The organism is Micromonospora haikouensis (assembly GCF_900091595.1).
Lineage (GTDB): Bacteria > Actinomycetota > Actinomycetes > Mycobacteriales > Micromonosporaceae > Micromonospora > Micromonospora haikouensis.
Map to the genome: position 1 here is coordinate 203,876 of NZ_FMCW01000001.1, position 199,980 is coordinate 403,855.

General features: G+C 74.4%; 160 protein-coding genes, 3 tRNA genes and 2 pseudogenes (1 of these 165 running past the window's edge). 107 read left to right on the forward strand and 58 right to left on the reverse strand.

What is annotated here, in order from left to right; all coding sequences use genetic code 11:
* The 10 genes from mnmA to GA0070558_RS00905 form a co-directional block, all read left to right on the forward strand.
* Window positions 1–352: the final stretch of a tRNA 2-thiouridine(34) synthase MnmA gene (gene mnmA, locus GA0070558_RS00855; RefSeq protein WP_091274406.1), read on the forward strand. 722 nt of this gene lie to the left of the window's left edge; the window shows 352 of its 1,074 coding nt (coding positions 723–1,074); the start codon falls outside the window, past its left edge; it ends in the stop codon at window positions 350–352.
* A gap of 112 nt (window positions 353–464) precedes the next feature.
* Entirely contained in the window at window positions 465–1,469 is a 1,005-nt protein-coding gene (locus tag GA0070558_RS00860) for a uroporphyrinogen decarboxylase/cobalamine-independent methonine synthase family protein (RefSeq protein WP_077936554.1), read from the forward strand.
* Between the two features lie 36 nt (window positions 1,470–1,505).
* Entirely contained in the window at window positions 1,506–1,874 is a 369-nt protein-coding gene (locus tag GA0070558_RS00865; RefSeq protein ID WP_176734049.1) for a VOC family protein, read from the forward strand.
* A 59-nt stretch (window positions 1,875–1,933) separates the two neighbouring features.
* Entirely contained in the window at window positions 1,934–2,947 is a 1,014-nt protein-coding gene (locus tag GA0070558_RS00870) for an ADP-ribosylglycohydrolase family protein (protein ID WP_091274408.1), read from the forward strand.
* 836 nt (window positions 2,948–3,783) lie between these two features.
* Window positions 3,784–5,919, forward strand: a complete 2,136-nt coding sequence (gene ligA / locus GA0070558_RS00880; protein ID WP_091274777.1) for an NAD-dependent DNA ligase LigA — start codon at window positions 3,784–3,786, stop codon at window positions 5,917–5,919.
* Between the two features lie 191 nt (window positions 5,920–6,110).
* Complete coding sequence (locus GA0070558_RS00885) at window positions 6,111–8,546, forward strand: putative bifunctional diguanylate cyclase/phosphodiesterase (protein ID WP_091274414.1); 2,436 nt, start codon at window positions 6,111–6,113, stop codon at window positions 8,544–8,546.
* 148 nt (window positions 8,547–8,694) lie between these two features.
* A complete protein-coding gene (gene gatC / locus GA0070558_RS00890) occupies window positions 8,695–9,000 on the forward strand; it encodes an Asp-tRNA(Asn)/Glu-tRNA(Gln) amidotransferase subunit GatC (RefSeq protein ID WP_007075103.1) in 306 nt (101 codons plus the stop codon).
* Entirely contained in the window at window positions 8,997–10,472 is a 1,476-nt protein-coding gene (gatA, locus tag GA0070558_RS00895) for an Asp-tRNA(Asn)/Glu-tRNA(Gln) amidotransferase subunit GatA (RefSeq protein ID WP_091274417.1), read from the forward strand. Before gatC ends, gatA begins: the two co-directional genes overlap by 4 nt.
* A 13-nt stretch (window positions 10,473–10,485) precedes the next feature.
* Window positions 10,486–11,982 carry an Asp-tRNA(Asn)/Glu-tRNA(Gln) amidotransferase subunit GatB gene (gene gatB / locus GA0070558_RS00900; protein ID WP_091274420.1) on the forward strand — a complete coding sequence of 499 codons (1,497 nt, stop codon included), beginning with the start codon at window positions 10,486–10,488 and terminating at the stop codon, window positions 11,980–11,982.
* A gap of 134 nt (window positions 11,983–12,116) precedes the next feature.
* Window positions 12,117–14,474, forward strand: coding sequence for a thiamine pyrophosphate-binding protein (locus GA0070558_RS00905; RefSeq protein WP_091274783.1), 2,358 nt, complete (start codon window positions 12,117–12,119; stop codon window positions 14,472–14,474).
* Between the two features lie 540 nt (window positions 14,475–15,014).
* On the opposite strand, the gene GA0070558_RS00910 is transcribed toward GA0070558_RS00905, so the two are convergent.
* Window positions 15,015–16,541: a metallophosphoesterase gene (locus GA0070558_RS00910; RefSeq protein WP_091274423.1), complete on the reverse strand. Its 1,527-nt coding sequence runs from the start codon at window positions 16,539–16,541 to the stop codon at window positions 15,015–15,017.
* A 71-nt stretch (window positions 16,542–16,612) separates the two neighbouring features.
* Window positions 16,613–17,794 carry a PQQ-dependent sugar dehydrogenase gene (locus tag GA0070558_RS00915; RefSeq protein WP_256091695.1) on the reverse strand — a complete coding sequence of 394 codons (1,182 nt, stop codon included), beginning with the start codon at window positions 17,792–17,794 and terminating at the stop codon, window positions 16,613–16,615.
* Window positions 17,795–17,849: 55 nt separating this feature from the next.
* On the opposite strand from GA0070558_RS00915, the gene GA0070558_RS00920 reads away from it, so the two are divergent.
* Window positions 17,850–18,776 (forward strand): 2-hydroxyacid dehydrogenase, encoded by a 927-nt coding sequence (locus tag GA0070558_RS00920; RefSeq protein WP_091274429.1) that lies wholly within the window; start codon window positions 17,850–17,852, stop codon window positions 18,774–18,776.
* A 23-nt stretch (window positions 18,777–18,799) separates the two neighbouring features.
* Here GA0070558_RS00920 and GA0070558_RS00925 read toward each other — a convergent pair whose 3' ends face one another.
* The gene (locus GA0070558_RS00925; RefSeq protein ID WP_077936563.1) at window positions 18,800–19,174 is read right to left on the reverse strand and encodes a PH domain-containing protein; all 375 of its coding nucleotides are present in this window, start codon (window positions 19,172–19,174) and stop codon (window positions 18,800–18,802) included.
* A gap of 289 nt (window positions 19,175–19,463) precedes the next feature.
* On the opposite strand from GA0070558_RS00925, the gene GA0070558_RS00930 reads away from it, so the two are divergent.
* On the forward strand, window positions 19,464–22,115 hold the full coding sequence (locus GA0070558_RS00930; RefSeq protein WP_439709550.1) for a putative bifunctional diguanylate cyclase/phosphodiesterase: 2,652 nt from the start codon (window positions 19,464–19,466) through the stop codon (window positions 22,113–22,115).
* Window positions 22,116–22,148: 33 nt separating this feature from the next.
* On the opposite strand, the gene GA0070558_RS00935 is transcribed toward GA0070558_RS00930, so the two are convergent.
* Complete coding sequence (locus tag GA0070558_RS00935; RefSeq protein WP_043962251.1) at window positions 22,149–23,168, reverse strand: LacI family DNA-binding transcriptional regulator; 1,020 nt, start codon at window positions 23,166–23,168, stop codon at window positions 22,149–22,151.
* A 294-nt stretch (window positions 23,169–23,462) separates the two neighbouring features.
* On the opposite strand from GA0070558_RS00935, the gene GA0070558_RS00940 reads away from it, so the two are divergent.
* The 7 genes from GA0070558_RS00940 to GA0070558_RS00970 all read left to right on the forward strand — a co-directional run bounded on the left by GA0070558_RS00940 (window position 23,463) and on the right by GA0070558_RS00970 (window position 33,656).
* Window positions 23,463–24,746 (forward strand): ABC transporter substrate-binding protein, encoded by a 1,284-nt coding sequence (locus GA0070558_RS00940; protein ID WP_091274433.1) that lies wholly within the window; start codon window positions 23,463–23,465, stop codon window positions 24,744–24,746.
* 147 nt (window positions 24,747–24,893) lie between these two features.
* Window positions 24,894–25,901, forward strand: a complete 1,008-nt coding sequence (locus tag GA0070558_RS00945; protein WP_091274435.1) for a carbohydrate ABC transporter permease — start codon at window positions 24,894–24,896, stop codon at window positions 25,899–25,901.
* A gap of 65 nt (window positions 25,902–25,966) precedes the next feature.
* Window positions 25,967–26,809, forward strand: a complete 843-nt coding sequence (locus GA0070558_RS00950; RefSeq protein ID WP_256091697.1) for a carbohydrate ABC transporter permease — start codon at window positions 25,967–25,969, stop codon at window positions 26,807–26,809.
* On the forward strand, window positions 26,806–29,262 hold the full coding sequence (locus GA0070558_RS00955) for a glycoside hydrolase family 2 protein (protein ID WP_091274442.1): 2,457 nt from the start codon (window positions 26,806–26,808) through the stop codon (window positions 29,260–29,262). Before GA0070558_RS00950 ends, GA0070558_RS00955 begins: the two co-directional genes overlap by 4 nt.
* Before the next feature lie 153 nt (window positions 29,263–29,415).
* On the forward strand, window positions 29,416–31,476 hold the full coding sequence (locus tag GA0070558_RS00960) for an FAD-dependent oxidoreductase (RefSeq protein ID WP_091274445.1): 2,061 nt from the start codon (window positions 29,416–29,418) through the stop codon (window positions 31,474–31,476).
* A 90-nt stretch (window positions 31,477–31,566) separates the two neighbouring features.
* Entirely contained in the window at window positions 31,567–31,962 is a 396-nt protein-coding gene (locus GA0070558_RS00965; protein ID WP_091274448.1) for an ArsR/SmtB family transcription factor, read from the forward strand.
* Complete coding sequence (locus GA0070558_RS00970) at window positions 31,959–33,656, forward strand: SulP family inorganic anion transporter (protein WP_091274452.1); 1,698 nt, start codon at window positions 31,959–31,961, stop codon at window positions 33,654–33,656. Before GA0070558_RS00965 ends, GA0070558_RS00970 begins: the two co-directional genes overlap by 4 nt.
* Window positions 33,657–34,219: 563 nt before the next feature.
* Here the strand turns inward: GA0070558_RS00970 and ilvD are convergent.
* Window positions 34,220–36,067, reverse strand: coding sequence for a dihydroxy-acid dehydratase (ilvD, locus tag GA0070558_RS00975; RefSeq protein ID WP_091274455.1), 1,848 nt, complete (start codon window positions 36,065–36,067; stop codon window positions 34,220–34,222).
* Window positions 36,068–36,196: 129 nt separating this feature from the next.
* Here ilvD and GA0070558_RS00980 point away from each other — a divergent pair, with 129 nt between their 5' ends.
* From GA0070558_RS00980 to serA, 5 genes are all read left to right on the forward strand, one after another.
* Complete coding sequence (locus GA0070558_RS00980) at window positions 36,197–38,626, forward strand: putative bifunctional diguanylate cyclase/phosphodiesterase (protein ID WP_439709554.1); 2,430 nt, start codon at window positions 36,197–36,199, stop codon at window positions 38,624–38,626.
* 193 nt (window positions 38,627–38,819) lie between these two features.
* Window positions 38,820–40,700, forward strand: a complete 1,881-nt coding sequence (locus GA0070558_RS00985; protein WP_043962262.1) for an acetolactate synthase large subunit — start codon at window positions 38,820–38,822, stop codon at window positions 40,698–40,700.
* A 2-nt stretch (window positions 40,701–40,702) separates the two neighbouring features.
* On the forward strand, window positions 40,703–41,218 hold the full coding sequence (ilvN, locus tag GA0070558_RS00990) for an acetolactate synthase small subunit (RefSeq protein WP_043962263.1): 516 nt from the start codon (window positions 40,703–40,705) through the stop codon (window positions 41,216–41,218).
* Window positions 41,219–41,286: 68 nt separating this feature from the next.
* A complete protein-coding gene (gene ilvC, locus GA0070558_RS00995) occupies window positions 41,287–42,300 on the forward strand; it encodes a ketol-acid reductoisomerase (RefSeq protein WP_043962264.1) in 1,014 nt (337 codons plus the stop codon).
* A 266-nt stretch (window positions 42,301–42,566) separates the two neighbouring features.
* Entirely contained in the window at window positions 42,567–44,165 is a 1,599-nt protein-coding gene (gene serA, locus GA0070558_RS01000) for a phosphoglycerate dehydrogenase (RefSeq protein ID WP_043962265.1), read from the forward strand.
* 135 nt (window positions 44,166–44,300) lie between these two features.
* On the opposite strand, the gene GA0070558_RS01005 is transcribed toward serA, so the two are convergent.
* Together GA0070558_RS01005 and GA0070558_RS01010 are read right to left on the reverse strand one after the other, a co-directional pair.
* Window positions 44,301–44,657: a hypothetical protein gene (locus GA0070558_RS01005; RefSeq protein WP_176734050.1), complete on the reverse strand. Its 357-nt coding sequence runs from the start codon at window positions 44,655–44,657 to the stop codon at window positions 44,301–44,303.
* Between the two features lie 348 nt (window positions 44,658–45,005).
* Window positions 45,006–45,881: an FAD:protein FMN transferase gene (locus GA0070558_RS01010; protein WP_091274462.1), complete on the reverse strand. Its 876-nt coding sequence runs from the start codon at window positions 45,879–45,881 to the stop codon at window positions 45,006–45,008.
* Window positions 45,882–46,108: 227 nt separating this feature from the next.
* Between GA0070558_RS01010 and GA0070558_RS01015 the strand changes: the two genes are divergently transcribed.
* Together GA0070558_RS01015 and GA0070558_RS01020 are read left to right on the forward strand one after the other, a co-directional pair.
* On the forward strand, window positions 46,109–47,140 hold the full coding sequence (locus GA0070558_RS01015) for a 3-isopropylmalate dehydrogenase (protein WP_077936575.1): 1,032 nt from the start codon (window positions 46,109–46,111) through the stop codon (window positions 47,138–47,140).
* Window positions 47,141–47,313: 173 nt separating this feature from the next.
* Window positions 47,314–48,408: a branched-chain amino acid aminotransferase gene (locus GA0070558_RS01020; protein WP_091274465.1), complete on the forward strand. Its 1,095-nt coding sequence runs from the start codon at window positions 47,314–47,316 to the stop codon at window positions 48,406–48,408.
* A 152-nt stretch (window positions 48,409–48,560) separates the two neighbouring features.
* Here GA0070558_RS01020 and GA0070558_RS01025 read toward each other — a convergent pair whose 3' ends face one another.
* The 4 genes from GA0070558_RS01025 to GA0070558_RS01040 form a co-directional block, all read right to left on the reverse strand.
* Window positions 48,561–49,301, reverse strand: coding sequence for a tyrosine-protein phosphatase (locus GA0070558_RS01025; RefSeq protein ID WP_091274790.1), 741 nt, complete (start codon window positions 49,299–49,301; stop codon window positions 48,561–48,563).
* A 97-nt stretch (window positions 49,302–49,398) separates the two neighbouring features.
* Window positions 49,399–49,857, reverse strand: a complete 459-nt coding sequence (locus tag GA0070558_RS01030; RefSeq protein WP_091274469.1) for a hypothetical protein — start codon at window positions 49,855–49,857, stop codon at window positions 49,399–49,401.
* Between the two features lie 181 nt (window positions 49,858–50,038).
* Window positions 50,039–50,569, reverse strand: a complete 531-nt coding sequence (ahpD, locus tag GA0070558_RS01035) for an alkylhydroperoxidase, AhpD family (protein WP_091274470.1) — start codon at window positions 50,567–50,569, stop codon at window positions 50,039–50,041.
* Window positions 50,570–50,571: 2 nt separating this feature from the next.
* Window positions 50,572–51,132 (reverse strand): peroxiredoxin, encoded by a 561-nt coding sequence (locus tag GA0070558_RS01040; RefSeq protein ID WP_077936579.1) that lies wholly within the window; start codon window positions 51,130–51,132, stop codon window positions 50,572–50,574.
* 372 nt (window positions 51,133–51,504) lie between these two features.
* Here GA0070558_RS01040 and cimA point away from each other — a divergent pair, with 372 nt between their 5' ends.
* Window positions 51,505–53,088 carry a citramalate synthase gene (gene cimA, locus GA0070558_RS01045; protein ID WP_077936582.1) on the forward strand — a complete coding sequence of 528 codons (1,584 nt, stop codon included), beginning with the start codon at window positions 51,505–51,507 and terminating at the stop codon, window positions 53,086–53,088.
* A 6-nt stretch (window positions 53,089–53,094) separates the two neighbouring features.
* On the opposite strand, the gene GA0070558_RS01050 is transcribed toward cimA, so the two are convergent.
* Complete coding sequence (locus GA0070558_RS01050; protein WP_091274792.1) at window positions 53,095–54,042, reverse strand: endonuclease/exonuclease/phosphatase family protein; 948 nt, start codon at window positions 54,040–54,042, stop codon at window positions 53,095–53,097.
* A gap of 399 nt (window positions 54,043–54,441) precedes the next feature.
* On the opposite strand from GA0070558_RS01050, the gene GA0070558_RS01055 reads away from it, so the two are divergent.
* The 8 genes from GA0070558_RS01055 (at window position 54,442) to GA0070558_RS01085 (ending at window position 61,223) form a co-directional block, all read left to right on the forward strand.
* Window positions 54,442–54,972 carry a hypothetical protein gene (locus tag GA0070558_RS01055; RefSeq protein WP_091274473.1) on the forward strand — a complete coding sequence of 177 codons (531 nt, stop codon included), beginning with the start codon at window positions 54,442–54,444 and terminating at the stop codon, window positions 54,970–54,972.
* Window positions 54,973–55,139: 167 nt separating this feature from the next.
* A complete protein-coding gene (locus GA0070558_RS01060) occupies window positions 55,140–56,189 on the forward strand; it encodes an AAA family ATPase (protein ID WP_091274476.1) in 1,050 nt (349 codons plus the stop codon).
* A 65-nt stretch (window positions 56,190–56,254) separates the two neighbouring features.
* Window positions 56,255–57,271: a DUF58 domain-containing protein gene (locus GA0070558_RS01065; RefSeq protein WP_091274481.1), complete on the forward strand. Its 1,017-nt coding sequence runs from the start codon at window positions 56,255–56,257 to the stop codon at window positions 57,269–57,271.
* The gene (locus GA0070558_RS01070) at window positions 57,268–58,227 is read left to right on the forward strand and encodes a VWA domain-containing protein (RefSeq protein WP_091274484.1); all 960 of its coding nucleotides are present in this window, start codon (window positions 57,268–57,270) and stop codon (window positions 58,225–58,227) included. Before GA0070558_RS01065 ends, GA0070558_RS01070 begins: the two co-directional genes overlap by 4 nt.
* A 71-nt stretch (window positions 58,228–58,298) precedes the next feature.
* Complete coding sequence (locus GA0070558_RS01075) at window positions 58,299–59,162, forward strand: S1C family serine protease (RefSeq protein ID WP_091274487.1); 864 nt, start codon at window positions 58,299–58,301, stop codon at window positions 59,160–59,162.
* A 96-nt stretch (window positions 59,163–59,258) separates the two neighbouring features.
* Window positions 59,259–59,396, forward strand: coding sequence for a hypothetical protein (locus GA0070558_RS33220; RefSeq protein WP_176734051.1), 138 nt, complete (start codon window positions 59,259–59,261; stop codon window positions 59,394–59,396).
* An 82-nt stretch (window positions 59,397–59,478) separates the two neighbouring features.
* Window positions 59,479–59,904, forward strand: coding sequence for an alternative ribosome rescue aminoacyl-tRNA hydrolase ArfB (gene arfB, locus GA0070558_RS01080; RefSeq protein WP_043962281.1), 426 nt, complete (start codon window positions 59,479–59,481; stop codon window positions 59,902–59,904).
* A gap of 173 nt (window positions 59,905–60,077) precedes the next feature.
* Entirely contained in the window at window positions 60,078–61,223 is a 1,146-nt protein-coding gene (locus tag GA0070558_RS01085) for a cellulose binding domain-containing protein (RefSeq protein ID WP_091274490.1), read from the forward strand.
* A 211-nt stretch (window positions 61,224–61,434) separates the two neighbouring features.
* Here the strand turns inward: GA0070558_RS01085 and GA0070558_RS01090 are convergent, their stop codons facing one another.
* From GA0070558_RS01090 to GA0070558_RS01100, 3 genes are all read right to left on the reverse strand, one after another.
* Window positions 61,435–62,151, reverse strand: a complete 717-nt coding sequence (locus GA0070558_RS01090; protein WP_091274494.1) for an O-methyltransferase — start codon at window positions 62,149–62,151, stop codon at window positions 61,435–61,437.
* An 86-nt stretch (window positions 62,152–62,237) separates the two neighbouring features.
* On the reverse strand, window positions 62,238–63,104 hold the full coding sequence (locus GA0070558_RS01095; RefSeq protein WP_091274498.1) for a 3-methyladenine DNA glycosylase: 867 nt from the start codon (window positions 63,102–63,104) through the stop codon (window positions 62,238–62,240).
* 46 nt (window positions 63,105–63,150) lie between these two features.
* On the reverse strand, window positions 63,151–64,608 hold the full coding sequence (locus tag GA0070558_RS01100; RefSeq protein ID WP_091274501.1) for a hypothetical protein: 1,458 nt from the start codon (window positions 64,606–64,608) through the stop codon (window positions 63,151–63,153).
* Window positions 64,609–64,773: 165 nt separating this feature from the next.
* Between GA0070558_RS01100 and GA0070558_RS01105 the strand changes: the two genes are divergently transcribed.
* From GA0070558_RS01105 to GA0070558_RS01120, 4 genes are all read left to right on the forward strand, one after another.
* The gene (locus GA0070558_RS01105; protein WP_077936592.1) at window positions 64,774–65,577 is read left to right on the forward strand and encodes a fumarylacetoacetate hydrolase family protein; all 804 of its coding nucleotides are present in this window, start codon (window positions 64,774–64,776) and stop codon (window positions 65,575–65,577) included.
* Between the two features lie 126 nt (window positions 65,578–65,703).
* Window positions 65,704–65,775, forward strand: a tRNA-Gln gene (locus tag GA0070558_RS01110).
* Window positions 65,776–65,908: 133 nt separating this feature from the next.
* Window positions 65,909–65,981, forward strand: a tRNA-Glu gene (locus GA0070558_RS01115).
* 324 nt (window positions 65,982–66,305) lie between these two features.
* Window positions 66,306–66,378 (forward strand) — tRNA-Glu (locus GA0070558_RS01120).
* A gap of 170 nt (window positions 66,379–66,548) precedes the next feature.
* On the opposite strand, the gene GA0070558_RS01125 is transcribed toward GA0070558_RS01120, so the two are convergent.
* Complete coding sequence (locus GA0070558_RS01125) at window positions 66,549–67,235, reverse strand: IclR family transcriptional regulator (RefSeq protein WP_013284529.1); 687 nt, start codon at window positions 67,233–67,235, stop codon at window positions 66,549–66,551.
* 49 nt (window positions 67,236–67,284) lie between these two features.
* On the opposite strand from GA0070558_RS01125, the gene leuC reads away from it, so the two are divergent.
* From leuC to GA0070558_RS01145, 4 genes are all read left to right on the forward strand, one after another.
* Window positions 67,285–68,727: a 3-isopropylmalate dehydratase large subunit gene (leuC, locus tag GA0070558_RS01130; protein WP_091274506.1), complete on the forward strand. Its 1,443-nt coding sequence runs from the start codon at window positions 67,285–67,287 to the stop codon at window positions 68,725–68,727.
* Between the two features lie 16 nt (window positions 68,728–68,743).
* Window positions 68,744–69,331: a 3-isopropylmalate dehydratase small subunit gene (gene leuD / locus GA0070558_RS01135; RefSeq protein ID WP_091274509.1), complete on the forward strand. Its 588-nt coding sequence runs from the start codon at window positions 68,744–68,746 to the stop codon at window positions 69,329–69,331.
* A gap of 172 nt (window positions 69,332–69,503) precedes the next feature.
* Window positions 69,504–70,226 (forward strand): HU family DNA-binding protein, encoded by a 723-nt coding sequence (locus GA0070558_RS01140; protein WP_176734052.1) that lies wholly within the window; start codon window positions 69,504–69,506, stop codon window positions 70,224–70,226.
* 210 nt (window positions 70,227–70,436) lie between these two features.
* Window positions 70,437–72,461: an endonuclease/exonuclease/phosphatase family protein gene (locus GA0070558_RS01145; protein WP_091274522.1), complete on the forward strand. Its 2,025-nt coding sequence runs from the start codon at window positions 70,437–70,439 to the stop codon at window positions 72,459–72,461.
* A 121-nt stretch (window positions 72,462–72,582) separates the two neighbouring features.
* Here the strand turns inward: GA0070558_RS01145 and GA0070558_RS01150 are convergent, their stop codons facing one another.
* The 4 genes from GA0070558_RS01150 to cofC are packed head-to-tail and all read right to left on the reverse strand — an operon-like array spanning window position 72,583 to window position 76,872.
* A complete protein-coding gene (locus GA0070558_RS01150) occupies window positions 72,583–73,461 on the reverse strand; it encodes an NUDIX hydrolase (protein ID WP_077936597.1) in 879 nt (292 codons plus the stop codon).
* 15 nt (window positions 73,462–73,476) lie between these two features.
* The gene (locus tag GA0070558_RS01155; RefSeq protein WP_091274525.1) at window positions 73,477–75,957 is read right to left on the reverse strand and encodes an RNA degradosome polyphosphate kinase; all 2,481 of its coding nucleotides are present in this window, start codon (window positions 75,955–75,957) and stop codon (window positions 73,477–73,479) included.
* A 53-nt stretch (window positions 75,958–76,010) separates the two neighbouring features.
* Complete coding sequence (locus tag GA0070558_RS01160) at window positions 76,011–76,208, reverse strand: cold-shock protein (RefSeq protein WP_091274528.1); 198 nt, start codon at window positions 76,206–76,208, stop codon at window positions 76,011–76,013.
* 31 nt (window positions 76,209–76,239) lie between these two features.
* Window positions 76,240–76,872: a 2-phospho-L-lactate guanylyltransferase gene (gene cofC / locus GA0070558_RS01165; protein WP_091274531.1), complete on the reverse strand. Its 633-nt coding sequence runs from the start codon at window positions 76,870–76,872 to the stop codon at window positions 76,240–76,242.
* A gap of 123 nt (window positions 76,873–76,995) precedes the next feature.
* Here cofC and GA0070558_RS01170 point away from each other — a divergent pair, with 123 nt between their 5' ends.
* From GA0070558_RS01170 to GA0070558_RS01185, 4 genes are read left to right on the forward strand one after another with little or no spacing between them, the layout of a single operon-like run.
* Window positions 76,996–77,742, forward strand: coding sequence for a lysophospholipid acyltransferase family protein (locus tag GA0070558_RS01170; protein ID WP_091274533.1), 747 nt, complete (start codon window positions 76,996–76,998; stop codon window positions 77,740–77,742).
* Complete coding sequence (locus tag GA0070558_RS01175) at window positions 77,739–78,746, forward strand: NAD(P)H-dependent glycerol-3-phosphate dehydrogenase (protein WP_077936620.1); 1,008 nt, start codon at window positions 77,739–77,741, stop codon at window positions 78,744–78,746. The genes GA0070558_RS01170 and GA0070558_RS01175 overlap by 4 nt, the downstream gene beginning before the upstream one ends.
* Window positions 78,747–78,801: 55 nt before the next feature.
* Window positions 78,802–79,929 carry a cystathionine gamma-lyase gene (locus GA0070558_RS01180; protein WP_077936621.1) on the forward strand — a complete coding sequence of 376 codons (1,128 nt, stop codon included), beginning with the start codon at window positions 78,802–78,804 and terminating at the stop codon, window positions 79,927–79,929.
* 52 nt (window positions 79,930–79,981) lie between these two features.
* Window positions 79,982–80,734: a putative protein N(5)-glutamine methyltransferase gene (locus GA0070558_RS01185; protein ID WP_091274536.1), complete on the forward strand. Its 753-nt coding sequence runs from the start codon at window positions 79,982–79,984 to the stop codon at window positions 80,732–80,734.
* Between the two features lie 168 nt (window positions 80,735–80,902).
* Here GA0070558_RS01185 and GA0070558_RS01190 read toward each other — a convergent pair whose 3' ends face one another.
* Both GA0070558_RS01190 and GA0070558_RS01195 read right to left on the reverse strand, forming a co-directional pair.
* Window positions 80,903–81,115, reverse strand: a complete 213-nt coding sequence (locus GA0070558_RS01190; protein ID WP_043962297.1) for a DUF397 domain-containing protein — start codon at window positions 81,113–81,115, stop codon at window positions 80,903–80,905.
* Between the two features lie 3 nt (window positions 81,116–81,118).
* Window positions 81,119–81,964 carry a helix-turn-helix domain-containing protein gene (locus tag GA0070558_RS01195; RefSeq protein WP_043962299.1) on the reverse strand — a complete coding sequence of 282 codons (846 nt, stop codon included), beginning with the start codon at window positions 81,962–81,964 and terminating at the stop codon, window positions 81,119–81,121.
* 228 nt (window positions 81,965–82,192) lie between these two features.
* On the opposite strand from GA0070558_RS01195, the gene GA0070558_RS01200 reads away from it, so the two are divergent.
* The 3 genes from GA0070558_RS01200 to GA0070558_RS01210 all read left to right on the forward strand — a co-directional run bounded on the left by GA0070558_RS01200 (window position 82,193) and on the right by GA0070558_RS01210 (window position 83,909).
* On the forward strand, window positions 82,193–82,396 hold the full coding sequence (locus GA0070558_RS01200; RefSeq protein WP_043962300.1) for a hypothetical protein: 204 nt from the start codon (window positions 82,193–82,195) through the stop codon (window positions 82,394–82,396).
* A complete protein-coding gene (locus GA0070558_RS01205) occupies window positions 82,393–82,608 on the forward strand; it encodes a hypothetical protein (protein ID WP_043962301.1) in 216 nt (71 codons plus the stop codon). The genes GA0070558_RS01200 and GA0070558_RS01205 overlap by 4 nt, the downstream gene beginning before the upstream one ends.
* A gap of 203 nt (window positions 82,609–82,811) precedes the next feature.
* On the forward strand, window positions 82,812–83,909 hold the full coding sequence (locus tag GA0070558_RS01210) for a D-alanine--D-alanine ligase family protein (protein ID WP_077936601.1): 1,098 nt from the start codon (window positions 82,812–82,814) through the stop codon (window positions 83,907–83,909).
* Window positions 83,910–84,009: 100 nt separating this feature from the next.
* Here GA0070558_RS01210 and GA0070558_RS01215 read toward each other — a convergent pair whose 3' ends face one another.
* Both GA0070558_RS01215 and GA0070558_RS01220 read right to left on the reverse strand, forming a co-directional pair.
* Window positions 84,010–84,636 carry a DUF3515 family protein gene (locus GA0070558_RS01215; RefSeq protein WP_091274796.1) on the reverse strand — a complete coding sequence of 209 codons (627 nt, stop codon included), beginning with the start codon at window positions 84,634–84,636 and terminating at the stop codon, window positions 84,010–84,012.
* A gap of 9 nt (window positions 84,637–84,645) precedes the next feature.
* Window positions 84,646–84,879 carry an Lrp/AsnC ligand binding domain-containing protein gene (locus GA0070558_RS01220; RefSeq protein WP_043962303.1) on the reverse strand — a complete coding sequence of 78 codons (234 nt, stop codon included), beginning with the start codon at window positions 84,877–84,879 and terminating at the stop codon, window positions 84,646–84,648.
* 248 nt (window positions 84,880–85,127) lie between these two features.
* On the opposite strand from GA0070558_RS01220, the gene GA0070558_RS01225 reads away from it, so the two are divergent.
* Both GA0070558_RS01225 and GA0070558_RS01230 read left to right on the forward strand, forming a co-directional pair.
* Window positions 85,128–86,066, forward strand: coding sequence for a thiamine-phosphate kinase (locus GA0070558_RS01225; protein WP_091274539.1), 939 nt, complete (start codon window positions 85,128–85,130; stop codon window positions 86,064–86,066).
* Window positions 86,067–86,096: 30 nt separating this feature from the next.
* Window positions 86,097–86,564, forward strand: coding sequence for a GNAT family N-acetyltransferase (locus GA0070558_RS01230; protein ID WP_091274542.1), 468 nt, complete (start codon window positions 86,097–86,099; stop codon window positions 86,562–86,564).
* 110 nt (window positions 86,565–86,674) lie between these two features.
* On the opposite strand, the gene GA0070558_RS01235 is transcribed toward GA0070558_RS01230, so the two are convergent.
* Window positions 86,675–87,964: an ATP-grasp domain-containing protein gene (locus GA0070558_RS01235; RefSeq protein ID WP_091274545.1), complete on the reverse strand. Its 1,290-nt coding sequence runs from the start codon at window positions 87,962–87,964 to the stop codon at window positions 86,675–86,677.
* Window positions 87,965–88,056: 92 nt separating this feature from the next.
* Window positions 88,057–88,248, reverse strand: coding sequence for a 50S ribosomal protein L28 (rpmB, locus tag GA0070558_RS01240; RefSeq protein WP_007075181.1), 192 nt, complete (start codon window positions 88,246–88,248; stop codon window positions 88,057–88,059).
* A gap of 221 nt (window positions 88,249–88,469) precedes the next feature.
* Between rpmB and GA0070558_RS01245 the strand changes: the two genes are divergently transcribed.
* A complete protein-coding gene (locus GA0070558_RS01245; protein WP_091274548.1) occupies window positions 88,470–90,119 on the forward strand; it encodes a DAK2 domain-containing protein in 1,650 nt (549 codons plus the stop codon).
* Window positions 90,116–92,341, forward strand: a complete 2,226-nt coding sequence (gene recG / locus GA0070558_RS01250; RefSeq protein WP_091274550.1) for an ATP-dependent DNA helicase RecG — start codon at window positions 90,116–90,118, stop codon at window positions 92,339–92,341. The genes GA0070558_RS01245 and recG overlap by 4 nt, the downstream gene beginning before the upstream one ends.
* A gap of 225 nt (window positions 92,342–92,566) precedes the next feature.
* Here recG and GA0070558_RS01255 read toward each other — a convergent pair whose 3' ends face one another.
* The gene (locus GA0070558_RS01255) at window positions 92,567–93,847 is read right to left on the reverse strand and encodes a hypothetical protein (protein ID WP_091274553.1); all 1,281 of its coding nucleotides are present in this window, start codon (window positions 93,845–93,847) and stop codon (window positions 92,567–92,569) included.
* A gap of 311 nt (window positions 93,848–94,158) precedes the next feature.
* Between GA0070558_RS01255 and rsmD the strand changes: the two genes are divergently transcribed.
* The 8 genes and pseudogenes from rsmD (at window position 94,159) to mutM (ending at window position 99,871) form a co-directional block, all read left to right on the forward strand.
* Window positions 94,159–94,722 carry a 16S rRNA (guanine(966)-N(2))-methyltransferase RsmD gene (gene rsmD / locus GA0070558_RS01260; RefSeq protein WP_043962311.1) on the forward strand — a complete coding sequence of 188 codons (564 nt, stop codon included), beginning with the start codon at window positions 94,159–94,161 and terminating at the stop codon, window positions 94,720–94,722.
* Window positions 94,719–95,207 (forward strand): pantetheine-phosphate adenylyltransferase, encoded by a 489-nt coding sequence (coaD, locus tag GA0070558_RS01265; RefSeq protein WP_043962312.1) that lies wholly within the window; start codon window positions 94,719–94,721, stop codon window positions 95,205–95,207. Before rsmD ends, coaD begins: the two co-directional genes overlap by 4 nt.
* Before the next feature lie 270 nt (window positions 95,208–95,477).
* Window positions 95,478–95,975: an SPFH domain-containing protein gene (locus tag GA0070558_RS01270; RefSeq protein WP_043962313.1), complete on the forward strand. Its 498-nt coding sequence runs from the start codon at window positions 95,478–95,480 to the stop codon at window positions 95,973–95,975.
* 109 nt (window positions 95,976–96,084) lie between these two features.
* Window positions 96,085–96,648: a YceD family protein gene (locus GA0070558_RS01275; protein WP_043962314.1), complete on the forward strand. Its 564-nt coding sequence runs from the start codon at window positions 96,085–96,087 to the stop codon at window positions 96,646–96,648.
* Window positions 96,649–96,653: 5 nt separating this feature from the next.
* Window positions 96,654–96,827, forward strand: a complete 174-nt coding sequence (rpmF, locus tag GA0070558_RS01280; RefSeq protein ID WP_043962315.1) for a 50S ribosomal protein L32 — start codon at window positions 96,654–96,656, stop codon at window positions 96,825–96,827.
* Window positions 96,828–96,941: 114 nt separating this feature from the next.
* On the forward strand, window positions 96,942–97,967 hold the full coding sequence (locus tag GA0070558_RS01285) for a phosphate acyltransferase PlsX (protein ID WP_091274798.1): 1,026 nt from the start codon (window positions 96,942–96,944) through the stop codon (window positions 97,965–97,967).
* Window positions 97,968–98,064: 97 nt separating this feature from the next.
* Window positions 98,065–98,790 (forward strand): annotated as a pseudogene (gene rnc, locus GA0070558_RS01290) (ribonuclease III); the annotation flags it as partial.
* A 223-nt stretch (window positions 98,791–99,013) separates the two neighbouring features.
* Window positions 99,014–99,871: a bifunctional DNA-formamidopyrimidine glycosylase/DNA-(apurinic or apyrimidinic site) lyase gene (gene mutM, locus GA0070558_RS01295; RefSeq protein ID WP_077936611.1), complete on the forward strand. Its 858-nt coding sequence runs from the start codon at window positions 99,014–99,016 to the stop codon at window positions 99,869–99,871.
* A 5-nt stretch (window positions 99,872–99,876) separates the two neighbouring features.
* Here the strand turns inward: mutM and GA0070558_RS01300 are convergent, their stop codons facing one another.
* Together GA0070558_RS01300 and GA0070558_RS01305 are read right to left on the reverse strand one after the other, a co-directional pair.
* Window positions 99,877–100,755 (reverse strand): endo alpha-1,4 polygalactosaminidase, encoded by an 879-nt coding sequence (locus GA0070558_RS01300; protein ID WP_091274560.1) that lies wholly within the window; start codon window positions 100,753–100,755, stop codon window positions 99,877–99,879.
* Between the two features lie 203 nt (window positions 100,756–100,958).
* Window positions 100,959–102,161 (reverse strand): CAP domain-containing protein, encoded by a 1,203-nt coding sequence (locus GA0070558_RS01305; RefSeq protein WP_091274562.1) that lies wholly within the window; start codon window positions 102,159–102,161, stop codon window positions 100,959–100,961.
* A gap of 356 nt (window positions 102,162–102,517) precedes the next feature.
* Here GA0070558_RS01305 and GA0070558_RS01310 point away from each other — a divergent pair, with 356 nt between their 5' ends.
* The 3 genes from GA0070558_RS01310 to GA0070558_RS01320 all read left to right on the forward strand — a co-directional run bounded on the left by GA0070558_RS01310 (window position 102,518) and on the right by GA0070558_RS01320 (window position 107,314).
* Window positions 102,518–102,712, forward strand: a complete 195-nt coding sequence (locus GA0070558_RS01310; RefSeq protein ID WP_036374707.1) for a hypothetical protein — start codon at window positions 102,518–102,520, stop codon at window positions 102,710–102,712.
* Between the two features lie 313 nt (window positions 102,713–103,025).
* Window positions 103,026–106,694 carry a chromosome segregation protein SMC gene (smc, locus tag GA0070558_RS01315; protein ID WP_256091689.1) on the forward strand — a complete coding sequence of 1,223 codons (3,669 nt, stop codon included), beginning with the start codon at window positions 103,026–103,028 and terminating at the stop codon, window positions 106,692–106,694.
* Window positions 106,694–107,314, forward strand: a complete 621-nt coding sequence (locus GA0070558_RS01320) for an HAD family hydrolase (RefSeq protein ID WP_091274564.1) — start codon at window positions 106,694–106,696, stop codon at window positions 107,312–107,314. The genes smc and GA0070558_RS01320 overlap by 1 nt, the downstream gene beginning before the upstream one ends.
* 65 nt (window positions 107,315–107,379) lie before the next feature.
* Here GA0070558_RS01320 and GA0070558_RS01325 read toward each other — a convergent pair whose 3' ends face one another.
* The 3 genes from GA0070558_RS01325 to GA0070558_RS01335 form a co-directional block, all read right to left on the reverse strand.
* Window positions 107,380–107,901 (reverse strand): DinB family protein, encoded by a 522-nt coding sequence (locus GA0070558_RS01325; protein ID WP_091274567.1) that lies wholly within the window; start codon window positions 107,899–107,901, stop codon window positions 107,380–107,382.
* Between the two features lie 126 nt (window positions 107,902–108,027).
* Window positions 108,028–108,468 (reverse strand): MarR family winged helix-turn-helix transcriptional regulator, encoded by a 441-nt coding sequence (locus tag GA0070558_RS01330; protein ID WP_052503669.1) that lies wholly within the window; start codon window positions 108,466–108,468, stop codon window positions 108,028–108,030.
* A 26-nt stretch (window positions 108,469–108,494) separates the two neighbouring features.
* Entirely contained in the window at window positions 108,495–110,213 is a 1,719-nt protein-coding gene (locus GA0070558_RS01335) for an alkaline phosphatase D family protein (protein WP_091274570.1), read from the reverse strand.
* 149 nt (window positions 110,214–110,362) lie between these two features.
* Between GA0070558_RS01335 and ftsY the strand changes: the two genes are divergently transcribed.
* The 8 genes from ftsY to GA0070558_RS01375 all read left to right on the forward strand — a co-directional run bounded on the left by ftsY (window position 110,363) and on the right by GA0070558_RS01375 (window position 120,227).
* Window positions 110,363–111,550 (forward strand): signal recognition particle-docking protein FtsY, encoded by a 1,188-nt coding sequence (gene ftsY, locus GA0070558_RS01340; RefSeq protein WP_091274573.1) that lies wholly within the window; start codon window positions 110,363–110,365, stop codon window positions 111,548–111,550.
* Window positions 111,551–111,557: 7 nt separating this feature from the next.
* Complete coding sequence (locus GA0070558_RS01345; protein ID WP_176734053.1) at window positions 111,558–112,421, forward strand: phosphotransferase; 864 nt, start codon at window positions 111,558–111,560, stop codon at window positions 112,419–112,421.
* A 182-nt stretch (window positions 112,422–112,603) separates the two neighbouring features.
* On the forward strand, window positions 112,604–114,013 hold the full coding sequence (locus GA0070558_RS01350; protein ID WP_043962325.1) for an ammonium transporter: 1,410 nt from the start codon (window positions 112,604–112,606) through the stop codon (window positions 114,011–114,013).
* 25 nt (window positions 114,014–114,038) lie between these two features.
* Window positions 114,039–114,377, forward strand: coding sequence for a P-II family nitrogen regulator (locus GA0070558_RS01355; protein ID WP_176734061.1), 339 nt, complete (start codon window positions 114,039–114,041; stop codon window positions 114,375–114,377).
* A gap of 14 nt (window positions 114,378–114,391) precedes the next feature.
* The gene (locus GA0070558_RS01360; RefSeq protein WP_091274576.1) at window positions 114,392–116,713 is read left to right on the forward strand and encodes a [protein-PII] uridylyltransferase; all 2,322 of its coding nucleotides are present in this window, start codon (window positions 114,392–114,394) and stop codon (window positions 116,711–116,713) included.
* 181 nt (window positions 116,714–116,894) lie between these two features.
* Window positions 116,895–118,481: a signal recognition particle protein gene (gene ffh / locus GA0070558_RS01365; RefSeq protein ID WP_091274580.1), complete on the forward strand. Its 1,587-nt coding sequence runs from the start codon at window positions 116,895–116,897 to the stop codon at window positions 118,479–118,481.
* A 69-nt stretch (window positions 118,482–118,550) separates the two neighbouring features.
* A complete protein-coding gene (locus tag GA0070558_RS01370; protein WP_077936624.1) occupies window positions 118,551–119,129 on the forward strand; it encodes a Uma2 family endonuclease in 579 nt (192 codons plus the stop codon).
* Between the two features lie 18 nt (window positions 119,130–119,147).
* Window positions 119,148–120,227, forward strand: a complete 1,080-nt coding sequence (locus GA0070558_RS01375; RefSeq protein ID WP_091274583.1) for an amidohydrolase family protein — start codon at window positions 119,148–119,150, stop codon at window positions 120,225–120,227.
* Window positions 120,228–120,306: 79 nt separating this feature from the next.
* On the opposite strand, the gene GA0070558_RS01380 is transcribed toward GA0070558_RS01375, so the two are convergent.
* The gene (locus GA0070558_RS01380; protein ID WP_091274586.1) at window positions 120,307–120,897 is read right to left on the reverse strand and encodes a TetR/AcrR family transcriptional regulator; all 591 of its coding nucleotides are present in this window, start codon (window positions 120,895–120,897) and stop codon (window positions 120,307–120,309) included.
* Window positions 120,898–121,315: 418 nt separating this feature from the next.
* Here GA0070558_RS01380 and proS point away from each other — a divergent pair, with 418 nt between their 5' ends.
* Together proS and GA0070558_RS01390 are read left to right on the forward strand one after the other, a co-directional pair.
* The gene (gene proS, locus GA0070558_RS01385) at window positions 121,316–122,722 is read left to right on the forward strand and encodes a proline--tRNA ligase (RefSeq protein WP_091274589.1); all 1,407 of its coding nucleotides are present in this window, start codon (window positions 121,316–121,318) and stop codon (window positions 122,720–122,722) included.
* 285 nt (window positions 122,723–123,007) lie between these two features.
* Complete coding sequence (locus GA0070558_RS01390) at window positions 123,008–124,582, forward strand: chloride channel protein (protein ID WP_091274593.1); 1,575 nt, start codon at window positions 123,008–123,010, stop codon at window positions 124,580–124,582.
* Window positions 124,583–124,627: 45 nt separating this feature from the next.
* Here the strand turns inward: GA0070558_RS01390 and fxsT are convergent, their stop codons facing one another.
* The 6 genes from fxsT to GA0070558_RS01420 form a co-directional block, all read right to left on the reverse strand.
* Entirely contained in the window at window positions 124,628–127,618 is a 2,991-nt protein-coding gene (gene fxsT / locus GA0070558_RS01395; RefSeq protein WP_091274596.1) for an FxSxx-COOH system tetratricopeptide repeat protein, read from the reverse strand.
* Window positions 127,615–128,949, reverse strand: coding sequence for an FxsB family cyclophane-forming radical SAM/SPASM peptide maturase (locus tag GA0070558_RS01400; protein ID WP_091274600.1), 1,335 nt, complete (start codon window positions 128,947–128,949; stop codon window positions 127,615–127,617). The genes fxsT and GA0070558_RS01400 overlap by 4 nt, the downstream gene beginning before the upstream one ends.
* Window positions 128,946–129,182 (reverse strand): hypothetical protein, encoded by a 237-nt coding sequence (locus GA0070558_RS01405; protein WP_077936630.1) that lies wholly within the window; start codon window positions 129,180–129,182, stop codon window positions 128,946–128,948. The genes GA0070558_RS01400 and GA0070558_RS01405 overlap by 4 nt, the downstream gene beginning before the upstream one ends.
* Before the next feature lie 155 nt (window positions 129,183–129,337).
* Complete coding sequence (locus GA0070558_RS01410; protein WP_091274603.1) at window positions 129,338–132,727, reverse strand: tetratricopeptide repeat protein; 3,390 nt, start codon at window positions 132,725–132,727, stop codon at window positions 129,338–129,340.
* Window positions 132,727–133,737 carry an AAA family ATPase gene (locus GA0070558_RS01415; RefSeq protein WP_091274604.1) on the reverse strand — a complete coding sequence of 337 codons (1,011 nt, stop codon included), beginning with the start codon at window positions 133,735–133,737 and terminating at the stop codon, window positions 132,727–132,729. The genes GA0070558_RS01410 and GA0070558_RS01415 overlap by 1 nt, the downstream gene beginning before the upstream one ends.
* 35 nt (window positions 133,738–133,772) lie before the next feature.
* Window positions 133,773–135,692, reverse strand: coding sequence for a VMAP-C domain-containing protein (locus GA0070558_RS01420; RefSeq protein ID WP_176734054.1), 1,920 nt, complete (start codon window positions 135,690–135,692; stop codon window positions 133,773–133,775).
* A gap of 286 nt (window positions 135,693–135,978) precedes the next feature.
* Between GA0070558_RS01420 and GA0070558_RS01425 the strand changes: the two genes are divergently transcribed.
* The 12 genes and pseudogenes from GA0070558_RS01425 (at window position 135,979) to GA0070558_RS01480 (ending at window position 143,906) form a co-directional block, all read left to right on the forward strand.
* Window positions 135,979–136,626: a ribonuclease FAU-1 family protein gene (locus tag GA0070558_RS01425; protein ID WP_077936634.1), complete on the forward strand. Its 648-nt coding sequence runs from the start codon at window positions 135,979–135,981 to the stop codon at window positions 136,624–136,626.
* Between the two features lie 253 nt (window positions 136,627–136,879).
* Window positions 136,880–137,341 (forward strand): 30S ribosomal protein S16, encoded by a 462-nt coding sequence (rpsP, locus tag GA0070558_RS01430; RefSeq protein ID WP_043962341.1) that lies wholly within the window; start codon window positions 136,880–136,882, stop codon window positions 137,339–137,341.
* 1 nt (window position 137,342) lies between these two features.
* Window positions 137,343–137,576 carry an RNA-binding protein gene (locus GA0070558_RS01435; RefSeq protein WP_036374728.1) on the forward strand — a complete coding sequence of 78 codons (234 nt, stop codon included), beginning with the start codon at window positions 137,343–137,345 and terminating at the stop codon, window positions 137,574–137,576.
* Window positions 137,576–138,133, forward strand: coding sequence for a ribosome maturation factor RimM (gene rimM, locus GA0070558_RS01440; RefSeq protein WP_091274610.1), 558 nt, complete (start codon window positions 137,576–137,578; stop codon window positions 138,131–138,133). Before GA0070558_RS01435 ends, rimM begins: the two co-directional genes overlap by 1 nt.
* A 19-nt stretch (window positions 138,134–138,152) precedes the next feature.
* The gene (gene trmD / locus GA0070558_RS01445) at window positions 138,153–138,941 is read left to right on the forward strand and encodes a tRNA (guanosine(37)-N1)-methyltransferase TrmD (protein WP_043962344.1); all 789 of its coding nucleotides are present in this window, start codon (window positions 138,153–138,155) and stop codon (window positions 138,939–138,941) included.
* 139 nt (window positions 138,942–139,080) lie between these two features.
* The gene (gene rplS / locus GA0070558_RS01450) at window positions 139,081–139,437 is read left to right on the forward strand and encodes a 50S ribosomal protein L19 (RefSeq protein WP_043962345.1); all 357 of its coding nucleotides are present in this window, start codon (window positions 139,081–139,083) and stop codon (window positions 139,435–139,437) included.
* Window positions 139,438–139,630: 193 nt separating this feature from the next.
* Window positions 139,631–140,502, forward strand: a pseudogene (lepB, locus tag GA0070558_RS01455) (signal peptidase I).
* A 9-nt stretch (window positions 140,503–140,511) separates the two neighbouring features.
* On the forward strand, window positions 140,512–141,147 hold the full coding sequence (gene lepB / locus GA0070558_RS01460; protein WP_043962347.1) for a signal peptidase I: 636 nt from the start codon (window positions 140,512–140,514) through the stop codon (window positions 141,145–141,147).
* Window positions 141,148–141,218: 71 nt separating this feature from the next.
* On the forward strand, window positions 141,219–141,761 hold the full coding sequence (locus tag GA0070558_RS01465; RefSeq protein ID WP_091274800.1) for an NUDIX hydrolase: 543 nt from the start codon (window positions 141,219–141,221) through the stop codon (window positions 141,759–141,761).
* Window positions 141,755–142,567 (forward strand): ribonuclease HII, encoded by an 813-nt coding sequence (locus GA0070558_RS01470; RefSeq protein WP_091274622.1) that lies wholly within the window; start codon window positions 141,755–141,757, stop codon window positions 142,565–142,567. Before GA0070558_RS01465 ends, GA0070558_RS01470 begins: the two co-directional genes overlap by 7 nt.
* Complete coding sequence (locus tag GA0070558_RS01475) at window positions 142,564–142,887, forward strand: DUF2469 domain-containing protein (protein WP_007075222.1); 324 nt, start codon at window positions 142,564–142,566, stop codon at window positions 142,885–142,887. Before GA0070558_RS01470 ends, GA0070558_RS01475 begins: the two co-directional genes overlap by 4 nt.
* A 299-nt stretch (window positions 142,888–143,186) precedes the next feature.
* Window positions 143,187–143,906 (forward strand): murein hydrolase activator EnvC family protein, encoded by a 720-nt coding sequence (locus GA0070558_RS01480; RefSeq protein WP_256091690.1) that lies wholly within the window; start codon window positions 143,187–143,189, stop codon window positions 143,904–143,906.
* Between the two features lie 172 nt (window positions 143,907–144,078).
* Here the strand turns inward: GA0070558_RS01480 and GA0070558_RS01485 are convergent, their stop codons facing one another.
* The 5 genes from GA0070558_RS01485 to GA0070558_RS01505 all read right to left on the reverse strand — a co-directional run bounded on the left by GA0070558_RS01485 (window position 144,079) and on the right by GA0070558_RS01505 (window position 149,617).
* Window positions 144,079–145,260 (reverse strand): aminotransferase class V-fold PLP-dependent enzyme, encoded by a 1,182-nt coding sequence (locus tag GA0070558_RS01485; RefSeq protein WP_091274625.1) that lies wholly within the window; start codon window positions 145,258–145,260, stop codon window positions 144,079–144,081.
* A gap of 96 nt (window positions 145,261–145,356) precedes the next feature.
* Window positions 145,357–146,340: a tyrosine recombinase XerC gene (locus GA0070558_RS01490; RefSeq protein WP_091274803.1), complete on the reverse strand. Its 984-nt coding sequence runs from the start codon at window positions 146,338–146,340 to the stop codon at window positions 145,357–145,359.
* A 196-nt stretch (window positions 146,341–146,536) separates the two neighbouring features.
* The gene (locus GA0070558_RS01495) at window positions 146,537–147,727 is read right to left on the reverse strand and encodes a DNA-processing protein DprA (RefSeq protein WP_091274629.1); all 1,191 of its coding nucleotides are present in this window, start codon (window positions 147,725–147,727) and stop codon (window positions 146,537–146,539) included.
* Window positions 147,724–149,244 carry a YifB family Mg chelatase-like AAA ATPase gene (locus tag GA0070558_RS01500; protein ID WP_077936641.1) on the reverse strand — a complete coding sequence of 507 codons (1,521 nt, stop codon included), beginning with the start codon at window positions 149,242–149,244 and terminating at the stop codon, window positions 147,724–147,726. The genes GA0070558_RS01495 and GA0070558_RS01500 overlap by 4 nt, the downstream gene beginning before the upstream one ends.
* Window positions 149,245–149,257: 13 nt before the next feature.
* Window positions 149,258–149,617, reverse strand: a complete 360-nt coding sequence (locus tag GA0070558_RS01505; RefSeq protein ID WP_043962354.1) for a YraN family protein — start codon at window positions 149,615–149,617, stop codon at window positions 149,258–149,260.
* Window positions 149,618–149,825: 208 nt separating this feature from the next.
* Here GA0070558_RS01505 and GA0070558_RS34025 point away from each other — a divergent pair, with 208 nt between their 5' ends.
* The 8 genes from GA0070558_RS34025 to GA0070558_RS01545 all read left to right on the forward strand — a co-directional run bounded on the left by GA0070558_RS34025 (window position 149,826) and on the right by GA0070558_RS01545 (window position 159,045).
* Window positions 149,826–151,166, forward strand: a complete 1,341-nt coding sequence (locus GA0070558_RS34025) for a hypothetical protein (protein WP_256091692.1) — start codon at window positions 149,826–149,828, stop codon at window positions 151,164–151,166.
* 250 nt (window positions 151,167–151,416) lie between these two features.
* Window positions 151,417–152,280 carry a 30S ribosomal protein S2 gene (rpsB, locus tag GA0070558_RS01515; RefSeq protein WP_077936643.1) on the forward strand — a complete coding sequence of 288 codons (864 nt, stop codon included), beginning with the start codon at window positions 151,417–151,419 and terminating at the stop codon, window positions 152,278–152,280.
* 153 nt (window positions 152,281–152,433) lie between these two features.
* Window positions 152,434–153,261 (forward strand): translation elongation factor Ts, encoded by an 828-nt coding sequence (tsf, locus tag GA0070558_RS01520; protein ID WP_077936644.1) that lies wholly within the window; start codon window positions 152,434–152,436, stop codon window positions 153,259–153,261.
* A 194-nt stretch (window positions 153,262–153,455) separates the two neighbouring features.
* The gene (gene pyrH / locus GA0070558_RS01525; protein ID WP_077936645.1) at window positions 153,456–154,223 is read left to right on the forward strand and encodes a UMP kinase; all 768 of its coding nucleotides are present in this window, start codon (window positions 153,456–153,458) and stop codon (window positions 154,221–154,223) included.
* A gap of 81 nt (window positions 154,224–154,304) precedes the next feature.
* Window positions 154,305–154,862 (forward strand): ribosome recycling factor, encoded by a 558-nt coding sequence (frr, locus tag GA0070558_RS01530; RefSeq protein ID WP_043962359.1) that lies wholly within the window; start codon window positions 154,305–154,307, stop codon window positions 154,860–154,862.
* Between the two features lie 349 nt (window positions 154,863–155,211).
* Complete coding sequence (locus GA0070558_RS01535; protein WP_091274632.1) at window positions 155,212–156,531, forward strand: phosphatidate cytidylyltransferase; 1,320 nt, start codon at window positions 155,212–155,214, stop codon at window positions 156,529–156,531.
* A 104-nt stretch (window positions 156,532–156,635) separates the two neighbouring features.
* A complete protein-coding gene (gene rlmN, locus GA0070558_RS01540) occupies window positions 156,636–157,787 on the forward strand; it encodes a dual-specificity RNA methyltransferase RlmN (RefSeq protein WP_091274637.1) in 1,152 nt (383 codons plus the stop codon).
* A 31-nt stretch (window positions 157,788–157,818) separates the two neighbouring features.
* On the forward strand, window positions 157,819–159,045 hold the full coding sequence (locus GA0070558_RS01545) for a DivIVA domain-containing protein (protein ID WP_091274641.1): 1,227 nt from the start codon (window positions 157,819–157,821) through the stop codon (window positions 159,043–159,045).
* Between the two features lie 106 nt (window positions 159,046–159,151).
* Here the strand turns inward: GA0070558_RS01545 and GA0070558_RS01550 are convergent, their stop codons facing one another.
* Complete coding sequence (locus GA0070558_RS01550; RefSeq protein WP_096761598.1) at window positions 159,152–159,373, reverse strand: DUF2631 domain-containing protein; 222 nt, start codon at window positions 159,371–159,373, stop codon at window positions 159,152–159,154.
* A gap of 252 nt (window positions 159,374–159,625) precedes the next feature.
* Between GA0070558_RS01550 and GA0070558_RS01555 the strand changes: the two genes are divergently transcribed.
* Window positions 159,626–161,188 (forward strand): Rieske 2Fe-2S domain-containing protein, encoded by a 1,563-nt coding sequence (locus GA0070558_RS01555; RefSeq protein ID WP_077936649.1) that lies wholly within the window; start codon window positions 159,626–159,628, stop codon window positions 161,186–161,188.
* A gap of 161 nt (window positions 161,189–161,349) precedes the next feature.
* A complete protein-coding gene (locus tag GA0070558_RS01560; RefSeq protein WP_077936662.1) occupies window positions 161,350–161,988 on the forward strand; it encodes a TMEM175 family protein in 639 nt (212 codons plus the stop codon).
* 64 nt (window positions 161,989–162,052) lie between these two features.
* On the opposite strand, the gene GA0070558_RS01565 is transcribed toward GA0070558_RS01560, so the two are convergent.
* From GA0070558_RS01565 to GA0070558_RS01585, 6 genes are all read right to left on the reverse strand, one after another.
* Entirely contained in the window at window positions 162,053–163,045 is a 993-nt protein-coding gene (locus tag GA0070558_RS01565) for a hypothetical protein (RefSeq protein ID WP_091274645.1), read from the reverse strand.
* Between the two features lie 13 nt (window positions 163,046–163,058).
* Window positions 163,059–164,624, reverse strand: coding sequence for an AAA family ATPase (locus GA0070558_RS01570; protein WP_091274650.1), 1,566 nt, complete (start codon window positions 164,622–164,624; stop codon window positions 163,059–163,061).
* Between the two features lie 10 nt (window positions 164,625–164,634).
* Window positions 164,635–165,198 (reverse strand): hypothetical protein, encoded by a 564-nt coding sequence (locus tag GA0070558_RS01575; RefSeq protein ID WP_091274653.1) that lies wholly within the window; start codon window positions 165,196–165,198, stop codon window positions 164,635–164,637.
* Window positions 165,195–165,359: a hypothetical protein gene (locus GA0070558_RS33225; RefSeq protein WP_176734055.1), complete on the reverse strand. Its 165-nt coding sequence runs from the start codon at window positions 165,357–165,359 to the stop codon at window positions 165,195–165,197. Before GA0070558_RS33225 ends, GA0070558_RS01575 begins: the two co-directional genes overlap by 4 nt.
* Window position 165,360: 1 nt before the next feature.
* Window positions 165,361–167,136, reverse strand: coding sequence for a hypothetical protein (locus GA0070558_RS01580; RefSeq protein WP_091274656.1), 1,776 nt, complete (start codon window positions 167,134–167,136; stop codon window positions 165,361–165,363).
* Window positions 167,137–167,394: 258 nt separating this feature from the next.
* Complete coding sequence (locus tag GA0070558_RS01585; RefSeq protein WP_218106943.1) at window positions 167,395–168,132, reverse strand: Crp/Fnr family transcriptional regulator; 738 nt, start codon at window positions 168,130–168,132, stop codon at window positions 167,395–167,397.
* 483 nt (window positions 168,133–168,615) lie between these two features.
* Between GA0070558_RS01585 and GA0070558_RS01590 the strand changes: the two genes are divergently transcribed.
* The 3 genes from GA0070558_RS01590 to GA0070558_RS01600 are packed head-to-tail and all read left to right on the forward strand — an operon-like array spanning window position 168,616 to window position 175,882.
* On the forward strand, window positions 168,616–169,938 hold the full coding sequence (locus GA0070558_RS01590) for a hypothetical protein (RefSeq protein WP_141722151.1): 1,323 nt from the start codon (window positions 168,616–168,618) through the stop codon (window positions 169,936–169,938).
* Entirely contained in the window at window positions 169,935–171,917 is a 1,983-nt protein-coding gene (locus GA0070558_RS01595; protein ID WP_091274662.1) for a caspase family protein, read from the forward strand. The genes GA0070558_RS01590 and GA0070558_RS01595 overlap by 4 nt, the downstream gene beginning before the upstream one ends.
* Window positions 171,914–175,882: a CHAT domain-containing protein gene (locus GA0070558_RS01600; protein WP_091274665.1), complete on the forward strand. Its 3,969-nt coding sequence runs from the start codon at window positions 171,914–171,916 to the stop codon at window positions 175,880–175,882. Before GA0070558_RS01595 ends, GA0070558_RS01600 begins: the two co-directional genes overlap by 4 nt.
* Window positions 175,883–175,927: 45 nt before the next feature.
* Here GA0070558_RS01600 and GA0070558_RS01605 read toward each other — a convergent pair whose 3' ends face one another.
* Together GA0070558_RS01605 and GA0070558_RS01610 are read right to left on the reverse strand one after the other, a co-directional pair.
* On the reverse strand, window positions 175,928–177,553 hold the full coding sequence (locus tag GA0070558_RS01605) for a phytoene desaturase family protein (RefSeq protein ID WP_091274668.1): 1,626 nt from the start codon (window positions 177,551–177,553) through the stop codon (window positions 175,928–175,930).
* 11 nt (window positions 177,554–177,564) lie between these two features.
* On the reverse strand, window positions 177,565–178,323 hold the full coding sequence (locus tag GA0070558_RS01610; protein WP_091274671.1) for a TetR/AcrR family transcriptional regulator: 759 nt from the start codon (window positions 178,321–178,323) through the stop codon (window positions 177,565–177,567).
* 110 nt (window positions 178,324–178,433) lie between these two features.
* Between GA0070558_RS01610 and GA0070558_RS01615 the strand changes: the two genes are divergently transcribed.
* The 3 genes from GA0070558_RS01615 (at window position 178,434) to GA0070558_RS01625 (ending at window position 183,537) form a co-directional block, all read left to right on the forward strand.
* Entirely contained in the window at window positions 178,434–180,674 is a 2,241-nt protein-coding gene (locus tag GA0070558_RS01615; protein ID WP_091274673.1) for an MMPL family transporter, read from the forward strand.
* 66 nt (window positions 180,675–180,740) lie between these two features.
* Window positions 180,741–181,925, forward strand: a complete 1,185-nt coding sequence (locus GA0070558_RS01620; RefSeq protein WP_091274676.1) for an alkaline phosphatase PhoX — start codon at window positions 180,741–180,743, stop codon at window positions 181,923–181,925.
* A gap of 370 nt (window positions 181,926–182,295) precedes the next feature.
* Window positions 182,296–183,537 carry an IS701 family transposase gene (locus GA0070558_RS01625; RefSeq protein ID WP_176734056.1) on the forward strand — a complete coding sequence of 414 codons (1,242 nt, stop codon included), beginning with the start codon at window positions 182,296–182,298 and terminating at the stop codon, window positions 183,535–183,537.
* Between the two features lie 190 nt (window positions 183,538–183,727).
* Here the strand turns inward: GA0070558_RS01625 and GA0070558_RS01630 are convergent, their stop codons facing one another.
* The gene (locus GA0070558_RS01630; RefSeq protein ID WP_091274682.1) at window positions 183,728–186,913 is read right to left on the reverse strand and encodes a DNRLRE domain-containing protein; all 3,186 of its coding nucleotides are present in this window, start codon (window positions 186,911–186,913) and stop codon (window positions 183,728–183,730) included.
* Between the two features lie 454 nt (window positions 186,914–187,367).
* Between GA0070558_RS01630 and GA0070558_RS01635 the strand changes: the two genes are divergently transcribed.
* Window positions 187,368–195,125, forward strand: a complete 7,758-nt coding sequence (locus GA0070558_RS01635) for a ricin-type beta-trefoil lectin domain protein (protein WP_091274686.1) — start codon at window positions 187,368–187,370, stop codon at window positions 195,123–195,125.
* A gap of 526 nt (window positions 195,126–195,651) precedes the next feature.
* On the opposite strand, the gene GA0070558_RS01640 is transcribed toward GA0070558_RS01635, so the two are convergent.
* Window positions 195,652–195,921 (reverse strand): hypothetical protein, encoded by a 270-nt coding sequence (locus GA0070558_RS01640; protein ID WP_091274689.1) that lies wholly within the window; start codon window positions 195,919–195,921, stop codon window positions 195,652–195,654.
* A gap of 503 nt (window positions 195,922–196,424) precedes the next feature.
* On the opposite strand from GA0070558_RS01640, the gene GA0070558_RS01645 reads away from it, so the two are divergent.
* A complete protein-coding gene (locus tag GA0070558_RS01645; protein ID WP_091274693.1) occupies window positions 196,425–197,306 on the forward strand; it encodes a helix-turn-helix domain-containing protein in 882 nt (293 codons plus the stop codon).
* Window positions 197,307–197,310: 4 nt separating this feature from the next.
* A complete protein-coding gene (locus GA0070558_RS01650; RefSeq protein ID WP_091274805.1) occupies window positions 197,311–197,490 on the forward strand; it encodes a DUF397 domain-containing protein in 180 nt (59 codons plus the stop codon).
* A 40-nt stretch (window positions 197,491–197,530) separates the two neighbouring features.
* Here GA0070558_RS01650 and GA0070558_RS01655 read toward each other — a convergent pair whose 3' ends face one another.
* Window positions 197,531–198,370 carry a YhjD/YihY/BrkB family envelope integrity protein gene (locus GA0070558_RS01655; RefSeq protein ID WP_091274696.1) on the reverse strand — a complete coding sequence of 280 codons (840 nt, stop codon included), beginning with the start codon at window positions 198,368–198,370 and terminating at the stop codon, window positions 197,531–197,533.
* Between the two features lie 51 nt (window positions 198,371–198,421).
* Between GA0070558_RS01655 and GA0070558_RS01660 the strand changes: the two genes are divergently transcribed.
* Entirely contained in the window at window positions 198,422–198,808 is a 387-nt protein-coding gene (locus tag GA0070558_RS01660) for a GNAT family N-acetyltransferase (RefSeq protein ID WP_091274700.1), read from the forward strand.
* A 7-nt stretch (window positions 198,809–198,815) separates the two neighbouring features.
* On the opposite strand, the gene GA0070558_RS32680 is transcribed toward GA0070558_RS01660, so the two are convergent.
* Window positions 198,816–199,670, reverse strand: coding sequence for a type IIL restriction-modification enzyme MmeI (locus GA0070558_RS32680; protein WP_369523363.1), 855 nt, complete (start codon window positions 199,668–199,670; stop codon window positions 198,816–198,818).
* A partial coding sequence (locus GA0070558_RS01670) for a transposase family protein (protein ID WP_141722153.1) occupies window positions 199,667–199,980 on the reverse strand: 314 nt, incomplete at its 5' end. The genes GA0070558_RS32680 and GA0070558_RS01670, both read right to left, overlap by 4 nt.

Consider the following 199,980-nt stretch of genomic DNA (forward strand, 5'->3'; position numbering starts at 1 on the left):
CCTGCACCTGGACCGGCCCGCCCCCGACGGCCGTCCCCGCTACGTGCTCTCCATCACCCCGAAGACCAACACCGTCACGGTGGGGCCGGCCGAGGCGCTGGAGGTCTCCACGGTGCGCGCCGACCGTCCCGTGTGGACCGGCGGCGAGCGCCCCGACGGGCCGATCGAGTGCGAGGTGCAGCTGCGCGCCCACGGCGACGTGGTGCCCGCCACGGTCGAGCTGACCGGCGACACGCTGCGCGCCGAGCTGCGCCGCCCGGTGCGCGGGGTCGCCGCCGGCCAGGCCGTCGTCGCGTACCGGCCCGACCCGGCCGGCGACGTGGTGCTCGGCTCGGCCACCATCGCCGGCTGACGCGCCGCCCGGCTCGACCAGCGCCGCGTGCGCAGCCCAGCGCCGCGTGCGCGGTGCCCGGCTGTGCGACCATCGCCGCGTGCCGCCGGCCGCCGACCGGTACCCTTCGCCCGTGACAGCTAGCGCGTGGCCCTGGCCCCTCGGCGCGGCGACCGGCATCGGTTCGTTGCCCGGCACCGACATCGCCGAGGCGCAGCGGATCGTCCTCGGGGAGCTGCCCGCCCTGCCCCACCTGCCCGAGCTGCCGGCGCGCGGCCCCGGGGCGGACCTGATCGGCCGCACCGGCGGCCTGCTGGTCGAGCTGCCCGTCGAGCTGTACGCGGCCCACTGGCGGGTCGCCCCCCGCCCGGGGCGGGAGCTGCGCCGGGCCCGGGACCTCATGGAACGCGACCTCGACCAGCTCGCCGAGCAGGCCGAGGAGTACGCCGGCCCGGTCAAGGTGCAGGCCGCCGGCCCGTACACCCTGGCCGCCGGCATCGACCTGCCGATCGGCGGCCGGATGCTGCGCGACCCCGGCGCGGTGCGGGACCTCACCGGTTCCCTCGCCGAGGGGCTGCGCGCCCACCTCGCGGCGGTCGCCCGCCGGCTGCCCCGGGCCTCGGTGCTGCTCCAGCTCGACGAGCCGTCCCTGCCGGCCGTGCTGGCCGGGCGGGTGCCCACCGAGAGCGGCTTCGGCACGTACCGGTCGGTGCCGCAGCCCGACGCGGCGGACCTGCTGCGCACGGTGGTCGAGGCCGTCGGCGTGCCGGTCGTGGTGCACTGCTGCGCGCCGGACGTCCCGCTGGAGCTGATCCGCTCGGCCGGCGCGGCCGGGGTCGCCCTGGACCTCGCCCTGGTGAAGGATCTGGACCCGCTCGGCGAGGCCATCGACGCCGGGCTCGGGCTGCTGGCCGGCGCCGCACCGGCCACCCCGCCGCCCGGCGGTCGCGCGCCGACCTCCGCCCAGGTCGCCGATCGGGTACGCCAGCTCTGGGACCGCCTCGGCTTCCCGCGCCGCCGGCTGCCCGAGCAGGTGGTGGTCACCCCCGCCTGCGGCCTCGCCGGGGCCACGCCGCAGCACGTGCGGGCGGTGCTCGCGGCGTGCCGGGACGCGGGCCGGCGACTCGCCGAGGACTGAGGTTTCCTGTCGCACCCCGCGGGCAGGATGACGCACATGATCGGACAACTGCGCAGCACCGTGATCGACTGCCCCGATCCGCGTGCCCTCGCGGCGTTCTACGCCGAGCTGACGGGCCTGCCGCTGGCGGAGGGTGACTCCGACGGCGACGAGTGGGTGGTCCTCGGCGGCCCGGTGGGGCAGCACCCCCGGCTGGCCTTCCAGAAGGCCCCCGACCTGCGCCCGCCGACCTGGCCCGACCCGGAGCGGCCACAGCAGCTCCACCTCGACGTCACCGTCACCGACATCGAGGCGGCCGAGCGGGCGGTGCTGGCGCTGGGCGCGCGCCGGCTCGACGGCGAGGGGGAGGGGTTCCGGGTCTACGCCGACCCGGCCGGTCACCCGTTCTGCCTCTGCTGGGACTGACCCGGGACCGACCGGCCCGTCTGTGTCCCGTCGCATGGCGGGGATCGCCGGGGCGCGGCATGATCACACGGGTGATCGACTCCTCGCTCCGGCGGGCCTCCGGCTCGCTGCTCGGCCTGGCCTACGGTGACGCGCTGGGCCGCCCGACCGAGTTCCTGACCGTCGCCGAGATTCACCGCCGCTACGGCCCGTCCGGCCCCCGCGAGCTGGAGGGCGACCCCGCGCTGGTCACCGACGACACCCAGATGGCGCTTGCGGTGGCCTGGGCGCTGCACGACGCGCCCGCGCTCACCCCGGCGGCGGTTGAGCCGCTGCTTCGCGAGCGCTTCCTGGCCTGGGCGGTCAGCCCCGACAACAACCGCGCGCCGGGCATGACCTGCCTGCGGGCCTGCGCCGAGCTGTCCCGGGGGGTGCGCTGGCAGGAGGCGACCGTGGCCGGCTCGAAGGGCTGCGGGGCCAACATGCGGGTCACCCCGGTCGGGCTGCTCGCCGTCGACCTGGACACCCTGGCCGGTCTCGCCCAGCTCCAGGCGGGCCTGACCCACGGCCACCCGACCGGGCTGGCCGCCAGCGAACTGACGGCGTACGCGGTCCGCCTGCTGCGCGACGGCGCCGCGTTGGCCGAGCTGCCGGCGCTGCTCACCGACCGGGCCCGGGAGCAGCGCCGGGTCTACCGGTCGGACTGGCTCGGCGACCTGTGGCAGCGTCCCGGCGTCGACTCGCCGCAGGAGTTCATCGCCCGCGGCTGGGACGAGTGCCTGGGCGCACTGGGCCGTCTGACCACCACCCTGACCCGCCCCGACGACGGCGGCGACCCGTGCCGGCGTACCGGCGAGGGGTGGGTGGCCGAGGAGGCCCTGGCGACCGCGCTGCTCTGCGCGCTGTGGCACGCCGACGACCCGGTCGGCGCGCTGGCCCGCGGCGCGACCACCGCTGGCGACTCCGACTCCATCGCGGCCCTGGCCGGCGCGTTCGTCGGCGCGGCGCACGGCCTGCCGGCCTGGCCGACCGACTGGGCCACCCGCATCGAGTACGCCGACCAACTCGCCGCCCTCGCCGCCGGACTCGACTGACTGCTCCCCGGCCGACTGCCTTTCTCTTCGCCCCCGACTGCTCTCTTCCCCCGCCTGCCTCTCGACCCACCCCCCGAGCCGGCGGCGGGTCGAGGGCGGATGACTGCTGCCGGGACATAGGGAGCTGAGTCGAATACGACATCAGCGCCCTGCGAGGCAGCCCGACCACGGGCGGCGACATGCTCGGCGGTGCGCCAGCGGCCCGGCAGCGGTGGGGCGGTTCGGCGGCGAGGCGGTAGGGCGGTAAGGCGGTGGGGCAATGTGGCGGCCTGAACGCGCTGCTCGCGTTGTCCCGACCGATCCTCGTTGAGGCGGGTCGGGCGCAGGCTGGAGGCCGCAGGTCGACCCGCATACGCGATGCCGACTCGTTGCCGGCCGGAGCGCCTCGGACATCGTGCGGCGTTCCCGGGGAGACGCAGCGACAGGGCAGGCTGTGTGCCGAAGCCAGCGATGATCGTCTGCTGATCATGGAGACGGGCGTCGGCGTGTCGCCTCCAAAATCAGCAGACGATCATCGCGGGGTGGGGGTGGCCTGGTGGTGGGGGGCCTGGGCGGTGGGTGGCTCGCGGCGGGGCCTGGCGGCGGGTGGACCGGCGGCGGGTGGCTCGGTGGCGGGTGGACCGGCGGCGGGTGGCTCGGTGGCGGGTGGCCTGGCGGTGGGTGGGCCGGTGGCGGGGTGATGTCGTTGGTGACTCAGCTCCCTAGGCACCGCAACTGCCCACGTTCCCTCGCGTGACGTCGGCTGCTCCGCCCAGGCCGCGGATTGTCCCACCGTCCCGATACGGTGCGGGGGTAGCGTGAACAGGGAGGTCGACACGGTGTCCGAAGCCGGCAGCATGTCCGAGGAAGCCGTTCCACAGCAGGTGAGCCCGGCGCAGGAGGCGGCGGCGGGCCCCGAGCCGACCCCCGAGGCGCGGGAGCGGCACGCCACCCTCAGCCAGGAGCTGACCGAACACCAGTACCGCTACTACGTGCTGGACGCCCCCACCATCTCCGACGCCGACTTCGACCGGCAGTTGCGCGAGCTGGAGGCCCTGGAGGCCGAGTTCCCCGCCCTGCGCACCCCCGACTCGCCGACCCAGCGGGTCGGCGGCACCTTCTCCACCGACTTCACGCCGGTCACCCACGCCGAGCGGATGCTCTCGCTCGACAACGCGTTCGCCGACGAGGAGTTGGCGGCCTGGGCCGAGCGGGTGGAGCGGGACGCGGGCGGCCCGGTGCCCTACCTCTGCGAGCTCAAGGTCGACGGGCTGGCGATCAACCTCACCTACGAGAAGGGCCGGCTGGTGCGGGCCGCCACCCGGGGCGACGGGCGCACCGGCGAGGACGTCACGGCCAACGTCCGCAGCATCCGCGACGTGCCGGCGCGGCTGACGCCGTCCGACGACTTCCCCGACGTGCCCGAGTTCGTCGAGGTGCGCGGCGAGATCTACTTCCCGATCGCCGGCTTCGCCGACCTCAACGCGAGTCTCGTCGAGCAGGGCAAGGCGCCCTTCGCCAACCCGCGCAACGCCGCCGCGGGCAGCCTGCGGCAGAAGGACCCCCGGATCACGGCCTCCCGGCCGCTGCGGCTGGTGGTGCACGGCATCGGCGCCCGGCGCGGCTACACGCCGACGGCGCAGTCCGAGTCGTACGCGGCGCTGCGCTCGTGGGGGCTGCCCACCAGCGACCGCTGGCGGGTCGTGCCCGACCTGGCCGGCGTCGCCGAGTTCATCGCGTACTACGCCGAGCACCGGCACGACGTCGAGCACGAGATCGACGGGGTCGTGGTCAAGGTGGACCCGGTCTCCATCCAGGGCCGGCTCGGCTCGACCAGCCGGGCCCCGCGCTGGGCGATCGCCTTCAAATACCCGCCGGAGGAGGTCAACACCAAGCTCCTCGACATCGAGGTGGAGGTCGGGCGCACCGGCCGGGTGACCCCGCGAGCCCTGCTCGAGCCGGTCCTGGTGGCCGGTTCCACTGTCGCCTACGCCACTCTGCACAACGCCCGTGAGGTGGAGCGCAAGGGGGTGCTGATCGGCGACACGGTGGTGATCCGCAAGGCCGGCGACGTGATCCCCGAGGTGCTCGGCCCGGTGGTCGACCTGCGCCCCGCCGACGCCAAGCGGTTCGAGATGCCAGCGGACTGCCCTTCCTGCGGCACCGCCCTGCGCCCGGAGAAGGAGGCGGACGTCGACATCCGCTGCCCCAACAGCCGCAGCTGCCCCGCGCAGCTGCGCGAGCGGGTCTTCCACCTCGCGGGCCGGGGCGCGTTCGACATCGAGGTGCTCGGCTACAAGGGCGCGGCGGCGCTGCTCGACGCGCAGGTCATCACCGACGAGGGAGACCTGTTCGGGCTCGACGCCGAGCAGTTGGCCCGGTCGCCGTTCTTCGTCAACAAGGACGGCAGCCTCGGCAGCAACGCCGCCAAGCTCCTCGACAACCTCGCCGTGGCCCGGGAACGCGACCTGTGGCGGGTGCTGGTCGGGCTCTCCATCCGGCACGTCGGCCCGACCGCCGCCCAGGCCCTCGCCCGGCACTTCCGGTCGATGGCGGCGATCCAGGCCGCCAGCGAGGAGGAGCTCTCCTCGGTCGACGGCGTCGGCCCGACGATCGCGGCCAGCATCGTCGAGTGGTTCACCGTCGACTGGCACCGCGAGGTGGTCCGCAAGTGGGCCGAGGCGGGCGTACGGATGGCGGAGGAGGCCGGCGACGAGGGGCCGCGCCCGCTGGAGGGGCTCACGGTCGTGGTGACCGGCACCCTGAGCGGGTTCTCCCGCGACCAGGCCGCCGAGGCGATCCAGGTGCGGGGCGGCAAGGTCACCGGCTCGGTCTCCAAGAAGACCGGATTCGTGGTGGTGGGCGACAACCCGGGGTCCAAGGCCGACAAGGCGGCCACCCTGAAGGTGCCGGTGCTCGACGAGGACGGCTTCCGGGTCCTGCTCGATCAGGGCCCGGACGCGGCCCGGGAGGTGGCCCGGGTCGGCGAGTGACCCGAGCGGGAGCGTGGCGGGCCCGCGACGGGCGACCGCCGGTGCACCTTGACCGCACCTGGCCGCGTATACCAAGTTAGTTACGACTAGGACCGATTCGCGGCTGTCATCTCTGAAAAGCGGCACCCAGGGCGTTTCATGGTGGTCACGGCGGGCACAGGGCCCGCCGCGACCGCTGCCCGGGAGGTGCGATGGAGGCCGTCGATCCGCGAAACTCCGTCCCGCCGGGACGGGTGACGCCCTTCTTCGGTTTCGTCGCCGCCGTCGCCGCGCTGGCGGTGCTGCTTTCTGTCGGGCCGCTGGCCGCGCTGGCGGGCCGGCTCGCCGAGCTGCCGACGGCGTTCTGGACGATGGCGGCGCTCGCCGTCGTCTGCGACGCGCGGCCGTTCGTGCCGCCCGGGCGGCGGCAGTCGTCGGCGGTCTTCCCGTCCACCTGCTTCACCTTCGCCATCCTGCTCGGCTGGGGGCTGGGCCCCGCCGTCGCCGTGCAGACCGTGGCGGTGGTCGTCTCCGGCTGGCGGATGGGGCACGCCGCGTGGCGCTCCGGCTTCAACGCCGCCCAGTACGCCTGCGCCCTCGCCGCCGCCTCGGCGGTCACCGCCCTGGGGCCGGGGAGCATCTTCGCCGGCGGGCGGCTGCGCTCGGTCGACGTGCTGGCGGTGGGCGCGGCGACCGCCGTCTGGTTCGCGGTCAACTACGGCCTGGTCAGCACCGCCATCCGGCTGCGCTTCGCGGACCGCTGGTGGCCCGGCGTGCGGTCCGGCCTGGGGTACGAGCTGATCTCCACCGGGTCGCTGCTGCTGCTCGCCCCGGTGCTGGTGGCCGCCGCCCGGGCCAGCGCCGCGCTGATCCCGCTGGTGCTGGTGCCGCTGTTCGCGGTGTACCGGATGGCCCGGCTCGCCGCCGAGCAGGAGCACCTCGGAGCGCTCGACCCGCTCACCGGCCTGCCCAACCGCAAGGCGCTGCTGGCCGAGGTCGCCGAGCAGGTCCACCTGCACGCCGAGCGCTCCGCGCGCAACGAACCGGACGCCCAGCTCGCGCTGCTGCTGATCGACCTGGACCGGTTCAAGAACGTCAACGACGCGCTCGGCCACGCCGTCGGCGACCGCCTGCTGATCGAGGTCAGCGCCCGCCTGGCCGGCGCGGTGGGGGAGCGGGACCTGCTCGCCCGCCTCGGCGGCGACGAGTTCGCCATCGTCAGCACCGGGCTCACCGGCGTGGACGCCGCCCGCGCCACGGCCGAGCGGCTGGTCGCCGCGCTCGCCGAGCCGGTGTCGCTGGACGGGCTGCCGCTGGACGTCGGCGGCTCCATCGGCATCGCCATGTATCCCGAACACGGCGAGGACTTCGCCACGCTGATGCGCCACGCCGACGTCGCCATGTACGACGCCAAGCACCGCAACGACACCATCGCCGTCTACGCCGCCGAGTCCGACCACAACTCGGCCGAGCGGCTGGGGCTCCTGGCCGACCTGCGGCGCGTACTCGAGGCGGGGCCGGTCGGGTCGGCGGAGCGCGACGCGCCGGTCGGTGCGCGCGGCGGCGACGGGGCCGCGCTGCCGGCGGCCCTCCCCGCGGCGGCGGGCGGGCCGGTCGACGCGGGACGGCCGGCACCCGCCGGGCCGGGCCGGTGGCGGGCCCGCCGGCACCGGCAACGCGCGGAGCCGGACCACCCCGACGACCTGATCAACCGGATCGTCACCGCCGCCGACCCGATCCGCCGGCGGGCCGCCGAGCCCGACGCCGAGCCCGACGCCGAGCCCGACGCCGAGCCCGACGCCGAGCCGGGCGGGGCGGACGCCGTGGTGCCGGCGCCGCAGGCCGGGCCGGCGCGCGGCGACGCCGACGGCGCCGGCCGGATCACGATGTACTACCAGCCGCAGGTCGCCATCGCCACCGGCGAGGTCGTGGGCGTCGAGGCGCTGCTGCGCTGGCGGCACCCGCGCCGAGGCATGGTCGACCCGGAGGAGCTGATCCGGGTCGCCGAGCAGAGCGCCGTGATGCGGCTGCTCACCCGCCGCGTCGTCGACGACGTGGTGGAGCAGCTCGCGAAGTGGTCGGCGGCCGGGATCACCCTGCGGGCCGCGCTCAACGTCAGCGTCCGGGACCTGCACACCGGCGAGATCGCCGACCAGATCGCCGACCGGCTGGCCCGCTACGGCGTCCGGCCCGACCGGCTGCAACTGGAGATCACCGAGGGCGCGCTGATGGCCGACCCCCGCCGGGTGCTGGCGACCATCTCGCGGCTGCACGCCATCGGGGTGGCCATCGCGCTGGACGACTTCGGCACCGGCTACTCCAGCATGCAGCACCTGCGCCGGCTGCCGCTGTCGGAGGTCAAGGTGGACCGGTCGTTCGTGCTGGGGATGGCCGACGACGCCGACGACGCCGCGATCGTCCGGTCGATGATCGAGCTGGCCGGGGCGCTCGGGCTGCGGGTCGTCGCGGAGGGCGTGGAGGACGAGCGGACCTGGCGGCTGCTGCACGCCGCCGGCTGCGACGTGGCGCAGGGCTGGTTCTACGCCCGGCCCATGCCCGCCGGGGAGCTGACCGACTGGCTGGCCCGCTACCGGCCGCTGCGGCCGGCGGCCCGCGAGGCGGAGAGCCGGCCCCCGCAGGCCCGCTGACCCCGCCGCCGCGCCGGCCGCAGGGGGAGTCGGGGACGCCCGGCCGGTGCCGGGCAATAGACTCGCTGCGGTCACCGCGCGTCATCGTCGTTCCCGGCGCGCGGCAAGCCACCGCCAGATGCAGCAGGACAGCCAGAAGGGGGCACTGATGGCCGCCATCTCCCGCGAGGAGGTCGCGCACCTGGCGCGACTGTCGCGGCTCGCCGTCACGGAGGAGGAGCTGGACACCTTCGCCGGCCAGCTCGACACGATCCTCCAGGCGGTCGCCCAGGTCGGCGAGGTCGCCGCGGCGGACATCCCGCCGACGTCCCACTCCGTGCCGTTGACCAACGTGCTGCGCGAGGACGTGGTGGTGCCCGGCCTGACCCCGGCCGAGGCCCTGTCGGGCGCGCCCGACGCCGAGGAGCAGCGGTTCCGCGTCCCGCGGATCCTGGACGAGGATGTGGCGTCATGACCGACCTGACCAAGCTGACCGCCGTCGAGATCGCCGGCCTCGTCGCCGGCGGCCAGACCTCGGCCGTCGAGGTGACCCAGGCCCACCTGGACCGCATCGCCGCCGTCGACGACCGGGTGAACGCCTTCCTGCACGTCGACGCCGACGGCGCGCTCGCCGCCGCCCGCGCCGTCGACGAGCGCCGGGCCGCCGGTGAGGAACTCGGCCCCCTCGCGGGCGTGCCGGTCGCCGTCAAGGACGTGCTCACCACCAAGGGCGTGCCGACCACCGTCGGGTCGAAGATCCTGGAAGGCTGGCGCCCGCCGTACGACGCGACGATCGTGCAGCGGCTGCGCGCCGCCGGCACGGTGATGCTCGGCAAGACCAACATGGACGAGTTCGCGATGGGCTCCTCCACGGAATACTCGGCGTACGGGCCGACCCGCAACCCGTGGGACACCGACCGCATCCCCGGCGGCTCCGGTGGCGGCAGCGCCGCCGCGCTCGCCGCGTACGAGGCGCCCCTGGCCATCGGCTCGGACACCGGCGGCTCGATCCGCCAGCCGGGCGCGGTCACCGGCACCGTCGGCGCGAAGCCGACCTACGGTGGCACCTCCCGCTACGGCCTGGTGGCGTTCTCCTCCTCGCTGGACACCCCCGGCCCGTGCGCGCGTACGGTGCTCGACGCGGCGCTGCTGCACGCGGCCATCGGCGGCCACGACCCGCGCGACTCCACCTCCATCCCGCAGCCGGTGCCCGACGTGGTGGCCGCCGCCCGGCTCGGCGCGACCGGCGACCTGACCGGCGTGAAGCTGGGCGTGGTCACCGAGTTCTCCGGCGAGGGCGCGGAGCCGGGCGTCGCGGCGGCGTTCCGCGACTCCGTCGACGCCCTGGCCAAGCTCGGCGCGGAGATCGTCGAGGTGTCCTGCCCCCACTTCACGTACGCGCTGCCGGCGTACTACCTGATCGCCCCGAGCGAGTGCTCCTCGAACCTGGCCCGCTTCGACGGCGTCCGGTTCGGGCTGCGGGAGGGCGACGACGGCAACCGGTCCCTCGAAGAGGTCATGTCGCTGACCCGGGACGCCGGCTTCGGCCCCGAGGTCAAGCGCCGGATCATGCTCGGCACGTACGCGCTCTCCTCGGGCTACTACGACGCCTACTACGGGCAGGCGCAGAAGGTCCGCACCCTGATCACCCGCGACTTCACCGCCGCGTTCGAGCGGGTCGACGCGCTGATCTCGCCGACCACCCCGTTCGTGGCGTTCCCGATCGGCGCGCGCACCTCCGACCCGTACCAGATGTACCTGGCCGACCTCTACACGATCCCGACCAACCTGTACGGCGGGCCGGGCATCTCGGTGCCGTGTGGCCTCTCCGACGGGCTGCCGGTCGGCCTGCAGGTCATGGCCCCGACGATGGCCGACGACCGGATGTACCGGGTCGCCGCCGCGCTGGAGTCCGCGGTCGGCACGTTCACCCCACCGGCACTGTGAGGCAGGAGCACCGATGAGCACCACGACCTTGCCCGCGTACGACGACGTCGTCGCCCGCTACGAGCCGGTGATCGGCCTGGAGACCCACGTCGAGCTGGGCACGAACACCAAGATGTTCTGCGGCTGCCCGACGGACTTCGGCGGCGAGCCCAACACCCGGGTCTGCCCGGTCTGCCTGGGCCTGCCCGGGTCGCTGCCGGTGGCCAACAAGGCGGCCATCGAGGCGACGATCCGGATCGGCCTCGCGCTCAACTGCTCGATCGCCTCGTGGTGCCGGTTCGCCCGGAAGAACTACTTCTACCCGGACATGCCGAAGAACTTCCAGATCAGCCAGTACGACGAGCCGCTCTGCGTCGACGGCTACCTCGACGTCGAGGTGGGCGGCGAGCTGGTCCGCATCGGCATCGAGCGGGTGCACCTGGAGGAGGACACCGGCAAGACCCTGCACGTGGGCGGGGCCACCGGCCGCATCCACGGCGCGACGGAGTCGCTGGTCGACTACAACCGGGCCGGCATCCCGCTGGTGGAGATCGTCACCAGGCCGGTCCCCGGGACCGGGGCGCTGGCCCCCGAGGTGGCCCGCGCGTACGTCACCGAGCTGCGTGACGTGATCCGTTCGCTGGGCGTCTCCGACGTGCGGATGGAGGAGGGGTCGCTGCGCTGCGACGTCAACACCTCCCTCAACCTGCCCGGCCAGGAGTGGGGCACCCGCACCGAGACCAAGAACGTCAACTCGCTGCGCTCGGTGGAGCGGGCGGTCCGGTCGGAGATGCTGCGGCAGGCGTCGGTGCTCGACGCGGGCGGCCGGATCACCCAGGAGACGCGGCACTTCCACGAGGACACCGGCGACACCACCCCGGGCCGGTCGAAGGAGACCGCGACGGACTACCGCTACTTCCCGGAGCCGGACCTGGTGCCGCTCGCCCCGGACGCCGCCTGGGTGGCCGAGCTGAAGGCGGCCCTGCCGGAGCTGCCCCGGCTGCACCGCCGCCGCCTCCAGGAGCAGTGGGGCCTGTCCGACGCCGACATGCAGTCGGTGCTCAACGCGGGCGCGGTCGAGCTGATCGAGGCGACCGTCGCCGCCGGGGCCACCCCCGCCGCCGCCCGCAAGTGGTGGCTGGGCGAGCTGTCCCGCCGGGCCAACGAGACGGGCGTGGAGCTGGCCGACGTCGGGGCCACCCCGGTGCAGGTCGCCGAGCTGCAGGGCCTCGTCGACGCCGGCAAGCTCAACGACAAGCTTGCCCGCAGCGTCCTGGAGGGCGTGGTGGCCGGCGAGGGCTCGCCGACGGAGATCATGACCGCCCGGGGCCTGGAGGTCGTCTCCGACACCGGCGCGCTGACCGCCGCCGTGGACGAGGCGATCGCCGCCAACCCGGACATCGCCGAGAAGATCCGCAGCGGCAAGGTCGCGGCGGCGGGCGCGCTGGTCGGCGCGGTCATGAAGACCACCCGCGGCCAGGCCGACGCGAAGACGGTCCGCGAGCTGATTCTCTCCCGCCTCGGCGCCTGAGATGTAAGGAGGGGGCCCTTGTTAACGCTTTCTGTATAGGAAGGGCCCCCTCCTAACACCCGCACCCCCACACCCCCACCCACACCCCCACCCCCTCGCGAGGCGTCAACGGCGACGCCCGGATGGAGCACCCCGTGAACCAGCACGACCTCGACGTCCTCGACGAGATCCAGCGCCGGGTGCTCTGGCTCGCCACCCGCATCGTCGACGCGGCCAACCACGACCGGGACACCGGCGACGGGGTGAAGGTCGGCGGGCACCAGGCGTCCAGCGCGTCGCTGGTCACGGCCATGACCGCGCTGTGGTTCGCGCACCTCGACGCCGCCGACCGGGTCGCGGTGAAGCCGCACGCCTCGCCGGTGTTCCACGCGATCCAATACCTGCTCGGCAACCTCGACCGGTCCTACCTGACGCGGCTGCGCGCCCGGGGCGGCCTCCAGTCGTACCCGTCGCGCACGAAGGACCCCGACGGCGTCGACTTCTCCACCGGCTCCGTCGGCCTCGGCGCCGCCGCGCCGCTGTTCGCCGCCGTCACCCGCCGGTACGTCGACGCGCACTTCGGCGCGCGCCCCCGCTCCCGGTTCGTGGCGCTGATCGGCGACGCCGAGCTGGACGAGGGCAACATCTGGGAGGCCGTCGCCGACCCCGCCACCACGGGCCTGGGCAACGTGATGTGGCTGGTCGACTTCAACCGGCAGTCCCTCGACCGGGTCGTGCCCGGGGTGCGGATCAACCAGTGGCGCGGCCAGTTCGAGGCCGCCGGCTGGCACGTCGTCGAGGTCAAGTACGGCCGCCGGCTCGCGCAGGCGTACGCGCGGCCGGGCGGGGAGGCGCTGCGCGACTGGATCGACGCGATGCCCAACGAGCAGTACCAGTCGCTGTTCGGGCTGGCCGGGCCGGCGCTGCGGGAGCGGTTCTGCGACGGCGCGCCGGCCGGCATCGCCGAGCTGATCGCCGACGTCACCGACGACGAACTGGCCCCGCTGGTCACCGACCTGGGCGGGCACGACCTGCAGGCGATGCTCGACGCGTACGCCCAGTGCGACGCGGTCACCGACCGGCCCAGCGTCGTCTTCGCGTACACCGTGAAGGGTTGGGGGTTGCCCATCGCCGGCAATCCCCGCAACCATTCGGCGCTGCTCACCACCGCGCAGGTCGACGCGCTGCGCGCGGCCCACGGCCTGACCCCCGCGACCGAGTGGGACCGCCTCGACCCGGCGTCGCCGGCCGGCATCCGGGCCGGCGCGCGCCGGGAGGCGCTGTCCCGACCGCCGGCCGGGCGGGCGCTGCCGGTCGCCGTTCCGGAAACCACGAGGGTACGCGCGAACCGGCCCGTCTCCACCCAGGAGGTCTTCGGTCGGGTGCTGGTGGAGCTGGCCCGCGACGAGGGCGTCGCCCCCTACCTGGTGACCACCGCGCCCGACGTGGCCACCTCGACGAACCTCGCCGGGTTCATCAACAAGACGGGGGTGTTCGCCCCGACCGAGCAGCGGTCCTGGACGGAGGACCGGATGCTGCGCTGGACCGAGAGCCCCGCTGGGCAGCACATCGAGCTGGGCATCTCGGAGATGAACCTGTTCCTGCTGCTCGGCCAGCTCGGCCTGTCGTGGGACCTGTCGGGGCAGCCGCTGCTGCCGATCGGCACCGTCTACGACCCGTTCGTGCTGCGCGGCCTCGACGCGTTCCTCTACGGCACCTACTCGGGTTCCCGGTTCGTGGTCGCCGGCACCCCGTCGGGCATCACCCTGGCCCCCGAGGGCGGCGCGCACCAGTCCACGATCACCGCATCGGTGGGGCTGGAGCTGCCCGGGGTGACGTTCGTCGAGCCCGCGTACGCGGCGACCCTCGACTGGCTGCTCTGCGACGCCCTCGGGCAGATCGCCGCCGGGGGCACGCCGGCCAGCACGGCCGCGCCGGTCGAGGACGGGGCGTACTACTTCCGGCTCAGCACCCGCCCGATCGACCAGGCGCCCTTCGAGGCGGCGCGGGCGCGGCTCGGCGACGCGGTGCTGCGCCGGCAGGCGGTCGCCGGGGCGTACCGGCTGGTCGACGCGCACGCGGCGCACCCGGAGCTGGCCGACGCGCCGGTGGTGCAGCTCGCCGCCTCCGGCGCGGTGCTGCCGGAGGTGCTGGCCGCCGCCGCCGAGCTGGCCGAGGAGGGCGTGGCCGCGCACGTGGTGGACGTGACCAGCCTGGACCGCCTCTACCGGGCGTGGCAGCGCACCCTGCGCCAAGGGGTGCGGACGGCCACCGTGCCGAGCGTGCCGGGGGCGCTGCGGTCGGCGTTCGTCGACCGGGTGCCGGTGGTGACGGTGCACGACGCGGCCTCGCACGCGATGGCCTGGCTCGGCTCGGCCGTCGGCGCCCCGGCGGTGCCGCTCGGCGTGGACGAGTTCGGCCAGTCGGGCAGTGTCCGCGAGCTGTACGAGCTGCACGACCTGCTGCCCGGGAGCATCGTCAACGCGGCCCTGGCCGCCCTCTCGCTGCGCTGACCCCCGCCCCGCCCTCCGCTGGCTACCGTCGCCGCGCCCGCTGCCGCCCGCTGCCCCGCGCCGATCCCGCCGGCCGCGCCGGTCCTACCCCTAACGGGCTGCGGTTCGTTGCGCTCCGTGGTCAGTGCCGCTCTGTAGCTTTCCGTGACCTTCTCCGTCGGCCTCGCCTCACCTTGCCCTCCCTTTGCTCTGCACCCATCGACGCAACGCTGCCGCTGATCTGCGGAAACGGTTGACACTCCCCGATCGACCTTTGGTGGGGTGATTGCCGAGGGTGACTGTTGCGTCGATGGGTGCAGAGCAAAGGAGGCGACGGGGTGGGTTGACAGGCGCTGCTCGGTGACACACCGTCACGGTTGACCGTGGCTTCGTAGGTCCGCGGCAGGTCCGCGGCCCGCAGGCCGGGGGCCGGCCTGTGCTGCCCCGTACCGGCCGGGCCCGTGCTGCCCCGTACCGACGGCCCGCGCGGGCGCTCGGGCGGCAAGGGCAGCGGAGCGGCGGGGGTGAGTGGGGGCGAGCGGGGTGGGCGGGGCGGCCGGGTCAGCGGGTCGGGGTCGGGGTGACCGGCACCTGGTCGCCGGCCTTCGGGTTCTGCACCACGTGCCGTTCCAGGTTGACCTGCGCCTGGCCGGTGCCGCCGACGGTGATGTCGTCGTACGCCTGGAGCAGTTTCTCCTTGTCGAAGTAGAGCACCGTCATCGACAGCGGGGTGGGCTTCTCGCCCTCCAGGCCGCGCAGCCCCGCGCCGCCGGTGGACCCCTCCACCATCAGCTGCGTCGGCATCTGGCCCGGCGCCTGCGGCAGCTTGGAGACCTGCCGGGCGTGGGTGTGCCCGGCGAGCACCAGGGGACAGGTGCCCGACAGCGGCCCCGCCGACGCCGGGTCGTGCACCAGCGCGATGTTCACCGGCCTGGGCGAGTTGCGGACCGTGGTGGCGAGCTGTTCACCGGCCCCGATCACCTGGTCGGCCACCTCGCTGGTGAGGCCGCTGCCGGCCGGGGAGGTCTCCTTGTCGGGGGTGAACCGGGGGTCGCCGATGCCGGCGATGGTCAGCCCGGCGACGGTGGTGGTCGAGTTGTTCAGCACGATCGCGTTGGGCTGCTGGGCCACCGCCGCGGCCGTCTTGCCCGAGTCGTGGTTGCCCCGGATGTAGACGTACGGCTTCTTGAGCAGCCCGATCGAGCCGACGAACGACGCCTCCGGCTCGCTGCCCCAGTCGGTGATGTCGCCGGTGTCGATCACCACGTCGATGCCGAACTGCTCCACGACCGTGCGGATGAGCTGCCACCCGGTCGGGTTGAGGTGCATGTCGGAGACGTGCAGGACCCGGGTGGTGCCGGGGGCCGGCTCGTACACCGGCAGGGCGGAGACGGTGGTGTAGAGCTGGCTGACGTTGCCGACGAGGCGCTGGAGCTGCTCGGCGTACTTGGTGTAGTCGTTGGCGATCCGGCGGGCGTCACCGACGATCGCGGGGGCGTTGACCAGCAGCCCCTCGTACCGGGGCTCCTCGATCGCCTGCGGGCGGATGGTGGACGCGGCGAGGCCGAGGCTGCCGGCGGTGACCAGCAGCGACAGTCCGCCCGCCCAGGCGGTGCGCCGGGTGTCGCGGAACACCAGCCCGGCGAGGATGAGGGTGACCAGCACGGCCGCGCCGACGGTGCGTAGCCCGAGGCGCAGCACCCCGTTGCGGACGTCGGTGACGGCGGACTGGCTGGCCCGGCTGATGCTCGCCGGGTCGTCGATCAGCGCCTCGGTGCGCCGCTGGTCGAGGGCCCCGAGGCCGACGGTGAGGTGGGTGGGCCCGTCGTGGCTGTCGAGCTGGAGCGCGCCCAGCGGCGGGATGTCGACGGTGGTGCCGCCCTCCAGCGATGGGGTGAGGCTCAGCTCCGCGCGGAACGGCCCGATGTCGGTGTGCACCCGCCCGCCGGCGAGGGTGCCGATGACCGCCCCGGCCAGGGAGATCACCAGGACGGCGAGGACCACCCCCAGCCGCCGGAGACGGCCGCGCCCGGCCGTGCGGGGCGCGGCTTCGCCGGCGCTGCGCTCTTCGTTCTCCTGCCCGTCCATGCTGAGATTCTGACCTGCCCAGTGAAGGATCTTGGCAAACCCGGGATTCCGGCCCTGCTGGCGGCGGCGGGTCAGCTGCGGCCCGCGCCGCCGTCGGTGAAGACGAGACGCAGGATCCGGTCGTCCTCGGGGGCCGGCTGGCCCCGCCCGTCGTGGTTGGAGGTGGTGACCCAGACCGACCCGTCGGGGGCGGCGACCGCGCCGCGCAGCCGGCCGTACCGGCGGGTGAGCAGCTCCCGGGGCTGGCCGAGCACCGTGCCGGTGTCGGTCAGCTCGACCAGCCACAGCCGCTGCCCGCGCAGGCAGGCGGTGACCAGCAGCCGGTCGGTCGCCGCGAGGCCCGAGCAGGAGGCGTCGGTGGTGCGCCACTGCACCAGCGGGTCGGCGTACCGCCGGTCGTCGGCCTGGCCCTCGACCTGGGGCCAGCCGTAGTTGCCGCCCTTGGTGATCTGGTTGATCTCGTCCCAGGTGTTCTGGCCGAACTCGACGGCGTACATCCGCTTGCCGGCGTCCCAGGCCAGGCCCTGCACGTTGCGGTGGCCCAGGGACCAGACGGGGGAGCCGGCGAACGGGTTGCCCGGGGCCGGCTTGCCGGCGGTGGTGATCCGCAGGATCTTGCCGCCCAGGTTCTTCTGGTCCTGTGCGGCCTCCCGGTTGCCGGCGTCGCCCGTGCTCGCGTAGAGGAAGCCGTCCGGGCCGAACGCGAGCCCGCCGCCGTTGTGGATGCCGGCCTTGGGGATGCCGGTCAGGATCGGGGTGGGCGCACCGTCCAGGTCCAGCTTGACGATCCGGTTGTCGTTCTCGGCGGTGTGGTAGACGAAGATCGTCTGGTCGGTCGCGTAGTCGGGGGAGACCGCGATCCCCATGAGCCCGCCCTCGCCGCCGGGCACCACGCCGGGCACCGTCCGCACCGCCGTGACCGTCAGCCCGTCGCGCAAGGAACCGGGGCCGACCTGGAGGATCCGGCCGCTGTCCCGCTCGGTGACCAGCGCGCCGCCGTCGGGCAGGAACGCCATGCCCCACGGCACCCGCAGCCCCTTGGCCAGCACCGTGGTGACCACCTGCGGGCCGGCCCCGGCGGGCGCGGAGACCGACGGGGTGGGCAGGTTGGGCGGCTCGCCGGCCGGGTCCGGCTCCGGCTCGCCGAAGCTGCACCCGGCGGCGGCCAGCAGCAGCGCCGCGCTGGACGCCGCGACGGCCGCCCGCAGCGGGCTCTTTCGGGGGTACGGGGCTCCGGTGCTCACCCGGCCCAGCCTAGCCGCCCCGGCCGCGCCGCGACGGGGCCCGCACCGGCTATCGTCGGCGTTCGTGAAGGTATGGATCCCGCACCCCGCCGGCCGCGCCCTCCTCGGCGAGTTGCCGCCCGGGGTCACCGTCGAGGTGGCCGAGCACCCGTCGCGGCTGCCCTCCGAGGTGGCCGGCGTCCGGTTCTGGGTGCCGCCGTTCCTCTCCGGCGTGGACGCCACCGCCCTGCTCGGGAGGTTGCCCGACCTGCGGGTGGTGCAGCTCCTCTCGGCCGGCGCGGACGCCTGGGCGGGCCGGGTGCCGCCCGGGGTGACGCTCTGCGACGCGCGCGGCGTGCACGACGTCGGCACGGCCGAGTGGGTGGCCGCCGCGATCCTGTCCCAGGTGCGCGGCTTCCCCGCCTTCGCCCTCGCCCAGTCCCGCCGCGAGTGGGCGTACGACCGGCTCTGCCCGACCGACGAGCTGGCCGGCAAGCGGGTGCTGATCGTCGGCGCGGGCTCGATCGGCGCGGCGGTGCGGGCCCGGCTCGCCCCGTTCGGGGTGACGTTCACCCTGGTCGCCCGCACGCCGCGTCCCGCCGAGGGGGTGCACGGGGTCGACGAGCTGCCGGCGTTGCTGCCCGAGGCCGACGTGGTGGTGGTGCTGGTGCCGCTGACCGACGCGACGCGCGGCCTGGTCGACGAGAAGTTCCTCGCCGCGATGCCCGACGGCGCGCTGCTGGTCAACGCCGCGCGCGGCCCGGTGGCCCGCACCGACGCGCTGGTCGCCGAGCTGGCGACCGGGCGGCTGCGGGCCGCGCTGGACGTCACCGACCCGGAGCCGCTGCCCGCCGACCACCCCCTGTGGGAGCTGCCGAACGTGCTGCTGACCCCGCACGTCGCCGGCTCGGTGCGCGGGCTGCTGCCCCGGGCGTACCGGCTGGTGGCCGAGCAGGTCCGGCGCTTCGCCGCGGGGGAGCCGCTGGTGAACGCGGTGTCGGACGGCTACTGACCGGCCGGCCCACGGCGGTGGGGTCAGGCGGCCGGGCCGGGCAGGTTCTGGCCGGTGGCCGCGACGAGCCGGGGCAGTTCGCTGCCGCGCACCCCGGGCAGCACGAGCAGCTCGCCGTCGTCGAGCCGGGCGACCGCCCGGCCCCGGGCGTCGGCGCCCAGCTCGACGACCCGGTCCCAGGCGACCCGGCGCTGCCCGGCCAGCGCCCGCAGGCGCAGCTCCCGGGCGTCGGCCTCGGTGCCGGCCCGCCAGGCCCAGACCCCGATCGCCAGCGGGACGAGCAGCACGGGCACGAAATACCACCCGGCGCTGGCCAGCGGCAGGGCCCCGATGAAGGCGATCACCGCCGCGACCAGGATCGCCTGGTTGTGGCGGAAGCGGACGGTCTCGGTACGCACCCGGAGATGATCCCACCCGGCCGGTGCGACCCGCCGGCCGGGCGGCGGACCACCGGCGGGGGGCAGTGACCCGAATCACGCCCACCCGGTCCGCCGCGTCCGCGTCCGGCGGTGACGATGAATCGTTCTCCCGTGTTGGGCGCGTTCACCCGCCGCGCCATGCCATGCCGCTGGCGGGCCCGTCCACCGGGCGGCACCGCCCCTCATCCCGGCCCGGCGACCGCAACCGCCGTGCCGGGACGCACCGCCGTACCGCATCCGCCCGTGCCCCCTCACGAAGGCGACCGCCGTGCCCGTCGCGTACCCCTCAGGTGTTGCCCGCCTGCGCCCCGCCGACCTGCTGGTGCTGGCGGCGGTGGCGCTGCTCGTCCTCGCCGGGCTGGCCGGCGCGGTCCCGCCGCTGGCCGTGGTGGCGCTCGCCGGGGCCGCCGGCAGCGCCCTCGCCGGGGCCCGGCTGTCCCGGCTGGTCGTCCCGGCCCGGGGCGGTGACCCCGCCGGGGACGACGTCGCGCGACCCGGCCCGTGGCGTGGCCCGCGGGTGCGGCCCGCCGCCGGGCTGCTCCACGCGGCGGTGCTCTCCGTCGGGCTGACCGTCGCGGTGCTGCCGCTGGTCGCCGCCGGACTGCGCGTCGCCGTCGGCGCGGCGGGGCTCGGCCTCGCCGCCGTGCTGCACACCGTCGGGTTGCTCCTGCTGCCCGGCCGCACCCGGCTGGCGGCGCGCGCCCGGGTGCGCCACGCGACGGACATCGTCAGCCTGGGCCTGAGCCTGCACTTCGCCGCCTGGGTGCTGATGCCGACGGAGCAGGCCCCGCTCGCCGCCCGGATCGCGGTGGCGTCCGGCGGGTTCGGCTTCGCGGCGGTCGGCGTGGCGGCCCTGGCCGACTGGCGACGCCGCCCGGGCGCGGCGGTCTGCCTCCTGGGCACCGGGGCCGCCCAGTTCGGCCTGCTCGCGCTGATCGTGCTGCTGGCCTACGGCGCGCCGGACCGCGCGGCCCTGGCGACCGTGCCGCCGCTGGTGGCCGGCGTGCTGCTCACCGCGGCCGGGGTCCGGCGGGTGGCCGCCGGCGACCCGAGGCGGGCGGGGGGCCCGCCGCCGGTCTGGCCCCGGGTCAGCGCGCCCGCGGGCATCGCCACCCTGGCCGCCGCCGGGCACCTGGCCGCGTACGGCCCGTTCAGCACCGGCATGGTCCTGCTCGGCCTCTCGGTGATCCCCCCGCTGGTCGTCCGGGAGCTGATCTCCGCAGCCGACAACCGCCGGTACGCCGGCCGGCTCGCCGCCCAGGAGGCGCACTTCCGCGCGCTGGTCTCCGGCGGCAACGACCTGATCCTGCTGTTGGACGACGCGCTGCGGGTGCGTTGGCAGTCCCCAGCGGCGGCCCGGCTCTTCGCCCTCACCGACGCCGACGTGCTCGGCCGGCACTTCGCCGACCTGCTGCACCCGGACGACGCGGGGCGGATCGCGCGGCTGCTCGACGGGGTGCTCGCCGACGACCGGCCGAGGCTGCTGCCGGCGCGGATGCGCGACGGGCGCGGGGCGTGGCGGGAGACCGAGTCGACGGTGAGCGACCAGCGCGGCGTGCCCGAGGTCCGCGCGCTCGTGCTGCACGTGCGCGACGTCGGCGAGCGTCGCCGGTTGGAACGCGCGGTGCACCAGCTGGCCGCGACCGACCAGCTCACCGGGCTGGCCAACCGGCGGGAGCTGCTGTGCGAGCTGCGCGCCCGCCGGGGCGGGTCGGGGGCGCTGCTGGTGGTCGACCTGCACGGCCTGGGCGCGGTCAACGACGGTCGCGGGCACGCGTTCGGCGACACGGTCGTCGTCGAGGTGGCCCGCCGGCTGCGGGCGGTGGCCGGCCCGGAGGACCTGGTGGCCCGGCTGGTGGGCGACGAGTTCGCGGTGCTCACCGACGTGGGCCCCGTGCTCGCGTACGGGCTGGGCACCCGGCTGCTGGCGGCGTTGGCGGAGCCGTACCGGATGGCGGGCGACGAGGAGGTCCGGTTGCAGGCGAACGTCGGCCTGGCCGAGGTCGGCGGCGCGGGGCCCGACGACGTGCTGCGCCAGGCGGACCTGGCCCGCCGCCGGGCCGCCCAGCTCGGGCGGGACCGCATCGAGTGGTACGACGCGTACCTGGAGGAGCAGCTGGTGCGCCGGCTCGACCTGGAGCGGGAGCTGCCCGGCGCGGTGGCCCGGGGCGAGCTGGACCTGGTCTACCAGCCGGTGCTGGGGCTGGCCGACCGGCTGCCGGTGGGCACGGAGGCGCTGCTGCGCTGGCGCAGCCCGGTGCTGGGCACGGTGCTGCCGGCCGAGCTGCTGCCGGTCGCCGAGGACCTGGACCTGATCGGCGAGGTGGGCCGCTGGGTGCTGGACCGGGCGTGCCGTCAGCTCGCCGACTGGTCGGCCGGCGACCGGCGGCTGTGGATGTCGGTGAACGTCACCCCGGGGGAGCTGACCGCGCCGGACTTCCTGCCCCGCACGGCGGCGGTGCTGGCCACGCACGGGGTGCCGGCGGACCGGCTGGTGGTCGAGGTGGCCGAGCCCCGCGTCGGCCCGGAGCTGCCGGCGGTGGTGGCCCGGCTCGCCGGGCTGCGGTCGCTCGGCGTCCGCACGGCCCTGGACGGGTTCCGGGCCGAGCACGCCTCGCTGGCCCAGCTCCGCCGGCTCCCGGTCGACCTGTTGAAGCTGGCCCCGGCGGCGTCGTCCGCGCACCGACCCGACGCGGCCGGTGCGGGCGGGCCGGTGCGGCCGCCGCTGGCCGACGTGGTGGTCGGCCTCGGCCAACGCCTCGGCCTGGAGGTCGTCGCGGCGGAGCTGGAGACCCCGGCGCAGGTGGACGCGGCGGCGCGGGCCGGCTGCCGGTACGGGCAGGGTCACGCGCTGGCCCGCCCGGCGACCGCCGAGCGGGTGGAGGCGTACTTCGAGGAGTTCCCGTCGGCGTCCCGGTGACCGCTTAACCGGTTCAGTCGACCCTGGCCCCGCTCACCGTGCCCGGGGTGGTGCCGTGCTGCCCCGGGGGGTGAGGTGCGCCGTCTCGCCCTGCACGCCGCTGACCGGCTCGCCCGCGATCACCTGGAGCAGCTGCCGGGCGGCGTGCGCGCCGTACGCGGGGATGTCCCGGCCCAGCGCCGTCAGCGGCGGGTGCACGAGCTGGCACAGGGGCGAGTCGTCCCAGGCGACGATGGACAGGTCGCCGGGGACCGTCAGGCCCATCTCCTGGGCCACGGACAGGCCCGCCACCGCCATCACGTCGTTGTCGTAGATGACGGCGGTGGGGCGGTGCGGGGAGCTGAGCAGCCGCCGGGTGGCCCGGGCCCCCTCCTCGCCGGTGTAGTCCGACCAGACCGTGACCGACTCGTCGAGCCCGAGCCGGGCGCACACCTCGGTGAAGGCGTCGCTGCGGACCTCGGTGTGCAACAGCGAGGGCAGGCCGCCGACCCGGGCGATGCGGCGGTGCCCCAGGGCGACCAGGTATTCCACGGTCTCGACCAGCGCCGTGGCGTCGTCGGACCAGACGTGGGCCAGCCCGCCGGTGTGCCCGGGGCCGCCGATCACCACGGCCGGCAGTTGCAGCTCCTCCAGCGCCGGCACCCGCCGGTCGTCGGTGCGCAGGTCGCAGACGAAGACCCCGTCGACGCGGCGCTCGGCCCACCAGCGGCGGTAGACCGCGATCTCGGCGTCGGGGTCGGCGACCACCTGGAGGGTCAGCGCGTACGAGCGGGCGGACAGCTCGGCCTCGACGCCGCTGATCAGCTCCATGAAGAACGGCTCGATGCCGAGTATCCGGGCCGGGCGGCACAGGGCGAGGCCCACGGCGTTGGCGCTGGCACCGGAGAGTGCCCGGGCGGCGCTGCTCGGGCTGAATCCGATCTCCGCGGCGATGGCCAGGATGCGCTGGCGGGTCGCCTCGGAGACGCCGGGCTGCCCGTTCAGCGCGTACGAGACCGCGCCCTTGGAGACCCCGGCCCGCCGCGCGACGTCGGCGATGGTCGGCCGCTTCACCGGCGTGTTCCTCCACTTGCTCGGCCCGCCCCGGGGCGGGTGCACGGTGCCGGGGTGGCCGGCGGCCCTCACGCTACTGCAACCGGGTGGGGCCGGCGGTCGGGGCCGGGCGCGTCGCCCCGGGGCTGCGCTTGCGCGGTTAAGCCTGCGCAGGACACCGAAAGGTTACGGAACAGGCACTCAGTTAACCGGCCGTTGACACTGGTGGGGTCGGCCCGTACGGTGGCGTCACTTATCCGGTTCAGTCAACGTCTCTCGATGTCGGGAGCGTTTCCATCTTGCTCGGAGGAAGACATGAGACGGTCCTGGAGCCACTGGGCCCGCGCGGTCGCCGTGGGGGCGGTCGGCCTGACCATGGTGGCCGCGTGCAGCGGCAGGAGCACCACCGGCGGTGACGACGCGGGTAGCGGCACGGTCACCCTGAAGATCAATTTCTGGGGCGACTTCGGGCTCCAGGACCTCAAGACCAAGTACGAGGCCGAGCACCCCAACGTCAAGATCCAGCTCAACTCGGGCGAGTACAACGCCCAGCACGAGGACCTGCAGAAGAAGCTGGTCGCCGGCTCGGGCGCGGCGGACATCGCCGCCATCGACGAGGGCTACGCCGTGCAGTTCCGCGGCCAGTCCGACAAGTTCGTCAACCTGCTCGACAAGGGCGCCGGGTCGCTCGAGAGCAAGTACCTGCCGTGGAAGTGGAAGCAGACGCTCTCCGCCGACGGCAAGACCCAGATCGGCCTCGGCACCGATGTCGGCGGCCTGGCCATGTGCTACCGCACCGACCTGTTCGCCGCCGCCGGGCTGCCCACCGACCGCGACCAGGTCTCCGCGCTGTGGCCCACCTGGGACAAGTTCATCGAGGTCGGCCAGCAGTACACCGGCAAGACCAAGAAGAAGTTCATCGACTCGGGCACGAACCTGTTCAACCCGATCCTCGGCCAGCAGCAGGTCGGCTTCTACACCGAGCAGGAGCAGCTCCAGATGGACGGCGGCCCGAAGGTCGCCTTCGACTACACCGTCAAGGCGCTCCAGGCCGACATCTCCGCCAAGCTCGTCAGCTTCCAGGCCGACTGGGACAAGGGCTTCACCAGCGGCGCGTTCGCCGTCCTCGCCTGCCCGGCGTGGATGCTCGGGCACATCAAGGAGACCGCCCCCGGCACCGAGGGCAAGTGGGACATCGCGGCCGTGCCCGGCGGCGGCGGCAACTGGGGCGGCTCGTTCCTGACCATCCCCAAGCAGAGCAAGAACGTCGACGAGGCGTACAAGCTGCTGGAGTGGCTGGTGCAGCCGGAGCAGCAGATCGAGATCTTCAAGAAGGTCGGCAACCTGCCGTCGCAGCCGGCCCTCTACGCCGACCCGGCGATCGCCGAGTTCAAGAACCCGTTCTTCAACGACGCCCCGGTCGGGCAGATCTTCCCGAAGATGGCGCAGGGCCTCACCCCGCAGTACCAGGGCAAGAAGAACGGCCCGACGCGGGTGAACGTGGAGAACGTCATCCGGCGGGTGGAGAACGGGACACTGAAGCCGGACGCCGCCTGGGCCGAGGCGGTCAAGGAGGCCGAGAAGGCCAGCAAGTCCTGACGCCCCGGCGACCGGTGGCGGGGCGGCCCGGCCCCGCCACCGGTCGCCGCCCCGGCCTCCGCGTCGCCCCCGGCGCGGGGGCCGGGCAACGCCCTCCCCGACACCCCCGGCACCCCCGCACAGTCCGACCGGCCCTGGAGCGTCCCCATGTCCACCACCCGCGCCGCGCCACCGTCCCCCCGCTCCGCGCCCGAGCGCGGCACCGGCGGATCCGGGGCCGACGAGCGGCGGCTCACCTGGCGCAACCGGCTGTACCGCTTCGACATGCGCTACATGCCGTACCTGATGATCGCGCCGTTCTTCCTGCTGTTCGCCGTCTTCGGCCTGTTCCCGCTGCTGTTCAACGGCGTGGTGTCGCTGCGCAACTACGAGCTGGACGACCCGACGCTGCCGTACTGGGCCGGGTTCGACAACTTCGCCCGGCTCGCCGGCGACGAGGACTTCTGGAACGCCCTCTACAACACCTTCGGCATCTTCCTGCTCTCCTCGCTGCCGCAACTGCTGCTCGCCCTGGTGCTCGCCTCGCTGCTCAACCGCAGGCTGCGCGCCCAGACCTGGTGGCGGGTCGGCATCCTGCTGCCGTACGTCACGCCGATCGTCGCCTCCACGATGGTGTTCAGCGTCTTCTTCTCCCGCGACTTCGGCATGGCCAACTGGCTGCTCGGCCCGTTCGGCGGGGGCGACGCCCCGATCGACTGGCGGGCCGACAAGCTGCACTCCTGGATCGCCGTCGCCACCATGGTCAACTGGAAGTGGATCGGCTACAACGCGCTGCTCTACCTCGCGGCGATGCAGTCCATCCCGCGCGACGTCTACGAGGCGGCGGCCATCGACGGCGCGGGCCCGTGGAAGCAGCTCTGGCGGATCACCGTGCCGATGATCCAGCCGGTCGTCGTGTTCACCGTCGTGCTCTCCACCATCGGCGGCCTCCAGCTGTTCACCGAGCCGATGCTGTTCGACCTCAACGCGCAGGCGGCCACCGGCGGCCCGAACGGCGAGTGGCAGACCATCGCCCAGCTCATCTACAAGGTGGGCTGGAAGGACCTGAACCTCGGCTACGCCGCCGCGATGTCCTGGGCCCTGTTCCTGATCATCCTCGTCGTCGCCGGCATCAACACCTGGCTGACGAGCCGCCTGTCCGGAGGGCGCAAATGAGTGTCGACACCGCGCCGCGGCCCGTGGAGCAGGCCCCCGCGCCCCGGGGCCGCCGGGCCCGGCTGATGGGCCGCGCCCCGCAGGACACCCCGGCGGGCCTCGGGACGTACCTGCTGCTGGCCGTGACGATCCTGTTCTCGGTCTTCCCGCTGTACTGGATGTTCGTCATCGCCACCAGCGACGACGAGGCCCTCGCGAAGATCCCCCCGGCGGTCGTGCCCGGCAACCAGTTCCTGGTCAACCTGGAGGAGGTCTTCTCCCTCCAGGACGTCTTCTTCGCCGCCGGCCTGATCAACAGCTTCATCGTCTCCACCGTGGTCACCGCCTCGGTGCTGTTCTTCTGCTCGCTGGCCGGGTTCGCGTTCGCCAAGCTGCGCTTCAAGGGCAGCGGCTGGCTGATGCTGTTCGTGGTGCTCACCCTCACCGTGCCCAACCAGCTCGGCATCGTGGCGCTCTACATCGTGATGGGCAAGCTCGGCTGGAACGGCACCCTGCTCGCCGTCATCGCGCCCGGCCTGGTCACCGCGTTCGGCGTGTTCTACATGCGGCAGTTCATCGTCAACTCCGTCCCCGACGAGCTGGTCGAGTCGGCGCGGGTGGACGGCGCGACCACCATGCGGATCTACTGGAGCATGGTGCTGCCGGCGATCCGGCCCGCCCTCGCGGTGCTCGGCCTGCTCACGTTCGTGGCCACCTGGAACGACTTCCAGTGGCCGCTGATCACGCTCAGCGGCACCGACTTCCCCACCTCGATGGTGGCCATCTCCGACCTGGCCAGCGGCAACTACGTGATCTACCGGCGGGTGCTGGCCGGCGCGTTCGTCGCCACGATCCCCCTGCTGGTCATGCTGTTCGTCGGCGGGCGTCAGATCGTCCGCGGAATCATGGAAGGCGCGGTGAAGTCGTGATCCGGCAATCGTTGCACGAGGGTTGGCTGCTGCGGGCCGTCGCCGGCGGCCAGGTGCCGCCGCAGGTGGCCGGCCGGTCGGTCCCGGCGACCGTGCCCGGCTGTGTGCACACCGACCTGCTCGCCGCCGGCCTGATCCCCGACCCGTACCTCGACGACAACGAGACGGCGCTGGCGTGGATCGGGCGCACCGACTGGGTCTACGAGACCACGTTCGACGCGCCGGCCGGCGACGCCGACCGGGTCGACCTGGTCTGCGCCGGCCTCGACACGGTCGCCACGCTCGCCGTCAACGGCGTCGAGGTCGGCCGCGCCGAGAACATGCACCGGGGCTACCGGTTCGCCGTGGCGGACGCGCTGCGGCCGGGGGCCAACACGCTGACCGTCCGGTTCGACTCGCCGTACCGCTACGCCGAGGCGCACCGGGACCGGCTCGGCGACCGGCCCAACGCGTACCCCGAGCCCTTCAACTTCATCCGCAAGACGGCCTGCAACTTCGGTTGGGACTGGGGGCCGACGGTCGTCACCGCCGGCATCTGGCAGGACATCGGCCTGCACGCCTGGTCCACGGCCCGGCTCGCGACGGTCCGGCCGCTGGTCACCGTCGCCGACGGCGTCGGCCGGGTCGAGGTGGTCGTCGAGGTCGAGCGCGCCGCCACCGCCGGGCAGGCCGCCACCGGCGGGCCGGTCACCGTCCGGGCGACGGTGGCCGGGTCCGCCGCCGAGGCCGTCGTCGCGGCGGGGGAGCGCACGGCCGTGCTGACCGTCGAGGTCCGCGACCCCGCGCTGTGGTGGCCCCGGGGGTACGGGGACCAGCCGCTGCACCCCCTCGACGTGAGGCTGCACGCCGCCGACGGCCGGGAGCTGGACGCCTGGTCCCGCCGGATCGGCTTCCGCACGGTGCGCCTGGACACCGCGCCCGACGCGCACGGCTCCGCGTTCACCCTGGTCGTCAACGACGTGCCGGTGTTCGCCCGGGGGGTCAACTGGATCCCCGACGACGCGTTCCCCGACCGGGTCACCCGGGCGCGGCTGGCGCACCGCTTCGACCAGGCCGTCGGGGCGAACATCAACCTGCTGCGCGTCTGGGGCGGCGGCCGGTACGAGTCGGAGGACTTCTACGAGCTGGCCGACTCCCTCGGGCTGCTGGTGCAGCAGGACTTCCTGTTCGCCTGCGCCGCGTACCCGGAGGAGGAGCCGTTCCGCTCCGAGGTGGAGGCCGAGGCGCGCGAACAGGTCACCCGGCTGGCCGCCCACCCGTCGCTGGTGCTGTGGACGGGCAACAACGAGAACATCTGGGCCTGGCACGACTGGGGCTGGCAGGAGCGCCTCGCCGGGCGCACCTGGGGCCGGGGCTACTACCTGGAGCTGCTGCCGGCGATCGTCGCCGAGCTGGACCCGACCCGCCCGTACTGGCCGGGCAGCCCCTGGTCGGGCACCGAGGACGTCCACCCCAACGACCCGGCGCGCGGCAGCATGCACATCTGGGACGTGTGGAACACCGACGACTACACCAAGTACCGCGAGTACGTGCCCCGGTTCGTCGCCGAGTTCGGCTACCAGGCGCCCCCGGCGTACGCGACGCTGCGCCGGGCCATCTCCGACGACCCGCTCGCCCCCGACTCGCCCGGGATGGCCCACCACCAGAAGGCCATCGACGGCGACGCGAAGCTGCAGCGGGGCCTGGACGCGCACCTGCCCCCGCCGGCCGACTTCGCCGAGTGGCACTACTTCACGCAGCTCAACCAGGCCCGCGCCATCCAGCTCGGGGTGGAGCACTTCCGCTCGCACCGGCCGGTGTGCATGGGCACCATCGTGTGGCAGCTCAACGACTGCTGGCCCGTCACCTCCTGGGCGGCCGTCGACGGCGACGGCCGGCGCAAACCCCTGTGGCACGCGCTGCGCCGCGCGTACGCCGACCGGCTGCTCACCGTCCAGCCCCGCGACGGCGGGCTGGCGCTGGTGGCCGTCAACGAGACCGGGCAGCCGTGGCGGGCCCCCGCCACCGTCACCCGGGTCACGGCGGACGGCGAGCCGAGGGCGAAGTCGGCGTACGACCTCGACGTGCCCGCGTACGCGACGGTGGAGCTGGCGCTGCCGGCGGACCTGGCCCGGCCGGAGCAGGCCCGGCGGGAGCTGCTGGTCGCCGAGGCCGACGGCGACGCCGGGCGGGCGTTCTGGTTCTTCGCCGAGGACCGCGACGCCGACTGGCCCGTGGCGGAATACGACGCCACGGTCGAGGAGGTCGACGGCGGGCAGCGGGTACGCGTCACCGCCCGCACGTTCCTGCGCGACCTGACCCTGTTCCCGGACCGGCTCGACCCGGCCGCCGAGGTCGACGAGGCCCTGGTGACGCTGCTGCCGGGGGAGTCGGCGACGTTCACGGTGCGGGCCCCGCGCCCGCTCGATGCGGCCGCCCTCACCACCCGCCCCGTCCTGCGCACGGTGAATTGAAAGGAGGGGCCCCTTGTTAACGCTTTCTGTATAGGAAGGGGCCCCTCCAAACACCCCGCAGGCGCTTGACAGCGGCCGATCGCATGCACGAGAGTCGATGCGTTCCCGAGGTGCGGCGGCGCGCGCCTTCCCCTTTCCCGAAGGGCCTGCGCGATGCCGCTCTCGTTCGACCGCCGCCACCTGCTGCGCCTCGGCGGCGCCACCCTCCTCGTCGCCGCCCCCGCCACCGGGCTCGGCCCGCCCGCCCAGGCCGCCGCCGGACCCGGCCTGCCCGCCGCCGGCCTGCCCGCCCTCGCCGCCGCCACGGTCACCGCCGACCTGGTCGTCTACGGCGCGACGTCGGCCGGGATCATGGCCGCCGTGCAGATGCGCCGGCTGGGGCGCACCGCGCTGATCGTGGAGCCGGGCGGCCACGTCGGCGGGCTGACCACCGGCGGCCTCGGCTACACCGACAGCGGCACCAGCGCCGCCATCGGCGGCCTCGCCGGGGAGTTCTACCGCCGGGTCCACGCGAAGTACGCCGGCGCGGCCGTCACCCCCACCTCGCCGATGCGGCTGGTCTTCGAGCCGCACGTCGCCGCCGCCGTCTTCGCCGACCTGCTCGCCGAGCACGCGATCCCGGTCCACCTCGACGCCCGGCTCACCGCCGTGACCCGCGCCGGCGACCGGCTCACCGGCCTGGCCACCGACAACGGGCAGCTCTTCGCGGGCGGCATGTTCGTCGACGCCACGTACGAGGGCGACCTCATGGCGGCGGCCGGGGTGTCGTACACGGTGGGCCGGGAGGCCAACTCGGTGTACGGCGAGACGATCAACGGGGTGCAGCTGCGCGGGGCGCACCAGTTCACCCTGCCCGTCGACCCGTACGTGGTGCCGGGCAACGCCGCGAGCGGCCTGCTCCCCGGCATCTCCGCCGCCCCCGTCGCGCCCAACGGCACCGGCGACGACCGGATCCAGGCGTACAACTTCCGGATGTGCCTCACCCGGGCCGCCGACCGGATCCCGTTCCCGAAGCCGGCCGGCTACGACCCGGCCGACTACGAGCTGCTGCTGCGCTACGTGCAGGCCGGCTATACCGGCCCGTTCTTCACCACCCAGAGCGTCGGCGGCGGCAAGACCGACTCCAACAACACCGGGGCGTTCTCCACCGACTTCATCGGGGCCAGCCACGCGTACCCGACGGCCACCTGGGCGCAGCGGCAGACGATGGTGGCCGAGCACCGGGCGTACCAGCAGGGCCTGCTGTGGTTCCTGGCCAACGACCCCCGGCTGCCGGCGTCGGTCCGGGCCGACACCGCCGCCTGGGGCCTGGCCGCCGACGAGTTCACCGCCACCGGCGGCTGGCCACCCCAGCTGTACGTCCGCGAGGCGCGGCGGATGCTCGCCGACTACGTGATGACGGAGCGGGACTGCCGGGGCGCGGTGCGGGTCGCCGACTCGGTCGGCCTGGCCAGCTACACGATGGACTCGCACAACTGCCAGCGGGTGGTGGTGAACGGGGTGGTGAAGAACGAGGGCGACGTGCAGGTGGGGGTGCCGGGGCCGTACCCGGTCAGCTACCGGTCGATCGTGCCCGCGCAGGGGCAGTGCGCCAACCTGTTCGTCCCGGTCTGCCTGGCGGCCAGCCACATCGCGTACGGCTCGATCCGGATGGAGCCGGTGTTCATGATCCTCGCCCAGTCCGCCGCGACGGCGGCGAAGCTGGCCCTGGACGCGGGCGTGCCGGCGCAGCGGGTCGACGTCGGCGCCCTCCAGGCCCGGCTGCGCGCCGACGGGCAGATCCTCACCTGGCCGCCCGTCACCGAGGGCGAGATCGTGGTCGACAACCGTTCGGCCGGGGTGACCCGGGGCGGGGTCTGGGTGGGCAGCACCCAGGTCGGCGGCTACTACGGCACCGACTACGAGCACGACGGCAACACCGGCAAGGGCGTCAACCGGCTGCGGTTCACCCCGGCGCTGCCGGCCGCCGGCACGTGGACGGTCCAGCTGCGCTGGACGGCCGACGCGAACCGGGCGAGCAACGTCCCGGTGGACGTGGCGCACGCCGGGGGTGTGACCACCCGCACGGTGGACCAGCGCGGCTCGGGCGGGCAGTGGGTGTCGCTCGGGGCGTACGAGTTCGCGGCGGGCTCGGCGGGCAGCGTGCTGATCCGCACGGAGGCCACCGACGGGTACGTGGTGGCCGACGCGGCCCGGTTCGTCCCGGCGGCCTGACCGGGTCGCGGGGTGTCCCGGCTCACGACTTGAAGACTTCTGCAAGTGGTAAAGTCTTCACGTATGGGTCGTCGAGCCGGGAGTCCCCAGGTGTCCGTGCCGCTGTACCAGGCCAAGGCCGAGCTGTTCCGCACCCTCGGGCACCCCGTGCGCATCCGCGTGCTCGAACTGCTCCAGGACGGGCCGAAGCCCGTCCGCGACCTGCTCGCCGTCATCGACGTCGAGGCGTCCAACCTCTCCCAGCAGCTCGCCGTGCTGCGCCGCGCCGGCATGGTCGCCTCCCACCGCGACGGCCCCCTGGTCATGTACTCCCTCAGCACCCCCGACGTGGCCGACCTGCTGGCCGCCGGGCGGCGCATCCTCGGCGCGGTCCTCACCGACCGCGACGCCCTCCTCGACGAGCTGCGCGCCGACGCCGTGCCGACTGCCGGCCCGGCTCCGGCCGCCAGCGGGGAGACCGGCTCGCGGCCCGGTGCGGGCCGGTGAGCGCCGCCACAGCCGCGACAGCCGCCACTGCCGCGACCGCCGCCGTCCGCGACCGCGTCCTCGGCCTGCTGCCTGGCCGCGCCGACTGGCACGCCGTACGCCGCTCGCCCCGCCGCGACCTGCTCGCCGGCCTCACCGTCGCGATCGTCGCCCTGCCGCTGGCCCTCGCCTTCGGCGTCACCTCCGGGCTCGGCGCGCAGGCGGGGCTGGTCACCGCCGTCGTCGCCGGTGCCGTGGCCGCGGTCTTCGGCGGCTCCAACCTCCAGGTCTCCGGCCCCACCGGCGCGATGACCGTGGTGCTGGTGCCCGTGGTGCAGCAGTTCGGCCCGACCGGGGTGCTGATGGTCGGCGCGATGGCCGGCCTCGTGCTGATCGCCCTCGCGCTGGCCCGCCTCGGCCGGTACGTCCGCTACCTGCCCACCCCCGTCATCGAGGGCTTCACCGCCGGCATCGCCGTGGTCATCGCCCTGCAACAGGTGCCCGCCGCGCTCGGTGTCACCGACGCGCACGGCGACCGGGTGTGGGCGGTGGCCGCCGACGCGGTCGCCCGGTTCGTCGTACACCCCCGGCCGGTGGCCCTCGCGGTGGCCCTCGGCGTCGCGGCGCTGATGCTGCTCGGCGGCCGCTGGCGGCCCGGCGTGCCGTTCTCCCTGCTCGGGGTCGCCGCCGCGACGATCCTCGCGGAGGCCGCGCCGGTCGACCTGGTCCGCATCGGCGCGCTGCCGCAGGGGCTGCCCGCGCCGTCGCTGGGCTTCCTCGACCCCGGCGCCGTCGGCGTGCTGCTGCCCTCCGCGCTCGCCGTCGCCGCCCTCGCCGCGCTGGAGAGCCTGCTGTCGGCCACCGTCGCCGACGGGATGACCGTCGGCGAGCGGCACGACCCCGACAAGGAGCTGTTCGGGCAGGGGCTGGCCAACCTCGCGTCCCCGCTGTTCGGCGGCATCCCCGCCACCGCCGCCATCGCCCGCACCGCCGTGAACGTGCGCGCCGGGGCGTCGTCGAAGCTGGCCGCGCTGACCCACGCCGTCGCGCTCGCCGCGATCGTGCTCGCCGCCGCGCCGCTCGTCGGCCGCATCCCCCTCGCGGCGCTCGCCGGGGTGCTGCTCGCCACCACCGTACGGATGGTCGAGGCCGCCTCGCTCCTGGCGCTGGCGCGCGCCACCCGGGGCGACGCGCTGGTGCTCGTGCTCACCTTCGCCGTCACCGTGATCTGGGACCTGGTGACCGCCGTGGCCGTCGGCATCGCCGTCGCGATCGTCATCGCGCTGCGCGCGGTGGCCCGCAGCGCCAGGCTGGAACAGGTGCCCCTCGACCGGGGCGAGCACAGCGCCGAGGAGCACGCGCTGCTCGACGAGCACATCGTGGCGTACCGGCTGGACGGGCCGCTGTTCTTCGCCGCCGCGCACACCTTCCTGCTCCAGCTCTCCGACGTCGCCGACGTGCGAGTGGTCATCCTGCGGATGTCCCGGGTGTCGGCCCTGGACGCCACCGGGGCGCACGTGCTGGGCGACGCGATCCGGCGGCTGCGCGGCCGGGGGATCACCGTGCTGCTCTCCGGCATCACCCCCGGCCACGACCAGGTGCTCGCCACGCTGGGGGTGGCCGACGAGCTGCGCCGCGACGGCCTGGTCTTCCCGGACACCCCGGCGGCCATCGCGTACGCCCGCGGCCTGCTCCGGGGCGCGCCCACCGCCTGAGCGCCGCGCCGCCTGAGCGGCGCGTCATGTCGGGGAGGTGGCGGTATCCCGCGTCCAGGACACCCCCATTTTCCCGACATGATGTTGATCAGCCCTCGGGTAGTCGACGAACTGCACTGCCACGCCAGGCCCACGCCGGTCGCCGCCACCGTGGTCACCGCCGCGAGCGTGGCCACCGCCAACGACCTCGCCACCTGTCACCCAGGCGCGCGGCGAACCCTCCGCCGCACGAGCAGAGTCCTGAATCAGCCCCTGCCGTCACGATCCGTCGGGCGCGCTCCAGGGCGCTCGGCGAATCGAGTTGGGCGCGGAGCCCGAGCATGCGCAACGCCGTGATGAGCGGCAATGCCGCCGCGACCGTCGTCGTCGAGGCCGGCCAGCGGCCGGACGGTCGCTTCCACAAGTGTGGATCGTGGACAGTTGCCGTTCGCTGCGTGCGGGAACTGTCCACGATCGGCCACGGCCGACGTGCCGCAGGCACCCGGGCCTGGCCGGGCGGGGAACGCCGGGTGGTGAGAAGGGGCCCCTTCTATACGCCAGGCGTTAACAAGGGGCCCTTCCTTCTACTCCGGGACGCGGCGGTAGGCGCCGTCGCTGGCCGACGTGGCCATCGACGCGTACGCGCGCAGCGCCGCCGACACCGGGCGCTGCCGGTCGGTCGGCGTGTACGGCTTGGGGCGCTTCTCCTGTGCGATGCGCCGCGCCTCCAGCACGTCGTCGGGCACGTTCAGCTCGATGGACCGGCCCGGGATGTCGATGACGATCTCGTCGCCGGGCTCGACCAGGGCGATCAGGCCGCCGGAGGCCGCCTCGGGGGAGACGTGCCCGATGGACAGCCCGGAGGTGCCGCCGGAGAACCGGCCGTCGGTGAGCAGCGCGCAGGAGCGGCCCAGCCCCCGCCCCTTGAGGAACGAGGTCGGGTAGAGCATCTCCTGCATGCCGGGGCCGCCCTTCGGGCCCTCGTAGCGGATCACCACCACGTCGCCGGCGACGATCTCCTTGGCCAGGATCGCCGTGACGGCGTCGTCCTGCGACTCGTAGACCTTGGCCGGGCCGCGGAAGGTCAGGCACTCCTCGGGCACGCCGGCGGTCTTCACCACGCACCCGTCCGGGGCGAGGTTGCCGTGCAGGATGGCCAGCCCGCCGTCGGCGCTGTACGCGTGCTCGCGGTCCCGCACGCAGCCGCTGGCCGCGTCGGTGTCCAGCGTCGACCAGCGGTTGGTGGTGGAGAACGGCTCGGTGGTGCGCACCCCGCCGGGGGCGGCGTGGAACAGCTCGATCGCCTCCGGGGTGGCGGAGCCGCCGCGCACGTCCCAGTCGGCGAGCCACCGGGCGAGGGTGGGGGAGTGCACGGAGTGCACGTCGCGGTGCAGCAGCCCGGCGCGGTCCAGCTCGCCGAGGATGGCGGGGATGCCGCCGGCGCGGTGCACGTCCTCCATGTGGTAGTTCGGGGAGTTCGGCGCGACCTTGGCCAGGCAGGGCACCCGGCGGGAGACGGCGTCGATGTCGGCGACGGAGAAGTCCAGCTCGGCCTCTCTCGCGGCGGCGAGCAGGTGCAGGATCGTGTTGGTGGACCCGCCCATGGCCACGTCGAGGGCGACGGCGTTCTCGAACGCGGCCCGGCTGGCGATCTGCCGGGGCAGAACGGAGGCGTCGTCGCCGTCGTACCACCGCTTGGCGATCTCCACGACGGTGCGCCCGGCCTCGACGAACAGCGACCGGCGGGCGGCGTGGGTGGCCAGCGTCGAGCCGTTGCCGGGCAGGGCCAGGCCGATGGCCTCGGTGAGGCAGTTCATCGAGTTGGCGGTGAACATGCCGGAGCAGGAGCCGCACGTCGGGCAGGCGGACCGCTCGATCTCGCCGAGTTGGTCGTCGGTGACCGCCTCGTTGGACGAGGCGATCATCGCGTCGATCAGGTCGATCTTGGAGTGGACGATCCCCTCGATCGCCACCGTCTTGCCGGCCTCCATGGGGCCGCCGGAGACGAAGACGGTGGGGATGTCGAGCCGCAGCGCGGCCAGCAGCATGCCCGGCGTGATCTTGTCGCAGTTGGAGATGCAGACCAGGGCGTCGGCGCAGTGCGCGTTGACCATGTATTCGACGGCGTCGGCGATCAGCTCGCGGCTGGGCAGCGAGTAGAGCATGCCGCCGTGGCCCATGGCGATGCCGTCGTCCACGGCGATGGTGTTGAACTCGCGGCCTACCCCGCCGGCCTCCGCGACCGCGTCGGCGACGAGGCCGCCGAGGTCCTTGAGGTGTACGTGGCCGGGGACGAACTGGGTGAAACTGTTGGCGATGGCGACGATCGGCTTGCCGAAGTCGTCGTCGGTCATCCCGGTGGCCCGCCAGAGGGCCCGGGCGCCGGCCATCGTCCGACCGTGGGTGGAGGTCCTCGACCGCAGCTCAGGCATGGGTACCAGTCTTGCACCGCCGGAGGGGCAACCGCCGGGGCGCGGCCCCGTGTCCCAACAGATGCACACCCGGCCCCCCATGGGCAGCGGGCATCCGGCACAGTTGGGAGCGTGCACTTCCCCCCGGGCATGATCGCCGTCGTGGTGCTGAGCGGCCTCGTCGCCGCCGGCGCGACCGCCCTGTTGGTCGTCTCCGCCCGGCGGGGCGGCCGCCGGTGCGGGCGGGCCGCCGGGCTGGTCGCCGTGGCGGGGGGCTTCGCGGTGGCCGGCCTCGCGGTCGGGCTGGCCGTGGCGCTGACCGGCGAACACCTGGCCCACCGGCAGGGGCAGCGCACCGGCTGGGCCACGCTGGTCTCCGCCGGGGTCGCGGCGAGCGCGCTCGCCTTCGGCGCGGGCCTGCTGCGGCTGCCCGGCGCGGGGGCGACCCGCGCGGCGACGGCCCGCCTCATCCTCGACAGCGTGACGATGGCCACCGCGCTCTGGTTCGTGGGCTGGGTGCTCTTCTCCGAGCCGACCCGGCTGCTCGGCGCCGCCACCCCGATGGCCTGCGCGCCGATCCTGCTGGCCACCGTCAGCGTCGCGCTCACCGCCGGGCTCACCCTGATCGTGCTCCTGCGCGCCGCCCGGCCCCGCCGCCGGTTGGCCCTGCTCGGCACCGGGATCACGGCGGTGACCTCCGGCGGGCTCGGCATCGCCGGCGGGCTCTGCCAGGCCGTGCCGGGCATGGTGCTGGCCGGCGCCGCGCTGCTGGCGGCGGGGCTGTTGACCGCCGCGCTGGTCGTGCGCCGGGCCGACCCGCCGGGGCAGCTCGACGTCGACCTGATCGGCTCCGACGGCGCGTACGCCTTCGTCCCGATGGGCGCGATGGCCGCCTCCGCGATGTACCACCTGATCCAGGGCGGCCGGTTCGACGCGCTGGGCATCGTCGCCGGCAGCCTGGAGGGCTTCGCCCTGGTGGCCCGGCAATACCTGGCCCTGCACGACGTGCGCCGCTACGCGGGCCGGCTTGCCGAGCGGGAGGCGCACTTCCGCGAGCTGGCGCACACCGACCCGCTGACCGGCCTGGCCAACCGGCGGGGGCTGCTGCGCGCCCTGCACCAGGCCACCGGTTCCGGCGACCCGTGCGTGCTGCTCGGGCTGGACCTGGACGGCTTCAAGAACGTCAACGACATGCGCGGGCACGACGTGGGCGACGAGGTGCTGGCGGAGGTGGGCCGGCGGCTGCGCGGCAACCTGCGCCCCGACGACCTGGCCGCCCGGCTCGGCGGGGACGAGTTCGCGGTGCTCGTGCCGGGCCGCCCGGTCGAGGCGGGGCGGATCGCCGAGCGGCTGCTGGGGGTGCTCGGCGACCCGTACGACCAGCCGGGCGGGCCGGTCTTCCTGTCGGTGAGCATCGGGGTGGCCGGGCTGCCCGACGAGCCGGACACGGAGCTGCTGCTGCGCCACGCCGACCTGGCCCTGCGCTATGCCAAGCAACGCGGCAAGAACCGGATCGAGCACTACGACGGCGCGTACGACAAGCTGCTGCGCCGCCGCACGACGCTGGAGCACGAGCTGCGTGGGGCGATCGAGCGCGACGAGCTGCGGCTGGTCTTCCAGCCGGTGGCGTCGCTGCCGTCGGTGCGCCCGGTGGGGGCGGAGGCGCTGCTGCGCTGGCACCACCCGGAGCTGGGCCACGTGCGCCCGGACGAGTTCATCCCGCTGGCCGAGGAGTGCGGGATGATCGCCAAGCTCGGCGCGTGGGTGCTGCACCAGGCGTGCTACCAGCTCTCCCGTTGGCTGGCCGACGGGCACGACGTCTGGGTGTCGGTGAACGTCTCGCCCCGGGAGCTGCACGCCCCGGAGTACGTGGTCCAGGTCGCCGACGCGCTGCGCGCCCACCACGTGCCGCCGCAGCGGCTGGTGCTGGAGGTCACCGAGCACGCCGTCGCCACCGACCTCGACGAGCTGATCCGGCGGCTGACCGCGCTGCGGCGCACCGGCGTCCGGATCGCCCTCGACGACTTCGGCGCGGGATATTCGTCACTCGGCCAGCTGCGCCGGCTGCCGATCGACATCCTCAAGATCGATCACGGGCTGGTGGCCGAGCACGAGCCGGTCCGTCCGGCCGGCGCGGACGGGCCGCCCTTCGCCCCGATGGTGGACATCGTGATGCGCCTGGGGCACCAGCTCGGGCTGGAGGTGATCGCCGAGGGGGTGACCAATCCCACCGAGTTGGCCGCCGTGGTCGCCGCCGGCTGCCGGTTCGGCCAGGGCGCGCTCTTCGGTTGGGGGGTGCCGGCCGAGCACCTGGAGGCGATGCTGGAGGCCGCGACGTCGCCCGGGGCCCGCCGGTCCCCGGCCCCGGTGTCGGCACCGGCGGCCCCGCCGGCCCCGGTGCGGCCGGCGCGCCTGCCCGCGCAGCGCGCCGACTGGGACGGGCCCGCCCCGCGGGCCGACTGGGACGGGTCCGCGCAGCTCGCGGGGGGTGCGGGCGGCGCGTCGGGGCAGGACGCGCCGACGTCCGTTAACCAAAATGTGGGATCAGTTGACTCATCGCGTGAGATGCGGCAGGCTTGACCGCATGTCGTCGAACCGGTCTCCGCGAGTACTTACCTGAGCGCACTCTCCGTCGTCGAGAGTGCGCTGGCCCCGTGCATGTCTGCACGAGGGCCGTTTTTATTGCCATCGGACCCATCGCATCGGTGCGGGCACCCGCCCGCGTCGCACGCTTGCAGAGCACCAGCCACTCCAGCCGAAGGCCTGAACCGCAATGACGAGACCCACGCCAGAGACACTCGCCCACTCCGCCCGCCGGGCCCGCGCCGGCGCCGAGCCCGCGACCGACGCCGCGGCGACCGGCCGCGCCGCCGCCGTCCCGGCCGCCCCGGCCGTACGGCAGCCCGAGCCGGTCCAGCTCTCCGGGGCCGGTTCCCTCGTGCGGTCCCTGGAGGCGCTCGGCGTCGACGTCGTGTTCGGCATCCCGGGCGGGGCGATCCTGCCGGCGTACGACCCGCTCTACGACTCCACGGTGCGGCACATCCTGGTCCGGCACGAGCAGGGCGCCGGCCACGCCGCCACCGGCTACGCCCAGGCCACCGGCCGGGTCGGCGTCTGCATGGCCACCTCCGGCCCGGGCGCGACGAACCTGGTCACCCCGATCGCCGACGCGTACATGGACTCGGTGCCGATGGTGGCGATCACCGGCCAGGTCGCGCGGCCGTCGATCGGCACGGACGCCTTCCAGGAGGCGGACATCCAGGGCATCACCCTGCCGATCACCAAGCACAACTTCCTGGTCCAGACGGCCGAGGAGATCCCGCGGGTGCTCGCCGAGGCGTTCCACCTGGCCTCGACGGGCCGCCCCGGCCCGGTGCTGGTCGACATCCCCAAGGACGTCCTGCAGGCGCAGACCACCTTCTCCTGGCCGCCGACGCTGGACCTGCCCGGCTACCGGCCGACCCTGCACCCGCACGGCAAGCAGATCCGCGAGGCGGCCCGGCTGATGACCAGCGCCCGCCGGCCGGTGCTGTACGTCGGCGGCGGCGTGCTCAAGGCCGGGGCCACCGAGGGGCTGCGCCGGCTGGCGGAGCTGACCGGCATCCCGGTGGTCACCACGCTGATGGCGCTCGGGGCGTTCCCCGACTCGCACCGGCAGCACCTGGGCATGCCCGGCATGCACGGCACCGTGGCGGCCGTCTACGGCCTGCAGAAGGCCGACCTGATCGTGGCGCTGGGGGCCCGGTTCGACGACCGGGTGACCGGCAAGCTGGACTCCTTCGCCCCGGACGCGACGGTCGTGCACGCCGACATCGACCCGGCCGAGATCGGCAAGAACCGGCACGCGGACGTGCCGATCGTCGGCGACGCGAAGCACGTGATCGAGGAGCTGATCGCGGCGGTCACCACCGAGCGGGCCGCCGGCCGACCGGCCGACCTGGGCGACTGGTGGACCCAGCTCGACGACCTGCGCGAGCGCTACCCGCTGGGCTACGAGGAGCCGGCCGACGGCACCCTCTCCCCGCAGTACGTGATCGAGCGGCTCGGCAAGATCGCCGGCCCGGACGCGGTCTACGTGGCCGGCGTCGGGCAGCACCAGATGTGGGCGTCGCAGTTCATCTCGTACGAGAAGCCGGGCACCTGGCTCAACTCCGGTGGCCTCGGCACGATGGGCTACGCGGTCCCGGCCGCGATGGGGGCCAAGGTCGGGCGGCCGGACACGGTGGTCTGGGCGATCGACGGCGACGGCTGCTTCCAGATGACCAACCAGGAGCTGGCCACCTGCGCGCTGGAGGGCATCCCGGTCAAGATCGCCGTGATCAACAACGGCAACCTCGGCATGGTCCGGCAGTGGCAGACGCTGTTCTACAACGAGCGCTACTCCAACACCGAGCTGGGCACCCACAAGCACCGCATCCCCGACTTCGTCAAGCTCGGCGAGGCCCTCGGCTGCGTCGGCCTGCGCTGCGAGAACGCCGCCGACGTCGACAAGACCATCGAGGCCGCGATGGCGATCAACGACGCCCCCGTCGTGATCGACTTCGTGGTCGGCAAGGACGCGATGGTGTGGCCGATGGTGGCCGCCGGCACCAGCAACGACGAGATCATGTTCGCCCGCGGCGTCCGCCCGGCCTTCGACGAGGACGACATCTAACCATGACGATGCACACGCTTTCCGTGCTGGTGGAGAACAAGCCGGGCGTCCTGGCCCGGGTCTCCGGGCTGTTCTCCCGGCGCGGCTTCAACATCGACAGCCTCGCCGTCGGCGAGACCGAGAACCCGGACGTCTCGCGGATCACCATCGTGGTCAACGCCGAGTCGTCCCCGCTGGAGCAGGTGACCAAGCAGCTCAACAAGCTGGTCAACGTGCTCAAGATCGTCGAGCTGGACCCGCAGGTCTCGGTCGCCCGGGAGCTGCTGCTGGTCAAGGTCCGCGCCGACCGCGCGGCACGCAGCCAGGTGCTGGAGACGGTCAACCTGTTCCGCGCCCGGGTCGTCGACGTCGCGCCCGACACGCTGACGATCGAGGCCACCGGCACCCCCGACAAGCTGGACGCGCTGCTGCGCGACCTCGAACCGTACGGAATCAAGGAGATGGTCCAGTCCGGGACGGTGGCGATCGGGCGCGGCTCGCGCTCGATCACCGCGGGCCCGGCCCTGCGGGCCGCCTGATTCCCCGCACCACCGACCGCACAAGCCACGACGGGCCATACCCGGGCCGCCGTACGAAAGGGAAGTCAATGAGCGTTGAGGTGTACTACGACGACGATGCCGACCTCGGCCTGATCCAGGCCAAGAAGGTCGCGGTGATCGGGTACGGCAGCCAGGGCCACGCCCACGCGCTGTCGCTGCGCGACTCCGGCGTCGACGTGGTGATCGGCCTGCCGGCGGGCTCGAAGAGCCGGCCCAAGGCCGAGGAGCAGGGCCTGCGGGTGCTCACCCCGGCGGAGGCCGCGGCCGAGGCCGACGTGATCATGATCCTGGCCCCGGACACCGCGCAGCGCGGCCTCTACACCGAGGCGATCGCCCCGAACCTGGCCCCGGGCAAGGCGCTCTTCTTCGGCCACGGCTTCAACATCCGGTACGACCTGATCAAGCCCCCGGCCGACGTGGACGTGGCGATGGTCGCCCCGAAGGGCCCGGGTCACCTGGTCCGCCGTCAGTACGTCGACGGCAAGGGCGTGCCCTGCCTCGTCGCCGTCGAGCAGGACGCCAGCGGCACCGCGTTCGCCCTGGCCCTGGCGTACGCCAAGGGCATCGGCGGCACCCGGGCGGGCGCGATCAAGACCACCTTCAAGGAGGAGACGGAGACCGACCTGTTCGGCGAGCAGGCGGTCCTCTGCGGCGGCGCGGCGGCGCTGGTGCAGACCGGCTTCGAGGTGCTCACCGAGGCGGGCTACGCCCCGGAGATCGCCTACTTCGAGTGCCTGCACGAGCTGAAGCTGATCGTCGACCTGATGTACGAGGGCGGCATCGCCCGGATGCGCTACAGCGTCTCCGACACCGCCGAGTACGGCGACCTGTCCCGGGGCCCGCGCGTCGTCGACGCCCGGGTCAAGGAGGAGATGCGCAAGATCCTGTCCGAGGTGCAGTCGGGCGAGTTCGCCCGCGAGTGGATCGCCGAGGACGACAACGGCCGCCCCAACTTCGCCAAGTGGCGGGCCGAGGGCGCGGCGCACCCGATCGAGGCGACCGGCCAGAAGCTGCGGTCCATGATGAGCTGGGTCGACCGGCCGATCACCGAGACCGCCTGAGCACTGCCCGCACCGCGGCGACCCGCCCGACGCTCTCCCCGGCGTCGGGCGGGTCGCCGTGTCATTTCACCCAGCCTTAACACCCTTGACATGTCGGGTTTGTGAGGGCACTCACCCCAGCGTCCGGGGCACGCCGGGCGGCCCGCGCCCTACGATCGCGGGTAGGTGCGTAGCCGGCACCTGACGGCCATGGCACGAACCAGCGCAGGGCGCAGCGCGGCGCCCCGTCGCCCCGGCCGACCGCCATACGACCTCTACGAGGACCGATGAATCCTGTCGTACTGATCGCCGAAGAACTCGCCCCCGCCGCCATCGAGGTGCTCGCCCACGACTTCGACGTCCGTCACGTCGACGGCACCGACCGCCCGGCCCTGCTCTCCGCGCTCTCCGAGGCCGACGCGGTGATCGTGCGCAGCGCCACGCAGATCGACGCCGAGGCGATCGCCGCCGCCCCGCGGCTGAAGGTGGTCGCCCGGGCCGGTGTGGGCCTGGACAACGTCGAGGTGCCGGCCGCCACCGCGCGGGGCGTCATGGTCGTCAACGCCCCCACCTCCAACATCGTCTCCGCCGCCGAGCAGGCCGTCGCGCTGCTGCTCGCCGTGGCCCGCAACACCGCCAGCGCCAGCGCCGCGCTCAAGGCCGGCGAGTGGAAGCGGTCCAAGTACACCGGCGTCGAGGTGCAGGGCAAGACCGTCGGCGTCGTCGGCCTCGGCCGCATCGGGGTGCTCTTCGCGTCCCGGATGGCCGCCTTCGGCACCCGGCTGATCGCGTACGACCCCTACATCCAGCCGGCCCGCGCCGCCCAGCTCGGCGTGCGCCTGGTCGGGCTGGAGGAGCTGCTGCGGGAGAGCGACTTCATCTCGATCCACCTGCCGAAGACCCCGGAGACCGTGGGCCTGATCGGCGAGAAGGAGCTGGCGATCGTCAAGCCGGGCGTGCGGATCGTCAACGCCGCCCGGGGCGGGCTGGTCGACGAGCAGGCCCTGGCCGACGCGATCGCCGAGGGCCGCGTCGGCGGCGCGGGCGTCGACGTGTACGCCAAGGAGCCGTGCACCTCCTCGCCGCTGTTCGCCTTCGACAACGTGGTGGCCACCCCGCACCTGGGCGCGTCCACCGCCGAGGCGCAGGACAAGGCCGGCCTCGCCGTGGCCAAGAGCGTGAAGCTGGCCCTGCAGGGCGAGTTCGTGCCGGACGCGGTCAACGTCCAGGCCGGCGGCGTCGTCGCCGAGGACATCCGCCCGCTGCTGCCGCTGGCCGAGAAGCTGGGCCGCGCGTTCACCGCCGTGGCCGGCGGGGTGGCCGCCAGCGTCACCGTCGAGGTGCGCGGCGCGGCCGTCGCCCACGACGTGTCGGTGCTCAAGCTCGCCGCGACCAAGGGGCTGTTCAGCTCGGTGGTCGAGGAGCAGGTCACCTACGTCAACGCGCCGCACCTGGCCGCCGAGCGGGGCGTCGAGGTCAACCTGGCCAGCCAGGCCGAGACGACCGACCACCCGACCCTGGTGACGGTCCGCGGCGCGCTGCCCGACGGCCGCACCGTCAGCGTCTCCGGCACGGTCGCCGCGGCGGGCGCCCGCGACGTGCTGAAGCTGACCGAGGTGGACGGCTTCGACGTGGAGATCGGCGCGGAGGGCATCCTGCTCTTCCTGCGCTACGTGGACCGCCCGGGCGTGGTCGGCACCGTCGGCACGCTGCTCGGCGAGGCCGGCATCAACATCGCTGCCATGCAGGTGGCCCGCCGGGAGGCCGGCGGCGAGACCCTGATGACCCTCACGGTCGACCAGGCCCTCGGCGCCGACCTGCTCACCTCGGCGGCCGACTCGATCGGCGCGACCTCGGCCAGCGCCGCCGACCTGCGCGACGAGTAGTATCCGTCCATCGTGGACCGTCGCGCACGGTCCACCTGGGACGACCGCGGGGCCCGGCCGAATCGGCCGGGCCCCGCGTCGTGTCGTACCGCGTCGGATCAGATCGTGTCGGGTCGGTTCAGCGGACGGGCCGGTTCAGCGCCGGGTGCGCGCGGGCGGCGGATAGACCGAACCGTCCTGGTAGTCGAAGAGCATCAGGTCGTACTCGCCGGCCAGCCGCTCGATGTCGAGCAGCACCTGGTCCTCGCAGGCGGGGTTGAGGTTCATCTCGATGTGGTCGTTCGCCGCGTGCAGCGGCGCGACCTCCCACGGGGTACCCGGGCCGGCCGGCCGGTCGGGATACCTGGCCGTGATCGCCCGGTAGAAGGCGACGACCCGCGGGTCCGGGTAACGTTCGCCGTGCTGCCCCTGCCGGCACCGTTGCACCGCTGCCCGCACGTCCGCGGGCGTGGCCCCGTCCGGGAGGGCCCACACGCTCAGATCGAAACTCACGGCGGACAGCGTGCCATCTTGTGGCCGGGAAGTCACCGCGACCCCACCGCAGGTCAACCGCGAATCTTCCGACCGTCCCCCGGAGACGGTCCGCTGTGGAGACTCTTGCGTCGAGTTGCGTCGATTCGCTAGCGTACTCGTGCGGTCACTGGCTGAGTTCGGTCGTCGGCCCGTCTTCGGGTGGCGTGGTCTGACCTCGGGCCCGGCCGGTCCCGCACCCCTCGATTGCGCGAGCCACGCGCACTCGTCGCTGATCGGCCCCCACGGTCGTTGCCGAGACCGTGGGGGCCGATCGCCGACCACCCGGCGGCCGGGATGCGAAGGCCGGCCGGTGCGGATGGCGTGCGCTCAGCGTCGGCGGTGGGCGAACAGCGCCCGGTAGTCCGATCCGTTGCGGAACCAGGCCAGCCCCGCGGGGCCGGCGGCGTAGAGCGCGGTGGCGTAGGCGTCGGCCACCGCCAGGTCCGGGCCGATCACGGTGGCCGCGTCGAGCTGGTCGGCCGGCTCCCCGGTGTGCGGGTCGACCACGTGGCCCCGCCGGCCGGTCACCCCGGAGGTCCCCACCGCACCGGCCGTCATCTCCAGCGCCAGCGGGGCGCGCCGGGGGTCGGTCGGGTGGTGCACCGCCACCCGCCACGGGCCGCCGTGCGGGGCGTGGCCGCGCACGACGAGGTCGGCGCCGGTGAGCACGGCGTAGTCGTGGATGCCGGCGGCGCGCAGCCGGGCCGCGGCCCGCTCCACCGCCCAGCCGCCGAGCAGGCCGCCCGGGTCGAAGCCGCCGGGCACCGCCCACGCGTCGAACCAGCCGTCGGTGGCCGCCCGCATCGCGGCGCACCGGTCGACCAGGTCGGCCAGCGGCGCGTACGACTCGGGGCTGATCTCTCCCCGGCGCAGCCGGGAGACCAGGCTGTCGGGGCGGGTCGGGCCGTAGGTGAGGTCGACGGCGCGCAGTTCGGCGACGGCGTCGGCCAGCGCCGCGCCGACCCCGCGCCGGCCCAGCCAGCTCGGGGCGTTGAGCAGCAGCGAGTATTCGGCGGTGCCGGTCCGGACGGTGTGCTGCACGGCGATCCGGTCGACGGCGGCGCCGCCGGCGGCGTCGAGGCGGTGGCTGCGGGTGCCCAGCCGCAGGTCGGGGCGGCGGCTGGCGAAGGCGGTCTGGTCGACCCAGCGGGTGCGCGGCTGCTGGTCGACCCAGCGCTGCCGGGGTTGCTCGTCGATGCGCATCGCTGCCGCTCCATTCGCTGACGGCGCCGCAGCACCGCGGCGACCACCCGTCCGGGCCCCCGTGACCCGTTCGCCACCGACCCTACGCAGGGAAGTTGACCGCACCATGAATCCCACCTGGGAGCCTGCTGTGCATTCCGCTTTCCCGAATTGTGGAAGGCTCGTACCGGGAGGCGGGACGGGGCCGTACCGTTGGGCGAAGACGACGAGGCGAGGGAGCTGAGGACGTGGCACGCATCGCGGTGGTGGCCGGTGACGGGATCGGACCCGAGGTGGTCGCGCAGGCCCTCAAGGTCGTCGACGCCGTGCTCCCCGGGGTGGAGACCACCGCCTACGACCTCGGCGCGGCCCGCTACCACCGCACCGGCGAGGTGCTGCCGGAATCGGTGCTGACCGAGCTGGCCGGGCACGACGCGATCCTGCTCGGGGCCGTCGGCGACCCGACCGTCCCGCCGGGCGTGCTGGAGCGGGGCCTGCTGCTCAAGCTCCGCTTCGCCTTCGACCAGTACGTCAACCTGCGCCCCTCGCGGCTGTGGCCCGGCGTGGCCGGCCCGCTGGCCAACGTCAAGCCCGGCGAGGTCGACCTGGTCGTGGTCCGCGAGGGCACCGAGGGGCTCTACGCCGGGGCGGGCGGCTCCCTGCACCGGGACACCCCGGCCGAGGTGGCCACCGAGGAGAGCCTGAACACCCGGCACGGCGTGGAGCGGGTCATCCGCGACGCGTTCGCCCGGGCGTCGCGCCGCGAGCGGCGCAAGGTGACCCTGGTGCACAAGACCAACGTGCTGACCCACGCCGGGTCGCTGTGGGCCCGCGCCTTCGAGGCCGTGGCCGCCGAGCACCCCGACGTCGCCACGGAATACCAGCACGTCGACGCCGCCGCGATGTTCCTGGTCACCCAGCCCCAGCGCTACGACGTGGTGGTCACCGACAACCTCTTCGGCGACATCCTCACCGACATCGCCGCCGCCGTCACCGGCGGCATCGGGCTGGCCGCCAGCGGCTGCATCAACCCGTCCGGGGCGTACCCGTCGATGTTCGAGCCGGTGCACGGCTCCGCGCCGGACATCGCCGGCCAGGGCGTCGCCGACCCGGTCGCCGCCGTGCTCTCCGCCGCCCTGCTGCTCGACCAGCTCGGGCACGCCGAGGCCGCCGCCCGGGTCACCGCCGCCGTCGGCACGGAGCTGGCCAACCGGGGCGCGGGCGTACCGCTGCGCACCGCCGAGGTAGGCGACCGGCTCGCCGGCTACGCGGTGGCCTGAACGACCGGGTAGCCGTCGCGCACCCGGCGGCCGGCACCGCCGGCACCCCTGTCAGAAGCCACCGCCCGTCGGTTGGCGCTACCCGCTGAACGAGCGTTCGGGGTAGGTTTCTGGCAGCACTTTCCTCCGGCGTGCGGTCCCGCGCGCCGTCGTTCCCCAGGGAGGCACGCGCGATGAGCGGTGGTGACATGCTCGACTTCGAGATCCGTCCGAATCCCACGCCGGTATCCGCCGTCGAACGGGCGGCCCTGCTCGCGGCCCCGGGGTTCGGCCGCGTCTTCACCGACCACATGGTCACGATCCGGTACGCCGAGGGCAAGGGCTGGTACGACGCCCGGGTCGAGGCGCGCGGGCCGATCCCGATGGACCCGGCCTCCGCCGTGCTGCACTACGCGCAGGAGATCTTCGAGGGGCTGAAGGCCTACCGGCTCGCCGACGGGTCGATCACCATGTTCCGGCCGGAGGCCAACGCCGCCCGGTTCGTCGACTCGGCCCGCCGGATGGCGATGCCGGAGCTGCCCCCGGAGCTGTTCGTCGACTCGCTGCGCCGGCTCGTCGACATCGACCGGGACTGGATCCCGGAGGGCGACGGGGCCAGCCTCTACCTGCGCCCGTTCATGATCGCCAGCGAGGTCTTCCTCGGCGTCCGGCCGTCCAACGAATACCTCTACGTGGTGATCGCCTCCCCGGCCGGGTCGTACTTCTCGGGCGGGGTCAAGCCGGTCACGGTCTGGGTCTCGCCGGACTACACCCGCGCCGCCCCCGGCGGCACCGGCGCGGCCAAGTGCGGCGGCAACTACGCCGCCTCGCTCGCCGCCCAGGCCGAGGCGACCGAGGCCGGCTGCGACCAGGTCGTCTTCCTCGACGCGGTGGAGCGCCGCTACGTCGACGAGCTGGGCGGGATGAACGTCTTCTTCGTCTACGACGACGACACCCTCGTCACCCCGCCGCTGACCGGCACCATCCTGCCCGGCATCACCCGGGACGCGCTGCTCACCCTGGCCGCCGAGGCCGGCCACCGGGTCGAGGAGCGGCCGGTCAGCTTCGCCGACTGGCAGGCCGACGCGGCCAGCGGCCGGCTGCGCGAGGCGTTCGCCTGCGGCACGGCGGCGGTGATCACGCCGATCGGCCGGGTCAAGTACCCCGACGGCGAGTTCGCCGTCGCCGACGGCGGGCAGGGCCCGGTGACCACGGCGTTGCAGCAGCGGCTGGTCGACATCCAGCGCGGCCGGGCCGCCGACCCGCACGGCTGGGTGACCCGCCTGTAGGTGCAAGGAAGGGCCCCTTCTTAACGCATTCTGTAGAGGAGGGGCCCCTTCTTAACTCCGCCGGGCAGCCCGACGGGGCGGGCGGGCCGGGCGGGGCGGGCGAGTGAGCTGGCGGGCCGGGTAGGCCGGGCTGGTGAGCTGGCGGGGCGCGCTCACTCCAGCAGGTGGTCGCGGAGCGCGGCGAGCTGGGCGTCGGTGACGCCGGCGTGCCGCAGGTAGCCCTCCGCCGAGCCGTGCCCCTCCCGCAGCTCGGCCAGGAACAGCGTCATCGCCTCGGCGGGCGAGGCCAGGTAGGGCGCCGGCAGGTCCCGGGCGTCCGGCATGGTGGCGGCCACCCAGGCGCTGAACCGCTGCGACGCCTCGGTGCTCAGCGCGTAGTCGGCGGCGATGTCGGCGTCGCTCACGCCCAGCGCCGACAGGGTCAGCGCGCAGACGATCCCGGTGCGGTCCTTGCCGGCCACGCAGTGCACGACGACCGGCTCGGCGGCGCTGTCGGCGATCAGCCCGACCGCCTCGGCGAGCCCGGCCGCACCGGTGCCGGCGAGGGCGGCGTACCGGTCGGCGAGGAAGCGGGCGAGGCTCGAACCGGGCTCGTACTGGGCCTCCGCCCAGTCGACGTGCTCGGGGTGGATGTGCCGGTAGGCGAGCCCGGGCAGCTCCGGGACCCGGCCGTCCCGGGCCACCTCGGTCGGGCGGCGCAGGTCGATCACGGTGCGCACGCCGAGGGCGGCGAACGCCTCCCGGTCGGGGCCGTCGATGCGGTGCGGGGAGTCGGAGCGGTAGAGCCGCCCCCAGCGGACCGCACGCCCGTCGCCGGCCGGGTAGCCGCCGACGTCGCGGAAGTTGAACAGGGCGGTGAAGGGGATCCTGCGCTTGTCCTCGGTCGCGTCCACGCTGACACCGTAACGGTCGGTGGGCCGGAACCCCACCGGCCGTTACGGCGAACGGCGGCCGTCACCGTGAGCGCCGGCCGCTGCGGCGGACGGGGGCTCAGCGCGCGGTGCCCGGGGGCAGGTTGCCGTAGCTCTCGTCGTAGTAGCCGCCGAGCCGGTCGCGGAACGCCGGGTCGCCGTGGCTGTCCTCGTCGTACTCGGGGGCGGCCTTGATCTGGTCGCGCTCCCGGTCGACGTACACGGTGCGGGCGTCGTGGTCGACGTGGTTGACCGTGCCGGCGGGCAGCATGACCTTCCTGCCGAAGATCCAGGGGCCGGTGTCGACCACCAGGTAGCTGCCGCCGACCTCGTGGCTCGCGCTGTCGATCTTGCCGATGCCGCCGTCGGTGGCCTCGACGTGGTAGCCGACGAGGTCGGCGTCGGCGACCGAGGGCCGGTCGCGGTAGCTCCACGGGTCGAACGCCCCGGCGGGGGCGCCGCCGGCGATCGCGCCCTGGTCGCCGTGCCGCATCGGGTCGGGCGTGCCGGTGGCGGCGTGCGGGTCGAGCCTGTCCATGGGTGCTCCTGCCCCGACCGTTGTGGTCGTCTCGGAGGGGTCGTCTCGGAGGGATCGTCTCCGAACGACCACCTACCCGGGCCCCGGGCCGCCTACACGCCGGCCCCTCGCCGGGCCGCCTACACGCGGACACCCGCCGGGCCGCGGGGGTGCGGCGCCGGCGGGTGTCCGGGCGTACGGCTCAGGCGAGCGCGGCCTGCGCGTCGAGGGCCACGGCGGCGGCGTGCACGACGGCGGCGATGCGCAGCCCCTCGTGCACCTGCTCCCGGGTGAACCCGGCGGCGCGCAGGGTCTTCTCGTGCGACTCCAGGCAGACGCCGCAGCCGGTGATCGCCGAGACGGCGAGGCACCACAGCTCGAAGTCGCCCTTCTCCACGCCCGGCCGCGCGATGATCTGCATCCGCAGCCGGGCCGGCATCGACGCGTAGTTCTCGTCGCCGATGAGGTGCTTGGCCCGGTAGTAGACGTTGTTCATCGCCATGATCGTCGCGGCGCCCTTCGCCGCCTCGACCGCCTCGGGGGTGAGGTGGGTGGCCGCCTCGGCGGCGATCTCCCGCAGCACGACCGGGTTGCGGGCGGCGACGGCACAGGCCAGCGCCGTGCCCCACGCCTGCTCCGGCTTCAGGGTGGAGGCGCCCACGGTGGAGCCCAGGTTGAGCTTGATGTCCTTGGCGTACTCGGGCAGGGCCGCCTTGATCGCGTCGAGGCCCATCGTCAGGCCCCGGCGCCGGCGAGCAGCCTGGTGGCGTCGAGGGTGTCGCCGCCCTTGTTCCAGTTGCACGGGCACAGCTCGTCGGTCTGCAGGGCGTCGAGCACGCGCAGCACCTCGGAGACGTTGCGGCCGACGGAGCCGGCGGTCACCATGGCGAACTGGATCTCGTTGTCCGGGTCGACGATGAAGGTGGCCCGCTGGGCCACGCCGTCGGCGCCGAGCACGCCGCAGGCGTCGGTCAGCTCGCGCTTGATGTCGCTGAGCATCGGGAACGGCAGCTCACGCAGGTCGGGGTGGTCCTTGCGCCAGGCGTAGTGGACGAACTCGTTGTCCACCGACACGCCGAGCACCTGGGCGTCCCGGTCGGCGAACTCGCCGTTGAGCCGACCGAACTCGGCGATCTCCGTCGGGCAGATGAACGTGAAGTCCTTCGGCCAGAAGAAGACCACCCGCCACTTGCCCTCGTACGACTTGTGGTTGATCGACTCGAACGCCCGGTCGGCGTCCAGCGAGACGCAGGCGGTCAGTTCGTACTCGGGGAAGCGGTCACCGACAGTGAGCACGGGTCCTCCTTGACAGCGGCACGGGGCCGGTAACTTGATCGGTTCCAGATACTGCCGCAGTGGTGTTTCGGCTCGGTAGCGGCCGGATGACTTGTGAAGTCGATCACCAGCGGCGCGTTTCGCCCCGTGGGCGACCCGACCTGCGGTATGGCCACCCTCCGTGACCGTCCCGACATGTGGATTGTTCCTCCCGAAACCCGGGTGGGGGTGGCAGAGTGGCGACCGTGACCAGCACCGTCGTCATTATTGGCAACTAGCGCGCCCGGCAACCGACTCGCCGAGCGCGCAGACCTCCCGCATCCGCGGGGGGTCTTTTTGTTGGTCCCCCTCCGCCACCCCCACCCGTCCCGCCCGCGCCCGAAAGGACTCCCCATGACGTTCCAGCTGTACGACACGACGCTGCGCGACGGTGCCCAGCGCGAGGGGCTCACCTACTCGGTGGTCGACAAGCTCGCCGTGGCCCGACTGCTCGACGAGTTCGGCGTGGGCTTCATCGAGGGCGGCTGGCCGGGCGCGGTGCCCAAGGACACCGAGTTCTTCCGCCGGGCCCGCACCGAACTCGACCTGAAACACGCCCTGCTCGTGGCGTTCGGGGCCACCCGCAAGGCCGGCGTCGCCGTCGCCGACGACCCGCAGGTGCGGGCGCTGCTCGACGCGCAGACCCCGGCCGTCGCGCTGGTCGCCAAGGCCGACCTTCGGCACGTCGAGCGGGCGCTGCGCACCACCGCGCAGGAGAACCTGGCGATGATCCGGGACACGGTGCGCCACCTCGTCGCCGAGGGGAGGCGGGTCTTCGTCGACGGCGAGCACTTCTTCGACGGCTACCGGCACGACCCCGCGTACGGCGCGGAGGTCGTGCAGACCGCGCTGGCAGCCGGCGCCGAGGTGATGGTGCTCTGCGACACCAACGGCGGCATGCTGCCCTCCCGCGTCAGCGCCGCCATCGCCGACCTGACCGCCCGCACCGGCGTCGACCCGGCCCGCCTGGGCATGCACGCCCAGAACGACACCGCCTGCGCGGTGGCCAACACCATCGCCGCCGTCGAGGCCGGCGTGCGCCACGTGCAGGGCACCGCCAACGGCTACGGCGAGCGTCCCGGCAACGCCGACATCTTCGCCGTCGCCGCCAACCTCCAGCTCAAGCTCGGGCTGCCGGTCCTACCGGAGGGCTGCCTGGAGCAGATGGTGCGGGTCTCCCACGCCATCGCCGAGATCGCCAACATCGCCCCCGACACCCACCAGGCGTACGCCGGGGCCGCCGCCTTCGCCCACAAGGCGGGGCTGCACGCGAGCGCGATCAAGGTGGATCCGCTGCTCTACAACCACGTCGACCCGACCGTGGTGGGCAACGACATGCGGATCCTGATCACCGAGATGGCCGGCCGGGCCAGCGTCGAGCTGAAGAGCCGCGAGCTGGGCCTGGACCTGGCCGGCCATCCGGAGACCCTGTCCCGGGTGACCCGGCGGGTCAAGGAGCTGGAGGCCGGCGGCTGGTCCTTCGAGGCCGCCGACGCCTCGTTCGAGCTGCTGGTCCGCTCCGAGTTGCCCGACGCCGCCCCGGTCCGGCCGTTCGCCCTGGAGTCCTACCGGGTGCTGGTCGAGCACCGGGAGGACGGCTCGGTGGTCTCCGAGGCCACCGTCAAGATCCGGGTACGCGGCGAGCGGCTGATCGCCACGGCCGAGGGCAACGGGCCGGTCAACGCGCTCGACGAGGCGCTGCGGGTCGGCCTGTCCCGGCACTACCCGGAGCTGCGCGACTTCGAGCTGGCCGACTACAAGGTGCGCATCCTGGAGGGCAGCCACGGCACCGGCGCGGTGACCCGGGTGCTGGTGGAGACCGCCGACGGGGCGGGCCGCGACTGGACCACCGTCGGCGTGCACCCCAACGTCGTGGAGGCGTCCTGGCACGCCCTCGTCGACGCCCTCACCTACGGCCTGGACCGCGCCCACGTGTAGGGCGGCTCAGGCGGCGGGCAGGCGCAGCTCGGCGAGGACCGCGCGGTGGTCGCTGCCCGGCACCGCGCGCACCGACACGGACCGGACGGCGATCCGCCGGTCCACCAGCACGTGGTCGATCGTCACCGGCGGGATCGGGTCGCCGTCGTACGGGCCCCAGGTGCCGACGAGCCCGGCGCCGGTGGCGTCGGCCGCGTCGACGTACCCGGTGGCGAGCAGGTCGCGCAGCGGGGCGTGGTCGAGGGTGGCGTTGAAGTCCCCGGCGAGGATCGACAGCCCCGCGTCGGGGGTGGCCGGCGGCTGTGCCGCCAGGTCGGTGCGCCAGAACCCGACCTGGTCCAGCGCGTACGGGGCCGCCGGGTGGGCCGACTCGACCCGCACCGGCGGCCCGCCCGGCGGGGTGAGCGTCCCGTACGCCTGGGTGAAGCCCCAGCCGCCGCGGTGCTGCCGGATGCCGCCCCCGGCGATGGGGAAGCGGGCGTAGAGCCCCGAGCCGACGGTGCCGACCTGCGGGTTGAGCTGCCGGTGCGGCAGCAGCACGGCCAGGCCGAGCCGGTCCAGCTCGGCCGCCGCGCCCGGGGTGAACTCCTGCACGGCCAGCACGTCGACCCGCAGGTCGCGCACCAGGCCGACCACGGTGCCGGCGTCGGCGGCACCGGCCAGCAGGTTGGCGGTGAGCACCCGCAGCGTCGGCCCGCCGGCCCGCGGCTGCGCCGACGGCACGGCCCGGGGCGCGACCACGGCGATCAGCGCCACCGCGACCAGGGCCGCGACCGCCGCCGGCCAGCGGCGCCGCAGGGCGAGCGCGAGCAGCAGCGGCACGGGCGTCCAGGCCGCGACGTACGGGGTGAAGGCGACCGCCTGCACCGCCGGCCCCCGTTCGAGGCCGGGCAGGCGTACCGCCGCCCACACCAGCCCGGGGGCCACCGCGAGCCAGCACAGCCAGGTCCGGATCCGGGCGGCGCGACCGGCCGGGCGGGCGCGGGTGTCGGCGTAGGTGAGCACGTCGACACGGTAGCGGCAGTGCTCGACCGGCGCCGCCACCCGCGCCGGGCAGCCCCCATCATGAATTGTCTAGCGTTCATGTTTCGCAATTCGAAGGGCGGGCTGAAACAGTCTGAAACGCCGCCGTCTGCCATTGACCACGCGCTTTTGGCGGTGCTACTTTCCACCTGGTTCCAGCCTCGATGTGCACGGCAATATTGGCTGCTCAAGGCGGGTGTGGGTGCTTCTCCAGCCGGCTTGGCGGCGGTCGCTCAGGCGACAATTTTGCGGTGTTGGCAGGCTCGGATAAAACCGGCTCGTTGTTTCGCGAGTCGGTCGTGTCGACACGGTCAACAAGGGGGACCTGTCATGGCAAGAATCATTTCCCGTAGGGCGGTCGCGGTCACGTTCGGCGCGCTGGTGCTGACGCTGGCCGGCGGCGGGATCGCCGCCGCCCAGACCACCACGGCGGCCAGGCCCGCGGCCCAGTCCGGGCAGCCGGGCGAACGCGCCGCCGCGCCGTCCGGACAGCCGCAGCCGACGGCGGCCGAGGCGGCGGCGGCCAAGGCGGCGATGAAGAAGGGGGTGAGCCCGTCCTACGTCAACGGCTCCACGTCCTTCGCCGTCGTCAGCAGCGCCGGCACCCTGCTCCGCTCGCGGGACGCCGTCTCCGCGACCAAGTACGGCCCCGGCCAGTACCAGGTCATCTTCAACCGCAGCCTGACCAGCGCTGCCTTCGTGGCCACGATCGGCACCACGGACTCGTGCTGCATCCCGCCGGCCGGCGAGATCTCGGTCGCGCCGCGGCTGGCCACGCCGAACGGGGTCTTCGTGCAGACGTACGACTCCACCGGCGCCCCGGCCGACCGGCCGTTCCACCTGGCCGTGTTCACTCCCTGACCCGTACGCAGGCGAGGGTGCCGGTCCCGGCGACGGGGCCGGCACCCTCGCGCCGTCCGCGCCCCCTGCGGCCTTCGGTGGCGGATGACGGTCCTCGTCCCGGTTCGGCCCGGTAAGGTGCTCGAATTCCGACGTTTGCCCGGGTGCCGGCCCGGGAAGCAAGCACCGTGACGGACATCTCGGACACCCTGGCCAGCCTGCCCACCGCGGTCGATCCCGATCCGAGCGGCGTCGAGCTGGAACAGACCCTCTTCGAGGTCAAACGCGTGATCGTCGGGCAGGATCGGCTCGTCGAGCGCCTGCTCACCGCCCTGGTCGCCGGCGGCCACTGCCTCCTGGAGGGGGTCCCCGGCGTGGCGAAGACCCTCGCCGCGCAGACCCTCGCGACCGTGGTCGGCGGGACCTTCTCCCGGATCCAGTTCACCCCGGACCTGGTCCCCTCCGACATCGTCGGCACCCGCATCTACCGGGCGTCGAAGGAGAGCTTCGACGTCGAACTCGGCCCGATCATGGCCAACCTCGTGCTCGCCGACGAGATCAACCGGGCCCCGGCGAAGGTGCAGTCCGCGCTGCTGGAGGCGATGGCCGAGCGGCAGGTCTCCATCGGTGGGCGCGCCTTTCCGGTCCCCACGCCGTTCCTGGTGCTGGCCACCCAGAACCCGATCGAGTCGGAGGGGGTCTACCAGCTCCCCGAGGCGCAGCGGGACCGGTTCCTCATGAAGATCGTCGTCGACTACCCCGGGGACGCCGACGAACTGGCCATCCTCTACCGGATGAGCACCGACCGGCCCACCCCGCGCAGGGTCCTCGACCCCGAGCGGCTGCGCGCGCTCCAGCGGCGGGCCGGCGACGTGTTCGTCCACCACGCCATCGCCGAGTACGTCGTCCGGCTGATCCTGGCCACCCGGGACCCGGGCCGGTTCGGGCTGCCCGAGATCGCGCCGCTGCTGGCGTACGGGGCGAGCCCCCGGGCCACCCTCGGCCTGGTCGCCGCCGCCCGCGCCCAGGCGCTGCTGCGGGGCCGCGACCACGTGCTGCCCGAGGACGTCCGGGAACTGGCGGTCGACGTCCTGGCCCACCGGCTGGTGCTCTCCTTCGACGCGGTCGCCGACGGGGTCGCCGCCGAGGCGGTGGTCCACCGGCTGGTCGACGCCGTGCCCCCGCCCCGGATCGCCGCCCACCACACCGGATACGCCACCGACCTGGCGGCGGCGTGAGGGCCCCGGCCGCCCCGCCCGCCGGCTCCGCCCGGGGAACACGGGCCGCCGGGGGAGCGGGGCCGGTGCCGCCGGACCCGACCCTGGCCGACCTCGCGCCGGACCGGCGGCTGCGCCGGCTGGAGCTGACCGTCACCCGCCGCCTCGACGGGCTGCTGCACGGCGAGCACCGGGGCCTGCTGCCCGGGCCCGGCAGCGAGGTCGCCGGCAGCCGCGAGTACCGGCCCGGCGAGGACGAGGTGCGCCGGATGGACTGGGCGGTCACCGCCCGCACCACCGTCCCGCACGTCCGCGAGGTGGACGCCGACCGGGAGCTGACCACCTGGCTGCTGGTCGACGCCAGCCCCAGCATGGAGTTCGGCACCGCCGAGCTGGACAAGCGCGAGCTGGCGGTGGCCGCCGTGGCGGCGGTCGGCTTCCTCACGGCGGGCTCCGGCAACCGGCTCGGCGCGCAACTGCTCGGCGCGCACGGGCTGCGCCGGTTCCCCGCCCGGGGCGGGCGTACCCACCTGCTCGGTCTGCTGCGGGCCCTGCTGGCCGCGCCGCGCGCCGCCGGGACCGACCCGGCCGCCGGCCCGTCCGCCGCGCCCGGCCTCGCCGACGGGCTCGTCGCCGTGGGCCGGGCCGCCACCCGGCGCGGCCTCGTCGTGGTGGTCTCCGACCTCCTCGACGGGCTACCGGACGACCCGGCCGACCCGCCGCCCTGGGAGGCGGCGCTGCGCCGGCTCGCCGTCCGGCACCAGGTGCTCGCCGTGGAGGTGACCGACCCGCGCGAGCTGGAACTGCCGGACGTCGGCCTGATCACCCTGGTCGACCCGGAGACCGGCCGCCGGCGGGAGGTCTGCACCGGCGACCGCCGGCTGCGCGAGCGGTACGCCGAGGCGGCCCTCGCCCAGCGCGACCAGATCCGCCAGGTGCTGCGCCGGTGCGGGGCGGCCCACCTGCCGCTGCGCACCGACCGCGACTGGTGCGCCGACATCGTCCGGCACGTGCACGCCCAGCGCCGGCTCGCCCTGGCCCCGGCGGCCAGCGGCACCGGCCGGACGGCCCGCCCCGGCGCGCTGTCGGGAGGTGCCGCGTGACCTGGCAGTCGCCCCTGCGGCTCTGGCTGCTGCTCGGGGTCGCCGCGCTCGCCGTCGGCTACCTGCTCGCCCAGCGCCGCCACAGCCGGTACGCGGTCCGCTTCACCAACCTGCGGCTGCTCGACCGGGTGGCCCCGCACCGCCCCGCGTGGCGGCGGCATGTGCCGGCCGGCCTGTTCCTGGCCATGCTGGCGCTGCTGGTGGTGGGCTTCGCCCGGCCCAGCGCCGAGGTGCGGGTGCCCCGGGAACGGGCCACCGTCATGGTGGCGGTCGACGTGTCGACCTCGATGCTCGCCTCCGACGTGGAACCGGACCGGCTCAGCGCCGCCAAGGAAGCGGCCCGGCGCTTCGTCGACGGCCTGCCCGACGAGTTCAACGTCGGGCTGGTCGCTTTCGCCGGCAGCGCCGCCGTGCTGGTGCCGCCCGGCACGGACCGGGAGGCCCTGCACGACGGCATCGAACGCCTCGCCGAGGGCAGCACCGGCGTGCAGGGCACCGCCATCGGGGAGGCGATCAACACCTCCCTCGGCGCGGTGCGGGCACTGGACAGCCAGGCCGCGAAGGACCTGCCGCCGGCCCGGATCATCCTGCTCTCCGACGGCGCGAACACCTCCGGCATGGACCCGATGGAGGCCGCCGCCGAGGCCGTCGACGCGAAGGTGCCGGTGCACACCATCTCGTTCGGCACCCCGTCCGGGTTCGTCGACCGGGGCGGGCGGCCCATCCAGGTGCCGGTGGACGGACAGACCCTCAAGGCGGTCGCCGACTCCACCGGCGGCGGCTTCCACGAGGCGACCAGCCGCGAGGAACTGCGGGCCGTGTACGACGACATCGGCACCTCCGTCGGCTACCGCACCCAGCGGCAGGACGTCTCCGCCCGGTTCATCGGGCTGGGCCTGGTGCTGGCCATGGGCGCTGCGGCGGGATCGATGCGGTGGTTCTCCCGGCTGCCTTGAACGCGGCGGCCCCACCGGCCGGCCCGAGCCGGCCGGACCTCCCCGACAGACGTGGACGTGAGGAGCAGCGGATGGCAGTACAGACCGGACTGGGCGAGCCGCGCGGGCCGTGGTTCGTCTCGCCCGAGCTCGACCCCGACGGGCGTGGCCGTCGGGACGTACCCGGTGGGGGCGGGGCCGACCGGCGGCGCAGCTGGCAGGGCCGGCTGCTGGCCGCCGCCGGGGTGGTGGCGCTGTCCACCCTGTCCGGTGCGGCGGCCGGTGCCTGGGTCGCCGACTCACCCGACGTGCCGGGCCCGGAGGCGGCGTCGGCCGCGCCGGTGCCGGCGGAGCTGGTGACCGCGGCCGAGCGCACCGTGCCGGGGGTGGTGTCGGTGCTGGTGGGCGGGGCCGCCGGAAACTCGGCGACCGGGTCCGGGTTCGCCATCGACGACCAGCAGCACCTGATCACCAACGACCACATCCTCGCCAAGGGGGGCGGCGGGGCGGTGACGGTGGAACTGCCGGACGGCCGGCGGTTCGCCGCCGAGGTCGTCGGCCGGGAGCCCGGCAGCGACCTGGCCGTGCTGCGGGTGCCGCCGGACGCCGGCCTGGCCCCGCTGCCGCTGGCCAAGCCGGGCGCCACCCGGGTCGGCGAGCCGGTGCTCGCGGTCGGGTCCCCGCTCGGGCTGGCCGGGACCGTCACCGCGGGTATCGTCAGCGCGCTCGACCGTCAGGTACGCCTCGGCACGAACCGGCACCGCGCCGTACAGACCGACGCGTCCATCAATCCGGGCAACTCCGGCGGCCCGCTGGTCAACGCCCGAGGTGAGGTGGTCGGGGTGAACACCGCCATCGCCACCATCGACGGCAGCGGCTCGATCGGCATCGGCTTCGCCATCCCGATCGAGCAGGTGCAGCAGAGCGCCGACGCGATCATCGGAAAGGGCGGCTGACCTGGGCCGGGCCGCGCTCCCGGGCGGCGCTCCCGGGCGGCGCTCCCGGGCGGCGCTCCCGGGCGACGCGGAGGGGAGAATTGGCAGATATTGGGCGTGGGATCATCGGCCCATGGAAACACCGTCCCGGGCGCGCGCCGCGCCGCCTTCGGGCTGATCCGGGCCGTCACCACGAAGGTCGGCGTGATCGCGCTGCTGCTCGTGGGCGGTCGCGTACGCCGCCGGCTCCGGTGACGACCGCGCGGGACCGGCGCCGGGCCCCTCGGCGACCCCCACGGCCACGCACGGCGCCCGGGCGGGGCGCTAGCCTGCTCACGTGGACGACGGACTGCGGGTGACCGACCGGCTGGTCGTGCCGGCCGCCGAGCTTCGGGAACGCTTCTCCCGCTCGTCGGGGCCGGGCGGGCAGGGCGTCAACACCACCGACTCGCGGGTGGAGCTGAGCTTCGACGTCGCCGGCTCGCCGAGCCTGCCCGAGCCGTTGCGCGCCCGGGCCCTCGACCGCCTGGCCGGCCGGCTCGTCGACGGGGTGCTCACCATCGCCGCCAGCGAGCACCGGGCCCAACTCGCCAACCGGGAGGCGGCCCGGGAGCGGATGGCGGCCCTGCTGCGCGAGGCGGTCGCCCCGCCGCCCCCGCCGCGCCGCCCGACCCGCCCGTCGCGGGGCGCGAAGGAACGCCGCCTCGCCGACAAGAAGCGCCAGGCGCAGCGCAAGCGCGACCGCCGGGTCGACGGCGACTGACCGCGCCGCGCGCTGCGCCGTCCGTGCCGCGCCGGCTCCGTCCGTGCCGCGCCGGCTCGGGGCGGAACGTGGGAGGCGGTTGAGCGCGACGCCGGGGTCTGCTGGAATGGATCCGGGAGCAACAGGGCCGTCACCGACCGCGTACGACGCCACGTGACAGGAGTTCCTCCGCCATGCCCCGAAAGCCCTTCCTCTCCGCCTTCCTCGCCGCCCTGGCGGCCGTGCCGCTGACGCTGCTGCTCGGGCTCGTCGCCGCGCCGCCCGCCCTGCCGGCCGCCGCCGACCCGGTGCGCGTGATGCCCCTCGGCGACTCCATCACCGGCTCGCCCGGCTGCTGGCGCTCCATCCTCTGGAACCGCCTCCAGTCCACCGGCCACACGAACGTCGACTTCGTCGGCACCCTCGGCCCGCAGGGCTGCGGCCAGCCGTACGACGGCGACAACGAGGGCCACGGCGGATACCTGGTGACGAACGTCGCCAACCAGAACCTGCTGCCCGGCTGGCTCTCCGCCACCGACCCGGACGTCGTGCTCATGCACTTCGGCACCAACGACGTGTGGAGCAACATCGCCCCGGCGACCATCCTGGCCGCGTACTCCAGGCTGGTCGACCAGATGCGGGCCAGCAACCCGGCGATGCGCGTGATCGTCGCGAAGATCATCCCGATGGCCCCCGCGAGCTGCGCCGAGTGCGGGCAGCGGGTGGTGGCGCTCAACAGCGCGATCGACGGCTGGGCGGCGGGCAAGACCACCGCGCAGTCGCCGATCGTGGTCGTCGACCAGTGGACGGGCTTCAGCACCGCCGCCGACACCTACGACGGGGTGCACCCGAACGCCGCCGGTGACCAGAAGATGTCGGACCGCTGGTACCCGGCGGTGGTCGCCGCGCTGACCGGCACCACCCCCACGGCGACTCCCACGGCCACCCCCAGCGCGACCCCCACGGCCACGCCGACGCCCACCCCGCCCGTCACGCCGACGTTGTCGCCGCCGGTCACCCCGACCTCGAACCCCGGCGGCGGGTGCACGGCCGTCTACCGGATCGTCGGGCAGTGGCAGGGCGGCTTCCAGGGCGAGGTGACCGTGCGCAACACGGGCACCGCCGCGCTGGGCGGCTGGACGGTCCGGTTCGGCTACGCCGACGGCCAGCGGATCAACCAGGCGTGGAACGCCGACGTGACGCAGAGCGGAACCGCGGTCACCGCGCGGAACGTGGGCTGGAACGGCGGCCTCGCCCCCGGTGCCGAGGCGACCTTCGGGTTCCTCGCCAGCGCCGGCTCCAGCAACCCGGTGCCGCTGACGAGCTGCGCCACGTCCTGATCCCCGGCCGGGCCGCGCGCTCGGGCTGACCGCCCCACCGCCGCCACCCTTCGTTCCCGTCCCTTTGCTCTGCACCCTGATCCGCAACAGTCACCGTCGGTGACCGCTGCGCCCGTGGGTGCAGAGCAAAGGGCGGAGAAGTGGTGGGTGGGGGTGGGGGTGTGGATGGGGCGGTCGGTGGAGGTCGGCGCGCGGCGCCGCCGGCCCGCCGTCAGCGGGTGTGGTGGTGCGCCGGCCCCGGCAGCAGCCAGTGGTTGAAGTCCCAGCTGAAGACCGAGGTGCAGGTCATCCGCTGGACGCCGGGCTTGAAGCCCCACAGGTCGAGCCGGCCGAGGCCGTGGGCGGCCAGCTCCGCCGCCGCCGGGTCGGTCGTCGCGAGGTCCGTGTCGTCGAGGACCACCAGGCCGGACGGGGCCAGGTACTTCGGCGCGACCCGGGCGCAGACGGTGCGGGAGGCGCCGTCGATCACCACCACGTCCCAGGGGGCCCCGTCGGCGATCGCCGTCACGTACGGGGAGTCCGCCGAACCGTCCCACCAGCCGTCGGCGCAGGGCACGTGCCGGATCTCCCCGTTGGCCGGCTGGGGGAGCTGGGCGAACCAGGCCGCGTCGTGCTCGACGGAGACGATCTCGCCGACCCGGCCGGGCCAGGCGAACCAGGACGTCGACGACCCCGAGCCGTACTCGAACACCCGCACGCCGGGGTGCAGCACCTCGTCCAGCCACCGCACGGCGGAGTAGCTGAGCCAGGGCAGCGGCCGGCCTTCGCCGTCGACGGGTGCCGCGCCCACGGACCGGTGCCAGCCCTGCCCGCGCAGGGTGGCCAGGGCCTCCAGCGACGTCCGCGCCTCGCGGCGGGAGCGCGGAATGCCGGGCGCGGTGCGCAGGATCAGGCCCCGCGCCCGCCCGGCGAGTGATCGTCTGGTCATGGTGCTCCCGTTTCCTCGGCCTCGCGCGTACAGGGAGCCAACGAACGACGAGTGCAAAAGGTGATGAAAGGTGCGAAACGGGGGTGTCAGGCCAGCGCGGCGAGCAGGCGGGCCCGCAGGCCGGCGGCCCGCTCGGCGAAGCCCCGCTGGGCGGCGGCGTACTCGGCCCGTCCCTCCGGCGTCTCCACCCGCACCGGCGGGTAGCCGAGCGCGGCGAGATCGTAGGGGCTGGCCCGCATGTCCAGGGTGCGGATCTCGCGGGCCAGCGCGAACGCGTCCGCCACCAGCTCGCTCGGCACCAGCGGCGACAGCTTGTACGCCCACTTGTACAGGTCCATGTTGGCGTGCAGGCAGCCCGGCTGCTCCAGCTCGTGCTGCCGCTCCCGCGTCGGGGTGAGCACGTTCAGCGGCCGGGCCGGCGCGGTGAAGAACCGGTACGCGTCGAAGTGGCTGCACCGCACGCCCCGCTCGTGCACGACCTCGGCGGTGCGCGCCGGGCTGAGCCGCAGCGGCCACGCGTTGTGGCGTATCTCCTCCTGGGTCTGCCGGTAGACCATCGCCCACTCGTGCATCCCGAAGCAGCCCAGGTGCGCCGGCCGGCCCGCCGTCGCCGCGAGCAGGGCACGGATCCAGCCGACCGATTCGGCCCGCCGGGCGCGTACCGCATCGGTGTCGAGGGTGAGCCCGGCGGACGTGGCGCGGTAGTCCCGGCCGAACTCGGCCGGGTCCGCGCCGCGCAGCACGACCCCCGCGCCCGGGTGCCAACGGCGCAGCTGTGCGGGACGGTGCGAGTAGTAGGTGAAGAGGAAGTCCTCCACGGGGTGCCTGCGCCCGGCGCGGCGGCGGGCCAGGTGCGGGGCCAGCCACGCGTCGACCCGCTCCTCGTGGGCCCGCCGCCGCGCCTGCCAGTCGGCCAGGTCGAGCGGCGCGGCGGGAGCGAGGGCGGCGGTCACCCGACCAGCGTACGGCCGCCGCCCGGCCGCCCCCGCCGGCCCCGCGTCAGGGCACGTCGACCCGGACCCCGGCGGAGAACACCCCGCTGCGCAGCTCCAGCTGCCTGGGCCGGTCCGTGCCGTCGACCGTGAACACCAGCGGCAGCACCAGCCGGCTGCCCGCGGCCAGGGGCTGGCCGAAGACGTCCCGCCCCTGGTTGGCCAGTCGGGTGGCGGCCTCGTCGGTGCTGACCCAGGTGCCCCCCGGCAGGTACGCCCGCTGCATCTCGCCGTGCCAGGTCTGCTGCTCGGGGGTGAGGTTGCGCACCCCGACCGTGGCCTGGCACTGCCGCCCGGCGGCCGACGACACCGACGGGCAGGCGATCCGGTAGACGGTGAACTCCAGCGCCTGCTCCCGCAGCGGCATGCCGATCACGCCGGTGGTGCTGGTGCCCACCCACGCGCCGGTGCTCGGCTGCTTGGTGGTGTCGATCGCGGCGACCCGTCGGGTGGCCGTCAGCGTCGCGGCGAGCACCACGCCGGCCAGGACCGCGGCGGCCGCCCCCACCAGCAGCCACACCGGGGGCCTGCGACGGCGGGCCACGGCGACCGGCGCGACCGGACGGGGCTGTCCGCCCTGGCCGGGTGCCGCCGCCGGGGCCGTGCCGGAGGACCCCGCGCCGGTGCCGGCGTAGACGGTCCCCGCACCGGCGGGCCGGTTCCCCGCACCGCCGGATCCGGTGCGCCCGCCGGTCGACGCGGCCGTGGCCCGGGCGCGGCGGTGCCGCTGCCACCACCAGAGCCCACCGGCCGTGAGCAGGAACACCCCGGCCAGCGCGGCGAGCAGCGCCGCGGGCCGCCGCCAGGCCGGCGCGTCCGTGGCCTGGGCCACCGGGACCGGTGAGCGGTCCCAGGTCGCGGTCGCGCAGTCGTACGGCCGGTCGCCGCCGGCGGCGAAGGCGCAGGCCGGTGCGGACAGGGCGCGGCCCGGCGCGGCGGTGGTGAGCGCCGTGTGCAGGGTCGTGGTGCTGCGCGGCGGGAGCCGCAGCTGCCAGGTCACCTCCGTGGTGGTGGCCGAGCGGCTGGTCCGCCCTCCGGGCGTGACCCAGGTCGCCGACGTTCCGGGCGGCAGCTCCTGGCGCACGGTGGTGGCCACGGGCATGCTGCTGGCGTTGCGCACCTGGACCTGGTAGCCCGGGGCCGGCGTGCCGGCCGGCGTGACCGCCACCGTCACGGCGGACGGTCCGCCCCGCGTCGGCACGACCACGGACGGGGAGACCAGCGGCGGCGGCGCGGGGGCCGCGGGCGTCGCGGTGCCCGTCGGGGTCGCGGTGTCCGTCGGCGTCGGCGCCATCGTGGCCGCCGCCGCCCGCAGCGCCCCCTGTGGCGGGGCGGCTCCGGGTGTGGTGGCCGCGGGCGTGACGGGCTTCGGGGCCACCGTGGGCAGCGCCGGCACGGCGGCGAGAATGCCCAGGCAGTGCACGAACACTGCGAGGGCCCTGTGGTGTCGTCTCGATGCAGGCATACGAACGAACCTCCGGTAGCCGACGCTAGGTGCGGCTCCCCGCCGTGCGGGTACGAAGCGGCGAACCCGGCCCGCGGCGGCGGCAGCCGGCGTACGCTGGCCCGCCGCGCGCCGCCGAGCGCCCGGTGCCGGTGCCGCCCGGGGCGGGCGGGCTAGATTGGCCTGGTGCGTATCGCTCGTTTCGCTCATGCCAAGGGAATGTCGTTCGGGGTCGTCGAGGGCGAACCGGGGGCGGGCCCGGAGGGCCTGACCGTCGCCGAGATCGAGGGTCACCCGTTCGGCCAGATCCAGTTCAGCGGCGCCCGGTGGGCGCTCTCCGACGTCCGGCTGCTCTCCCCGATCCTGCCCAGCAAGGTGGTCTGCGTCGGCCGTAACTACGCCGAGCACGCCGCCGAGCTGGGCAACGACGTGCCCAAGGAGCCGCTGCTGTTCCTCAAGCCGTCCACCTCCGTGATCGGGCCACGAGACGCCATCCGGCTGCCGATCTTCTCCAAGCAGGTCGAGCACGAGGCCGAGCTGGCCGTGGTGATCGGCGCGCCGGGGGCCCGCCGGGCCGACCGGGCCGCCGCCGAGCGGGCCATCTTCGGCTACACCTGCGCCAACGACGTCACCGCGCGGGACCTTCAGCGCTCCGACGGGCAGTGGACCCGGGCCAAGGGCTTCGACTCGTTCTGCCCCATCGGCCCGTGGATCACCACGGGGCTCGACGTGACCGACCTGGAGGTCCGCTGCGAGGTCGGCCGCAACCCGGACGAGATGGAGGTACGCCAGCTCGGCCGCACCCGGGACATGGTCTTCGACGTGCCGGCCCTGGTGTCGTACGTCTCGCACGTGATGACGCTGCTCCCCGGGGACGTGGTCCTCACCGGCACGCCGGCCGGGGTTAGCCCGCTCACGGAGGGGGATACGGTCACCGTGCGTATCGAGGGGATCGGGGAGCTGAGCAACCCGGTCGTCCCGGTGACCTGAGTCGTCGGGAAGCCCGAAGCCGCAGGCCAGATGCGGTTTCGGGCCCCCGATTTGGCCTGTGGGGGGCGGGAGGGTAAAGTTTCTCTCCGGTGCCGCAAGGCGCCGAACGGCACCGCGAGGTGCCAATGGGGTATGGGGTAATTGGCAGCCCGACTGATTCTGGTTCAGTTAGTCTAGGTTCGAGTCCTGGTACCCCAGCAACCGGCGTTCGTGAGAGTGTCGGTCGCTGGATCAAGTCGGAGATCGCTCCGGCCCGCGCAAGCGGGCCAGAATGATCTCTGGTAGTTTTCAGCGGCACCGCCCGGCAGGGCGGTGGAGCAAGACAGGTTCTGGCCCCGTCGTCTAGCGGCCCAGGACGCCGCCCTCTCAAGGCGGTAGCGCGGGTTCGAATCCCGTCGGGGCTACAGGTTGTCCAGCCCGTCTCACTGTGGTGAGGCGGGCTGATTTGCGTCCCAGGCCTCGTGCCGGCGGTCGGCCCGGTGCCGGCCTGCTTCGTGCCGAGCCTGCTTCGGTGCCGGGCCGGCTTGGTTCCGGCGTTCTGCCTCGTGCGGGCCCGCCTGTCCCGCGCCGGCCGCCCGTTCTCGTGCGGCCCGTTCTCGTGCGGGCGGCCTGTCGCGTGCCGGCCCGGGATGCCGTGGCGCGACGCGCACCCCTGTGCGCTCACCCCCGGGGCCCGTCGCTAGAATACAGCGGCACCGTCCGGCAGGGCGGTGAAGCAGGAAAGTTCTGGCCCCGTCGTCTAGCGGCCCAGGACGCCGCCCTCTCAAGGCGGTAGCGCGGGTTCGAATCCCGTCGGGGCTACACCCAGGAAGGCCCGTCTCACCCCGGTGAGCCGGGCCTTCCCCATTCCCCCGCCCCCAGCCCCACCCCACCCACTCCGTGTCGGTGATCAAGAGATTTGCGTCAGGTTCGGTGCGACAGATGACGCAAATCTCTTGATCACCGGGGGCGGAGGGGGCGGGGTGGGGGGGTTAGAGGCCGCTCAGGCGTTGGCCGGCTCGGACGACGGCCATGGCGTGGCGTTCGCCGGGGCGGCGGCCGAGGCGTTCGATCGGGCCGGAGATGCTGATCGCGGCGATCACCCGGCCCGTGCGGTCACGGATCGGGGCCGAGACGCTCGCCACACCCGCCTCCCGCTCGGCGACGCTCTGCGCCCAGCCGCGGCGGCGCACCTCGGCGAGGGTGCGTCCGGTGAACTTCGACCGGGGCAGCAGCGGCATCACCGCCTCCGGCGGCTCCCAGGCCAGCAGGATCTGCGCCGCCGAACCGGCGGTCATCGGCAGCACCGAGCCCACCGGGACGGTGTCCCGCAGCCCGCTGGCCCGCTCGGCGGCGGCCACGCAGATCCGCTCGTCCGCGCGGCGCAGGTAGAGCTGGGCGCTCTCCCCGGTGGCGTCGCGCAGCGCGGCCAGCAGCGGCTCCGCCGCCGTCAGCAGCACGTCCGGCGCGGCGTTGGCGAGCTCACCGAGCCGGGGGCCCGGGCGCCAACGGCCCTGGGTGTCCCGGACGAGCATCCGGTGGATCTCCAGCGCCTGTGCCAGCCGGTGCGCGGTGGCCCGGGGCAGCTTGGTGCGTTCAACGAGTTCGGCCAGGCTGGCGCCGTCGACACAGGCGGCCAGGATGACCACCGCCTTGTCGAGAACGCCGACACCGCTCATACTGTGTCCCACAAGCCGAAATTTACCTCCCAGAATTTAGGATGTCCAGATGGTGGGAGACACTCGACCGAGGACCCTGGCCGAGAAGGTCTGGGGCGCGCACGTCGTCCGGTCCGCCGACGGTGAACCGGACCTGCTCTACATCGACCTGCACCTGCTGCACGAGGTCACCAGCCCGCAGGCCTTCGACGGCCTGCGGCTCGCCGGCCGCCGCGTGCGCCGCACCGACCTCACGCTCGCGACCGAGGACCACAACACCCCCACGGGGTACGCCGACCCGGCGTTCTCGCAGCGGCGCGGCGACCTGCTCACGATCGCGGACCCCACCTCCCGCACCCAGATCGAGACGCTGCGCCGCAACTGCGCCGAGTTCGGCGTGCGGCTGCACCCGCTCGGCGACGCCAACCAGGGCATCGTGCACGTCATCGGCCCGCAGCTCGGCGTCACCCAGCCCGGCATGACGATCGTCTGTGGCGATTCCCACACCGCCACCCACGGCGCCTTCGGCGCGCTCGCGTTCGGCATCGGCACCAGCGAGGTCGAGCACGTGCTGGCCACCCAGACGCTGCCGCAGGCCCGCCCGAAGACGATGGCCGTGAACGTCACCGGCCAGCTCGGCCCCGGCGTCACCGCCAAGGACCTGGTGCTCGCCCTCATCGCCCAGGTCGGCACCGGCGGTGGCCGCGGCCACATCGTGGAGTACCGGGGCGAGGCGATCCGCGCGCTCTCCATGGAGGGGCGGATGACCGTCGCCAACATGTCGATCGAGTGGGGCGCCAAGGCCGGCATGATCGCGCCGGACGAGACCACCTTCGCGTACCTCAAGGGGCGGCCGAACGCGCCCCAGGGGGCCGACTGGGACGCGGCGGTGGAGTACTGGCGGAGCCTGCCCACCGACGAGGGCGCGACGTTCGACGCCGAGGTGACCCTCGACGCGACCCGGATCACGCCGTTCGTCACCTGGGGCACGAACCCGGGCCAGGGTGCGCCGCTGGGCGCGGCCGTCCCCGATCCGGAGGAGTTCGCCGGCGAGTCCGAGCGGGCCGCCGCCCGCCGCGCGCTGGAGTACATGGACCTCACCCCCGGAACTCCGCTGCGCGACCTCTCCGTCGACGTGGTCTTCGTCGGCTCCTGCACCAACGGCCGCCTGGAGGACCTCCGCGCCGCCGCCGACGTGCTGCGCGGACACACGGTCGCCGACGGCGTACGGATGCTCGTGGTGCCCGGCTCGGCCGCCGTCCGGGAGGCCGCCGAGGCCGAGGGGCTGGACAAGGTCTTCACCGACGCCGGGGCCGAGTGGCGGTTCGCCGGCTGCTCGATGTGCCTGGGCATGAACCCGGACACGCTCGCCCCGGGTGAGCGTTCCGCCTCGACCTCCAACCGCAACTTCGAGGGCCGCCAGGGCCGGGGCGGACGCACCCACCTGGTGTCGCCGCCGGTCGCCGCCGCCACCGCCGTGGTCGGCCGGCTCGCCGCCCCCGCAGACCTGTAGAAGGGCAGCCGCACAGATGGACAAGTTCACCGTGCACACCGGCACCGCCGTGCCGCTGCGCCGTTCCAACGTGGACACGGATCAGATCATCCCCGCCGTGTACCTCAAGCGGGTGACCCGGACGGGATTCGCCGACGGGCTCTTCAACGCGTGGCGGGAGGACCCTTCATTCGTGTTGAACGATGCCGCGTATTCGGGTGCGTCGATTCTTGTGGCGGGCCCGGAGTTCGGCACGGGGTCCTCCCGGGAGCACGCCGTGTGGGCGCTGCGCGACTGGGGGTTCAAGGCGGTGGTCTCGCCCCGGTTCGGCGACATCTTCCGCGGCAATGCCCTCAAGGAGGGTCTGCTGCCGGTCGAGTTGGAATTGCGGGCCGTCGAGGAGTTGTGGTCCCTCGTCGAGTCCGACCCGACCACCCCGGTCACCGTCGACCTGGCGTCCCGTGAGGTCCGGGCCGGGGACGCCACCTGGTCCTTCCCCCTCGACGACTTCAGCCGCTGGCGGCTGATGGAGGGGTTGGATGACATTGGACTCACTCTTCGGCACGAGCCCGACATCACCTCCTACGAGCGCGGCCGGAGGCCGTTCCTGCCCTCCGTGGCATAGCCGTACGCCCGATCCCGCATCGGTTTCCGCCCCCACCGGCCTCGCCGGTGGGGGCGAATCCGTTACGACACAAGGGCTTTTTTCCACCGAATGTTTGTGTCCAGGCAGCACAGGGCATACCGTGCGCGCAGAATGGCTCGCGTCGAGTCAGTTGCACAATCGGGAGGAAGTCGTGAACAAGGCCGAGCTCATCGAGGCGCTCGCCGTTCGCCTGGGGGACCGGAAGACGGCGACGGCCGCGCTCGACGCGGTCCTCGCTGAGGTCCAGGCGGCGGTCACCAAGGGCGAGAAGGTGGCGATCACCGGATTCGGAGCGTTCGAGAAGCGCGTCCGGGGTGCGCGAACAGCGCGCAACCCGCGTACCGGCGAGGCGGTGAAGGTCAAGAAGACATCCGTCCCGACCTTCCGGGCCGGCGCCGGTTTCAAGGAGATGGTGGCCAGCGGGAAGGTGCCGAAGGCCACGGTGGCGGCGAAGAAGACCGCCACGGCCGCCACCAAGGCGACGACCGCCAAGGCCACCACGGCCAAGGCGGCCGGGACCAAGGCCACCACGGCCAAGGCCACCACCGCGAAGGCGGCCGGTGCCAAGGCCACCGGGGCGAAGGCCACCGCGGCCAAGGCGGCCGGGGCCAAGGCGACGGGGGCGAAGGCCACCACCGCGAAGGCCACCACCGCGACGAAGAAGGCCGCCCCGGCGAAGGCGACCAAGACGACGGCGGCCAAGACCGCCACCAAGAAGGCCGCCCCGGCGAAGAAGTCGGCGGCGGCGACCAAGTCGACCGCGGCGAAGAAGACCACCACGGCGTCGGCCAAGAGCACCACGGCCAAGAGCACGGCGGCCAAGAAGGCGCCGGCGAAGAAGTCCCCGGCCAAGAAGGCGGCCACCAAGCGCTGACCGGCCGGCACCGTCCCGCGGGGCGCCCACCCGAACGGTGTGCGCCCCGCGGCGTGTGGGGCCCATGGCGTGTGCTGCCCGGAGGGTGGTTGCCGGTGCCGGGCGGTGCGACCGGTCGCCGTCGCGGGATGGGCGAGCCGACCGTTGACCGGCGGCGTGCCCCGCGCGGAGAATCGCCGAACCCCTCAAACGGTCGGCGAAAGGCAGCCCGTGCGCTACCGCCACCTCAGCACCGCCGCGCTCGCCCTCGGCATCGTCGTGCTCACCGACGTGCTGCGGGTCTTCCTCCCGTCGGTCATCACCATCTTCGGGCAGGCCGCGACCACCCCCGCCGAGCTGCTCGGCGCGTTCGCGCTGGGCTGGTTCGTGCTCGCGCTCGCGTTCCCGCCGCTGGTCCGCCGGCTCGGGGCGCGGCCCGTCACGCTCGCCGCCGCCGTCGCGCTGGGCGGCGCGCGGCTCGCCCTCACCGCCGCACCGGGCGGCCGTACGCAGCTCTGGCTGGCCACCGTCGGCCTCCTCGCCGGACTGCTCTGGCTGGCCGGCACCGCCGCCACCACGGGCCGGCCGGTGCCGGGGCTGGCGCTGGGCATCGCCCTCGGCGCGGTCGTGCACGCGGTGCTCGGCACGTACGACCTGGTCTGGCGGGGTGGCCCGGTCGGGTGGGCCGGCAGCGTGGCCCTCGTGGCGGTGTTCCTGGTCGCCGCGGCCCGTCCCGCGCGGCCGGCGGAACCGGGCGCGGCCCGCGCGTGGCTGCTCGCCGGCCCGGCGTTGCTGTTGACCGGCCTCGTGGCGCTCTCCCCGGCGGTGGCCGCGACGGCCGCCTCCTACTGGCGCGGCCCCGGCGGCGGGCTCTCCTGGCCACCGGAACCCGGCGACGTGCCCGCTCTGCCGGCCTGGGCGGTCGGCATCTTCCTGCTCGCCGCGCTGGCCCGGCCGCCCCGGGGGCGCTGGCGGGTGGCCGGCCCGCTGGCGCTGGTGGTCGGCGCGGTGCTGTTCGCCACCCGCGACGCCGGGCTGCTGGGGCCGGCGGTCGTGCTGACCGCCGCCGGCACGGGTGCCTGCCTCGCCCTCGCCGACGCCGTGCCGCCCGCCGCGTCACCCGGTGCCGCCGTGCCGCCCGTCGCCGCCGTGCCGCCTGCCGGTGCCGCGCCGCCCGTCGTCGCCGCGCCGCCCGTCGTCGCCGCGCCGCCCGCCGGTGCCGCGCCGTCCGCTGTCCCGTCGACTGCCGCCGCGTCGTCCACCCCCGGGGTCGCGCCGGGCCGGCCCGGCCTCGCGGCGGTGCTCGGCATGCTGCTCTTCGCCGTCGCCGCCGTCGGCTACTACGCCGCCTACGACCTCGGCTACCCCAACGCCGCCGTGCCGGTCGCGATGGCCGGCCTCGTCGCCGCCGTGGCCCTCGGTGGGCCCCGGCGGGCGACGTCCACGCCGCCCCGACGGTGGGTTCGGGGAACCGCCGCGGCCTGCGGCCTCGTCGTGCTCGTCGCGACGGGACTGCCGTCGGGCGCTTTCGCCCCGCTGCGGCCCGGCACGCCCCCGGCGGCGGTCCGGGTGGTGGCCTACAACATCCGGATGGGGTTCGGACTGGACGGTCGCTTCGACCCCGACGGGCTCGCCCGGGTGGTCGCGCGCGAGCGCCCCGACATCGTGGTCCTCGGCGAGGTGGACCGGGGCTGGCTGCTCAACGGTGGCCACGACACCCTCGCCCTGCTCGCGGCGCGGCTGCGCATGCCGTACGTCTTCGCGCCCGCCGCCGATCCGCTCTGGGGCGACGCGGTCCTCGGCCGGTTCCCCCTGACGGCGGCCCGCAGCGAGCGGCTGGCCGCGGTGGGCGCGCCCACCGGAGCCCAGGCACTCGGCGTCACCGTGGACCTCGGCGGCGGCGTACGCCTCGCGGTGGTCGCCACCCACCTGCAGCCGCCGCCGGGGCGGGAGCCCGTGGCGCAGGCCCGCGCGGTGGCGGGCTTCGCCCTCCGGTACGCCGCCGGACTGCCTCTCGTGGTCGCCGGTGACCTCAACACCGAGCCGGGCGCCCCGGGCTATGCGGAGTTCACCCGTGCGGGGCTGGTGGACGCCCTCGCCTCGGCCCGGCCCCTGCCAACCAGCCCGGCGGACGAGCCGCGCGAACAGATCGACCACGTGCTGGTCTCGGCGGGCATGCGCGCCGCCGACCCGGTGGCACCCCGCAGCACCGCCAGCGACCACCTCCCGGTCGCGGTGACCCTGGCCCTGCCGTGACGCCCGTCCGCCCTGCCCCGCCCTGGCCCTGCCGTGACGCCCGCCCGCTGCGTCGGGCTGCGGGTGTGGGTGGTGAGAGGGGAACCCTTCTCTACCGTATGCGTTAAGAAGGGGCCCTTCCTTACCAGCGGTCGGCGGCGAGGAGGCGGTCGGCGGCGAAGGCGAGCAGCCAGCCGCCGCCCTTTTCGGTGGTGAAGTCGCCGGCGCGGCCGGTGAGGCGTTCCAGCGCGCCGGGCATCACCTTGCCCTGGCTGCACGCCCCGGCCGCGCCCCCGGCGGCGGCCAGCTCGGCCAGGCAGGCGGCGGCGGCCAGCGCCCGCTCGTGCGGGTCCTGGCCGGGCCGCGGCTCGTCCAGGTCACCGGTCACCTCGACCGGCAGGTCGAGCAGGGCGGCGGCCGGGTCGAGGGTCTGCACGCAGCGGCGGGCGGACGCGGACAGCAGCCGGGTCGGGCGGACCAGCGCCACCAGGGGCGCGAGGGCGTGCGCCTGGGCCCAGCCGGTGGCGTCGAGCGGCCGGGCGGAGTCCGGCCCGGACCAGGTGCCGCGCTGGCCGGCCTGCGCGTGCCGGACCAGGGCCACCGTCGCGGTGACCGGCGGGAGGGCGGCGAACGCGGTCAGCACCTCGGCGTCGTGCGGGTAGCTGACCAGGCGGGCGGCCTCCCCGACGGGCAGCCACCGGATGTCGTCGACCTCGGTGTCGGGCTGGAAGCCGCCCGTGTCGACGGCCCGCATCGACCAGTAGTCGACGACCTTCGGCCGGCCCTCGCTGCGGTAGCGCACGGTGGGCAGCCGCACCTGCGGCACCGCCCGCACGTCGGCCTCCTCGGCGACCTCCCGCACGGCGGCCAGCAGCGGGTGCTCGCCCGGCTCCAGCTTGCCCTTCGGCAGCGACCAGTCGCCGTAGCGGGGGCGGTGCACGAGGCAGACCAGCACGCCGCCATCGGCCTGCCGCCAGGCCACCCCGCCCGCCGCCCGGATCACGCGTTCCCCCTCCGGCATCCGCTCAGCCTAGGCTCATCCGGCCGTGCCGCCGACCCGGCGCAGCAGCAGGTCCTGCAGATGGGTCGGCAGGGCCTGCTCCGCGCCGGTGCGCCGGGTCCAGGAGCCGTCGCCGTGCAGCTCGAACGCCTCCACGTCGGGGCTGAACGCGGCGGTGAGCACGTGGTCCAGCTCGGCGCGGGCCACCGGGTCGCTCACCTGCACCAGCGCCTCCACCCGGCGGTCCAGGTTGCGGTGCATCAGGTCGGCCGAGCCCATCCAGAACTCGGCGGAGCCGTTGTTGCCGAAGCGGAAGATCCGGGAGTGCTCCAGGAACCGGCCGAGGATCGAGCGGACCCGGATGTTCTCCGACAGCCCCGGCACCCCGGGGCGCAGCGTGCACATGCCCCGGATCAGCAGGTCCACGTGCACCCCGGCCCGGGACGCCCGATAGAGCGCGTCGGTGACCTCCTCGTCGACCAGCGAGTTGACCTTGAACTGGACCAGCCCGGGCATGCCGAGCCGGACGTGGCTGATCTCCCGCTCGATCCGCTCGATGAGCCCCCGCCGGATGCCCTGCGGCGCCACCAGCAACCGCCGGTACGCGGTCTGCCGGCTGTAGCCGGTCAGCACGTTGAACAGGTCCGTCAGGTCCGCGCCGATCTCCGGGTCGGCGGTGAGCATGCCGAAGTCCTCGTACAGCCGGGCGGTCTTCGGGTGGTAGTTGCCGGTGCCGATGTGGCAGTACCGGCGGATCTGGTTGCCCTCCTGGCGCACGACCAGGGCGGTCTTGCAGTGCGTCTTGAGGCCGACCAGGCCGTAGACGACGTGGCAGCCCGCGCGCTCCAGGGTGCGCGCCCAGCCGATGTTGGCGACCTCGTCGAAGCGGGCCTTCAGCTCCACCAGCACCACCACCTGCTTGCCGGCGGCGGCGGCGTCGACCAGCGCGTCGACGATGGGGGAGTCCCCGCTGGTGCGGTAGAGGGTCTGCTTGATGGCCAGCACGTCCGGGTCGGCGGCGGCCTGCTCCACGAAGCGCTGCACGCTGGTCGCGAACGAGTGGTACGGGTGGTGCACCAGCACGTCGCCGTCGCGCAGGGTGGCGAAGACGCTGCGCGGCACCTCGCCCTCGGTGAGCCGGGGATGGGTGGCCGGCACGAACGGCGGGTCCTTCAGGTCGGGGCGGTCGGCGTCGCCGTAGAGCTGCCACAGCGCCGACAGGTCGAGCAGGCCGCGTACCCGCAGCACGTCGTGGCTGTCCATGTCCAGCTCGCGGACGAGCAGCTCCAGCATGTGGTCGGAGATCGAGGCGGCGACCTCCAGGCGCACGGGCGGGCCGAAGCGGCGGCGGGCCAGCTCCCGCTCCAGGGCCTGCAGGAGGTCCTCGTCGCGGTCCTCGTCGACCTCCACCTCGGCGTTGCGGGTGACCCGGAACAGGTGGCACTCGACGACCTGCATGCCGGAGAAGAGCTGCCCCAGGTGCACCGAGATCAGCTCCTCGACCGGGAGCACCCGCACCCCGGGGGACTCCCGGTCGACCCGGACGAAGCGCGGCACGTTGTTCGGCACCTTGACCCGGGCGAACAGCTCCGAGCCGCCGTCGGGGTCGCGGACCGCGACGGCCAGGTTCAGTGACCGCCCGGAGATGTACGGGAACGGGTGCGCCGGGTCGACCGCGAGCGGCGTGAGCACGGGGAAGATGTGTTCCCGGAAGTAGGTGCGCAGCCGTTCCCGCTCGGGCGCGTCCAGGTCCGTCCACCGCAGGATGCGGATGTCCTCGGCGGCGAGCTTCGGCAGCACGTCGTCGACGAAGCAGGAGGCGTGCCGGCCGACCAGCTCGGCGGTCCGCTCGCCGATCCGCTCCAGCTGGGTACGCAGCGGCAGCCGGTCCCCGCCGCGCACCGGCAGCCCGGCGGACTGGCGGCGCTTCAGGCCGGCGACCCGGACCATGTAGAACTCGTCGAGGTTGCTGGCGAAGATCGCCAGGAACTTGGCCCGCTCCAGCAGCGGCGTGCGCGGGTCCTCGGCCAGGGCGAGCACCCTGGCGTTGAAGTCGAGCCAGGACAGCTCCCGGTTGAGGAACCGGTCCTCGGGCAGCGGCACCGGCGGCGCGGGCTCGTCGTCCGTCAGGGGGTCGACGTCGAGCACCTCCTCCAGCCCGCCGGACGCCGCCGCCCGACCCGGTGGGGCCGTCGTCGGGTCGGCGGCTTCCGGTGCGCCCAGGGCCGCCGCCCGTGCGCCCATGACCGCTGCCGGTTCGCCCCCGGTCGTTCCGGCGGGTTCGGCCGGTTCGGTCGTTCTGGCCGGTTCGGCCGCATCGGCCGCCTCCGGCGTGTCGCGTGGGCGGAACCGGCCGTCGGCGCCGCGCCGGTGGGACCCGTTGCGCCGGCTCGCCGGCTCGCCGGGCGCGGGTCGGTCGTCGGCGGGCGCGGGTCGGTCGTGGCCGGGCGCGGGGCCGTCGCCGGCGGGTCGGTGGTCGGCGGCCGGGCCGGTGGGGTGCTCGCGAGGGGTGCTCACCCGCTCATAATGTCCCGGAACGGGTTAACGCAAAATGAACTTGGGTGGGGAGCTCACGGCATCGTCGGCAACGTCACCCGGACGATCTCCCCGGCGGCGTCGGTCTCGACCCGGACCCGCTGGCCCAGCCGCAGCAGCCGCAGGCCGGAGGCGTCGAAGGCCCGCGCCGGGAACGTCAGCTCGGTGCCGTCGTCGAGCAACAGCATGCCGCTGCGCGTCGCCGCGTCGTAGGTGGCCACGGTGCCCTGCATGCCAGCACCGTACACCGGTGCCGGCGGGGGCTCAGCCCGCGCCGGTGAGGGCGGCGGTGTGCGGCCCGGGCCCGAGCCGGGCGGCGGCGGCCAGGTCGGCCGCGGTGTCGACGTCCCGACGCAGGGTGGGCCAGTCGCCGGCCAGCGGCAGCGCCCCGCCCGCCTCGTGCGCCGCGGCCGAGCCGACCCCGAACCGGGGGTCCAGCGGCACGCCGGGCGGCGCGGCGAGCAGCACCGTGCCGGTCCCCGGGGTGTCGGCCACGAACCGGCGTACCCCCGGCGGGCCGGCGGCGATCGCGCGCAGCGCGGCGGTCAGTTCGGCCGGGCGCAGCGCCGGCAGGTCCGCTGTGAGCCCGGCCACCCACCCGCCGCCGCCGGCCGCGACCGCCGCGCCGAGCCGGAAGGCCGCGTTCAGGCCGGCGTCCGGCGGGTCCGGCACGACCCGCACGCCGGCCGCGCGGACGGCCGCCGCCACGCGGGCGTCGCGGGTGACGACCACCACCCCGGCGACCGCCGGGCACGCCCGCACCGCGGCGACCGTGTCGGCCGCCAGGGCCAGCGCCAGCTCCTCGTGGGGTACGCCCGGCAGCGCCCCCCGCAGCCGGCTCTTCGCCACGCCGAGGCGCTTCACCGGCACCACCACAGTCCAGGTCCGCTGCCGCACGGCACAATCCTGCCAGTCACCCCGGCGGTACCCTCACTGGCCGTACCGGGGGCGAGCAGGCATGATTTCGCTGCGGGCGGCACGGGCGGGTGCGGCGTGGGGTCGGGGCTACGAGGAGGCAGGGTGACGCGGCGCAGGCTGGGGTTCTGGCAACGGTTCGCCGTGGTGCTGGTCAAGCCCGTCATGACGGTCTGGACCCGGCGCACCTGGCGGGGCATGGAGCACCTGCGCCACGACGGCGGCATCATCATCGTCCCCAACCACCTCTCGCACGCCGACCCGCTGGTCTCCGCGCACTTCGTCTACGACGCCGGGCGCTGGCCGAGGTTCCTCGGCAAGGCCAGCGTCTTCCGGGTGCCGGTGGTGGGCTGGATCCTGCACCGCTGCCTCCAGATCCCCGTCGAGCGCGGCACGGTCGACGCCGTCAAGTCCCTGGACGCCCTCGTCGCCGCCCTGCGCGAGGACGGCGCGGTGGTGATCTACCCGGAGGGCACCACCACCCGGGAACCCGGCCTGTGGCCGATGAGGGGCAAGACCGGGGCCGCCCGGCTGGCGCTGGCCACCGGCGCACCGGTGATCCCGGTCGCCATGTGGGGGCCGGAGCGGCTCTTCGACCCCCGCAACAACCGGCTGGGCCTGCGGCCCCGCATCCCGGTGACCGTCGTCGCCGGGCCGCCCGTCGACCTGAGCCGCTGGGCCGGCTCCACGCCCACCAAGGCCACCCTGGAAGAGATGACCGACACCATCATGCTGCGCCTGCGCGACCAGCTCGCCGAGATCCGGGGCGGGACGCCGCCTCCGCTGTGGGAACGACCGGCGCGGGCCGCCGGGGCCGCCCGCCCGACGCGGGGGCGGGAGGACGCGGCGTGACCGGCCACGTGGCGGTGCTGGGGGCCGGGTCGTGGGGGACCGCCTTCGCCAAGATCCTTGCCGACGCCGGGCGGGACGTGACGATCTGGGCCCGGCGGCAGCCGGTGGCCGAAGCGATCCGGCTGCGCCGGCACAACCCGGAATACCTCCCCGACCTGCGGCTGCCCGACCGGGTCACCGGCACCGGCAGCGCCGCCGAGGCGATCCGGGGCGCGGAGATCGTGGTGCTCGCGGTGCCGTCGCAGACGCTGCGCGGCAACCTCGCCGAGTGGGTCGGCGACCTGCACCCGGACGCGACCCTGGTGTCCCTGATGAAGGGCATCGAGCTGGGCACCACCAAGCGGATGAGCGAGGTGATCGTGGAGACCGCCCGGGTCACCCCGGACCGGGTGGTCGTCGTCTCCGGCCCCAACCTCGCCCCCGAGATCGCCGCCGAGCAGCCCGCCGCCACCGTGGTCGCCGGCACCGACGACCGCCGCGCCCAGCTCGTCCAGGCGTCGATCCGTACGCCCTACTTCCGGCCGTACACCAACGACGACGTGATCGGCTGCGAGCTGGGCGGGGCGGTGAAGAACGTGATCGCCCTCGCGTACGGCATCGCCACCGCGATGGGCTTCGGCGACAACACCCGGGCGATGCTGATGACCCGGGGGCTCGCCGAGACCGCCCGCCTCGGGGTGGCCCTCGGCGCGGACCCGATCACCTTCGCCGGCCTGGCCGGGATGGGCGACCTCGTGGCGTCCTGCTCGTCGCCGCTGGCCCGTAACCGCACCTTCGGCGAGCACCTGGGCCGGGGCGAGACCCTGGAGCAGGCCCAGGCGGCCACCCGGCAGACCGCCGAGGGCGTGAAGAGCTGCCTGGCGATCCGGGACCTGGCCCGCGCCCACGGGGTGGAGATGCCGATCACCGAGCAGATCGAGCGGATCTGCCACGAGGGGATGGACCCCCGGCTCGCCGTCGATGCGCTGATGAGCCGCACCGCCAAGCCCGAGTCGTACGAGTGAGGCGGCCCGCGTGACGACCCCCGGCACCGACGGCGAAAGCACCGACGGCGAACGCATCGGCACCGACAGCGCCGACGGCGACGGCACCCGGTGCGTGCGGGCCGGCCTGCCCGAGCCCGCCCCGGGGCAGCCGTTCCTGCCCGGCCCGGTCTTCGCCGCGCCCTACCACCTCGACCCACGGCAGGGCCCGGCGGCGACGCCGAACGGGTACGGCCGCCCCGACAACCCGACCCGGCGGCTGCTGGAGGCGGCCATCGGCGAGCTGGAGGGCGGCGACGTGCGCGTCTTCGCCAGCGGGCAGGCGGCGATCACCGGCCTGCTGCTGGCCGTGCTGCGCCCCGGCGACACGGTGGTGCTCCCCGCCGACGGCTACTTCCCGGTGCGGGCGTTCGCCACCGACACCCTCGCCGGGATCGGCGTGCGGGTGCTGTTCGCGCCGACCGCCGGGCCGTACCCGTCGTTCGCCGGGGTGCGGCTGGTGCTGCTGGAGTCGCCGGCCAACCCCGGCCTGGACGTCGCCGACGTGCCGGCCCTGGCCGCCGCCGCGCACGCCGCCGGGGCCCTGGTGGCGGTGGACAACACCACGGCCACCCCGCTCGGCCAGCGCCCGCTGGACCTCGGCGCCGACGTGGTCGTCGCCTCCGGCACGAAGGCCCTGACCGGCCACTCCGACCTGCTGCTCGGGTACGTGGCGACCCGTTCCGCCGGGCTGCTCGACCCGGTCACCGCCTGGCGCACCATGACCGGGGCGGTGCCGGGGGCGTTCGACGCGTGGCTGGCGCACCGCTCCCTGGCCACGCTGGACCTGCGGCTGGCCCGGCAGAGCGCCAACGCCGAGGCGCTCGCCCGGCTGCTCGCCGGCCGCCCCGACGTCACCGGCGTGCGCTGGCCGGGGCTGCCGGGCGACCCGGCGTACGCGCTGGCGTCGGCCCAGCTGCGTCGGATGCCCGGGGTGCTGTCGTTCGACCTCGGTGACGCCGAGCGGGTGGCCCGCTTCCTCACCGCGTCCCGGCTGGTGGCCGCCGCCACGTCGTTCGGCGGGCTGCACACCACCGCCGACCGGCGGGCGCAGTGGGGCGACGACACGCCGCCCGGGTTCGTCCGGCTCTCCTGCGGCGTGGAGGACACCGCCGACCTGGTCGCCGACGTCACCGCCGCCCTGCAAGGAAGGGCCCCCTGTTAACGCATACGGTCGAGAAGGGTCCCCTTCTCACGCTCAGTCCACGGACGCGCTCGTGTCGCGGCTGCGCGCCGCCGGCTGCGTCTTCGCCGAGGAGGAGGCGGAGTTGCTCGCCGCCGCCGCCGACACTCCCGAGCGGCTCGCCGACCTGGTCGAGCGGCGGGTCGCCGGCCTGCCGCTGGAGCACCTGCTCGGCTGGGCCGAGTTCTGCGACCTGCGGGTCGGCGTCGACCCGGGCGTGTTCGTGCCGCGGGCGCGTACCGCGTTGCTGGTGTCGGCCGCCGCGGCGGTCACCGGGCCCGGCGCGGCCGTGCTGGACCTGTGCTGCGGGTCCGGTGCCGCGGCGCTGGTGCTCGCCGGGCGGCTGCGTCCCCGCTGGCTGGCCGCCGCCGACCTCGACCCGGCCGCCGTGGCGTGCGCCCGGCGCAACCTCGCCCACCTCGGCGTGCCCGTCTACCAGGGCGACCTGTACGAGCCGGTGCCGACCGAATGGCGGGGCCGGCTCGACCTGATCGTGGCCAACGCCCCGTACGTGCCGACGGAGGCGGTGGCGCTCATGCCGCCCGAGGCGCGGTTGCACGAGGCGCCGGTGGCGCTCGACGGAGGGTCGGACGGGCTGGCCGTGCTGCGCCGGGTGGCGCGGGGGGCGGTGCACTGGCTGGCGCCGGGCGGGCACCTGGCCGTGGAGGCCGGCGCCGGGCAGGTCGAGGCGCTGTGCGCCGCGCTGGCCGACCTCGGGTTGACGCCGTCCGTGGCGTACGACGAGGAGCTGGACGCGACCGCGGTGACCGCCCGCCGGCCCGGCTGACCTCGGCGGACCGCGCCCCGGTGCCCCGGCTGGGCCGGGGTGCCGGCGCGCCGGCACGAGGTGGTGGCCCACCCGCCGGCCGGCGGTGCGGACCGGACGGCGGGTGGACCACGACGGTGGCCGCGCGGGCCGGCCGGGACGGGACCCCCCGGCCGGCCCGCGCGGCGGTCAGGGGCGCCGGGAGGTGAGGGGCGGCGCGGCGGCGAACGCGGCCCACGCGGTCGGCGGGAAGAGCAGCGCCGGGCCCGTCGGGTCCTTCGAGTCGCGGACGGCCACCGCGCCGGGTACGACCGCCATCTCCACGCAGGCTCCCTCGTCGCCGCTGCGGCTGCTCTTGCGCCATCGCGCCGTGGCGAGGGCCGCGCTCGTCGTCGGGGTCATGTTCTACCGTCCTTTCAGGAGTCGGAGGAGCTGGTCCCGGGTGGCCGCGGGGCTGAGTGCGACCGTCCGCAGGTGCTCCATGATCTTGGTGCAGGTACGCAGGTCACCGGGCCGGTCGAGGACCATCTGGCCGGCGACCGTTTCCACCGACGCGATGTGCGGGTCCTCCGGGTCGGGGAACTCCAGGATGTGCAGCGAACCCCGGGTGCCCCGGTGGTAGCCGGCGGACAGGGGGATCACCTGGACCGTGATGTTGGGCAGCTCGGCCATCTTGAGCAGGTGGTGCAGCTGCGCCTCCATCACGGCCTGGCCGCCCACGGGGCGCAGCAGGGCGCCCTCGTCGATGATCGCGTCGAGGATCGCCGGATCGTCTCCGGTGATCCGCTGCTGCCGGTCGAGTCGCAGGTGGACCCGCTGCTCGACCTGCTCGTCGCTGAGGGTGTGCGGGCCGCCCCGCATCACCCCCCGGATGTAGTCCGCGGTCTGGAGCAGGCCGGGCACCACCGACGGCTCGAAGTTGGCGATGCCGGTGGCCTCGGCCTCGAGCGCGATGAAGTCGATGGTCCGCCGGTCCAGCAGGTACGAATAGGAAACCCACCAGCCGGGCTTGCGGGCGTCCTTGGCGAGCTGGACGGCGGCGGCGAGCTCGTCGGCGCCCACCCCGTAGAGGGTGAGCAGGGCGCGCACCGTGGCGGGGCTGATCAGCGTCTGGGCGTTCTCGTACCGGGACAGGGTGCTCCGGGTGCTGTTGATCTCGTCGGCGGCGGCTTCGAGGGTGAGGCCGGCCGCCTCCCGGTGCGTACGCAGCGCGATGCCGAGCCGTCGGGCCCGGGCCGTCTTCGGTGCCATGCGTCGATGGTGACATACATGGCCGGGAGTGTGCACATGAGAGAACGGCGATGAGAGTTGCATTCACGCCAGTCCACATGTCAACCTGTGACCAGTTCCTCGCTGCCGGTTGTCGTGGCGACGGCGGTGGTGAGTGACCGGAGGGGATGGGGCGCGTGGCGATCGGGTTTTCTCCCCCGTACCCGATCGCCGCGTGCCGCCACCCGGGATGCACCGGAAGGGAATCGGATGACGGTGACCGCCTGCTGGCCCCGGGTGTCGCGGTGCCGCTGGTGCGCACACCCCGTGCTGCGCGACAACGACGACGCGTGGATCCACGCCCACCTGGCGTACGTCTGCCGGGACCGCTCCGGCGGGTTGGCGGCGACCACCGCGGAGCCGGAGGGGTCGCCCGGTCGGGCGGCGTGGGGTGCTGCGGGAGGCCGGCGGTGACCCGGTTCCTGGTGGTGCTCACCGACGTCCGCCCGGTGGACGACGTGCGCCGCGACGAGCGGCAGGCCCCCGAGCGGCGACGGCAGGTCGTCGGGGCGAGCAGCCGGGAGGCGGCCGACCGGATCGCCGGCGCGTTCATGGCGCTGGGCATGGTGCGGGCCGGGCGGCAGCGGGTGAAGGTGATCGCCGTCGGCCGCCGCTACGGCCTCTGACGCGCCGCCTGCCGCCCGCCCGGGAGCCGCTGTCCGGCGTGGTGTGATTACGCAGCGTATATGCACTGTTGACCGGTTGCGCGGTGCTGCCGCTTCTCCCCGGGTATCAACTCCGTTGTCCGGCCACGCACAGTAAGGTCATCCGGGTGAGCGCCACCGGCGAGCACCACGAGCCTCGCAGTCGCGAACGAAAGGGTGACCGAGTGACCACCCCAGGCAAGACCCGTGTGGCCCTCGTCTTCGGCGGCCGCAGCCCCGAGCACGGCATCTCCTGCGTCAGCGCCGGCAGCGTGCTCAGCGCGCTCGACCCGGACGAGTTCGAGGTGGTCCCCGTGGGCATCACCCGCGCCGGCAAGTGGGTGCTGACCAGCGGCGACCCGGCCCAGCTGGCGATCAGCGCCCGGCGGCTGCCGGAGATCACCGCCGAGGCCGGCGCCGACCTCGTGCTGCGGGCCGACCCCACCGGCAACGGGCTGCTGGTGCTCGACCCCGCCGAGGGGCCCCGGGTGCTCGCCGACGTCGACGTGGTCTTCCCCGTGCTGCACGGCGCGTACGGCGAGGACGGCACCATCCAGGGCATGCTGGAGATGGCCGGCATCCCCTACGTCGGGGCGAACGTCTTCGCCTCCGCCGCCGCGATGGACAAGGAGTTCACCAAGAAGCTCTGCGCCGCCGAGGGCATCCCCGTCGGCCCGTACGCGGTGCTGCGCAGCGGGGTCACCCTGTCCGAGGAGGACAAGCAGCGGCTCGGGCTGCCCGTCTTCGTCAAGCCGTCCCGGGCCGGCTCGTCGTTCGGCATCACGAAGGTCGACGACTGGGCCGACCTGGAGGCCGCCGTCGCCACGGCCCGGGAGATCGACCCGAAGGTGCTGGTCGAGGGCGCGATCGTCGGCCGGGAGGTCGAGTGCGGCGTGCTGGAGGGCGAGGCCGGGGGCGGCGCGGAGGCGTCCGTCCTGGCCGAGGTGCGGGCCGGCGGCGACCACGACTGGTACGACTTCGAGGCGAAATATCTCTCCGAGCCCGAGTACGACCTGCCGGCCACCCTGCCCGACCACGTCACCCGGCAGGTCCAGGACTACGCCGTCCGGGCTTTCGCCGCCCTGGACTGCGCCGGGCTGGCCCGGGTCGACTTCTTCGTCACCCCGGACCTGGACGTCTACCTCAACGAGATCAACACGATGCCCGGCTTCACCCCGACGTCGATGTTCCCGCTGATGTGGGCCGCCTCCGGGCTGGAGTATCCGAAGCTGGTCAACCGACTGATCCGCACCGCCCAGCGGCGCGGCGTCGGCCTGCACTGAACGCGCGCAGCCGCCGGGGCGACCGGCAGGCGCGGCCGACGGCGGTGGCCGGTCAGCCGCCGCAGCCGGTGAGGACCGGCCAGCCGGCGGGGGCTGCTGGTCAGCCGGTGCAGCCGCCGGGGGCGTCGCCGCCCGAGGGCACCGAGGCGATCACCACGTCGGAGATGGGGCTGACCCACTGCAGGGCCGCCCCGTACGTGCGGGGCACGGTTACCCGCACCGCCGTCTCCCGGTCCAGCGTGGTGAGCACGGTCGCGTCCGGGCCCTCGGCCGCGTACCAGCAGACCTTGTTGACGACCCAGATGTCGTCGGTGTCGCCCGGCTCCGGCTCGGCGCCGCCGCAGGCGATGGTGAGCGCCGGGTCGCCGTACGCGGCGTTCTGCTCGGGGCCGGCGGTGACCGGCCGCTGGGCCAGGTCGCGCACGGTCGGCGGGAGCTGCGACGTCAGCGCGCGGCACACCGTGGCGGGCCGCTCGGCCAGCCGGGGGGCGGCCATCTCGACCGGCGCGGTGGACCGCGGCCCGGCGCTGGTCGCCGCCGGGCCCGGCTCGGCGGCCGGGGCGTCCGGGGTCAGCTTGGCGAAGGTGAACCCGGCCACGGCCACGGTGACCGGCACCGCGACCAGCGTGGCCAGCAGCGCCGCGCTGCGGTTGGCCCGATCCCGGCGCGGCGCGCCGGCGTCGTCGCTCGTGCCCGCCCCGGCGGGGGACTCGGAGGAGGAAGTGATCTCGTCCACTTACAGGCGCACCACCGAACACGTGAGGGTGCGGGTGATGCCGGGCACCATCTGCACGTTGCTGACGATGAGCTTGCCGAGCTCGTCGACCGTGTTGGCCTCGGTGAGCACGACCACGTCGTACGGCCCGGTGACGGCGTCGACCCGCACCACGCCGGGAAGGTCGCCGATCAGGCCGGCCACGTCACGCGCCCGACCCACCTCTGTCTGGATGAGGATGTACGCCTGTACCACGACTCGACCTCCGTCCGTCGCCGCCGCTGGGCGGCCCGAAGGGTGAAACTACCTTACGGACCAGGTCTGATCCCTATCGGTGGCCAAGGAGAAGCGGTGAGCGAGCGCGACGGGCGCGACGGCGGGCGGGGCGCGGGACGATCCCGCGGCCACGGCAGGCGGGACGCGGAACGATCCCGGGTTCACGGCAGCCGGGGCGCGGGGCCGTCCCGGGTCCACGGTGGGCACGGGCGCGGCGGGGAGCGGGCATGAGCGTGACCGGAATCGGCGAGTTCGGGTTGATCGACCGGGTCACCGCCCGGCTGCCCCAGGGGGCGTCCTGCCTGCTCGGGCCCGGCGACGACGGGGCGGTGCTGGCCGCGCCGGACGCCCGGGTGGTCGCCTCCACCGACGTGCTCGTCGAGGGGCGGCACTTCCGCCGGGACTGGTCCGCCGCCCGCGACGTCGGGCACCGGGCGGCGGCGGCCAACCTGGCCGACATCGCGGCGATGGGCGCCACCCCGACCGCCCTGCTGGTGGCCCTGTGCATGCCGGCGGACCTCGACCCGGCCTGGGCCGAGGAGCTGGCCGACGGGCTCGGGGCCGAGGCCGCCACCGTGGGCGCGAGCGTGGTCGGCGGCGACATGTCGGCGAGCCCCACGCTCACGATCGCCGTCACCGCCCTGGGCGACCTGGGCGGCCGGTCCCCGGTCGTCCGCTCGGGGGCCCGCCCGGGGCACGTCGTGGCGCTCGCCGGCCGCAGCGGGTACGCCGCCGCCGGCTACACCGTGCTGTCCCGGGGCTTCCGCACGCCGAAGCTCCTGGTCGAGGCGTACCGGCGGCCCCAGGTGCCGTACGCGGCCGGGCCCCACGCCGCCCGGCTCGGGGCCACCGCCATGATCGACGTCTCGGACGGGCTGCTGGCCGACCTCGGGCACGTGGCCCGCGCCAGCGGGGTCGGCATCGACGTGCGGCGGGACGCCTTCGAGGTGCCCCGGCAGATGCGCGACGCCGCCCAGGCGCTGGGGGTCGACCCGTACTCCTGGATCCTCGCTGGCGGCGACGACCACGCGCTGGCGGCCACGTTCCCCCCGGCGGTGGCGCTGCCCGACCCGTGGCGGATCGTCGGCCGGGTGACGGAGGGCACCGGCGTGACCGTCGACGGCGATGCGTACGACGGCCCGACCGGCTGGGACCACTTCCGGTAGGGGACCGGCCGGCGACGTACCCTTTCCCCCGTGAGCGAGATCGAGATCCGCGCGGCCCGCTTCGACTCCCCGGAGGCCCAGGAGCTCATCCGGGCCGCCCTGGCGGACCTGGGCCGACGGTACGGGGGCAGCGGCGACGACACCCCGGTCGACGCCGCCGAGTTCGTGCCGCCGCACGGCGCGTTCCTGGTGGCCTACCTCGCCGGCGAGCCGGTCGGGTGCGGGGGCTGGCGCAGCCACGGCGACGACGGGGAGACCGCCGAGCTGAAGCGCATGTACACCAGCCCGCAGGCGCGGGGCCGGGGCGTGGCCCGGGCGGTGCTCGCCGCCGTCGAGCGGTCCGCCCGCGAGCACGGGCGCAAGCAGCTCGTCCTGGAGTGCGGCGACAAGCAGCCCGAGGCGATCACCATGTACAGCACGGCCGGCTACGAGCGCATCCCGAACTTCGGCTTCTACCGGGACCACCCGGGCTGCCTCTCCTTCGGCCGCACCCTCTGACCGAGCCGCTGCCCGCCGTGCCCTGGCCGGCCCGCGCCCCGGTCGTCGGGGTGGCTGCGCGGCGGCGGCCCGTGCCCTGGTCGGCTGGGCGGCTGCGCGGCGGCGGCCCGTCAGGCGACGGTGACGCGGATCTCGGCGGCGGCGGCGCGGGCGGCCCGCTCGGCCTCGGCCGGGTCGACGCCCCAGGCCAGCACGTGCCCGCTGCGCCGGCCCGACGACGTGACCGGCGCGACGGTCGCGCCGACGGCGGTGTCGAGCTGCACCTCCAGCACCCCGGGCACCCGGCGGGCCGGCCGCAGCCCCTCGACGCCGGTGACGGTGCCCGGGTCGGCGAGCAGGAACTCCACCGCCGCCGCCCCGGTCGGCCGGGTCGGCAGCGCCGGCCGCTCGCCGCGCAACACCCGCAGGTACGCGTCGATGAAGCCGAACTCGTAGCCGATCGAGATCAGCGCGGTGATCATGTCACCGGGCAGCCGGGCGGCGCACTCCACCAGGTGTGGCACGCCGCCCGCCTCGGCCGGCTCCGTGCCGGGGCGCGGGCCGACGACGATCCACTCGCTGTGCAGCACCCCGGTGCGGAACCCGGCGGCGGCGCACAGCCGCCCCGCCGCGTCGAGCAGGTCGCGGCGGACCGCCCCGGGCAGCGCCGACGGGACGGTGTGCCCCGTCTCGACCGGCAGGGGACCGGGCAGCACCCGCTTGTCGGTGACGTTGCCGAAGATCACCTCGCCGTCGGCGACGAGCAGCTCGACGCTGTGCTCCCGGCCGTCGAGCACCTGCTCGGCGAGGACCTGCGTGGGCAGCCCCCGGTCGGTGGCCTCCGGCGGGGCCTCGGGGGCCGCGGTGGCCGCCCAGGCGGCCGGGATCTCGGCCGGGTCGGCGACCAGCCGCACCCCGAGACTGCCCGAGCGCCGGGTCGGCTTGAGCACGCAGCGGCCGCCGTGCCGGCGCGCGAACTCGACCGCCTCCGCCGGCCCGCCCACCAGCTCGTACGCCGGGTTCGGCAGCCCGGCGTCGGCGGCGAGCAGCCGCATCCGGTGCTTGTCGGAGAAGACGTCGGCGGCCTCCGCCCCGGCACCGGGCAGGCCGAGGCGGGTGGCGAGGCGGGCGGCGGCGCCCACGGCGTACTCCAGGCCCGGCATGACGAGGCGGGCCCTGGCCAGATCGGGCTCGCGGGCGAGCAGCGCGTCCGCGTCGAAGCCCGTCTGGTATTCGGCCGGCACGACCCGGGCCAGGACGGACAGCCGCCCGACCAGTTCGTCGATGCCACGCCGGCTGATCACGTCGGGCTCCTCGACGACGACCACGCTGCCCGCCGGCAGCTCCTCGTCGAACCAGCGCAGGGTGCCCAGCGAGGCCCCGACGACGATCATCTCGGCGGGGCCCAGGTCCAGGTCCAACGGTGCCTCCGTGCTGCGTACGCGGACGCCACAAGCCGGCGGGCCCTCGGGCCCGCCGGCTTGTCGACGATGGGTGGGTCGGCGTTACCGCGTCAGGCGCGGGTGACCTTGCCGGCCTTGATGCAGGAGGTGCAGACCTTCAACTTCTTGGTGGTGCCGCCACCGGCCGGGGTGCGCACCGACTGGATGTTCGGGTTCCAGCGGCGGTTGGTCCGCCGGTGCGAGTGGGACACGTTGTGGCCGAAGCCCGGCCCCTTGCCACAGACGTCGCACACGCTAGCCACGGGATACTCCTGGGATTGATACGTTCATGAGGTCGCCGCCAGGCGCAGCCCGGGCAACCTGGCCAGGTTACCCGATCCCCCCGTCGCCGCCCAACCGGGCCCCTGGTGACGCCGGGGCGGGGGCACTTCCGGCGCCGGTCGCCGCGATGCCGCCCGCCAGGTCGCCGACATCGTGGCGTCGCCCCCGGCGGGTGTCGGTGCGCGCCAGTAGGCTTCCCGACGTGCTGGACACCCTCGACGCCGCCGCGGTGCGCCGCTGGTGCGCGGGCGGGCTGGCCGCGCTGCGCCGGCACCAGGGCGAGATCGACGACCTCAACGTCTACCCGGTCCCCGACGGCGACACCGGCACCAACCTGGTGCTCACCCTCACCTCGGCCCAGCAGGCGCTCGCGATGGACCTGGCCACCCTGCCCGACGGCGGGTCCACCGCGCACGGGCACGCGCTGCGGCTGATGGCGCGCGGCGCGCTGCTGGGCGCCCGGGGCAACTCCGGGGTCATCCTGTCGCAGATCCTGCGCGGCCTCGCCGACACCCTGGCCGCCGCCCCGGCGGTGCGGGGCCGGCAGCTCGCCGCCGCGCTGGGCGACGCCACCGCCGCCGCCTACTCCGCCGTCGCCCAGCCCGTCGAGGGCACCGTGCTCAGCGTGGTCGCGGCGGCGGCCCGCGCGGCCGGCTCGGCCGACAGCGACGACCTGCCCACCGTCGCCCGGGTGGCGGCCGGCGCGGCGGCCGAGGCGCTGGCCCGCACGCCAGAGCAGCTGCCGGCGCTCGCCCGCGCGGGCGTGGTCGACGCCGGCGGCCGGGGGCTCTGCCTGCTGCTCGACGCGCTGGTCGAGGTGGTCACGGGCGAGAGCCCGCGCCGGCCCGCCCCCGCGCCCCGCCCGGTCCGCCCGCCGGCCACGGCCGCCCGCGAGACCGGTTCGACGGACTACGCGTACGAGGTGCAGTTCCTGCTCGACGCCGACGCCGACGCGGTGGCCCGGATGCGGCAGACCCTCGCCGGGCTCGGCGACTCGCTGGTCGTGGTCGGCGACGGGGCCACCGACGCGGCGTCGGCCACCTGGAACGTGCACGTGCACGTCAACGACGTCGGCGCGGCGGTCGAGGCGGGGGTGGAGGCCGGCCGGCCGCACCGGATCTCGGTGACCCGCTTCGCCGACCAGCCGCCCGCCGCCCCGGCCGACGCCGTCGCGGCGCACGGCACGGCGGCACCGGCGGGCGACGGCCGGGCGGCCGTGGTGGTCGCCTCCGGGACGGGCATCGCCGAGCTGTTCACGGGGGAGGGGGCGACGGTGGTGCCGGGCAACCCGTCCACCGGTGAGCTGCTCGACGCGATCCGCGCCACGGCCGCGGCCCGGGTGGTGGTGCTGCCCAACGACCCGAACACCCAGGCCGTCGCCAACGCCGCCGCGCGGGAGGCACACGCGCTGGGGGTGCGGGTCAGCGTGGTGCCGACCCGGTCGCCGGTGCAGGCGCTGGCCGCGCTCGCCGTGCGCGACCCGCAGCGCCGCTTCGCCGACGACGTGATCGCGATGGCCGAGGCGGCGGGGGCCTGCCGCTACGCCGAGGTCTGCTGGGCCAGCCGCGAGGCGCTCACCGTCGCCGGCCCGTGCCGCCCCGGCGACGTGCTGGCCCTCGTCGAGGGCGAGGTGCACCTGATCGGGGCCGACCTCGCCGACACCTGCACCGCCGTGGTCGACCGCATGCTCGGCGGCGGCGGGGAGCTGGTCACCCTGCTCTCCGGCGCGGACGCCCCCGAGGGTCTGGCCGACGCCGTCGCCGAGCACGTCGCGCGGCGCTGGCCGTTCGTGGAGGTCCAGGCCTACGCGGGGGGCCAGCCGCACTATCCGCTCCTGGTGGGGGTCGAATGACGACGACGTCCGAGCCGGCCACGGTCGACACGCCGCTGAAGAAGCTGGTCGGGGAGAAGACGGCCAAGGCCCTGGCCGCCCACCTCGACCTGCACACCGCCGGCGACCTGGTCCACCACTTCCCCCGCCGCTACGACGAGCGCGGCGAGCACACCGACATCCGGTCGCTCGACGTCGGCGAGCAGGTCACCGTGCTGGCCCAGGTGCGGCGCACCGACGTGCGGCCGATGCGCCAGCGCCGGGGCAAGCTGCTGGAGGTCACCGTCGGCGACGACTCCGGCGGGGTGCTCACCTGCACCTTCTTCGGCAACCAGGCGTGGCGGGAGCGCGAGCTGCGCCCCGGCCGGTGGGGGCTGTTCGCCGGCAAGGTCACCGAGTTCCGGGGCAAGCGCCAGCTCAACGGCCCGGAATACGTGCTGCTCGGCGAGGGTGGCGACGGCGAGGCCGCCGCCAACGAGGAGGTCGAGGAGTTCGCCGGGGCCCTGATCCCGGTCTACCCGGCCGCCGCGGCGGTGCCGACCTGGGTGATCGCCCGCTGCGTGCGCGTGGTGCTGGACACCTTCACCCCGCCGGAGGACCCGCAGCCCGCCACCGTCCGGGCCACCCGCAACCTGATCGACCTCGGCACCGCCCTGCGCGAGATCCACCGGCCGTCCAGCAAGGAGGCGCTCTACCGGGCCCGCCGCCGGCTCAAGTGGGACGAGGCGTTCGCCGTGCAGCTCACCCTCGTGCAGCGCAAGCACCGGGCCGCCGCCTGGCCGGCCCGATCCCGGCCGCCGCGCCCCGGCGGGCTGCTCGACGCGTTCGACGCCCGGCTGCCGTACGAGCTGACCGGCGGCCAGCGGGCCGTCGGCGCGGAGATCGCCGCCGACCTGTCCACCGCCCACCCGATGCACCGCCTGTTGCAGGGCGAGGTCGGCTCGGGCAAGACGGTGGTGGCGCTGCGGGCGATGCTCCAGGTGGTCGACGCCGGGGGCCAGGCCGCCCTGCTCGCCCCGACCGAGGTTCTCGCCGCCCAGCACCACCGGGGCATCCTCGACCTGCTCGGCCCGCTCGCCCGGGCGGGAGAGCTGGGCGCCGCCGACGGGGCCACCTCGGTGGAGCTGGTCACCGGCTCGCTGGGCGCGGCGGCCCGCCGCCGGGCCCTCGCCGAGGTCGCCGCCGGCCGGGCCGGCATCGTGCTCGGCACCCACGCCCTGCTCTACGAGGGCGTCGACTTCGCCGACCTGGGCCTCGTCGTGGTCGACGAGCAGCACCGGTTCGGCGTGGAGCAGCGCGACGCGCTGCGCGCCAAGGCGGAGCAGCCGCCGCACGTGCTGGTGATGACCGCGACGCCGATCCCGCGCACCGTGGCGATGACCGTCTACGGCGACCTGGAGGTCTCCGCGCTCACCCAGCTCCCGCAGGGGCGCTCGCCGATCGCCTCGCACGTGGTGCCGGCCGCCGAGAAACCGGCGTTCCTCGACCGGGCCTGGCGCCGGGTGCGCGAGGAGGTCGCCGCCGGCCACCAGGCGTACGTGGTGTGCCCCCGGATCGGGGATGCGGGGTCGGGTGGCTCGGGGTCCGGGTCGGAGGAGGAACCGCCCCGGGAGGACGACAACGGCCGGCGGCCCCCGGTCGCGGTGACCGAGGTCGCCCCGCTGCTCGCCGAGGGGCCGCTGCACGGGCTGCGGATCGGGATCCTGCACGGGCGGCTGCCCGCCGACGAGAAGGACGCCGTGATGCGCGCCTTCGCCGACGGCGAGCTGGACGTGCTGGTCGCCACGACCGTCATCGAGGTCGGCGTCAACGTCCCCAACGCCACCGTGATGATCGTGCTGGACGCCGACCGGTTCGGCGTCTCCCAGCTGCACCAGCTGCGCGGCCGGGTGGGCCGGGGCTCGGCGGCGGGGCTCTGCCTGCTGGTCACCGAGGCGGCCGAGGGCTCGTCGGCCCGGGAACGCCTCGACGCGGTGGCGTCCACCACGGACGGCTTCAAGCTCGCCGAGCTCGACCTGGAGCAGCGCCGCGAGGGCGACGTGCTCGGGGCGACCCAGTCCGGCCGGCGCTCACACCTGCGGCTGCTGTCCCTGCTGCGCGACACCGACCTGATCCGCGACGCCCGCGCCGAGGCGATCGCGCTGGTGGAGGACGATCCGGAGCTGGCCCGCCATCCGGCGCTGGCCGCCTCGGTGGCCGCCCTGGTCGACGCCGAACGCGCGGAGTACCTGGAAAAGGGCTGACTTCGCGTTGGTCCCAGGCCGATGATCGACTCCATGTCGGCGACATGGCGGTATCAGCGGGGCCCGGATACCGCCATGTCGCCGACATGACAGCCCGCGATCCGCGATCGAGACGCGAGGCACCCGCCACCCGCCGACCGTCACCAGACACACGGCGAGGGCGCGCCGACCGGGTGGTCGACGCGCCCTCGCAGGTGCGTCAGATCAGTTCAGGCCGTGGCCCGATCAGGCGGTGAAGCGGATCCGCCGACGACGGGCCATCACGAAGAGCACCGCGCCGACCGCGAGCAGGGCCACCGCGCCGGCGGCGATGCCGCCGGCCGCCGCGCCGGTCACGGGGAGGCCACCCTCCTGGTCGCCGCCGCCGGAGCCGCCCTCCTCGCCGTCCTCGCAGTCCTTCGGCTGCTCCCACTTGATCGCCTCGCCGGAGGCGAGGTCACCGGTGACGGTCACGGTCAGGCCCGGGCTCGCCGGGAAGGTGACGGTGACGTCGCGGCCGGCCTCGACCGTGACGGTCTTCGGCTCGCCGGTGCTCGGGGTGAAGGTCGAGGTGAGGGTCGCGCCGTTCTCCGGGTTGGCGATCCGGAAGATCAGCTCGTCGCAGGTCGACTCGTAGCCGCCGTCGGGCTCGCCGGCCTCGGGCTCCTGGCAGTCCTCGGGCTTGGCCCAGCCGCCGGTGAAGTCCTCCATGCCGGGGGCGGTGACCTTGAGCTCCTGCGCCTGGCCGGGGTTCAGCTTGCGGGTCTCGATCTTGCGCATCGGCACGGAGACGGTCTCGGTGTAGCCGCCGCTGCCGGTGATGGTGAACGCCGCCGCCGCGTTGCCGCTGCGGTTGACCAGGGTCAGCTCGACGTTGCCCTCGCAGTCGGACTCGGCGATGACCTCGGGGGCGGGGCTGCAGGTCTCGGAGCCGCCGTTGTACCAGGCCTCCTGGGGCTTGCCCGTCGACTGGGAGCCGGGGGCCTTGGGGCTGCCGACCTTGCGGTGGCCGTACCGCGAGCCGTTGTCGGTGAGCGGGTCGATGATCTCGTCACCGAAGACGAAGTCGACCTGGGTGTAGCACTGCGGAACCTCGACCTTGAAGTCGAGGGTGGCCACGCCCAGCTCGCCCGCGCCGACGCCGGTGAACTTCTTGACCGACTTGTCCAGCACGTACTGGGGGAAGGCGACCTTCGCCGACGGGGCGACGTAGGACACCAGCGCGAAGGATTGCTCCTGGCCCTCGCAGAGCGGGCCGTTGACCAGCGTGATGCTGGCCTCGCCGCGCTTGCCCTTGAAGGTGTGCGTGTAGCGGGCGTCGGCCGCGCTGACGCAGGCCGGCCCCTCCGGGGCGGGCGAGGTCGGCGTGACGGTCGGACTGGGCGACGCCGTGGCGGTCGCCGACGCCGACGGCGAAGGGCTGGTCGCCAGGGCCGGCGACGAGGCCGCGAACGCCGTGGCGAGGCCGGCCAGGGCGGCGGCGGCCACGACGAGCGGCCGCCGTGGCGACAGCTTGGGACGGATCACGCGTACTCCCGGGGTGAAGAAACGTCAGGGCGCGGCGCGGGCAACGGCGGTCAGCGGTCGCGGCCGGTGAGGCGCGCCCGCGACGACGCCTCCCGGCGCCGGGTGGGCCGGCGGAGCGCAGCCGGCACCCGGCAGACCCTAGCGAGAACGCGCCGACCGTTACAGCGCTCAGATAGCCCTAAGGGTGATGTTATCAATTTGAGATCATTGATATACGAAACGTGATCATATCGGGACGCTGGTGGTACACACGGTGCCGCCCGCCCCGGCGCCGGCGTCGCGTAGCGTCGGGGCATGAGCAGGAGCAGTCGGTGACCCGGATCGTGGCCGGGACGCTCGGCGGCCGGCGCATCGCCGCGCCTCCCGGCGCCGGCACCCGGCCCACCTCCGACCGGGTCCGGGAGGCGCTGTTCAGCGCCGTGCAGGCCGACGTCGACCTGGCCGGGGCGCGCTTCGCGGACCTGTACGCCGGATCGGGCGCCGTCGGCCTGGAGGCGCTGTCCCGGGGGGCGGCGCACGTCCTGCTGGTCGAGTCCGACCCGCGCGCCGCCCGCGTGGTGCGGGAGAACATCGCCGCGCTGCGGGCCGCCCCGGCCGCGCGACTGGTCACCGGCAAGGTCGCCACCGTGCTGGCGGCCGGCCCGGACGGCGGGCCGTACGACGTGGTCTTCGCCGACCCCCCGTACGCCGTACCCGATGCCGACGTCACCGCGATGCTGGCCGCGCTGGTCGACGGCGGCTGGCTGGCGGCGGACGCCCTCGTGGTGGTGGAGCGCTCCAGCCGGAGCGGCCCGGTCGACTGGGTGGAGGGCGTCACTGCCGAGCGCAGCCGCCGTTACGGCGAGACCACCCTTTGGTACGGTCGCCGATCATGAGACGTGCGGTGTGTCCCGGCTCTTTCGACCCGGTCACCAATGGACACCTCGACATCATCGGGCGGGCCGCCCGGCTCTTCGACGAGGTGATCGTCGGCGTGCTGGTCAACCAGTCCAAGAGCGGCCTGTTCACCGTCGAGGAGCGGATCGAGATGCTCCGCGAGGTCACCTCCTCGTACGACAACGTGCGGGTCGCGTCCTTCCGGGGCCTGCTGGTCGACTTCTGCCGGGCCCAGCGGGCCAGCGTCCTGATCAAGGGCCTGCGGGCGGTCAGCGACTTCGACTACGAGCTGCAGATGGCCCAGATGAACATCGGCCTGGCCGGCGTCGAGACGCTGTTCATGCCGACCAACCCGCTCTACTCCTTCCTCTCCTCCAGCCTGGTCAAGGACGTGGCGAAGTGGGGCGGCGACGTCTCCGCCCACGTCCCCGACCTGGTCCGCGAGGCCCTCCAGGTCCGGCTCGGCCCGCCGCCGCGCCCCTGACCGGCGGGGAGACGACCCCGGCCCGACCGGCGGCCGACGACCTGACCGGCGGGGCGTGACGACCGGTTCGGCCGCCGGCCGACGACCTGGACGGCGGGGTGTGAAGACCCCGCCCGGCCGCGACACGGCGCCCTGACCGGCCGCGACACGACGCGCCGGGCGGGGTGGATCGGCGGGCGGTGGCCGGGGCGCGACATGATGGTTCGAGCGGGAACCCGGCCGTAGCCCGCATCATGTAGGTCGGCCGACGACGACAGGAGTGAGGTACCGGTGGACCCGCTCGACCGCATCGACGAACTGATCGCCATGGTGGAGCAGGCCCGCTCCGTCCCGATGTCGCGGAACAACTGCATGGTCGACCGGGGCGAGATGATCGCCGCGCTCGACGAGCTGCGCGCCGACCTTCCCGCCGACCTGCGCCGGGCGGCGGCCCTGCTGGGGGAGCGGGACAAGATCATGGAGGCCGGCAAGCGGGAGGCCGACCGGATCATCAGCGAGGGTGAGGCGGAACACGCCCGCCTGGTGTCGGTGAACGAGATCACGGTCTCGGCCGAGCACGAGGGCGCCCGGATCATCGCCGAGGCCCGCGCCGAGGCGCAGCGGCTGCGCGAGGAGGTCGACGACTACGTCGACACCGCGCTGGCCAACTTCGAGCAGTTCCTCACCCGGGCGCTGGCCTCCATCGAGCGCGGGCGGGACAAGATGCACGCGCTGCGCGAGATCGGCACCTTCGGTGGGGACGAGGCGGAGCGCCCGTTACCCTTCTGAGCGGCACCTCAGCAGCCGACAGGCGGGGCGGGCGTCGCCCCCGGTTCGACGGTCCGGCGGTCGTCCAGGTAACCTTTTTTGTCGGCCTCTCACCGGCCGGAGTCTGACTATGCCCAAACACTCGCCTTCATCACTCAACCCCAAGGCGCCGCTGGTCCTCGACACGAGGGACCTGCCGCGTCGCCCTGGCGCGTTGCGTACGCTCCGGCGGGTCGTCCCGGCACCGAAGGACCTCGGCGTGGAGTTGATCGGCGTGCCGGAGGGCGCGGACCTCGACCTCGACCTGAGGCTGGAGTCGGTGTCCGAGGGGGTGCTCGTCTCCGGGACCGTGAGCGGTCGCGTCAAGGGCGAGTGCGGGCGTTGCCTGCGTGAGATCGACGACTCGGTGGCCGTGCCCGTCCAGGAGCTGTACGCGTACGAGAACAGCACCACGGACGCCACGACCGACGAGGACGAGGTGGGCCGGATGCAGGACGATCTGATCGACCTGGAGCCGGCGCTGCGGGACGCGGTGGTGCTCATGCTGCCGACCAACCCGCTCTGCCGGGAGGACTGCCCAGGGTTGTGCCCCGAGTGCGGGGTGCACTGGGACGATCTGCCGGCCGACCACAGTCACGAGCAGATCGACCCGCGTTGGGCGGGCCTGTCGCAACTGAACCGTACAGAGGAGTAGGAACCGTGGCCGTCCCGAAGCGCAAGATGTCGCGCAGCAACACCCGGTCCCGCCGGGCGAACTGGAAGGCGACCGTGGTGGCGACCACCGCCTGCCCGCAGTGCAAGTCCCCGAAGCTGCCGCACGCCGCGTGCTCCGTCTGTGGCACGTACAACGGCCGCCAGGTTCTCGAGGTCTGACCTGGACGCCGAGTGACGCCCCCGACCCCCGGTCGGGTGGCGCGCGCATCCTGGCGATCGCCCGGTGCCCCGGCTCCCGCCGTCGCCGGCCGGCCCGTTCCGGCCGGTGTCCCGCTGGAGCCGGGCACCGCGCGGATCGCCGTTGACCTCCTCGGCGGGGACGATGCTCCCGCCGTCGTGGTTGACGGCGCTCTGCGGGCCATGCGCGCCGACCCGGACCTGCATCTTCTGCTCGTCGGCCCCGCCGAGGTGGCCGACGAGCTGATCGGTGCGCTCGATCCGGCGCAACGCGCCCGGGTCACGGTCCGGCCGGTGCGCGCCGCCGTCGGCATGGCCGAGAACCCGGTCGCCGCCCGCGCCGACAGCACCGTACGCACGGCGGCCACCGCCGTCCGCGACGGCCTCGCCGACGCGATGGTCTCCGCCGGCTCCACCGGCGCGACCGTCACCGCGGCGGCGCTCGGCCTCGGCCGGTGGCCGCACGTGCGCCGGCCGGCCCTGGTCGCGACCCTGCCGGCGGTCGCCGGACCGGTGGTGCTGCTCGACGTCGGCGGCTCCCTGGAGCCGGGCCCCGCCACCCTCGCGCGGCACGCCGTGCTCGGCGCGGCCTACGCGGCCGTCGCGCACGGCGTGGTCGAGCCGCGCGTCGGGCTGCTGTCGGTGGGCACCGAGGCGGGCAAGGGGGACCGGCTGCGCCGCAGCGCCGACCTGGCGCTCGCCGCCGCGCCGCTGCCCTGCGCCGCGCGCTACGTCGGCCTCGTCGAGGGGTACGACATCGCCTCCGGCCTGCGCGCCGACGTGGTGGTCACCGACGGGTTCACCGGCAACGTGCTGCTGAAGGCGATCGAGGGCGCGTACGCGATGGCCGGCGGGCCCCCGCCCGGCGGCGGTGCCCCCCGGGCCGCCGCCCTGCTCGGGGTGGCCGGCACGGTGGTGGTCTGCCACGGCGCGGCCCGTGGCCAGGACGTCGCCTCCGGCATCGCCCTGGCCGCCCACCTGTGGCGTCGGCGGGCCACCGACACCGTCTCCGTGCTGCTCGGCGTCCCCGGCGGCGCCGGCCCGGCCGGGGTGGCCCCGGAGACCTCCGCACAGCCCGGTGACCACACCGAGCGCACCACCGACACCGAGGTGAGCCTGTGACCGCCCGTACCGTCCCGACCGGCCGCGTCGGCGCGCCGGCACCGGCGGGTGCGCCCGGCGCGCGCCGCCCGGTCGTGAACCGAGAGGTAACCGCATCATGACCATCGACAAGCGGCGGCGTGCGCCCATCGGTCACCTGGAGGCCGCCTTCGGGGTCTCGCTGGACGCGGAGCTGCTGGAGCGGGCGCTGACCCACCGCTCGTACGCGTACGAGAACGGCGGCCTGCCCACCAACGAGCGGCTGGAGTTCCTCGGCGACTCGGTCCTCGGCGTGGTGATCACGACCGCGTTGTTCCACAACCATCCCGACCTGCCGGAGGGCCAGCTGGCCAAGCTGCGGGCGAGTGTGGTCAACATGCGGGCGCTCGCGGACGTGGCACGGGGCCTGGGCCCGGACGGGCTCGGCGCGTACCTGCTGCTGGGCAAGGGCGAGGAGAGCACCGGCGGCCGGGACAAGGCGAGCATCCTCGCCGACACCCTGGAGGCCCTGCTCGGCGCGATCTACCTCCAGTACGGCCTGGACACCGCCGCGATCGTGATCCACCGGCTGTTCGACCCGCTGATGGCCGAGTCGGCCGGGCGGGGTGCCGCGCTGGACTGGAAGACGAGCCTCCAGGAGCTGACGGCCGCCCTCGGGCTGGGCGTGCCCGAATACCGCATCGAGGGCACCGGGCCGGACCACCTCAAGACGTTCACCGCCTGGGTGGTGGTCGCCGGCAACCGGTACGGCGGGGCGGAGGGGCGCAGCAAGAAGGAGGCCGAGCAGCGGGCCGCCGAGTCGGCCTGGCGGGAGCTGACCGCCCAGGCCGAACGGGACCGGGCCGAGCAGGCCGAACGGGAGCAGGCCGAACGGGAGCGGGTCGCCGCCGAGGCGTCGGACGGGCCCGTCGAGCCGGGCGCGGTCAACGGCACGGACGTCGTGGGCGTCGTCGAGGTCGACGCGGCGGGCGCCGTGGGCGCGTCGGCGCTGGTCGCCGCCGACGGTGAGCCCGCGGACGCCCCGGCCGGCGGGCCCGCCGACGCCCCGGCGGCCGGCGAGGCGAACCGTGCCTGAGCTGCCCGAGGTCGAGACCGTCCGGCAGGGCCTGGCCCAGTGGGTCACCGGCCGCCGGATCGTCGGCGTCGAGGTGCGCCATCCCCGGGCGGTGCGCCGGCACCTGGCCGGGCCGGCGCACTTCGCCGACGTGCTCGCCGGGCGGACGGTGCTCGACGTGCGGCGGCGCGGCAAGTATCTGTGGCTGCCGCTGGACAGCGGCGACGCGATCGTCGGCCACCTCGGCATGTCCGGTCAGCTCCTGCTCCAGCCGGCGACGGCGGCCGACGAGCTGCACCTGCGGGTCCGGTTCCGGTTCGCCGACGACGGCCCCGAGCTGCGCTTCGTGGACCAGCGCACGTTCGGCGGGCTGGCGGTCTCCTCCGGCGGGGCCGAGCTGCCGCCCGAGATCGCGCACATCGCCCGGGACCCGATGGACCCGGAGTTCTCCGACAGCGCCTTCGTCGCCGCCCTGCGCCGGCGGCGCACGGAGGTGAAGCGGGCGCTGCTCGACCAGACCCTCGTCTCCGGGGTCGGCAACATCTACGCCGACGAGGCGCTGTGGCGGGCGAAGCTGCACGGGGCCCGGCCCACCGACCAGCTGACCGCGCCCGTCGCACAGCGGCTGCTCGGCCACGTCCGGGACGTCCTCGGCGAGGCGATCAAAGAGGGCGGCACCAGCTTCGACGCCCTCTATGTCAACGTCAACGGCGAGAGCGGCTACTTCGACCGGGCGCTCAACGCGTACGGGCGGGAGGGTGAGCCGTGCCCGCGGTGCGGCGCGCCGCTGCGCCGGGAGGCGTTCATGAACCGCTCCTCGTACAGCTGCCCCCGCTGCCAGCCCCGGCCCCGGGCCGCGCTGCGGGGCTGACCCGCTCAGGGGCCGCCGGTCCCGCCCCGCGCCGGGGCCGGCGGGGCGTCCGGGCAGGCGTCCCGCCACGCGTCCAGCTCGCGCCGCTTCTGGATGGAGGCGAAGCCGTAGCCGAGGGTGGTCACGCAGAACTCGTCCGGGTCGCCCGTGTATTCGACGTGGAACACCGGCTTGCCGGCGTCCGCGAACGGCAGCAGCTTCGCGCACTGGCGCAGCCGGACGCACTCCTCGTTGACGGCGAAGTCGAAGTCCGGCGCGAGGGCGGTCACCTGCGCCACGTCCCCGAGCAGGCCGGGGGACAACTCCAGTGAGCGGGCCAGGGCGGCGGCCCGCCGGTTGAACCGCAGCTGGTCGTCGAAGTCCAGGTCGAAGCCGGTGGGGTGGGCGTAGCCGTCGGCGTCGGCGAGGGCCACCGCCCCGAAGCCCTTGCCCCGGCACAGCCGCAGCCGGTCGGCCAGGATGGGCTCCAGCACGTCCCACCGCCGCACGTCCACCCACCGGTTGCCGGGCGACCGGCCGGCCGCGCCGCCGACCTCCGGCGGGTACCGGTCGGCGTCCGGGTCGGTCCGCGCGTACGCGCCGACGCCGACCTGGCAGACCAGCCGGCGGTCCCGGCCGCGCAGCGCCGCGGTCTCGGTGCTCGTGGTACGCACCGGGTCGAGCAGGAACACGTCCGCCTCGACCGTGGTGTCGAGCGGGCCGCTGAGCTGCCACTGCCAGCGCCAGTGCCGGGCCTGGCCGGGCGGCCACGGGGTGGGCGCGCCCGGCGGCGTCACCACGGCCCGGCAGCCGTACGCCGTCGTCAGCAGCGCCAGCGCGACGAGCAGGCGCAGCAGTCGGCGCGACGCGCGCCCGACGCGGGGCGACGGCGGCCCGATCCGCATCGGCAGCTCCGCAGGTCGCGGGCGGCGTCGAACCGCCCGGAGGCGGGTGCGCCCACCGGCCGCCCGCAGCGGACCGGCCGCCGGTCGCCCCGAGGCGGACCCGCCGCCCAGGGCACCGCCCCGGCGCGCCTCACCGGGTCAAACGAGCGTGGCCCCCGGGACGACTCGCCTCTCCCCGTCCCGGGGGCCACGTCCGGGCCGGGTCAGCGCGGCGTGCCGAAGTCCTGCGTCCAGTACGGCCCGTTGCTGTTGGCGACGCCGACGCCGATCTCGGTGAAGGAGCAGTTCAGGATGTTGGCGCGGTGCCCCGGGCTGTTCATCCAGGCGTCCATCACCGCGGCCGGGGTCTGCTGGTTCCACGCGACGTTCTCGCCGTACGCGCGCCAGGCGTAGCCGGCCCGGTCGAGCCGCTCGCCGACGTCGCTGCCGTCGCTGCCGTCGTGCGTCATCTTCCGGTGGTCGGCCTGGTCCTGGCTGTGCGCCTGGGCCGCCGCCATGAGCTTGTCGTCGATCTTCAGGGCGCCGCACCCGGCCTTGGCCCGCTCCGCGTTGACCAGGTTGACGACCTCCTGCGCCTGCGCGCTCACGCCCGGCGCGGCGGCGACGCGGGGCGTGGCGGGGGCGCTGCTGCGCTGGTTGCTCCGCGACGCGGCGGTGGTCCGGCTGGGCTTCGGGGTCGGCTTGGCGGTCCGGCTCGGCGACGGCGACGGGCTGGCGCTGGTCGGCGAGGCGCTCGGCGAGGGCGAGGGCGACGGACCGGCCGAGGTCGGGTCGGCCGGGTCGGCGGGCGCGGCGACCGGCGCGTCGGCCGCGGCCGGGTCGGTCCGTGGGGCGTCCCCGCCGGGCAGCACGAGGGCGCCGACCCCGAGGCTCACCACCAGGGTGGCCGCCGCGGCGGCGCCACCGATCAGCAGCGGGCGCGGGAGCCGACGGGCGGGCCGGTGCCGCCCCTCGCCGCTGCCCGCGGCGGTGTCGGCGCGACGGGCGGCGAGGTCGGCCGGCTGCCCGGCGGCCGGCGTGGCCGAGCCCACGGTCGGGCCGGCGACGACCGGGCCTTCGACGATCGGGAGCGCCCTGGTGTGCTCCGCCGCCGGGGCCGGCTGGTCGGCCGGATACCACTGGTCGGAGGCCCGTTCCGGTGCGTGCCATTGCCCGTTCGGCTGTTCCGGCGAGTGCCACCGGGCGGTGGGTTCGCCCGCCCACGGCCGGTCGGCCGGCGGCGCAGGGGGCTGGTCGGTGTGCCGTTGGTCACTCGGCTGGTCCGGTTCGTCCCCGAACAGGTAGGTCGACCGTGGCGCCGGGCGGTCGGTCAGCCAGGCCGGCTCGTCGGCCGGGGGCTCCTGGCGCCACCGCGCGCCCTCCGGGTCGTTCGGGTCGGTCCAGCCGTACACGCCTGTCGCCTCCATGGGTCGGTTGCGGGCCGGGGTGACCGTACGGGCGCGCCGCAAGCTGCGGCAACGTGGCTAAGAAAGAGTTAAGACGAAAGCGGTTCGCGTGGGGTGAGTTCCGTTGTTCCCGGGCGTACAGTTAACGCGTCCGGACAGAGCGTGTCCGCGCCTTGTGGCAGCCACCGACAAGCGGCCCGGCCGACGTGAAGATGATCTACGGCCTGCGGTAACTTGACGAATGACGGGTTGTCGGCTCAATATGTAGGTGTCGCCAGTCGCGCCCGGTCGTGCCCAGAATCGCTGGGAATGACAGCCGCGAACGAGTGGGCGCGCGTTGGTCCGGCCTTTCCGGCAGCGCATATCAAGGAGTCAGCATGGCGAAGGCCCTCTACGGCCACGTAGGTGCAGCGCCCGATCGGCGTCTGCTCGACGAGGTCACCCGACTGCGGTCCAGGGTTCAGGCTCTGGAGTTCGAGATCACGCGCCTGCGTGCCGAGAACGATCGGCTTGCGGCGGCTGCGGCGGAGGCGGACGACCTCCTCCGGCTGGCCGAGCCGGCGCTGACCTGATCTCCAGTAGGTCCGACAACTGAATCGCACCACGCAGAAATCGCGCGCCGACACTTATGTGCCGGCGCGCAGCCATGTCCGGGGCAATTTTCCCCGTACCATTTTCTGATCTTGAATAATTGATCAAGCTCGGCCTCGGCCGAGGCCGTCCGATCCGTACCGGGAAAACCGGTACGCGGCGTCCCGGCCGGCCGCCGACGCGGGCCCGGGGCGGGTCGCGTGCCCGAGCGCCGGCGAGACCGGGTTAGTCTGCGGGTTCACCAGGTCCGCGCAGCCCACGACGCTCGGCGGCCACCGGACGAGGATCGAGAAGGTGTATCTCAAGAGCCTGACGGTGAAGGGGTTCAAATCCTTCGCCTCCGCGACGACGCTGAAGCTGGAGCCGGGGATCACCTGCGTGGTCGGCCCGAACGGCTCCGGCAAGTCCAACGTCGTCGACGCCATCGCCTGGGTGCTCGGCGAGCAGGGCGCCAAGGCGCTGCGCGGCGGCAAGATGGAGGACGTCATCTTCGCCGGCACCGCCGGGCGGGCCCCGCTGGGCCGGGCCGAGGTCACCCTCACCATCGACAACACCGACGGCGCGCTGCCCATCGAGTACACCGAGGTCTCCATCACCCGCCGGATGTTCCGCTCCGGCGAGAGCGAGTACGAGATCAACGGCGACTCCTGCCGCCTGCTCGACATCCAGGAGCTGCTGTCGGACTCCGGCATCGGCCGGGAGATGCACATCATCGTCGGCCAGGGCCGCCTCGACGGGATGCTGCACGCCAAGCCGGAGGACCGGCGGGCGTTCATCGAGGAGGCGGCCGGCGTCCTCAAGCACCGCAAGCGCAAGGAGAAGGCGCTGCGGAAGCTCGACGCGATGCAGACCAATCTCAACCGCCTGACCGACCTCACCGCCGAGCTGCGCCGCCAGCTCAAGCCGCTGGGCCGGCAGGCCGAGGTGGCCCGCCGCGCCGCCGCGATCCAGGCCAACCTGCGCGACGCCCGGCTGCGGCTGCTCGCCGACGACCTGCACACCCTGCGCGCCACCCTGGACCGGGAGATCGCCGACGAGAGCGCCGCGCGGGAGCGACGCCAGGAGGTCGAGGCGGAGCACACCGAGGTGCAGGGCCGGCTCGGCGAGCTGGAGGCCGCCCTCGCCTCCGACGCGCCGCTGCTCGCCGCCGCCCAGGACACCTGGTACAAGCTCTCCGCGCTCTCCGAGCGGTTCCGCTCCGTCGAGCAGCTCGCCCGCGAGCGGCTGCGCCACCTCACCGCCACGCCCGACGACGAGCGCCCCGGCCGCGACCCCGACCAGCTGGACGCCGAGGCGGAGCGGGTCCGCGAGCAGGAGGAGGAGCTGCGCGGCGCGCTCACCGACGACCAGATCCGCCTCGCCGAGGCCGTCGAACAGCGGCAGGAGCTGGAACGGCAGCTCGCCGCCGCCGAACGGGAGCTGGTCGCCGCCGCGAAGGCGATCGCCGACCGGCGCGAAGGGCTGGCCCGGCTCACCGGCCAGGTCAACTCCGCCCGCGCCCGCACCACCAGCGCGGGGGAGGAGATCGAGCGGCTCGCCGCCGCGCACGCCGACGCCCTCGCCCGCGCCGAGCAGGCGCAGGCCGACCTGGACGCCGTCGCCGAGCAGTCCACCGAGGCCGACCGGGACAACGCCGACCTCGACGACCGGCACGCCGAGGCCGTCGCCGCCCAGGAGCGGGCGCAGGCCGCCGCCCGGTCGCTCGCCGACGCGGAACGGGCTGCCGAGAAGGAAGCCGCCACGCAGAAGGCCCGCGAGGAGGCGCTCGCCATCGGCCTGCGCCGCAAGGACGGCGCGGGGGCGCTGCTGGCCCGCGCCGGCGAGGTGCCCGGCCTGCTCGGCAGCCTCGCCGGGCTGCTCACCGTCGCCCCTGGCCACTCCGCCGCGCTCGCCGCCGCGCTGGGCGGGCTCGCCGACGCGGTCGCGGTCACCGGCGTCGACGAGGCCGTCGAGGCGATGCGGCTGCTCAAGATCTCCGACGCCGGGCGGGCCGGCCTGCTCGTCGGCAGCCCCGCCGGGCCGGGCATGACCGGCGGCGCCGACGCCCTGCGCCCGAAGCTGCCCGCGCACGCCCGCTGGGCCCCCGACCTGGTCGAGTGCTCCACCGAGCTGCGCCCCGCCGTGCACCGGGCGCTGCGCGACGTGGCCGTCGTCGACGACCTCGCCGCCGCCGCCGAGCTGGTCGCCGACAACCCGGAGCTGCGCGCGGTCACCCCCGACGGCGACGTCGTCGGGGCGTACGCGGCGGCCGGCGGGTCGGCGAAGGCACCCAGCTTCATCGAGGTGCAGGCCGCCGTCGAGGAGGCCCGGGGCAACCGGCTCGCCGCCGAGCGCACCGCCGCCGAGCTGCGCGAGCAACTCGTCGAGGCGCGCGCCGAGGTCGCCGCCGCCAAGGAGGCCGTGCAGCACGCCGCCGCCGCGAAGCGGGAGGCCGAGAGCCACCGCAACGCCGCCGCCCGCCGGCTGGCGGAGCTGGGCGCCGCCGCCCGGTCGGCGAAGGCGGAGACCGACCGGCTCGGCGAGTCCCGCGCCCGCGCCGAGGCGGCCCGGGAACGGGACCTCGCCGCCCTGGCCGAGCTGGAGGAGCGGCTGCGGCTGGCCGAGGCCACCCCGATCGACGCCGAGCCGTCCACGGACGAACGCGACCAGCTCGCCGCGATGGTGCCGCAGGCCCGGCAGAACGAGATGGAGGTCCGGCTCGCCGTGCGTACCGCCGAGGAACGGGTCTCCTCGATCGCCGGCCGGGCCGACTCGCTGCGCCGGCAGGCCGCCGCCGAGCGGGCCGCGCGGGAACGCGCGGCGGCCCGACGCGCGGCCCGCGCCCGGGGCGCGACCATCGCCCGCGCGGTGGCCGGCGGCGCCCGCGAGGCGCTGGCCCGGCTCGCCGTGTCGATCGCGCGGGCCGAGGAGCACCGCGACGCCGTGGCGCGCGAGCGGGCCGCCCGCGAGGCCGAGCTGTCCGAGGTACGCGGCGCGGCGAAGCGCCTCGGCGCGGAGCTGGAGCGGCTGACCAGCCAGGTGCACCGGGACGAGGTGGCCCGCGCCGAGCAGCGGCTGCGCATCGAGCAGCTGGAGGCCAAGGCCGCCGAGGACTTCGGCCTCGACGTGGAGACGCTCCTCGCCGAGTACGGCCCGACGCAGCCCGTACCCCCGACCCAGGCCGACGTGGCGGCGGCCGAGCGGGACGGGCTGCCGGTGCCCGAGCCGGTCCGCTACGAGCGGCCGGTGCAGGAGAAGCGGGCCGCGAAGGCGGAACGCGAGCTGACCCTGCTCGGCAAGGTCAACCCCCTGGCGCTGGAGGAGTTCGCCGCGCTGGAGGAGCGCTACAAGTTCCTCTCCGAGCAGCTGGAGGACCTCAAGGCCACCCGCCGGGACCTGCTGACCGTGGTCAAGGACGTCGACGAGCGCATCCTGGAGGTCTTCGCCAGCGCGTTCGCCGACACCGCGCGGGAGTTCGAGCAGGTCTTCACGGTGCTCTTCCCCGGCGGCGAGGGGCGGCTGATCCTCACCGACCCCGAGGACCTGCTCACCACCGGCGTGGAGGTGGAGGCCCGGCCGCCCGGCAAGAAGATCAAGCGGCTGTCGCTGCTCTCCGGCGGCGAGCGGTCGCTGACCGCCGTGGCGATGCTGGTGGCGATCTTCCGGGCCCGGCCCAGCCCCTTCTACATCATGGACGAGGTCGAGGCGGCCCTCGACGACGTCAACCTGGGCAGGTTGATCACGCTGCTGGCACAGTTGCGGGAGAAGAGTCAGCTGATCGTCATCACGCACCAGAAGCGGACGATGGAGATCGCCGACGCCCTCTACGGGGTGACCATGCGCAGCGGGGTCACCCAGGTGATCAGCCAGCGGCTCAACCGGGCCGAGGGGGAACAGACGCGGCCCGCCCGCGCCGCCGTCGACGGCGGCGTCGGCCGGGACGGCGACGACCAGCGGCACGGCCGCGGCGAGGAGAAACAGTAGTGGCTCGGGAACGCGCGACGGCGCTCCTGGTGGATCTCGACGGGGTGCTGCGGCGCTGGGACCCGGCGGTCGCCGCCGGCGTGGAACGGGACTACGGCCTCGCCGCGGGGGTGCTCACCGAGATCGCCATGCACTGGGGACGCCTCCAGCCGGTGCTCACCGGCCAGGTCAGCCACGCCGACTGGGTCGCCAGCGTCGCCGACGCGCTGGCCGACTCGGCCGGCGGCGAGCAGCGCGCCCGCGCCGCCGTGGAACAGTGGCAGCGCTACCGGGGCGAGGTCGACCCCGACGTGCTGGCGTTCGTGCGCGAGGTGCGGGCGGCCGGCGTACGGGTCGGGCTCGGCACCAACGGCACCGACCTGCTCGACACCGACCTCGCCGCGCTGGGCCTGACCGACGAGCTGGACGTGGTGGTCAACTCCTCCGTCGTCGGGGTGCACAAGCCGGCGAAGGAATACTTCCAGGCCGCCTGCGCGGCGCTGGACACCCCGCCGGCCCGGGTGCTGTTCGTCGACGACGAGGACTGGGCGATCCGGGGCGCGCGGGCGGCCGGGCTGTCGGCGTACCGGTGGGACGGGCCGTCGGGGCTGCGCTACCTGCGGGCGGCCCTGGCGTACTGAGCGGTCGTCCCGGGGCCGGCGGGCTGCCGGCCCCGGGTTCTGTCACTCGCCGGCCCCGGGGGCCGTCACTCGCCGGTGACGCCGTCGATGCGTTCCCGGATCAGGTCGGCGTGGCCGTTGTGCCGGGCGTACTCCTCGATCATGTGCAGGTAGACCCAGCGCAGGCTGAACGTGCGCTTCTTGGGCCCGACCTCGGTGAACGTCTCGTCGAGGGAGCGGCCCGCCGCGGCGGCGCGGGCGAGGCCGACCTCCCGGTGATAGGTGGCGAGGTCGGCCTCGGCGTCGGCGGCGCTGACGTCGTGGTCGGCGTCGGGGTTCTCCGGCGTGAAGTACGGGTAGTCGACGCGCTGCCCGGCGAAGCACTCCCGGAACCACCACGCCTCCACCTCGGCCAGGTGCCGCACCAGGCCGAGCAGGCTCAGCCCGGACGGCTCGACGCTGGGCGTGCGCAACTGCTCGGCGGTCAGCCCGGCGCACTTGAGCAGCAGGGTCTGCCGGTGGTAGTCCAGCCAGCCGTCGAGCATGGTGCGCTCGTCGCCGACGAACGGGGCGTCGCTGCGGGTGGTCTGCGGTGCTCTCCAGGTCATCCGCCCATCCTGGCGGCTACCCCCGACAGCGGCCACCGCATTGCGCCGCCGTCCGGCGCGACGCGGGGTGTTAGGAAGGGGCCCTTCCTATACAGAAAGCGTTAACAGGGGGCCCTTCCTTGCACCTCAGTCGAGGGCGTCGTTGAAGCGGCGCAGCAGGCGGCCGAAGTCCTCCACGTCCCGTCTCGACCAGCTCTCCACTATGCGCCGGAACATGGCCAGCCGGGTCGCCCGGGCGGCGTCGAACCGGCGCTGCCCCTCCTCGGTCAGGGTGAGCCGCCACGCCCGGCGGTCCTCCGGCTCGGGCTCCCGGCGCACCAGCCCGAGCGCCTCCAGGCCGTTGATCTGCCGGCTGAGCGTTCCCTTGCTGATCCCGAGCCGGGCCGACAGGTCGGTCAGCCGGGTCGCGTCCGACCGGCGCAGCCACAGCAGCAGCCCGTACGCGTTCTGGTCCAGGTCGGGGTGCACCTCGCGGGCGACCTCGAAGGAGAGCGAGCGGCCCCGGCGCAGCAGCGCGGTCAACTCGTGCTCGACGAACCGCAGGATCTCCGGGGAATGATCGTCCACGCCGCAAGGGTACGGGCGCGACGGGCTCAGCCCTCGGAGGCGAGCCGCCTTCGGAACACCGTTCGCAGGTGCCCGTCGCCGGTGGTGCCCTCGATCGTCACGTCGGCGGTGCGTCCGGTGTGGGCGAGGGTGGCCACCGCGTTGCCGAAGTACGGGCCGGCCAGCTTGCGCCAGCGCACGCTCGGGCGGCGTACCCCGGCGCAGCGGGCCAGCGCGCGGGTGGCCCCGGCCGGCCCCGGCGACCAGCCCAGCCGCATCAGCGGGCGCATCGCCGCCGGCACCTGGTTGTGGATCGGCGAGCAGGTGAGCTGGTGCACGGGGGTGTGCACCGCCGGGTCGGGGAAACGGGCCCGGGCCACGTACGAGTGGTGCACGTCGCCCGACAGCACGCTGATCGACGCCGGCGGCGGGTACGCCGGCCCCGCGCCGACCCGGTCGCCGGTGTGCCCGGCCGGGCCGCTGCCCAGCCGCGCGAAGAGCGCGCCGAGGGCGTCGAAGGAACGGCGGAACGCCGCCCAGTGCTCCAGGTCGAGCGCCCGGCGCAGCCGCTCGGCGAACCCGGCCACCCAGCGGTGCCGGGAGTCGGCGAGCTTCTCGTTCCACGCCTCCACGTGGTGGATGCCCGGCGGCAGCAGCCAGGGCAGCGACGCGCCGACGACGAGGTGGTCGTAGACGCCGTGCGCCCGGTCGAGGAACCAGGACCACTCGCCGGGCGGCAGCATCGCCCGGTTGCCCCGCTCCAGCACCCGGCTGCACCGGTTGTCGAGCATCACCAGCCGCGTGCGCCCCAGGTCCAGGGCGTAGCTCCACTGGTACTGCACCGCGCGCCAGCGTTCGGTGTCGTGCGCCTCGTCGGCCTCCCTGTCGACCCGGGCGCCGAACTCGCGCAGCACCTCGGTGGCGTCCGACGCGGCGGCGGTGACCTTCCGGTAGACGGGGTCGGCGGCGATCTCGTCGGGGTCGAGGTTGCCCAGGTGCTGGTAGACCCAGTAGGAGGCCAGGCCGCTGCCGATCCGCTCGGCCCACCAGGGCTGGGCGCGCATGTCGTCGCGCCACGACGCGGAGGTGTTCCAGTCGTCGATCACCTCGTGGTCGTCGAAGATCATCACGCTGGGCACGGTCGAGAACAGCCAGCGGATCTCCGGGTCACGCCACGACTCCAGGTAGAGCTTGGTGTATTCGTCGAAGCTGACCACCTGCGTCGCCGGGGCGCCCTCCGGCCGCCTGCGCCGCCGCTTGAGCAGCCGCCGCACCGTCGGCGAGGTCTCGTCGGCGTAGACCTGGTCGCCGAGCAGCACCAGCAGGTCGGGCTGGGCGTCGGCCCGGCCCGGGTCGGCCATCAACCGCCGGGCGTACGCGTCGAGCGCGTCCGGGGGCAGCTTGCGGGCGGTCGAGTGCTGGGTGGTCTCCCGGCAGGAGCCGAAGACCAGGCGCACCGGCTGGTCCCGGTCGTCGGCGGCGCGGGTGCGGATCACGCTGGGTGGGAAGGCGGACCGGGGCTCCGGCCAGGCGAGCTCCTCGTCGATCAGCACCTCGTACGTCGTCGCGCTGTCCGGGGTGAGCCCCTCGACGACGACGAGCGCGTAGTGGTGGTCGTACGCGGAGAAGGTGGTCGCGACCCCCTCGGCGCCGTCGGCCGTGCGGACCCGGACCGTCGCGGGCGCGCTGGTCTCCACCCAGACGGTGGCCCGCGTGCCGACGACCCGGCGCAGCAGCGGGCCGATGAGCAGGCGGGGAGCCGGCATGGGGAACCTCCAGGAGACGAGACGATCTCATCATTTCTACCCGGTCGGCCGTCGCGCCACCCCTGGCCGCCGCGAGCGTACCCGCAGCTCGCACCCCCGTCGGTAGCGGTGGCTGGGACGTCGTCGCCGGCATCTGACAGGATTTCGGCATGACGGAATACCTCCTCATCGCGCTCGCCCTGCTCGGCGTGCTGATCCTCGGCGGCCTCGGGCTGGTGGTGCCGCGGCTGCGTCGGCGCCCGCAACCGCCGCTGCCGGAGACGGAGGTGGACACCCGGGCCGGGCAGGACCTCGCCGGGCCGCCCGTCGAGGCGCCGGAGGCGGACCTCGCCACGGGGATCCTGGTCGAGCCCCCGCCCGTGGTGGAGGCGCCGCCCGCCGTCGAGGTGCCCGAGCCGACCGCCGGCCGGCTGGTGCGGCTGCGGTCCCGGCTGTCCCGTTCGCAGAACGCCTTCGGCAAGGGCCTGCTCGGCCTGCTCAGTCGGGACCGGCTCGACGAGGACACCTGGGAGGAGATCGAGGACAGCCTGATCACCGCCGACGTCGGCATCGACTCGACCCGCCAGATCGTCGACCGGCTGCGCGAGCGGACCCGGGTGCTGGGCACCCGCACCGTCGACGAGCTGCGCGCCCTGCTCGCCGCCGAGCTGGTCGAGGCCCTCGACCCGGCCCTGGACCGGTCGCTGCGCACCGCGCCGTCCGACGGGGTGCCGGCGGTGGTGCTGGTGGTCGGCGTCAACGGGGCCGGCAAGACCACCACCTGCGGCAAGATCGCCCGGGTGCTGGTCGCCGACGGCCGCAGCGTGCTGCTCGGCGCGGCCGACACGTTCCGCGCCGCGGCCGCCGACCAGTTGGAGACGTGGGGCGGCCGGGTCGGCGCGGAGACCGTCCGCGGCCCGGAGGCCGCCGACCCGGCCAGCGTGGCGTTCGACGCGGTGAAGCGCGGCATCGACACCGGCGTCGACACGGTGCTGATCGACACCGCCGGCCGGCTGCAGAACAAGGTCGGCCTCATGGACGAGCTGGGCAAGGTCAAGCGGGTCGTGGAGAAGCACGGGCCGATCGACGAGACCCTGCTGGTGCTCGACGCCACCACCGGCCAGAACGGCCTGGAGCAGGCCCGGGTCTTCACCGAGGTGGTCAACGTGACCGGGGTGGTGCTGACCAAGCTCGACGGCACCGCCAAGGGCGGCATCGTCATCGCCGTGCAGCGCAAGCTCGGCATCCCCGTCAAGCTGGTCGGGCTCGGCGAGGGCAAGGACGACCTCGCCCCGTTCGACCCGGCGCAGTTCGTCGACGCGCTGCTCGGCACCGAGCCGCTCGCCCGCGACGCGTAACCTCGCAGTGACCAGTGACGATCGCGCCTACGCCGGGTGGCGCGAGGACCGCCACCCCGCGCCGGGCCTCGGGAGACCGTACGTGACTTCGCAGGAGATCCCGCTGCACGGCGGGAACGTCAGCACCGTCGTCCGGGTCGGCGACACCGTCCGGCGCAACGCCGGCCCGTGGACGCCGTCCGTGCACGCCCTGCTGCGCCACCTGGAGTACGTCGGGTTCACCGGCGCGCCCCGGGCGCTCGGCATGGACGAGCGCAACCGGGAGGTCCTGTCGTACCTGGAGGGGGAGTGCGGGGAATACCCGCTGGCCCCGCACTGGGTCACCGACGAGGCGCTGGTGACGGTCGCCACCATGCTGCGGATGTTCCACGACGCCCAGTACGGTTTCGCCCCGCCGCCCGGGGCGGTGTGGCGCTCGTTCGGCCCGCCGCCGCCGGACACCGAGGTGATCTGCCACCACGACGCCGCCCCGCACAACGTGATCTGGCGGCCGGACGGCACCCTCGGGCTGATCGACTTCGACCTCGCCTCGCCGGGCGCGCGGATCTACGACGTGGCGTACGCGGCGTGGACCTGGGTGCCGATCTTCTCCGACCGGGACTCGATCACCCTCGGCTGGCGGCACCCGGACCGGCCGCGCCGGCTGCGGCTGTTCGCCGACGCGTACGGGCTGATCCCGCGCGACCGGCACCGGCTGGTGCGCACGATCCGCAAGCGCGTCGTGGACCACGTCGAGGGGATCCGCCGGATGGCCGCCGCGGGTGAGCCGGCGTTCGTCCGGATCGTGCACAAGGGTCACCTCCGCCGCCCGATGCGCGATCTGCGCCTGTTGGACTACGAACGGCACGCGTTGGAGTACGCGCTGCGCTGAGCCCCGCCCCGTCCGGCGGTCGTGAGGTTTTCTTCACACGTCCGAAACACAGCGTCACGGGCCGGAAATCGCGTGGTGACGCTGAAGGAAACAGGAGGCGACCAAGCTTCCGCGCAACCGGCGTACGGGCGACGCTGCCCCGGAAGCCGCGAAGGAGGGAACTTCACCTTTAGGAGGCCAGCGTGCCTGAAGCACCGACGATCGACGGCGGCAACACCGTTTGGCTGCTGGTTTCGACCGCGCTTGTGCTGCTCATGACGCCCGGACTGGCGCTGTTCTACGGCGGGCTCAACCGGGCCAAGGGCGTGCTCAACATGATGATGATGAGCTTCTCCGCCATTGGGCTCATCTCTGTTCTGTGGTGGTTCTACGGTTTCAGCGTCGCCTTCGGGACCGACGTGAACGGCTTCTGGGGCGACCCGGGGGCGTACCTCGGCACCAAGACCTTCCTGGCCGAGACCGACCTGTGGGGCGCCACGGCGGAGAACCCCAGCGGCATCGGGGTCCCGCTCTACGTGTTCATGGCGTTCCAGATGGTCTTCGCGGTGATCACCGTCGCGCTGATCAGCGGCGCGATCTCCGACCGGGCCAAGTTCGGCGGCTGGCTGCTGTTCGCCTTCGGGTGGGCCACGCTGGTCTACTTCCCGGTCGCCCACTGGGTGTGGGGCGGCGGCATCATCGGCGGTGACATCCACGCGCTGGACTTCGCCGGTGGCACCGCCGTGCACATCAACGCCGGCGCGGCGGCCCTGGCCGTGGCGCTGGTGCTCGGCAAGCGGCTCGGCTGGCCCCGCGAGGGCATGAAGCCGCACAACATCCCGCTGGTCGCGCTCGGCGCGGGCCTGCTCTGGTTCGGCTGGTTCGGGTTCAACGCCGGCTCGGAGCTGACCGTCGACTCGGTCGCCGGCCTCGCCTTCATCAACACCCAGCTCGCCACCGCCGCGGCGGTGCTCGGCTGGCTCGCGGTGGAGTGGATCAAGGACAAGAAGCCGACCATGGTCGGTGCGTCCTCCGGCGCGGTCGCCGGTCTGGTCGCCATCACCCCGGCCTGTGGCTTCATCGCCCCCTGGGCCGCGGTCCTGCTCGGCATCGTCGCCGGTGCGGTCTGCGCGCTCGCCATCGCCCTGAAGTACAAGCTCGGCTACGACGACTCCCTCGACGTGGTCGGCGTGCACTTCGTCGGTGGCTGGATCGGCTCGCTCTGGCTCGGCCTGTTCGCCACCAACTCGGTCAACTCCGCGATCACCGACGTGGTCGGCGCCTCCGACGGCCTGTTCTACGGCGGCGGGGTCACCCAGCTCGGCCGCCAGGCCATCGCCGGCCTGATCGTGACGGTCTGGTCCTTCGGGATCGCCTGGCTGCTCGCCTTCGCGATCGAGAAGACGATCGGCTTCCGCCTCAAGCCCGAGGCCGAGGTCGAGGGCATCGACCTCGCCGAGCATGCCGAGAGCGGTTACGACCTCTCCGTGGCCGGTGGCAGCGGCGGCGGCAGCGCGTTCGCGCTCGCCGGGATCGGGACGCCGGCGGGCGCCGCCGGCACCAAGCCGGCCTCGGACGAGTCCGAGCCGGTCAGCGAGAAGGTCGCCGGTTAACGTTCCTGGGATGGAGGGGTTGGACATGAAGCTGGTGACCGCGGTCATCAAGCCGTACCAGCTGGACGCGGTGAAGGAGGCCCTGCACGCCCTCGGCGTGGCCGGGCTGACCGTCAGCGAGGTCCAGGGCTACGGCCGACAGAAGGGGCACACCGAGGTCTACCGGGGTGCCGAGTACACGGTCGAGTTCCTGCCGAAGATCCGGGTCGAGGTGCTCACCGACGAGATCGACGTCGAGAAGATCGTCGACGCGATCGTCGGCGCCGCCCGGACCGGCAAGATCGGCGACGGCAAGGTGTGGGTGACCGGCGTCGAGGACGTCGTGCGGGTCCGCACCGGCGAACGCGGCCTGGACGCCCTCTAGGCCGGCCCGACCAGATGACCTCGTTGATCAAGGGGAACGCGTCGGGCAACGCCGGCGACGGCGACGGCGACGCGAACCTCTTGATCAACGAGGTCGTCGGCGTACCCGGGGGGATCGGGGAGGCGGCGCGCAGGGCGCGGGCCGCCGCGTTCGAGCGGTGGCTGGTGCCGCTGCTGCCGGACCGGCCCGGCATCGCGCTGGTCGCCGTGGGCGGGCTCGGGCGGCGGCAGTGCGCCCCGTACGGCGACCTCGACCTGGTGCTCGTGCACGCCGGGGTGCCCGGCATGGACGAGCTGGCCCCCCAGCTGTGGTATCCGATCTGGGACGCCGGCCTGCGGCTCGACCACTCGGTGCGGACCCTGGCCGAGGCCCTGTCCGTGGCCCAGGACGACGTGAAGGTCGCCCTCGGCCTGCTCGACGCCCGCTACGTCGCCGGCGACCGGGAACTCGCCGACACCCTGGCCCGCACCGCCGCCGACCACTGGCGGCGCACCGCCGTCCGCCAGCTGCCCGCCCTGCGGGAGATCACCGAGGCCCGCTGGCAGGCCCACGGCGAGCTGGCCTTCCTGCTCGAAGGCGACCTCAAGGAGGCGGCCGGCGGGCTGCGCGACGTGGGCATCCTGCGCGCCATCGCCACCGCCGGCATCACCGACGCGCTGCGCCCCGCCGTCCGGGCCGCCCACCTGCGCCTGCTCGACACCCGCGACGCCCTGCACGAGCAGGCCGGCCGCCGCGTCGACCGGCTGGTCGCCCAGGAACGCGACGGCGTCGCCGCCCGGCTGGGCCTGCGCCAGCCGGCGGGCGACGCCACCTCCGGGGCCGTGGCCCCGCACGACGGCGACGTGCTGCTGCGCCGCGTCGCCGGGGACGCCCGCACCGTCAGCCACGCCCTCGACGACGCCTGGCGGGCCGCCGACCGGCTGCGTTCCCGCCGCCGGGGGTCCGACCCCCGCCCGGTGCGCCGCCCGGTCGCCCGGGACGTCGTCGAGCACGACGGCGAACTGGTGCTGGCCCGCACCGCCATCGGCGCGCGCCCCGACCCGAGCCTGTCCCTGCGGATGGCCGCCGCCGCGGCCACCACCCGGCTGCCCATCGCCCGCGCCACCTGCGAGTGGCTGGCCGCCTACTGCCCGCCGCTGCCGTCGCCCTGGCCGCCGGACGCCCGCGCCGCCCTCATCACCCTGCTCGGCGCGGGGCCCGGCCTCGTCCCCGCCTGGGAGACCTGCGACCGGTACGGGCTGATCGACGGCTGGCTGCCCGAGTGGACCCGGCTGCGCAGCCTGCCCCAGCACAACCCCGTGCACCGCTACACCCTCGACCGGCACCTGGTGCAGACCGCGTACGAGGCGAGCCGGCACACCCGCGACGTGGACCGGCCGGACCTGCTGCTGCTCGGCGCGTTCCTGCACGACATCGGCAAGGGCCTGGCCGGGGACCACAGCACCGTCGGCGCGCCGCTGGCCGAGGCCGTGGCGGCCCGGATCGGCCTGCCCGAGCCGGAGGCGGCGCTGATCGGCACGCTGGTCCGGCTGCACCTGCTCCTGCCCGACGTGGCCACCCGCCGCGACCTGTCCGACCCGGTGACCATCGCCCGGGTCGCCGAGGCCGTCGGCGACGGCACCACCCTGGACCTGCTGCACGCCCTGGTGCGCGCCGACGCGGCGGCCACCGGCCCGGCCGCCTGGTCGGACTGGAAGGGCCGCCTCGTCGCCGAACTCGTCGCCCGGGTCCGCACCGCGCTGGACACGGGAGTGCTGCCCGCCCCGCCCGCCCCCGACCCGGCGCTGCTCGACGGGCCGCTGCCGGTCGTACACCTGACGGGGGACCGGGTGGCGGTGGCCGCGGCCGACCGGCGCGGCCTGCTCGCGACGGTGGCCGGCTGCCTGGCCCTGCACCGGCTGGAGGTGCTCTCCGCCGACGCCTCCACCGTCGACGGCCGGGCCCTGGTGGAGTGCCGGGTGCAGCCCCGCTACGGCCTGCCGCCCGACCCGATCGCCCTCGGCGGCGACCTGCGCCGGGCGGTCGCCGGGGACGTCTCGGTCACCCAGCGGCTGCGCGGCCGGGCGCTCGCCGCGCGCGGCTCCGGCGCGGCCCCCCGGGTCGTGTGGCACCGGGACGCGGCCACCGACGCGGTGCTGCTGGAGCTGCGCGCCGCCGACGCGGCCGGCCTGCTCTACCGGGTGACCTGCGCCCTCGACGAGGCCGGCGCGCAGGTGCGCGCGGCCCGGATCTCCACCCTCGGCGGGGACGTGGTGGACGCGTTCTACCTGGTGGGCGGCTGGCCGCCGGACGACGAGCGGGCCCGCCTGGAGGCCGCGGTCCTGGCCGCCGTGTAAGGAGGGGCCCCTGTTAACGCTTTCGGTAGAGGAAGGGCCCCCTGTTAACCACCGCCGCTGAGAGCACGGGTGCCGGGCGGGCCGGAGCGCGGGTGCGGCCGGCGGGCTACCCTAGCCATGGCCGGACACCTGCGCCCGGTCGCGTTGTGCCCGCCGAAACACTGACAAACGGGATGTTCGCGTGTTTGACACCTTGAGTGACCGCCTCTCCGGGATCTTCACCAAGCTCCGCGGCAAGGGCCGGCTCACGGACGCCGACATCGACGCCACGGCGCGCGAGATCCGCCTGGCGCTGCTGGAGGCCGACGTCGCCCTGCCGGTGGTCAAGGGCTTCATCGCGAACGTCAAGGAGCGGGCGCGCGGCTCGGAGGTCTCCCAGGCGCTCAACCCGGCCCAGCAGATCGTCAAGATCGTCAACGAGGAGCTGATCAACGTCCTCGGCGGCGAGGGGCGGCGGCTCCAGTTCGCCAAGCAGCCGCCGACGGTGATCATGCTCGCCGGCCTCCAGGGCTCCGGCAAGACCACCCTGGCCGGCAAGCTGGCCCGCTGGCTCAAGGCGCAGGGCCACCAGCCGCTGCTGGTCGCCGCCGACCTCCAGCGCCCCAACGCCGTCGGGCAGCTCCAGGTGCTCGGCGGCCGGGCCGGCGTCGAGGTGTACGCCCCGGAGCCCGGCAACGGCACCGGCGACCCCGTGCAGGTGGCCCGCGCCTCGATCGAGCACGCGAAGCGGGCCGCCCGGGACATCGTCATCGTCGACACCGCAGGCCGGCTCGGCATCGACGCCGAGATGATGCGGCAGGCCGCCGACATCCGTGACGCGGTCGACCCCGACGAGGTCATCTTCGTCATCGACGCGATGGTCGGTCAGGACGCCGTCCGCACCGCCGAGGCGTTCCGCGACGGCGTCGGCATCACCGGCGTGGTGCTGTCGAAGCTCGACGGCGACGCCCGGGGCGGCGCCGCGCTGTCGGTGCGCGAGGTGACCGGGCAGCCGATCCTGTTCGCCTCCACCGGCGAGAAGCTGGAGGACTTCGACGTCTTCCACCCCGACCGGATGGCCAGCCGGATCCTCGGCATGGGCGACGTCCTCACTCTGATCGAGCAGGCCGAGGCGGCCTTCGACTCCGATCAGAAGGAGAAGATGACCGCCAAGCTGATGGGCGGCGAGCAGTTCACGCTGGAGGACTTCCTCGACCAGCTCATCGCGGTGCGCCGGATGGGCCCGATCGCCAACGTGCTGGCCATGATGCCCGGCATGGGGCAGATGAAGGACCAGCTCGCCGAGCTGGATGACAAGCACTTCGACCGGGTCACCGCGATCATCCGGTCGATGACCCCGGCGGAGCGCACCAACCCGAAGATCATCAACGGCTCGCGCCGGGCCCGCATCGCCAACGGTTCGGGCGTCACCGTGATGGACGTCAACCAGCTGCTCAACCGCTTCGCCGACGCGCAGAAGATGATGAAGCAGATGGGCGGCATGATGGGCCTGCCCGGCGGCGGCCGGCGCAAGGCGACCAAGTCGCCGAAGAACAAGCGACGAAACTCGAAGGGCGGACAGCGTTCGCGTGGAGGCGCGCAGAGTGGTGCCGGCGCGCGGGGCGCTGCGGGTGGGGGGATGCCGGGCGGGTTCCCGGGCGGCATGCCGCAGCTCCCGCCGGGCCTGGACCCGGGCGACCTGGCCGGCGGCCAGGGACTGCCCCCGGGCTTCAAGCTTCCGAAGATCGACTTCAACAAGCTCGGCAAGGGCGACAACCGGCCCCGCTGACGCGTGTCGGTGACGGTGGGCGACGGCCTCGGCGCTTAGGGTGGTCGTCGCCCCCTGGGAGGAGATGTCATGACCGCAGCGCCCATCCTGCCCGAACGGCACGAGTGGACGGTCGACGACCTCGGCGACCTGCCGAAGGACCTTCCGTACGAACTGATCAACGGAAGGTTGATCGTGCCGTCGCCGACGCCGTTGCACCAGTTTGTCTGTGCTCGGGTGATGTTCGCCCTCGAACTGCACTGCCCGGACGACTTCTTCGTCAGCATGGACCAGTCCCTGTCGATCGACCGTCGCAACGAACCACGACCGGACGTGGTGGTCATCCGGGTCGAGAAGGCCAATCGTTCGCCAGTGCCGGTCCAGGACGCCCTGCTCGCCGTCGAGGTCATCTCTCCCGACTCCACCATCCGCGACCGGCACGAGAAGGTCCGCCTCTATGCCAATGCCGGAGTGGGGGCCTACTGGGTCATCGATCCGCTGCGCGAGAAGATCACCTTTACCGAGCTGCTCCTGAGTCCCAAGGGCGGCTACGAGCCCAGTGTGGAAACCGACGGACTGGTCACCATCGACCGGCCCTGGAAGGTGACGCTCGACCTTCCGGCGTGGTCGCAGCGCCGGCAGGAGGTCCTCGCGCGGACGAAGAAGTGATCGGGTAGGACTGTGCGCATGGCTCTGCATGTGCGCGGTGTGCTCCTGCCCGACGACGAGGTCCGGGACCTGTGGCTGGTCGGCGACCGGGTCACCTTCGACCCGGTGCCCGGCGCGGAGACGGTCGTCGACGGCGGTTTCGTGCTCCCCGGGCTGACCGACGCCCACTGTCACCTCGGCATCGCCCGGGGCGGCGCCCCGATCACCTCCCTCGACCAGGCCCGCGCGGCGGCCCACGTCGACGTCGACGCCGGGGTCCTCGCCATCCGGGACGCGGGCTCGCCGTACCCGTACCCCGAGCTCGACGACGACCCGGGGCTGCCGCGACTGGCCCGCGCGGGCCGGCACGTCGCCCCGCCGCGCCGCTACCTGCGCGACATCGGGGTCGAGGTCGACGCGCCGCAGGTGGCCGCCACCGTCGCCGCGCAGGCCGCCGCCGGCAACGGCTGGGTCAAGCTGGTCGGCGACTGGATCGACCGGGGCACCGGCGACCTCGCGCCGGCCTGGGACGCCGACACGATGACCGCCGCCGTCGCCGCCGCGCACGCCGCCGGGGCCCGGGCGGCGGTGCACACGTTCTCCGAGGCGGGCGTCGAGATCATGGTGCGGGCCGGGGTGGACTCCGTCGAGCACGGCACCGGGCTGAGCCTCGACCTGATCGACCTGATGGCCCGGCAGGGCACCGCCCTGGTCCCCACGATGATCAACATCCGGACCTTCGGCGGGATCGCCGAGCAGGCCCGCGCGAAGTTCCCCGGGTACGCCGACCACATGCTCGCCCTGCGCGACCGCTTCCCCGAGGTGGTCCGGTCGGCGTACGAGGCGGGGGTGCCCATCTACGTCGGCACGGACGCGGGCGGCGGCATCGACCACGGGCTGGCCGCCGAGGAGATGCTGCTGCTGCACTCCGAGGCCGGCATGCCGGCGGTGGACGTCCTCGCCGCCGCCTCCTGGCGGGCCCGGGAGTGGCTCGGCTTTCCCGGCCTGGTCGAGGGCGGCCTCGCCGACCTCACGGTCTATCCGACCGACCCCCGCCGTGACCTGAGCGTGGTGCGCACCCCGAGCCGCATCGTCCTGCGCGGCCGGGTGCTGCGCTGACCGCCTTACGCGCCGACCGTCGATGCGCGCCAGCCCGTCGCCGGGCGGGGCCGGGGCGCTGTGTAAGGGCGGCGGCGGGTCAGGGGAGCGTGGCGAAGAGGCGGGTGGCCAGCGTGGCGAGGGCGTCGGCGGTCTGCTCGACGGGGGAGCGGGGCAGCACGATGTGGCTGACCACCAGCCGGACGACGGTGTCGGCGGCGAACGCCAGCGTGGCCGGGTCGGCGACGGGCAGGTGGCCGGCGGCCCACTCCAGCAGCACGGCGGTCGACTCGGTGAGCACCAGCTCGGCGCGCGTCGTCAGGTAGGGCAGCAGCTCGTCCGACCCGCCCCGGGCGCTGGTCAGGATCGCCTTGATCAGCGGGTTGTCGGCCGCCGCCGCGAGGGTGTGCGCGATCGCCGCGTACGCCGCCGCCCGCAGGTCGTCGCCGTGCTCGTCGAGGCGGGCCCGCACGTCGGTGACGAACCGGTCCACCTCGCGCCGGGCCAGCGCCTCGGCCAGCCCCGCCTTGGTGCCGAACTCGTTGTAGACCGTCTGCCGGCTCACCCCGGCCGCCGCGGCGACCCCACCCATCCGCACGCCGTCCCAGCCCCCGGCGATCGTCTGCGTCCGGGCGGCGTCGACGATGCTGTCCCGCAGCCGCTGCCGGGCGGCGTCCCTCACTTCACCCATGGTGGTCGAAGTCTACGGCCGGCTTGGTGGTGTCGTGGCCCGCGCGGCCGACCGTCCCTACCGTCCGTCACGCCCTCCTGGCCGCACAGGACGTCCTGCGCCCCTTTGCTCTGCACCCACCGACGCAACACCCTGTCCCGACAGGCTGACTGCAGAAGGCGGCGAGGGGAGGTGCGCGAGGCCGTCCTGCGCTGCGTAGACCGTTGCGTATGTGGGTGCAGAGCAAAGGGGCACTGATCGGTGGTGGACACCGGGGCGTACGAGGGGGCGGTGCTGCCGGTGGGTGGGACTGCGCCGCGTCACGGGCCACGAACGAGCCCTGCCGTGCGGGGTGACGATCCAGCCCCGGCGGGACGGCGCGGGGCGGGAGCGCGCCCGATGACGGCGTCGCGGGGCGGGGCGCATAGGATGTGCGGTCATGGCACGCGTGCTCACTCCCCGGGCGGAGGACTTTCCCCGCTGGTACCAGGACCTGATCGCCAAGGCGAAGCTGGCCGACAACGGCCCGGTCCGGGGGACCATGGTCATCCGACCGGCCGGCTACGCCATCTGGGAGCGGATGCAGGCCGAGATGGACGCCCGGATCAAGGCGGCCGGCGCGGAGAACGCGTACTTCCCGCTGTTCATCCCGGAGAGCTACCTCAAGCGCGAGGCCGAGCACGTCGAGGGCTTCTCGCCGGAGCTGGCGGTCGTCACCCACGGCGGCGGCAAGCAGCTCGCCGAGCCGGTGGTGGTGCGCCCCACCAGCGAGACGGTGATCGGCGAGTTCATGGCCAAGTGGATCGACTCCTACCGGGACCTGCCGCTGCTGCTCAACCAGTGGGCGAACGTGGTCCGCTGGGAGCTGCGCCCCCGCGTGTTCCTGCGCACCAGCGAGTTCCTCTGGCAGGAGGGGCACACCGCCCACGCCACCCGGGAAGACGCCCGCGCGTACGCCCGCAAGATCCTGCACGAGGCGTACGAGGACCTGATGGTCAACGTGCTCGGCATCCCGGTCGTGGTGGGCCTCAAGACCGCTCGGGAGCGCTTCGCCGGGGCCACCGCCACGTACACGTGCGAGGGCATGATGGGCGACGGCAAGGCCCTCCAGCTCGGCACGAGCCACGAGCTGGGGCAGAACTTCGCCAAGGCGTTCGACATCAGCTACTCCTCGGCCGAGGGCGGCCGGGAGCACGCGTGGACGACGTCCTGGGGCACCTCCACCCGGATGCTCGGCGGCCTGATCATGGCCCACGGCGACGACAACGGCCTGCGGGTCCCGCCGAAGCTGGCGCCCGTGCAGGCGTACGTGATGATCGTCAAGGACGGCGAGGGCGTCGGCGAGGCGGCGGCCAAGCTGCGCGACGGCCTGCGCGACGCCGGGGTCCGGGTCGCGCTCGACGACCGCACCGACACCGCGTTCGGCCGCCGGGCCGTCGACGCCGAGCTGCGCGGCTATCCGGTACGCGTCGAGGTCGGCCCCCGCGACCTGGCCGCCGGCAACGCGGTCGTGGTCCGGCGCACGGACGGCTCGAAGTCCCCGACCCCGGTCGCCGACGTGGTCGGCGCGGTCCTGGCCGCCCTGGAGGCCGACCAGCGCGCCCTCCACGACCAGGCGCTGGCCCACCGCCAGTCCCGCACCGTGGAGGTGGCCACGCTCGCCGAGGCGATCGAGGCGGCCGCCACCGGCTGGGCCCGCGTGCCGTGGTCGGCGGTCGGCGTGGCCGGCGAGGCCGAGGCGAACGGCCAGGGCGTGACGGTGCGCTGCCTGCTGCGCGCCGACGGCTCCGTGCCGGACTCGGAGGACGAGCCGGACCTGGTCGCGATCCTGGCCCGCGCCTACTGACCCACCGCTTCCGCCGAGGGGCGGCCGGCACCCGCCGGCCGCCCCTCGGCGCGTCCCGGGCCGGCGGGCCGGCGTCACCCGGGCGCGGCGGCGCGCGTTGGTCCGGTCGGGATGCCGACTCGTCGAGCGGGTCACGCGGCAACGGATCGGTCGCTATCATCGGGCACGCGAGTGGCGGTCGACGATGGACGGTCACCCCGGCACAGGTTCGGTTGCCAGCTGCTCGACGAGGCGGGCGACGCACCGCCTCGTGCTCCGAGGCACGCTGGTGATGGAGTTTTGCCGATGAGCGGTAGGGGCGGGCCGGGGGCCCTGCGCCGGTGGCTTCCCCTGGCCACGCTCACCGGCGCGCTCTCCGGCCTGGCCGCCGCCGCGTTCGCCGAGCTGCTGCACCTCGGCAACGAGCTGCTGCTGCGCGGCATCGGCGGGCACGAGGTGCCGGGCCTGGCCGGCGAGGGCGGCCCGGCCGGGGCGGGCGGTTTCCCGACCCCGCTGCTCATCCCCCTGCTCGTCGCCGCCGGCGCGTTCGTCGCCACCGCCCTCGTCGTCTGGGTCGCGCCCGAGACCAGCGGGCACGGCACGGACGCGGCGATCCACGCCGCCCACCACGACCCGACCGGCATGCGGGCCCGGGTGCCGGCGGTCAAGATGCTCGCCTCCGCGGTGCTGATCGGCTCCGGCGGCTCGGGCGGCAGCGAGGGGCCCACCGCGCAGATCACCGCCGCCCTGGCGTCGGTCGTGGCCCGGCGGTCCCGGCTGACCTACGAGCAGGCCCGCATCACGGTGGCGATGGGCCTCGCGGCCGGCGTGGGCGCCATCTTCCGGTCCCCGCTGGGCGGGGCGCTGCTCGGGGCGGAGCTGCTCTACCGGGCCGACGTCGCGGCCGGCGTGGTCGTGCCGGCGCTGCTCGCCTCGGCGGTGTCCTTCCTGGTGTTCGGCCTGTTCCACGGCTTCGAGCCGATCTTCGGCACGGTCGCCGGCACGGGGTGGGACCATCCGGCCCAGTGGCTGGTCGTCCCGCTGCTGGGCCTGCTCGCCGGCCTGCTCGGCCGGCTCTACGCCTGGGCCTTCTACGCGACGGCGGGCTTCTTCTCCTCGGCCCGGATGCGGCGGCTGCCCCGCGTGCTGCGGCCCACCCTCGCGGGCCTGGTGGTCGGGGCGATCGGGCTGGCCGTGCCGGGCGTCCTGGGCACCGGCTACGGCACCGCCCAGCGCGCCTTCGACGCCGAGGCGATGCTGTCGACCTCCGTGTGGGTGCTGCTGGCGATCCCGCTCGTCAAGATCGTGTCCACCTCGCTGTCGGTCGGCTCCGGCGGCTCCGGCGGCATCTTCGGCCCGGGGCTGGTGATCGGCGCGACCGCCGGGGCGGCGGTGTGGCGGCTGCTGGAACCGCTCGGGCTCGCCCCCGGCTCCCCGGCCCCGTACGTGATCATCGGGATGGCGGCGTGCCTCGGCTCCATCGCCCACGCGCCGCTCGCGCTGGTCGTGATGGCGGCCGAGACCACCGGCAACCTGAGCCTGCTCTTCCCGGCCATGCTGGCCACCGGCATCGCCTGCCTGGTCGTCGGCGACCGGACCCTCTACCGCAGCCAGCTGCGGGACCGCTCGGAGGACCCACCGGCCCCCGGCAGCGCCCTTGGCGGGCCCGCCGTCGTCGGGCCGCGGGCGCCGGCCTCCGGGCCACCCGCCGGCCGGGCCCCGGCACCGTCCGGGCGACGCCCGCCGCGCCGTGCGGCCGGCCGGCCCCGCGAGCGCCAACCCGCCGGGACGGCCCGCGTGCCGCGCCGCTGGACGGCCCGGCGCTATCCGCCGCCCGACCCCGCCGACCGGGCCGGCGAGCTGACCGGCCGCGAGGGCTGACCGGCCGCGAGGGCTGACCTGCCGGGCCGGACCGGCGCGCCCGGCTCAGGTCGGCGGCGGCTCCACGTCGCAGTCCAGCCGCGTGCGGGCCGCCGCCGCCTCCGCCTCGGGGTGGCCGACCCCCAGCGTCCGCTCGTAGCCCGCCATGGTCTCCCGCAGCAGCTCGCGGGCCCCCTCGTGGTCGTCGTCGGCCCGCCGGTCGTCGGCCAGGTTGGACGCGCAGGCCAGGGTGTACGGGTGCGTCGCGCCGCGCACCCGGCGCAGGCGCTCCAGCAGCTCCTCGCCGAGTCGCCGCGCCGCGCCCACCTCGCCCAGCGCCCGCAGGTCGCTGGCCAGGTTGGTGGCGCAGGCCAGGGTGTACGGGTGGTCCGGGGCGAGCACCTCCGCCAGCCCCGCCCGGGTGCGCTCGTCGAGCCGGCGGGCCTCCTCGGGCTCCCCGGCCAGCCGCAGGCAGATCGCCAGGTCCACCGCCGCGCACAGGGTGTACGGGTGCTCGTCCCCGGCGGTGGCGCGCAGCCGGTGCACGGCCTCCTCGGCGCGGGCCCGCGCCCCCGGCACCTCGCCCAGGCAGCGCAGGTCGTTGGCGAGGTTCGTGGCCGCCGCCAGCGTCTCGGCGTAGTCCGGCCCGAACCGGTGCCGGTGCCGCGCCAGGCAGCTGCTGGCCAGCCGGTACGCGTCGAGGTATTGCCCCGCCTTACGTCGGGTGACCGCGAGGTTCTTCATCGCCCGCAGCGAGTCCGGGTGGTCGGGGCCGAAGAACACGCCGTACCGCTGGTAGACCCCCTCCTGCAGCTCCCACGCCCGCGCGTACTCGCCGCACTCGCGCAGGTCCCGCGCGACGTTGTTGGCGGAGAACAGGGTCGACCGGTTCTCCTCGCCGCCGAACCGGATCCGGTAGCGGCGCAGCGCCTCCTGGTCCAGCTCCAGGGCCTGGGGGAACTCGCCCATCATCCGGTGCGACACCGCGAGGTTGTGCGCGGTGAGCAGCGCCCGCGGGTGGTCCGGGCCGAGGGCGCGCAGCGCCTGCCCGTGGGCCTGCCGATCCAGGTCGTACGCGCTCCGCCAGTCGCCGAGCCGGCGCAGGCTCGCCGCCAGGCCGTTCGCCGCGCCGAGCGTCTCCGGGTGCCCCTCGCCGAGCTCCGCGCGGGCGCGGGTCAGGTTCGCCTCGTCCAGCGCCCGGGCGGCCCGGTATTCGCCCCGGCTGCGCAGCGCGTTGGCCAGCGTGACGCTCAGCGCCACCACGTCGGGGTGGCTGCGCTCGATCACCTCCACCCAGGCCGCCCGCGCCCGGCTGCCCAGGCGCTGGCAGGCGGTGTACTCGCCCCGGGAGAAGAGGTAGCGGCACAGGTTGATCACCAGGACGCGTACGGCCGGGTCGTCCGCGGCGGCGGCCACGTCGGCGGCCTCGGCGTGCACCAGCAGGTCGGCGTACCGGGGGCGGTGGGCGATCTGGTCCGGCTCGCCCGGATCGGCGGCGGCGAGCAGCCGGCGGGCCGCCCGGGCGTACATCCGGCGCTCGGCCTCGGTGAGCTGCTCGCGGAGGAACTGCTGGAAGACCCGGTGCAGCTGCACCGTCTCCCGGCCGTCGCGCTCGCCGATGCGGGCCAGCCCGCAGGCGCTGATCTCCCGGAAGATGTCGCCCCGGGACATCACGTCCCCGATCTCCTCGTCGAGCGGAGCGGGCAGCTCGACGGCCGGCCGGCTGCCGCCCGGCGGGCCCAGCAGCAGGGTCAGCGGCACCGGCTCCGGGCCGAGGAACGCGCACAGCCGCAGCAGCTGGGCGGCCGACCGGCGGCGCTCCCGCAGCCGGTTCATCGGCAGCACCCAGGCCATCACCACCTGCCGCTCGTACGCCGCGACCCGGGCCTGGCTCAGCAGCGCCGTCATCCGCTGCTCGCTCTCAGCGAGGTAGTCGCGCACGGGCAGGTGCGAGGTCGACAGGTAGCCGGCGGTGGCGTCCAGGGCGAGCGGCAGGTCCCCGAAGCGGTCGGCCAGCTCGACCGCGTCCGGCTCGGTCAGCCGGGGCGCGCGCCGGCGCAGGAACTCGACGCTCTCGGCCCGCCGGTAGACGTCCAGCTCCAGCACGTCGGCGCTGGACCGCCAGCCCTCGTCCCGCGAGGTCACCAGCACGTGGCACCGCCCCCGGGGCGCGCGGCCGGTGGGCAGCAGCCGGGTCAGCTCCTGCGGGGTCGGCGCGTTGTCGAAGATCAGCAGCCAGTCGCGTACCGGCTCGCCGCGGCGCAACGCGTCCAGCACGGTGTCGGCGGTCACCCCGAGGTCGTCGCTGATCCGCAGGCCCAGCGAGGCGGCCAGCCCGGCGAGGTCGGCCCGCACGGTGGCGAGCTGCTCGCTGCGCACATACCAGATCAGGTCGTAGCAGGCGGCGAAGCGGTAGGCGTACTCGATCACGAGCTGGGTCTTGCCGACCCCGGCCGTGCCCAGCACGGCGGTCGGCACCATCGACGTCACCCCCTCGGTGAGCCGGTCCCGCAGCTCCGTCAGGGGCTCCTCCCGCCCCGTGAAGTGCGGGTTGCGGGACGGGAAGGGCTGGCTCCAGTGCCGGGGCTGGTCGGGCGGCCAGGGCGTGCCGGAGGGCCGCTGCTGCTCCGGGGCGGCCAGCCCGAACAGGGCGAGGACCTCGCCCCGGGCGTCGGCCTCGTCCATCGTGCCGAGCACCGGGCACTGCGCCGGGGTGAGGAACGCCGGCCGGCGGGAGCCGACCGAGACCGGGCGGAACGCGTCGCCCCGCTCCGCCCGCAGCGCGGTCACCGCCTCCGCCCACCCGGGCGCCGGCCCGGCGCCCCCGCGCAGCAGCGCGTCGCTGAGCACCAGCAGCAGGCCGGCGTCGTCGCCCGCGGCGTCGCGCAGCAGCGCGGCGGGATCGTCGGTGGCCCGGGGCTCGATCCGCCGCGCGACGGCGTCGGCCCCGCCGCGTTCGAACTGCTCGCCGAGCCACTCCGCCCACAGGCGGTCCGTGCCGACGTGCGCCACGACGATCCGTCGCCGGCCTTCGGCGGCGCTGCGCTGAGCGGTCATCGAGCCTCCCCCGTGCCGGCCGTCGGGTGCACCGCGGCCCGGTTGGCGCGGTCCGGAGCTCCGAGGATAGTTTCCGTCGTCCCCACCGCAGCGCCCGTCCGTCCTATCGGGAACCCGACAGCGGGCCGGTCGGGCGTCGCCCGGGGCCCGCCGGGCCGGGCCGGACGACGGGCGGCACCCGGCGCGGCCGCGCCCGCGACCCGCCGGGCCAGGTGGTCGATCAGCCGGTAGAGGTCCGGGCAGTAGACCGACGGGTTGTCGAAGCCCCGCCCGGCGCGGAACCGGTGCGGGTACAGGCCGCCGCCGCAGACCCGCTGCGCGGGGCAGACCCGGCACGCCGTGGGCAGCCTGGCCGCGCCGCGCTGGCCCGCCCGCACCGCCGGGTGCGCCAGGGCCGCGTCGAACCGGTCGGCGTGCACGGTCAGCCCGGTCGCGGCAGCGCCCGGATAGGCCGCCTTGAGCGTGTCGACCAGCTCGATCTCGCCGTCGGTCTCCACCACCACGTACGCCGCCGGGGAGAGCCCCACGGACTCGATCCGGCTCGCCCCGCCCAGCAGCAGCACCAGGATCTCCTCCAGCATCCGCACCCCGGTCTCCCGGCGCGGCGCGGCATACCAGCGCTCGAAGACCGCGATCAGCCAGTCGGCGTACGGCGTGCGGGCCGGATCGGCGGGTCGGCCCGGCGGCGGGGTCGACCAGGTGCCGTGGGGCAGCAGGAAGTCGACCGTCGGCGGGGCGAACTCCAGCAGCGACTCGTAGGCGCGTACCGGGTCGGTGGCCAGGTCCACGGTGGCCAGCAGACCGGCGAAGAGCGGCCGGTAACGCGGCCCCGTCAGCAGCTCCAGGGCCCGGACCGTCGCCGGGTGGCTGCTGCCGCCGTCCGGCCGGCGGCGGTGCCGGTCCGTCGCGGCCCGGTCGCCGTCGAGGCTCACCCCGACGCGGACGTCGTGCCGCCGGAACAGCTCCAGCATCCGCCGGTCCAGCAGGGTGCCGTTGGTCTGCACCACGAAGGAGAGCGTGATCCGTGGCCCGGCCAGCCGGCGCAGCTCCGTCACCAGCTGCTCCAACCGGTGCGCCCCGGCCAGCAGCGGCTCCCCGCCGTGCAGCACCACGCTGGCCGCGGTGAGCCCGTGCCCGCGCAGATGCTCGGCGATCCGCTCCCCGGTGCGCCGCACCACCGCGGTGCTCATCACCCGGGGCCGGCGGGCCCAGCTCTGGTCGGCCATCTCGTAGACGTAGCAGTAGTCGCAGGCCAGGTTGCACCGGCTGTGCACCTTCAGCACGAACTCCTGGAACGGCACCGGCGCGTCCTGCGGGCCGTCGGCCCTCACCGCCGGTGCTCGTCGGGCCCGGCGGTCGGGTCGCCCCGGCCCGCCGTGTGCGCGACCGTGGGCACCCCGCCGTTCTGGTTGTTGAACCGGGCGACGGCCAGGGCCCCGGCCGCGGCCTCGGCCCGGACCCGCCGGATCGCGTGTCGGAGCACGTCGGGGCCGGTGCGTTCCAACTCGTCGAGGAGTTCGTCCGGCAGGATCGTCGGTGCGGGCCCGACTTCGGCTTCCCTCATGCGCTCGGCCATCCTTCCGCCAAGTGCCGCAGGCCGCGCTCCGACGGGCGACCAAGATATGAACTTCGATGCCAGAAGCCGAGGATATCTCCTGTGCGCCCGCCGAAGAGCCCGAGCGGGCCGGGCGCCCGGCCCCGCCGCCCCGGCCGGTGCGGTCAGTCGCTCCCGGCCAGCCGGTCCAGCAGCTTCCGGGTCGCCACCGCGTCCGGGTCGTCCTCGCCCCCGCCGCGAGCCTGCCCGGCGAGCACCTTCCGCAGCTCACGGCGGGCGCCGTCGAGGTCACCGAGCCCGACCAGCGCCCGCGCCGCCGCGTGCCGGGCGGCGAGGGTACGGCGGTGCTCCGGCCCGAGTCGCTGGGCCAGGACGTCGACCACCGCCCGCAGCTCGTCCCGCGCCTCGGTGAAGCGGTCCGCGTCGATCAGCGCCCCGCCGAACGCGGCCCGCACCTCCACCGTCCGGTCGCCGTCGGGGCCGTGCCGGCGGCCGTACAGCTCGACCGCGCGCCGGTAGCACGCGACCGCCGCCGCGCGTTCGCGTAGCGCGACCAGCACCTCGGCCAGCAGCCGGACCCGGTCGGCCGAGCGGGGGTCGGCGGCGGGCGTCACGTCGACCGCGCGCACCAGGGCAAGACGCGCGGCGTCCAGGTCGGCGCGGGAGCCGAACCGCTCGGCCCGTGCCCGAAGCGCGTCACTCAGGTCGGTGAGCAGCCCCGCGATCCCCGGGCCGGTCGGCGGCGAGACCCGCACCGCCTCCTCGAACCGGGCGCACGCCTCCTGGATGTCGCCGGCGTCGCCCTCCGCGCCGTACCTCAGGCGGAGGGCGTCGCCCAGCGTGGCGAGGTGGTGGTGCCGGTCGGGGTGGGAGCCGGGCACCGCGTCGAGCAACCGGCGGGCGGCGTCGACCAGCTCGTCCAGGTCGGCGCCGCGGTGGTCCAGGGCGGCGCGGGGCCGCAGCACCCGGGTGAGGGTGGCCAGGCACTCGGCGTACGCCAGGTCGTCCCCGTCGCTGGCCGCCACGGCGGACCGCGCGGCCGCCAGCGCCGCGTCCAGCTCGGCCGGGTCGCCGGTCGCGGCGAACAGCTCGCTGTGCGTCTCGGCGAGCCCCCGCAGCACCCGGGCGTCGCCGTCGCGGCCGGCGGCCTCCGCGTAGAGCTGCGCCGCGCGGTGCAGGACGCCCGGCTCGCCGTCGGCGGCCCGGCGCAGCAGTTCGGCCAGGCGCACCTGGCGGCTGAGCCGCGCCGGGGTGTCCGCGGCCGCACCGGCCACCGCGTCGGCCCGGTGCAGCGCGGCCCGGTCGCCGGTCAGCACGAAGCGGCGCAGCAGCGCGTCGACCGCCCGCAGCCGCAGGTCGTCCCGGTCCGCGCCGGTGGCCGTCCCGGCCGCCGCGAGATAGAGCTGCACCGCCTCGTCGAGGTCGGCCGCCGCGCCGAGCCGGTCGGCCCGCACCACCAGCGCGCGGGCCAACCCGACGGCGGCCCGCGAGCCCCCCGCCCCGGGCCCGCCGGCGGCGACGACGCCGCGGAACAGGCCGACCGCCGCGGTCAGGTCGCCCGCCGTGCCGCGCTCGGCGAACAGTGCCAACCGGACCTCGGCGAGGTCGAGCACCAGCTCGGGGTCGCCCACCCCCCGGCCGCCGCGCACCACCTGCTCCAGGATGGACGCCGCCTCCAGCAGGTCGGCGGAGGCCCCGGTCAGCCGGAACCGGGCCCGTAACGCGCGGGCCAGCTCCGGCAGGTCAGCGTGGGCCGGGTCCCGGGCCGTCGCCCGCCGCAGCGACCCGATGGCCGCGTCCAGGCCGGCGAGGTCCCGCTCCTGCACGGGCGGGTCCTGCCCGGCCGCGCCGGACGCGGGCGGGACGGTCGGGGGCGTGCCGTTGACCTTGTGCGGAGGCTCCGGGGCTCCGTCCTCGACGAACGCGATCAGCTCCTGGTGCCGACCGCCCAGCCGGGTCAGCACGGTGGTCGGGAGGCGGCCGATGGGCGCGCCGAGGGCCGCGTGGCCGGTCGTCCCCGGCGGCCCGCTCAGCGCCGCGGCGAACTCCCGCATGCTGATGCCCATCTGCCCGGCCAGGAACCGGGCGATCTCGTGCCGCAGCCGCACCAGGTCGGTGTGCAGCAGCAGCTCCCGGAGCATCGGCCGGACGCCGGAGTGGAAGTCGAACCGCAGGTCGCCCGCCGGGCCGGGCTGGCGGACGAGCAGCCCGCCGAGCAGCACCTCCGCCAGGTGCGCCGGGTGGGTCGGCGTCGCCGAGGCCTGCTGCACCAGGCGCATGACCGGCAGGGTCACCGGCAGCTCGGCGAGCTGGGTGGCGAGCCGGAGCGCCTCCGGGCTGGCGGTGGCCCGGAACCGGCGCAGCCGGTGGGCGGCCGCCTCCGGGCCTCCTCCGGCGGGCGGCTCGGCGGCGGCCGGCGGACCGGGCTGCGGCGGCAGGGTGATCACGGCGTCGATCGAACCCGCTCCCGTCCCGGTCAGCCGGGCCCACCCGGCCAGCCAGTCCGGCTGGATCTGCAGCACCGGCACCGGCACGATCCCGGTCAGGTCGCGGCCGGGCCGCCACTGCCGGGGCGTGAACCGGAGCTGCCGGTTCGCGGCACCGCCGTCCGTCGCCGTCAGCCTGCCGCGCACCGGCACCAGGCCGCTGCGCCGCCACATCCGTTGCGGCAGCGGTTGCAGGATGGCCACCGTCTCCCGCCGGGCCCAGTCCTGCAGGGTGCGGAACATCGAACCGTCGTGCCACTGCGGCCCGGCGCAGTCGCTGACGACGAGGATCAGCCGGCGTCCCCTCGGGTCGAGCAGCTCCCGCATCGAGTGCCCGGGAACGCCCGGGCCGCCGGCCACCCCCACTTCGAACCGCTGCCCCGGCCCGGACGGCAGCCGTACCCGCTCCACGCGCCGGAACGCCCCCAGCCGGGCCAGCACCGCCGCCAGGTCGTCGACCAGGGGGTGCCACACGGCCATCGACGCCCCGGCGTCCACGGCCAGGGTCAGGTCGAACCACGGTCGGCGCACCTGCCGCAGGACGGGCAGCCACAGGCCCTCCTCGACGATCCGCGTCGCGGTCGCCTCCTCGTCGACGACCACGGCGCGCGGGTCCGGCACCCGCCGCCGCAGCGGCCGCAGGCTGCGGGTCAGCGCGCGGGCGTCCAGGGCGGGCGGCTCGGGGGCGCGCACCGGCAGCCCTCCGCCGCCCCCGCGGCCTGCGCCCGCGCCGGGGGCCGCCGGGGCCGGCAGGTGCAGCTCGACCCAGCGCGGCGGGGTGGTCGCCCCGGGCCCCGGCGGCGGGTCGACCCCGCCCCCGGCCGGGTGGACCCGGGAGCCTGGCCCCGGCCCCGCCGTCGGGTCGGCCGCCTCCGTCGGGTCGGCCTCCCCGGGTGCGGCCGACCCCGGGGTGGAGCCCGACGGGGGATGCGCCGACGGTTCCCCCCGCGACGGCGACGCGCCGTCCCCGGGGAGGAACCGGGCCAGCCAGAGCGCCTCCGCGACCTCCCTCGGCAGGGCGTCGAGGCCGCCGCCGCGAAGCGCCTCCACCAGCCGGGCCGTGCGCATCAGGAATCAGGTCCCGCGTCGAGTTGCCGCAGCACCAGGTCCGCCAGCCGCTCCCGGTCGGGCGGCCCGCCGTCGGGCGCCTGGACGGTGAGGTAGATGGCGTTGAGGAGCTGGTCCGTGGCGAGGGTGCCGCGCTCGCGCCGGGCCAGGAAGAGCTCCACCAGCTCGGCGGTGTCCGCCGTCGGCTCGGTGCCGAAGTGGGCGGCCACGATGGCGCCGAGCTGCTCGGCGTCCGGCTGCCCCAGATCGAGCCGCAGGCACCGCCGGTGGAACGCGGGGGAGAACTCCCGCTCACCGTTGCTGGTCATCAGCACCAGCGGGAACGCGTTGCACCGCACCACGCCCCGGTGCACCCCGACCAGGTCGTCGCTGCCCTCGACCGGCAGCTCCACCCGGGGCTGGCTGGCGGCGATCCGTTGCAGCTCCGGGATCGGGTACTCGCCCTCCTCGAAGATGTTGAGCAGGTCGTTCGGCAGGTCGACGTCGCTCTTGTCGATCTCGTCGATCAGCAGCACCCTCGGGTGCTCGTACGGCAGCAGGGCCGTGCCCAGCGGCCCCAGCCGCAGGTAGCGGCCGATCTGCAGGTCGCCCGTCGTGCCGAGCTGGTGGTGCAGGCTGGCCTCCTGGAGCCGGCCGATCGCGTCGTAGCTGTAGAGCCCCTCGGCCAGGGTGGACCGGCTGGTGACCGGCCACCGCAGCACCGGGCCCAGGGCCAGCTCGTGCGCCACCGCGTACGCGAGGGTCGACTTGCCCACGCCGGGCTTGCCCGTGATCAACAACGGTCGGCGCAGATAGAGCGCGGCGTTGATCAGCTCCAGCTCGTCCGGGCGGGGCCGGTAGCTCACCGCCCGGTGCTGCTCGCCGAGCCGTCGCCCGACGCCACCGTCCAGGCTCGACGGCGGCGGCACCAGGGGGGTGCCGTCGAACACCCGCCAGGGCGGGGGAGGCGGGAGCCGGAGTATCCCGGAGTGGGGCCGACCCGTGCCCCGGTAGATCCACCAGTCCTGCACGTCTCTTCCCTCCTGTCGGCCGGCCCGCGCCGGTCTCACCACTGCGCGTCGAGCGTCGAGGCGCCCCGGAAACGCCGGAACGGGTTGTCCCAGAGCAGGACCAGCCGGTGCCCGCAGTGGTTCTCGTCGCGTGCCTCCACCGCCGCGGCCCGCAGCTGCCGCACGTCCAGGGGCAGCGCCCCGATCGGCCGGTGCCGCAGCCGGGGCTCCAGGTCCGCGAGGAACGCCTCGCCCCGGCAGGCGCCCGCGCCGCCCGGGCCGCCGTGCCGCTCGCAGCCGACCCGGCTCCACAGCGCCACCGGCGTCCCGGCCCGCAACGCGACCTCCAGCAGGGTGCGCCGGGCCCGGTCCGTGGTCGGGCCGGGCAGCAGCACGCCCGCCGGGTTGGTGCGGGTGAGGTGGGCGTAGAACCAGGTCGGCCCGACGTCGACCCCGCAGCCGACGGTGGCGAACGACATGCCGTCGCCGTCCGCCGACAGCGCGTCCCAGTGCTCCTCGGCCTCCGGCCGGGAGCCCGACTCCTCGTCGTCGGCGAGCCGCACCAGCACGGGCCGGACCAACCCGAGCGGGACGGGGTCGTGGTCGAGGATCCACTCGTCGACCGGCAGGTCCAGCAGTTCCGGCGGCAGGGTCAGCTCGACCATCACCCGGCGGCCCCAGCCGAGGTGGCCCAGCCCGAGGCGCAGCAGCCGCCGCAGCGCCGCCTCCAGCTCCGGCACGGGGATCGGCTCGTCCTGCTGGTCGAGGCAGCGGACGTCGTCGCGGCTGCGGTAGACCGACATCGACAGCAGGTACCGCTGCTGGTCGTGGCCCGCCGGGGTGACCTCCAGCAGCACGGACGACAGCTCCGCCGGCGTCGGCGTCCACGCGGTGGTGTGCCTCGCGAGCTGCGCCCGCTGGCCGAGGCGCATGGCCAGGTCGTCGATCCAGGCCCGGAGCACGGCCCGCTCGGCGTCCCGGCAGCGGGGGATCAGCTCGGTGGCGAGGACCAGCAGCGGGTGCAGCTCCCCGCGCCGGGCCCGGGCCACGTCGTCGAGGGCGCCGATGACGTCGCGCCGGTCCAGCAGCGGCTGCGCCGGCGTCGGCGCGGCGGGCCCGCCGCACGCCCGCTCGTAGAGCTGGTACGCGTCCTCGGCCGGCGGCAGCAGGGCCAGCAGCCCCCGCAGCCGCGCCTCCTCGGCGGCGCGCAGCACCGGCAGCCGGGCCGCCGGGTTGAGCAACTCCGCGACCTCGGGCCGGACCGTCTCGGTGCGCCGGTCCCGCAGCCGGTCGATGGCGTACGCCCAACTGCCGTCGGCCCCGTGGTGCCGATCGTGCCCGCGCCACAGCTCGCGCAGCAGGGCGATGGGCAGCCCGCGCAGCTCGGCCAGGGGGATGGCCAGCCCGCCGTACGCGTCACCCGGCCGGTGGGGGGTCTGCACCATCGCGCACACCTCACCGGTGGTGAGGTCCAGCACCGGGCTGCCGGGGCTGCCCTTGGCGAGTTCGTCACCACGCAACCGCAGCGCGGTGGCCCCCCGGACGCCCTGCGGGCCCGCCGACCGGGGCCAGGCGGGGGTGGCCTCCGCCGTGGCGTGCTCCCCGGCGAAGCCCACGGTGTGCAGCGGCGTGCCCTCCGGCGGCGGCTGCTCGCCGAGCCAGACGCACGGGTGCCCGGCGGGCGCGTCGGCGACCCGCAGCACGGCGAGGTCGGGCGGGGACCAGACCGGCTGGCCGCCGGGTGAGGACGGGGCGGCGTGCACCACCTGCGCGGTCAGCGCCCGCCCGTCCCAGCGCACCGGCAGCACGTCACCCTGCCGGCCGCCCACCACGTGTGCGCAGGTCAGGGCGAAGCCGGGGGCGACGAAGAAGGCGGTGCCGCCGGGGACGTCCGCGCCGGGAAGCACCTCGAGCACGGTGGAGCGCAGGGCCCGGCCGAGATCGTCGAAGCCGTCGGTGACCAGTGGAGCTCCCATGGTGTCGCCCCTCAGTCGTGCGCCCCGGCGGACACGGGGCGGACGGCCCCGCCCCCGCGCCGGCCCGGCTGCGGGACCCGCACGTCCTCCGACACAGGCCCGTCCTTCCCTCGACGACGCGCGTCCATCACACGGTAGCGATTCAGCGACGGGGATCGACAGCCCGCAACGGCCGATCGGGTGTCGGAACATGGGCTCCCGGGCCGCCGTCCGCCCGCCGCCCGTCGTCCGCCTCCGCCGCCGGTGCCGCCGCGGGCCGGGAGCGTCGCCCGATAGGGTCGGTGCCATGAGGTTCGCGCCCGGCCGGTTGATCGTGCACCGCAACGTCCGGCGCGGCCGGATCGGCTGGGCCCGGACGGGGCGGGTGGTCAGCGACGACGAGCGCGGCCTGCTGGTCTACGTCGCCCGCGACTCGCCGGTGGCCAACGAGGTGACCGCGGCGGGGCTCGGCCTGCGGGCGGTGCCGTTCACCGAGTGGGCCACCTCGTCGTACCGGCTGGCCCGCGGGCGGTGGAACGGGCCGGCGCTGCTGAAGTTCCTGCCCGTGGGCGAGGCGCACTCCGTCTGGTGGTTCTCCGACGCCGCCGGCCGGTTCAGTCACTGGTACGTCAACCTGGAGGAGCCCGGCGTGCGCTGGGACGACGGTGACCTGGCCGGGGTGGACATGGTCGACCAGGACCTCGACGTGGTGATCCGGCCCGACCGCACCTGGGAGTGGAAGGACGAGGAGGAGTTCGCCGAGCGGCTGGCCTTCCCCGCCGACTACTGGGTGGCCGACGAGGCCGCGGTCCGGGCCGAGGGGAAGCGGGTGATCGCCCGCGCCGAGGCCGGTGAGTTCCCGTTCGACGGCACCTGGTGCGACTTCGTCCCGCCGTCCGGGTGGGACGTGCCCGGGGCGCTGCCGCCCGGCTGGGACCGCCCGCCCGCCCGCTGACACGAATCACCCAAACGGCGCGAAGTGCTCTTTTCGGTGCCGTCGGGCGGCGGCCCGGCCGGCCGATGTGAGGAATCCCGGCCCGATCTGGCAGAATGGGTCGCTGGTATCCGGCGCGCGTCCGGCGCCCTCTACCCCGGGCGCGTCGCCAGTCCACCGAGCAGTCTCCGGCCCAACCCCACTGTGCCGGTCGACACTCACCCGTGCACCGCCCGGACCGGGCCGGTGAGATCGCAACAGGAGCGAAACAACTGTGGCCGTAAAGATCCGGCTCCTGCGGATGGGCAAGATCCGCAACCCGCAGTACCGCATCGTCGTCGCCGACTCGCGCTCCAAGCGTGACGGTCGCGCGATCGAGTTCGTCGGTGTGTACCAGCCGAAGGAGGACCCTTCGGTGATCGAGGTCAAGTCGGAGCGGGTCCAGTACTGGCTGTCCGTCGGCGCGCAGCCGAGCGACGCCGTGCAGCGCCTGCTGGAGCTGACCGGCGACTGGCAGAAGTTCAAGGGCCTGCCGGCCCCGCCGCCGCTGAAGGTCGCCGCCGAGCGCGCCGACCGCAAGGCGGCGTACGAGGCCGAGGCGAAGGCCGCCGCCGGCCTGGCCGACGCCCCGGCGAAGCCGGCCAAGAAGGCCGCCAAGGCCGAGGCCCCGGCCGCCGAGCAGGCGCCGAAGGCCGAGGAGCAGCCCGCCGCGGACGCCGCCGGCGAGCAGGCCTGACATGGCACTGCGTCCGGCGCTTGAGCACCTGGTCAAGGGCATCGTCGACCACCCGGACGACGTCCGGGTCCGGCTGGTCGACAACCGTCGGGGCAAGCGGCTGGAAGTCCGCGTGCACCCGGAGGACCTCGGCACGGTGATCGGGCGGTCCGGCCGGACCGCCAAGGCGCTGCGCCAGGTGATCGGCTCCATCGGTGGGCGCGGCGTGCGCGTCGACATCGTCGACTCGTACTGATGCGGCTCATCGTCGGCCGGATCGGCAAGCCGCACGGCATCCGCGGTGAGGTCACCGTCGAGGTGCGCACCGACGAGCCCGAGGCACGCTTCGCGCCCGGTTCGGTACTCGCTACCGAGCCGGGCGCGGCGCCGCCGGCCAACCCCGCTCCCGGCCCCGGCGTGCCGTTCCGGGTCCCGGCCGCGCTGACCGTGGAGTCCGCCCGCTGGCACCAGGGGCGGATGCTGGTCGCCTTCGAGGGCGTGCTGGAGCGCGACGTCGCCGAGGCGCTGCGCGGCACCCTGCTGGGGGTGGACAGCGCCGACGTCGCCCCGCCGGAGGACCCGGAGGAGTTCCACGACCACCAGCTCGTCGGGCTGGCGGCGGTCACCCCGGCCGGCGAACACCTCGGCGAGGTGGTCAAGATCGACCATGCGCCCGCGTCCGACCTGCTGGTGCTGCGCCGCCCCGAGGGGCGCACGGCGCTGATCCCGTTCGTCAGGGCGATCGTGCCCGAGGTCGACCTCGCCGGCGGTCGCGTCGTCGTCGACCCGCCCGGCGGCCTGCTCGACCTCTAGGCCCCTGGAGCACCCGCGCATGCGCGTCGACGTCGTGTCGATCTTCCCCGAGTACCTCGCCCCGCTCGACCTGTCGCTGATCGGCAGGGCCCGGGCCGCCGGGACGCTGCGGCTGGCCGTACACGACCTGCGGAGCTGGACCCACGACGTGCACCGCACGGTCGACGACACGCCCTACGGGGGCGGGCCCGGCATGGTGATGCGGCCCGAGCCGTGGGGCGAGGCGCTCGACGCCCTCGCCCCGGCCGAGCTGGCCCCGGACGGCGTCACCCTGCCCCGGCTGCTGGTGCCGTCGCCGGCCGGTGAGCCGTTCACCCAGGCCATGGCGCACGAGCTGGCCGCCGAGTCGCACCTGCTCTTCGCCTGCGGCCGGTACGAGGGCATCGACCAGCGGGTGCTCGACCACGCCGCGACCCGGATGCGGGTCACCGAGGTCTCCCTCGGTGACTACGTGCTCTTCGGCGGCGAGGTGGCCGTGCTGGTGATCCTGGAGGCCGTGACCCGGCTGCTGCCCGGGGTGCTCGGCAACGCCGGCTCGCTGGACGAGGAGTCGCACGCCCACGGGCTGCTGGAGGCGCCGATGTACACCAAACCGGCGACCTGGCGCGGGCACGAGGTTCCGGAGGTGCTGCGCTCCGGCGACCACGGCCGGATCGCCCGCTGGCGGCGCGACGAGGCGCTGACCCGTACCGCCGCCCGCCGGCCCGACCTGCTCGCCGCGCTCGACCCGGCGAGCCTGGACAAACGGGACCGGGCGGCCCTGGACCGGGCCGGATTTCCGCTGCCGGCGGGGGATGTGGCAAAGTAGGGAGGTTGCCGTGACCGCCCGCGCCGCGGGCGGCTGCGAGGATCCTCGACCGGGGCCGTCCGCGGTCGCCACCCGGGGATCAGAATCACCCTTCGCGCACCGACTGACGGTGCGCCGTGAGCCTCACGAGGACGCAGCGATGAACATCCTGGACGCCCTTGACGCCCAGTCGAAGCGGGTCGACATCCCCCAGTTCCGCGCCGGTGACACCGTCAAGGTGCACGCGCGGGTCGTCGAGGGCAGCCGGTCCCGGGTCCAGATCTTCCAGGGCGTCGTCATCCGCCGCCAGGGTGACGGCCTGCGCGAGACCTTCTCGGTCCGCAAGATGAGCTTCGGCGTGGGTGTCGAGCGGACCTACCCGGTGAACAGCCCGGCGATCGACCGGATCGAGATCGTGACCCGTGGCGCCGTGCGCCGCGCCAAGCTCTACTACCTGCGCGAGCTGCGGGGCAAGAAGGCCAAGATCAAGGAGCGCCGCGAGAAGCAGCCGAGCTGACTTCCCGCTCGCCACGCCGCCTGAGCTGCGCGGATGTCGTACGGGCCCGGCCCGGTTACGCTGGTCGCACGGGCGCAGGCGGGCATCGATGCGTCGCGGCGTGAGCCGCGGTCGCGGATCGTCCCACTACCGCCCGTGGGGCCTCGTCGAGGCTCCCGGGCGGTAGTGGCGTTTCTGCGAACCGGGGAGTGGCATGGTGCGCACGCTTGACGAGGGCGACGCGGTCGATCCGTGGCGTCGGCGGGAACGACGTTCCCGCCGGCAGATGCCGCTGTGGCAGGAGCTGCCGCTGCTGCTGATCGTCGCCTTCTGCCTGGCGGTGCTGATCCGCACGTTCCTGCTCCAGGCGTTCTTCATCCCCTCCGGCTCCATGGAGGACACGCTGCTCATCAACGACCGGGTGCTGGTCAACAAGGTCGTCTACGACGTCCGCGACCCGCAGCGCGGCGAGGTGGTGGTCTTCCGGGGCACCGACAAGTGGGTCGCCCAGGAGGTCCAGGAGCCCGAGCCCGGGATCGTCGGCAAGTTCGGCCGCACCGTCGGCGACCTGGTCGGGGTGAGCCGCCCCGGCGAGAAGGACTTCATCAAGCGGGTGATCGGCCTGCCCGGGGACCGGGTGCGCTGCTGCGACGCCCAGGGCCGGGTCACCGTCAACGACATCCCGCTCGACGAGCCGTACGTGGTCCGCGACTCGCCGCTGGACCTGCCGCCCAACCCCGCCGAGTGCCGGTCGCGGCGCTTCGACGAGGTGGTCGTCCCGCCCGGTCAGATCTTCGTCATGGGCGACCACCGGCTCGTCTCCCAGGACGCCCGCTGCCAGGGCCCGGTGCCGATCGACAACGTCGTCGGCCGGGCGTTCGCGGTGGTCTGGCCGTCGTCGCGGTGGGCGTCGCTGCCGGTGCCGGAGACCTTCGCGACGGTCACCGGGCCCACCCCGGCGGCCGGGCAGCCCCTGGCCCCGGTGCGGCCCAGCGGCACGGGTGGTGTGCTGCTGCTCGTCCCGGTGTCGGCTGCGCTGTCCGTTCTCGCGCGTTCCGGTCGGCCGGTGCGCTCGCGGCGACGTAGGCTCCACCCGTGATTGACGAGCAGACCGACAAGAAGAGCGGCTCCTTCTGGAAGGAGCTGCCCATCCTCCTGGGCGTGGCGATCCTGGTAGCGGTGCTGGTGCGGGCCTTCGTGCTCCAGACCTTCTACATCCCGTCGCCGTCCATGGAGAACACCCTCCAGATCAACGATCGGGTGCTGGTCAACAAGCTGGTCTACGACTTCCGGTCACCGCACCGGGGCGAGGTCGTGGTGTTCAAGGCACCGACCGAGTGGAGCGGCAACCCCGACGGCGAGGACTTCATCAAGCGGGTGATCGGCGTCGGCGGCGACCACGTGGTCTGCTGCGACCCGCAGGAGCGGATCATGATCAACGGCAAGCCGATCGACGAGCCGTACATCTACTCCGCCAACGGACAGCAGGACAAGGCGGCCGACCAGGAGTTCGACATCACCGTGCCGCAGGGGCGGCTGTGGGTGATGGGCGACCACCGCTCGGCGTCCGGCGACTCGCTGGAGCACTGGCAGCAGTCGGGCCAGAACATCGACAGCGCCACCATCCCCGAGGACCAGGTGGTCGGGCGGGCGTTCACCGTCTTCTGGCCGGTCGACCGGGCCACGTGGCTCACCGTGCCGAAGTCGTTCGACGACGTGCCGAACCCCTGACCCGCCCGCGCGACCCCAGCGGCTCCCGGGTGGGCGTGGGCGTCGGGGGCCGCGTCTGGCAGGCTGGGACGGTGACGGTCTACACCCCCCGACGCGCGGCGCGCGTGCTGCTCGTCGACGCCGCCGGCCGGGTGCTGCTCCTCGCCGGGCACGACCCGGCGCGGCCCGACCACCGATACTGGCTGACCCCCGGCGGCGGGCTGGAGCCGGGCGAGTCCCCGGCGGCCGCCGCCGCCCGGGAGCTGGCCGAGGAGACGGGCCTGCGGCTGACCCCGGCAGAGCTGGGCGAGCCCGTGGCGCAGGAGCGGATCCGGTTCCCGTTCGGCGCCGCCCACTACGAGCAGGAGCAGCAGTTCTTCCTGGTCCGGGTCCCCGGGTGGGAGGTCGACACGGCGGGCTTCGACGCCGTCGAGCGGGCCAGCATCACCGGGCACCGCTGGTGGCCGCTCGACGAGCTGGCGGCCACGACCGAGCGCTACTACCCGGCCGACCTGCCGGCGCTGCTGCGCCGGGCGCTCGCCGCGCGCCCCGAGGCGTCCGGCCCGCCGGCCCCGGCCGACGCGCCCGCCGGGTCCGCCGACGTCGGGTCCACCGCCGGGGGTACGCCGTGCTGACCCCACCGCGCACCGTCGTGCGCCGCGAGGCCGGGCTGTACGCGCTGGAGCGCGCCCTGCAACGCCGGGGCTTCCGGCACGTGGCCGGCGCCGACGAGGCCGGGCGGGGCGCCTGCGCGGGCCCGCTCGTCGCCGCGGCGGCGGTGCTGCCCGAGGGGCGACGCGGCGAGATCGACGGGCTGGCCGACTCGAAGCTGCTCACCCCGGCCAGCCGGGAGCGCGTCTACGAACAGGTGGTCGCCCGCGCCCTCGCGTACGCGGTGGTGGTGATCCCGGCCGACGAGGTCGACGCCCGTGGCCTGCACGTGTGCAACCTCGCCGCGATGCGCCGGGCCCTCGCTTCGCTGGCCACCCGCCCCGACTACGTGCTGACCGACGGCTTCGGCGTCGACGGCCTGGACGTGCCGGGGCTGGCGGTGTGGAAGGGCGACCGGGTGGCGGCCTGCGTCGCGGCGGCCAGCGTGCTCGCCAAGGTCACCCGGGACCGGATGATGGTCGAGCTGGACGCGGCGTTCCCCGGCTACGGCTTCGCCGAGCACAAGGGCTACATCACCGCGGAGCACACGGCGGCCCTGCGGGAGCGCGGCCCGTGCCGGGAGCACAGGTTCTCGTACGTCAATGTGGCCGCCGTTTCCGGCGTGGACGGGCGGCCACCCAGATCCCGCCGACCGGTGGGTGCGCGGCCGGTCGAGCCGATGGAGCGTTTCGAGGCGTCAAGGGGTACCGTCGGCGTGGCGTTGGGCGAGCAGCCCCGACCTCCCGCGCCGGTGGGGGAGGATGTGGTCATGGAAGGCGGAGTGCGATGAGCGCGGAAGATCTCGAGAAGTACGAGACCGAGATGGAGCTCCAGCTCTACCGGGAATACCGCGACATCGTCCGTCAGTTCTCGTACGTGGTGGAGACGGAGCGCCGCTTCTACCTGGCCAACCAGGTGGACCTGCACGTGCGCAACTCCGACGGCGAGGTCTACTTCGAGGTCGAGATGCACGACGCCTGGGTGTGGGACATGTACCGTCCGGCCCGGTTCGTCAAGAATGTCCGGGTGATGACGTTCAAGGACGTCAACGTCGAGGAGCTGGAGAAGCCCGACATCTCCCTGCCGGCCGACTCCGGCTTCGGCGGCTGACGGCCCGGCCCGCACCGGCACCGCACCGCCCGGCACCCGGGCTCGCCCAGCACGTGTCCTCCCGGCTGCGCCAGCCCCGCGAAGCGCCACCGCCGCCCCGCCCACCGCCCGCCGGATCCAGCCCTCACATCGCCCGCCGACGGTGGTCACCTCCACCGGTGCCGTGTGGAGGCGGTCCGCGCCCACCGGCGCATAGCAGATCATCGGGCCGGGCGGGGGTTGTCCACAACGACGCCGGTTGTCCACAGGCGAGCCGCGGGCGGTGGTGGGCACCCCTGGATTCCGGCACGCTGCCTGGCATGTGGACGAGGCACGCGCCGGGCGGCACCGACCTGGGCAGGAACACCGGCGCGGGTGGCCCCGGCGCGGGCGGTGGCTCGCCGGGCCTGAGCTGGTCACGTTCGGCGGCGGCCGGGACCGTCCTGTGCGGGTTCCTCCTCGCCGCCACCTCCGGCTTCACGTCGGTCGCTTCCGCCACCTCCGGCTTCGGCCCGGTCGCTCCCGGCTCGGCTGTTCCTGGCCCGGTCGCTCTCGGCCCGGTTGTTCCTGGCCCGGTCGCTCCCGGCTCGGCTGTTCCCGGCCCGGTCGGCTCCGACTCCGGTTCCGGATCACCTGCCTTTCGGTGGCCGCTCGACGGGGCGCCGCGCCTCACCCGCCGCTTCGAGCCGCCGCCGCAGCCATGGCTGCCCGGGCACCGGGGCGTCGACCTGAGCGCCGAGCCGGGGGCCGTGGTCCGCGCCGCCGGGACCGGGGTGGTGCTCTTCGCCGGGCAGGTCGCCGGGCGTCCCGTGATCACCGTCGGGCACAGCGCCGGGCTGCGGACCACCTACGAGCCGGTGGCACCCGGCGTCCGGGCCGGTGACCCGGTGGCGGTGGGGGCGCCGCTGGGCCGGCTGCAACCCGGGCACGTGGGCTGCCCGGACCGGGCCTGCCTGCACTGGGGCCTGCGCCGGGGCGAGGAATACCTGGACCCGACGGCCCTGCTCGGCCTCGGCCCCGTCCGGCTGCTGCCGCTCTGACCGTCGCCCCGGCCCGGGGTGCTCGACTGCCCCGGGCGCGCTCACCCGGTCGGCGAGTCGACGCCACGCGCCTGCGGGGTGGCGTCTCACCGCTGCACATGGTTGCATCCCGGCCCCACGATGCCCCCCATGTCGCCGGCCTGGCGGGGCAGGGGCCAGCACGTGCCGGTCGTCAGCGCTGGGCGAGCAGCGCCGGCAGCCGGGCGGCGAGGCGTTCGTACTCGTGCGGCGCGTTGTAGACCTGGCCGCACACCCGCAGCCAGCCGCGACCGTCCCAGGACATCACCGCCACCTCGGCCGACAGTTCCTCGGCGATCCGCTCGCGCAGCGCGCGGGCGGCCTCGATCGTGGTGGCCAGCCCGGCCGGCAGCGGGACGATCCGCATGGCCACCGTCGGCCCGCCGGGCTCCGGCAGGTCGGCCGGCGCCACCCCCAGCGCGTTCCCCAGCACCCGCTGCCCGTACGCGGCCAGCGCGGCGTTGTGCGCGCGTACCCGCTCGACGCCGAGGCTGCGCAGGGTCCAGACGCCGGCCGGCGCGGCGAGCCACGACGTGTAGTCCAGGGTCGCCTGCCACTCGACGTTGCCCGGGAAACCGGCATCCTGCTCCCAGGAGACCACCAGCGGCTCCATCCGGTCCCGCCACGGCGGCGCCACCACCAGCGCGGCGGTGCCGCGCGGGGCGTACCCCCACTTGTGCAGGTTGCCCACCCAGAAGTCCGCGCCGATGCTCGCCACGGGGGTCGCCAGCATGCCCGGCGCGTGGGCGGCGTCGACGAGCACCGGCACCCCGTGGGTGCGGGCCGCCGCGACGATCGCCGCGACCGGGAACAGGCGGGCGGTGGCGGAGGTGAGCTGGTCGACGACGAGCAGCTTGGTGCGGCCGGGGCGCAGCCCGGCGCGGACGATCTCGACGACCTGCTCGTCGGTCGCGGTCAACGGCACCGGCAGGATCCGCCAGGTCGCCCCGGTGCGCCGGCACTCGCGGTCGACGGAGAAGCCGACCGCGCCGTAGCCGTGGTCGGTGGTGAGCACCTCGTCGCCGGGGCGCAGGCCCAGCGACTGCAGCACCACGGCGACGCCGGTGGTGGCGTTGCCGACCAGGGCGGTGCCGTCCGGGTCGGCGCCGAGGAAGGCGGCCAGGTGCCGGCGGGTGTGGGTGATCCGGTCCACCAGGCTGAGCCCGAAGAAGCGCAGCGGGTTCGCCTCCATCTCGTCGCGCAGCCGCTGCTGGACGCGCTGCACGTTGACCGGCACCGCGCCGAACGAGCCGTGGTTGAGGTGGCTCACCGCCGGGTCCAGCGAGAAGAGCAGCCGGGCGCCGGGGATGGGTTCGGGCGGCTGCGGCGCGCTCATCGCATGATCGTAGCCCGGCACGGTGGGCCGCGCCCTGCGACGAGGACCGGACCGCCGCGGGGTCGGCCCCCGTCGGCCGGGGTGGGACCGCCCGGCTCAGGCGCGCGGGTGGGCCTGCCGGTACGCGGCCCGCAGCCGCTCGACCGACACGTGGGTGTAGATCTGCGTGCTGCCCAGCGACGAGTGCCCCAGCAGCTCCTGCACCGCCCGCAGGTCCGCGCCGCCCTCCAACAGGTGGGTGGCGGCCGAGTGGCGCAGGCCGTGCGGGGTGGTCCGGGGCAGGCCGGCGGCCTCGGCGTACCCGGCGACGACCCGCCGCGCCGTCGTCGGGTGCAGCCGCCCACCCCGCGCCCCCAGCAGCAGCGCGTCCCCGGAACCCGGGCCGGCCAGGGCGGACCGCCCGGCCCGCAGCCACTCGTCGAGGGCGCGTTGCGCCGGCACCCCGTACGGCACGGACCGCTCCCGGGAGCCCTTGCCGAGCACCCGCACCACGCGGCGGCCGTGGTCCACGTCGGCGGTGTCCAGGCCGCACGCCTCGCTGATCCGTACGCCGGTGGCGTAGAGCAGTTCGAGCAGGACCCGGTCGCGCAGCAGCACCCCGCGCGCCACCGCAGCCTCCCGCTCCCCGCCGCCGGCCGGGTCGGCCGGGCGGACGTCGGCGGAACCGGGCCCCTGCGGGGGCACTCCGCCTCCCGGGTCCCCGGGGCCGGCCGGTGCCCGCATCAGGGCGGCCGCCTGGTCGGCGCGGAGCACGGTCGGCAGCTCCCGGTGGGCACGGGGGCTCGCCAGCGGCGCGGCCACGTCGGTCGGCATCAGCCCGGCGCGGTGGGCCCACGCGCTGAAGGCGCGCGCCGCGGCGGCCCGGCGCGCCATCGTGGTGCGGGCCGCCCCGGTCGTGCGCTGTTTCGCCAGCCAGCTGCGCACCACGCCCAGGTCGAGGCCCGCCACCTCGGCGCAGCCCATCCGGGCGGCGTGGTCGAGCAGGGAGACCAGGTCGCCGACGTACGCGCGGACGGTGTGCGCCGAGCGGTTGCGCACCCGGGCCAGGTGGTCGGCGAAGTCGTCGACCGCCTCCCGCATCGGCGTCGGCAGCGCCGCGTGCGTCGCCCTGCTGTCGGGACCGGCCCGGCTCACCGGGGACCGCCCCGCGCGCCCGCCACCCGCCGCCGCACCCGTCCATGGCCTCGCACCGGCTCAGCTTACGAGCGCGCGGCGAGCCCGGCCGGGCACCGACGCGGCCGGGCCGGTGCGGCGGGTGGTACCGGACGCCAGCGGCTCACCGGGGCCTCGCCGGGGCGCGGGCGGGGCTGGTGGCCAGCGCGTACCCGTCGTCGCACCGGCGCACCAGGCCCAGCTCCTCCAGCAGGGAGAGCTTGCGCAGGGCGGTCCGGACGTCCACGCCGGCGCGGGCGGCCAACCGGTCGACGCCGACCGCCCCGCGGCGGGGCATCGACTCCAGCACCTGTGTCGCCTCGTCGTCGAGCAGGTCCCGGGGACGCTGCGGGGCGCGTGCGGGCGGGGCGAGGTCGGCGCCGATCCGGCCGACCTCCTCCAGCACGTGCGCCACGCCGGTGACCAGCCGGGCCGACGGGTGATCGCGCAGCAGTTCGTGGGCGCCGACCGACATCGCGGAGGTGACCGGCCCCGGCACCACCATGGCGTGCCGGCCGGCGGCGAGGGCCCGGTTGACGGTCTGCGTCGCGCCGCTGCGGGCCGACGCCTCCACCAGCACCGTGCCCCGGGTCGCCACCGCGATCACCCGGTTGCGGATGAGGAACCGGGGCCGCAGCGGCTCCGACCCGGGCGGCCACTCGCTGACCAGCAGCCCGGTCTCGCCGATGCGGTCGAACAGCGCGGTGTTGCCCATCGGGTACGGCCGGTCGATCCCGCAGGCGAGCACCGCCACCGTCAGCCCGCCCGCGTTGAGCGCGCCCCGGTGCGCCGCCGCGTCGATGCCGAACGCGCCGCCGGAGACCACCGTCCAGTCCCGGTCGGCCAGCCCGTAGCCCAGCTCGGTGGCGACGTGCACCCCGTACGGTGTGGCGGCCCGCGCGCCGACCACCGAGACCGCCCGGTCCAGCGCGTCGCCGAGCGGCCACCCGCCGCGCACCCAGAAGCAGAGCGGGGGCGCGGTCTCGACGTCCACCCGGCGGTTGGCGCCGGGCAGGGCCAGCCGGCGCAGGTGCTCGACGGTGACGGGCCACTCCCCGTCGCCGGGGGTGACGAGCCGGGCGCCCAGCCGTTGCGCGCGGGCCAGGGCGTCGGCCGCCACCGCCCGGGCGTCCCCGTCCCGGCAGCGGGCGGCCACGGCGGCGCGCAGCCGGTCGTCCGGTGCCTCGCCGCGCAGCAGCAGATCCAGTGCGCCGGCCGCGCCGAGCTCGTCGACCAGCCGGTGCACTGAGCGGGTGCCCGGCTCGGCCAACCAGGTCAACGCCACCCGGGCCAGCCGGTCGTCGTCGCCGTTCACGCCCCGTCCCCCATCCTCAGCTGCATCGCCTCCCGAACGTCGTCGGCGTGCGGGCGGTCCCGCCCGTCGAGGTCGGCGATCGTCCACGCCATCCGGACGACCCGGTCGAAGCCGCGCGCCGACAGCGACCCGGAGTCGAGCCGCCCGCGCAGCTCCCGGGTGTCCCGTCCGGGCAGCCGCCACGGCGGCCGGCGCAGCCACGGGCCGGGCACCTCCGCGTTGACCCGCCAGCCGCTGCCTGCCCAGCGGTCGGCCGCGGCCCGGCGGGCGGCCGCCACCCGGGCCGCGACCGTGGCCGACGACTCGCCGGTCGCCCCCGCCTCCATCAGCTCCGCCGCCCGCAGCGGCGGCAGGGTCACCTGCACGTCGATGCGGTCCAGCAGCGGGCCCGAGAGCCGGCCGAGGTAGCGCCGGCGGACCAGCGGCGCGCACTCGCAGTACGCGTCGCCGGCCGGCCGCGCGCAGGGGCACGGATTGGCCGCCAGCACGAGCTGCGTCCGGGCCGGGTATTCGGTGCCGCCCCGGCTGCGGGCGAGCTGCACCCGGCCGTGCTCCAGCGGCTGCCGCAGCGCCTCCAGGGCTCCCTTGCCGAACTCCGGCGCCTCGTCGAGGAACAGCACCCCACGGTGGGCGAGCGACACCGCGCCGGGGCGGGCCAGCCCGGACCCGCCACCGACCAGGGAGGCCACCGTGGCGGTGTGGTGCGGGGCCTGGAACGGCGGGCGGCGCAGCAGGCGACCGCCAGCCGGCAGCAGCCCGGCGATCGAGTGCAGCGCGGTGACCTCCAGCGCCGCGTCGTCGTCCAGCGCGGGCAGGATCGACGGCAGGCGCTCGGCGAGCATGGTCTTGCCCGCGCCGGGCGGCCCGAACAACGCCAGGTGGTGACCGCCGGCGGCGGCCACCTCCAGGGCCCGCCGGCCCAGCGCCTGCCCGGCCACCTCCGACAGGTCCGGCCCGTCCGGCCCCTCCACCGGGGCGGGGCCGGGCGGCTCGATCAGGGGCGTGCCGTCCCGGACGAAGTCGACCATCCGGTGCAGCGTGTCCACGGCGCGCACCCGGACGCCCGGGACGACCGCCGCCTCGGCCGCGTTGCCCACCGGGACGACCACCCGGTGCAGCCCGGCCCGCGCGGCGGCGGCCACCATGGGCAGCACCCCGCGCACCGGCCGGACGGTGCCGTCGAGCCCCAGCTCCCCGAGCACGACCACCCGTTCCAGCGGCAGCAGCGGCAGCTCGCCGGAGCCGCCGAGCAGCGCCACCGCGATCGCCAGGTCGAAGGCCGAACCGAACTTCGGCAGCGTGGCCGGCAGCAGGTTGAGGGTGATCCGCCGGTTGGGCCAGCGCTGGCCGGAGTTGACGATCGCGGCGCGGACCCGGTCGCGGGCCTCGTGCAGGGCGGTGTCCGGCAGCCCGGAGATCGCCACGGCCGGCAGCCCCGGGGCGAGGTCGGCCTCCACCTCCACCACGTGCCCGGTCACCCCGACCAGGCCGACGCAGAGCACCTTCGCGTAGCTCACGCCCGGCCGCCCATCAGAACGCGCCCTTGAGGTGCTCGACCCGGGCCGCGCCGGCGTCGGGCAGCTCGACGGAGAGGACGTCGAAGCGCACCTCGCCGGCCGTGGTGCCGGTCTCGGCGAGCCAGCGGGCCGCCAGCCCCCGCAGGCGGCGAGCCTTCGCCGGCACGACCGCCTCGGCCGGCGTCCCGTAGTGGGTGGTGCGTCGGGTCTTCACCTCGCAGAACGCGAGCACGGGGCCGTCCCAGGCGATGATGTCGATCTCACCGGCGGGGCAGCGCCAGTTGCGGGCGACCGGGCGCAGCCCGGCTCCGATCAGGTGCCGGACGGCGCATCGTTCCCCGTACGCGCCGACGGCCTGGTTCCGCTTCGTCATGGGCGCACCATGCCGAACCGGGGCCGCCTCCGCCGTACGCCTGTGGACGACGGAGGCGGTTGTGGACGAACGGACGATCATGCCCTTGCTGTGCTATGTGCGGACGGCCGGGCGGTGTCCGTTTCCGCGTACTCCTGCGGTTTGTCGCCGCCGACGCGCCGTCCGTCCGGATGGCGCGGGGGTGCGCCTGTCACATACGGTGCCGATCGTGAACGCACGACGGAGCTTTCCCGAAGATCAGGAGTCGCGTTGGTACCCCGGCGAGCGCGGGTACGGCGAGTCGGACTGGCGTCCGGCGGGCGACGACCGCTATCGAGCGGACGAGTTCCGCGTCCCTGACCAGCGCGGCGACACGGGCGAGCGGCGTTACGACGAGTTGACCGACCCGCCCGTAGGCCGGTACGGCGAGACCGGGCGGCACGGCGCGGACGACGCGTTCGGGGCCACCGATCCCGACACGGACAGTTACCGTCCCGCGCGGTCCCGCCGGTCCGACACGGGCTCGTTCGGGGTGTCGATGGACGAACTCGCCGCCGAGCGGGAGGCGCGCCGGGCGGCGCGGGCCGCCGAACCGGCCCCGTCCGCCGACGCGGCGCTGCCGGCCGCTCAGCACTCCGTCGAGTTCCCGCTGCCGCCCGCCCAGCGGGCCGTGGAGTTCCCGCTGACCATCGGCCAGCGCCCCACGCCGGTCTCCGCCCCGGGGCACGACGACCGCTCCCCGTCCGGCCCGGCGCGCGACGACCGGTCGCTGCCCGGCCTGACGCCCGAGGACCGGGCTCTGTCCGCTCCGGCGCGCGAGGACCGGTCGCTGCCCGGCCCGGCGCGCGAGGGCGCGCTGCTGTCCGGTCCGCCGCGCGAGGCGGGTCCCCGGGACGCCCCGCTCGACGCGGACCCGCTCGGCGTCGACCCGGTGGGGCGCGGGCCGGAGCCGCTCGGCGGATACCCGATCATCGAGCCGGGGCGCACCGGCGAGTCGGGCCGCTACGCCGAGCCCGGCCGCCCGGACGGGCCGGCGGACCGGGGCGCGGGGGAGTGGGGCCCGCTCGACCGGGCCGCGGTCGCCGCCAGCGCGGCGGAGCCGGCGCGCGCCGCCGAGCCGGGCCGCCCCGCCGAGCCGCCGCATCCGCTGGACCTGCCGACCGGGCCCATGCCCCCGGTGGCGCCCCGTCCGGACCTGCCGCCGCCCGGCCTGGACCCGGCGTACGCCCCGGACGGGCTGCGGCGCCCCGGCCCGGCGCCCTCCGACGGCGTCTACCGCACCCGCCGCCCGGCGCTCGCCGTGCTGATCGCGGTGCTGGTGGTGGTCTTCGAGGTCCCGGCCCTGCGGGTGCTGCGCCACGGCCTGCTCGGTGACCCGCTGTCGGCGGCCGACGTCGTGGTGGGCACCTTCCTGGTCGGCGGGCTGCCGATCTTCGGCATCGGGCTCTACGGGCTGCGCACGGGCGGTCTCGCGCTCACCGACGGCGGCCGGGGCTGGCTCCGCCCGCCGACGGCGTACCTGACGGTGGGCCTGGTGCTGTTCCTCGCCGCCGCGCTTGCCGCCCGCTGAGCCGCCGCGCTCGCCGCCCGCTGAGCCGCCGCCCTCGCCGCCCGCTGACCGGCGGGCCGGGCAGGGGCGTACACTGGGCGCTTGGCGACCGCCTCGCGCGGTCGACCTCGCGCGCCCTCTCCACGTCTCGTGGGGCGGCGGCCTCCCTGGTCCCGATCATGATCGGGCCCACCACGGCCGGCGACCGGGCGCCAGGACGCCCGGCCGCCGGCCGGGCGGCGTAACCAGGGATCACAAGGAGTACCCCACCATGGCCGTCGTGACCATGCGTCAGCTGCTGGAGAGCGGTGTCCACTTCGGGCACCAGACCCGCCGCTGGAACCCGAAGATGAAGCGCTTCATCTTCACCGAGCGCAACGGTATCTACATCATCGACCTGCGTCAGACCCTCGACTACATCGAGAAGGCGTACGAGTTCGTGCGCAACACGGTGGCCGAGGGCGGCAGCATCCTCTTCGTGGGCACCAAGAAGCAGGCCCAGGAGGCCATCTCCGAGCAGGCGACCCGGGTCGGCCAGCCGTACGTCAACCACCGCTGGCTCGGCGGCATGCTGACCAACTTCCAGACGGTGTACAAGCGGCTCCAGCGGATGAAGGAGCTGGAGGCGCTGGGTGACCTGAGCGGCACCGCCGCCGGTTACACCAAGAAGGAGACCCTTCAGCTCTCCCGCGAGAAGATCAAGCTCACCAAGACCCTCGGTGGTCTGCGGGACATGCAGAAGCTCCCGGCCGCGGTCTGGATCGTCGACACCAAGAAGGAGCACATCGCCGTCGACGAGGCTCGCAAGCTGGGCATCCCGGTGATCGCGGTGCTCGACACCAACTGCGACCCCGACGAGGTCGACTTCCCGATCCCGGGCAACGACGACGCGATCCGCTCGGCCGAGCTGCTGACCCGGGTCGTGGCCGCCGCCGTCGCCGACGGCCTCATCGCCCGCTCCGGCCGTCGCCGGGGCGGCGACGAGAAGCCGGAGCCGGGCCAGGTCGGCGCCGACGAGCCGCTGGCCGAGTGGGAGCGCGAGCTGCTCGAGGAGCCGAAGAAGGCCGACGAGCAGCCGGCGCAGCCCGCCGCCGAGCAGCCGGCCGAGCAGCCGGCGGCCGCCGCCGCGGAGTGACCGCGCCGCCGCGCCCCCGCCGTCCGTTTCCCCGGGCGGCGGGGCGCGGCGGGTACGCCGGGCACACCCGGCCCGGATCCGGGTGACCGGCCCCGGCTCGACCCACCCGGCCCCCAGACCAACCCACCGAGTCCCAACACCGAAGAGAGAGTCATGTCCAACTTCACCGCCGCGGACGTCAAGAAGCTCCGCGACCTCACCGGCGCCGGCATGATGGACTCCAAGAAGGCGCTGACCGAGGCCGAGGGCGACTTCGACAAGGCCATCGAGATCCTGCGCGTCAAGGGCGCGAAGGACGTCGGCAAGCGGGCCGGCCGCACGGCCGCCAACGGCCTCGTCGCCCACTCGGGCAAGGCGCTGCTGGAGCTCAACTGCGAGACCGACTTCGTCGCCAAGAACGACGCCTTCATCGCGCTGGCCCAGCAGCTCGTCGAGCACGGCGAGGCCAGCGGCGCGACCTCCGCCGAGGAGCTGCTCGCCAGCAGCATCGACGGCAAGCCGGTCGCCGACCTGATCCAGGAGCAGTCCGCCAAGATCGGCGAGAAGCTGGTGCTCAACCGCTTCGCCAAGCTGGACGGCACCGTCGCGGTCTACCTGCACCGCAAGAGCCAGGACCTGCCGCCGGCGGTCGGCGTGCTGGTGGAGTACGCCGGCAAGACCGACGAGGCCGGGGACGCCGACGCCCGCGCTGTCGCCATGCAGATCGCCGCGATGCGGCCGAAGTACCTCACCCGTGACGAGGTGCCGGCCGACGTCGTCGAGTCCGAGCGGCGCATCGCCGAGCAGACCGCCCTCGAGGAGAACAAGCCCGCGGCGGCGCTGCCGAAGATCGTCGAGGGCCGGGTCAACGCCTTCTTCAAGGACTACGTCCTGATCGAGCAGGCGTCGGTCGCCGACAACAAGAAGACCGTGAAGCAGGTGCTGGCCGAGGCCGGCATCGAGGTGACCCGCTTCCTGCGGTTCGAGGTCGGCCAGGCCTGAGCCGCCGGTCGGGCGCGTGACGCGCGCCCGGGGGCAGGGAACATCGACGAGGAGGCCGCTGGTGTACGTGACAGGCACCGCGGCCTCCTCGTCCCATGCCTGGCCCGTGTCGCCGAACGGGCGGCGTAGGGTCAGCGACGGCAGGTACGCGGTAACCGGGGCACGTGGGGTGCGGCCGGGGAAGGGCGGGGCGGATGACGCAGGTTGTAAGTGACCGGAGCCTGGGGGCGGATGATCCGACCGCCCCACCGCCCGGCCGGGCCCGCCGGGTGGTGCTGAAGCTGTCCGGCGAGGTCTTCGGCGGCGGTGCGATCGGCGTCGACCCCGACGTCGTCCAGGCCATCGCGCGGCAGATCGCCACCGTGGTCCGCCGCGGCGTGCAGGTCTCCGTGGTGGTCGGCGGCGGCAACTTCTTCCGCGGCGCGGAGCTGCAGAAGCGGGGCATGGACCGCGCCCGCGCCGACTACATGGGCATGCTGGGCACCGTGATGAACTGCCTGGCCCTGCAGGACTTCCTGGAGAAGGAGGGCATCGAGACCCGGGTGCAGAGCGCCATCACGATGGCCCAGGTCGCCGAGCCCTACATCCCGCTGCGCGCGATCCGGCACCTGGAGAAGGGCCGGGTGGTCATCTTCGGGGCGGGCGCGGGCATGCCGTACTTCTCCACCGACACGGTGGCCGCCCAGCGGGCCCTGGAGATCCGGGCCGACGTGGTGCTGATGAGCAAGAACGGCGTGGACGGCGTCTACACCGCCGACCCCCGGATCGACCCGACCGCCAGCAAGCTCGACTCGATCACCTTCTCCGAGGTGCTCCGCCGCAACCTGCGGGTCGCCGACGCCGCCGCGTTCAGCCTCTGCATGGAGAACGGCCTGCCGATGCTGGTCTTCGGCGCGCAGGGCGACGACACGATCATCCGTGCGGTGGGTGGCGACAAGATCGGCACCCTGATCACCGCCTGAGCGGCCGCGGGCCGCGCGAGACGGCCCTGCGACACCACAGCACAGCCCACGACGAGCACAAAGAAGGAGGCGAGGAGACCGGTGATCGACGACACCCTCCTCGAGGCCGAGGAGAAGATGGAGCGGGCCATCGAGCACGCCAAGGAGGAGTTCGGCGCCATCCGCACCGGTCGCGCCAACGCCGCCATGTTCTCCAAGGTCATCATCGACTACTACGGCACCCCCACGCCGCTGCCCCAGATGGCGTCCATCGGGGTCCCCGAGCCGCGCATGGTCATCATCAAGCCGTACGACAACTCGCAGATCGGCGCCATGGAGCGGGCGATCCGCGACTCGGACCTCGGCGTGAACCCGAACAACGAGGGCAACCAGCTGCGCATCCTGCTGCCGCAGATGACCGAGGAGCGCCGCCGCGAGATGATCAAGGTGGCCCGGCACAAGGGCGAGGAGGCCAAGGTGGCGGTGCGCAACATCCGCCGCAAGGGCAAGGAGGAGCTGGACCGGCTGGTCAAGGACGGCGAGGTCGGCGAGGACGAGGGCCGGCGCGCCGAGAAGGACCTCGACGACCTGACCCAGAAGTTCGTCGCCACCGTCGACGAGCTGGTCAAGCACAAGGAGAGCGAGCTGCTCGAGGTCTGAGCCGCGACGGCCCCCGGGGCCGTCGCGCGTGACCTGCCGTGGCACCGGCGTGCCGCCGTCGTCGGGCGGCGGCGCCGGTGCCTGCGTCGTCACGGGCCGAATCGCCCCTCGTCGTCACGGGCCGAAACCGGGCGAACCCGGGGCGCACCGCCGGTGGCGGCACGGAGGGCTCGTCCACCCTGCCGGGGCGACCCGTGCAGTAGGCTCGGCACGATTCCGGCCACCACGCGGTGAACGGGCGGGATCGCCCGGCCGTCGCGCCGGTCAATCGGACGGAACAGTCGTCGTAGGGGATGGTCTTGGTCGTACGTCATGTGGTGAGCCCCGTACCGCGTCCGTTCGGTGCGTGATGTCCCACCTCGACCCCTACCGCAGCCCCGAGCCCCGCAACTGGGACCGGCCGGACGCCCCGGCGGCGCTCCCCTGGCCCGACCGTGATCTGGAGCCGGGGCAGTGGGCCCGCAGCGCCACCACCGACGCGTACGCCCCCGTCGCCCCGGGTGGCCGGCCCGAGACGCGCCGCCCGGCGGGGCGGCCGGAGCCGTTCGACGCGGACGCCACCGACCCGTACGGCGCCCGCCCGGTGCCCGACGAGCCGCCGCGGCCCGGTGACCCCGTCGACCGACCGGGCTGGCCCGGTGCCCCGGGGATGGGTGGAAGGCCCTCTCCCGAGCGCCCCGGCGGGCCCCTCCCCGGCGGCCCGCCGGCCGGTGCGGCGTACCCGCCCGACGAGTCGACCGGCCCGGCGTACCCGCCCGGCGGCGGTGCCGAGCCGGAGCCGCCCCGGGGGCGGCGCGGGCCCGGCCGGCGACGGGCGAGCGCCGAGCGGCCGCCCACCCAGCAGCCCTCGCCCGGCCGCGCCGGCCGCAACCTGCCGGCGGCGATCGGGGTGGGCGTCGGCCTCGGCGCGGCCGTCCTGCTGCCGCTCTTCTTCTACCTGCCCGCCTTCCTCCTCGTGCTCGCCGCCGCGATCGCGATCGGCATCTGGGAGATGGCCCGGGCGGTCCGCCGCAGCGGGGCCCACCCGCCGCTGGTGCCGCTGATCGCCGGCGGCGTGCTCACGGTCGGCCTGGCCTGGTTCGCCGGCCCCGACGCACTCTGCCTCGGCCTGCTGGTCACCGTGCTCGGCACGATGATCTGGCGGCTGGGCGACGGGCCGGGTGACTACCAGCGCGACCTGACGGCGGCCACCCTCATCGCCGTGTACGTGCCGTTCCTCGGCGGCTTCGCGGCGATGCTCGCCGCCGCGCCCGGCGACGGCCACCTGCGCGTGCTGGTCACCCTGGTCGCGGTGGTGCTCTCCGACACCGGCGGGTACGCGGCGGGGGCCAACCTCGGCAAGCATCCGATGGCCCCCTCGATCAGCCCGAAGAAGTCCTGGGAGGGCTTCGCCGGCTCGGTCACCGCGGCGGCGGCGGGCAGCGCCCTGCTGATCTGGCTGCTGTTCGACGTGGCCCCCTGGTGGGGCGCCCTGTTCGGCGTGGCCGTGTCCTGCGCGGCGGTCCTCGGCGACCTGGCCGAGTCCATGATCAAGCGGGATCTCGGCGTGAAGGACATGAGCAACCTGCTGCCCGGCCACGGCGGCCTGATGGACCGCCTCGACTCGATCCTGTTCGCGGTGCCCACCGCGTACCTGTTGCTGGCGGTTTTCGTCCCGGTGGTGGGCTGAGGCATGAATCACGCCGGTCAGCCCGTTCCGGCCGCGTGGTCGGGTCCGATTCGGCACCTCCGGCCAGGTGCGTCGGGCGAACGGCGTGGGAGACTGGACGGGTCATGACGAGCCTTCCCCTGATCCCTGTCACCTCGGACGCCCCCGCCGCACGCCGCGCGGCCATGCCGCCCCGTCACCTCGCCGACCTCGACCTGCCGGCCCGGCAGGCCCTGGTGGCCGAGCTGGGCGAGCCGGCGTTCCGCGCGAAGCAGATGTCCACCCACTACTTCGGCCGTCTGGTCCGCGACCCCGCGTCGATGACCGACCTGCCCGCGGCCACCCGGGACAGGCTGGCCGCCGAGCTGCTGCCCACCCTGCTCACCCCGGTCCGCGAGCTCGCCTGCGACGACGGCGCCACCCGCAAGGCGCTCTGGCGGCTGCACGACGGCTCGCTGGTGGAGAGCGTGCTGATGGGATATCCGGACCGCGTCACCGTCTGCATCTCCAGCCAGGCGGGCTGCGGCATGGCCTGCCCGTTCTGCGCCACCGGCCAGGCCGGGCTGACCCGCAACCTGTCGACGGCCGAGATCGTCGACCAGGCGGTCTACCTGGCCGGCGTGGCCGCCTCCGGCGCGGTCGCCGGCTCCCCGCCCCGGCTGTCCCACGTCGTGTTCATGGGCATGGGCGAGCCGCTGGCCAACTACTCGCGCGTCGTCGCGGCGATCCGCCGGCTGGTCGCCCCCGCCCCCGAGGGGCTCGGCCTGTCCCAGCGGCACATCACCGTCTCCACGGTCGGCCTGGTCCCGGCGATCCGCCGGCTGGCCAGCGAAGACCTGTCGGTGACTCTTGCGTTGTCCCTGCATGCGCCCGATGATGAGCTGCGCGACGAACTCGTGCCGGTCAACCAGCGGTGGAAGGTCGCCGAGGTGCTGGACACGGCGTGGGACTACGCGGCCCGCACGGGGCGTCGGGTGTCGATCGAATACGCGATGATCAAAAACGTGAACGACCAGCCGTGGCGGGCCGACCTCCTCGGCCAGCTGCTGGCCGGCAGGTTGGCGCACGTCAACCTCATCCCGCTCAACCCGACCCCGGGCAGTCGGTGGGACGCGAGCCCGAAGCCCGTCGAGCGGGAGTTCGTCCGGCGTCTGCGCGCCGCCGGGGTCTCGACGACGGTGCGGGACACCCGGGGGCGCGAGATCGACGGCGCGTGCGGGCAGCTCGCCGCCGCCGGGGACAGGGACACCGAGACGCCGCAGGAGGCAACGGCGTGACGGGGCGTACCGAACGAGACCAGGAGACATAGTGGCGAGTCAGGGTCAGCGTTTCCGGCGTAAAGCGCTCCGCCGGGGATACAAGGTCGACGAGGTGGACGCCTTCCTGGACCGGGTCGAGGCGACGCTCGACGGCCGGCCCGTCGGCGCGCCCGTGGCCTCCCAGGAGGTCCACGACGTCGTCTTCCGGGTCCGCTTCAACGGCTACGACGAGTGGCAGGTCGACCTGCACCTCGACCGCGTCGAGCGGCAGCTGGCCGAGTTGGAGGAGCGCGGCGGCTCGCCCGGTCGCGGCGCAGACCCCCGGCTGCCCGACCGGATGGGCCCGCCGGACCGGATGGGCCCGCCGTTGCGTGACGACCGAGGGCCCGTCCCGATGCGCGACGACCGGGGGCCCGTCCCGATGCGCGACGACCGTGGACCGCTCACCATGCGTGACGACCGGGGGTCCGCGCCGATGCCGCAGCCCATGCCGCCCCGGCCGATGCCGGCGCAGGCCGGTCCGCCCGGTGACCGCTACGGCCGGTACGACGAGCCGACCGGCGGTTTCTCCGGCGGGTACGACGAGCCGACCGGCGGCTTCTCCGGCGGGTACGACGGGCCGCGCGGCGGCTACGACGCACCTCGCGGTCCAGGTGGCCCGGGTGGTGGCCCGATGGGTCCGGGTGGCCCGATGGGCCCCGGCCCCGGCCCCGGCATGGGGCACGGCGGTCCGCCGCCCCGGGGCCTGCCCCCCGGCCCCGGCGGCTACGGCCCGGACGAGCAGCGCTTCGACGGCTTCGAGGCGGGGCGGCACGGGCGGGCCGACATGACCGCCGAGATCCGGATGCCCGAGCGGGACCTTCGCGAGCTGCGCGGCCGTGGCCCCGCCGGCCCCCCGCCCATGCCGCCGCAGCCGATCGGGGGCCCGCCGCCGATGGCCGGCCCGCCCGTGGGTGGCCCCCCGGTGGGTGGCCCGCCCGTCGGGGGCCCCCCGGCCGGCGGCCCGCCGATGGCCGGTCCGCCCGGCAGCGACCTGCACCGGGTGGACCAGATCCGCCGCAGCTTCCAGGTGCGCCGGTTCGGCAGCGGGTACGACCCGGACCAGGTCGACCGGCTCTTCGAGGGCATCCTCGGCGGCATGGCCGGCCGGGGCCCGATGCCGGTCAACCCGAAGGACCTGGACACCCTGCGCTTCGGCCTGGTGCCGGGCGGCTACTTCGAGGCCGAGGTCGACGCCGCGCTCAAGGACGTCCAGGACATCCTCTTCGGCCGCTGACCGCCCGGTGGGTGCGGCAGACCTGCCCGCGCCGCAGCACGCGTACACGACGAAGGGCCCGCCCCGACCGGGGTGGGCCCTTCGTGCGGTGCCGGTCCGGCCGGGGTCAGGACCGCAGGCCGTTGCGGCGCAGCACCGTGTCGCCGACGACGATGGCCAGCAGCAGCACGGCCAGGCCCACCAGCCAGATGTCCTCGACCCTGCCCTCGTGGTTGCCGCACAGCATGGCCAGCAGCGCCAGCGCGGAGACCACCGCGCCGATCCGCCCGGCCTTACGGTGCCCAGGCTTGTGCTGATCTGGCGACGTCACCGGCTCGCTTCCTGCCACTGTCGGTCCTTCCCTCGCGATCGGATCTCCGGTTAGTCTGGCACGCCCCGTGGCTGACCTCGTGCGGTGGGGGTTTCCGCCGGCCCCGCACCCGCCGCCGGTGCCCCCGTGCCGGCCACCGGCGCCCAGTGGACCGGCCGGAGGCCGGAGGACCCGGGCCGGAGGGCACTACCGGCGTCGCGGGCCGGCGACCAGACTGCCTCCGGTAGCGTCGGGACGTACACCTTGATTGTCTTTTTGAGGGGGACTGCGGTGCGAGTGACCGGTACGGGACACGCCAGCATGCGGATCGACACGGCCGCGGGCAGCATCCTGTGCGACCCGTGGGTCAATCCCGCCTACTTCGCCTCGTGGTTCCCGTTTCCCGACAACTCCCAGCTCGACTGGGAGACCCTCGGCGACGTCGACTACCTGTACGTGTCGCACCTGCACCGGGACCACTTCGACGCCGCGCACCTGCGCGACTTCGTCTCCAAGGACGCCACCGTCCTGCTGCCCGAGTTCCCCACCTCCGAGATGGAGGACGAGCTGCGGGCGCTGGGCTTCACGAAGTTCCTGCGGGCCCCGAACGAGCAGGTCGTGGAGCTCGACGGCGGCCTGCGGATCATGATCCAGGCGCTCACCAGCCCGACCGACGGCCCGATCGGCGACTCCTCGCTGTGGGTGGAGTACGACGGGGTGCGGCTGCTCAACCAGAACGACGCCCGGCCGACCGACCTGAGCGTCTTCGCCGAGCTGGGTCACGTGCACGCGCATCTGCTCCAGTTCTCCGGGGCGATCTGGTATCCGATGGTCTACGAGCTGCCGCAGTCGGCGAAGACCGCGTTCGGCAAGCAGAAGCGGGAGCGGCAGTTCGACCGCACCTGGCGCTACATCGCCGACCTGAAGGCCGACCACGTCTTCCCGATCGCCGGCCCGCCGTGCTTCCTCGACGACGACCTGTGGCAGTTCAACGACATCCACGGCGACGAGGGCAACATCTTCCCCGACCAGTCGGTCTTCCTCGCCGAGTACGCGAAGGTCGGCGGCACCAACGGCATCGTGCTGCTGCCGGGCAGCGTCGCCGAGGTGACCACCTCGGGGGCGACCACCACCCACCCGCAGCCGGTCGAGGAGTTCTTCGCGAACAAGGCCGCCCACCTGGAGGAGATGCGGGAGCGCAAGCGCGGCGTCATCGAGGCCGAGAAGGCGTCCTGGCGGCACCCCGAGGTCGACGTGCTGGCCGGCATGAAGCGCCGCATCGAGCCGCTGCTGGAGGAGTCGATCTACCTGGCCAAGGGCGTCGGCGGCCCGGTCCGCTTCGACCTGGTCGACTACGACGGCGAGAGCGTCGAGTCGATCGTGGTGGACTTCCCCGGCAAGGAGGTGCGGCCGTACGCCGACGAGAAGGTCCGCTACCGGTTCCGCACCGAGCGGGCCCTCGTGGAGCACCTGCTGTACATCGGCGAGGTCGACTGGGTCAACTCGCTCTTCCTGTCCTGCCGGTTCTCGGCGGCCCGGATCGGCCAGTACAACGAGTTCGTGTACGCCTTCTTCAAGTGCCTGTCCACCGAGCGCCTCCAGTACGCCGAGGGCTGGTACGACGAGCACGAGCGCACCAGCGACGCCGAGGACATCACCCTCGGCGACTGGGTGGTGCAGCGCCGCTGCCCGCACCTGAAGGCGGACCTGACCCGGTTCGGCATCGTCGAGGGCGACCAGCTCACCTGCCAGCTGCACGGCTGGAAGTTCGACCTGCCCAGCGGGCGCTGCCTGACCAGCGTCGGGCACAAGGTCCGGGCGCACCGCGCGGACGCGTCCGCCCCGACGCCCTGACCCGGCGTTCCGCCCCTTCTGCCCCGTTCCTTCCCGTTCCGCCCCGCCCGCAGGTGACCATGGAGTCGTGACGGGCGGGGCGGGGTCGTGACCGGCGGGTTGGCGTCGTGACCGGTGGGGCGGACGAGGCGGCCGGCTACCGGTACGGGCGGCGCAGCGAGATGGCCCGCGACGCCTCCCGGGTGGAGGCGTTCAGCGACGCCGTGATCGCCATCGTGCTGACCCTGATGGCGGTCGAGCTGCTCCAGTTCGCACCGCAGAATCCCACCGGGCCGGACCTGGCGGGCGCGCTGTTCCACGAGTGGCCGTCGTACCTGGCGTACGTGATCACCTTCGCGATCGTCGGCCAGGTGTGGCTCACCCACCACAACATGTGGCGGTACGTGGTCCGCGTCGACCAGCTGCTGCTGGTGCTGAACCTGCTCCTGCTGCTCTTCGTCGCGGCCATCCCGTTCGCCGCGAACCTGCTCTCGGACAACCTGCGCGGCCCGGTCGGCGACCAGCGGCTCACCGCCGCCCTCTACGTCGCCACGGTGCTCGGCGAGGCGCTCTTCTTCAACCTGAGCTGGTGGTGGGCGCGGCGGCGCAACCTGCTGCACCCGGACCTGGACCCCCGGCTGGCCCGGGCGGTGGCCCGCCGGTTCCTGCTCGGGCCGCTGCTCTACCTGGTCGCCTTCGCGGTGGTCTTCGTCGACCCGGTGCTCAGCCTGGTCGCCTACCTCCTGCTCGTGGGCCTGTACCTGGTCCGCGGCCCCGGCGACCTGCCCCCGTCGAAGGAGCGCGCACCCGCCGGACGCTGAGGCCCCGCCGGACGGCGCGAGATACCGGACGCGTCACCAAGGGTCCCCTCCCCGCCAGCGGCGATCAGGTGCCCGGCGGGCGCAGCCGCCGGGGCACGCAGCGGTTCGGCAACTCCGCCCCGTCCAGCTGAGGGAACTGTGCCCGGCACCAGGCGTCGACCCCGTCCTTCGAGTCGGCCGGCACGACGGCGAAGGTGAGCCAGAGGGGCTTCCCCTCGTACAGTTGTTGCCGACCGTAGTCGGTGCTGAGCAGGAGGATCACCCGGGCCTCACCGCCGAATTCCGTGCGGAGCTGCTGGTGCTCGGCGAGGATGTCGCTGGCGTAGAAGGTGTGCGAGCCGTTCGCCGCCCGCTGCTCGGGGTCGACGATGCCCACGCTCTTCGAGGCGAGCTGGGCGACGTACCGGCCATCGAGGCTGATGGTGGGCAGATCCTGCTCGTGGAGCCGGCTCAGCTCCGTCAGGGCCGCCGCCTCGGGGTCCTCGGGAGCCGGGGTCGTGGTCGGGGTGCCGGTGTCGGGGGAGCCTTCGGCCGACGGGGGCGGGTCGCCGCCCGGCGCGACGGGCGCGCTGTACGGGTCGGGAGACGGCCCGGGCCCGTCGTAGGTGCTTCCGTCGGCGGCACCCGGGTCCATCCGGTACGCCCCGTAGGCCGTGCCGACGAGGAGCAGCAGGACGACCAGGACCAGCCCGGCCGCCTTCCGGAGCGCGGCACCCGCCGGCCGCTGCGGGTCGCCGGTCGGCGGTTCGAGGGGACGCCAGGGAACGGGCTCCGGTGCGGTGGCCGGGTCGACCGGCACCACCGGCAGACCCCCGAAGGCCGCCGGGTCCAGCGGCTCGTCCCGCTCCGAGGGCTCGTCCCGCTCGGCGGGGGCGGTGCGGGCGGGCGGTCCGGCGCTCGTGGCCCGGATCGCCGCGTTGGTGGCCGCGGAGGCGGGGGCCGGTCCTTCTGGGCGGGTGCCGCCGGGCGGCGGCTGCGGGATCTGATCGGCCAGGTCGCCGACCAGCTCCCGCAGGTTCCAGATCGGCCTCTCCGCGCCCTGCCGCTCGTCGCTCATCCTCGCCCCCCGATCACGCGTCGCCCGGCACCAGCACCCGCCGGCGGGGCTCGCCGTCGGACGCGGCGGCCGTGACCGGGGCGCCGGCCGGCACCGCCCGGTCCCGACCCCAGCTGCGGATCTCCGCGATCTGTTCCGGCTGGGTGCGGCTCAGCGGGATGGTGTTGACGAAGGTGTCGACGACGAACTCGGTCGGCGGGCAGGACCGGTCGCCCCGCAGCAGCATCTCGGTGCCCACCTCGTTCATGGCCGACTCGATGTCGGAGCCGGCGAACCCGTCGGAGAGGACGACCAGCCGGGGGAGCAGGTCGCCGTCCGGTTCGGTGTCGAGGTAGCGCCGGTAGTAGAGCCGGATGATCTCCGCCCGGTCGGTGTCGTCGGGCAGGTCGACGAAGAAGAGCTCGTCGAAGCGGCCCTTGCGGAGCAGCTCCGGCGGCAACGAGCGCACGTCGTTGGAGGTGGCCACGACGAAGACCCGGGACCGGGATTCCTGCAACCAGTACAGGAACTGCCCGACCAGACGCCGGCTCACCCCGGTGGAGTCGTACTGGCCGGCGAGCCCCTTCTCGATCTCGTCGATCCAGAGCACGCAGGGAGCCGTCCGGTCGGCCATCTCCAGCGCCTCCCGCAGCCGGGTCTCGGACTGTCCGACGTACATGCCGAGGATGGTCGCGAAGTCGAGCCGGTACAGCGGCATCCGCCACTGGGCCGCGACGGCCTTGGCGCAGCGGGACTTCCCGCAGCCGGGCACGCCGACCAGCAGCACCCCGCGCGGCGGACGCAGCCGGGTCTCGCTCAGGTCGGCGAGCATCACCTGGTGCTTGCGACGTAGCCAGGCCCGCAGGCTGGTCAGCCCACCGAGTTCACCGTCGGCCGAGTCGACGTGCACCCGTTCCAGGCCGGCGAGATCGCCGAAGTGCTTGTCCTTGAACTCCGCCATCCGGGCCACGTCGTCGCGGCGCAGGTGTCCGCTGGCGGCCATCGTGGCCAGCACGTTGATCGCGGTGCCCTCGGGAACCCCGACCAGGAACTCGGCGGCACGCCGGGCGTCGGCGTCGGTCCAGTCGATGGTGACCGCGCCCTGCTGCTCCTTGAGGAAGTCGGTGACGATGCCGTACATCTCAGGGGCGTCGGGCAGGTCCAGGACGATGCTCATCCCGAGACGTTGCAGGCCACTCCACAGCGGCGTGTCGGTGACCAGGACGATGCTGCCGGAGCGGGCGTCGGCGAGCCGCGCGAGTTCCGCGATGTGCCGGGTGGCCGGGGAGTCGGCCGTCAGATCGTCGGGTTCGACGAAGACGATCGTCGCCTGGGCCCGCCGGGACAGTTGGGCGGCGGCGAAGTCCATCGCGGCCACCAGCGAACGCTCCTCCTGCACCTGGGCGTTGGTGCGTAGGTCCCGCAGCCCGGCCGCCCTGGTGTGCAGCCAGAACGGCAGGCCGGCGCGGCGTGCGCTGCCGGCAACCTCCCGCAGCAGCCGGACGGCGCGCAGCGGCTCGACGGTCCGCACGCTGATGAGCGGCACCCGGGCGGCGACGTAACTGTCGAGGTCCCTGCGGGCCTCCAGGTAACGGGACATGATCGCTTCCTCAGTCGGGGGTCGCCGGGCCGGCGACGATGATCCGGCGGCGAGCCGGTCCGGTGGGGTCGGTGGCCCACTCGTCGACCGGGCCGGAACCCGGGGCGGTGGACGCGGTCAGCGGGTTCTCCCGTACCGTGCGCATCCTTGCGTGCACCAGCGGGCCGTCACCGCCCTGCCGACGCAGCTGCTCGACGCCGTCCTCCAGCGCCCGCTGGACCAGCTCGATCTGGGCGTCGACGAGGCCGAGCAGGTGTCGGCCGAGCGGCTCGGGCAGCCCGGGGCTGCCGGCCACCGCCCGGATCGACGCCAGTCCCCGGCGGCCCTGCACCAGGGCCCGCGCCCACTCGAACTCGTCCCCGGCCGCGGCCATGGCTGCCAGCAGTCCGTCCGCCCAGAGCTTCAGCCGCTGGTCCAGCGCGCCGGTGAGCATGGCCACGAAGCGGGCCCAACCGTCGGCGGGCAGGGCCGCCTCGACCAGCTTCGGCAGCCCGCCGGGGGTGGCCGACTGCTCGGTGCGCCAGCGGCGCAGGAACGTCACCCAGGTCTGCAGGTCGTCGCCGTGGCTGGTCACGGGTCGGCCCGGTGCGGCCGGCGCACGAGGATCTCGCCGGGCGGCAGCGGCTCCCAGTCGGGCAGCTCCTCGACGACCTGCCGCCGGCGGTCGGTGGCGGGCGGCGGGGACGCTGGCCGGGCCCAGGGTCGGGGCTCCGGAGCGTCGTCACGGTCGATCATTTCACTCCCCCTTGTCGGTCCGGCCCACCGCGCGACGTTCGTGCGGTGCTCCCGGCCCGCCGGCCGTGGCCAGGTCGGCGATCAGGGCGGTGACCCGGCTCGCGTCGCTGTCGGCGGCGGTGAACCGGTCCCGCCAGGCTTCGAGTTCCATGCCGGCGGCCCGCAGGCCGCGCAGTGCCTCGTCCCGGGCGTCGTCGATGAGCCTCCGGACCCGCTCCTGCTCGGCGGCGGCGGCCTCCGCCCGGCCCTTGAGGACCACCGCCCAGACGCCGCCGGTCAGGGCGGTGGCGAGCAGGCCGATCCCCGCGCCACCGACGGCGAGCCCGATCAGCAGCACGACGAAGATCACCACCAGCGGCCCGATCAGGCTCTTGCCCCAGTCGAAGGCGAGACCGTCGACGAAGGGCCGGCCGTAGCGGTTCCAGTGGGCGTCGAGCGAGCGTTCCAGGGTGCCCATCGGCTGGTCGAAGGAGCCCGTCCAGGAGGGCGGCCGGAACGCGGCCACCCCGCTGAGCGCACCCGGGTCGACGGCCACCTCGACGGTCGTCGGCGCGGCGATCCGATAGTCGTTGGTGAACCCCGCGTGGGCCTCGCCGATCCAGTCGTGGCAGGCCGCCATCGCCAGCCGCTGGGTCTGTGCGGAGACGGCCAGGGTGTGCGGGGCGAGGGCACAGTCGGTCTGCAGGCTGAGGTAGTCGCGGGTGTCGTCGAGGACGTCGACCTGGGCGCGGGCGACCTGCTCCGCCGCGGCGAGGTCGCCGTCGGCCTGGACGATGGCCTCCTGCTCGGCCAGCTGCCGGCGCAACGGCAGCTCCTCCCGGTCGTACTCGGTGACCAGTTGGTCGAGCAGCTCGTCCACGGCGTCCTCGATCCGGCTGCTCGGGGTGGCCTCCGCGGCCAGCACCGGGGTGTACCGGTCGAGGATCGACCCGTGCGCCTGGGCGTGCGACAGCATCAACCGCAGCTGCGGCCACTGCGGCGACGCCTCGGCCAGCCTGGGGAAGTCCTCGTCCAGCCCGTCGACGCGGACGTGGCTGGTCAACTCGACCCGCCAACGCCGCACCTGGGCGGAGATCACCGCCTCGTCGTCGAGCAGGAGCCGACGCCACCCGTCGAGCCGCTCCTGGACCAGGGCCAGCCCGGCGGGGCCGAACGCACCCTGGGCGGTGGCCTCCAGGATGACCGGGAACTCCCGGCCCAGGGCTGCCGGGTCCTGGGCGTCGAGGTAGTGCCGCAGCCACCGCACGGCCGCTGGCCCGCGATCCTGCCGGCGCAGCACCAGCGCCATGAACAACGCGGTCCGCTCGGGGGAGTGCTGGTAGGCCTCCTCCACCGCGCGGACGCACAGTTGCGGGTCGTCGCCGGCCCAGGCGGCCAGCGTCACCAGCACGGGCGCCAGCCAGTAGCGGGAGTTCTGGACCAGCAGCTCCTCGCTGACCGCCCGAACGGTCTCCTCCCGGACCAGTCCCTGGTCGAAGGCGCGGAGCATGCCGACCGCCGTGCGGCGGACCACCTTGTGGTGGCCGAACTGCTGCTCGATGTCGTTCTTGAGCTGACCGACCCTGGCCTCGGCGCTGTGCAGGTTCTTGGTGCGCTGTGCCTGCTGTTCGAGGCGAAGCACGGCGTTGTGGAGCGTCGCCAGTTGGTCCTGGGTGATCCGCTGCCTGATCCCGATGTCGTTGACCTGCAGGCCGACCTCGCCGACGGCGTTGCTGATGGCGACGAGGTCGCGCCGTTGCTGCCGCAGAACGTTCTCTACCGCTCTCAGTTCGGACATGGCTCCCCCGCTTTCGATGCGCTGGTGAATGCCCATCGGTATTGATCCGCGAGCCCGGAATCGTCGACGGTGAGGAGCCGACCCGAGTCCCGTGTGCATGACGTGAATTCGCGCCCCGTGGCGCAGAGGTATTTGGCGCGGTGATATTCCGCTGCTGTGGATGGTTGCCGGCAGGGGCCGGACGTCGCGTCGACCGAATGTGTCGAAGAGTCAGCCGATCGGATACGGGCCGGCGACTCGTTTCCTGTCGGAGGACCGTCAGGTGGCGGGCTCGTCGCCGGTCGTGGGCCCGGCGTGCTGGGCCACCCGGGCGAGGGCTGTCGGATCGGCGATCGTGATCTGGCGGTATTTCCAGCGGAGCACCCCCGCCTCGCGCAGTGCCCGCAGCGCCTTGTGGACCGTCGCCGGTGCGACACCGACCAGGGTGGCGAGTTCGGGCTGGCTGAGCGAGAGCCCTATGTCGACGCCGCCGTCGCGGGCCCGCGTGCCGTACCGGGTGGCGATCTCGATCAGTGCCCGGGCCAGTCGCACCTCCGCCGGGTACGCGAGGAAGTCGGTGCGCCGCCGGTTGGCCCAGCGCAGCCGCTCGGCGACGATGGTGGTGACCAGGCGGGCGGCCTCGGGGTGCCGGGTGAGGATGTGCCGGAACGCCTCGGCGGTGAGCAGCCGGCCGGTGACCACGCCGCAGGCCGTGACCGTGGCCATGCGGCGAGGACGCTCGGCCAGGGCCGCCGTCTCGCCCACGATGTCACCGGCCGTGCGGACGGCCAGGAGCGCCTCGCAGGTCTCCGCCAGGCTGGTGACCTTGACCAGGCCGCCGGTCAGCAGCACGACGTGGCTGGTCGTGGCCCCCTCGGTGAGGAGCCGTTCGCCCGGCTCGAACCGGACGGGGCTGCCCCGACCGAGCAGCACCTGCCGGGTCTCCTCGGGTAGCCGCCCGAGGAAGCCGTTCGGCGGCCATTCGCGCGGGCGCGCGTTGGCACCGTCCACTCCCACCTCGCGGGCACTATCGACGCCGGCTGACCCGGCAAGTCTGCGGTACCGGTGACCCGGCCGCAATGCGTCGGTGGTGGGGCGTCCGGCCGGTGTCCACCGGACGGACGCGGTCACCGCTGTCGACCGGACCCTCATGTCACTCCTCACCGCGTGCTCTGCGGTGGAGCGTCGCACGGGCCGGGCCGGGGGATCCCGGAAAATTCCGAGATTCCCTCGGGTGCTCGGGTCGACCATGGCAACGGGGGGCGACAGACGGGTGATTCGATGCGACTGCGATGTGTTGGTGTGTCAATTGACGGACACTGCGGCCGAGATGGCCGGAACGTCGGCGATGATCGGGCACCGCGCGGGAACCGAACATTTGCGTATCCGTCGGCGGGGCGACCGAATGCGCGCGCCCGGGTGCGGCAACCGATGTTGCCGTTGGGGCGAGAACTGCGGGAAGACGGGGGCGAATCACTTGCTCACTGCACTGGAGAACACGTGGGCGCAAACGCGCGGGCGACGCCGGACGAGAGCCTCCCGGTGTTGATCGACCCGCCGATGCGCCCGGCCGACGTACTGGCGCGGGCGCCGCTGTGCCCCGGCGGGTCCCGCGACGGCGTACCCGACGTCGGCGTCGATCCGGGTGCGGTCAGCCTGGGCCGCCCCCTGGTCTTCCCGGTACCGGCCGACGAGCTGCCCGGCCCCCTGCGGCTCCGGGCGCAGGCCACCGAGCAGCGGTACTACGGTGTGCTCTTCGCCTTCGACCTGGACCCGCTGCCGGACGGTGGCCGGCACACCTCGGTCCGGTTCGAGGTCACCCTCACCGACGAGGCCGTCCGTGCCGTTCGGCTCGACGCCGACGGCGGCGCCCTCGGGTTGACCTTCGACGCCGACCCGCCCCGGGCGGCCACCGTCGCCGCCGACCGGGCGGCCACCGCCGCCGGTGCGCGTCCCGGCTGGCTCACCCGGCTGGCTCCCCGGCCGGGAAGGCCCCGCGCCTGGTCGTACGGTGCCCAGCGCCACCGCTTCGGGTGGAACTACGAGGGCACCGGGCTGCCCCTGGCCTACGGCATGCATGCCCTGATCGAGGTGCCCGCCGCCACCACCGTGCTCACCGGCCGGCTCGGCGTGCGGGTCCAGGTCCGGCCGGGGCGGCGACACCCGGGCGGCGTTCGCCTGGCCACCGTGCGCGAAGCGGTGCCGTTCCACGAGGAACTGCCCGGCCGGGCCGAACCCACGGCCGCAGCGGTCCGGCTCTGCCTGGCCGCCGATGTGGTGGGTTACAGCCGTCGTCTGAACCATCTGGCCGAACGCACCCAGTCCTGGCTGGTCCGGGCGTTGGCCGAGGCGCGCCGCGCGGCCGGCGTCGACGAGGCGGCGGTGGCCGTGCAACCGCAGGGCGACGGTGAGTTCTGCGTGTTGCCGGTCGGCGTCGACGAGTCGACCGTCATCCCCCGGCTCGTCGGCGGTCTCGCGGAGGCGCTGCGGCGCACCAACGACGGCCTGCTCCAGGCGGAGCGGATGCGCCTGCGCGTGGCGTTGCACCGCGGCCTGATGAAGCCGGCGGACGGCGGGTGGGTCGGTGACGCGGCGATCGCGGTGCACCGCATCCTGGACAGCCCGCCCCTGCGGGCCGCCCTGACCGACAATCCGCAGGTCGACTTCGTCCTGGGCGTGCCGGACGTGCTCTACCAGGACGTCATCCGGCACTCGCGGGTGCCTCCGCTGCCGGACCGGTTCACGCCGGTCACCATCGACCTGCCGGAGAAGCGGTTCGTCGAGCACGGCTGGCTGCACGTGCCCCACGGGGAGGGCGGGTGAACGGGCGGCTCTTCGCGCTGTTGGTCGGCATCGACCGGTACCGGGCGGTCGCCCCGTTGCAGGGCTGCGGCAACGACGTGGCGCAGGCGGCGGAGTTTCTCCGGGGACGCGTCCCGGCGCAGCGGGGCCCGGCGATCGAGGTGCTGCTGCACGAGCAGGCCACCCGCGAGGCGGTGGTCGACGGGCTGCGTACGCATCTCGGCCAGGCCGGGCCGGGCGACACCGCGCTGTTCTGGTTCAGCGGGCACGGCTCCCGGGCGGCGGTACCGCCGGAGTTGTGGCACCTCGAGCCGGGCGAGAAGCTGCAGACGCTGCTCTGCCACGACAGCCGCCACGGCGGCGTCCCCGACCTGTACGACAAGGAACTCCTGCTCCTGCTCGGCGCGGTCGCCGCCACCGGCTGCCACGTGGTGGCGGTGGTGGACAGCTGCCACTCGCACGGGGCCACCCGCAACCCGCAGCGGTCCGTCGCGGACCTGCCCACCGCGCCCGCGGTGGAGGCGCTCCTGCCGCAGCTGCGGCGGGCCGCCGCCCGGCCGCCGGTCGAGTACGTCTCGCTCGCCGCCTGCCGGTCGTTCGAGACGGCGACCGAGGACTGGCTCGACGGCCGGTGGCACGGGCTGTTCAGTTGGGGGCTGCTCGCTGCGATGCGCCGGCTCGGCCCGGCGGCCACCTACCGGGAGCTGCTCACCGCCGCCCGGTGCGAGGTGGAGCAGTACTCGTCCCGGCAGGTGCCGCAGTTGGATCCGGTCACGCCGGGCATCGCCGACCAGCCGTTCCTCGGCGGCCGGGTCCGTCCACCGGCCACGGGGATGTGGCTGCGCCGGTCCCGCCACGAGTGGCGGATCGACGCGGGCTCGTGCCACGGCCTGTCGACCGGTGCCGACGGCGACGACAGCCGCGTGGCCGTCGCCGGCACGGAGAACGAGGCGCGGATCCTGCGGGTGGGGGCGAATCACAGCGTCGTGGCCCCGATCGGTTGGGAGCCGGACGAGGACACGCAGTACCCGGTGGTGCTCAGCCGGGTGCCGATCCCGCAGGTCACCGTCGCCGTCGAGGGTGACCACCACCCCACGGTCGAGCTGGTGCTGGCGGCGCTGGGCACGGCCGGTCCCACCGGCGGCCCGTCGCCGTACGTCCGACCGGTCCCCGGTGCGGCCTCCGCAGAGGGGCCCCAGCTGCGGCTGCGAGCCGACCAGCCGGGCCGGGTGGGCATCCGGGACCGGGACGACGCCCCGATCTGTCCCGACGCCAGCGACGTGTCCGGCGACGGGGCCCGGCGGTTGGTCGCCACGGTGGAACACCTGGCCCGGGTGCGCCGGGTCCGGGCGCTGACGAACCCGGTGTCCGGGCTGGCCGGCGCGGTGTCCCTGCAACTCGTCGAGGCCCGGGCGGCGGAGGTGACCGCCCCGGCGCACCGGCCGGCGCTGCTGCCCGGCCCGGACGGCGCGATCCATCTGCGCTACCGCCGGGACCGGGGCCGGTGGGTCGCGCCGACGGTCTTCGTCCGGCTGCACAACCACAGCTCCCGGCAGCTCTACTTCGTCCTGCTGAACGTCACCGAGGGCCATCGGGTGCACACCGGCCTTTTCCCCGGCGATCACGTCGCGCCGCGGTGGGCCGCCGCCGCCCTGCACGGTCGCCCGGTGGAGCTGCGGCTCCCCGACGACCAGCCGGTCACCCCGGGTGCCCGCACCCGCGACTGGCTGATCCTGCTCGCCGCCGAGGAGGAGTTCAGCTCGGCGGCGTTCGAGCTGCCGGACCTGTCCGGGGCGGGGTCGGGCCGGGGCCGGGTGCCGCGCGGGGTGACCGGGTTGCTCGGTCGGCTGGGTCTGGCGGCGGCGCACCGCGACGCCGGGGCCGTCGACGGCCCCGCGAGCGACTGGTTCACGCTGACCCTGCCGATCGTGACCGAGGTGCCCGGCAGCGCCACGGTGCCCGCCGGCGGTGTCGACGACGGGCAGGCCGTGGCGACGTGACCGGCCCGCACGACCCGGACCAGCCGCCGCCGGACGAGTGGATCGACCTGCTGCTGCGGCACCAGGAGAACCCACCGCCGGGTGCGGATCCGGCCGGGCTGGCGGGGCTGATCGGCGAGGCGTTCCTGCAGCGGTACGCCGACGACCCGGACGACGCGCACCTGGCCACCGCGATCGAGCAGCTGACCCGGGCGCTGCACGGCTCTCCGCACCACGCCGACGCGGCCGGCTGGCACTACGGGCTGGGGCTGGCCCACGGTGAGCGCGCCCGGCGGGCGGTGGCAGCGGTGCTCGCCGGCTCCGCCGAGCGGCCCGAGGGGCCGGCCGTGAGCCAGGACCGAGCGGTGGCCCACCTGACCGCCGCCTACCGGGGCTGGCCGTCGGACGATCCCGAGCGGGACGCCGTGGCCGTGGAGTTGCTCGACGAGGTCTGGGACCGGTTCCAGTGGCAGGTCCTGGACCTCGAACCCGACTCGCCGGCCGCCCACGCCGAGCTGGACCGCATGGAGCGGGCCATGGCCGAGGTCACCGTCGGCGACGCCGACCCGCACCGGGCCCGGTACGCCCGGATGCTCGGCGGCCTGGCCCGGCTGGCCCGCTACGACTACGCCGGTGGGCGACGCCAGGACCTCGACGAGGGCGTCGCGCAGCTCACGGCCGCCCTGGCCGCCCTGCCTCCGGAGACCCCCCGCTACGCGGTCGCCTCCGACGAACTGGTCGCCGGATACCTGGAGCTCACCGGCCTGGACGAGGACCGCACCTGCCTGGACCTGGCCATCGCCGTGGGCGACCGGGGGATCAGGGCCGCGCGGCCGGGCCAACCCGGCTGGCTCAGCCTGCACCGCAGCCAGGCGTACGGGTACGCGACCCGATGGGACCTCGACCAGGACCCGGCGGACGTCGCGGCGGCGATCCACTGCTGGCGTACGGTGCGGGCGGAGGACCCGGACGCTGCCTCGGCGGTGGCCCTGGCCGAGCTGTTGCACAGCCGCGCGGAGCTGACCGAGGACCCCGACGGTCTCGCGGAGGCCGTCGAGCTGCTCGTCGGCGCGCTGCCGGAGGCGGCCGAGGCCGGGCCGGTCTGGCAGCGGCTGGGCGAGATCCACCTGCTGCGCTGGCAGCGGGGCCGGGAGCCCGGCAGTCTGGCGGCTGCGGGCGACTGCCTGGACCGGGCGCTGCGCGGCGGCCTGCCGGCGGAGGCCCTGTTCGCCGTGCACCGGACCCGGCTCATGGTCGCCTGGGAGACGACGACCCACGAGGAGACGGCCGAACCGGGCTCGGTGCCGCGGGGCCTGGGCCGGTTGCGCCGAGTCGTGCAGGAGGCCACCGACGCGTTGCACGCCGCGATTGATGCCACGCCGACCGAGCGGGCCACCCTGGCCGGTCTGATCCTCTACGCGGAGTGCACTGTGATCGGCATCATGCTCGACGACGCCGACCTGCCCCACCTGCGGTCGTTGCTCGCGATCGCCAGGACCGCCGCCGCCGACCCGCCGCCGGGATTCACCGGGGCGATGGACCTCATCGAGGGCGTTCTGGACGACGCCGCCGCGAGCAGCAGCGCCGAGTCCGCCTCCGACTTCGGGGTCACCAGGTTCGCCGCCGCGCTCAACGACCGGCACCTCGACGAGCCCACCGCCCTTCGAGGGCTGACCAGGCTGGCGCTGCTCTCCCGGGGCGCCCGGCTCGGCGACGTGCGAAGTTCCCGCGCCGGTGCCGGCCGGCTGGACGGGTCGACCGACGCCGCGGAGGGGGACGCCGCACGGACCGACGCCGAGTCCGAACTCGTCGAGGTCGCCTTCCACGTCATCCGGCACGGTGCCCGACGGGATTTCGCGGCCATGCGGGAGGCGATCCGCAGGGCCGACGGGCTGCGCGACCGGATCGGTCCGTCGCGCGTGGTCCGCCAGATCGTCGACCCGATGCTCGACGCCGGCCGGAGCCTCTACGCTATGAACACCCATGGCCCGCTGCCGCCCGCCGGGGCGCCGGTGCCGCTGCCGGCCGGGCGGCTCTCCGCCCGGAGGGTGGCGACCGTGGTCATGAACGCGGGGGTGCAGGTCATGGCGGCTCGCCGGTGGGCGGACCACGGGCTGCTCCGGCGCTGGGCCGACCACCTGGTGGGGGTCGCCGACCGGCTGGAGCCGGCGGACCGGATGTCGCTCGTGCTGCTGTCGATCGCCGCCAAGGCCGAGCTCTGGCGGGCCGCCGCGCTGCGAGAGCGCACCGCCGCGGCCCGTGCCGCCCGGTACCTCGACCGGGCCCGTGCCGCCGGCCCCGATTCCGCCGGATCGCTCTGGGCCGAGCTGGTCGGCGACCACGCCGAGGCGCTGCGCCGGTCCGGGGACCCGGACCGGGCGGCGACACGGCGGCTCGGGCTGGCCGGGCTGCGGGCCCAGGCCCGGGACGTCCTGCTCCAGTCCGGCACCGATCAGGCGCTGGAGGCAGCCCGGTCGGCCGCCGACGCCGCGACCCGGGTGGTCCGGTGGTGCCTGCAGGACGAGGCCGACGACGACCTGCTCGCCGCCCTCGACGCGGGCCGGAGCCTGACCCTGCAGGCCTCCACCGCCGGCCGCACCGTGCCGGAGCTGTTGGGCCGGGCCGGCCGCACCGACCTGGCGGCGGAGTGGGAACAGTCCGGCGGCCTGGGCCGCGACCAGGTCACCGGGGACCTGCTCGGCGCGGTGGTCGCCGCCAGCGAGGTACCGGACGATCTGCGTCCCCGGGTGCTGCGCGCCCTGGAGGGCGCCGGCCTCCTCGACGACCTGCTGCCTCCACTGAGGCCCGACGACGTGCGGGCCGCACTCCGCGCCCTGGACCTCGACGCTTTGGTCTACCTGGTGCCGGCCGCCCCGGGGGTGCCGGGGCTCGCGGTCCTGGTGCCCGCCACCGGTGAGATCCTCCCGCAGGAGTTCCCCGACCTGACCGTGGCACCCGGCGCGCCGGTGCGCCGGCTACTGTCGGCTGCCCTGGGCCCGACCGGCACCGGGCCACGGGTGGCGGGACCGGTCGGCGGCGACGTGGGCGAGACCGGGGCCGACGTGGCCGCGACCCGGATCGACGACCTGTGCCGGTGGGCGTGGCGGGCGGTGCTCGGCCGGCTCGTCGACGACCTGCGGGCGCTGCGGCCCGGCCGGCCCGCCCGGGTGGCGCTGGTGCCGATGGGACTGCTCGGGCTGGTCCCCTGGCACGCCGCGTACGAGCAGACCGCGGCCGGCCGGCGGTACGCCATGCACGACCTGGTGGTCTCGTACACGCCGTCGGCCCGGATGCTCTGTGCCACGGCGACGCGACCGTCCCGACCCGTCCGGTCCGCCCTGGTCGTCGGGGATCCCCTCGGCGACCTGCGGTACGCCGGTGTCGAGGCCCACGCCGTGTTCGAGCGGTTCTACCCCGACGGCGACTATCTGGGGGCGGCGCATCCCGACCCGGGGCGGCGGGCCACCCGGGAGAACGTGCTGTCGTGGCTGCGTACCGCCGGGGTGGGTCCCTCGATGCTGCACTTCGCCTGTCACGGCCGGGTGGAGCCGGCCCTGCCGGCGGACGCCCACCTGGTGCTGGCCGACGGGCCGCTGCCGGCCCGGGAGCTGCTGGAAGTGTCGCGCCGGGCCGCGCTCGACCTCGGCCGGGTGTTCCTGGCAGCCTGCACCACGAATGTCGCCGGTGGCGATCACGACGAGGCGTTCAGCCTGGCCACCGCCTTCCTGGCCGCCGGCGCGCACACGGTCTTCGGGTCGCTGTGGCGGGTGCCGGACGACGGCACGTCGTTGCTCATGTACGTGGTGCACCACCTGCTGCGACAGGGCAACGCGCCGGCCGACGCCCTGCGCCGGGCCCAGCTGTGGATGCTCGACCCGGACCGGCGGCCACCGGCCGGCATGCCCCCCGAGTTGGCCGCGGCGTGCGGCGGGGCGTCGTTGGCGCAACCGCTGTCGTGGGCCGCGTTCACCCACCTCGGGTGGTGAGAGGGGAACCCCTCTCTACCGTAGGCGTTAACAAGGGGCCCCTCCTTACACCCAGTCGGCGAGGATGCGGCGGGCCGCGTTGTGGCCGGCCGCCCCGATGACGCTGCCCGCCGGGTGGCAGCCGGCGCTGCCGGCGTAGACGCCGTCGACGCCGGTGGCGTACGGCATCCGGTCGGTGAAGGAGACCGTGTTGTCGACGTGGTGGATGTGCCCGCCGGTGATGCCGAAGTGCGCCTCGATGCCGGCCGGGGTCAGCGGCACGGCGTCGGCGATCAGGTCGCCGGTGCCGGGCGCGTACCGCTCGCAGATGCCGATCAGCCGGTCGACGTAGCCGGGCAGGGCCGCGTCCCAGGTGCCGTCGGCGAGCGCGTAGGGCACCGACTGCACGAACAGGGCCGACGAGTGGTGCCCTTCGGCGTCGGACAGCGACGGGTCGACGGTGGTGTGCAGATACCACTCGATGGTGGGCTCGGCGGGCAGCCGCCCGGCCTGCACGTCGGCCCACATGGCGCGCAACGCCGCCATCGGCGGCTCGCCCCCGCCGCCGACCAGCGACGCCGAGCCGGGCAGCAGGTGGATGGTGGAGCCGAACGGGCTGGGCGCGCCGGGGGGCAGGCAGGAGAAGCGGGGCAGCCCGGTCAGCGCCAGGTTGACCTTGAGGGTGGTGCCGGGCCGGCGGACGGCCGCCATCCGCGCGCCCAGCTCCGCCGGGAGCGCGCCGTCGGGCAGCAATTCCATCAGCCGGTACGGGTCGCACGCCCCGAGCACCACCCGGGCGGCCACGTGCCGGCCGTCGGCGAGGGTCACGCCGCTGGCCGCGCCGCCGTCGAGGGTGATCGCGGTGACCGGGGCGTCGGTCAGGATGCGCGCCCCGGCGGCGCGGGCCGCGTCGGCGAAGGTGCGCGAGACGGTGCCCATGCCGCCCTCGGCGATCATCCAGGTGCCGTCGGATCCGGGCAGCCGGCACATGTTGTGCACGAGGAAGTTATGCCCGGTGCCGGGGTCGTCGGGGCCGGCGTTCAGCCCGGACAGCCCGTCGGTGACCGCGTACATGCTGACCAGCAGCTCGGAGCGGAAGTCGAAGCGGGCCAGGTAGTCGGCGACGGAGCCGCGCACGAGGTCGACGAAGACCTGCCGCAGGGCGGGCCGGACGTGCCGCTGCGCGATCTCCTCGACCGGCAGCGGCTCGGCCAGCCAGGCGGGGGCCAGGTCGTCGCGGAGCTGGGCCAGCTCGGCCTGCATGGCGTCGTCGGCGGCCACGTCGGCGGGGGAGAAGAACTCCGCGAGCTGCCGCCGGGTGGCGGCCGTGTCGCTGCCCATCAGCAGGTACGGCGACCCGGTGCCGCCCGGGGTGGGCAGGAAGTAGTGCGGGTCGCGGCGCAGCACGGGGATGCGCACGTCGAGCGTGGCGAGCAGCTCCGGCGGCATCAGGCCGAGAAGGTAGGACCCGGTGGAGTGGCGCAGCCCGGGCACCTTCGGGAACGGGTTCTCGGTGCGGGTGGCCCCGCCGATCACCCCGGCGGCCTCCAGCACCAGCACGTCGAGGCCGGCGCGGGCCAGCAGGATCGCCGAGACCAGCCCGTTGTGCCCGGAGCCGACGACCACCACGTCGGCGCGGGCCGGCAGGTCACTCGCGTTGCTCGTCGCGGTCGTGCCGCTGTGCTCGCTCATGCTCGGGCAGCCTAGTGCCGCGCCGACCCGGCCGGGGGGCCGTCGCCGTTCCCGGCCGGCGGGCCGCCGTCGGGTGCCCCGCGCAGCTGGCCGAGCAGCGCGGCGAGTTCGGTCTCGAACAGCGCCCCGGGGGAGTCCACGGCCCAGGCGAGGTGGCCGAAGACCTCCATGGCGACCAGGCCGTAGAGCCGGGTCCAGGCCGACAGGAACGCGTACGCGACCTCGATCGGCAGCTCGCCGTGCTTGGCGGTGAGCGGGGTGAGGTGGCAGCCGAGCTGCTGGTGCAGCACGTCGGCCGGGGGGCCGGGCAGCGCCGCGCCCCGGGTCAGCGCGAGGAACGGGGCGAGGAAGACCGCCCCGAACCGCGCGCCCGGGTGCTCGGCGTCGGCGCAGGCGTCGGTGAACGCGGCGACCCCCGGGACGGGGTTGCCGAAGATCAGGCTGAACTCGGCGGGGTGCGCGACGGCCCAGTGGCGCATCGCCCGGCACATGGCCGTGAGCTGGTCGACGGGTTTTCCGCCGGCGGCGTCCCGGGCCGCCTCGATGATGCCGCGCAGCTCGTCGTAGAGGTCGCCGGCCAGCGCGCCGACGAGGGCCTCCAGGTTGGGGAAGTAGCGGTAGATGGCGGGCGCGGTCATCCCCATGTCGCGGGCGATGGCGCGCAGGGAGATCGCCTCGACCCCGCCGGTCACGAGCAGCCGGCGAGCCCCGTCCTTGATCTCGGACAGGGTGGTCGCGCGTAGCCGTTCCCGGCGGGTCGGTGCGGACATGCGTGAACCCCCTTGACTGGAGCGAACACCGTAGTCATAGTAAACGGCGTTCACTTCTGAGAGCCATGGTTACTGACCACGACCTTAAACGGTCGGTGAGGGGGAATGCGATGTTCGACTGGTGGGGGCGGGCGGTGGTGCGGGCCCGCTGGGCCGTGCTGGCCGCCGCCGTGGCGCTCATGGCGCTCGGCGCGACCTGGGGGACCGGCGTCTTCGGCCAGCTCAGCGGCGGCGGGTTCGCCGACCCGGCCAGCGAGTCCAGCCGCACGGCCGAGCGGATCACCGCCGAGCTGGGCCGGCAGGGCGCCGACGTTATCGTGCTCTGGTCCAGCGACACCGCCACCGTCGACCAGCCGGCGTTCCGCGACCCGGTCGCCGCCACCGTCGCGGCGCTGCGCCAGCGCCCCGAGATCGACAGCGTGACCACCTTCTACGACACCCCGGCGCCCCACCTGGTGTCCACCGACCGCCGGGCCACCTACGCCCTCGTCCAGCTCGACGGCGTCGACGAGGACGCCCGCGCCGAGGCGTACGACGCGGTGCGGCCCGCGTTCGACGCCCCCGGGCTGCGCACCGAGCTCGGCGGCGCGGTGGCCTTCCAGCGGTACGCCAACGAGCAGACCACCGAGGACATCACCCGCGCCGAGCTGCTCTCCATGCCGGTGCTGCTGGCCCTGCTCGTGCTGATCTTCGGCGGGCTGGTCGCGGCCACCACCCCGCTGCTCGTCGGCGGGCTCGCCATCCTCGGCGCGTTCGTCGCCGTCCGGCTGCTCAACATGGTCACCGACATGTCGATCTTCGCGATCAACGTGATCACCCTGATCGGCCTCGGCATGGCCGTCGACTACGCCCTGTTCGTGGTCAGCCGGTTCCGCGAGGAACTCGCCGCCGGCCGCGACACCGCCGAGGCGGTACGCCGCACCATGGCCACCGCCGGCCGCACCGTCCTCGTCTCCGGGCTCACCGTCGCCCTCGCCATGGCCAGCCTGCTGGTCTTCCCGCAGCCGTTCCTGCGCTCGATGGGCCTCGGCGGGATGGCCGCCGTGCTGGTCGCCATGCTCGCGGCGCTCACCGTGCTGCCGGCCCTGCTCGCGGTGCTCGGCCGCCGGGTCGACGCGGTGCGCGTACCCGTGCCGTGGCGGCGTGGGGCGGGCCGTGGGCGGCCGGCGCAGGCCGCCACCAGCGGCGCCTGGGCCCGGATCGCGCGCAGCGTGATGCGCCGCCCGGTGCCCTACCTGGTCGGGGTGGCCCTGATCCTGGGGCTGCTGGCCACCCCGTTCCTGCGCGCCGAGTTCGGCGGCGTCGACGAGCGGGTGCTCCCGGCCGACGCCGGCCCCCGGGTGGTCTCCGAGCGGATCGCCGCGCAGTTCCCCGGCGGCACCATCGCCCCGATCGACGTGCTGGTCACCGGCGTGCCGGCCGACGCGGTCGGGCCGTTCGCCGACCGGATCGCGGCGGTGCCCGGGGTGACCGGCGTGCGGGTCGCCGCGACCCGGGGGGCCTCGACGCTGCTCGCCGTCGCCTACCCGGGCGAGCCGACCGGCGACGCCGCCCGGGACCTCGTCGGCGACCTGCGCGCCCTGCCCGCCCCGGACGGCGCGCGGGTGCTCGTCGGCGGCCGGCCCGGTGTCGACCGGGACCTGCTGGGCAGCCTCGGCGACCGGCTGCCCTGGATGGCCCTGCTGATGGCCGGCGCGACCCTGCTGCTGCTCTTCCTCGCGTTCGGCTCGGTGGTGCTGCCGGTCAAGGCGGTGCTGATGAACCTGCTCTCCATCGGCGCGTCGTTCGGCGTGGTGGTCTGGATCTTCCAGGACGGGCACCTGTCCGGGCTGCTCGGCTTCACCTCGACCGGGTTCATCGAGCCGAGCAACGTGATCCTCATGCTCGCCGTGCTGTTCGGGCTGGCCACCGACTACGAGGTGTTCCTGCTCTCCCGGGTCCGCGAGGAGTGGGACCGCACCGGCGACAACACCGCGTCGGTGGCCGCCGGCCTGCAACGCACCGGCCGGATCATCACCGCCGCCGCCCTGCTGCTCGTCATCGTGGTCGCCGGCTTCGCCACCGGCGCGATGGCGTACATCAAGCTGATCGGGATCGGCATGATCGTGGCGATCGTGGTCGACGCGACCCTGGTCCGGGCGCTGCTGGTGCCGGCCACCATGCGCCTGCTCGGCCGCTGGAACTGGTGGGCCCCCGGCCCGCTCGGCGCGGTCTACCGCCGCTTCGGCATCCGCGAGTCGGACGACCCGGCCGGACCCGGGGCCGGTGGCGCGGCGGAACAGGCCGCCCCGGACGCGGTCGAGCCGGAGCCCGCCGGGCCGGAGAGCCGTCACCCCGCGTTCATCGGGTAGTCACTGGTGTCGATGCCCCGCCGGCTCTACCGTCGGTGGGGCATCGACCCTACCGGGAGGTAACCGATGGACCGTCGTACCGTCCTGCGCGCCACCGTCGCCGGCGGGGCCGCCGCCTTCTGCGGCAGCCTCTGGGCCTCCGCCGCCCTCTCCGCGCCGGCCCTCGCCGCCGGGCCGGCCCAGCCCGGCCCCGGCCCGTACGGGGACCTGCTCGCCGCCGACGCCAACGGCATCCACCTGCCCGCCGGCTTCACCAGCCGGGTGGTCGCCCGCTCCGGGCAGCGGGTCGCCGGCACCTCCTACCTGTGGCACTGGGCCCCCGACGGCGGCGCGTGCTTCCCCGCCCCCGACGGCTGGATCTACGTCTCCAACTCCGAGATCCCGCTCGCCGGCGGCACGTCGGCCGTGCGGTTCCGCGCCGACGGCAGCATCGCCTCGGCGTACCGGATCCTCGGCGGGACCAACCTCAACTGCGCCGGCGGGGCCACCCCGTGGGGCACCTGGCTCTCCTGCGAGGAGGCGCCGCTCGGCCGGGTCATGGAAACCTGGCCCGACGGCAGCCGCGCCGCCGAGGAGCGCACCCGGATGGGCCGGTTCACCCACGAGGCCGCCGCCTGCGACCCCGACCGGGGCGTCGTCTACCTCACCGAGGACGAGGAGGACGGCTGCTTCTACCGGTTCGTCCCCGACACCTGGGGCGACCTGCGCACCGGCCGGCTCCAGGTGCTCTGCGCGCCCGCCGGCCAGGTGACCGGCCCCGTGACCTGGGCCGACGTGCCCGACCGCGACGGGTTCCCCATCCCCACCCGGCGTCAGGTCGGCGCGGCACAGCACTTCGACGGCGGCGAGGGCTGCTGGTACGACCGGGGCACCTGCTGGTTCACCACCAAGGGCGACAACCGGGTCTGGGCGTACGACGCCGCCAACCAGCGCCTCGAACTCGCGTACGACGACTCGCTGGTGCCCGCCGGGGCGGCCCCGCTCACCGGCGTCGACAACATCACCGGCACCCGCTCCGGCGACCTGTACGTGGCCGAGGACGGCGGCAACATGGAGATCAACATGATCACCCCGGCCGGCGTGGTCACCCCGTTCCTGCGCCTGCTCGGGCAGTCCGGCTCGGAGCTGACCGGCCCGGCCTTCTCCCCGGACGGCAGCCGCCTCTACTTCTCGTCGCAGCGGGGAGTCAGCGGGGCGGTCACCGGCAACGACGGCATCACGTACGAGATCACCGGCCCCTTCCGCCGCTGACCCCTGACCCTGACCGCTGGGCCGCCGACGATTGCCCTCCGAACGGCTGCGCCACCGGATGCCCGGAGGTCGCTGACGTGACCCGGCCCGCCCGCTAGGGAGCTGAGTCACTTACGACATCACCCACCCACCCCAGTACCCGATGGCCACCCCAGCACTCCGGTGATCAAGAGGAATGCGTCAGGAATGATCTCGACGATGACACATTCCTCTTGATCACCGCGCCGGGCCGGGACGCGCCGGGGCCGGTAGGGAGGGCGGGGAGGGCCGGGCGGCGTGATGTCGTAGGTGACTCAGCTCCCTAGTAGTGCTTTGTTAGGTCGGTGTGTCGCTGGCCGTCGGTGGCGGTTCGGGGTAGTTCGATGTTGGCGTGACCCCTGACGAGCTTTCCGTTGTGCGGCAACGGCTTGAGGCGTTCGCCGCGGATGTGTTCACCCCGCTGGTGCGCTCGGATCAGCGGGCCAAGGGTGAGATGTATCTGCGGGGCTTGTTGCTGGACGGTCGGCGTAAGTCGATGCAGCCGATGGCGGATCGGCTCGGGGTGGATCACCAGGGGTTACAGCAGTTCGTGACGACGTCGACGTGGGACACCGCGGCGGTGCGGATACGGCTGGCCCGCCGGGCGGTCGAGGCGGTCAGGCCGGTCGCGTGGGTGGTCGACGACACCGGCTTCCCGAAGGACGGCAAGAGTTCGCCGGGCGTGGCCAGGCAGTACTCGGGGACGTTGGGCAAGGTGGCGAACTGTCAGATCGGGGTGAGCGTCCACGCCGTCACCGACACCGCGTCGTGTCCTCTGGACTGGCGGTTGTTCGTGCCGACGTCGTGGGACGACCACGCCGTAGACGAGGCAGACCGGCCCGTGGTGGCCGTTCGCCGGACCCGCTGTGGGATACCCGCCGACGAGCGTCATCGCCCGAAGTGGGCGCTGGTCGTGGGGATGCTCGACGAACTGGCCGAGCACGGCCTGCGCCCACCGCTGCTGGCAGCGGACGCCGGCTACGGAGACAACAGCCAGTTCCGCAGCGCCTTGGACGAGCGTGGGATCGGCTACATCATGCAGGTCAAAGGCGACGCCCTCGCTCACAAGCCAGAGGTGCAACCGGTGCCGCGGGTGTGGTCCGGGCGTGGTCGCCCACCCACCCGCACCGAACCGCGCTACCCCAAGACGGCGGTCAGCCTGGTCGAACACATCCGCGCCGCCGGCCGCCAGGCTGCGGAGACGATCACCTGGCGGGAAGGCTCGAAAGGCACGATGAGCTCCCAGTTCATCTTCCTGCGGGTCCGTCCGGCCGGGCACCGCGTCGCTCGTGACCCGGACGGTCTCCTGCCCGAGCGGTGGCTGATCGCTCAGTGGCCGCACGACGAGGCCGAGCCGGTGAAGTACTGGCTGTCCAGCCTGCCGGCCACCACCAGTCACGCCGACCTTGTCCGCTACGGCAAGATCCGCTGGCGCATCGAACACGACTACCGAGAACTGAAGACCGGCCTCGGCCTGGACCACTTCGAAGGCCGCTCCTGGACCGGCTGGCACCGCCACGTCACCCTGGTCACCGCCGCGCATCTGTTCATCACCGAACTGCGTCTGGACCCAAAAGCGGATGCGCCGGCCTGACCCTCTACGCGGTCATCCGCGAGCTGCAACGACTCCTCGCGACCTGGACCGGCGCCTGCATCACCTGCCACCAACCCGTGAAACCGTTACACCGCAACAAACGCCACCGAACCTAACAAAGCACTACTAGTGGCTGTTCACCGCATTGGCGGGTTCTGCTTGCGGAGCCTGCTGGTTGTCGTGAGGTGGATCAGCCGAAGGACTTCATGGTGCTCCAGTCCGCGCCCAGCACGACCTTCACCGGGGTGCCGGCACTCGTGGCGGAGGGGTGGTAGACCCGGATCTGACCGTCGGCGCCAGACCGGACCCAGAGGTCGGGCACCTGGTCGCCGCTGACGTCCGGGATCGCGATCACCGAGCTCATCGCCGCCTCCGTCCAGCCGGTGCCATAGGAGACGTCGCCGTCGCGCGAGTTGGCGGCCTGCTTGAGCGAGTGCAGGTCGACGCTGCCCGCTGCCGCCCCGGGCAGGCCGTGGCGGACGTACATGTTGCCGTTGTCCAGGTTGCGCCAGAGCAGGTCGGGGGTGCCGTCGACGTCGACGTCCGCCACGTTGACGATGTCCCTGCGCCCCCAGGCGGACCCCTCCATCAGGGTCGCCTCCTGGAAGCTCGCCCCGGTGTAGCCACCGAGCATCCAGAACGCCGTCCCGGCCCGCACCACCAGGTCCGGCCGTTGATCGCCGGTGACGTCACCGACGGCCTTGATCTGGGTCCAGGTGCCCGGATCCGGCGCGCCGGGCGGCAGCAGGACCCGCAGCCGGCGGTTGACGTCGAAACTGCCGTACCCGTCGCCGGGGTAGAGCCAGAATCGGCCGTCGGGGGTGCGAGCGAACAGGTCGGTGACGCCGTCGCCCGGGTAGGCGTCGTCGTACTTGGCGATCAGGGCCGCCTTGGCGGCACCCGCGTCCCACCAATGTCCCGGCGGGTTCAGTTCGTTGCCGGTGGTGTAGGAGGCGGCGAGCCACGAGTACAACTCGCCGCCCTCATCGCCCGCGTAGGTGCGCAGGTTGCCCGTGGCATCGACGAGGATCAGGTCGGGCAGGTCGTCGCCGGTGACGTCGCCGGGTTTGTCGGCCGTCTCGCTGGGCGGCACGTAGAAGGTGTAGTCGGTGCGGACGCTGCGGTTGCCGACCGCGTCGAGGGCGTACACGTGCAGGGTGTTCGGGCCGGCGTGCCGGGGAGCCAGACCGGCCACGGTGGCCTTGCCGCCGCTGGCCGGGATCGTGAGGGGGTTGATGCTCTCGAACGAGTAGGTGAACTGGGCGGCGCCCGCCGCGCTGAACTCGACCGGCCCGGTCTGCCCGAACTTCACGGTGGACCAGGTGGCGCCGTCCGGGGTCGCCTCCAGCCACACGTTGCTGGCGACGTCCGGAGCCGGGGGCGCGGAGGCGTCGATGGTGAAGCGGCACGGCTCGGTGCCCGGCGGATAGTACGAGGACGACGCGTTCGAGTGGTCCTCGGCGCGCACGTCCCAGGAGTAGGTGACCCCGTCTTCCAGGCTGCCGACGGGGACCGTCCAACTGGCCCTGCCGTCACTGGAGTGGGTGACGAGGGTACCCGCGGGCACCGTGGTGCCGGTCCGCCAGAAGCGGAAGCGCAGCCCCTTGAGGTTGCCGTCCGGGTCGATGGCCTTCGCCGACAGGGAGATCGTGGTCCGGGCGATGGTGGCGCCGCCGCCGGGGCCGGGCACGCAAGCGCCGCCGGGCGAGGTCCGGCCGTCCGTCGGCTCGCCCGGGGGACGGTTGTGGACGACCTCCAGCTCGGCCGTGTTGGCCTTGAACTTGCGCCAGGTCAGCGTGTCGGACTCGCTGGTGGCGCGCATGCCGAGGGTGATGCTTCCCCAGCCCTTGGTGGCGGCCTCCTGGGCCGCGCCCAGCACGTCGAACCGGACGTACTCGTCGTCGCAGCTGCTGCCGTAGCCGTGGGCGAAGGACCGCTTCTGCTGCACGGACTCCCATGCCGGTTGCTTCTGCCAGGTGCTGCTGGAGGAGATGGCGCCGGTGAGCCAGAGCTGCATCTCCCGGGCCGTGCAGGACCAGGAGTGGTTGTTCAGCACCCGGAAGCCGGCCTCGCTGACCACCGTTCCCTTGATCTTGCTGTCGAAGCCCATCCGCCAGAAGGAACGCGTCGTCAGGGGAGTGTCCTCGTCGTAGCCGACCCGGGCGTCCGAGGTGCCGCTGTTGAAGTTGGTGCTGTGGTAGGTGTTGGTGTTCGGGCTCTGCTTGTAGACGGTGGCCCAGGACTGCAGTCCTGTCTTGAGGGTCGGGTCGAGGAAGAGCGGGAAGAGCGCCTCGGGATCGGTGAGCAGGCCGGTGGCGGCGGCGTCCAGGTGCAACCGGGCCTCGCCGGTGTCCTCACCGTCGAGGCGGGTGGGCATCGGGCCCTGCCGGGAACCGGGCTCGGCGCCGCTGAGGCCGGAGAGTTGCAGCACGTGGGCGCTGGTGTCCACCGCCGTGCGCAGCGGCGTCTCGGGCGAGGTGGGCTCCCGGCCGGCGGAGTCCCAGGCGAACGGGCTGGGGATGGAGCCGATCTCCGCACCGCTGACGGGGTCGAGGATCTGCACCCCGTTGGTGGGCTGCTGGTGGCGGAAGACGGCCGTCGCGGACCGCAGCCCGTAGGTCAGGGTGTCGACGGCGTCGAGAGTGGCGGCGTTGCGGTTCTTGACGATCAGCAGTTGCCCGAACCCGCCCTCTTCGCGGGCGACGACGAGCAGGTCGACACCGGGCAACACCTCGGGGTAGAGCGCGCGGGGCCCGTCCAGCACCGGTTCCGGCAGGAGGCCGGGCCACAGGTAGGTGATCGTGTGGCCGTCGATCTGCACCTCGGCGAGGGCGGTCTCGGCGGGGCTCTCGGACTGGGCGGCCGGGGCGAGCCGCAGTGAATTGGTGGTGATGCCGCTCGACTGCCCGTCCTGCTTGGCTGCGGAAGGGCTGCCGGCGGAGAAGCGGACCGGCGCCGGCGCGTTGGCCGGCGTGACATCCAGCCCGGTGGGGGTGCGGTCAGCGCGGGTGAGGGTGGTGTCGATCGGGGCCCACTGCCCGGAGGCGGTCTTCGCGCGCTGGGGCACCGCGTGGAAGGTGGTGCGGAGCTTGCTGTCCGGGCGCGCCCAGGTGAGCGAGGTGGCGGTGGTCGCGGTGTCGACGGGCACCTCCTGACCGGTGCGTCGGGCCTCGGCCATCGCGGCCGCGTAGTCCCGGCCGGCGGTGTCCACCGGCGCGGCTTCGAGGGCCCGCTCCGGTCGGGAGGGCCGGCTGTCGTCGGCGCGCAGCCAGTAGGGCAGCCCGGCCACGAGGAGCGCGACCAGCAGAAAGCCCAGGGTGCAGAGCTGCCGGGTACGCGTACGCAGGAAAGGGCTGAGCAGGCGAGGCACGGTCACGGCGGTCTACTCCCGTGGGGGGCCGGGCGGACAGGGCGGCGGCAACGACGAGCGATCCCGTCCGGCGGAGGGCCACGGGGCAGCAAGCGCGGGCACACGATCGCACAACCAGTCGCCAGCTCGTCACACTTTCTTCCGTTATCGATTCGTGATCTTGTACGCGCTGTCGTCGAGAGTCGCGACCAAGAGTTGACCTATGCGGCTTTCCTTGGCCCAACTTGCCGGTCATGTGCGGATTGATCCGTCAAGGGGGGAATCCGTTGCCTCGACGGCTCTCGCGAGGAAATAAGCCGTGACCAGGATCACTGGCATGTCGCTCTGATCACGTCCAGTTACCTTGAGTAAGAGTGCTGGTTGATCCACAGTGCTCAGGCGTGCCACGCCCGGCGCGTGCCGTGCCGTCGCGGTCGTACCGCGATCTCTTCCGTCTTCGCGCCTGGGTGGGAGCCGACGTATGCCTGGTACCGGATTGCTGTCCCGACGGCGTCCCGGCCGACCCGCCCGACCGGTCACGGGCCGCCGGCGCTGGTCGTCCACCCGTCGGGCCCTGGCGCTGGCGCTCTCGGTGAACCTGCTGGTGGCGCTCGCCCCCGCGCAGGCATGGGCGGTGCCCGGTGCCGGGATGAGCCGCACCGGGATGCCTGTCGAGCTGCCCGACATCCCCACCATCAGGCACGTCGACCACGACGCGGACGCCGAGACGGAGCTGACCACCGCCGACGAGGTGCCGGTGGACCCGTACGAGCCGCAGGCGGTCACCCCGTGGCAGCAGGACAGCGGCGAGGTGGACCTGACGGCCGCGACCCCCGGCACCCCGCTGCCGGTCGAGGACCTGCCGGTCGCCCTCGGCGTACCCGAGGGCGGCGATCCGGCCGACCTGGCCGGCACCTGGCAGGTCGACCTTTCCAGCCCGGAGGCGTCCCAGGCCGTCGGGGCCCCCGGCCTGATCATGAAGATCACCCCGCCGGTGACCGCGGACCCGGACGCGGAGGTGGCCCTCAGCGTCGACTACACGCCTTTCGCCGACCTCTACGGCCCGCAGGCGGCCGACCGGTTCGGCCTGGTGCTGCTGCCCAGCTGCGTCTACGACGACCCGGACGGCGGGGACTGCGCCCCAGACACCGGCGGCGCGCCGCCCCTGGCTTTCAGCCCCTACCAGGCACCCGGCCCGGACGCCGGGGCGGCCGTGTCCAGCGAGACGGAACTGGTGCCGGCCGACGAGGCGCCGACCGCGACCGACGACGACGGCACCCGCCGACTCGTCAACGGCAGTGTCTCGATCGGGTCGCTGCTCGCCGGCCCGAGCGGCGCCGCGGGCGCGCGCAGCGCGGCGAGCGCCGCCGGCGCCGGGGTCGTCGGCGTGCTCGACACCGGGGCCTCGGCCGGTGGCGACTACACCGCCACCCCGTTGCTCTCCTCCGGTTCCTGGGCGGCCGGCGCCTCCTCCGGCGCGTTCACCTACGGCTACCAGGTGCAGGTGCCGGAGGCTCCCGGTGGCCTGATGCCCCGGGTGAACCTGGGCTACTCCTCGCAGTCGGTCGACGGCCGGACCTCGGCCACCAACAACCAGGCATCCTGGATCGGCGACGGCTGGGACTACAGCGCCGGATCCATCACCCGCAGCTACGCCAACTGCACGCAGGACTCGAAGAAGTCGGGTGCGAACAACGCCACGCACCGCACCGGCGACCTGTGCTGGGGCTCCGACAACGCGACCCTCTCCCTCGGCGGCATGACCACCGAACTCGTCTGGGACGCCGACGAGGAAACCTGGTTCACCGCCAACGGCGACGGCTCCCGGGTGGAGCTGGTCGAGGACACCGGCAAGGCGAACGGCGATGCCGACGGTGAGTACTGGATCGTCACCACCCGCGACGGCACCCGTCACCACTTCGGGATGCACCGCCTCCCCGGCTGGTCCACCGGGGACCCGGTCACCAACTCGGTGCTGACCGTCCCGGTCTACGGCAACCACGCGGGCGAGGACTGCTACCAGGCGGGCAACTGGGCCGGCTCGGTCTGCACCCAGGCCTGGCGCTGGTCGCTGGACTACGTCGAGGACGTCCACGGCAACGCGATGAGCCTGTGGTGGGCCAAGGAGACCAACCACTACGCGCGCAACTTCAACTTCAAGGCCCCCGTTTCGTACGACCGGGGCGGCTACCTCACCCGGATCGACTACGGGCAGCGCGCCAACACCATCTTCTCCGCCGCCCCGGCCGCCCAGATCACCTTCACGGTGGCGGAACGGTGCTTCGCCGAGGGCACCGTCACCTGCACCGAGGCCAACTTCACCAGCAGCGACCCGGCCAAGTACCGGATCTGGTACGACACCCCGGCCGACCTGCGTTGCAGTGACGACAAGAAGTGTTGGAACGCCTCCCCGTCCTTCTTCACCCGCAAGCGGCTCGACAAGATCACCACCTCGGCGCAGCGGCAGCCCGGCAGCACCGCCCGCCAGGTGGTCGACGAGTACCAGCTCGCGCAGGCGTTCCCCACCACCCGGACCGGCCCGAACACCGCGCTCTGGCTGGAGTCGATCACCCGGACCGGGTACGGGCCCACCGGCGGCACCGACAAGATCACCCTGAACCCGGTGCGTTTCGAGGCCAACCCCGAGGACATGCCGAACCGGGTGCGCAACGACGACCGCCCCGGGTTCTCCCGGCTGCGCATCGCCCGCATCATCAACGAGTACGGCGGCGAGACCGTCGTCAGCTACAAGCAGCCGACAGGCGGCTGCGCCACCGGCACCGGACTGCCCGGCAAGACGGACACCACCGCGCTGAAGAACAACAGCCGGCTCTGCTACCCGTCGTTCTGGCACCCCGACCCCAGCGCCGAAGAAATCGACTGGTTCCACAAGTACGTGGTGGACAGCGTCGAGGAACTCCCCGCCATCGACGGCCCGGCGGTCAGCACCCTCACCCGGTACAGCTACGCCGACCCCGGATGGAAGCTCGCCGAGCAGGAGTTCACCAAGAAGTCGGCCCGGACCTACTCGCAGTTCGCCGGCTTCGCGCAGGTCACCGTCCGCACCGGCGAGACCGACGCGGACCACGGCGACGGCAGCGTGGCGACCAAGTCCGTCACCCGCTACTTCCGGGGCCTGGGCGACGACGTGTCCGTCGAGGACACCGCCGGCCAGGAGATCGCCAAGGACCGCGAGCCGTTCGCCGGCCGCATCGCCGAGGAACTCACCTACCCCACCGCCGACGCCGCGGCCGGCGACTGGCTCACCCGCAGCGTCACCTACCCGGCGGCCGAGGAACTCGGCCGGCGGGACCGGGACGACGGGCTCAGCCCGCTGCGCGCCTGGCGGGTCACCGAATCCCGGGTGGTCGCGCACAGCCGCTCCTCCGGCACCGGCGACGACACCCGCACCACGCGGAAGGTCGAGACGAAGACCAGCTACGACGCCACGCACGGCCTGCCGACGCAGATCGAGTCGCTGGGCGACACCGGCAAGACCGGCGACGAGACGTGCACCCAGCTCAGCTACCTGCACCGGCTCGACCGGAACCTGGTCGGCCTGACCCAGCAGATGCTGACCAGCCCCACCACCTGCGCCGCCGCCACCTGGACGAACCTGGCGTCGCTCAGCTCCGCCAGCCGGATCGGCTACGACGGCGCGGCGTACGGGACCGCCCTGGCGGCGGACACCCGCGCCCTGGTCACCCAGACCTGGTCGCTGAAGGGCGACGGCTCCGGCTTCCAGTCCGACGGCACCGTCGGCTTCGACGCCCTCGGCCGGGTCGTCTCCCGCACCGACCCCGACCTGAAGACCTCCACGACCACCTACACCCCGACCGCCGGCCAGCCCTTCCAGGTCGAGGAGAAGAACTCCCTCGACCACCGGCAGATCCAGGAGTTCGACCCCGGCCGCGGGGTCGTGGTGCGCAGCACCGACCTCAACGACCGGGTCAGCGAGTCGAAGTTCGACGCCCTGGGCCGCCTCGTCGAGGCGTGGGCCGCCGGCCGCGCCCCGTCGGCCGGGGCGATCCCCGACTTCCGGGCCGAGTACACCATCCAGGCGGGCAAGCCCCCGTACGTCACCACGAAGGCCCGCAGTCACGAGAACCGGGTGGAGACCGCGGTCACCATCTACGACGGCCTGGGCCGGGAACGGCAGAGCCAACAGGAGGCCGTCGGCGGCGGACGGCTGATCACCGACACCCTCTACAACCGGGCCGGCGAGGTGGGGCAGACCCGCAATGCCTACTACGCCGACGGCAACCCGAGCGGCACCCTGTTCACCCCGGCCGCCGACACCGCCGTGCCCAACGCCACCCGCTACACCTACGACGGGCTCGGGCGGGTCGTCGAGGAGATGCCCGTCCACAACGGCGTCGAAGTGCCGCTGCGGTCCACCCGCTACGAGTACGGCGCGGACCACTCCACCGTGCTCAACCCGGCGGGCGCGGCCTCGTACCGGCTGTTCACCGACGCCCTGGGCCGCACGGCGCGGGTCGACACCTACACCAAGGGCGACCGCAGCGCCTTCGTCTCGATGCGCTACCAGTACGACCCGCAGGGCCAACTGACGCGGGCCACCCACTCCGAGAACCCGAAGGAGTGGACCTGGAGCTACGACCACCGGGGCCGGCCGGTCAGCGCCACCGACCCGGACACCGGCGTCACCACCCTCACCTACGACCACCGGGACCGGCAGGTCACCAGCACCAACGCCCGGGGCGTCACGGTGTGGAACGGCTACGACGAGCTGTCCCGCCCCGTCCAGCAGCGGCTCGGCGGCAGCAGCGGCACCCTGCTCGGCGAGTACACCTACGACACGGTGGCCGGCGGGAAGGGCCTGCCGGCCACCGCCACCCGCTATACCGACGGGCTGCCGTACACCCAGAGCATTGGCGGCTACACCGACGACTACCAGCCGACGTCGACCACGCTGACGCTGCCCGCGAGCATCGCCAGCACCTGGGGCCTGCAGACCTCCTACACGTACGGCTACACCTACACCGACACGGGCATGCCCGAGTCGACCGTGCTGCCCGGCGTCGGGGCGCTGCCCACCGAGAAGGTCCTGGTCCGCTACACCAAGGACGGCCTGCCCCTGTCGGTCTCCGGCAAGGACTGGTACGGCGCGGAGACGGTCTACTCGCCGTACGGCCAGGTGTTGCGCTCGACGCTCGGCGCGCAACCGCACCGGGTCTGGGCCATGGCCTCCTACGACGACGCCAGCGGCGCCCTGACCAGCCAGCAGGTCTACCGCGAGAAGGCCGGCGACACCGGCGTCGTCGGCGGCAATCTGGTGTCGAATCGCCACTACTGGTACGACAACGCCGGCAACGTCCTGGCCATCCGCGAGCAGGCCGACGGCATCCAGGAACGGCAGTGCTTCCAGTACGACGCGCTCGGCCAGCTCAAGCGGGCGTGGACCGCCGCCGACCAGGCGTCCTGCGCGCCCGGCCCGGCGGGCACGGGTGGGGTGCTCAACGTGGCGGCCGGCACGGACGGCTCCGGCTACTGGCAGGAGTACGAGTACGACCTGCTCGGCAACCGCACGAAGCTGGTGGAGAAGGACCTCACCGGCGACACCGCCAAGGACGCCACCACCACCTACGCCTATGGCAGGGCCGACGGCAGCCAGCCGCGCACCCTCACCACGGTCACGAAGAACTACGTCACCCCGGCCGGCGCCGCGATCACCGCCGCCGCCCAGCGGCTGTACGAGCTGACCGGCGAGACGAAGTCGGTCACCTCGGTGCAGAACGGCGACGAACAGACCCTGACCTGGACGTACGACGGCCAGGTCGAGCGAATCACCGGGCAGGGCAGCAAGGGCCGGACCTCGTACGTCGGCCTGGGCAACAAGTGCCTGGACCTGAACGCCGGCCACGCCGCGGCCGGTCAGCCGGTGCAGTTGTTCGCCTGCAACGACACGGTCGCACAGAAGTGGGCATTCACCCCGGCCGGCGGGCAGCCCGACCCCAACCTGGGCACCCTGTCCATCTACGACACGTGGTGCGTGCAGCCGACCGGCACGACGGCCGGGTCGGCGGCGCAGATCCGCGCCTGTGACGGTGGCACCGACCAGCGGGTGGAGCGCCTGTCCACCGGGCAGCTCCGGCACACCTCGTCGGGTCTGTGCCTCGCGGTGCGCGACGCGGCCACCGCCGACGGCACCCCGATCGTCCTAGCCGCGTGCGCGGGCGGGGCGGCGGCGCAGCAGTGGCAGGCGCAGAACGAGACCCGGCACATCTACGGGCCGGGCGGCTCACGGCTGCTGACCGTGCAGGGCCGGCAGGCCACCCTGCACCTGGGCGAGTCGCAGGTGACCACGCAGCAGGGCGGCGCGTTGGTGAGCAGCCAGCGCTCGTACGCCGCCCCGGGCGGGTCGGTGCTGCGCTACGCCCACGGCACCAACCCGTCCGCCCTCGCCGCCGTCGTCGGCGACCACCAGGGCACCCCGTACGCCGAGGTCACCCTCGACGCCACCATGACCACCCGGATCCGCAAGCAGGACCCGTTCGGCAACCAGCGCGGCACCGCCGCCCTGGCCGCCAACATGCAGACCCCGGCCGGGTTCCTCGGGGCCAACCGTGACGACCCCTCCGGGTACGTGCCGTTGGGCGCCCGCCTCTACGACCCCAGCGTCGGCCGGTTCCTCTCCGCCGACCCGGTGCTGGACACCGCCGACCCGTTGCAGTCCAACGGCTACGCCTACGCCCACAACAACCCGGCCACCCACACCGACCCCTCGGGCCTGTCCATCTCGCTGACCCCGTCGGAGACCGCCGCGGCCCTCGCGGGCGCGGGCCTGTCCGCAGCCCAGGTCGCCGACGCCCAGGCCATCATGGGCAAGTCCGTCACCTCGATCATCCTGTCCGTCGCCTGGGACGTCCTGAAGGACTTCCTCGGCATCAACGCCGCCTTGGGCTGCTTCGGCGGCAGCGTCTGGTCCTGCATCGACCTCGTCACCAGCATGCTGAGCCCAGGCCTGAAGGCCGCCAGGAGCGCGCTGAAGATCGCCAGCGCGGTGAAACGCACCTTCAGCGCCATCCGCGCCCTCCAGAACGCCAAACGCGCCGCCGAGAACGTCCTGCGCGCCGCCAAGGCCGCCGAGACCGCTGCCCTCAACGCCAAGAAACTCGCCATCGAACGCGCGAAGCAGGCAGCGCAAGCCGCGAAGAAGAAGGTTCAGGACAAGGTCAACACCGTCAGCAACCGCGCCACCGAGCAGGCCAAGAAGACCGGCAACCCCGTCCAGAAGCAGGCCCAGGCCCGCGCCAACCCCAAGGGCTCCACCGCAGCCACCACCAGAAACGGCGGCGGCGGAAAGTCAACGGGCTCCAAACCCGGCGGTAGCTCGGGCGGCTCCAACCGCTCCAACGGTGGCTCCAGCGGAGGCGGCGGCACCGGCAAGGCCAATGGCGGTGGCGGCTGCAACACCGACAACAGCTTCACCCCCGGCACCAAGGTCCTGATGGCCGACGGCACGACCAAGCCCATCGAGGACATCGAACCCGGCGACAAGGTCCTCGCCACCAACGCCGACACCGGCGAGACCGAGGTCGAGACGGTCACCGCCACCATCACCGGCACCGGCACCAAACACCTCGTCACCATCACCACCAGCGATGGCCGGAGCGGCGGGGACGGCGACAGCGGCACCACCAAGATCACTGCGACAGACGGACACCCCTTCTGGGTACCCGAGCTTCGCCAGTGGGTCGACGCCACCGACCTCCAGGTTGGGCAGTGGCTCCAGACCAGCGCAGGCACCCGTGTCCAGGTCACCGCGGTCCAACGACACGTCACCACCTGGGCAACCGTCCACAACCTCACCATCGCCAACACCCACACGTACCATGTGGTAGCCGGCAACACTCCGGTCCTCGTTCACAACTGCACGACTGATCTATATCGTATTTCTCCGAAGGCTCGAGGTTCTAGTGAGTTGGATAATGGCCTCGATCCGGAGAACTTTCCGTTGGACTGGAATGAAGGTCTGGATGGCTCGGCGTATTTTGGCAATCAGAAAAGGGTTGAAGATTGGGCTGCCCACCACGGCGATACTCACGGTCAGGGGTTCAGGGTGACGGTCCCGACCGCCTGGCTGGAGAGGAACGGGATTGAGCCAATGGAAGACTTCCTGAATGAGGGAGCAGTCGAGTATGCTATCCCGTCGCATCTGTTCGAGGAATTCAATTCCTTTCCGCGCGATCGTTGGGTGCCAGGCAGGTCCCGATGACTTGCGCGGAGTTTCGCAAATACTCCCTCATTGAGTGTCGAATCGTGGGACATCAGCACTATGGCCTCGTGGTAGTCGCGATGCCTGATGGCAAAAACGGATTTGTCGATGAATCTGCGATCTCGGACGAACCGTACGCCCCGCCAGGTGATTGGCCTCGTATCGGTGAGCTATTGTTGTGTGTTGTTCTCGGCCATACTAGGGATGGCAGGCTTCGGTTGAGTTCCCGTCCACGCGACATAGAGCTTGTGCGTGCCGTCCTTGATGTGGAATCAGCGCTTGCTGAATGGCGGCAGGTGCGTGACGATCCAAGCGGCGGCGAGGGTCGTCTGCGGCAGTTTCTGAGGTCGAGGGATGCTGTGCCGACACTGCGGTGGGCGAAGAGTCGGCCTTCGGGTTCGATTGATCGGGTGCGTGCGTTGGAAATCATTGCTAAGGCCCCGGAATCATTGCTGCGATATTTGCGCAACTGAGCCATGTCTGCGAAAGATGATTGGGGGTCGGGGTGTGGCGGGGGTGCGGGTGGTCAGTGGCGGGCCCAGCCGATGAAGCGGGCGAAGTAGTCCGCCGGATCCACCTCCTCCGGATGGGTGCGCAGTCGGTCGGCGATCGCGTCGTGCATCAGCACGCACAGGTAGATCGCCAGCCCGACCCGGTCCCGCGCGTACTCGGCGCGTAGGCAGAGCTTCGCCGGTTGGCAGGGCCACGGCGCAGCACACACCCGACACCGCCACGTCGGGCGGGCCGCCACGTGCCGGCGCAGTTCGGCCAGCGACACCCCGTACCCGCTGCTCATGGTCGTCGCCCGCCCCACCGTAGGGGCCCGGCGGCCCGGTGCGGCGCGGTCGCCGGAGCCCTCGACGGTGCGGTCGCCAGGGCCGCCAACAGAGGGGTCGCCGGCGCGGTCGGAGTGGCGCGGCCGGTTCACCGCCTGCCCGCCTGCCGCTCCGGGTCGGGCCGGCACAGCATGCGGTCGGGGCAGGGCCAGCGCAGGCCGCACACGCAGTGCCGCCCCCAGCGGGACCAGTCGCGGCGGTGCGTCGGGCCCAGCGGAACGGGCCGGTCGGTGCGGCGTCTTCCGGGGATGCCCACGTGTGCCTCCGGGGTCGGGTCGGTTGATGGGGGAGGGGGCAGGAGCCGGGATGAGGTCGGGGGAGGCTCCTGCCCCCTCGGGGGACCACGCCGCGAAGCGGTGGTCACTGATGATGCTCGTTTCGTTGCTGGCGGTGAGCAATGCTTCGGAGAAGAATGCGGACCAAGGGATGAGGTGCCTTACGCGACGACAGATAAGGGGATGACGTGGACGACTCGGGCAGCACAGTCCCGCGTAGGCAGCTCGGCAGATATCTGAGGGAGCTTCGCGAGAACGCGTACGTGACGGTCGCGGCGGCGGCCAAGGAACTCGAATGGTCGGCACCCCGGATCTGGCGCTACGAGACGGGTCAGGTCTCGATGCACCCGAACGACGTGGAGGCCATGTGCCGGGTCTACGGCGCGTCCCGCGAGACCATCGACACCATGCGCGCCCTGGCCCGGGAGACCAAGGCGCACGGCTGGTGGCACAGCTACGGGGAGGCGATCAAGGACTGGTTCAAGCTGTACGTCGGCCTGGAGTCCGCCGCGACGCGGATCCGCAAGTATGAGGCCGACCTGGTGCCGGGCCTGTTGCAGACCGTCGAGTACATGACCGAGGTGATCGCCACCGACTGCCCGCAGTTGAGTGAGGCGGAACGCCAGGCGAAGGCAGACGTGCGGCTGCGCCGGCAGCGGCTGCTCGTCCGGGCGATCCCCCGGGCGCCGCAGCTCGACGTGATCCTCAGCGAGGCGGTGCTGCGCCGGCCGCTGCGCGACCGGGCGGCGATGGTCCGCCAGCTCGACGCCCTGACGGTGGCGGGTGGGCAGCACAACGTGACCGTGCGAGTGTTGCCGCTGGACGCCGGGCTGTTCCGCTGGTCGCAGGCGGGCACGTTCACCATGCTCGACTTCCCGCAGAATGTGCGGGAGCCCGAGCCGACCACCATCTACTCCGACGGGCCGTGCGGCGCGGTCTACCTGGACCGGCCGCACGAGATCGAGACGTACGAGGAGGCCTGGCGTTCGCTCGCCGAGCGGGCGCTGAGCGGGGCCGAGTCCCGCGAGCTGATCGCATCGATGGCGAAGGAGATGTCCAGTGCAGCGTGACGGTGTGTGGCGCACGTCCACCCGCTCCGGCGGGGAGGGTGACTGCGTCGAGGTGGCGGCGTTCGCCGAGGCGGTCGGCGTGCGCGACAGCAAGGACCGCCAGGGCCCGACGCTGAGCTTCGCCCCGGCGGCCTGGGCCGGCTTCGTCGGTGCCACCCGTGCGGGATTGCTCGACCGCCCCTAGCGGCACCCGGGCAGGAGGCCCGCCGCGCCCTCGCGCGTGCTCATCGTGTGGCGGCGCGGCGGGACCGCCAGCCCGACAGCGCGAGCGTCGCCGAGTACCCGGCCAGCACGATCACGTGGAAGAGATAGAGCCACAGCAGCACCGCCACCCCGCCGCCGATCGCGTCGAAGCCGCCGAACGGCACCCCCAGGTCGAGCGGCAGCGAGGCGAACAGCACGAAGCCGTGCAGGAACCCGGACAGGTTCGCCGCCGTGAACGACCCCATGCCCAGCGTCGACAGGAAGTCCGGCGACGCCGGCCCCACCACCCGGAACACCCACATCAGCACCGGGGTGAGCACCAGCCAGACGCCGAGGAACGACAGCACGACGCCGAGCGCGCCCAGCCAACCGCCCCGGCGGACCAGCCCGGTCGTCACCGGCAGCGCCAGCAGAATCGACAGCAGCAGCGCGGGGGCGGGCGCGAGCAGCGGGAGCAGCAGCAGCCGGCCCCGCCAGCCGACCAGCGACCCGTCCGGCTCGCGCGGCACGGCCACCGACACGAACGCCCGGCGCAGCCCCTCGCCGTAGAGCGACGCCGGCAGCAGCGAGGCCAGCGCCAGCGCCGGGGTCAGGCCGAGCCCGGCCTCCAGCAGCGCGGCCACCGCCCGGTGCGCACCGATGTCGGTGGGCAGCGTCTCGATGGCGTACGAGGTGAGCCGCCGCACCCGGTCCGCCCCGGCGACCAGCCCCGTCGTCCAGATGGCCAGCAGCGCCACGGGCACCACGGCGATCGCGCCGTAGAACGTGATGGCGGCGGCGTGCAGCGACAGGTCCCGTCCGCGTACCGGCCGGAACGCGGCGCTGACGATCCGCTTCGCGCGCTGCCATCCGTCTGCCACCGCGTCCTTCTTCCCCGCCCCGCCTCCCGTCACGCATTACGATCCCGCGTCATGACCGTGCTTACCACGGAACGCCTCAACATCCGCGACTGGACCGCCGAGCCGGGCGACCTGGCCCGGATCTACGACATCTACTCCCGTGCCGAGCTGCTCAAGCCGCTGCCGGGCCGCGACGAGCGCGTGCCGACCACCGACATCGAGGTCGGCTGGCACCTGCACCCCGACTCGTGGGGCCACGGGTACGCCACCGAGGCGGCCCGCGCGCTGGCGGCCCGGGAACTGGCGACGGGCACCCCGCGGGTGTGGGCGGTGGTGTCGCCGGGCAACACGGCGTCGGCGGCGGTGGCCCGGCGGCTCGGCATGGCCTACGTGGGCCGGCGCACCGACTGGTACGGCGGCGAGGAGCTGGACGCCTTCGTCCTCCGCGCCACCCCCTGACGCGCTGTCAGTCGACCGGTAGCCCGAGCTGCTGCGCGACCGACCTGCCGTCCCGGCCGGCGAACGGGTCGTAGGCGCGCTGCCCGGCCGCGATCTCCGCGTTCAGGGCGAAGAGGCGGCGGGCGATCTCGTGCTTGTCCTGCGCGATCGACTTCGGCCAGCCGTAACAGGCCGCGACCGCCTCGTCCAGCTCACGGTGCAGCTTCCGGAGGTCCGCGTACGCGCCCTCGTCCACCAGGTTGTAGAGCCGGGTCAGCCCGAACTGCTGCTCGGCGCAGATCTCCTGCCGCCGGCTGATCATCCGCCGGCTCGCCTCGGCCACCCGCTCCCGCTGCTCGTCGGTCACCGGGTACGGCCACGGGAACGGCAGGAACGCGGAGGTGGGTGTGTACCGTAGGTCGCCCTTCAGGGTCGACGACTGCGACCAGGCCCAGGCGCTGTGCGTGGACGACGACAGCACCCCCATCGAGTAGTCGTCGTCGAACGCGAAGACGTAGACGAGGTCACTCGGGCAGGTCCACGGCTCGCACCAGGTCAGCAGCAGCCGCTTTCCGACCCGCCCCGCCGCGATGTACCGGGGCAGCCCGGCTAGCGCGGCACGGATGGCGGTATAGGGCCGCCCGAAACTCCACCAGTTCTCGCGGCGAAACCGATCCTTGTTAGTCTCCCGAACTGGCTTGACCCGCTCGCGAACGATCTTGATTGCCGCGGGATACCTCAAGGTGGCTTCCAACGGTCGCTGGCCGAAGTCGATAATCCACCGACGTGGCTGCTGGGCAGGGTGCTCGGCAACATCCTCGCCGACCAGGTATGGGCGGACCACCTCGCGGTAATCGACCTTCTCAGATCGAGCCATTTTCATCCTGCGTAGCGGTTGGCTTCGACGTGGTGCAGCACGAGGATGGCCTGAACGATCGCGGTCGCGCGGTGTGGGCAGCAGCGCAGCTTGGTCAGGATCTTCCAGGTCTTGAGTGTGGCGATCGCGCGTTCACCGCGAGCACGGATCTTCGCGTGCGCCCGGTTCACGGCCTTCTGTCGGCGTGACAGCTTCGGCCGGAAGCGGCGCCGCTTGAACGGTGTGCGCACGCTACCTCGCGCACCCTGATACCCCTTGTCCGCGAAGGTCATCACATCCGCGCTGGTCAGGGCATCGATGATGCCGTGATCGCGGG

Coding starts and splice junctions, on each gene's coding strand:
- GA0070558_RS00865 (WP_176734049.1), top strand. CDS start 1,506: ATGATCGGACAACTGCGCAGCACCGTGATCGACTGCCCCGATCCGCGT.
- GA0070558_RS00870 (WP_091274408.1), top strand. CDS start 1,934: ATGATCACACGGGTGATCGACTCCTCGCTCCGGCGGGCCTCCGGCTCG.
- ligA (WP_091274777.1), top strand. CDS start 3,784: ATGTCCGAGGAAGCCGTTCCACAGCAGGTGAGCCCGGCGCAGGAGGCG.
- GA0070558_RS00885 (WP_091274414.1), top strand. CDS start 6,111: ATGGAGGCCGTCGATCCGCGAAACTCCGTCCCGCCGGGACGGGTGACG.
- gatC (WP_007075103.1), top strand. CDS start 8,695: ATGGCCGCCATCTCCCGCGAGGAGGTCGCGCACCTGGCGCGACTGTCG.
- gatA (WP_091274417.1), top strand. CDS start 8,997: ATGACCGACCTGACCAAGCTGACCGCCGTCGAGATCGCCGGCCTCGTC.
- gatB (WP_091274420.1), top strand. CDS start 10,486: ATGAGCACCACGACCTTGCCCGCGTACGACGACGTCGTCGCCCGCTAC.
- GA0070558_RS00910 (WP_091274423.1), bottom strand. CDS start 16,541: ATGGACGGGCAGGAGAACGAAGAGCGCAGCGCCGGCGAAGCCGCGCCC.
- GA0070558_RS00940 (WP_091274433.1), top strand. CDS start 23,463: ATGAGACGGTCCTGGAGCCACTGGGCCCGCGCGGTCGCCGTGGGGGCG.
- GA0070558_RS00945 (WP_091274435.1), top strand. CDS start 24,894: ATGTCCACCACCCGCGCCGCGCCACCGTCCCCCCGCTCCGCGCCCGAG.
- GA0070558_RS00950 (WP_256091697.1), top strand. CDS start 25,967: ATGGGCCGCGCCCCGCAGGACACCCCGGCGGGCCTCGGGACGTACCTG.
- GA0070558_RS00960 (WP_091274445.1), top strand. CDS start 29,416: ATGCCGCTCTCGTTCGACCGCCGCCACCTGCTGCGCCTCGGCGGCGCC.
- ilvD (WP_091274455.1), bottom strand. CDS start 36,067: ATGCCTGAGCTGCGGTCGAGGACCTCCACCCACGGTCGGACGATGGCC.
- GA0070558_RS00980 (WP_439709554.1), top strand. CDS start 36,197: ATGATCGCCGTCGTGGTGCTGAGCGGCCTCGTCGCCGCCGGCGCGACC.
- GA0070558_RS00985 (WP_043962262.1), top strand. CDS start 38,820: ATGACGAGACCCACGCCAGAGACACTCGCCCACTCCGCCCGCCGGGCC.
- ilvN (WP_043962263.1), top strand. CDS start 40,703: ATGACGATGCACACGCTTTCCGTGCTGGTGGAGAACAAGCCGGGCGTC.
- ilvC (WP_043962264.1), top strand. CDS start 41,287: ATGAGCGTTGAGGTGTACTACGACGACGATGCCGACCTCGGCCTGATC.
- serA (WP_043962265.1), top strand. CDS start 42,567: ATGAATCCTGTCGTACTGATCGCCGAAGAACTCGCCCCCGCCGCCATC.
- GA0070558_RS01010 (WP_091274462.1), bottom strand. CDS start 45,881: ATGCGCATCGACGAGCAACCCCGGCAGCGCTGGGTCGACCAGCAGCCG.
- GA0070558_RS01020 (WP_091274465.1), top strand. CDS start 47,314: ATGAGCGGTGGTGACATGCTCGACTTCGAGATCCGTCCGAATCCCACG.
- GA0070558_RS01030 (WP_091274469.1), bottom strand. CDS start 49,857: ATGGACAGGCTCGACCCGCACGCCGCCACCGGCACGCCCGACCCGATG.
- ahpD (WP_091274470.1), bottom strand. CDS start 50,569: ATGGGCCTCGACGCGATCAAGGCGGCCCTGCCCGAGTACGCCAAGGAC.
- cimA (WP_077936582.1), top strand. CDS start 51,505: ATGACGTTCCAGCTGTACGACACGACGCTGCGCGACGGTGCCCAGCGC.
- GA0070558_RS01055 (WP_091274473.1), top strand. CDS start 54,442: ATGGCAAGAATCATTTCCCGTAGGGCGGTCGCGGTCACGTTCGGCGCG.
- GA0070558_RS01075 (WP_091274487.1), top strand. CDS start 58,299: ATGGCAGTACAGACCGGACTGGGCGAGCCGCGCGGGCCGTGGTTCGTC.
- GA0070558_RS01085 (WP_091274490.1), top strand. CDS start 60,078: ATGCCCCGAAAGCCCTTCCTCTCCGCCTTCCTCGCCGCCCTGGCGGCC.
- GA0070558_RS01090 (WP_091274494.1), bottom strand. CDS start 62,151: ATGACCAGACGATCACTCGCCGGGCGGGCGCGGGGCCTGATCCTGCGC.
- GA0070558_RS01100 (WP_091274501.1), bottom strand. CDS start 64,608: ATGCCTGCATCGAGACGACACCACAGGGCCCTCGCAGTGTTCGTGCAC.
- GA0070558_RS01125 (WP_013284529.1), bottom strand. CDS start 67,235: ATGAGCGGTGTCGGCGTTCTCGACAAGGCGGTGGTCATCCTGGCCGCC.
- leuC (WP_091274506.1), top strand. CDS start 67,285: ATGGTGGGAGACACTCGACCGAGGACCCTGGCCGAGAAGGTCTGGGGC.
- leuD (WP_091274509.1), top strand. CDS start 68,744: ATGGACAAGTTCACCGTGCACACCGGCACCGCCGTGCCGCTGCGCCGT.
- GA0070558_RS01150 (WP_077936597.1), bottom strand. CDS start 73,461: ATGCCGGAGGGGGAACGCGTGATCCGGGCGGCGGGCGGGGTGGCCTGG.
- GA0070558_RS01160 (WP_091274528.1), bottom strand. CDS start 76,208: ATGCAGGGCACCGTGGCCACCTACGACGCGGCGACGCGCAGCGGCATG.
- GA0070558_RS01190 (WP_043962297.1), bottom strand. CDS start 81,115: ATGACCCCGACGACGAGCGCGGCCCTCGCCACGGCGCGATGGCGCAAG.
- GA0070558_RS01195 (WP_043962299.1), bottom strand. CDS start 81,964: ATGGCACCGAAGACGGCCCGGGCCCGACGGCTCGGCATCGCGCTGCGT.
- GA0070558_RS01200 (WP_043962300.1), top strand. CDS start 82,193: ATGACGGTGACCGCCTGCTGGCCCCGGGTGTCGCGGTGCCGCTGGTGC.
- GA0070558_RS01225 (WP_091274539.1), top strand. CDS start 85,128: ATGAGCGTGACCGGAATCGGCGAGTTCGGGTTGATCGACCGGGTCACC.
- recG (WP_091274550.1), top strand. CDS start 90,116: ATGACGACGACGTCCGAGCCGGCCACGGTCGACACGCCGCTGAAGAAG.
- coaD (WP_043962312.1), top strand. CDS start 94,719: ATGAGACGTGCGGTGTGTCCCGGCTCTTTCGACCCGGTCACCAATGGA.
- GA0070558_RS01275 (WP_043962314.1), top strand. CDS start 96,085: ATGCCCAAACACTCGCCTTCATCACTCAACCCCAAGGCGCCGCTGGTC.
- GA0070558_RS01300 (WP_091274560.1), bottom strand. CDS start 100,755: ATGCGGATCGGGCCGCCGTCGCCCCGCGTCGGGCGCGCGTCGCGCCGA.
- GA0070558_RS01305 (WP_091274562.1), bottom strand. CDS start 102,161: ATGGAGGCGACAGGCGTGTACGGCTGGACCGACCCGAACGACCCGGAG.
- GA0070558_RS01310 (WP_036374707.1), top strand. CDS start 102,518: ATGGCGAAGGCCCTCTACGGCCACGTAGGTGCAGCGCCCGATCGGCGT.
- GA0070558_RS01325 (WP_091274567.1), bottom strand. CDS start 107,901: ATGACCTGGAGAGCACCGCAGACCACCCGCAGCGACGCCCCGTTCGTC.
- GA0070558_RS01335 (WP_091274570.1), bottom strand. CDS start 110,213: ATGCCGGCTCCCCGCCTGCTCATCGGCCCGCTGCTGCGCCGGGTCGTC.
- ftsY (WP_091274573.1), top strand. CDS start 110,363: ATGACGGAATACCTCCTCATCGCGCTCGCCCTGCTCGGCGTGCTGATC.
- GA0070558_RS01355 (WP_176734061.1), top strand. CDS start 114,039: ATGAAGCTGGTGACCGCGGTCATCAAGCCGTACCAGCTGGACGCGGTG.
- GA0070558_RS01360 (WP_091274576.1), top strand. CDS start 114,392: ATGACCTCGTTGATCAAGGGGAACGCGTCGGGCAACGCCGGCGACGGC.
- GA0070558_RS01370 (WP_077936624.1), top strand. CDS start 118,551: ATGACCGCAGCGCCCATCCTGCCCGAACGGCACGAGTGGACGGTCGAC.
- GA0070558_RS01375 (WP_091274583.1), top strand. CDS start 119,148: ATGGCTCTGCATGTGCGCGGTGTGCTCCTGCCCGACGACGAGGTCCGG.
- GA0070558_RS01380 (WP_091274586.1), bottom strand. CDS start 120,897: ATGGGTGAAGTGAGGGACGCCGCCCGGCAGCGGCTGCGGGACAGCATC.
- proS (WP_091274589.1), top strand. CDS start 121,316: ATGGCACGCGTGCTCACTCCCCGGGCGGAGGACTTTCCCCGCTGGTAC.
- GA0070558_RS01390 (WP_091274593.1), top strand. CDS start 123,008: ATGAGCGGTAGGGGCGGGCCGGGGGCCCTGCGCCGGTGGCTTCCCCTG.
- fxsT (WP_091274596.1), bottom strand. CDS start 127,618: ATGACCGCTCAGCGCAGCGCCGCCGAAGGCCGGCGACGGATCGTCGTG.
- GA0070558_RS01405 (WP_077936630.1), bottom strand. CDS start 129,182: ATGAGGGAAGCCGAAGTCGGGCCCGCACCGACGATCCTGCCGGACGAA.
- GA0070558_RS01410 (WP_091274603.1), bottom strand. CDS start 132,727: ATGCGCACGGCCCGGCTGGTGGAGGCGCTTCGCGGCGGCGGCCTCGAC.
- GA0070558_RS01420 (WP_176734054.1), bottom strand. CDS start 135,692: ATGGGAGCTCCACTGGTCACCGACGGCTTCGACGATCTCGGCCGGGCC.
- GA0070558_RS01425 (WP_077936634.1), top strand. CDS start 135,979: ATGAGGTTCGCGCCCGGCCGGTTGATCGTGCACCGCAACGTCCGGCGC.
- GA0070558_RS01435 (WP_036374728.1), top strand. CDS start 137,343: ATGGCACTGCGTCCGGCGCTTGAGCACCTGGTCAAGGGCATCGTCGAC.
- rimM (WP_091274610.1), top strand. CDS start 137,576: ATGCGGCTCATCGTCGGCCGGATCGGCAAGCCGCACGGCATCCGCGGT.
- trmD (WP_043962344.1), top strand. CDS start 138,153: ATGCGCGTCGACGTCGTGTCGATCTTCCCCGAGTACCTCGCCCCGCTC.
- rplS (WP_043962345.1), top strand. CDS start 139,081: ATGAACATCCTGGACGCCCTTGACGCCCAGTCGAAGCGGGTCGACATC.
- GA0070558_RS01475 (WP_007075222.1), top strand. CDS start 142,564: ATGAGCGCGGAAGATCTCGAGAAGTACGAGACCGAGATGGAGCTCCAG.
- GA0070558_RS01480 (WP_256091690.1), top strand. CDS start 143,187: ATGTGGACGAGGCACGCGCCGGGCGGCACCGACCTGGGCAGGAACACC.
- GA0070558_RS01485 (WP_091274625.1), bottom strand. CDS start 145,260: ATGAGCGCGCCGCAGCCGCCCGAACCCATCCCCGGCGCCCGGCTGCTC.
- GA0070558_RS01490 (WP_091274803.1), bottom strand. CDS start 146,340: ATGCGGGAGGCGGTCGACGACTTCGCCGACCACCTGGCCCGGGTGCGC.
- GA0070558_RS01505 (WP_043962354.1), bottom strand. CDS start 149,617: ATGACGAAGCGGAACCAGGCCGTCGGCGCGTACGGGGAACGATGCGCC.
- rpsB (WP_077936643.1), top strand. CDS start 151,417: ATGGCCGTCGTGACCATGCGTCAGCTGCTGGAGAGCGGTGTCCACTTC.
- tsf (WP_077936644.1), top strand. CDS start 152,434: ATGTCCAACTTCACCGCCGCGGACGTCAAGAAGCTCCGCGACCTCACC.
- pyrH (WP_077936645.1), top strand. CDS start 153,456: ATGACGCAGGTTGTAAGTGACCGGAGCCTGGGGGCGGATGATCCGACC.
- GA0070558_RS01535 (WP_091274632.1), top strand. CDS start 155,212: ATGTCCCACCTCGACCCCTACCGCAGCCCCGAGCCCCGCAACTGGGAC.
- rlmN (WP_091274637.1), top strand. CDS start 156,636: ATGACGAGCCTTCCCCTGATCCCTGTCACCTCGGACGCCCCCGCCGCA.
- GA0070558_RS01560 (WP_077936662.1), top strand. CDS start 161,350: ATGGCCCGCGACGCCTCCCGGGTGGAGGCGTTCAGCGACGCCGTGATC.
- GA0070558_RS01565 (WP_091274645.1), bottom strand. CDS start 163,045: ATGAGCGACGAGCGGCAGGGCGCGGAGAGGCCGATCTGGAACCTGCGG.
- GA0070558_RS01570 (WP_091274650.1), bottom strand. CDS start 164,624: ATGTCCCGTTACCTGGAGGCCCGCAGGGACCTCGACAGTTACGTCGCC.
- GA0070558_RS33225 (WP_176734055.1), bottom strand. CDS start 165,359: ATGATCGACCGTGACGACGCTCCGGAGCCCCGACCCTGGGCCCGGCCA.
- GA0070558_RS01580 (WP_091274656.1), bottom strand. CDS start 167,136: ATGTCCGAACTGAGAGCGGTAGAGAACGTTCTGCGGCAGCAACGGCGC.
- GA0070558_RS01605 (WP_091274668.1), bottom strand. CDS start 177,553: ATGAGCGAGCACAGCGGCACGACCGCGACGAGCAACGCGAGTGACCTG.
- GA0070558_RS01610 (WP_091274671.1), bottom strand. CDS start 178,323: ATGTCCGCACCGACCCGCCGGGAACGGCTACGCGCGACCACCCTGTCC.
- GA0070558_RS01615 (WP_091274673.1), top strand. CDS start 178,434: ATGTTCGACTGGTGGGGGCGGGCGGTGGTGCGGGCCCGCTGGGCCGTG.
- GA0070558_RS01620 (WP_091274676.1), top strand. CDS start 180,741: ATGGACCGTCGTACCGTCCTGCGCGCCACCGTCGCCGGCGGGGCCGCC.
- GA0070558_RS01635 (WP_091274686.1), top strand. CDS start 187,368: ATGCCTGGTACCGGATTGCTGTCCCGACGGCGTCCCGGCCGACCCGCC.
- GA0070558_RS01640 (WP_091274689.1), bottom strand. CDS start 195,921: ATGAGCAGCGGGTACGGGGTGTCGCTGGCCGAACTGCGCCGGCACGTG.
- GA0070558_RS01660 (WP_091274700.1), top strand. CDS start 198,422: ATGACCGTGCTTACCACGGAACGCCTCAACATCCGCGACTGGACCGCC.
- GA0070558_RS32680 (WP_369523363.1), bottom strand. CDS start 199,670: ATGAAAATGGCTCGATCTGAGAAGGTCGATTACCGCGAGGTGGTCCGC.